This window comes from Agarivorans sp. OAG1 (genome assembly GCF_037076485.1).
Lineage (GTDB): Bacteria > Pseudomonadota > Gammaproteobacteria > Enterobacterales > Celerinatantimonadaceae > Agarivorans > Agarivorans albus.
The window spans coordinates 90,172-320,857 of record NZ_AP028990.1 but is presented as its reverse complement, the minus strand read 5'-3'; the positions used below and the strand labels follow the sequence as shown (position 1 = coordinate 320,857).

Genomic DNA, 230,686 nt, shown 5'->3' with positions numbered 1-230,686 from the left:
ATGCTATGCAGCAAGCTTTTGCACCTGTTTTAGCGTCTATGAGCACGGTGGGTTTAGTCACACTCCCCGGCATGATGACCGGTCAAATACTCGCAGGCAGTGACCCAATGGTAGCGGTGAAGTATCAACTGGTTATTCTAATTGCTATTTTTGTCATGTTAAGTGTCTCAATTTCGACCACGCTTAGTATTAGCATTCGAGTCGCCATTAGCCCAACAGGGCTGGTTAAAATCCGTAAAGTTTAGTTCTTAAAACTGCTTATCACGGTCTACTCAAACGGACTAAAAAACAAAAATACTTGTTCAGTTTTCGGTTGTTGAGTATTTCTACTCAATGTACCTTTTAGCTTTAGACTCTGAGACAACAGCTATGATATTCAACGACTTACACCATCAACAATCACCACTATTACTCTGCAATGTTTGGGATGTTGCCAGTGCGAATATAGCCAAAAAAATTGGTTTTACCGCAATAGGAACATCAAGCGCGGCAATTGCTGCTGCCCGAGGTTTAGATGATGGCGAACAGCTTTCGTTTAACGATCTAGTCCAGGTTGTTGCGCAAATAAAGCAACACTGCAGCTTGCCCTTAAGTGTCGATATAGAAGCGGGTTACAGCCAAAATCCTCAAACTATTGTCAACAACATACTGTCGCTCAATAAACTCGGTGTAGTTGGAATAAACATTGAAGACAGCGTGGTAAAACAGCAGCGAGAATTGCTGCCTGCGAAAGACTTTGCCGCCACTCTGTCTTATATAAAAAACCAGCTCATGCAGAGAGATATAGAAATTTTCATCAATGCCAGAAGTGATGTTTTCCTTGTTGGCTGCAAAGATGCCGTAAGTCTAGCCAAGCAACGTATGCAACTTTACATCGACGCCGGCGCGGATGGGATCTTTTTACCCGGTATAGAGCAGCTGGAGCATATTGAAGAACTAAGTAAGCACTGCAGCGTGCCGCTAAATGTAATGTGCATGCCGCATTTAGCTAACTTTACTCAACTGCAGGCTGCAGGGGTTAAACGCATCAGTATGGGTAACTTTGTATTTAACAACATGCAGCAACATCTAGAAAGTCAGCTGGCCAGCATTAAGCAAAGCCAATCTTTTGCAACGCTGTTTTAAGGCTTGGAATTAACAGCTCCAGCAACTGCCGGAGCTTTTAGGCCTTCTATTTAGCCAAACGTTTTGCGGTTTCGGCAACCCCAGCACCTAAGGCTTTAACGCGCTGCTCCATATCTGCATCCGCCAATTGCCCTTCACTATTAAATGCCTGATAAGAAGAACCAACAGCCACTTGGTTTGGGCTAACCATTACCCCTAAGTTGAACAAAATATCACGGGTATGTGCCAAGCCACGGATACCCCCTAAACCGCCAGGAGAAGTCGCCATGATACCGGCCACTTTACCTTGGAAGGCCGAGCCAATATCAGCATCCTTAGAAGGGCGAGATAACCAATCTAGAGCATTTTTTAATACGCCTGAAATAGAGCCATTGTACTCAGGGCTGGCGATCAACATGCCATCGGCCTGCGCAAAAAGGTGTTTTAAATCGTTAACAGAAGCAGGCGTACCCTCGGCCTCTAAATCTTCTGAGTAAAGTGGTATGGCAAAATCAGCTAAGTCTACATAGCGAACTTCAGCGCCAGCTTCCTCGGCACCTTTGGCCGCAATTTTTACCAAGTTTTTATTGAACGATTGAGCGCGTAAGCTGCCTGCAATAGCAATTAATTTAGTCATGTTGTGCTCCTAGGCCTAGCCTGAAAATGGTATTTGTTTTCGATTTGAGAGCATTCTTACACAAGCAAATTTGAAGAAAAACAACACCTGTGCAACACTTCTGTGCATGAATGCACATAAGAATGATTGGAACGACATCCATATAGCTTATAAGGTTGCAACCTTAGGCACGCTTACCGCAGCCGCAGAAGCACTGGATGTACACCACAGTACGGTATTACGGCGAATAAATGCCTTGGAAGAGCGCCTAGGCACCCGCTTGTTTCATCGCCATGCACGCGGCTACCAAGTCACCGAAGCAGGTTTGTTACTTACCCAAACCGCCGAAAGCACCCAAAACGACTTTAACCGTTTATTGGGCAAACTGGCCGGCACCGACAATCAGCTTTCCGGAACCTTGGTATTAACCACAGTGAACAATATGGCCGAGCTGCTGTTACCAATGCTGGCCGAGTTCCAAGCGCTTTACCCCAATATCAAATTGGAATATGCCGCCGACAGTAGAATTTTGAAACTAGAACACGGCGAAGCTCACGTAAGCATTCGCCCTGGTAAAAAACCTAAAGATCTAGACTACGTGGTGCAGCACTTAGCCGATAGCCCAGTCACTCTCTATGGCTCAAGTGCTTATCTTAAAAAATACGGAAAGATTAAAAGCTTAAATGAGGTGGCAGGGCATAAGTTTATTTCAACCATTGAGCCCTACTCGCAAATTAGCTTTATTAATTGGATGAATAGCGAGTTAGATCCGCAACAAATTGCTTTGCGGGTAAACGACTTTAATGCCTTTATTCCGGCCATAAAAGCTGGGTTTGGCGCAGCACCACTCAATTGTGAAACCGCCAAGGCCTACCCAGACCTGCTGCCGCTAATGGCGCCACCAGAACATTGGGCCATTCCACAATGGCTTACCACCCATGTAGATATGCACCGCACCAGTAAAGTTCAGGCCTTCACGCAGTTTTTGAAGCAACGCTTTAATGCGCTAGCCAACTAATTGAAGTGCTTAGTCTGCTGCAGGTAAATAACGGTAATGGCCGGTTATTTGGTAACTAAATAGCATGTCGTTTAGTTGTGGCCCTAAGCCAATGTTATGAACAATTTTGGGAACGCCAGCTGCAGTGTATTGGTCACTCACAATACCGATATGGGGCAGATTACCGGGGAGCATCCAAGTCACAATATCACCCGGCAAATAGCTGCTAGCGCTATCACTTACAGCTAACGATTCACCGTGGCGGGTAAAAAACACCTGTAGATTAGGCACTCTGCGATGGTCAATATTGCGGTCGGTTCGGCTTAATCCCCAGATACGTTTAGACGGATACTGCGAAAAATGCTGCTTCATGTCTTCATGTACTTGAACCTGTAGATCAATGCCAAGTGCACGGTAGGAACGAATAAGCACATCGGTGCACACCCCAAAGTGTTCGGGCACATCACCATTAGGATAATCCAACGCAAAGTAGGCACCATTGTAAATCACCGTGTGCTCTGTTCGCGCCAAGGCAGCATCAACCAACTGTTGTGATAAAGTGCTGCCAAGCACCGGTAATGAAACCACGCCTACTAGCAACAACACCAACCTAAACATAATACTCCCTATCGATGACTTACCATTCACTCACTCAACGCTATCTTACTTATTTTCAGCATCATTACTAACAATTGAGTCAATGTAGAGACGCCATTCACCCTTATTTAGCGATGCGAGCTTATAGTGCATAGCTAGATCCAGCTCACTAATTAGGCAAAATTCTCTAATACTATGGAGGTAGCTCTAAACCTCAATTGATGTAGATCATTTTTTGTAGGCTATTCGCTGGTTATGTTGAAAGTGTAACAACAATAAATAGAGGTAATAAAAATGGAATTAATACAAGATCCGCGTTGTTATACCGACGTATGTATAGACGGCCAATGGTACCACTACGACCATTGCGGCACTTCTGCTTATATGCTTAAAGGTGGAGCGTCTTCGGGCATAGAATTGCAAAGCATTCCCACCACCGAAAACGAATTAATCGAATTACTGTCTAGATAAGAGCTGGTAACTTGCGCCTGTTCGAGTTGAACGGGTGGCTAGTTTTGCCAAAGCATGCGCCACACATTGATTGGCTAAATAGCTAAGTGCAAGGCCTCCATTTCTGCTTGTGCCTTTCCCCTACACCAAAGACTAGCAAAGAAAAACGGCTACCCGAAGATAGCCGTTGTTGCTGCAGTATCGGCTGCAGTGTTTACCAGATTTATCCCTTCACTGGCAAGCCATCACCACGTGCGGCCAAACGAGGCTGAACGAATACTGCAGTGGTCATAGCAGGCACTTCAAAAGTGCCATCAGCAAACTCAGCGTCTTTAACCACTAAGTCTGTTGAACGTTGCTGTACGGGGTGCAACTCAAAACCCTGCGCATTGTTAATGCTAATTTGCTGGGTTTCAGCTGTTGCGTTCACCATCACCACAATCGCATCATAGTTACTGTCTAAGTCAGCGCCTGAATGAATACCATTGTCGATTGATTGCACAATCACACCCGGTATTTGGTCTACCCCAGTATTGTGGAAGTCGATACGCGCCATAATGTCTTGCTTAGCATTCATGCGGAATAGCGTTGAGCTGGTGCGCATTTCCATCAAATCGAAGAAGCGTAGTTTGGCATCTTCAATATGTTGCGGCTCGGCTTGAGTTTCAGGGTTAGCAATGATTTTCTTAATCACATCATAGTTTGCACCATCGATGTGTTTCATCGGCAAGCCCTTGTTCCAGTTGTTATCTTGGGCGGTGAAATCAACACGGTTGTACCAATCACCCGAGTCGTAGCTATCACGCTCCATTGACTTAGAACGCAGCAACTCTGAGCCCATGTGGATAAACGGTATACCTTGACCTGTCATCACCGTAGATAAAGCAACGGTTTGCATACGTGCACGTTGCTCTGGCGTTAACTCTTCGGCCAATTTGTACTGATTAATGTCCCACAGAGTTTGGTTATCGTGCTTAGATACGTAAGAAATATTCTCTTGGGCACTTTCGGTGTAGCCCGCTGGTTGCTCATCACCACCATAAAGCAATTCACTGCCCTTGATGCGATCGCCATTACGGTCAACAAATTGGAAATCGGCCAAGTTACCCGCCATGCCTACACGGATAAGGTCGGCGTTGTACATCCAAGTTTCGTTGTAAGTGCTGTCAGGCGTATCGGCATTGAGTTCATTGGCTAAAACCGCATTGGCAAAACCTTGCTGCTTACGTAGCTGCTCACCATCATCAAATGGACTACCACCACGAATACCATCACGTAAACGGTCAGAGAAAGTACCTATTCCAGTGCCCGCCATGTTTAGCTGGTTTGCTTGAACAAAACGAGCGTCATCTTGCACTTCACCAAAGGTCCAGCCTTCGCCGTAAAAGTAGTTATCTGGCGATACTTTTTGCACTTCTTCTAGCGCTTCGATCATTAAGTCTTTTGGTTGGTGACCCATTAAGTCAAAACGGAAACCATCAATTTGGTAATCACGCGCCCACACAATTAACGAGTCAACCATCAGTTTACCCATCATTTTGTGTTCGGTAGCGGTGTTGTCACAGCAGGTCGAGTTTTCCACTACACCGGTATCAATAGTTAAGCGTTGGTAGTACCCCGGTACAATTTTATCCAATACCGACTTATCGTTGCTAGGGCCAGAACCATGGGTATGGTTATACACCACATCCATAATCACTCGCATATCTTGCTGATGTAAATGCTTCACCATTTGGCGGAATTCTAGAATACGCTGTTTGCCATGTGCATCAGTAGCATAGCTGCCTTCTGGCACATTAAAGTGGAACGGGTCGTAACCCCAGTTAAAGCTATCGTACTGGCGTAAATCGTTCACTAAAGCCTGCACTTTTTCAGTGGCCGGATTTTCATCAACATAGGCTTGCAGCACATCTTCAATCACTGCTGACTTATCGGTACCGTCTTCACACACACCTGCATTGGCATTTAGCTCACATAGCTCACCAATGGTGCCATCAATGTCTACACGATTTACTTCATCAACCGTAGCAATATCAAACACTGGTAATAGATGCACATTGTTTAAGCCGCGATCGCGCAATTGCATTAAGTGCTTGTAACTGGCGCGCTCTTCATCGGTAAAGGCTAAGTACTTACCGGTATATTCTGGGTTACCATCTTCATCGGCAAAACTAAAATCTCGTACCTGTGTTTCGTACAATACGTAATCGGTAGGAGAGTCAATGGTTGGCGGAACAATGCTGTCCCAACCATTTGGGAACAATTCACTGTCATTTTGTAAATCGACAACCTGCGAATGGGTGCTATTAGCCGATAAACTTAGCGAGTAAGGGTCGGTCACCATTAGCGTTTCAATACGCTGGCTATTTGGGTGGTATACCTCCACTTGGTAACGGTAAAAAACATCCACCATATTAGGCATCGCTTCGCTAGACCAAATACCCGTTGCAGGATCAAACTCCATAGCCACAAAGCCTTGATCGGCGTGTGCGCTTAAGTCTTCATCGTACAAGGCCAGATTTACATCTTTAGCCGTTGGCGCCCAAAGACGGAAAGTTGTTAAGCCGTCTTGAATCACCGCACCCAGCGGCTCATCTTTAGCATTTTCCCAATACAGGTCATCTAGCGCCCCAGGAATTTGCAGCAAGGTAGCGGCAACCACCTCTTCATCTTGATTATACGCCGCTGCCACTAGCTGACCTTTTATCACCTCGGCAGCTTGTTCTGCATTTAATTCGTAAGCTTGTAAATGCGCCAAATGAGGGAATTGAGCTTTCACATCTGCTGGCATCTCGGTAATGTTTAATTCTAGGGCTTCGCCACCCTCTATTGTTTTATCTTCAACATTTACCGAAATGCCGGCATTAGCAGAATGGTACAGTTTAAACTGACTACCATTTGCATCCCATAGAATGAGGTTATCACGCACCCAGTGTGCACTTGCGCCAACAATGCCAACTGGAGGTTGGTTTACCTCGGTGTAATCGGTATCTACATACACGTTGTCATCGCCCGCCTTTATCAAGCCATGTTTGTAGTCAGTGTAGTAGAAGCGCAGGTCACCAGTTTGGCCACCCTGCTCTAAATTACGCGGGATCATATTGATACACTCACCGGCATGATAAGCGTCAATCACCCAGTAAGCGCCGTAAGTCTCGTTAATGCCGGTGTATGCCATGCCAGCATCCCAACCACCTGTAGCGTCACCGTCACTGCCATCGCCCCAACCATTACAACTGGCATCGTTCCAGCCGTGAATAGTCCAACCTTGGTAGTATTCTTCTAAAGACTGATTGCTTGCTTTAGCATTGTCTAAACGGTAATAAACGGCAATTTGACCGTCTTTTAGGTCTACAAGACCGTTTTGATCACCATTGTCATTGTTACTGCTGCTATTACAGGCAGCCAACGAAACCGCCGCCAACACTGGCAAAGTTAACTTTGCAACTTTGGATAATTCCATTCCGAGATAACCTCATTAGTTTTATTTTTATAGTGTTTAATGCTTTGAAACTTTCATTTTTCAGCCTATACACCTAAATAAACCAAAACTGTGAGATATGCCTAGCTCAGGTTTAAGCGCTCAAATATCAACCAAGCAGTTTCTAATTTGCCAGCCTTTGTCACTATATTATTCTAAAAAATAAAAATAACTTAGATAATAAAACCATAAACAATTGCAATTTCAGACCTTTAAGGATTTTGAGAGGTAGTTTGCAAGCACTGGCTTAAAAAAGAAAAGCACCAACAAACAGAATTAATGCTTACAAAAGGGGCTAACCGCTCATTGAGCAAGTGCTAACAGAAACAGCACTAAACTAGGGTCTGTTGATCTTTGGTGTTGAAATTTTGTTCGAGATAAGCGGGCTTTAATCGCGGCGAGCACTTAGAAGCCTAGTGGGCTAAGTAAAAAGTGCTTAACAAAGAGTAAAGTTCGCTTATCCGAACCCTTCGGGCAGCATTTCTTAGCCATTTATTTAGCGTTAGCGAGTGATTATTAAGCCCACTTAACTGCACACTCGCTGCCTTGCCTAAATGGCTAACAAATTGCTGCAAAAACCATCAGCAAAGATCAACAGACCCTAGGCATAGTTACGCCCCAAAAACCATCAGATACGCGCCATAGTAGTGCGTTTAATTGCAGCCTTTTTTGAAACAAATTTCTCCAGCCCTACTCGCAGCAATTTTATGTGCAAACGGTACATTTCGTGCAGAACAAAAATCACCCATTTGCACAACAAAACTCAAGCCAAAAGAACAGCATATTTGGCACATCTTTTGGAACGCTTAACACGATGGAATAACTAGCGTGACCACCAATATAGCGATTGTTGTCACCAATAGATGGAGTTAACACAATGAGCCAAACTAACGATTTTCCACTCTCGGCGGTTCCACAAGACGCCCGTAAAGGTTTTTGGTCTACCGCTTTTGTACTTTTAGGGTTTACTTTCTTCACTTCCACCATGTGGGCAGGTGGCACACTCGGTACCTCATTTAGTTTCACCGAGCTGCTGTGGATCATACTAATAGGTAATTTGCTATTAGGTAGCTATGCCGCAGGGCTAGCTTATGTGGCGTATAAAACCGGCTTAAACTCGGTGTTGCTAGGGCGATACTGTTTTGGAGAGCATGGTAGCAAGCTATCTGACATTATCTTAGGTTTTACCCAAATAGGCTGGTACGCCTGGGGTACCGCCACCATAGCGATTATTTTGCTTAAGCTGCTCAACTTACCCGAAAGCTACGCAACACCTTTAATGGTACTGTTTGGTTTTGGCTTTTGTATTACCGCATTTATTGGCTATAAAGCCTTAGAAATTCTTTCCAAAATATCTGTCCCCGCCATGTTGGCATTTATCGGCCTGTCGATTTACCAAGGCAGTATTGATATTGGCGGCTTCTCCCAACTTAGCAGCATTGTGCCAAGCGATACCATGGCATTCTCTGCGGCAATTACTTTAGTATTTGGTACCTTTGTGAGCGGCGGAACCCAAGCAACCAATTGGAGTCGTTTTGCTAAGTCTGGCCGCATAGCGGTTATCACTACTTTGTTAGCTTTCTTTATTGGCAATGGTTTAATGGTATTTGTCGGCGCATTCGGCGCGATGGTTTACCAGCAAGCCGACATCGTAGACGTACTAGTAAGCCAAGGCTTTATTCTGGTTGCTATTCTGATGTTATTTGCCAACATCTGGACAACCCAAGACAACACTATTTATAACTTTGCCGCCGCCGGCTGTAACTTGATGAGAACCGACAAACGCCGCTTAATTACTCTAGTAGGTGCGGCCATCGGCACCCTGCTAGCAGTATTTGGGATGTATAACCTGCTTATCCCATTTTTAATCCTTTTGGGCACTTTTATTCCACCTATTGGCGCCATCATCATGGCTGATTTTTGGTTCAAACATCGTGGAAACCCACCAGCATTAGAGCAAATTAAGCTGCCTAGTTTCGATAAATGTGGTTTAGCTGCGTACGCGGTTGGTTCGGCTGCAGCCTACTATTCCCCTTGGATAGCGCCGTTAGTTGGGATTGTTGTGTCGGCCAGTTTCTATGGTGTATTGCTGCACATTAGCTCGGCTCAGCCCTTAGCCAAACAAACGGCCAGTTAAGGAGGTAGTGCTTGGCTATTCGCGCTAAAGATATTCCCCTAATCCCCGGTTTAGAGAGCATTAACTTGCTTACCGGGGAAGCTTCTCAACAAGCTATTCGCTGGCCATACTTAGCCGAGAACAAAGAGCTAGCACCTTGGTTAACCGGTGGTGAACTCGTCTTTGTTACCGGCATAAATTTGCAACGAAGTGAACAAGAGTATTATCAACTTATAGATGAAGCTTTAGAAAAGTCGGCGGCAGGCATGGTTATTCTGACCCACTCGGAATTTATCGACACCATTCCCGAGAGCGTGATTAGCTACGCCAACCAACATCAATTTGCAGTACTTGAACAACCTTACAGCTTGCCAATGGTTAAAGTTACCGAGCTAATTTGTAAGGCCTTAATTCAAGACAACCTATCTAGCCACTCGCTACAGCATTTTATTAGCCATGTGATTAATAGCCCCAACCAACTGTCGATGCTGTCTCGACACCGCGCCAAAGAATTAGGCTTAAACTTTGGTGCAGCCATTAGTATTGCCCAGCTACAACCACAAGTTAGCGATGCAAGTGACTTAAATGTTTGGGTATTTCAACTTCGCCAGTGGCTAAATCGCATGCGAAGCCCCTACCCGCTAATTGAAGATCATCACGGCTGGTATTTATTGTTGCCCATTCAAGCCCAAGACTCTTTAGAGCAACAGCGTAGCCTTTGGCAGCAACTTAATCAGTATTTAATGCAACAAAAGCTTAAATACAATTTGGGTGTGAGTGTTAGCCCACAAGGGTTAAACCAGTTGGCCAATGCCGCTTTGCAGGCTAGACAAGCTGCAGAGTTTAGCCAATTACAAAGCCATCATTCCGCCGTTGTGCACTACTTAGATTTAGGGGTGAGCCGAGTATTTGCCGCTATTGAGGATCCACAAATTTTACTGAACTTTTGCTGCGACAAACTCGGGCCCTTATTCCATTGCCAAGAACCTAGCTTAATCACCCTTAAGCATACGCTGCGCTGCTACTTTGACAATTTAGCCAGCCTAAGACAAACCGCCAAAGAGCTAAATATTCACCGAAATACGCTCAGCAACCGTCTCGCCAAGGTACAAACACTCACTGGCTGTGACCTAGAACAAGCGCAGCAACGTCTAGAATTACAAAATGCCCTGCTGATGGAACCCATAACAATCCAACGGCAACAACATTCTGTTCAAGGATTATCATGAAAATTATTAACGCACGTTTAAGAGGGCAAACAGAGCTGTTTAGTCTATCTGTTGCCCAAGGGCTCATTACTCACATCACTCCGCAAACCGCGGCTTTATCAGCTAACTTGCCAGAATATGAAGAAGCGATAGATGCCGCCGGTAATTTATTGTCTGCTCCTTTTGTTGAGCCGCATATTCACTTAGACGCAGTGCTCACTGCCGGGCAGCCCTCTTGGAACATGAGCGGAACCTTGTTTGAGGGGATTGAGCGCTGGAGCGAACGTAAACCGCTGCTCACCCCCGAAGACATTGAACAACGCGTGTTAAAAACCGTGCAACTGTTGGTTGAAAATGGAGTGCAGTACATTCGCACCCATGTGGATGTGACCGATCCACAACTTACCGCGCTTAAAACCATTGCCAAGCTCAAATCTAAGCTGTCTTCAGCAATTAATTTACAAATTGTTGCTTTTCCCCAAGAAGGGATCTGGTCTTTTCCCAATGGCAAAACCTTAATGGAGCAAGCCATTGAAGAGGGAGCAGATGTAATAGGCGGAATACCCCATTTTGAATTTACCCGCGAATATGGGGTAGAGTCGATGCGCTGGGTGGTGGAGCTCGCCAAACAACATGATCTATTGGTAGATGTGCACTGCGATGAAATTGACGACGAAGCATCGCGCTTTTTGGAGGTATTAGCCACCGCAGCCTTAGAGCTTGATATGGGTGAGCGCGTTACCGCCAGCCACACTACCGCGATGCATTCTTACAACAACGCCTATTGTTCTAAATTATTTAGGCTGCTTAAAAAGTCTAAAATAAACTTTGTTTCTTGTCCTACCGAGAGCATTCACTTGCAGGGCCGCTTTGATACCTACCCTAAACGACGCGGCGTAACTCGAGTGAAAGAGTTATGTGAAGCCGGCATGAATGTCTGCTTTGCCCAAGATTCTATTCAAGACCCTTGGTATACCTTAGGCAACGGTAAACTGCTAAGAGTATTAGACGCTGGCTTACACATCTGTCACATGATGGGCTATAAAGAGCTATCTAAAGCCTTAGATCTTATTACCGACAATGGCGCTAAAACCTTACAAGTAGAAGCTGAATACGGTATTGAGGTAGGCAAACCTGCAAACTTTATTTTGCTAGAAGGAGAAGACGATTTATCGGTGATTCAACGCCAAGGCGAAGTACTGTTATCGGTACGAAATGGCGAAATACTGATTCAGCGTCAACCAGCTAAGCTAATTAAACATTGTTCATTTTAGGCTGAGTAAACAACAAGTAATCGGCTATAAGGCGCTTTAACAGCGTATAAAAAACGGACCTAACAGGTCCGTTTTTTAATAGCGATACCTAAGACCTTAGTTAGCGGTAAAGTTAAACTTCTGTCCGCCAATACTGGCTTCATACATTAAACCACCTTTAGCTAAGGTGAATACTGCATAACCACTTACATAATGCGCTTTAGATTGGGTTTCACCCGCGGCTGCTCCAGTACCAGAAGTACCTGCTTGAGCAGAAGCACCAACGGTTAAAGCCACTGCGCTCGCTTGAGCACCAAACTCGAAGCTGCCGCTAGTAAACTCGTCGTAAGCGCGTTTATCTTGAAGGAAAATGATTTGGCTAAACGCTTGCCCACCGAGCTGGAAACCAAGTGTAACTTGACCCATATTCACGCTGCCTGTAGATGCTCCGCCTCGGTAAACTTTACCTTCGCCGTAAGCGCCACCAATACCAATGCCACCCTTACCAATGGTAGGAAACACCGCATAGCCATAAGCATTGTTAAAAAATGGGGTAGTTCGATCAGATTTTTTGAACTGCTGAATCGTAGCTTGATAATCGTCTGCGACGGCTTGAAAGCTTAATACAAGCACACCAACGCACAGTGCCAACCATTTCTTCATAAATAAACATCCCTAGATTTGGAGTATGGTGCAAGCAGCATACACGATGTATGTGAAAATCGGTACGCTGCCTACAAAAACTTCAATATATAAGAAAGTTTATGCCGTGGGTTGATACAGGCGATAACAGGTTTGATATTGATAACGTTCGCCAGGCTTTAACCAACAGCTTTGGTGTGGCCAATCTGGGCGGTTGGGAGAATCTGGCAAGAATTGGGTTTCTAAAGCAACGCCACTATGAGCTTGATACACTTCGCCATTGTGCCCCGGATTACCAGTTAAGAAGTTACCAGTATAAAGCTGGATCGCAGGTTTATTGGTATACACTTCCATTGCTAACGACGAGTCATCGGCAATAATACGGGCTACTGGCTTGCCTTCACTCACTACCTGCTCCTGCAGCAAGTAACTATGGTCGTATCCGCCCACTAGCTGCTGATCGGGATCTTTCTTAAGATCTTTAGCAATCAGCTTAGCTTGCCTAAAATCAAAGCCAGTTCCTTCTACAGGTTTTAAGCCATCAACCGGAATACCATCTGCTGCTACCGGTAAGTAATGATCTGCTGCAATGTATAAGTGGTGCTGTAATACCGTTGAGCTAGCGGCATTCAAATTAAAATAACTATGGTCGGTGAGGTTTACCGGACAGGCTTTATCTACAGTAGCTGAGTAATCCAGTACTAACTGATTATCTTCATCTAAGGTGTATTCAAGCTGTGCTTGCATATTACCAGGAAAACCACACTCTCCATCGGCTGAGCTAATAGTAAAACGAACTTTGTTGTCTGCCAGCTGCTCACCTTGCCAATCGCGGTGGCTAAAATCATTGGCGCCATGTAATTGATGCTCATCTTGATTGGCACTTAAGGCATAAACTTGCCCTTGGTACTCAAAGCGCGCTTGCTTGATGCGGTTAGCATAGCGCCCCACTGTAGCGCCTAAGTAAGCGTCTTGTTTTAGGTAATCCTCAAAGCTGTCACAACCCAGAACCACTTCACGTAACTCACCGCTACTAAGTTTTATTTTTAAACTAGCTAGGGTGGCTCCCCATGCTAATACGGTGGCCTCACTCCCCTTAGCATTTCTAAGGGTAAACGTTTGCACTTTTTTATCTTGCTGTGCGAAAGGCATGAAAAACTCCTAAAACTAATTCAATACAATGAGAGTAACAAAAAGGTGGAAAACCTCTGCAACCCGCTAAATAAGGCGATACTAGCCTAGCTTAACGGAAGATTTTTGATGCAGTCCACAGTTCAACATAAGACGCAAAAAACGTAATAGCCTTAACAACAAAAAAGTGAACCTCGTCACCTTTCATACTAGGCGAAATGACAATGTTTTCACAACCAATATTGCTGTTTGAATTAACTAAACAGCTAAATACATGCGCTTACCGCAAGTTTTTAACTAGGTTGGGTAGTACCCAAAGTTTATCTTCATCAATCGGCGTCTTGGGATGTAAAGACGGGTTGCGTAGTTTAAACACCAAGCGATTTTCCATTAAATCTGCCAATTTATGGTAATTAAACTTTCTAAATAGTGCGTCGAAACTGCCATCATCAATGGCCAGCCTTAAGCCTTGCTCTAAACGCTCTGCTAAGGCGGTGTTTTCTGGGTTTACGAAGTAATAAATGGGTGCGGGATAACTGAGTAATATTCTTGGCTCTGCAACAAAACCTTCCCGTTGATGCTGTTTTAATTCAGCGCCTATTTCACTAATACCTCGAGGGAAATAATCAAAACGACCGCGCTCCAACATGCCAAACAAACCTTCATAGGTTTTGCCCTCAATTACTGGCAAACGATTGTATTCTAGTATCTCGATATCAGGCCAGCCCATGCCTTGCCCTGCGCGCATCTGGCCCAACTCACTAAGCTGTTGAATGTCTTTAAATCGACGAAGGTCTTCTCGGCGGATCATCAATACCCGCTGGCCTAATAAGCCCTTTAATAAAGGAATGCGTACAGCCAGCAGTTTCGACTCACGCTCAAGGCTGGTCATTGTCCAAACAATATCGATACAACGCTTGCGCTGAACTTGCTGTAGGGCTCGGTCTTGCATCATCCGAACAGCGCAAGTTTGAGTGGTATAAGAACCGTGGCTCGCTTCTGTTTTGCTTAAGGCTAACTCTAACAACTCAATAAAGTATTGATGCCGCTGATCTTTGTCGCTTTCTGGCTGAACGTGCCTCACCACCAGGTTTGCCGCATTGGCCCCAGTAACGAGGGTAAAAATCACTAACAGCATTAAACAGCGACGCAGCATTGGCATTATTCACAATTAACTTATCAAGTTAATTGTATGTAATGGATTTACTTAATAACAAATGGCTAGATCAATAAAACATCAAAGCATGTAAAACTTCCAACATCCAGCTGATGCTCAGCGCGATTGAACAATAAACGGGATAACAAGAGGGCTAGTTAAACTTAAGCCAAAGCGGGCTTTGTTCGCTAGGGGTGCTAGCGTGTAAATAGGGGTTATTTAATTTAATCACCGTGCGAGATCTCAGCTCGTTAACGAGATTGTCGTATTGATAGCGAGAAAACAGTGCATCAAAGCTACCATCGCTAAAGGCGATCCATAAACCTTGTTCGATACGCGCTGCTAACTCGCGGTTTTGCTTGCTTACAAAATAGTAGATAGGTGCACGATAACTAATTACTAAGTGCGGCTCAGCCACAAAGTTTTCACTTTTATGTTGCTCTAATTCATCAAAGATTTCGTTAATTCCACGTGGGAAATAATCAAAGCGCTGACGTTGTAACATGCCAAACAAACCTTCGTAATTCATGCCTTCAATTACGCCAATATTGTTAGCACGCAGTATTTTGTTGTCTGGCCAGCCGCTGCCTTGACCAGCACTAAAAGCTTGTAAGTCTTGAAGAGATTCCACCTTGGCAAAACGACCAATATCTTGTTGGCGAATCATCAATAAGCGCTGTCCAAGCAGCCCTTTTAACAGTGGGATCCGTATGGGCAATAAGGCCTCTTCTCGCTCTGCGGTGCTCATTGTCCACACCACATCAATACCGTCGTTATTTTGCAGCTGCAGCAAGGAGCGATTTTGGCTCATTTTGGCTTTATTGCTCTCAAGACGAAAAGGCCCAAGCTCCTGCTCAGTTTTAGACAAGACCAAGTCGAGTAAATCGATAAAGTAGCGATTTCGTAAATCTTTTTCGCCTTGCGGCGCAATATGGCGTACCAGCTGAGGGCTTAACTCAGCGGCAATAGATATCGAACAGAGCGATAGACTGGTAAACACAACGAGAAATAGATGTTTCATTGTTGCTCAAGTTGTACTCATTTACTGCTTAGTGTACAAAATATCAGCAAGTGACAATAGCCTTTCTGTCAATTATTGCCTAAGTACTCAACAATTAATTAGTCAAAACTCTCTCTACTTGCCAGTGAAGCTGGCGATGTATCATAAGACTATCGCTAACGTTTATACTTGGCTTAGCTTCAACAACAAGGATTGGCTTTGCGGCATTCATTATTCAACAACAGCGTAATCATTTTAAGCATATTTTTACTCACTGCTTGCTCTACTGGGGACCATGGGTCCTATGCTGAGCGCAGCTTCTATCAAGGGGATGCTAGTAGCTTAAAATATATTGGCCCCGCAAGTGGCGAACACTGCCAAACTTATGCTTTATATCTATTTCCATTAAAGCAAAGCCCATCAACTGCGCTCGCTTTAAAGCAAGCAAAGCAATCTCAAGACTCCACCCTAATGCTAAGCGATCTTAGTATTGGTGATGTTACCAAATGGGGATTTGGCTACGCTAAACGCTGTATATTGGTCACTGCAGATGCCTACGGAAAGTAACGTTTTCTATAGTTAGGTGATGATGAACTAAAGCCAAAAGGCAAACTCCTACCTTCTTGGTTAATACCGACCTGCAGAAAGCAAAAAGCCTGCTCGATGAGCAGGCTTTTTAGAAGGTGGTCGGTGATGAGAGATTCGAACTCCCGACCCTCTGGTCCCAAACCAGATGCGCTACCAAGCTGCGCTAATCACCGATTTTCTTGATATTTCAGAAGACTAAACCCTCTGGTCCCACTCTTTATGAGCTTCGCGATGATGCGCTACCAAGCTGCGCTAATCACCGATTTTCTTGATACTTCAGAGAACTAAACCCTCTGCTCCCGCTCTTTATGAGCTTCGCGACGATGCGCTACCAAGCAGCGTTTATCGTCTTAGTTATTTTAGAGCAAGCTCTTAGCAATAACCAAACTATTGCGATAACAACGAAACTCGTTGCATCTAAATAATGGGGTGAGTAATGGGATTTGAACCCACGACAACCGGAATCACAATCCGGGGCTCTACCAACTGAGCTATACCCACCACTGAGTATTTCGAGCGTTTCCGAAGCAATGGCGCACCCGACAGGAGTCGAACCTGTGACCTTCGCCTCCGGAGGGCGACGCTCTATCCAGCTGAGCTACGGGTGCTCAATGCTGGCGGAGGCGTATATTAGGGTTTTCGCTCCGCCCTGTAAAGACATTTTATAAAAAAACTGGTAATTGCTGGCTTTTCCAACAAGCCTAGAAAAAGCCCTTAATTTCAAGGCTACTTAAGCAACAAATCGCTGCTTAAATAGCCAATAAAACAACACTACACTGCGCTAAAGCCTGCGTAAGCAATGCCACTTAAATGCGCCATTTCTCGATGCCAAGTTGCCAAATCGTCTTTAGTGAATTGATTAAGATGATGATGTCCACATGCTCGTGCCATAACCTGCATTAGCGCTACCGATGCGTTAAAGAAATTAGCCAGTTGCTGAGCCGATTTGTCCACATTTAAACGCTGGCGCAAGTCAGCATTTTGCGTAGCAATCCCAGCTGGGCAATTATTGGTATTACAGATCCGCGCTGCCACACAACCTATGGCTTGCATGGCGCTATTAGATACCGCTACACCATCGGCGCCTAAAGCCATGGCTTTGACAAAATCCATCGGTAAGCGCAAGCCGCCGGTAATAATCAAACTCACCCTGCCACTGGCGCCTTGTTGATCTAGATAGCGTCGCGCTCTGGCTAAGGCCGGAATGGTAGGCACACTAATATGGTCCCTAAATATTTCTGGTGCCGCACCGGTACCGCCGCCACGCCCATCTAAAATGATGTAGTCAGCGCTGCTATCTAAAGCAAATTGAATATCTCGCTCGATATGGTTGGCACTTAACTTAAAACCAATGGGAATGCCGCCGCTTATTTCACGCACCCGATCGGCAAAGTGTTTAAAGTCTTTGCTACTGTGTAAATCAGCAAAGGTAGGCGGGGAGATTGCAGGTTGTCCTTCAGCTATGCCGCGAACCAGAGAAATTTTGCCATGGTTTTTATTGCCTGGTAAATGCCCTCCGGTACCGGTTTTTGCACCTTGCCCTCCTTTAAAGTGAAAAGCTTGAACTTGAGTAAGCAGTGATTCTTGATAACCAAATTTGGCGCTGGCTAACTCATAAAAGTAACGGGAGTTTTGCTGCTGCTCTTCAGCCAACATGCCGCCTTCACCAGAACAAATCCCTGTTCCGGCCAGCTCGGCGCCTTTAGCCAGCGCGGTTTTAGCTTCTTCCGATAAGGCACCAAAACTCATATCAGAGACAAACAGAGGAATCTTTAGCTGCAGTGGCTGTTTCGCCTCTGGGCCGATAATCAGCTCTGTGGCCACTGGCTGATCTTCCATCAAAGGCTTTTTGGCCATTTGTGCCACCATCACTTGGATGTCGTCCCAATGTGGCAGAAGATGCCTAGGTACCCCCATCGAGGTCATTGCTCCATGGTGGCCCAGTTTTGATAAACCTTCACGCGCCAATTGATGAATAAAGGCAACGGTGGGCTCTTCAGTTGTAGGCGTGGCCTGCGGTGCAGCGCTGTTAGTTTGAGGCTGTGGGGCTTCTTGGCCTATTTGTTCGGCACTAAACTGCTTATGGCTGCCATCACAAAATGGGCTATTCGCCGTGGCTTTACACGCGCACAAATAAGCATCACCAGTTTCTTCTGCGGTAAAAGTCTTGGGGCTAAGGCCGGTACCTGCATGGCTACCATCACAAAAGGGTTGGGATTTAGAACGACCACAGCTGCAAAAGTAGTATTGGTCTCCCTTAGTTAAACTCACCTTCTTGGGTTTGTTATCGGCAATAATCGGCTTAATCATACCCTCTCCTTGCGCAAAAATGGCGGGGCATACTCGCCCTGCATTTACTTAGCTTAGACGCTTTCTATCCAAAGAGGAGCAACAAAACCTGAGTAACAAAGGATGCCAAAGGCTATTAAAAACAAACCTTAGATTAGCGCTGTAAGGCGTCTTCTGCGCTAAATGTTTTTTTGAAACTAAAGGCCTGAGCAGTCTCTCCGTGCTGCCTTAATAATTCTAAACGCTCAAGTGCCTCAGCGGTGCTGGGAACATGACCATCTTCCACCCACCACAATACGTAAGTTGCCAACGGCGATTTATCAAACCACTCTGCCCGGCGTTTCATAATGTCGATATGATGGGTTTTAAACATAAAGTGCTGCAGACTAGCTAAGGACTCCCATACCGATAAATTGACAATCATCCTTGGGGTATCACAAGCTTGCACATCGGTAGCGTTGCCGGTGTCATCTTTAAGCCGCCAAATAAAGCCCTCGCTCGCATCAGCAATGGCATTAATGGGATCTAAATTATCGACAAAATCTTTGAGCAGGGGTGAATCTAAATCATCTTTGGCGGTGGCTATATTTAACTGCGCTAGTTGCATGTTTTCTCCTTAGTTTGCTCATTGAGTGTTAGGCGCATTGGCACATCGATAATGCCCTTGGTATCGCGCTGTTCTTGCTCAGCAACAAAGCCCCAAGCCTGATACATCGCTTTAGCAGATAACGACGCATTAACCGTAAATTCGCCCTTATTGCCGTTTGCTATACATAGGGCTTTAGCATGTTTCCAAAGGCGACTTGCCAAGCCTTTTCCTTGAGCAAGCTCGGCAACAAAAAGGTGATAAAGGTGACTGTTATCCCGAGTGGCCACCACGCCTAATAACTCCACCTTACCTGCCTGTTTTTGCTCGGCGAGGTGATAACAAAAACCCTCGCGGATATAAGAGCGAATAGCCCTTTCGCTCATCGCTCTCAGCAAGCGCTTTGCTCCTTGTTCGGTAAAATCCTCCACCAAGTAACGACGAGACAAATCACAAAGTAGTTGGCTAATGGCCGCAGCGTCCTCCACTTTGGCAGCTCGGATGGTTACATATGAATCCACTTATTTTCCTCGTAAAAACCAAAGCTTGAACTAGGGTCTGTTGATCTTTGGTGTTGAAATTTTGTTCGAGATAAGCGGGCTTTAATCGCGGCGAGCACTTAGAAGCCTAGTGAGCTAAGCAAGAAGTGCTTAACAAAGAGTAAAGTTCGCTTATCCGAACCCTTCGGGCAGCATTTGCACAAACAATAAGCATAGCCCTTATTTGTTAGCTTTCCCTCTTGTCAGCTCCATTAAAGTGAATATGATGGGGCTGCAATTCGGTGCTCGCTGAGTACTTTCTATTCCTTAACCTTGGCCAATCATGCTTAGTAAAAACATTACCTTACAATTTTGGCGTTATTCCATTCCTTCGGTCGTAGCAATGATTGTGAGTGGCATTTATCTGATTGTTGATGGCATGTTCATTGGCCAAGTGCTCGGTGCAGAAGGGTTAGCAGCCATTAACCTAGCTTGGCCGATTATATTTTTAGTCACCGGTTTAGGTTTAATGGTTGGAGTAGGTGGCGGTGCGTTAATCTCTATTGCTACCGGTGAGGGTAAAACCAGCAAGGCACAGAGCTTGTTAAGCCACGCCTTCTTGCTCATGTTGATAATGGCGGTGCTGTTTAGTGCCATTTTGGCCTTATTAGGCGCCAAACCCATTACCTTGCAAGGGGCCAGCGGCAATATTCAACATATGGCCGAGAGCTACCTAGGCATTTTAGGGAACGGCGCGCTGGTTGTATTGTTTAGCTGCGCCCTGCCCATATTGATTAGAAACGACAACTCTCCCAACTTTGCCACCCTATTGATGATAGTGGGCGCATTGGCCAACATCGGCCTCGATTATTTATTTATTGTAAAGTGGGATTGGCAGCTAGCGGGTGCGGCTTACGCCACCTTAGGCGCACAAGCCTTGGTAATGTTCTTGGCCATTGCATACTTTTTCTCTCGCTACAGCAGCTTGAGTTTTCAAGTAAGCGGTTTTAGCTTAAAGCCAAAGTACCTCGCCAATATAAGCAATTTAGGTTTAAGCAGCTTTTTTACTACGGTATACACCGCCTTTATTACCTTGGTGCACAATTACTTATTTTTACGTTATGGCAGTGTGACCGATACCGGCGCCTATGCCATTGTGTTGTACTTAAGCGTTATTTATTACTTTATTGCCGAAGGGTTTGCGAACGGCATGCAGCCTCTCATCTCCTTTAACTTTGGCGCTAAACGCTACGACAATGTACTCAAAGTGATGGCGCTAGGCTTTAGCATTATCCTAGGCAGCGGTGTAGCGGCGGTGTTTTTGATGAACCTATTTAGCGAACTTAGCGTGTCGATATTTAACAACGATGACCCCGCACTATTAGACGCCACCGTAAGCGGTATTCGCTTACACCTGTGGGCCATGCCATTAGATGGCTTAATTTTTACCGGCGCGGTGGTGTTTCAGTCGATAAACCGCGCTAATCGCGCTAGCTTTATTTCGGTCGGCAATATGGCTATTCAACTGCCGTTTATGTTGCTATTGCCCGCTGCCTATGGCGTGGTGGGGATCTGGCTGGTTATGCCGCTATCTACGGTAATACTTAGCGCAGTAGTAGCGTGGTGGCTGGTAAGCTTGGTAAAACAACTTAAAGCAGAGTTCACGCCACCAGCAGCGTAACTTTACTAACAAAAACGCCGAGCATTAGTTCGGCGTTTTTCTTGAATATGCAGTGTTTAAGGTAAAGCCTTGCCACGCGATGTGACATACAACTGATACCATTGCTCGCGACTAAGCTGCAGTTTAGTGGCATCACCACAGGCGCGAATGCGGTCTGGGTTTACACTACCAATCACTGGTTGAATTCCGGCAGGATGGCGCATTAGCCACGCTAGTACAACGGCCTCTGGCGAACTTGAGTTTTGATCGGCGTATTGGCGAACAAGCTGCGCGGTATCACGCTGAGCTTGGCTGGCATTTGATAAATCGGCACCGCTAAACAAGCCGCGGGATAAACTTCCCCAAGCCTGAATTTGCACCTTATTCATAGCGCAATACTCAAGGGTACCAGGCGCAAAACTGTGGCCTTTTACCTGTTCGTCGTTTACTGCAATATTGTGGTCAAGCCAGTCTAGTTTCGACAAACTCATCTCTAACTGATTAGCCACTAGCGGAAAACTCAGCAGCGATTGCAAATGCGCAATTTGTGCTCCACTCATGTTAGATACACCAAAGTGCTGCACTTTACCGCTATCTTTAAGCTCGCTAAGCACCGCGGCCACTTCGTCCATTTCGGCCAAAGGATCTGGGCGGTGCAGCATCATCACATCAATGGTTTCACTTTGTAGGCGGCGCAGCGAATCTTCAACACTTTGACGAATGTAATCTGCCGACCAATCATAACGACCACACCACTGCTCATCACCAAAGCGAATTGCCGCTTTGGTTTGCAGAATAATTTGCTCACGCAGCTCTGGGCGCTGTGCCAATACTTGACCAAATACTTGTTCAGCCTTACCCATGGTATAGATGTCGGCGTGGTCAAAATAGTTAATGCCTATTTCTAAGGCCGCATCAATAGCGGTATGCGCTTGGTTTAAATGATCTTGCGTTACTGGTGAGTTATCCCAGTTTCCGCCTAAGCCCATGCAGCCATATACAAGGCGACTTGCCTTAGGAAAAACCTGATTAATCGGTGATGCAGCCATTACGTGCTTACCTTTATGATTACGAATATTAGGCAAGTATAACGATAAATCAGCGGGCGCTAATAGGTTTATAGGCAGAAAATACGAACTATAGTACGAGAAACAAGGATTGAACGGCTGGCGCTTGGCCAGCCGATAGTACTAAAGCAAATCTCGAATTCGGTAATAGGTCATGGCAAGCACTAAGGCAGGAGTACGTAATAAGCGCCCACCGGGAAAAGGCATGTGTGGAATTTTATCGAATATGTCAAAGCGCTCGGAGGTGGCCATAATCGATTCCGCCATTAGCTTGCCCGCCAAACCCGTGGCTGCAATGCCATGGCCCGAGAAGCCTTGAGCAAAATACACATTTGGTGCTATTCGGCCAAAGTGCGGCGCACGGTTAATAGTGATGCCTACATTACCACCCCAAGCAAACTCTACCGGTTCATCGCTTAATTGCGGGAATACCCAATCCATTCGTTGTTTCATGGTTTGCGCTAAATTACGTGGTTCAATTCCCGAATAACTTACTCGGCCACCAAACAACATGCGGTGATCGCCAGAGCAGCGGTAATAATCCAGTACAAAGTTGATGTCGCATACCGCCATGTTGTTGGCAATCAGTTCGCGTGCACGCTCTTCACCTAAGGGTTTCGTGGCACAAATATAAGTACCTACCGGCATTACTTTGCTCTCTAACTTACTGTTTAACCCTTCCATATAGGCATTACAGGCCAACACCACGTGTTGGCAACTAACACTAGCCTGCGCGGTATGAAGTTTAACCTTGGCGCCGTGTTCAATTTTGATGACCTTGCTGTCTTCATAAATGCTAGCGCCAGCTTGTTCGGCAGCCTTTACCAAGCCTAAGGTGTAATTAAGCGGATGTAAGTGACCGCTATTTGAATCAAACATCCCACCTAAATAACGTGGGCTTTTTAACTGGCTTTCGAGCTTATCTTGCGACCAGTATTCTAAATGCTCATAGCCGTAATCTTCACTGAGTTGTTGCTGCCATTCTTTTAACTCGCGAACATGGCGATCTTTAATCGCAACGTGAATTTGGCCATCTTGCCAATCACAATCGATTTGGTGTTTGCGAATGTTGTCTTTAGTAACCGCTAGCGATTCAACCGAGAGATCCCAGAGTTTTTTGGCATCATCTTTACCCACTAATTTTTCTAGGGTGGACTGCTCACTGGCCCAGCCAAAAATCGCTTGCCCGCCACTTCGTCCCGAGGCTCCCCAGCCCACGCGACTACCTTCCAGCAAAATAACCTTATAACCTTGGCTGGCTAACTCTAGTGCAGTGCTAGCGCCGGTTATACCCGCCCCTACTACACATACATCAGCTTGATGCTCGCCTTGCAGTTGCGGATAGTCCAACTGCAGGTTGGCACTTGCTGCATAATATGAATTTGCATGTTGCGCTTTCATTTTCTCACCTTAAACATAAAAACAAATCTGCTGTTCGCACTACACCATTTGCTGATACCACTGCTGCTCTAAAGGTGTCACTTGCGCCTCAAAGCGCTGCCACTCATTAAGTTTGTTGGCATGGTATACATGGCTAAAATCTGCACCTAGTAGCGACCACAAGGTGGAGTGCTCAAATTCGGCTAAGGCCTGTTGCCAAGAGCTCGGCAAAGCAGGGGCTGGTACTTTACTGGCATCGCCACTCACTGCTTTAGGGCAATCAAGCTGTTGTTCTATGCCATGGGTAATTCCAGCCAACAAGGCCGACATAACAATATAAGGGTTACAATCGGCACCTGCTACGCGGTGCTCGATGCGGGTATTTTCCGTGCTGCCAGAAGGTATACGCAAGGCAACGGTGCGGTTGTCCCAGCCCCAATCGGCTTGCAATGGCACAAACATATCGGGTTGGAATCGGCGATAAGAGTTGGCATTAGGCGCTAACAAAGCAATGGCCTGGGGCATGGTGTCTAAGAGCCCGGCCAAGGCAAATTCCAGTAAGCTTTGTTCAGTGGAAAAGCGGTTGTGGCCCTGCTTGTCTAACATACTAATGTGCACGTGGCAGCCATTGCCAGAATGCTCGGCATAAGGTTTGGCCATAAAAGTGGCTAAATAGCCATGTTGTTTGGCTACTGCTTTAATTGCGCGTTTCAAGAGAATGGCTTGGTCGCAAGCTAGCAGCGGGTCGTGCTGATGCTGCAATGTCACTTCAAACTGTCCGGGAGCATATTCTGCAATAACGTTATCACTGGGAATATTTTGGGTATGGCAGTAATCCTGAATATCACGAATAAATTCATCAAATTCATCGAGCTCATCTAAGGAATAAACTTGGGTTTGCTGCATACGTTGCTGCGATTTTGGCAGCAACGGCGCTTGTGGTTGGCGGTTTTCACTACGTGCATCAAGTAAGTAAAACTCCCACTCAATGGCCACACAGGGAAATAAATTTTGCTGATGCAATCCTTGCAATACTTTACTAAGTAATTGTCGTGGGTCTGCAAAAAATGGCGAACCATCAACTTCATGCATGGTTAATAAAGCTTGCGCGGCGTTTTTTTTCCAAGGAATCATCGACAAACTATGTGGTAACAAGTGACAAATACGGTCGCCATCGCCTTGTTCAAAGCCCAGTCCGGTTTGCTCTACGGTGTCACCGCAAATATCTAGCGCAAATACCGAAGCCGGTAAACACATCCCCTCTTGGGCAATTTTGGCTAAGGACGCCGCTTCTATGCGTTTACCGCGGATCACACCATTCATGTCAGATAGCATTAAATCTATGCTCTCTAACTGTGGATGAGCCGCCAAAAAATCCTCTACTTGTTGAAGCATACTGATTGGCTGAATCTGTGGCTGGTGTTTCAACATAATTAACAGTCCCTTGGTAAAAGCGTCCCTTAAACCCTATAAATTTACAACACAGTGTTAAGTATAATGCAAATTAAATTGCACAATAAGCTAAAAAAGGGGCTATATTTAGTTTTTATTTAACACTCTGTTGACTTTGGCGAAAAATCATGACAATTCTAATTAATACGGGGCAAAAATTAAGCTAAACAAGAAAATGCCCCTATTTACTTAACAGATTTATGACAGGTGATTATGGATAACGTCAGGAAGTGGTTTGAGGAAAATCGTATAACCGAAGTTGAGTGCCTCATCCCCGATATAACCGGTAATGCTCGCGGCAAAATCATTCCCGCCAGCAAGTATCTAAAAGAAGGCGGTATGCGCCTGCCTGAATCAATTTTCTACCAAACAGTCACTGGCGATTGGCCCGACGATGATGACTTATTCGATTGGACCGAAAAAGACATGAACCTAGAGCCCGATACCGACAGCCTGCGTTTTGTTCCTTGGGCCAAAGAGCCTACCGCTCAGCTTATTCACGATTGTTACGACAGCCAAGGCGAGCTGATTGGCATGGCGCCACGCTCAGTCCTAAAAAAAGTACTCGCGCTCTACGAAAAAGAAGGTTGGAAGCCAATTGTGGCGCCAGAACTAGAGTTTTTCTTAGTGAAGAAAAACCTCGACTGGGATTACCCACTAGAGCCACCCATTGGACGTAATGGTCGACCAGAAACAGCACGTCAGTCTTTTAGCATTGATGCGGTAAATGAGTTTGACCCGCTGTTTGAAGACATGTACGACTACTGCGAAGCGCAGAACCTAGACGTAGATACCTTGGTCCATGAATCTGGTGCAGCGCAAATGGAAATTAACTTTGATCACGGCGAGCCGACGTTAGCCTGTGACCAAGTATTCCTTTTCAAACGGACCATGCGCGAAGCAGCCTTACAGCATGATACCTATGCCACGTTCATGGCTAAGCCAATGGAAGATGAGCCCGGCAGCGCGATGCATATTCACCAAAGCTTAGAAGACCATAATGGCAACAATTTGTTTGCTAATGAAGATGGCAGCAACAGCCAAATGTTTTTAAGTTTTATCGCCGGTTTACAGCAATTTACTCCCGCTAGCATTGCCTTTTACGCCCCTAACGTGAACAGCTATCGACGCTTAATGTTTGGCGACTCGGCGCCAATTAATTTGCAGTGGGGCATCGACAACCGCACCGTGGGTTTACGCGTACCGCTATCAGATAAGCAAAATCGCCGCGTAGAAAACCGCTTTGCCGGCGCCGACGCCAACCCTTATCTAGCCATGGCACTTACCTTAGCCTGCGGTTACATCGGCATGAAAAAACAGCTAACACCTTCTGCAGAGGAAAAAGGTGATGTAAGCGAAGACCGTTACACCCTGCCCGGCACTTTAGAAGAAGCATTAGTTAAGTTAGAGCAATGCGACGAACTCAAAGAAATCCTTGGTGAGCGCTTTGTGAATTGTTACGTGGCAGTAAAACGTAAGGAATACCAAACCTACTTCAAGGTCATTAGTTCTTGGGAACGTGAGTTTTTGTTACTCAACGTATAAACCCAGAGTTAACTTAGCCACAAGGAGGCGAAATGAGCACAGCAACATTGACGATACAACAACAAGACAGCGCCCACTGTTTGCACCCTTTCACTAACTTTAAAGAGTTAAATGCCAAGGGAGCTCGAGTGATAGAACGAGGCGAAGGTGTGTTTGTATTCGACAGTGAGGGCAATAAGTTGCTCGATGCCATGGCTGGCCTGTGGTGTGTAAATCTAGGCTATGGTCGCCAAGAACTAGTTGATGCTGCAGCCAAACAAATGCAGCAACTGCCTTACTACAACCTGTTTTTTCAAACGACTCACAGCCCGGCAGTTGAGTTATCTACTTTGCTAGCCGAACTAACACCAGAGGGCTTAAACCATGCTTTTTTTACCGGCTCGGGTTCAGAGTGCAATGACACCGTAGTACGCATGGTACGCCACTATTGGGCCAGCAAAGGCCAGCCCAATAAGTTAGAAATAATTAGTCGCAACAACGCCTATCACGGCAGCACCATGGCGGGAGCAAGCCTTGGTGGCATGGGCTTTATGCACGCCCAAGGTGGCTTGCCATTGCCTAATATTAGCCACATCGATCAACCTTATTGGTTTGAAGAAGGCCAAGGCCAAGATCCACAACAGTTTGGTTTAGAGCGTGCCCAACAATTAGAGCAAAAAATTCTAGAGCTAGGCGAAGATAAAGTAGCAGCATTTATCGCCGAGCCTATTCAAGGTGCCGGTGGCGTAATTATTCCACCCGACTCTTATTGGCCTGAGATTCAACGCATTTGCGACAAATACGATATTTTGTTGATAGTAGACGAAGTGATCTGTGGATTTGGCCGCACCGGTGAATGGTTCGCCTGCCAAACCTACAACATTAAGCCAGATTTACTGTGTTTAGCGAAAGGCATTACCTCTGGCTATTTACCAATGGGCGCAGTGATGGTGTCTGACAAAGTAGCTCAAGGCCTAACCGAGGCCGATACCGAATTTGCTCATGGCTTTACCTATTCCGGCCACCCGGCAGCTTGCGCGGTAGCCATTGAAAACATTCGCATCATGCAACAAGAGAACATTATTAGCCATGTACGTGATGACATCGCCCCTTATCTAGCCCAACGCTGGCAAGAGCTGGCTAATCATCCTTTGGTAGGCGAGGCTCGCAGTAAAGGCATGGTGGCTGCCATAGAGCTGGTTGCCGATAAAAACACCCTACAACGCTTTAGCAAAGAGCAAGGCGCTGGCGGTGTGTGTCGCGATATATGCATAAACAATGGGCTTATCATGCGCGCTTGCGGCGATACCATGATTATTTCACCTCCATTGGTTATTACAAAACAACAAGTCGATCAGTTAATTACACTGGCAAAACAAAGTTTGGATGACACTCTGCAGGCATTGAGTTAATCCGCGAAGCAGTACGAGCAATCACCACAAGGATTTGGAGAACAACATGAAAAACGCTAGCTTTACCCTAACCCTAGCCTCCCTGTTAACTGCCAGCGCATTTACCCTGCAGGCAGCCGAAGAAAAAGTACTTAATGTGTACAACTGGTCTGACTATATCGCCGAAGACACCATCGCTCAGTTTGAAGCCGAAACCGGCATTAAAGTGGTTTACGATGTATTCGATTCAAACGAAGTACTTGAAGCCAAGATTCTTTCTGGCTCAACCGGTTTTGACATTGTGGTGCCAACTTCAGACTTTTTAGCCCGCCAAGTTCAGGCTGGTGCGTTTATCAAATTAGATAAAACAAAGTTGAGTAACTACGCCAACTTAGATGATAAAATCATGTCAATGCTTGATGAAACTGCAGATCCGGATAATCAATATGCAGTGCCTTACCTTTGGGGGACCACAGGTTTAGGTTACAACGTAGACAAAGTTAAAGAAGTATTAGGTGACGACGCCCCAGTAGATAGTTGGGATCTGGTATTTAAGCCAGAAAACATGGAAAAACTGCAAAGCTGTGGAGTAGCATTTTTAAATGCTCCTACCGAGTTATTTGCAGCAGCGCTGCATTACGTAGGTAAAGATCCAAACAGTGTTGATCCGAACGACTACAAAGACACTGGCGAGGCTTACAAACTGCTCAAATCAGTGCGCCCTTATGTGACTTATTTTCACTCTTCGCAATACATTAACGACTTAGCGAACGGTGACATTTGTGTGGCTATTGGTTGGTCTGGTGATGTACTGCAAGCCTCAGATCGCGCTGCCGAAGCCGATAACGGAGTAGTGGTTGAGTATGTTATCCCGCAAGAAGGGGCGTTAGCCTGGTTTGACCTAATGGCCATTCCAGCAGATGCACCACATAAAGATAATGCACACAAATTCATTAACTTCTTGCTACAGCCTAAAGTGATTTCGGAGATCTCTAACTACGTATGGTATGCCAACCCAACGCCTGCCTCTAAAGAGTTTATTGATCCAGAAATTATTGAACATCCGGGTATCTATCCAAGTGACGAAACCTTGGCTAAATTATATGGAGCCAAGGTAATGCCAGCAAAAGCGTCTCGAACTCTGACACGCTCTTGGACTAAGTTTCTTCAAAACTAAGTAATCACTTGCCACCCTTGGGTGGCAAGTGCGTTTTTGATTCTTTATGGAGGATCCGCAATGGCTGCGGTGTCACACATTTCAAAGCTTCCAGTTGATGGCGAGAAAGCCCCGGAACCTTTGTTACACATTGAAAATTTAAGTAAAGACTACGACGGCGCAATAGCCGTAGACAACGTAAGCCTAACCATAAACAAGGGCGAAATATTTGCCTTATTAGGTGCATCGGGTTGTGGTAAATCCACTTTACTAAGGTTGTTAGCTGGCTTCGAAAAGCCCAGTGCTGGCAAAATTATCCTCGATGGCCAAGAGCTGATTGGTGTACCTCCACATCAGCGCCCAGTGAATATGATGTTTCAATCCTATGCGCTATTTCCCCACATGACCGTGGAACAAAATATCGCCTTTGGCCTAAAACAAGACAAGCTGCCCAAAGATGAAATTGGCGCAACCGTTGCTAAAATGCTCGAGCTAGTGCGCATGAAAGACTACGCTCGCCGCAAACCGCATCAATTATCGGGTGGACAACGCCAACGCGTGGCACTGGCACGTAGCCTAGCTAAACGTCCAAAACTATTATTGTTAGACGAACCGATGGGTGCACTAGATAAAAACCTGCGTGGTCAGATGCAGCTTGAAGTAGTGGATATTCTAGAAAAGGTTGGCGTTACCTGTGTAATGGTAACCCACGACCAAGAAGAAGCCATGACCATGGCAAGCCGCATTGCCATTATGAATCGCGGCCAGTTTATTCAAGTGGGCGAACCAGAAGAAATTTACGAATATCCTAACTCGCGTTTTAGTGCCGAGTTTATTGGCTCTGTAAACGTATTTGAAGGGGTGTTGCGTGACAATGACAACGACAGCGCAACTATCGACAGCCCAGAGCTTGGTTATCCGATTAGCTTAAATCACGGCGTATCATCGGCTCCTGGCGTTCCGTTCATGGTGGCTGTTCGCCCCGAAAAAATGAGTATTTTCAAAACCCTTAAGGGGCGCAATAACAATGTATGTCAAGGCAAGGTGGAAGACATCGCCTATCTTGGCGATCAATCTATTTACTATGTGCGTTTAGCCAGTGGTAAACGGGTCACCGCCGCTATGCCTAATAGCAGCCGCCACCGCAACAATATGCCAACCTGGGAAGACCAAGTGTATTTGTGCTGGCAAGCCGACAGCTGCGTGGTACTCAAAATATGACCATGCTTAGCAACAAACTTAAACAAAGGCTTAATCGCTGGGTGCCAAGTGGGCGCTGCGCCATTATGGCGGTGCCTTACTTTTGGCTATTTTTGTTCTTTTTAATGCCATTCTTTATTGTCTTTAAAATCAGTTTTGCCGAGGCCATGATTGCCATTCCTCCCTATAGTGAGTTAATCACTATGGTGGATGAGCAAGTGCAAATACTGCTCAATTTAGGCAACTATGGCTACTTAATCGAAGACGATCTCTACATTAGCTCCTACTTGCAGTCGGTACGCATTGCTTCGATTTCCACCTTTTTGTGTTTTGTAATCGGCTTTCCAATGGCCTGGGCCATCGTGCATTCGAGCCCTGCTAACAGAAATATTTTGCTGATGCTGATCATTCTACCCTCGTGGACCAGCTTTCTAATTCGGGTTTATGCCTGGATAGGCATTCTTAAAAACAACGGTTTCTTAAACAATATCTTGCTTTACGTAGGTGTTATCGACGAACCACTGCAAATACTGCACACCGACACAGCGGTTTATATTGGCATTGTGTATACCTATTTGCCGTTTATGATCTTGCCCTTATACACCGCACTTATGCGGGTTGATTACTCGTTAATAGAAGCGGCACGTGATTTAGGAGCCTCGACCCTAACGGTATTATTCAAAGTGCTACTGCCACTAACCAAAGCCGGCATTATCGCAGGCTCAATGTTGGTATTTATTCCCGCAGTAGGTGAGTTTGTTATCCCTGAGTTACTAGGTGGACCCGACTCAATTCTTATTGGTAAGGTGCTGTGGCAAGAGTTCTTTAATAACCGTGACTGGCCTGTTGCATCAGCCGTAGCCTCGGTGATGTTATTGCTATTAATGGTGCCAATTATGTTCTTTTATCGTTATCAAAAACGTGAATTGGAGGCCAGCTAATGGACGCGATCCCGGTTTACAAAACTAAGTGGAAGTGGCTGATACTCAGCCTTGGCTTGGCCTTTTTATACCTGCCAATCTTAAGCCTTATCGCATACTCGTTTAACGCTAACCGCTTAGTTACAGTGTGGAGTGGCTTTTCTACCAAGTGGTATGGGGCGCTGTTTAACGACTCACTACTGATGAATGGTATTAGCTTAAGCTTACTCATTGGCTTTTTATCTGCCTCTGCAGCTGTAGTATTAGGTACCCTTGCTGCCTTTGTGATGACCCGCTATAGCAAATTTAGAGGCGAAACCAGCTTTGCCTTTATGATTACTGCCCCACTGGTGATGCCAGAAGTGATCACCGGCTTAAGCCTGTTATTGCTGTTTATTTCTTTAGGCCAAGTATTTGATCTATTTAGCCAACGCGGGATGCTAACTATTTGGATTGCCCACGTCACCTTCTGTACAGCCTATGTATCGGTGGTGGTGAGTTCGCGCTTGCGCGAGCTAGATAAAAGCATCGAAGAAGCCGCCATGGATTTGGGGGCGACACCTTTTAAAGTGTTTTTTGTTATCACCCTGCCGACAATTCTTCCTGCCTTAGTGGCCGGCTGGTTATTGGCCTTCACTTTATCCTTAGACGACTTGGTTATTGCCAGCTTTGTATCCGGCCCAAGTGCCACAACCTTGCCGATGGTGGTGTTTTCTAGCGTAAGGTTAGGGGTAAGTCCCAAAATTAATGCCCTAGCTACCCTGATTATTGGTGTAGTATCTGTCGCTACTTTTATTGCTTGGTGGCTAATGGCCAAAGCAGAAAAACGCCGCTTGCTAGAATTAAAGATTAGCAATGCTAAATAGGCGTTGAATTTTGAGGAATAAAACTTAATGGATGTTGGAAAACGCCTTAAAAGTATTCGCCTAATGCGCGGCATTTCGCAACGCGAACTGGCCAAGTTAAGCGGGGTCACTAACAGCATGATCTCGCAAATTGAGCAAAACCAAGTTAACCCTTCGGTAGGCTCTTTAAAAAAAATACTTGATGCCATTCCTATTTCAATGGGCGAGTTTTTCACCCTTGAAATGGAAAGTGACGACAAGATTTTCTATAGCGCCGAAGAACTTACCGACCTAGGTGACGGCAAGGTCAAAATGTTATTGGTTGGTAGTAAACACAATGGCCGACAACTGGCGATTTTGCGCGAGATTTACCCGCCAGGCGCCGATACTGGCACCGAGTTTATTCAACACGAAGGTGAAGAAGGTGGCATTGTAATCCGCGGAGAAATAGAAATTACCGTAGGCAGCAAATCTAAAGTGCTAAAAGCTGGTGATTCTTACTACTTTGAAACCCGTAAGCCACATCGCTTTCGCAATAAAAGTAAGGAAGAGTGTGAGCTCATCAGCGCCGCGACGCCACCTACTTTCTAAGCTCTGTTGAGACTACAAATACTGATAAAAAAGCCGCTTTAGCGGCTTTTTTTTATTCTTTGAGGCTTTACTAATGCGCCACAGTGGGCTCGCCTACCGATGGTATTTTGCGTTTGCCTTTGGCAATTATCGAAAAGACCACTGGCACAAAGAAGAATGACAGCATAGTGGTAAGCACCGTACCACCAGCAATGGCCACCGCAAAAGGCGGCCAAAAACCGCCCCCTTCTAAAATTAGCGGTAAGAAGCCACCCACCGTGGTGATGGTGGTAGAAGTAATATGCCGAGTACAACTAAGCACCCCAAAACATATCGATTCATGATCGCCTGCGCAGGCTTTAGCATCGGATTTAAGCTCGGCGACAATCACAATAGCCGCGTTAATCGCTAAGCCCACCAAACCTAATAGCCCAATAATAACGGTAAAACCGAAGGGGTAATTAAATATAAATACGCTTAATAAACCCAAACCTGCCGCTTGAATCGCAGTAATCATAATCAAGAAGCTTAAACGGAAGGAGTTAAACGACAGCACCACTACAGTAATCAGTAGCACCGCGATAATGCCGACACTGGCCAATAAATTGCCCACCGCCTCATTACGCTCAGCGCCTTCACCACCAAACTCCAAGCTATACCCAGCGGGAAGTGGAATTTCGGCTTGCTCTAAACGCTCTCGAAATACTTCCAAAACCTGTTCTGGCAGAATATCGGTTTGCAAATAGCCTTCTACGGTATTTACTCGTTTACCGTTACGACGCGGTATTTCGCCGCGGCTGGGGCGAATATCTAGTTCAGCGATAGACGCTAACGGTATATTCCCGGCTATTTGGCTGGTAAGGGTAAGATCACCTAAGTTCTCAACGTGTTTACGTTGCTCATCGGCCAAACGAATCCGCACCGGCAAAGACTCACTCGCCTCGAGCACGCTACCGTTAATACGGCCTTGCAGGTTTGCCTGTAACTGGCCGGCAATATCAGTTAATACAATGCCGCTTAAGCGAGATGCTTCTTCATTAACCTTTAACCACACCTTGGGCGTGCCCGCCAACAAAGTAGCGCGCGTATGAGTAACGTGTGGGATCTCGGAAAGAATGCGCCGGTATTGATCACCCAGTTCTTTAAGTTTATCTAGGTTTGGCCCGTAAACCCGCAGTTCGATAGGCGCGTTAAATGGCGGACCCTGCTCTAATTTCCTGACTAAAATTTGCGCTTCGGGATAGAGCAAATCAAACTCGACTTGTAACTTAGGAATAAGATCGTTAGCAGCCCTAAAGTCGTCAGTCTTAATCATTGCTTGCGCGTAGTTTTTGGCCCCCTGTTGGCGCAGCATCAAGTTGTAGTAAAACGAGGGGGCATTATTGCCTACAAACCAACTCACCGAGCTGATGCCCTCTTTGGCATATAAATGCTCGGTTAACTTTTCGGTTAAACGTTCGGTGGCGTAGATACTCGATTGTGGCGCCATGTACACTTCAATTTGGAACATGTCACGATCAGAGGGCGGAAAGAATTGCTCGGTTAAACTGCCAGCGCTGTAGAAACCCAAAATTGGCAGGCTAGATACCACAATAATTGCTAGTTTAGGGTAGCGTAGACTAGTACGTAAACAGGCTTTAAAGGCTCCACTGAGCCAAGTAACTTGCACGCCTTTTTCGTACCAATGATCGGCAGTTTGCTGTGAAGGCAAAAAGTGGCCAGAGAAAATCGCTACCAAGGTGTGCGAAATAAAGTAAGAACCAATCAGCGAGAAAATCACGCTAAGTGCAATACCTCCAACAAACTCACCCGCAGGCCCTGGCATTAATACAATCGGTAAGAAAGCAAGAATGGTTGTTAATGTAGAGCCCAGCAATGGCAGCCATAAATGAGCTAAAGACTCTTTTACAGCCTGTAAACCGCTCTTGCCCTGCTGGCGCTTCTGGGCAATGGTGTCGGCCATTACAATGGCGTTGTCCACCATAATACCCAAGGCCACCACCAAGCCAGTTACCGACATTTGATGGATGGGCAAGCCATAAAACTTCATACAGGCTAAGGTGAACATTACCGTCAAGGGCAGTGACAAACCAACAATCAGCGCCGAGCGCCAACCTAAGGTAAGCAGCAATACCACCACAATAATGGCAAAACCAATAAGCACGTTAACCACCAACTCTCCTAAGCGTTTGGCGGTGTAACCATCTTGCTCAAAGATGATGTCGGCACTGACATTACTAGGCAAAATAGTGCGGTAGTCATCCAGTGCTTGGTTCACTCGGGCACTCCACAAATCAACCCGATATTCAGAGAGCATTCTTATGCCCACTACCACCGCATAATCGCGCTCAACCACAGCAATTTGCTCGGGTGGAGATTTAAGCTGGCGAGTTACCTTGGCCAAATCTCCTAAGCGGAATACATAACCATTTTCGGCGCTGCTTACTGGGATATTCTTAATCCGCTCTAGCGAGTTAAGTTCACCCTCCAGCTCTAGTTGCATTCGTGTATTGTCGTTAGTCAGTTCGCCCGCCGATACCTTAGCGTCCGCTCCGGCGATAATTTGCGACACTTGGTCAGTGGTTAGCTGCATGGCGCCCGCTTGGTAGGGTTCAATTTCTACCAGTATTTCTTCTTCACCCTGCCCTTGTAAGTCAACAAAGTCGGTTCCTGCCACATTGCGCAAACGGTTTTGTAGCTCTTTAGCATAACGGCCAAGAATGGCTAAATCGGTATCTCCGGGGCCTGTCCAACGCAGTGCAACCAAGGTGGTAAACGCATAACCTCGGTCATCATCGACTACCGGCTCAGAACTCCCTAAGGGCAACAAGGGGGGGAGTTCTCCCACCAAATCACGCACCCTTGCCCATACGGGAACAACATCGATAACTTCATCTTTTAATTCAACTTGCAGCACCGAAAAGCCAGGACGAGAAGAGGATTGAACCCGTTTAATTTCTGGCAATTTGCGAATTTTGTTTTCGATTAATTCGGTCACCAAGGCTTCAACCCGTTCTGCAGACGCACCGGGATATTGAGTCACAATACTGGCAAAACGGCTGGTAATTTTAGGGTCTTCACTGCGCGGCAAGGTGCTAACGGCCCCCATGCCAGCCACCAAAATAAGCGCTATAAGTAAGGAAATTAAACGCCCATTATTGTATATAGCCGCAATCATTGGCTTAACGCCTTGCTTGGGTTAACGGTTTGCCCGGGCACGTAGCGGTGCATTCCTGTAGCAACGATGGCTTCGCCAGCCTGCAGCGCGCCTCTCACAAAAGCCTGCTCTTCGGTGGCATATCGCACACTTACATCACGGCGCTCTAACTTAAAGCTGCCGTCACTTTGCGCCACAATGGCATATACATTCCACAAGCCTCGCACACCATCGGTAATCGCGCTCACTGGCACCCAATAACCAGGCTCTTTAACGGTTTCCACTACATTTAGATAGGCCAATTGCCCACTCACCAAACTATCGTTATCAGGTAAAGCAAACCGCAGCTGTACGGTGCGAGTAACCGGGTCAACCTGCCCCCCCGCAGCCACTAAATCTACCGAATAATGACGCTTAGCCACTGTCACCGATTTAGGAGTGACCATATCAACCTGCTCGAGCAAGCGCACCGGCACACCTACTTTTACCTCGTTAGCGCCTTGTTGTAATACCGTGAGCACTGGCTGAGAAGCACCAACCACCGCACCTTCCGACACCGTTCGTTTATCGATAATGCCGTTATAGGGAGCCAGTAATGTGGATTTTTCAATGCGGGTGCGATTAGCTTTAATTGAGGCGTCGATACGTGCTTTATTGGCTTTTAAGGATTTTTGCTGTGCAACCAACTCATCGACACTTTGCGCTGATGCATAACCGTCGCTCTTAAGGGACTTAACCCGTTTTAAGTTAGCTTGAACTAGAGCAGCATCGGCTGCTAATTGTTGTAGTTGCGCTTGTAAGTCTATGTATTCAATTTCTAGCAGCTCGGTGTCTAGCTGCATCAACACATCGCCTTGTATAACACGTTCGCCTTCATCTACGAATATTTTGGATATTTTACCTGCTAGTTCAAAGCCAATGTCTGCACGTTGTTTAGCTATAACTTGCCCAACAAACTGCCGTTCAACCGCATAATCCTCACTTAATACCGGCACAAAAGCTTTTACTTGTTGCACATTTACCGCAGTGTCGGCAAACAGTTCATCATCTGCGGCAACAGCATGCTGACTCAATGCATTCACTGCCATCCCCCCCAAAGCAAGGGGTATGAGTAAAAAGGTGAATGAAAATAATGGCCTAGGCATATAAACGTCCGTGTAACTAAAAGTAGTGAGAGCTTCATTCAGTGTAGGAAGAGTGCTCTTTAGTGTCTAGTGTTTGCTTGCTCAATTAGCCCGCTATTTTCTACTAATAAGCTAGCTATGTCATTTTATACAAAACACTTGTAGTAATTAGAGAAGCAATTCACAATGAATTGTTAACTATTTTATAGCAAGGAATAAATAATGAGCACGCTTGCCGATCATCCTGATTACTCGCTGTACTCCAACGCAAATACCTTTTTACGACAGCGCTTAGATCATCGTCCCGAGCAAAGTGATGCCGACGTAGTAATCACCGGTCTGCCTTTTGACTTAGCCACAACCGGGCGATCCGGTGCACGATTGGGTCCTGACGCCATTCGCCGCGCCTCAGTCAACCTAACTTGGGAAGAAAAGCGCTGGCCTTGGGATTTTAGATTGCTTGATCGAGTGAGTTTGGTTGATGCCGGTGACTTAGTCTTTGATTGTGGTGAGCAAGCACAGTTTGTTGAAAGACTTGAAGCCTACGCCAAGCAGCTGCTGCAAGCAGGCAAAACCATGCTGAGCTTTGGTGGCGATCACTTTGTTACGCTGCCACTATTGCGCGCTCACGCACACCATCATGGAAAGTTAGCCTTAGTGCATTTTGATGCCCACACCGATACCTACAGCGAAGGTAGCCGCTACGACCACGGCACCATGTTTTACCATGCGCCCAAAGAGGGCTTAATCGACGCAGCGCACTCAGTACAGGTAGGTATTCGCACCGAGTATGAGCGAGTTGGCCACCCATTCACTGTCATCGATGCTGACCAAGCTAATAACTTAAGCATTGAGCAAGTGGTAGAAAGCATACGTAAGCAAGTGGCGGATTTGCCTGTTTATCTTAGCTTCGACATCGATTGTTTAGATCCTGCCTACGCGCCAGGCACCGGCACACCAGTTGCTGGTGGCTTAAGCAGCAATCGAATTCTGCAAATCTTGCGTGGCTTAAAGGGTTTAAACCTTGTCGGCATGGACGTAGTAGAAGTAGCGCCCGCCTATGATAATAGCGAAGTGACCGCATTGGCCGCAGCGACCATTGCAGTAGAATTATTACACCTATGGGCTGATAAAAACCGCCCATAACTATCTCTCTGGCCAATACAGCTATACTTGTAGTGACAAGCTAAGATAACTGGCAACATTTTATTGCCAGTGACATCTTGGCTTAGCCACCTCATTAGGATGTACAGGAGGATGCTATGAGTGATTGTTGTTTATTGCCCAAGGGCACCGATCTGATTAGAGCGGTTAAGTATATCGGCGAGCACCATTGTCATGATGCTCGCTCCTTAAACGATGTAGCGTTTCGTTTTGACTTGAACCCACTCGATCAACAGTTCATTTTAGAACACTTTATCGAGCAGCCCGACCCCATTAACGCTAAGTCAAATCAATCCAAGTAGACTTAAGCTCGGTGTATTTTTCTAGCGCATGCAAGGATTTGTCGCGCCCATTGCCCGACTGCTTAAAACCACCAAAGGGCATTGTCATATCACCGCCATCCCAATTGTTCACAAATACCGTACCCGCGCGCAGGGCACGTGAAGTGCGCACCGCAGTATTAATGTCACTGGTCCACACTCCGGCGGCTAAGCCATATTCGGTGTCGTTGGCTAAGGCAATGCCCTGCTCAAGCTCGTCAAACACTTGAATTACTAACACTGGACCAAAGATTTCTTGTTTAACAATATCCAGCTTGGCATCTACATCATCAAAAATAGTGGGTTTAAGGAAGTAGCCACCACTTTCCGGTAGAGCTTGCTCACCACCACATAACAGCTTGGCACTCTGTGCTTTTGCTTGCTCTATAAATGCCAGTACTCGCTGCATCTGTAGTTCGTCAACCATTGCCCCCATGCTGGTATTTGGATCCAATGGGTTGCCCGGTTGCCAGTTATCAACAAGAGCTAGCATTTTATCTACTAAGACTTTATGCACGCTACGATGCACGATAAGCCGAGACCCAGCAGTACACACTTCACCTTGATTATAAAAAATCGCAGCAACCGCAGTGGCAGCGGCTTTATCTAAATCGGCCACATCAGCACACACCAGATTCGGGCTCTTACCGCCACACTCCATAAAGGCACGCTTTAAGTTCGATTGCCCAGAGAACTCCACCAATTTTTTACCCACAGCAGTAGAGCCAGTAAAGGTAATACAATCTACATCCATGTGCAGCGCCAACGCTTGCCCAGCGGTGTGTCCATAACCCGGCAATACATTAAACACCCCGTCGGGAATGCCCGCCTGTTTCGCCAGTTGCGCCAAATACAGTGCACTTAAGGGAGATTTCTCCGAAGGTTTTAAAATAACCGAATTACCGGTGGCCAAGGCAGGTCCAATTTTCCACGAGGCCATTACTAAGGGGAAATTCCACGGCACAATGGCAGCCACTACACCCAGCGCCTCTCGCGTGACTAAAGCAAGAGCATCAGTGGTAACAGGTGCCACTTCATCATAAACCTTATCTATCGCTTCACCATTCCAAGCAATACAGCGTGCGGCGGCAGGCGCATCGTAGGACAGAGCGTCACCAATAGGTTTACCCATGTCTAGGCTTTCTAACAAAGCGAGTTGTGTTTGATGCTGCTCAATGAGTTGAGCAAAGGTTTGTAGCTTTTGCTTTCGCTCGGCCGGCGGAAGGTTTGACCACACTCCACTTTGATAGGCTGTTCGTGCTGCGCTAACCGCCAATTCAACATCGGCAGCATCACACTCAGCTACCTCGGCTAGCACTTGTCCAGTCGCGGGGTTAATGCTGCTAAAGGTTTTTCCTGATTGCGCATCCACAAACGCTCCGTTAATAAATGCCTTAGTGGGGAATTCCAATTCCCGCGCTTGTTGTTGCCAATAAGCTAGATCCTGCTGCGCCATGTTCCCTCCGGATGAATCCATCAACTGTTACCCAATAATGAACAAAACTACACAAATATTAAATTTTATTCCATACTTGATACAGTTTATTTAACAGCTTATGGTCAATATATAGCTATTCTTTAGGTTTTTACTATGCAAATTGCGATTCTAAATTGTGACCGAGTTGATAAGCAACTTGCTGAAATTCATGGTGAATATCCCGACATGTTCATCAAGCACCTGAGCGAGCAAGATTCACAACTACAGTTTGAAGTGTTCAATGTACTTAACAGTGAGCTGCCTAAACTCAATCAATTTGATGGTTTTTTAATTACCGGCAGCCGACATAATGCCTACGATCAGCAGCCATGGATTTTACAATTGGTGGCTTGGGTACAGCAGTGTGAACAATTGCAGCGCCCCTTGGCAGGAATTTGTTTTGGTCATCAGATCATTGCTCGCGCACTAGAGGGCAAGGTTGAAAAATCAAGTGCAGGTTGGGGTTTAGGCGTGGCTAAAAACACTCTTATTCAAGCGCCCACTTGGGCAGAGCCGACGGAGCAAGATAGCTTATCCATCTTGGTGAGCCACCAAGACCAAGTAACTGCTCTTCCAGCGCAAGCCCAGTTGCTAGCCAGCAGTGACTTTTGTCCTTACTTTATGTTCCAAATAGGCCAACATACCTTTGCTATTCAAGGACATCCCGAGTTTCCGCTTGCCTACGCAGAAGCCCTTATTGATAAACGGCAAATGATCTTATCGCCTACTCAATTCGTTTTAGCTAAGACAAGTTTGGTACGTCCACTGGATGCAAAACTGGTCTTCTCTTGGATTTTGCAGCTTTACCGCCTGGGTCAAGCTAAACACCAGGTTTAGCCAAAGCAACTGTAAATAAAGGTAAAAGCTTTACTAGAAGACTCGACAATGCAATCCAAGAAACGTTAAATAACACTAATAGTAAGGATTGAATCATAGGACATGGAATGCACGTGGCTAGTTGGGCTTGGATAACTCTACTTGTTGTAAGTTTAAGCGCTTGCAGTATGAACGATACGCCTGCTCACGAACCGCATACTGTGGCCACAACCACCAGCTGGACCAGCGAATATCAGCAAGGTCAATTCAATCAACAGCGATTTGAGCAAGCCTTACCGAGCGCCCTCCAAACCTTGATCACTGAAGCGCTAAGCAATAATCCCGCGTTACAACAACAAGGCTTCGCCCTTGACCAACAGCTTTACCAAGTAAAAATCCAAGATTCACAAAGCTGGCCAAATGTTGAAGCCTTTTTAACCGGCCAACGCAGTGGCAGCGATAGTAGCACCGCCACTCAACTGCGCGCAGGCCTAGATATTAGCTGGGAAATTGATTGGCTAGGAAAACTTGATGCCTTGCAACAAGCCGCAGTGTTAGATGCCAAAGTAAGCTTTGAACAATGGCAACAAGCGCAAATTCGCCTAGCCGCAAACACTGCGCAACAATGGTATAACGTGATTGAGGCCCAGCAGCAGCAACAGCTCATTGAAGAACGTTATAACAACCTCAAAGCCAACCTGCAAATTATTGAAGAAAGCTATCAAAGTGGTTTAAACAGTGCCTTAGATGTTTACCTAGCGCGTGCTGACTTAAGTGCTTCTCAAGCCCAGCTAAACTCTCGAAACAATCAACTCACTCAAGCACAGCGCGAGCTAGAGCTACTGCTTGGTCGCTACCCCGGCGGTGACATTAAAGTAGCTGGGCAACTTAACGTACCATTAGATGCTATACCAGCAGGCTTGCCCTCAGAGTTATTAGTTCGACGCCACGACATTAAGGCAGCTCAATATCGGCTAGCCGCAGCCGACTTACGGGTGTATGCAGCTTATCGTGACCGCTTCCCTAGCCTTACCCTTACCGCCAGTGGCGGCGCGCAAAGCAGCCAACTCAACCAATTACTTAATGGTGAATCATTGGTGTGGTCTTTGTTTGCCGGAGTCACCGCGCCAATTTTTGATGCCGCTCGTCGCGAGAATCAGCAACTTCAACAGTACGCGGTTGCTCAAGGTTTAAACTCGGCATATTTAGAGCAAGTATTGGCAAGTTTTGGCGAAGTGGAAGAAAGCCTCACCCTCGAGCCTAGCCTGTACCAAAACGCTCAGCTACTCGCCACCGCAGCGGAAGACTCAAAACAAGCTGAGTCCTTAGCCTTTGAAAATTACTTAGCCGGCTTAAATGAATACGTCACGGTATTGGAGTCGCAGCGCCGCGCCTTTGATGCCCAAAGCAGCGCCATTACCGCGCTTAACTTGCAGCTACAAAATCGTATCGAGCTTTACCTCGCCCTAGGTGGGCATCTCGAACAAGCACAAACCACTCGCGAGACCTTTGCCTCCGAGCCATTATTTTAACTGGAGTGATGCCAATTATGGCCAAACTGATACGACTTAGCCTGCCTCTGTTGGTGATTATTATTGGCCTACTTATTAGCCAATACATCAAGGCAAACAAACCACAGGCTCAACGTAAACCGCAAGCAGAACTCGCTAAACTCGCAGTGGAAGTGAGTCCGCTCAGTTTGCAGAGTTATCAGGCCAGTGTTAGCTCCTTTGGAACCATTCGCCCACATACCGAAAGCAACCTAGTCGCCCAAGTAGCTGGCAGTATTACCTATGTGTCGGATAATTTTCGCGAGGGCGCTTTTTTTGAAAAAGGCGAAGTGCTACTTAAAATTGATGCCAGAGATTACCAAAATGCCATCACTATCGCCGAAGCAGAGTTACAAACTACCCAACTGCAATTAGCCGAAGAACAAGCCAAAGTAGAACAAGCCCTGCGTGACTGGAAACGCTTAGGCAAAGGCAAACCGGCCAACGACTTAGTCTTACGCAAACCTCAGTTGGCCGCTCAAGAAGCCGCGATGGCCTCGGCCAAAGCCAAGTTAACTCGCGCTAAATTGGATTTAGAACGCACCGTGATCCGCGCTAGTTACGCCGGAAGAATTTTGGAAAAAAATGTCGAGCTGGGTGAATACGTTAGCAGCGGGAAAAACCTCGCTAGCAGCTACGCTGTCGATTATTTGGAAGTGCGTTTACCCTTAAGTTTGAATGAGCAAAGCGTATTAAATATTCCTGAAAACTATCGTCGCAGTCAAAGCCCAACCAGCAAACCTCTAGTAGATTTAAGCACTAACTTTGGCGCTAAAGAATACCATTGGCAAGCTAAGGTAGAACGCAGTGAAGCAGCCCTAGATAGCGCCAGCAGACAACTGTTTGTGGTGGCAAAAATTGATGACCCTTACGGCCCCGCCAACGAAAACAAACCGGCGCTTAAAATTGGCCAGTTTGTCAGCGCGAAAATTCAAGGAAAAACCTTGGAGCAAGTATTTATTATCCCTCGCAGCGCTCTCTATTCGGGGCAACAAGTGATTGTATTGGAAGATGGATTACTACAAAGAAAATCAGTCAACATTCTGTGGCAAGATCAGCAAAGTTATATTGTGAACGGCGGCATTGAAGCCGGCCAAATGTTAGTAACTACGCCCCTTGGCAGGGTAATTAGTGGTACCCCCGCTAAGCCCATAGGAGCTTAAACCATGCAGCAAATTACCCAATTAATCCCCTTAGGGAGAGAACTATTATGCATGGCTTAATTGCTTGGTTCACTCGCAATCATGTTGCCGCTAACTTGCTAATGGTGCTAATCGTCGGCTTAGGTTTATATTCGGCCAAATTTCGATTGCCGCTAGAAGTTTTCCCTGAGTTTGAATTAGATATGGTGAATGTGAGCATCGCTTTGCCGGGCTCCAGCCCAGAAGAAAGTGAAGAAAGCCTAGCAATTCGCATAGAAGAAGCGATCAGCGATATTGAAGGTATCGACCAAATATCTTCAGTCTCGCAAGAAGGGGCTGCTCGAGTGAGCGCCGAAATTAACTCTCGCTACGATACTCGCGACGTAATGAGCGATATTAAATCACGTATCGATGCGATTAATACCTTCCCTAGCGATGCAGAGCGCCCAGTAGTAAGCCTTACCCAGCGTAAGCGAGAAACCATTACCGTTGCCGTCTCCGGCGACTTAGCTCATAGCGAATTGCGCTTAGTAGCGGAATCGATTCGTGATGAACTATTGCAGCTACCCGAGCTCACTCAGGTCGAGTTAGATTCGGTAGCCCCTTACGAAATCTCTATCGAAGTCTCCGAGCAAAAGCTACGCGAATATGGCCTTGAGCTAAGTAAAGTTGCTCAAACCATTAGCCAAGCTTCGCTAGATTTATCCGCAGGTTCGGTGAAAACTCAGGGCGGTGAGATATTACTGCGCACCAAAGGCCAAGCTTATGTAGGTGATGAGTTTGCCAATCTACTAATTATTAGTCGCGCCGACGGCACCCGCATTCGCTTATCAGACATTGCTACGGTGGTCGATGGCTTTGAAGAAACTCCCATCGAGAACCGCTTCAATAACCAACCAGCAGTAATGATTGAGGTGTATCGAGTTGGCGATCAAAGTGCCATTGCCATCTCCGATGCGGTGAAACAATACATCAGCGATAAGCAGTCTTATTTGCCACAAGGCATCTCACTCAACTATTGGCGAGACAGTGCCAAAATCGTAAAAGCTCGTTTAAACACCTTAAAAAACAGTGCCATTCAAGGCTGTTTATTGGTGGCCTTGTTACTGGCAATCTTCCTGCGGCCTGCGATTGCAGTTTGGGTATGTATAGGTATTCCCATTAGCTTTATGGGAGGCTTGCTGCTGATGCCAACCATGGATGTCACCATCAATATTATCTCGCTGTTTGCCTTTATCATGGTGCTGGGGATCTTAGTAGATGATGCCATTGTCACCGGTGAGAATATATATACTCATCTAAAAGCAGGTGAGGAGCCCTTGCATGCCGCAATTAAAGGCACGCAAGAAGTGGCTGTACCGGTTACTTTTGGCGTACTCACCACCATTGCTGCTTTTATGCCATTAATGATGATTGAAGGCGTTCGCGGTAAAATATTTGCGCAAATTCCACTGATTGTTATTCCGGTACTGCTGTTTTCTTTGGTGGAATCAAAGTTGATTTTGCCCGCCCACTTAAAACACATTAAACCGGCAAGTAACAATCCGGGGCGTTTTAGCTATTGGCAAAACCGCTTTGCCAATGGCTTTGAAGCGGCTATTTTAAAGTTTTATAAGCCGCTGCTAAAAGCTGCTCTATCTCGGCGGCTACTAAGTGCGGCCATCGCCATTAGTATCTTTGTGGTGGTGTTGTCTTTGGCCACAGCCGGCTGGGTACGTTTTATTTTCTTCCCTAGAGTGCCCAGTGAAACCGCCCGTGCCACCTTAGTAATGCCGGCGGGCACCGCATTTAATACCACCGACGATTACATTAATCGCATGCTCGGTGCCGCCCTAGAATTACAAGAAAAATACCGTGATCAAGAAACCGGCGATAGCGTTATTTTGAATATTTTGGCCACCAGCGGTTCTAGCGGTGGCTCGGGTAGTGGTCAAAGTAATAAAGGCCGAGTGGTATTTGAAATAGAGCCGCCCGAGTCACGCACTAACCCAATTAGCAGTGGCGATTTAGTCAGAGAATGGCGACAACTCATCGGTAGCCTGCCTGGCGCAGAAAGCCTAACCTTTAGGGCAGAAATAGGCCGCGGTGGCTCGCCCTTAGATGTGCAATTCAGCAGTAACGATTTTGCGGCGATGGCCCAGGTTGCCAACCTTACCAAGCAAAAACTACAAGAATACCCAGCGGTATTTGATGTTGAAGACAGCCTGGCCGACGGCAAGCTAGAGCTACAACTAAACATTAAACCTCAAGCACAAGCACTAGGTTTGAGCTTAAATGATTTAGCCCAGCAGGTAAGAAGTGCATTTTTTGGTTATCAAGTGCAGCGCATTCAGCGCGGCCGTGAAGATGTAAAAGTATACGTTCGCTATCCCGCCAGCGAGCGTCGCTCTCAGTACAACCTCAATAACATGCTTATTCGCACCCCCGACGGGGCCGAGCTACCGTTTAGTGAAGTGGCCAGCGTGACCCCTTCTCAAAGCCCAGCCACCATTACTCGCATAGACCGCTTACGCACCCAAAATATTCGGGCTGACGTGAACAAAGAGCAAGCCAATATTGAGGTGATTAAAACAGAACTGCAGCAGTGGCTCAGCCAAACCTTGGTGGCCTACCCACAGGTAAATGCTAGCCTAGAAGGCGAAGCCAAAGAACAACGAGAATCCTTTAGCAGTTTAGGCTTTGGCTTGTTGTTTGTGCTGTTTGTTATCTACGGCTTGTTGGCGATTCCATTTGGCTCCTACTGGCAACCCCTAGTAGTTATGTCGATCATCCCCTATGGCGCAGTGGGTGCAGTATTAGGTCACATGATTATGGGCATGCCATTAACCATTATGAGCATGATGGGCATGCTGGCGCTGACGGGTGTGGTGGTAAACGACAGCCTAGTATTGGTGGACTACATTAATCGCCAACGTAAAAAAGGGGTGGACTTAATGAGCGCGGTAGCCAACGCCGGTGTGGCCCGTTTTAGAGCAGTAATACTCACCTCGCTCACCACTTTTGCAGGTTTAATGCCGCTGATTTTCGAGAAAAGTACCCAAGCACAATTTTTGATCCCCATGGCGGTATCATTAGGCTTTGGCATTATCTTCGCCACCATGATCACGTTGTTGATTGTGCCAGTTAATTACCTGTTGTTAGAAGACGCCCAACGAGCACTGAAACAAGCCAAGCAGTGGTGGCTACGAGGGTTTGAATCTCCCAGCAATTAAACCAAATGCCTAACTCAAACAAGCCACTCAAACAAAAAAGGGATTAGCTTAGCTAATCCCTTTTTAGTCTAAACAGACTTATGTTTAAGCTACGCTGGTCGCAACCATTTGCTCGCCTTGCTCTACTGCGTCGGCAATAAATTCGGTCACCTTCTGTTTATCAACCCCCACCACTTCGCACAAAGGAGCAGGTAAGTTGTTGGCCACCGTTTCACTACTTAAACCGGCATTAAGCGCATGGTGAGCAAAAATGGCCAAGCGGATTAGTACAGCTGGCTTAGACACTTCTTCAAAATCCATTGGATTAAGCTGCTGCTCAATGGCATCGGTGATTACCGGAGAAAAGTTCCAACGGCGCGCTAGCTCTCCACCAATTTGCGCATAATCTAAACCTAGGGTTTGGCGTTGTGCCGACACCCGCGTTTCCCCGGTTTCTAAGCTCAATTCAATTAAGCCCGCTTCTTCGGGTGTTGCACTGGCTATTAGTAATTCACCAAAGTTGTGTAACATGCCGCAGGTAAACGCCATTTCCGGTTCAATGTCGGTGCTTTTTGCTAAAGCTTGCGCTAACAACGCCACATACATGGCTTGGCTCCAGAACTGCTGTTGGTCGAAGTTTTTGCTTGGCATCATGCCATTTAAACCCGCAGCAACCACCAATGAACGAACCCGCTTTAGACCTAAACGAATAGCCGCAGCTTCAATAGAGTCTATTTGTTTAATGCCGCGAAACGCCGCCGAGTTGGCCATTTTAAGTACGTTGGCACCCAAAGATTGATCAGTAGCGAGCTTTTTACCCAACTGATGTAAATCGACATTCTCATCGTTAATGCTGGTCAGCAATTCCTGCATAATTTGCGGCATCACTGGCAGTTTTTTTACCTGCTGGAAAAAGGCTTCCAGTTCCATGGATTACTCCCTAAAAAAATAATGTGAAGCACTGCATGCTTTCACTTACCAATTGGTCAAAAATTGAGCGCCATTTCACATTGGTGTAACAAGCTGACTTGTTTATCACCAAATTGACCCACACTGAATCTTATATGCAGAATAGTTTGACCTTATAGGCGCGGAAAATACAGTGACGATCGCACAAAATGGCAGGAAAACTTGGCCGAGCTGTAAACCTATTACTCAAGGTTTGTCAGAACAGGTACTAAAAGAATTAATTTTAGGAAACAAAACCTTAGATTACGGTTCGTGGTTACATTGCTTAGGTGCAGAACGCTTGGTTGACGAGCAAGAATACCCCAGTGCCAGCCAAGCGCATATTGTCAGTGACGCCTTAGCGTAAAAACTGCTCCGGTACTTCGCCTAACAACACCATCTCACGCACTTCGTTTAACATCACTTGAAACCAAGTAAATTGATGTTGATGTTCTTCAGCGCTAAAACCGATTGTTCCCGCCATAAAGTTTCGAGTGAAACCATACAAATACAAACAAACACTGGTTAGGGCTTCATCATCCCACTTTGAGCCGTTTTCAATAAACGAGCGTTTACTGTGGAGTATCACAATCTCGCGGTGCCAATACTCTAAGGCTTTAAAATCTTGATCGTGAGTGAACAGTTCATGAAAACTCACCAACATAACATCGGTTTCTGGTAGCTGATTAATCAGAAACTGGGTGCTGTCTTTGTACTCTACGATGTTACCAACAACTTGTTGAAAGTTGTGCTCTGCAACAACCAGCTGGACCTTTTCAAACCAACGCTTAGCGAGGGCAAAAAAGATCGCATCTTTGTTCTTAAAGAAACGGTATAAAGAAGCAATGTCGATCTCGGCATATTGAGCAATAAGGTTGGTATTTACCGACGCCATACCTTGCTCTTTGATAAGAGACAAGGTGCTATCTAGGATGTGCTCCACTAGTCGCCTGGTTCGCTCTTGGCTTGGCTGCTTACGCATCGCCAGATGCTCAGGTACGACATAGTTTTCCATATTCACCCTCTCATTGATAAAAACATCATCTAAATTCCATCAGCTAATCCAGATTAAATGAAGCTTAGCTGAGATAATACAGCAGCTTATACTCCACATAGCTTAACTAAACAACTCTTGCATAAGATAACTGTGTATAAGTTTTGTCATGAAGAAAAACATATTGCTCGACAATGCTAAGGAATATGCAACAATACACAAATATCTGACTCATTAGTCAGATCTAGTAGCTAGTTATTCACGGAGAAGAATTTGGACCGCTCGGCCGAAGATTTAGTCAACTGGTTTCGTCAGTCGGCGCCTTATATTAATGCCCACCGAGGCAAAACCTTTGTTGTAATGCTTAGTGGCGAAGCCAGCAGCAGTGGCAATTTTAGCAACATCATTCAAGATATCGCGCTACTTAAAACCCTTGGGGTGAAAATAGTATTGGTATGCGGCGCTCGACCACAAATCGATGGTCTGATTGCAGCACATCAGCATAGTTGTTTGTTTGCCGGTGAACAACGCATCACCGACGAGCGTAGCCTAAACATCATTAAGCAAGCCGTTGGCCAAATCCAAATGGATATTGAAGCCCAGCTATCTATGGGTTTGGTGAATTCACCTTTGCATCAAGCCCACATTAATGTGGTGCGTGGCAACTTTGTGGTAGCCCAGCCCATTGGCGTAGAAGATGGCATCGACTTTTTGCACACCGGTAAGGTGCGACGCATTAACCATCAAAGTATTAAGCGCCAATTAGATCATGGCGAAATAGTCATGGTGTCGCCTTTGGGTGTTTCTGTAACTGGCGAACTGTTTAATATCTGTTCAGAAGACATTACCACCGAAATCGCAGTTTCTTTAAAAGCGGACAAAGTGATTTATTTCTGTCCCGAGCAAGGCATTCATAACGACAAAGGCCAGCTAGTGAGTGAGCTATTGCCAGACACCGCTAATCAGCTGATGCGCTCTGAGCCCTTTCTGCGAGAAACCGACAAAGACACGCTTCGCTACTTACGCGCGGCTATCCAATGTAGTGATAGAGGCATTGATCGTTGCCACTTAGTGAGCTATCAGCAAGATGGCGCGCTACTGCAAGAGCTCTATACCCGCGATGGCAGTGGAACCCAGCTAGTTCAATACAGTTACGAACGAGTGCGTGAAGCAAGGCTTGATGACATTAATGGCATTATCGAATTAATAAGACCACTAGAAGAAGAAGGCATACTAGTGCGTCGCTCACGCGAATTGCTGGAGATGGAAATTGAACGATTTACCATTGTAGAGCGCGACGGCATGATCATTGGCTGTGCTGCACTTTATGCCTTCGAACAAGAAAACATTGGCGAACTGGCCTGCTTAGTTAGCCACCCGCAATATCGTCAAGCCAGCCGTGGCGACCGCTTATTGCAAGCAATTGTAAAACGCGCTCGACAACAAGGCTTAAGCAAGTTGTTTGTGCTAACCACTAAAAGCATTCATTGGTTTAGAGAGCGCGGCTTTGCACCTGCCGATTTTGAAGATCTTCCTACCGAAAAGCAGGCTATCTACAACCTGCAACGACGCTCTAAGATCTTAATGATGGATATCACTCACTAAGCCTTATTGCTGAGTAGCCAAATACAAAAAACCAGCTCTAGATAGAGCTGGTAAAAAGACAAACATACACAAGATAATAAGGAAACACGCTAAGTAGGCGCTTAGCGTGTTGACTACATTTCCTTAAAAGTCGTAGCGTGCTGCGAAGTGGAATTCGTTTTCAGCGTCGTCGATGTTGTTGATTTGGTAAGCAGCTACAATGCGTAATTGCTTAGTCAGGTCGTAACGACCTTCGATAGTGTAGTAATCAACAGCGTCGTATTTAGCTTGGCCTTCGTTTTCAACTTCAGCTTTGTTCCACATTGCTTGCGCGCGGAAAGCTTTAGTGAACTTGTAACCAGCAACTAACTCGTAACCTGTGTGCTCGTTCTTAGCGTCAGAACCGTGCAATTTAAAGGCTTTGTTATTTTCGCCCATTGAGTAGTTAAGTGCAGCGTAAACACCGTTAGCGTCGTAGTTAACACCAACTAGAGCCATTGTGCTGTCTTTAGCATCGCCATTGTTAGCAATGTTGTAACCTGCACCTAGGCCTAAACCAAAGTCGAAGCCGTAAGCTACAGCGATACCGTAAGCAGAGTTGTCTTGGCTAGCACCAGTAGTCTCGTCTTTTTGGTTATCGTTAAACTTGTAAGAAGCGTGGATGTCGAAGTTGTTGAACTCGCCAGCGTACTTAAGAACGCTGTCTGAACGGCCAATACCTTCTTCACGGCTAGAGCTGATACCAATCGCAGAGTTACCGTAAGGGTTAACGTAGCTTGAATCAGTCCAATCGGCTACTAGCTCTAAAGCACCGTAGTTACGACCGAAAGTTACTTCACCAAAGTCGCCACCGAAGCCAGCGTAAGCTAAACGTGCTTTAGTAGCTGAAGTGTTGTCACCTTCGCCGTTGTTTTCCATTTGTAGCTCGTAGCGACCAAGAGCGTAGCTTGATTCACCAAACTGAGATTTAACTTTAGCGCCAAAACGAACATATTGGTCAGCACCAAAGTTGTCAGATTTACCAGCATCGTCACCAGCAGTGTAACCAGCGTATACACGGCCATATAGATCAACAGCGTGTTTTTCATCTTCGTAAACTTTAGCAGCGTTAGCTGAACCAGAAGCAGCGGCAACCGCCAGAGCGATAATAGTAAGCTTTTTCATTTTAATCCCTAAAAAAGTGTGAAGTACATCAAGTAAAAGTTGAACAAATCTTAGGGTTGAAAAATGACAGCTAGGTGACTGAAGTATTAAAGATTAATGACAGCGGAACTTTATTGAATAGTTTGTAAGAGTTTATTTTTTAAGCAGTTTATTTAGTAAGTGCTGATATTTTTCAGCACTTACCAGAAGATTATGTCGTTGGCGGGTGAGCTTAAAATCGGTAGTTCAGCCCCAAATTTAAGCCTAATTGGGACCAATAACTGCCCACAAAAGTAACTTGGCAACCAGGGCCACACTCTATCCTGGTACCTTCGTTTACAAAGGTGCCATATAGACGGCCTTCTAGTTTTAAATCGAGGTTTTCAGTGAGGTGATAAAAGTAACCGCCACCTAAGCTAATAGAAAAGCGTTGGGTATCACTACCTGGGCTGGCAGCAAAATGGGTAACACCAGCGCCACCGCTGGCAAAGGTTTCAAAGTTTTCATATTGCCATCGGCGAGATGCGGTTAAATGAGCATATACTACGTCTACATCGGTAGTGGCCGAATCGTCCATCTCGGTGTTTTGCCAAGACACCAACGCTCCCACGTAGTTTTCGTAAGTCTCACGTTTGCGGTTTTCGCCACGACTAGTAGCAAAATCAAAGGCGGCCATATAAGAAGGAGCCGAACGAACCGAATAGGTCTGTTCAGTGTCCAAGTCGGTCATTTCGCCGCCAAAGGTATAGCCAGCACCAATGCTTACATCCGCGAGTGCGGGCAGCGAAACACAGCACGCCAATAATAATCCTATTTTTCTTAGCATCGGTCACCTCCTGTTAGACACATCAACAGTGTCTAACATTCAGTAACTTAAGCCAAGTTTAAATCGCTTTAAATTGATTAGTTATCACATCGTAATGGTAACCAATGGTTTCTAACCGGCGCGCTAAGGAGCGCTCTTCAAAACCAAAGGTTAAGGCTAGGTCTTCTAGGCTATTACACTCTAAGCGCAGTTTCTCATTCACAATACCTAATAAGATGTTGGCTTCGAGGTTCAACATATAGCTCGCATCCATAATCAACTCCTCATCTATTGGCTACATCGAGTTAATTTGAGCTTAGTTAAACAATCCTCACTTTTGTAGCTAAGCGCTAGCAACAATGCTGTATTTTTTTGTTTACTTAAATAGTGGGCAACAAAAAGCCCGGCGAGTGCCGGGCTTTAATGGGGTAATCTTGTATTAGATATCAAACTGTTCACGCATTAATGCTTCATACTCGGTACATCCGCCAACGTGTTTCTCGTCAACAAAAATCTGCGGTACAGTTTCAACCGGCTTACCTACAGTTTTTTCAAGATCGGCTTTTGAGATGCCTTCAGCATGAATATCAACATAACGATAGTTATAGTCTTCGTGTGCTTCGCTTAATTGCTCGGCGATCTGCTTGGCGCGAACACAATAAGGGCAACCAGGACGACCAAAAATTACTGCAAACATCTTAAACTCCAAAACCAATGTGAATTAGCCCTACTATAGCGGCTAGCTACTAAATAAAAAAATCGAATATTTCACTGTTAGCGATAGGTGCTAGCTATCAAATCTTATAGACCTCGTCTGTTAGCGTTATCTTTCATCGCTCAACGTTCTTCAATTAAGCCTAACAAACCTTGTTTAAGCAAACTGCTAAAGTCGTTACGCATTGCTTGATCAACCATCGGTTCTACACAATTAATCGTAAGGCTTAATGCGCCAGCGACACTTTGCGCGCCAAGCCAAAATATGGCCCCTACCAAATGCTGAGCGGCAGTAAAATAGTATTGCTGGGGAACTAAACCAGAATCTTCCAAAGAGTCAAACACCGGCTCTAAAGGCCCAAGATTAGATAGGTGTAAACAATTGAATCTGCCTGCTACTTGCTGCATTTCATCATCGGCACGGCGTGGTGCCTGCGCCTCCCACCAATTGTCGTTACACGACACCAAGTGCAGACCAGAGTCGACTATCTCTTTATAGGCCTGTTTAATTTTCTGAGCGCGTTGCCAAAAGCCTTGCGATGAATCGCTAGCCACTTCAAACGAGAACATAGAAACATAACAAGCTAGTTCTTGCTGATTTACCGGTGGTTCAACTATTGGTCGAACATTGGCATTACCGCCAGCACTTACTTTACTCACTGGTGAGCGAGCAATCTTTGCGGCTACTTCAATCGCTGCGCAATAAAGAGTAATAGTTAGGCTCACTTGATGTTTACGGCTTATCGCTAATAAACGCTGAGATTGTTGCTGGCTAAAATTCAACAGCTCCAGTTTATTCTGTTGGTTTTGCCTTAAACCAGCTTGGTTTAGCCATACTCCTGCTTGAGCCGGACTAATAGGAGTGGCAAAAGGGTTATCGTCAGGCGAGTACTCATCCATGGCCAAGGCTTGGTGAACGCCAGCGCGAATACTTAAGCGCTGAATATCTGGCACTTTTTGTTGAGCCACTTGCTGGTGCCGCTCTAACCACTCAGCTAACAAAGAAGCCGCCGACAAGCCATCACAAATACTGTGATGCATGCTAATCACCAGAGCCGATTGCTGCTGACCTAACAAAACCGATACCCGCCAAAGCGGGCCGCCAACGTTAAGCGGGGTATTAGTTTGTTGCTGCATGGTGTCACGCAGTGCTTGGGAAAATGGCAGCTTGCTTTCATCAATTTCTGCCACTTCAAGTTCTGGCTGGCTAGAACACTCTTGCCACTGCCATTGCTGCGCCACTTGTTTTAAACACAGTGACAAAAACGGGTGGCGAAGTTGCAATAACTGATGGATTCGCGGAATAAAGTGAGCGTTTATCTTACCTGTCACTGTCACCGCATTCACCACCAACATGGCACCCGTGCTGGTCAATTCGGCAAACAAAGACTCGGTTTTTCCCAATTGGCGAATCGTCATCATAACCCCCTAAAGCAAGTAAACTGCAGATAACTCAATAAGCAGTAATCATTGCATAGTTGGCGCTTTCACTTTCACTATCTGGATCACCATGTTGAGTATTAAGGCTAAAGCCATCACGCTAAATATGATCGCCATCGCACTTGGGCTCGGCATAAAGGCGGTGGTTAAGCCACCAACGGCTAAGGCGGTAAGGGTCATCTGCGTTGTGCCACTTAGGGCAGACACCGTGCCAGCTTGCCCCGAAAAGTGGCCAAACAAACCAGATTGAGAAATAGGATAAATAGCCCCTACGCTAATGCTGATCAAACTCATCGCTACAATCACCCAAATTAACGTGCTTGAATGAGTGAGCAATATAAACGCTGCGATAAAAGGCAGCAGCGAGGCTAACAGCAAAATGTGTTGCTCTGGCCAGCGACCGTTAAAGCGGCGAGTAAAAGCGCTGCCCAAAGCCAAACCTGCAGCCGGGATTATCATAACTAAACCAAAATCATCAGCCGACAAACCAAAGCCATGCTGCAATACAAAAGGCGCGCTACTAATCATGTACATCAAGCCAATGCTGGCAATCCAAGCAAAGCTAGAGTAATGAATAAAGTGGCGATCGAAGGCCAAGCTTAAATAGTCGTTTGCCACACGGTTCAAGTTTAGCGGCGGGCCAACTTCTGTTTGGGTTTCTGGCAATAGCTTGGCAGCAATAATCAGTAAACTCGCGCCAGCAATACCTATGATCACAAATAGATAGTGCCAGCCCCAGTAAGCCGTCACTATGCCACCAATAACCGGACCTAAAACGGGAATAACCGACGCAGCCATACCCAACCAAGCAAAACCATGTTTTAACTCTTTACCGCGATAACTGTCACTAATTAAGCAGCGGGCCAGTATTTGGTTACTGCCTGCGCCTAAACCTTGAATTAATACGCCGGCTAATAACAAATCAAGATGATTAAAACCCAAAAACGTGAGTAGGTTACCCAGCAGGAAAACTGCCTGCCCCATCCAAAATACCCGTCGCCTGCCATAACTATCGGCTAGCGGTCCATAAAATAATTGGGATATGCCCAAGCCCAAAATAAACACCACAATAAGGCGCTGCACTAAGTGCTCTTCTACCGCAAAATGCGTGGCCATTTCTGGTAAGGCAGGCGCCAGCAACCCATTGGTTAATTGGGAACAAGCAATAAAGGCAATAGAAAAAAACAGCGGGACTCGCGAATAGCTCACTAATAAACTCCAATACATCAGCGTTCTTCATTGTAAAACAAAGCCAAAAGCGGATAATCATTCATCAAAGACATGATTTATTTCCCAGCAGGAAACAATTAATCAAAAGAGGCCGAATATGGATTGGTTGAACGCGGTGCAAACTTACGTAGCAGTGGTAGAAAGCAGCAGCTTTGTGCAAGCTGCGCAGCAACTTAACATTACTACCTCAGCCTGTAGCAAACGCATCTCTTGGTTAGAGTCTCAATTGCATTGCCAATTGTTATTACGTACGACTCGCAGGGTGCGCACCACAGAGCAAGGCCAGCAGTTTTATTTGCAAAGTTGCGATTGGTTAAGCCAGTTCAATAATATGCGCCAACAACTTGGCCCCTCTAGTCTTGGCTTAACTGGCAGCCTCACGATTGGCGCTCCTGCGGTGTCCGGCAGTTTATTTGTGACGCCCTTAATTGCTTCTTTTTTGCCAAAGCATCCGCACCTTAATATTGAGTTATTGGAAGTAGAGCCAGGGGAAATTCCAGATTTATCACTCGACATTGTAGTAACGCGCCAGCTAGACAATTTTGATAGCACTAGCTATCGCATGCTGCATCTATTTAATTACGCGGTAAAGTGTTTTGCCAGCCCCACATTTTTAGCCGGCTGCGGCCCGATACAAAGTGCAAAGCAACTGCAAGCTCTGCCGCTATTGTTGGTGCAAGGACAAATCAAAGCAGGTGGTGTAAAACTAAATGAAGGCACTGTGCTTAACCAAGCTTGTCGCTTTGTTACTCACGACCCTATGGCAGCCATTCAAGCAGCTGTTCACCATATGGGCGTAGTATTAGTATCAGAAGATCTGGTACAACAACATCTATTAGACGGGAAGTTAGTTGAAGTGCTACCCGGCTTATTGTCTGAGCAACGCAGCGTATGCGCCTATTATCCAGCTCAGCGTTTCGAAAACCCCAATATAAGCGCCTTTTTACAGCACTTACGTGAACAAAGCCAAGCCGCCAGCAATAACCATCAATAACTGGCAGCTTGTGTTACTTAGCCAAGGCGGTACTCCGCTTAACCAATTTCTATTTGCTGCTTTTCACTCACCTTAGCAACAGCTTTGGGCGCTTTAAGCATTAACAGGCCGTTGACTAATTCAGCACTAATATCCTCAGCTTGAATGGCTTTACCAACATTAATGTTTCTGCGGAAAAAACCACTACGGCGTTCTTTACGCAGTACACTGTCACCCTGCTGTTGATGTTGCTGCTCAATTTTGGCTTGAATGCTCAACACACCATCGTGTAGCTGCACATCAATATCTTCCTTAGCCACACCAGGCAACTCGGCAACAAATAAGTAGCTATCTTCTTTGTCAATGATATCGACACGCGGTTGGAAAAAACCATCATCACGCATGGTAAATTGTGGGCTAAAAAGCTGCTCCCACAAATGGTCTTCTCCAAACCAATGATCTCTAGGTAACATGTTCATAATAAGCTCCTTAGTTAGAACCAACACTAAACAACAGCTTACTCAATTTAATTTTAGTAGAGACAAACTGGCCTAACAGGAAGTTGAGGCCAAAATAACCAGCGAGTTTGACCTAAAGCAAACTCATCGATAACTATTATTTTGAGGCTAAGAAAAGGTACAAATTATGCGGTAGCTGACGGGCATAAAAAAACCGCTAGCCAAAGCTAGCGGTTTAGGATGTAACAAGCGTTAGTTCGAGTCACGAGTTAAAAAGGCAACTACGGGGTAGTTTACTCGGCCGCTTCAACATCTGATTCGCATTCTTTTGCTTCAATATCTTCACTGATTGGAAGGCGCACAAAAAAACCTTTACCAGTTGCAAAACAACGCATCGTTTGTTGTTGGTCTTGTTCCATTTAGATAAATCTCCTAAGTTGTTGCAAGGGTGAAAAAGTTAAATGTTATGTTTAATTTCTCGTTATATTTTGCTTATTGCCACTTGCGTAAGTAAGGCTAGCTAGTGAATAAAAATTGCACAAGAAATAATCAGTAAAAATTCCATTTAGCCAAACATTTCTTGATCTAGCTCAGTCTTGCGGGAGGTAATCTATAGGCTTTTGCTAGAAATGTGAAGTACTAATTTACCACTTTGGGGATGCAAGCCAAATCCACAAAAAATAATATCCATAAAAAACAACAACTTAAAAATAAGGCAAAATATAAGAAAATATTACTTATAGCTTTTTGGCATGTAGAAAATGTGTTTTATATCTGTTTGGCTATATTCGGGTTAAGCCGAGAAAATAACAATAGATGAATCAGTTACTTACACCGAGCTATCATTCAAATAAAGCCTAGTGAATAATTATTCAAAATAATAACTAATGACATAAAAGACAGTTGCAAAACTAGAGCGCAGGCCGCTCACAGGCTAGGCTTAGCGCTTTTTGATTTTTACGAAATCGAAGAAAAGCCATAATGCAATAATGGTTGCCGACACCACCACGCCATATTCTAGATAAAGGTGGATATAACCGAGAAAAAAGCTTACTGCGGGTAAAACTAATACAAGCATTAAGGCCAACAACAAATAGCCCAAGATAGTCTCCTCTTTTTTATTAGATTATATCCTGAGAAATTCCCGCCAAGCTACTGCAAAATAGGTAATTTAGAGCGATTTCACTGAGATGTTAACTAGGGCAAGAAATAGCAAAATAAAAACGTAATTCGGTAATGCAAAAACCTTTACCGAATAAAGTAGATAAGCATACTAGATAATTTTTTGGCGCTGATGGTAGCCACTGCGAAAGTAGCGCTATTACACGGCAAATGGTGGAACAAACCAGAATATCAATCACCAAATATACAAGAGCTTATTGGCATCCTCTGCTCAGCGCAGGGTTATTCAAAGTAAGATTTAAGTTGCAGCTGTACGTGGCCATCTTTCCATACTGTGGTGTCGATTTGCGTTTTGCAAATTGCACACAGCGTTTTGTTCGACAAGGTTAAGTGCCCCGACAAACGGTTACCTTTAGCACGAAACAACAAATTATTCTGCGCTTGCCAGCGCACTCCACCACGCCAATTAGCACGCCATTGCGGCACTTGCTGGTAACGTAAAAACTCAGATTGCTCAGTAATATTAGTAGGAAGCTGATTACTGCTAGCGCTGCCAGCACTAAAATTCTGTTCTTGTAACCAGTTAATATCATTGAATAAATCACTAGCAGCTTGAGGTTGTTCGAGCTCGTTCTCAACACTAAAGTCGAGCGCCAGTTTAGGCTTTGCCTGAACCATGTTTGCCCACACCAATACTGCAATCATTAACGATAATGCAATACCCATAACAACCTCCAACGCACCGTTAGTTTAGTTAACTACTTCCTCTTATGGTTTGGTTTACATCTCGCACCTTGCCAAGCTTGGTAAGGTGCTTTTATTAAAGAGTAGTAGACGCAATGGGTTCTTGCTATTTCCATGCCACTACTAAGCTTTTACACAGGTGCGCGTTACATTCTGCTAACTTTATTCAACCTAGGCATAACCTATCACACCGATAAACTTTACAAATTGGTTTGACCAATGGAAATAAGCGATACTTTTGTGCGAAGTTACTTGACTGTTAGGCCGTAGTTTTCTTTCATACACACCAAATGCGAAAAATTAGCTAACATGCAGTAGCTAACAAACATTTAATATGCAGCGACGTGTTGCCAACACAGCAACTCAACATAACAACCATTAGCAGGAACACACTATGCAAATCGGAATACCTAAGGAGATCTTCGACCAGGAGAGCCGGGTAGCCGCCACCCCAAAAACCGTAGAGCAGTTGCTTAAACTAGGCTTCTCTGTGGCAGTGGAAAGCGGTGCAGGAACAGCAGCCAGCTTTAATGATGATGCTTATAGCGAAGCAGGCGCAGAAATTGTAAGCAAAGAGCAAGCATTTCAAGCTGACCTCATCTTTAAGGTTAACGCTCCACTAGACGGAAGCGACAACACCACCGACGAACTTTCTCTTATAAAGGAAGGCGCAACGGTAGCCAGTTTTGCATGGCCTGCACAAAATCCAGAATTGCTTGAAAAATTTAAAGCAGCCAAGGTTAACTTATTAGCCATGGACATGGTGCCACGGATTTCTCGTGCTCAATCATTGGATGCACGTAGCTCGCTAGCCAACGTAGACGGTTACCGCGCAGTGGTAGAAGCAGCTAACCACTTCGGCCGCTTCTTTACCGGTCAAATTACAGCTGCGGGTAAAGTACCACCCGCTAAAGTATTAGTAATTGGTGCAGGTGTCGCCGGTTTGGCTGCCATTGGTACCGCTGGTAGCTTGGGCGCTATTGTGCGCGCCTTTGATACTCGCCCAGAAGTAAAAGAGCAAATTAACTCTATGGGCGCCGAGTTCCTAGAGCTTGATTACGAAGAAGAAGATACTGGCAGCGGTGACGGCTACGCAAAAGAAATGAGCGCAGCCTTTATTGAAGCCGAAATGGCCTTGTTTCGCGAACAAGCCAAAGATGTAGACATCATTATTACCACCGCATTAATTCCAGGCCGCCCAGCACCTAAGCTGATTTTGGCCGACATGGTTGAATTAATGAAGCCAGGTAGCGTAATTGTTGATTTAGCAGCAGCCACTGGCGGTAACTGTGAGTTAACCGAGCCTGGCGAAATTGCCGTTAAGCACGATGTAACCATTGTCGGCTTAACCGATATTTCTCGCCGTTTACCTGCTCAAGCTAGCCAACTTTACGGCACCAACTTAGTAAACCTACTTAAGTTACTTAGCCCAGAGAAAAATGGCGAAATCAACATCGACTTCGAAGACGAAGTTTTACGTGGCGTAGCCTCGGTTAAAGATGGCGAAATCACTTTCCCACCGCCAGCAATTCAAGTAAGTGCTCAGCCTCAAGCCGAAGCACCTGCTGCAGAGCCGGCGCCAGTGGAAGAAGAAAAACCAAGCAAGCCTTGGCTAAAACCAGTGCTAGCAGCAGCCGGCGCAGCCGCTTTTGCTTGGGTAGCCGACGCAGCACCAGCAGACTTTGTACAGCACTTCACTGTGTTCTTGCTGGCTTGTGTAGTGGGTTACTACGTAGTTTGGAACGTAACACATGCCTTGCACACTCCATTAATGAGTGTAACCAACGCCATTAGCGGCATTATTATTGTGGGCGCCTTAGTGCAGATGAAAGCCGACACCTCCTGGGTAGTACTACTGCTCTCGGGGATCGCCGTGCTTATCGCCACCATTAATATTGCCGGTGGTTTTACTGTGACTCAGCGGATGCTGAAAATGTTCCGTAAAGACGACTAAGGAGAAATAGTCACATGTCTCAAGGTATAGTTTCTGCAGCGTATTTAATCGCTGCCCTATTGTTTATCTTCAGCCTAGCCGGCCTAAGTAAACAAGAAACCGCTCAGCGCGGTAACATCTTTGGCATCATCGGTATGGTTATCGCCGTACTGGCCACATTAGCTAGCACCCAAGTAACCGGTGGTAGCTGGATTATTACCCTAGCCATGGGTATTGGTGCCGCTATTGGTATCCGTTTAGCACTTAAAGTTGAAATGACCGAAATGCCAGAGCTGGTTGCTATTTTGCACAGTTTTGTAGGTATGGCTGCAGTATTGGTTGGTTTCTCAAGTGCTATCGACCACGGCTCGTTAATTGATTCAGTTACTGGCTTAATTGACCCAGTAGCAAAATCTATTCACGACGTAGAAGTATTCCTCGGTATCTTTATTGGTGCAGTAACCTTCACCGGTTCGGTAGTCGCCTTTGGTAAACTTCGCGGCCTTATTAGCAGTGCCCCTAAAGCCCTACCAGGCGCTCACTGGTTAAACTTAGGCATGATTGTAGTATCAATCTACCTAGGCAGTGTATTCATGGACAGCGGCTCTATGTGGCCACTGGTTATCATGACCTTTATCGCCTTTGTATTTGGTTACAACCTAGTATCTGCAATCGGCGGCGCCGATATGCCAGTAGTTGTATCTATGCTTAACTCATACTCAGGTTGGGCAGCAGCAGCGGCAGGTTTCATGCTAGGCAACGACTTGCTAATTGTAACCGGTGCACTAGTAGGTAGCTCGGGTGCGATTCTGTCTTACATCATGTGTAAAGCAATGAACCGCTCGTTCATCAGCGTAATTTTAGGTGGTTTTGGTAGCGAAGGTGGCACGGTAGCTACCGACGTAGACCAAGGTGAACACACCGAAGTACAGGCTGAAGAAGTCGCCGAGATGCTAAAAGATGCAAACGAAGTAATTATCGCACCTGGTTACGGCATGGCAGTTGCGCAAGCCCAGTACCCAGTAGCCGAAATTACCAAAAAGCTGCGTGATAAAGGCGTGAACGTACGCTTTGCTATTCACCCAGTAGCTGGTCGTTTGCCTGGTCACATGAACGTATTGTTAGCCGAAGCCAAAGTACCTTACGACATCGTAATGGAAATGGACGAAATTAACGAAGACTTCGCCTCTACCGACGTAGTATTAGTAATTGGTGCCAACGACACGGTTAACCCTGCAGCCAAAGAGCCTGGCAGCCCAATTGCTGGTATGCCAGTGCTTGAAGTATGGGATGCGAAGAAGGTAGTAGTATTTAAACGTTCAATGGCGACTGGTTATGCTGGTGTTCAAAACCCATTGTTCTTTAAAGAGAATACAGACATGTTGTTTGGTGATGCTAAAGAAACGGTTCAGAAGATCCTTTCTCATATCTAAGCAAGTAATGTGTTGAAGAAAAAAGCCGCTCCTAGAGCGGCTTTTGTTTTAATATGGGAAGTTGAATTAGTGACTAAAATTGTCAGCTACAATAAATCATTTCTGATCTTTAGGGAGCTTCATGGTTATATTCGATAGCACTACAACATCTTGATGCATTTTCTGAAGCCTTTGTATAATTAGCGCGTAAATTTTCACTTTTACAGACGGGTCCGAGCATTCTCCTGTAGATTGAAATGTTGTCAGTGTCTGCTCAACTATCATTTCAACTGATCCTTTAAGAACTTTAGATTTCTCATGGTATACATTCGAGCCTTCATCCCCAATTATGTATGTTAAACGATTGACGGAATTAAGGCTGTCAAACAGCGGGTGCTCAAGGTTCAGGCACGCTCGGTCTATTGACTCAATAAACATCTGATTAATAACAATATCATCTATAAGGTTGTCGTATTGAGAAACTATAGTTGCTGGAATTTCTTTAGCATACCTAGCCTCATGAAGTTTCCATTGAGTTAGCTCCTTTTTCCAGCTAACTATAACTTCACGCTTATCAATCAAAGTAGAAAGCATTACAGTATTGTCGGTAGTAGATTCTACTGTAGGAGTAGTAACTGATTTCCCAAGAAAGTAGATTGCTGCATCACCACTAAACTGCTCACACATATCCAAATAATAGCTTCTTCTCGAAGCCGAACTTTCCGATTCTTTCACTATATAAGGCCACAAATAGCTAGATAGCTCTACCAGATTGTTATCTCCCTCATAGGCGGCTAGTTTATCTTGCAGATTTTTAGTTGCAGACAGAAAACGCGCATTTGAAGAATGAAACTGCTTTGAGTTGACATGAAGGCTATCGTATAAAAGGCTGCATTCTGCAATCTTAGAATCACTGTCATTGATAGCGCGAACTAATGTATCGTGCATTGCTAACACTAAGGTATCTGGTGATTTCACTTCCTCATTTGAAGTACAACTAGTAAGAAAAAAAACAACCAGATTTAAAATCGTTAATCTAAACACGGACTTCATATTTATCCTAAAAAAACTCGGGTATTGTTTGTGTTGTCTACCTGAAAAAGAATCTTAAACACAATCCTTTGTTCGGTAGTACAATTCTCGAACATTCATTACTAAAAATAAATTTATCAAAAATTTAAGTTCTAGTGCTAGCTTTACTTGCGGATTTCGCCCTGACGGCGACTTCCTTTTTCTTTGAACAGCCAAAGAAAAACTAAGGAAAAAGAAAGGCTGCCCCAGCATCATCTTCTTCCTGCGTTGCTCACTCACTGCGGCGCCAAAACAACTCGCTACGCTCAAACAGGTTTTGCCTATACCCGCAGCTCGCTTGCGCTACTCGGCGATAATGAGGGGGGATGAAGATCAAGAGCGAACACGCCTAGTTCATTTTCACACCTAAAGCTAAGAGCTACGCTGTCTTGCTCTTTGCTCTTTGCTCTTTGCTCTTTGCTCTTTGCTCTTTAGGGCCATCATCTCCGCTGAGTAGCGCAGAAGACAAACGATTAAGCCAAGGCTTGTTCGAGCAAAGCGAGTTGCCGTTGGCGCGTTTGGATTCGAGCAACGCAAGGTTAAGGAGATGCAGGGTGGCCTTTCTTTTGTACCCTTTTCTTTGGCCAAGCAAAGAAAAGGGTATCGCCGGCAAGGCGAAACCTAAATCAACAACCTACCTAACAAGCAAAAGTGATACACAATATCTTCAGCGTTTGAACCCATCAAATATGCTAAGGAACGCAATGAAGTAGACGATTAGACGCTGGGTTCGCAACACAAATAACAAATACAAAAAAACCGCTAATTAGCGGCTTCTTCTCAAACTAACATCCCATTACCACATCAAATCATCTGGGATCTGATAATCAGCATACGGGTCATCTTCATCAATCACATCTTGGCTTGGGTCGTTAATTAGCACAACTACGCTTTCATCACGCTGGGCAATCTTTTCCGCCACAATCGTAGGGACAACTTCATAAGCTTCGCCCAGAGTAACAATGGCTAAGCGGCCGTTACTAAGCTGTTTGCGCAGTTCTTCGGTAACATAAATCTTTTTGATTAGGCCTTCATGGGTGAAGTTGTAAGCTTCTTCGCCACGCTTTCTGTCTAACATGTTCATCTCAATCAATTGCTTGATTTGAGCAGCAACGGCTTTTTTGGCTTTCTCAGCGTTTTGTTGCTGAGCTAATTCGGCGTCACGTTGTTGTTGGTCAAGCTTGGCTTGCTCGGCAGCTGCTTTTACTTCCTTGGCCAAGGTGCGTGATTTTTTATTGGTTTTGCCTACTTTTTTAGCTTTTTTCTTGTCAACTAAACCAGCTTTAAGCATCTGCTCTTGCAGCGATAACTTGGCCATAGCAAATCTATACCTTTGAATTCGATGGGTGGATTTATAATGCAGCACTACGGCCACTAAAGGCCTAGATAATACGTGAAGCGGCTACAAATTTGAACCTATAGCGAACAAGTTAACCTGGCCTACTCGGCTTGTGGCGCTAGGGTTAACGACAAGGGTTGATCTTGCGGATAGCCCGACAAATCAATCTCGCTGCCATTAAGTTTTAAGCTAAAACCCTCGATTTGAGAAAAGTACAAGGATGCGGGATGCATTACCTGCCAAGTGCGCAGATCACCCATACCTAACCAGCCATCAAATACCACTTTATCGCGGCCATCAATAAGCAGTAATTCGGCTCGGTCGTCGGCTTCAATTTCTAGCTCTATAACTTGCTCTGGCTTTAAGGCTTCTGGTTGCCACAAATCACTAGGAGCAACCCAGTAGTAGGTTCTTGCACCTTGCCAACGGTGGGGTAACTGAGCGGGCGGACGAATTGGGTAAATAGGTCGAATTGGGCGTTCAATAGGATGGCTAGGGATTGGGCGCTCTATAGGTTGCTCAGGTTTGTGTAGCTGCGCTGGGCGAGCGGCCTGTTCCGCCATACAGGCTTCTATAACGCCAATGGCTAACAGTAAAGCCAAACCTATATTACAAAGAAACCTTAGCATTTCTCGCCCCAACCACAGTTAAACCCTTGATTAGTAATAATAGCCGAAAAATTCATATATACTCTTGGTACATGATCATATTTACAGTGGTTTAAGTGGAATTAAGCAGCCTGCCCATCACCGCACTTAAAGGAGTGGGTGACAAACTTGCCGAAAAACTCCTACGCCTACATATTCGAAATGTTGGCGACTTGCTGCTGCACCTCCCCCTGCGATATGAAGACCGCACTCGGGTATGGCCAATTAACGATTTACTGCACGGCGCGCATGTTTCGGTGCAGGGCGAAATAACCAAGGTAGAAACCATTCACGCCCGTCGTCGCATGCTAACGTGTCGCATCAGCGATGGCAGCGGCAGCATTACCCTGCGCTTTTTCAACTTTAATAACGGCCAAAAGGCTGCCATGCAACAGGGTAAGTGGATGCGTTGCTTTGGCGAAGCTAAGCGCGGTAAACATGGTTGGGAAATGACCCACCCGGAATACAGCATTGTTGCCGATCCTAGTGCACCCTTAATGGATGAAAAGTTAACCCCGGTTTATCCCACTACCGAGGGTTTAAAGCAGCTCAATTTGCGTAAACTCAGTGAGCAAGCTTTTAAGTTACTAGAGCAATATCCCTTGGTAGATTGGCTACCACCTGCATTACGCCCCCATGGTTTAGATCTTAACCAAGCCTTAATGCAGCTGCATCGCCCCGATCCAGATACCGAGCTCAGCCTGTTAGAAGAAGGCCGACACCCTGCCCAGCAACGTTTGGTATTAGAAGAATTAGCCGCCCACCAGCTCAGCATGTTAAAGCTACGCCAAGAGCAACAGCGCCAAGCAGCCATTGCTTTACCGCTAGCCAGTGACCTAGAACAGCAATTTTTAGCCCAGCTCCCCTTTAAACCAACCAATGCCCAACAACGGGTGGTGGCCGAAATTAAAAGCGATACCCAGCAGCCACATGCCATGATGCGTTTGGTGCAAGGTGATGTAGGCAGTGGCAAAACCTTAGTGGCAGCCATGGCGGCTTTGCAGGCCTTAGCTAATGGTTATCAAGTGGCACTGATGGCTCCCACCGAAATATTAGCCGAGCAGCATGCGCTTAACTTTGCTAAATGGTTCGAGCCCTTGGGCATTAAAGTTGATTGGCTTGCTGGCAAACAAAAAGGCAAAGCTCGCAATGAAGCTATGGAGCGCATAGCCAGCGGCGAAGCGCAAATGGTAGTGGGTACTCATGCCATTTTCCAAGAGCAAGTGCAATTTGCCAAACTTGCCTTAGTGATTATCGACGAGCAGCACCGCTTTGGGGTGCACCAACGTATGGCCTTGCGGGAGAAAGGCGCCGCTGTAGATGGCAGCAACACTTTACCCCATCAGTTAATTATGACGGCTACCCCTATCCCTCGCACCTTGGCGATGACGGCCTATGCCGATTTGGAGCTGTCTATTATAGATGAGCTGCCGCCCGGGCGAACCCCAATTAAAACCGTGGCCCTGCCCGATACCCGCCGTGAGCAAGTGATCGAACGGGTGTATCAGGCTTGCCATAACGACGGGCGCCAAGCTTATTGGGTTTGCACCTTAATTGAAGAATCAGAAGTCCTGCAGTGCCAAGCAGCCGAAGACACCGCCGATACATTACAAAAACAATTACCCGATTTACGCATCGGCTTAGTGCATGGCCGCATGAAACCACAAGAAAAGCAGTGGGTAATGGAGCAGTTCAAAAACCATCAGCTTGATTTACTGGTGGCTACCACCGTAATCGAGGTGGGTGTAGATGTACCTAACTCCAGTTTAATGATTATAGAAAACCCCGAACGTTTAGGTTTAGCTCAGCTCCACCAGCTACGTGGCAGGGTCGGTCGTGGCCAAGTGGAAAGCCACTGCGTATTGATGTACCACAGCCCCTTATCTAAAACCGCCAGTTCACGTTTAAGTGTATTACGCGACAGCACCGACGGTTTTGTAATTGCCCAACGCGATATGGAAATTAGAGGCCCCGGCGAACTACTTGGCACCAAGCAAACCGGTTTAGCCGAATTTAAAATTGCCGACTTAGTACGAGACCAAGCAATATTAGGTGAAGCGCAGCGCCTGGCTAAACAACTTCTTCAGCAAACACCGGTTGCTATTGAACCTTTAATTGACCGTTGGTTAGCCGGCCGCGAACAATTCGCTCAAGCTTAGCAGCACGAGAAACTCTGTTAGTTGATACTGAAGATCTCATCACGGCATTTTTCCACCAAAATCTCCTGCAACCATAGGTACAAAGGGTTTTGTCGATTGCGATAGTGGAACACATAGCCGGTATCATACTTCAGTGCCAAACCTTTAAACTCTTCACTTAACTGCAATTGCCTAATGCCGGGAATATCTTCTGGCGGGTAATAGGTCACGCTGGGGTAAACTAAATCACTCACCCGCAATACATCCATAATCGATCCCGGCAGTTCAGAACGAAAACCAATAGTCACTTCTACGCCATGAGCTGCCAAAAACTTTTCTGCTTCGGTGCGAGCCGCGCTCCAACCCGGAACATGAATGAGCGCAGTAGCGTAGCTTTCAAAATCTTGCGGGGTGACAATGTCGTCACCAATTGGATGAGCATCACGCGCATAAACATAAATAGGCTGGCGCCATAAGCGTCGTTGCACTAGCTCTTTCGAGCCTTCTACCGGCAATAAACATAAGCCAAAATCAATTTGCCCGCGCTGAATCAGCTCGCAAGTATCGGCTCCCCAAGTAGCCACTTGCAGGCGTAGATCCGGCGCATGCTGCTGCAATGCCACAAACAAACGCTTAGCGACCGACGCTAATAACATTGGGTGCATAGCAACTTTTAGTACGCCTTCTAACTTAGCTGGGTCAAAGTCATTATGGTGGTCAACAACGTTGGCAAGCTCGGCTAAAATGCTTGGCAAGCTAAGCGATAACTGTTCGGCTTTTGGGGTGGCAATAAGGCCATGTTGAGCACGTACAAAAAGCTCATCAGCAAAATGCTCGCGCAGTTTTTGCAAGCTGCGGCTAATCGCTGGCTGACTAACATTCATACGTTCGGCGGTACGGCGCGTATTAAGCTCTTGCGCCAACACCACAAACACTTTTAGTAAATTTAAATCTAGCGTCTCAAAGGAACTATTGGTCACCTACTTCCTCCAGCATTATTCTCCAGTAAGCCCCTTAAACATTAGCAATGAATCGCGCTAAGCTCATCATTTTTCGAAGAAGCTAGGCATTTACTGAGAATCAACACATAAACTGTGGTGGCAGGCACAAAAAAGCCGCTACTGCTTAGCGGCTTTTTCGAATAAAAGCGGTAAAACTGGTTAGTCATCTAGGTCTTTGTCGTACCAACCTCGGCTGCAATCAACCGCACGTTTCCAACCTTTGTATAACCGTTCTCGTTTCGCCTCATCACCATCAGGAGAGAAGCAACGATCTGGGGTATTGCTCTCGGCCAAGCTTTCTACGCTATCCCAGTAACCCACCGCCAAGCCAGCTAAGTAAGCAGCGCCTAAGGCGGTAGACTCGATCAGCGAAGGGCGTACCACTTCGGTACCCAGCGCATCGGCTTGAAACTGTAATAAGAAATCATTGGCTACTGCGCCGCCGTCTACTCGTAATTGTTTTAGCGAAATCCCAGCATCGGCTTGCATGGCTTCTAATAAGTCTCGGCTTTGATAAGCAATCGATTCAAGTGCAGCCCGAATAATGTGGTTACGGTTAGCGCCTCGGGTTAACCCTACAATGGTACCGCGTGCGTAAGGGTCCCAGTAAGGTGCACCTAAACCCACAAAAGCAGGTACTAAATATACCCCGTTGGTATCGTCTACCTTAGAGGCAAAATACTGGGTATCGGAGGCATCGCGAATCAATCCCATCTCGTCGCGCAACCATTGAATGGTAGCACCGCCCATAAATACACTACCTTCTAGGGCGTAATTAACCTTGCCATCTAAAGAAAAAGCGATAGTGGTGAGCAAACCATGGGTTGATTTAACCGGTACTTCGCCAGTATTCATCAATAAAAAGCAGCCAGTGCCGTAGGTGTTTTTTGCCATGCCTTTGCGATAACACTGCTGACCAAATAGCGCCGCTTGTTGGTCGCCAGCAATACCCGCGATAGGAATACGTGTTCCACCTTTACCGCCAATGTTGGTTTGGCCATAGATTTCCGAACAGGCTTTCACTTCTGGCAGCATTTGTTTAGGCACACCCAGCATATCTAACAATTTATCATCCCATTGCAAGGTATGTATGTTAAACATCATGGTGCGAGAGGCATTGGTATAGTCGGTAACATGCACTCGCCCGTTAGTTAGCTTCCAAACTAACCAGCTATCAACCGTGCCAAACAGCAAGTCACCCGCTTCGGCTTTTTCGCGAGCACCTTCTACATTATCTAAAATCCACTTTAGCTTTGAGCCAGAAAAGTAGGCATCTAAGATTAGCCCTGTAGTATCTTGAATATACTCTTCCCAGCCTTGCTCTTTTAGCTCTTCACATAATTTGGTGGTGCGGCGACATTGCCAGACAATGGCATTATAAATAGGTTGGCCGGTGTTTTTGTCCCAAACAATGGTAGTTTCTCGCTGGTTGGTAATGCCAATCGCAGCAATTTGATCACTACGGATACCGGTTTTTGCCAAAACCTCGGTTAAAGATGCACTTTGGCTAGCCCATATCTCCATGGGATTATGCTCTACCCAACCTGATTTTGGGAAAAACTGGCTAAATTCGCGTTGTACGCTGCCAACAATTTCAGAGTCTTGGTTAAAAATAATCGCTCTTGAGCTTGTTGTGCCCTGATCAAGGGCAACTATATATCGTGCGGTGTCCATTGATATTACGGTTCCAGATTAGCATTTATGTCTATTATGCTCGAAAACGAACATTTTAGAACATTTTTTTAACCAAAGCGTGACAAAACTTTAATTTCATTTCAGCAATTTCTCTAGAAAGCTGCGATGCACTTTGCGGTATCGCTTTGTTAACCGTGACAAAAACTGCATTTTAAGTAGACTTATGACTGCGCTATAAAATGTATACCAATAAGAGAAACCCAGTTGTGAAGCAGACTCAACGCCATCAACAAATCTTGCAGGTGATAAAAACCCAAGGCTTTGTGGCTACCGAAGAATTAGTAGAATCACTTAATGTAAGCCCGCAAACCATTCGCCGCGACCTTAATGTATTGGCCGAACAGAAGCTGATTCACCGCCACCATGGTGGTGCTTCGTTACTATCAAGTAGCGTAGTGAACGACTCTTATTCCAGTCGAAAGATCAAACAACATCTTGAAAAAGAAAGCATTGCTCAGAAAATTGCCGAGCAAATTCCTAATGGCGCATCGCTGTTTTTAGATATTGGTACCACCGCTGAAACGATTGCAAGAGCCTTATTGGAACACCGCGATTTACGCATTATCACCAACAATATTCATGTTGCATCACTACTAATGGTTAAAGACGACTTTAATGTGATTATGGCCGGCGGCGCGTTGCGTAATAAAGATGGCGGCATAGTGGGTGAAGCCACCATCGACTTCATAAAACAATTTCGCCTAGATTATGGGGTAGTAACGGTTAGCGGCATTGATTTAGATGGTTCGCTACTAGACTTTGACTACCATGAAGTAAGAGTGACTCAGGCCATTATTGCCAGTTCTCGCAACGTTATTCTTGCCGCAGACCACAGTAAGTTTGGCCGTAATGCGATGATTAACATTGGCAATATTGCGCAGATTGACCATTTGTACACCGACCGGCCAGTGCCACAAGACATCAGCGAAATCCTTAAACAACAAGATGTACAGTTAACACTTTGCCCTACTCAGTTAAGCAGTTAAGCGTTTGCGCAGCAGTTCACCAAGAAAACCTTTATAGCTGGTAGCCTGTTCAGGACATAGTTGCTGCAACTGTTGTAGTTCTGCTTGGCTGATCTTGCCGCCCTCGCCATGAGCCAATAAGTAATTATCAACTTGTAGCTGGCTAAACCTTTCAATTGAGCTTCGATATTGACGAGGACTGCTGATCGGAAAGGGACAAATCAGCTTTCCTTTAACCCGCAATATACAGTCGGCCACATACAAGGTTTTAGTCTCTGGGTGATAGAGCGATAAGTCACGGTCGGTATGGCCCGGAGTAAATAACACTTGCCAATCTTCAAAGCCTGGTAGGGTTTGGCCGTCTTTTAGTCGATGAGTAAATTTGAGTGTTGGCGAATACCATAAGTTAGCTTTAGCGCGCTGATGACGCCTAGCCACATAATGAGCCAAGGCTAAATCCATTAAATGATTACACCTTCCAGCAATACCTTGATACCACTCGCCTGGATGCTCTGCACCTGCAATAGAAAGCTGGTAGCGACGCTGCAGGTAACTAGCCCCGCCGGCATGATCTGGATGCATATGGGTTACCATCACCAACTCTAGTTGGCTAAGTGGTCGTGCTAACTGTTCACAGATAAAACGCTTAAGCATTGCAACATCAGCGCGGCAACAGCCATCCAGCAAGAGTAATTTGTTCGGATACTCAATCAAAAAAATATTCTGAATATAGCCTTCCAGCTGATGGATCTTCATAGCTTACCGCAAACAATTGTTAACAAGATGTAACAGTTTAGAGCAAATACTCCATGCAGACAAATCTAGCCAGCAAGCTAAAAAGCGCGTTTTGCACATTTTTTTTACATCGGTAATTGTTTTTTGATCACAAAATGCTCTATTATGCTCGATAACGAAACAAAACGAACTTTAGTGAAAGGATCGCTCAACATGGCACAAACAAATGACCCGCATAACTTCGACCTAATCGTCATTGGTGGTGGTATAAACGGCGTGGGCATAGCGGCAGATGCCGCTGGCCGAGGGCAACGCGTTGCTTTGTTTGAGCAAAACGACTTAGCCAGCGCAACCTCTTCTGCTAGCTCGAAGCTGATCCATGGTGGCCTGCGTTATTTAGAGCATTATGAGTTTCGTTTAGTAAGCGAAGCCCTAAAAGAGCGTGAAGTATTGCTAAATATGGCTCCTCATCTCGTTGAGCCGATGCGTTTTCGTTTGCCACATCGCCCCCACCTACGCCCTTGGATATTGATACGCATGGGGCTCTTTCTCTACGACAACCTAGCTAAACGCGGCACACTTCCCGGTTGTAAGGGCCTAAGCTTCGCTCAAAGTGATGTACTAAAAAGTGATATTACCAAAGGCTTTGAATACTCTGATTGTTGGGTGGACGATGCTCGACTAGTGATTAGTAATGCCTTGCTAGCAGCTAAACACGGTGCGTTTATTGCGCCACGCCAACAAGTAGTAGCAGCCAAACGTGAAGCCAAACATTGGTTGATAGATGTAAAAGACATGCAAACGGGTGTGCAACAACAGTATCGCTGCAACACTTTAGTTAACGCCGCTGGTCCATGGGTTCAGCAGTTCATTGAAGAGAACATGCAACAAACACCACCACGCACCATTCGCCTAGTAAAAGGCAGCCATATCGTGGTGCCAAAAATTCACAACGAACCGCAATCCTACATCTTACAAAACACTGATAAACGCATTGTGTTTGTTATCCCTTATCAGCAGCAATACTCGTTAATTGGCACTACCGATGTGGAATATCAAGACAACCCTTCAGAGGTGGCGATCTCCGACAAAGAAGTCAGTTACTTGTGCGATGTAGTAAACCAGCACTTTACTAAGCAAATAGCACCAAGTGATGTGATCCATACTTTTTCTGGAGTACGACCACTTTGCCAAGATGAGTCGAACGATCCTTCGGCAGTTACTCGTGACTACACCTTAGAATTAAGTGATGAAGCAGAAGGGGCTCCGCTGTTATCGGTATTTGGCGGCAAGTTAACCACTTACCGAAAACTGGCCGAAGCGGCCTTAGAAATGTTGGCTCCCCGCATTAACGATCTAGGTCCAGCGTGGACTAAAGCCTCTTTCTTACCAGGCGGCGCCATTGGCGGAGATATTCACTCTTATATTAAGCGGCAACAAGCCAACAGCGATTTACCCACAGGGCTAGTAGCCCGCTGGTGCATGCACTACGGTAGCCAAGCCGAACAATTAATACACAATGCTAAGCAGCAGGGCTTAGGTGAGCTATTTGGCGGAAACTTGTATCAATTAGAAGTCGACTACCTGTGTGAGCAAGAATGGGCCTACCGAAAAGAGGACATTTTGTGGCGCAGAACCAAACAAGGTTTAGCATTTACCGAAGAACAACAGCAGCGTTTACAAGACTATTTGAATAACAAGCATCTTCAGCAGGAATCTTTAGAAAACACCGCTCAAGCCAGCTAGCTGGCCTTAACCATACCAAGCCTGATTGTTACGCTCTCAGGCTTGGTTGTCCAAACAAAAGCGCTTAACTTACACTTTTTAGCACTTCATCAATATTGCACTGGTTATTCTGATAAACCGTTTCGGCTAAAGCTAGCGCTTCTTGTTTGCCACTTTCCTGCTCAACGGCATGTAAACCCATAGATGCCTCACCCAATCCGTAACCTAATACCGTTAGAAATGCTGATGACTCCCGACTAATTTGCTCATCTGGCATGTGCGCAACAATTTGCGCTAAGGCTTGTCGTTCATCTTTATCATGAATATAAGCATGCGCCGCCAAACAGCGCGCACTGCTATTGGCCATATCAACCGCCAGTTGCTTTTGCTCATTGCTTAATTGCCCAGCCGAAGCCGGTAAGGCCAGTACCAAGCTAGCGCTTGCAGCAGTCGCCAATGTTAGAATCTTATTCATCACTAATACCCTATACGTTTATGAATTAAGCAGCGGAATCAAATTCAACTGCGTAAGGCTAAAGGCCTTAATGCGGGCATTGTTGCACAACAGCGAGTATTGATTAGCTAGCGAAAATGGTTTGCATCGTTGCATAAATTGGAACAAGTAGACTAATTCAAGAAAGCACTTACAAAAAACACCGATATTTACCTAATCAACACACAAGACCGACGTTTGAGCCTTTCAATAAACCCGCAGCACGGTTAGACTTCATCCACTTTGGTATAGATATGCTGACCGAGAGTCATGGAACAAACATTTTTACCCCTAAGTCGCCCAGCGATTGAACAACAAGAAATCGACGCAGTGGTTGAGGTACTCAAATCCGGTTGGATTACTACCGGCCCCAAAAACGCTGAGTTAGAAAACGCCATAAAAAGCTATACCGGTGCCGAACACGCCGTAGCGCTAAGTAGCGCCACCGCTGGTTTGCACCTCACTCTAGTGGCTTTAGGCATTGGCCCTGGCGACGAAGTGATTACCCCTTCAATGACTTGGGTTTCAACGGTTAACCTCATCACTTTAATGGGTGCTAAGCCGGTATTTGTTGATGTTGATGCAGATACATTAATGACCACGGCAGAGCGCATTGAAGCGCAAATCACCAATAAAACCAAACTGATCATTCCGGTTCACTATGCCGGCGCCCCACTCGATTTAGATGCCATTTACGCCCTTGCGGAACAATACAATATTCCCGTGGTCGAAGATGCTGCACATGCTATTGGCTGCGAATATAAAGGTCGACCCATTGGCCAAACCGGTCACTGTATTTTCTCCTTACACGCAATAAAAAATGTAACCACAGCAGAGGGCGGCATTTTTACCACTAATGACGCCGAATTAGCTGAGCGGATTCGTCGCCTTAAGTTTCATGGCTTAGGCGTAGATGCCTTTGATAGAGAAACTCAGGGGCGAGCGCCACAAGCTGAAGTGATAGAGCCAGGCTACAAATACAACATGCCAGACATTTGTGCCGTATTAGGTTTAGGTCAAATGCAGCGCTTAGCCAGCATTACTGCTCAGCGCCAAGCCTTAGTTGCTCATTATCGTAAACTATTGGCTGAGGTTGAGGGGATTAGCCCCATGAGCGTGCCATCTTATGTGCATACTCACTGTTGGCACTTAATGATAGTGAGAGTAGAGCCGAGTATTTGTGGCTTTGACCGCGACCAGCTCATTAGCATGTTAAAACAGCAGGGCATTGGCGCTGGCATTCATTTTAAAGCCTGCCATAGTCAAAAGTATTATAGAGAGAATTATCAAACTCGGTTTGGTGAGATTAACCCAGATTTAAGTAATACCGAATTTAACAGCCAACGCATTTGTTCGCTGCCATTGTTTCCAGGCATGCAACTAAGTGATGTTGAACGTGTTGTTTCCGCAATCAAACAAAATATTGGACCTTCTCATGAGGCATAAGCAAGACATCAATTTTGTATCCATTGTGATACCGGTTTACAACGAAGCCGATAGCTTACAAGAGCTAATCACACGCACTTGTGCAGCTGCTGACACCATGGGTAAAGACTATGAGTTGCTGCTGGTTGACGATGGCAGTAAAGATAACAGCGCAGATCAAATTGAAGCAGCTGCTGCCCAAGAAGGCAGCCATGTTGTAGGCATTATTCTTAACCGCAATTACGGCCAACATAACGCAATTATGGCGGGCTTTGAACATGTACGCGGCGACTTGATTGTGACCCTCGATGCCGACTTACAAAACCCACCAGAAGAGATCCCTAATTTGGTGGCGAAAGCCGAAGAAGGTTACGACTCGGTTGGTACGGTGCGCAAAAATCGCCAAGACAGTCGCTTACGCCGTTACCCTTCAATGCTGATCAACAAGATTGTAAAACGCTCAACGGGCGTAGAGATGAATGACTACGGCTGTATGTTACGCGCTTATCGTCGCCACGTAGTGGACGCAATGCTGCAGTGCCATGAGCGCAGTACTTTTATTCCTATTTTGGCTAATGGCTTTGCTCGCCACACCGTTGAAATAGATGTGGAACATAGCGAGCGCCAACAAGGCGAATCAAAATACAACATCATGGGTTTAATTAACCTAATGTTTGATTTGCTGACCAGCATGACTACTGCCCCATTAAGAATGCTTAGCATCATGGGGGGCGCAATTGCCGCACTAGGTGGCCTATTCGGTTTAGTGTTACTTTTCATGCGCCTAATCTATGGCGCGGAATGGGGTGTTGACGGGGTATTCCCGCTATTTGCTCTATTGTTTATCTTTATTGGTGCTCAATTTGTTGGCCTAGGTTTATTAGGCGAATATATCGGCCGTATATACTCCGACGTAAGGGCAAGGCCACGCTACTACGTACAAGATGTGCTGGTTGGCGAAGCAACCAAACAGGCCCGTGACAACGACGTTAACGCTGATAACAACGATAACTAATTTACCTATTACAGTTAAGGAATAAGCCATGAAAGCAGTGGTGTTTGCCTATCACAACATTGGTTGTGCTGGTATTAAAAGTCTTCTCGATGCAGGTGTAGAAATCGCCGCAGTGTTTACCCATTTAGACGATGGCAACGAAAATGTCTTTTTTGAATCTGTAGCCAAGCTAGCGGCACGTAACGGTATTCCAGTATTTGCACCGGAAGACGTAAATCATCCATTGTGGATAGAAAAAATTAAGGCGATGCAGCCTGAAGTATTCTTCTCCTTTTACTACCGCTCAATGATCAGCCAAGCAGTACTAGATTTAGCGCCAAAAGGCGGCTTTAACCTACATGGTTCACTATTACCACGCTACCGTGGTCGCGCACCGGTAAATTGGGCGCTGTTAAACGGCGAAACGGAAACTGGCGTAACCTTACATGCCATGACCAGCAAGGCCGACGCAGGTGACATTGTTGCTCAAGAAAAGCTTAGCATTAATGCTGACGACACTGCAGCCACCTTGCATAGCCGCTTAACCGAGCTAAGCAGCCAGCTATTGGCAACTACCCTACCTCAATTAATCGCTGGTACGCACAGCTTAAGTGCACAAGATGAAAGCCAAGCCACGGTATTTGGTCGCCGCACTCCTGCAGACGGTGAAATAAAATGGGCCGACAATGCGCAAACTATTTTCAACTTATGTCGCGCAGTAACCGAACCCTTCCCTGGTGCCTTTACCTTTTTAGGTGAGCGCAAGGTGATTTTTTGGAGCACCAGTGCCAGCGAACAAGAATTTGATGCAACGCCAGGTACTATTGTTGCCACCGCGCCGTTAACCATTGCTTGTACTCAAGGATCTCTAATTGTAAATGCAGGCCAAACTGAAAACGGTTTGTACTTAAATGGCGAACAACTAGCAGCTGAAATGCACTTAGTTGCCGGCATGCGCTTTGGTCCACAAGCCAGCGCTGTTATTGCTGCAAAACGCCGCCAAAAAGTGCTTATTTTGGGTGCTAACGGCTTTATTGGTAACCACTTAACCAAGCGTTTACTAGACGACGGTAAATACGAAATTTACGCCATGGACATGAGTGCCAACCAAATTGAACAGCACTTAAGCCACCCAGATTTCCACTTTGTAGAAGGTGATATCACCATTCATAACGAATGGATCGAATACCACATTAAGAAGTGTGACATTGTATTGCCACTGGTAGCGATTGCGACTCCGATTGAATATACCCGTAATCCGTTACGTGTATTTGAATTAGATTTTGAAGAGAACTTAAAAATTGTTCGTGAGTGTGTAAAGTACAACAAGCGCATCATCTTCCCGTCTACGTCTGAAGTATACGGCATGTGTACCGATGATGAGTTTAATGAAGACACTTCACCGCTAATTACTGGTCCAATTAACCGCCAGCGCTGGATTTACTCGACCTCTAAACAGTTATTAGACCGAGTTATTTGGGCTTACGGCAAGAAAGACGGCCTTAAGTTTACCTTGTTCCGTCCATTTAACTGGATGGGCCCACGCTTAGACAGCTTGAACTCAGCACGAGTTGGCTCTAGTCGCGCGATTACTCAGCTAATTTTGAACCTAGTTGAAGGGACCCCCATCAAGTTGATTGATGGCGGCGAGCAAAAACGTTGTTTCACTGATATTTCTGAGGCCATTGAAGCCTTGTTCCGGATTATTGAGAACAAAGACGGCTTATGTGATGGACAGATCATCAACATTGGTTCGCCAGACAACGAAGCCAGTATCAAGCAAATGGCTGAAACCCTGGTTGAGAAGTTTGATGCTCACCCATTACGTGAAAAATTCCCACCGTTTGCCGGCTACCATTTGGTAGAGAGCAAAACCTTCTACGGTGATGGCTACCAAGACGTGCAGCATCGTCGTCCAAGCATTCGCAACGCCAAGCGTTTACTTGATTGGGAACCAAGCATTATGATGGAAGACACCATCGAGGAAACCCTCGACTTCTTCTTAAAAACAGCTGTTGATGAGTAATAATGAGTTCGAAAGACACCATTAAAGTTGGCCTTCGTATAGATGTTGATACTTTTCGTGGCACGCGCGTAGGCGTGCCCAAGTTATTACACATCTTTCAACGCTACAATATTAAGTCGTCGTTCTTCTTCACCGTTGGACCCGACAACATGGGGCGCCATATTTGGCGCCTTTTGCGTCCTGCTTTCTTGAAGAAAATGCTCCGTTCAAAAGCGGCCAGCTTATACGGTTGGGATATTATCTTTCGAGGCACCTTTTGGCCTGGCCCCGTGATCGGTAAAAAGCTTGCTTCGGTGATTAAAGATACCGACCAAGCAGGCCATGAAATTGGCTTGCACGCTTGGGATCACCATAAGTGGCAGATGAAAACCGACAGCATGTCGCAAGCCGAACTCGGTAACGAAATCCGTAAGGGTTACCAGCTGCTGGAAGAAATCACCGGAAAAGACGTGCAATGCAGCGCAGTAGCCGGTTGGCGCTGTACCGAAACCACCCTAGATGAAAAAGAAGCCTTTCCATTTCGCTACAACAGCGATTGCCGAGGTGAATCTATTTTTGTTCCCAAACCAGGAATGGCACCACAAATTCCGGTTACCTTGCCAACCTATGATGAATTAATTGGCCAAGACGGCGTAGACGAGAGCAACTACAACCAAGCCATTCTTGAGCGAATTAAAGCCGATGCCTTAAATGTTTACACCATTCACGCTGAGGTTGAAGGCATTGTTTGCGCAGAGATGTTTGAGCAGCTGATTATTAGCGCTAAACAGCAAGGCATTGAGTTTGTACCGCTGTGTGAGTTGTTAGATCAAGATTATGTCACTTGGCCACAAGACAGCATATTAAATATAGAAATGGATGGGCGCGAAGGCTGGTTAAGTCATCAAGCCTCGGTTGTTCGCCCTCATACCAGTTAAACCAGGAAGTACCATGCGCCACTTACGAATTAACCTAGCTACTTGGGTGCCGATATTCTTTATCATTTTGTACCTATTACCCTTGGGTCTGCGTGATCTATGGTCTCCCGATGAACTGCGTTACGCTGAAATCTCTCGCGAAATGGTAAGTAGTGGCGACTGGGTAGTTCCTCGTTTTAACGACTTGCGCTACTTCGAAAAGCCAGTAATGGGTTACTGGATGAACGCTGTTTCGCAACTTGTTTTTGGCGAAACTAATTTTGCGGTGCGTGCTGCTTCAGCCTTTAGCGCTTTAGGGGCGGCTTTTTGCATATTTTTGCTGCTCGCGCGCTTTGCCTCTCGCCCAGTGGCTTGGTTAAGCTCCGGCATTTATTTGAGCATGTTTATGGTGTCTGGCGTGGGCACCTACAGCGTATTGGACAGCATGCTTAACCTTTGGCTAACCGCCAGCTTTACCGCCTTTTACTTTGCCATTCGCAGCGAAGAACTGCGGCAACGAGCCAAATATTATGGTTTGGCAGGTTTTTATTGTGGCTGTGCGGTACTAACCAAAGGCTTTTTGGCACTAGCTTTACCTGTGTTAGTGGTTGTTCCCTACATGTTTTGGGATAAGCAGTTTAAAACCATTTTGAAATGGGGTTGGTGGGTAATGCTGCTGGCCGTTTTAGTTTGCTTGCCATGGGGCTTAGCCATTCATGCAGCAGAGCCAGACTACTGGCACTACTTCTTTTGGATTGAGCATATTCAGCGCTTTGCGGCAGATAACGCCCAGCACTCGGCGCCTGTTTGGTACTACCTGCCATTTTTAGCGGCTGGCGTTTTACCGTGGTTATTTTGGTCGCCCAGTGCAATTGGTCATTTAAAAGGCCAAATGCACTCGCCATTGTTACGCTACGCCTTATTGTGGGCGATATTGCCGCTGCTATTTTTCTCCATGGCTAAGGGCAAACTCGCTACCTATATTTTGCCAATAATGGCACCGCTGGCGATCTTGTTTGCCTTTGGTATTCAACAGGCTTTTGCCAAATCTTGTAAAGGTTTAACCTGGGGAAGCTGGTTAAATGCCATTTTATTTGCACTACTTGCGGTTACCACCTTGGTACTGCATTACACAGGTAAACTGCCATTAGACGCCGAAGAAGCTTACCGCCCCTGGTTGCTATTTAGTATCTTTGCCTTTTGGTCGGCCATGGCCTTTTTGGCTATTAAAGCCACCAGCTTAAACGGTAAAATCGCCAGCTACATGCTAATGCCTTTGGGCTTATTCATGCTAGCTTGGGCAACCTTCCCAAATGTAAGTATCTACTCAAAAATGCCGGCAAAGTTTATGCAGCAAATCTCGCATTTAGTAGAACCCAATACGGTGTTAGTAGCCGATTACCCCGATACTATGTCGGCGTTTAACTGGTACTTTAAGCGTGAAGACGTGTACCTAGTCGGTCAAAAAGGCGAAGTGCGTTATGGCTTAGAATACCCAGATGCCCAACATCGCTTTATCGAAACTAAGCACTTAGCTGAATTTATTGAGCAGCAACGCCGGCATGCGCCAGTAATGGTTTATTATCGCGATAAGCCGGATATGGATGGCACCTTACCTGAGACCACCGAGCGTATCGACAAAGGCCGCTATACCATCCTTTATTATCAAGCAGCAGCTGATTAAATTATGCTTAATATAATGCTGATTGTGGCGTCTATTGGCTGTAGCTCGTTAAGTCAGTATTGGCAGAAACGTGCGGCATTGCTGTTTGCCGCTCAACCAAATTTAAGCACGCTCGAGAAACTACTGTCTAAACCTTTATTATTAGGCATTATTTTCTTGGGCTTGGGCGCTATTTTTTGGCTAGGAGTATTAAGCCAGTGGGACGTATCGGTTGCTTACCCGCTGTTAAGCAGCAATTTTGTCATCATGTTGCTTATCTCCAAGTTTGCATTTAATGAAACGGTTACTCCGCGTCAGTGGTTTGGCGTGGGGCTGATTGTATTAGGTGTTGCCTTTCTTGGTGGAGTGGAACAGTTTTTATGAAAAACCATCCGCAAAGTGTGGTGCTAGCCTTACTAAGTGTCGCCTTTATTTCGCTGGCTCAGTTAGCCATGAAATGGGGCATGACCCAATTAAGCCTGCAATTTACAAGCTTGCAGGAGCTTTGGAATGCAGCGCAATATAGTGCTTTAATCACAAATTATTTACCTTACTACATTAGCGTAGTAGCTGGCTTAAGCTTTTATGCCTTATCAATGCTGTGCTGGGTAATGGCATTAAAACACCTGCCTCTTTCACTTGCTTACCCCATGCTTAGCTTAAGCTATGTTATCGTGTATGTAGCAGCCATTAGTTTACCTTGGATAGGCGAAGCATTTAGCTGGCCAAAGGCTCTAGGCATAGTGCTGATACTAGCAGGAATCTATCTGGTATTTCCGAGCAAAAAGGCCAAGCAAAGTTAAGCACTGTGTTTGTTGCGCCTTTATGTAAAAGGGGTGAAGCCTGTGCTGTTAAATATGTGAATACTCAAGTATTGTTGGATAGATACGATAAGTTATTAATAAGTCGCATGGAGTTTGCGCCAATATGAAACGCTTTTTCGACCTGCTTGCCATTGTTTTTTTACTGTTGCTGGCAACTTCGGTCTTTTTCTTATTCTCTTTCCATCCCGATCGCTATAAAAGCGATTTTTTGCATTGGTTCAATCAGCAAAGCGACTGGCAACTTAACTACAACAATACACAATGGTCACTCAACAAGCCTCTCAGCATAGAGGTATTTGACTTAGAGCTCGCCAAATCTGGCCAAGCAGCCATGCTCACAAAACAAGCTAAGTTAAACTTTGCCTTGATGCCTCTGCTGCAGGGTAAAATTCAGATAGATAGCCTGCTACTAGAACAACCACAACTAGCGCTTACTCAACAACTGTTTAGCCAAACAGCAGACAGCAGCGAGCCCACCGAAGCCAACATCATCAGCTGGTTAAACGCAGTTCAAATCAATCAGCTATTGCTCAAAGACGGCGACTTACTATGGCAGGATCAGCAACAGTCTTACCGACTAGAACGCTTTGAATTAGCTATAGAAGACTGGCAGATTGATCTTAACGAACCCGCACCAAGCCATTGGCAGTTCACCTTACATAGTTCAGCTCAGCGACTTACAACCCCATGGCAAGACATCATGTTGCCACAGCTAAGCCTTGCCTACGGCCAGCAGCAGTTAGTGATAGAGCACATCGGTGCCGATCTATTGCAAGGGTCGGTTTATGCCTCTGCCGAGCTGAGCAATAAGCAACTAACCATACGTGAGCTCGCTTTAAATAACTTTAGACTAGAGCACTTTGCTCCAGAACCTAGTGCTCAAGAAAATCAAGCTGCAGCCCCATCAGCCAGTGAGCAAGATTGGTTAAATAACTTGCCTGAGCTTGCTTGGTTAAGCAGTATTCAAATTGACAATTTATTGCTAAACCAACTTAGCTTAGCCACTCAGTTACAAGGCCACAATGTGGTACTGAACAAACTAACGGCTGAACTAGAAAACATAGCCAGCCCTTGGCCTTACCAAGCCAACAAACTGCGCGGCGAATATGCTTTTATTGCCGATGAGTTAGGTATTGACCACATTCAATTCAGCGATCTTACCGCTAGCGGACAAATAAGCGATGGCCTATTTGCCGTAGATGCCTTACGTAGCCAGCTATTTAAAGGGCAGCTAGGTTTGTCATTAAGTTATCAATGGCAACAGCAAGCGCTGATTCTCCATCAATTGCTGCTAAGCAATAATGAAATTCCGATCCAACCCAATTGGTTACCTGTAAGTGACAGCGCCACAACAAACAACCAAAAGAAAAACTTAGAGAAAAGCGCTACTAAAGCCACGGCACCATTGCAGCAGCTAAACATTGAACAACTTGAGCTACAGCAAGTGAAGCTACTGTCTTACGCTGATCAACTGCCCTTTTCGGCTACCGGTTTAAATGTTGAACTGCGTCAACTGCAAGTCATTCAAGATGGTCAGTGGCAAAGCATTGACCAACTTTGGCAGCCACAAAGCCAAGTGTTTATTGAAGCTCCAGAGCTGGCTTATCGCGGCATGCTGCTCAGCCATGTCAGCTTCGACTTGGGAGCAGACCAAGAGATTGGCTATTTTAACTTGTATGGTGAGCTACCCTTGGGCCAATTTGAGTTGCAGGGACAAGCCTTGTTAGATCAGGAGCACAAACCTTGGCAAGCTGAAATCTCAGGCCTATTGCTTGATATTAGCCCGCTCGCGCGCTTAGCCAATAATCGCCAGTTTAGCCTAGTGGGAGACTTAGAGCTTGCGGGAAAGTTAAGGGGTAAGCTCAATGACTTTGGCTCAAGTATTGATGGCTCGATTGATTTTCACAGTCAGTTAATTCAACTGCCTGGAGCCGATTTAGAAGTGACCCTCGACCAAATTATTGAAAGCCCGCGGCAGTATTATGAAAAACCCAATCCTTTTATAGCCAGTGGCTGGCCGGTGTTTTGGCAAGATCCGCAAAGCTTACCTAAAGGCATTACCCAATTTACTAACCTGGCGCTACGCGCAGAATTAGAACAAGGCAAACTAAAATTGGCTCCTCAAGAATTATCCGGACTACGTTATGGACTCACCCTAGCGGGTGAAATTGACCTAGCGAAGCAACGCTACAATCAACTAAAGCTTGTGGTAGCCGACCAACCTTGCTGGCGTTTGGTTCATACGGTACATGGAGCATGGAGCAAGCCCCAAGTAAGTTTTGATCACTACCTTTCGCCACGCCGCTTCTCAGTTGATCAGCAAGACTTTACCCGAGCTCCCAGCATACCGCAGTGCCGTTACCCGTTAACAGAAGAAAGCTTACAGTAACAACGATTCACTCGCTTAACGTTGCCAAAGCTAGTGACATTGCATGTTCGATAAAGCAGTCGCGCAGCGGATTTTGACTGCTATCTTTGCGCCAAACAAAGTTAAAGCTTCTGCGCATATCTAGATCTGGTGTATTTAGAGCAATCAACTCACCCGCTTTTATCGCCTGCTCCACACTACGTAAAGGTAAGCAACTTAGGTAAGCACCGTCGGCGACTAAGGCCACTAAACTGGGCACATGGCTATACTCTCGCCATACTTTGAGCTTGGTGATTTTGCCATGAATGGCGCCGTTAAATATGTCTCTGGTTCCAGAGCCTGTCTCACGCAGTACCCAACGCGCTCGGCTTAGCCGAGATAGATTTACTTGCTCTAACTCAGCTAATGGATGCTGCTTACCCGCCACCACGACCAGCTGGTCTTCACACCATACTTGTTGGGTAATCCGGCTATCTGAACAATGTCCTTCAATAATGCCAAGTTGCAAACGGTAGTCGAGTAAGCCTGCTATCACTGCTTCGGTATTGCTGATTTGAGGGCTAATCGCTAAGTCGGGATAACTCTTATCTAAACCGGCGATGATTTGTGCTAAGAAGTACTCAGCAATGGTTTGGCTAGCGCCAACACTGAGTTCGCCACTGATCACTTGCTGGCCGGCAAAGCCCTGCATAATGTGCTGACTTTCCATCAACACACGCTTGGCTCGCGGGCGTAACCAATGCCCCCAGTGATTGAGGCGAAGACGCTTACCTTGACGCTCGAATAGCTTTTGGCCTAAGCCTGTCTCTAGCTGATTTAAGGCCATGCTGGCAGCAGATTGGGTCATTGCCAGTTGCTGAGCAGCAACACTTACACTGTGGGTTTCGGCTATAGATACAAACACCGATAACTGCTTAAGGCTAAAGCGATAAAGATGTTGCATATAAGTTTTCCTGATTCTGTGCGCCAAGTATATTCACATACTAAATATACTTGGATTTACACACAAGAACAGCAGGAGGGTGTATCTAAACGCTTAGCTATCGAGTTCAGCCTGGAGCTTGGGTAGGATGACGTAGAAACCTTTGAATTCAGCTGCCACTTCTTTGTTATGGCACACCTGAACAGTCACGGTCATTTTGCATTTTTTGCCTTCAATGAGCGGCAGTAAACTGCCTTTCATTTGGCTCTTCTTCACCTTGGCTAATGCATCTTGGTCAATCGCTTTGCGATGTTTAATCTCCCCTTTAGCCAATACGATGTCACCTGCAAATCCATGCTCTTCTAACATCAACCAAATCATTCCCCAACCCGACAATACAGCCTGGCTGTATATACTGCCAGCAAACATGGTGGAATGCGGGTTGCCGTTTCCGGCAATAGGTAATTTAGTGGTCAACTCGTTACCTGTGTATTGATGTAAACGCACACCCATTTTTTCGCTTAGAGGAATTTGTTGGTTAAACATCTGTTGTAGCTGAGTACATAGCTTGGGTTGCCTTACAAAGCGGTGCTCTGGCGACAACTCTTTAACCATTTGCTGTACTTTAATTTTCACTTTATCGAAGGTAGGATTGCCGGCAGGTTCAAAACCGCAGCTGGTAAAAAAGGCTTGGGCATCTCCCCGCGCGTTTACCACAATACGCTCTACACCTTCATCGTGAGCGGCTTCTTCTAAGGCCATCATCAATAAAGTGCCTAAACCTAGTTTTCGCTGCTCAGGACACACCGCTACATGGCGAATCAGAGCCTCTTTATTATCACTTAAAAACAAACGCCCAACTGCTAAAGGTTCACCTTGACGGTCACGAATCATGCGGTGAATACTGTGGTCATCATAGGCGTCTCGTTCACTGCCTAATGGCAGCTGCAAAGGCTTGTTCAATACTTCCCAGCGAAATCGATAATACTTATCCATTTCACCCGATGCATCCGGACAAATTACCTTAAACATGGCGGTTCCCTTCTTGCTTTGCTAGCAGACCTGCTGAAGCTCTCCAGTGTCTTACTATGACACTTGTCATTAACAATAATTCCACTCAGCATAGCCTTCATTTATTTTGTAGCTGCTTTGCCAACTTTACATATTGCACTTAATTGCAACAATAAACCAACACTTAACATGGTAGTTAGCATGTCCATCACACTGTGGTAGTTCAAAAACCACATCAACCATAAATAAACAAGGTAAGCCAACCAAGAAATTAAGCGTTGTTTTGGCAAAACCCAATGAATAGCCAGCTGTAGACTAAAAGCAACAGCGGTATGAGTGCTGTAATCTAAGGCTAAACGCGGCCACCATTGCCAGTAGTTATCAGCAAACATCAACGAATAGCTAATCAAAATACTCAGCAATAAAAAACCACTAATTTGCTTAAGCTGCTGCCGAGAGTCACTGCCATCAAAAAGTCGCCATCCCAGCCAAAGCAGCACAACCACTTGCAAGGGCGTGTATAGATCAGCCAATAAGGCTAAAAGTTGGTTTAACAAAAAATACTCCAAGTGCTTCAAGCAAGCCGACAAGCTTATACCAATCACACTAAGTACGGGATCAGAAATATAGCAGGAAAAATATTCGAGAATAAGGCAGAATTTTTCGATAAGTAGTTATTCTACAATCAAAAATTCTAACGCAGTTATCGAGTATTTTAACCAGATAGAATGAACCGTTACTTAGTACGATTGGTATTACTATTGCTTAGCATTTACATATAGAATGCTTATTCGATAACACGATATTAAAGTAGGTTGCTGCTCAATGTTCAAAAAAAGCGTAGTTTTCTTAACCGTGCTAATGGTTAGTGCTGTTGGAGGTCAATTCTTTAGCCAATACCAATATCAGCGTCAAGTAGAGCAGCTAACCACCAAGCTCAATCAGCAACACGCTTGGTCTTACCAACAAAGCCTGATAAGTAAAGACTGGTTCACTCGCCAAGAGCAATGGCAAATTGAGGGTAACTTTGCAGATCTTGGCTTAGAACCACAAGCTTTCACCATCATGCTGCAACATAAAATCAGCTTTTGGCCCTTATGGCTTAGTGGCGAATGGCAAGTGGATGAGCAACAAGGCGACTACCAACAATGGCTGCAGAACAATCAATTAAGCAGTATTCCCCATCTTGGTCAGTGGCAGGCCAACTTACTTACCCAAAATCTAAAGCAATCGCTAAGTATCGATAGCTTCGAGCACAACTATTCGCAGGTAGACTTAAACTTTCATCCCTTGCTGATTACGTCAAATAGCGACCTAGATTTTGCTAAAGGCACTGCCAGCCTAAACTGGCAAGGTATGGAACTAGACGATAGTTCACAAAATGGCGACCATATTCATCTACAGCAAGTGAGCGCTAGTGAGCAGTTTAGCCAACGCCAAGGTTGGACACTTGTAGAAAGCGCCAACTGGTCAATTGAGCAACTCACCCTACAGCTAGAGCAAGGCAACACCTTGTTAGATTTGCAAAACTTAGTAGTGAGTAACCAGTTTAGCGAACAGCAACAACGTGCATTTATGAGTGTAGATAGCTCTTTGGAACAATTTGATTTTAAAGAAGCGCAACAAAGATTTACCTTGAATGAGCTTGTTTTAACTTCCAAGATCGGCGGCGTTCCAATGCAAAGCTTGATTGCTCTTGCGGGGATTAATCAACAGCAGCGTTCAGAGCAAGACTTAGATGCCTTAGTGCAAGAACTTATTTCAGAAGGTATAGAGTGGCAGCTTGAACAATTAGCATTAAAGATTAATTCTAATTTTCAAGATCTTGCCATGGTTGGAGATATAAAAGTCTCGGGCAACGCAAAACTTCTGCCCTTTGAGCTAAATGCCGTAAACAGTCCACTGCAGCTGCTCCGCTATTTAGATCTAAATGTAGAACTAGATGCCAATGACAGCTTGTTTAACTACAGCCCCTTATCGGCTTACATTATGGCGCTGCGCAACGCAGGTTACTTGGTTCATCAAGATGGTCGCGACCAAAGCAAGCTCATATTTAATGACAGCGAATTTACAATGAATAGCCTACCGGTGAACTAATACGGACTTAACCAAGCAAACACAGCCAGCCTATTGTTTTTTTTACACCTAGCCCTGAACTCTTAGCAAAAAAAACGGCGCACTAGGCGCCGTATAAACAGGGATTAGAAAAAAACACACTTGTGTACTGCACTACTGTTGCTGCTGTTTCTTCAACTGCTCCATAAAATGGGATTGCGCTTTTGAAGATCCGGCACGCTCTGCCTCCTCAACTAGGTTTAAGGCCCTAGAGAGGTCATTCTTTTCTACCGCTTTGCTAATCTGCTCAAGATAGAAGTTCTCAGTATCGCTGAGCATCTCTTCTTTAGTTTGGCTAGCCACTACTGCTGTAGTTGCTGTTGCTGCCGCGGCAGTGCTCGCTGACTCAGCTTTTACTGGTGCTGGCTCAACGGGCGTAACATTCTGTTGGCTTGTGCTTGCTGGTGTAGTAACAAAAGACGAACTAAACAACACGTCTGCAAAGCGAATATCTAAGTTACCAATGGGCGAATGCTTAGAGTAATATTTAAAGGTAGCTGGTAATCCCCCGCCGGTTTTTTCTTCATAAACAGTTTTAGGGTCAATCAATTCGGTTCTTCCAGCAAAGTCAGTTGCCTTGCTATAAACCAGCAAGTAACGAGCACGCTTAGCTTGCTCTGGCAACAATTCCTGTTTCATGCTGAGGAAGCCTTCCGCATTTAAGGTACTGTCTTCAACTCGAAGCACTTCTTTTAGTCTTTCATCATAGAAAATAACAGTAGGTACAAATACCGTTCTGCCAACAATGCTATCTAAGTAAAAGGTAAACTGGGTGATGTTTTCAGGAATTAACAATGCTGCGGTGTAAGAGTTTCCTTCAGGAAAACGCACTACCGGTGATTTTTCAGTAACATCAATCCGATTTGTTCTATCTAAGGCTAATAACTGGTATTGCAGTTGCGAAGGAAGTAATGGTGAAACATTATTTGACTGCAGATTGGCAGCAATTTTTGCTTCATCTACATATTGGGTGTTCCAAGTGCGAAACGGGTCAGTGACTTCAAAAGGCTTCTCATCACTAGAGCTTGAACAGCCGCTAGCTAATATACAGCCCACAATTACCGTTAATACTTTTTTCAAATTTCCACCTCTTAATTGTGGGCGCTAAACGCTTAGCGCCCACTCCTTGGTTGAGTACCTAATAAACTGTACTCAGCTTAGCTGGGTTTACCACCAAGCTTCAACCATGGCACCAATTTTTGTTAAGTCGTACTTATCGGCACCATCTGTTTTAATCTCACCCGTTACCGCGTAGAAGCGAACTACAGGACGAGACCACATGAAGTGACCCACTTGGAAGTTTTGAGACAAAGTAACTTTCCATGCATCACTACCTTTGCCGTCTTGCTCAGTAGCTTGGAAACCAGCTTCTACAGCAGTGGCCATGAACTCATTCCAGTGGTGTTGTGGACGAACCGCAACGCTGTACTCATTGTTTTCTTTAAAGTTACAGGCTTGACGGCCATCTTCACACTCAATGCGTAACCAGTTGGCGTTGTATTCCATAGCAGTCATTTCGCCGAAGTTAACTGCGCCATCTAAAAATACACCGTAGCTGTCTGCGTTAACATCACGAACATTCGACCAGTTGTGACCCGCTGAATTAGAGATGGTTAAAGCGGCAGCATCCGTCTCGTAACGACCGGCTAGTTGGAACCAACCATTGCTTAAACCTTGACGGTATGAAGCAAAGAATTGGTGGGCAGAATCATTATCGAAACCGTCTTTTTGCGCACCGGTAGCAAAGGCATAGTTATAGCGGAACTTCAATGCACCTTGCTCGCTTACCTTGATGTCGTGCCAATTAAGCATTAATTGGTTCACTTGACCATCGGCAGTATCAGGGGCGCCAGCACCAGAGCCCGCTTGAGTCCAACCTAAATCTAGTTGACCTAAACCTACATTCAGATTATCAACACCAGCACCCGAACCATCGGCACTCATCATGAAGTAATCACTTAAACCGCCTTGCTCACGACCATAGAAGCGTTTACCCGCCCATACGTAAGCATCTGGTTGAGAAGCAAAGATACCTTTACCGCCACCGTAGAACTGAGCTAGACCAATGGTATCGCCCCAAGTTGGCGAGTAACCAGGAGTGTTTAACATTACATTCATGTCAAACTGAGCGTCGCCATTCTCAAAACCTTGAGTAAGCATGAACTCCATCCAGTTACCTTCGTTACCTAGACGGCCAACACCATTAATTACACCGTAATCACCTTTGATAATTCTGATTTCATCGTCAGAAGTTTCTTGAGCATAACGGCCGTAACCAGAGAAATTAGGGGTACCAGCGAATGAGCTAAGTGAGGTTGCCGCGGACGCGACTGCAATTGCAATTGTAAGCGCTTTCATTTTCATTTTGTTCAACTCCGTGTGAATCTTGAAATTTTATTGGAAGCTTTTTTTATATATGGCCAACTAGCCATGGTTTAGCAGTATAGAGCTCAAAATAAGATAAATAAGTGACCTCCATCACTAATGAAAACGCTTGCAAATAGCGGCGATCACAAAATATACAAATTTCATACATTCTGTTTCATGAAATATTCTAGAAATCCACATCATTCCAAGAAAGCACTTACACACATAAGGCATTGAATTAAAAACAAAAAATACCCACAAACCAAAGGAATGAAACAGCCATGAAACAAATGATGTTTTTTCACATCAAGAAGTTCATTACAAAAATCGAACTATGTGAGGCATATCAAACAATTTTTCCCAAGTAAACATTTGCACATTTTTGAACGCTACCATTAGCGTTAACAAGCGATGTTAACTAGGCATTTCAAGGCTCTCAGTTATTTTCATTTGACCTTTTACTCTAAAAATTAAACAAGAAAGAGTGAAACAAATGTTAGCGCGCACCTCTATTCGCTAAGAGTTCAAACCTCATGGCAGCAGATTTCCCCCTCCTTCAATTAAGAAGAAACTCAACTAATGTTTTTTTGGATGAGCTATAGCCATGCCAAGCTAAGAAACTTGTCACGCATGCACTTGTATTAAAAGAAATAGCGAGCAAAGGCCGCACTACATATAGCTTACAGCCAGTTAGCAAGTGGGAAGAAACAACACTATCTAACGAAAAATGACAGCTTCTTTCATGGCTTTCCTATTACGAAATCTTTTATTGAAGCGGATCACTTTTTCGAATTGAGGCGCTAAACAAGCAAAGCTCAACTGTTAACATGCCATGTGAAAGCGCTTACACATCAAGGTATTTAGAGAGGTTGAACCAATGTTGCATCGTTATACCGCACAATCCAGTTATCACGGCCAAGTAAACGACTTGATGAGCCCAGGATTAGCGGATGAGTTTATTCAACCTTGGTACGTACCACTAAGTACGACTCCAGCTGATACAGGGATTGCTTTAGGCGGCATTGGCAGTGCTTATACCTTTACGCCTGCAGGCACAACGCCGCTATTACATATGTTGCCCGGCCTGCATTTAAGTGACCAACAGCGTGACAGCCTGCGTTTAGAAGACTTCTATTTAAGCCAAACTCCGGCCGACCAGCAACAGCTGGTAATTGTTAATCTCAGTGATTTTCAGCAAAAGCAAAAGTTCTTTGCCCTAAGCAAGGCTGAACAAGCACCGCTATTTACGCCTGACATGAATGTTGAGCAACAACTTGCAACGCTTCAGCTTCTGCTTAGTGAACCAGAGTTCTATCAGTGGAATGCTGCAAACTTAGAGCGATGGAATGTAGAACTATCCAGCAAGACTCAACAACTGATTGCAGCCGCTAAGCAAACCACCCAGCTGAATATAAGTTGGCTATTAGACTTTTACGATGGTGCCTTAGGTCTGCAGCAACAATCACAGCAGGCCTTAATTGGCAATTGGGAGTCAGATCAATACAACGGTGTAGCGGCTTGGCCTTGTGAACAAATAGACTACAGCGCACTGTATCCGGTGGCTAAACAACAGTTTAGCGGCCAACAAGCGATTCAAGTGAGCAAGTATCACTACAGCCCGGTTATTCCTAACCATGAAGATTGGGCAGCTTTACCGATAAGTTATACTCGAGTGGTATTACACAATAGCAGCGGCCAGCGACAAAGCTTTAGCCTAGTGAGATGCCTAGAGAACCTCTCTGGTTTTCAGGCAATTAAACAGCGCCCCGGGGTTCAAGATGCAGCATGTAGTTTGGTAAGAGCAGCCAATGCTCAGCAAGCCCATGCCACCAACTGGCAAACAGAAGGCAAGCATCACTACGCCATAGAAATGAGCGGTAAAGCTAGCCCTGGCGTGGATTTTGATGGCCAAAGCTGTATCTCGGTATCAGCGCCAACGCAGTGTTGCGTGAGTGCAAAACCTTATTTTTATAGCGACACCAGTGCCCAACAGATCGCCGGTGCCCTCGCCAGTGGCCGCTTTGCACAGGCGGTTGACCGTGGCATTTATAGCGGGCGCGAACTAAGCTCAAGCGCCTTATGTGTTAGCGGTGAACTAGCCCCAGGCGAAAGTGTTGAGATTTTATTCTCACTGGTTCTCGACTTCCCGCATATTCAATTACCCGGCTTAAGCAGCCAGAAAAAATACCGCCAGTTCTACCCTGAGTCGCAAGGCCGCGCCTTAGCCATTTGTAAGCGCGCCATTGAAATAGAACCGCAAGTGCAAGCAGCCCTAACGACGGTTAATCAACAATTAATGCCCGATGCATGCTTGGATACGCTGCCCATGTCCACCAGCGGCAAGGCCGAAACCCGCACGCTAGCGCTAAACACCTTGTCATTTTTGGCGGAAGCTACAGTATGGGATGAACAAGATCGATTCTTAGTACGAGAGTGTGCCGACTATCCATTTTTCAATTCCTTAGATGTTTACTTTTACGGTTCATTCTCGCTGTTACAGTGCTTCCCACGCTTAGATGGGGCAGTAATGCGCCACTTCTCACAGGCAGTATTGGCGGAAAACAACATTGTTCGTCGCCACCACGAATATGTAGGCCTGCCGCATGCGGACCTACCCAACAGCAAAACCGAAGGTCCTCGGGCAGTGCGCGGCGCGGTGATTCATGATCTCGGCAGCCCCTTTGATGCTAAACCCGATGCCTATGATTGGCACAACGTTAAAGAGTGGAAAGATTTAGCCCCCAAATACATTTTAATGCTGTTGCGTCATTATCGCTTTCACGGCGATAAGGCTTTGCTGCAAGATTGCTGGGAAGCTTGCCAAGCAGCAATGCATTACCTACAAGCAATGGTTGAGCCTGGGCAGTGTTTCCCATTAACCCGTGGCACCGACGACACCTTTGATAACCTGTCTTCACACGGTATTTCGGTATATTGCGGTTCTTTGTGGATAGCCAGCTTAGAAGCTTATGCCTGCATTGCAGAACTGCTAAACAAAGCCAGTATTCCACAGGAATACCGCTACCTTGCCAGCCGCGCTCGTAAGCAATTTCAAGCCAGTTTATGGGATGAAAAAGCCGGCTACTTCCACTTTTATGTTACGCCTTTACAAATTGGTGACGTAACAGAAAAACGGCGCGAGCACTTGATCACCAGCTTACTCAACAGCCCATTTTCTCAGCAGTTAAAGCTAAAGCAAGACAGTTGCTCTGTGGAACTGGTGGAAGCGCTTAACCGCTGGTTATCTACTCCTGAACTGTTAGAACTTGGTGAGCTTACAACAAGCGTTGAGCGCTTGTGGGCTAAGCACCATAGCAGCCAAACTTGGCCTATTGACGCCGAAAATCCAAAATTATGCCGCCAACTCCGTAAATTAGCGCTAGTTGCCTTGGGCGATTTTTGGCAACCGTCATGGTTAGATAAGCTAAACCTAGACAGTGATGACAGCTTTGCCGATCAGTTATTGGCCGATAGCTACTGCCGGATGTTGCAATTACCAGCAGTCTCTAGCGAGCAGCAACAACGCCGCGCCCTAGAGTACGTATACAAACACAACTACCAAATAAACAGTGCGCGAGTAGGAGCAGCCAATCTAGTTAGCCGCTACGGCGAGACTAAAGAGTGGGATAATTTTCAAGCTCACGATGTGTGGATTGGGGTGCAATACTCTTTGGTAAACGCCATGGCCGCCTTGGGCATGCAACAGCAAGCGGCGGATTTACTCAGCGCCTGCTACCGAAACTTGTACCTAGATGCTCGCGTTCCTTTTGCAGCACCAGAGGGCTTTAACGCCAGTTGCCGCTTTGAGGCCACGCAGTTTGCCCAGCTAGATAAGCCGGCAGCAGTCGAGCTTAGCAAAGCGCTTATCGAACTAGGTTTACTTTATGCCGATGGCCGAATCGCGGCTGATATCCCACGCCAGCTCAGCGAATTTAAGCTGCGCAGTGCCGCTGTGTGTCAACAATTTCAGTTAGACAGCCAAACGCTGTTTTACGCCCTTCACCATACCGGATTGAAGTACACCGCTGGTCGTTACTTCCGCCCTGGAATGATCTTTTCACTGCCTTTGGTTAGCTCAACAACCAAATCTGAACAGCATTCAGCTTAATAATTTGAGGTAAATATGAACAAGCAATACGGTTACTTCGATGACCAAAACAAAGAATACGTTCTAACTACGCCAAAAACGCCGATAAAATGGGCGAACTACGTAGGAACTCTAGACTTTGGTGGCTTAATTGATACCACTGGTGGCACCGTAGTATGTAAGCAAGATCCGGCATTAAACCGTATCACTAAGTATATTGCTCAGCTGCCTCAGTCTGAGTTCAAAGGTTCAACCATTTACATACGCCGTAAAACTGAGCAGGGCTATCAGCTGTTTTCTCCGTTTTATACGCCTTGTTTAGAAGCCTTAGATAAGTTTGAGTGTCGCGTAGGTTTGTCTTACACCCGCTGGGTTGTGGAAGCACAAGGCCTACAAATTGACGTAAAAATCTTTGTACCACAAGGCTCTAGCACCTTATTACAAGACATTAAGGTGACTAACATTAGCCAGCAAATGCAAGCAGTAGATGTAGCGCCGGTGTATGAATTCACCCACTTCGATGCGTTAAAGCAGCTGGTGAACGCCGACTGGGTTCCACAAACCATGACCCTAAAGGCTCACGCTGAAGATAGCGGCCATGTAGTGTTAGAGCAATACGCTTACATGAAACGCGATAGCGCAGTTAACTACCTAAGCTGTAACCGCCCTGTTGATTCATGGGAAGGTGATCGCCGAGCATTTTTAGGCGATAACGAATTTGGTTCTTGGTCTAAGCCTTTGTCGTTACAAGAAGAAAGCTTAAGTAACTCTGAATGCGACCGCGGCGATAACGTGGGTGCATTGTTGGTTAAACTAGGCGAACTGGCACCAGGACAAACAGAGCGAGTAATCACTCAACTTGGCCAAGTACCTAGCTTGCAAGAAGCTGAGGCAGACATTGCTTTATACCGCAATGAACAAGCCGTTGACCAAGCCTTTGCCGAGCTTAGCGGTTTCTGGGAAAACTATCTTGATGTAATGCAAGTAGACACCCCAGACGACGCCATGAACTCTATGCTAAATGTGCACAATCCGCGTCAATGTCATACCACCAAAAACTGGTCACGCTACTTGTCGCTTTACCAGCTAGGTTATGGCGCTCGAGGTATTGGTTTCCGTGACTCCTCGCAAGATTTAATTGGGGTAATGGCGCATATGCCGCAAGAGGCACGCGAATTTGCCGAGCGCTTACTTTCGGTACAGCTAGAAAATGGTTCAGCCATGCACCAGTACTTCCCACTCACTATGGAAGCCAATGAAGGTGACTCACGTGAAGAGCCTGATTGCCCGGATTACTATGGTGATGACCACTTATGGATAGTGCTTACCGTTGCACAATACTTAAAAGAAACTGGCGACTTAGAGTTCTTAAACAAACCCATTACTTACTACAGCAAAACCCTAGAGCTGGCCGACCGCAGCCAAGGTAGTGTTTACGAGCACCTACTAAAATCCATTGATTTTACTTGGAACAACATTGGTGAGCATGGCCTACCGCTATTGGGCTTTGCCGATTGGAACGATACGGTTAACTTACCGAGTGGCGCAGAATCTTTATTTGTTGCCAACCTATTTGGTAAAGCCTTAAAAGAGTTAATCGACATTGCGTCAGCCATTGATGATAAAGCTAATTTAGAGCTGCTTAACGGCTACTACCAAGAAATGAAACAACGGGTGAACCAACATGCTTGGGATGGTGAGTGGTGGGTACGCTACTTTACCAACGAAGGCGAGCCTATCGGTTCTCATAAAAACCAGCATGGTAGCTTGTATACCAACGGACAGTCTTGGCCGGTTATTTCAGGTTTTGCCGAAGGCGACCGGATGCTGGCAGGCCTAGATGCTGTAAACCACAAACTAAATACCAAGTACGGCATTATGTTATCGGGCCCTGGCTACAACGGCTTTGATCCTCAGCTTGGTGGCGTAAGTACTTACCCACCGGGAGCAAAAGAAAATGGCGGCATTTTCCTGCACTCTAACCCTTGGGTAATGATGGCTGAAACCATTGCTGGCAACGGAGACCGAGCCTTTGAGTACTACAACCAAATTAACCCGGCTTTCCATAACGACAACTTGGATGTGTTCCAATCAGAACCTTACTGTTACCCACAAAACATATTAGGTGCAGAGCACAAACAATTTGGTATGGGGCGCAATGCTTGGTTATCTGGCACCTCAGCTTGGACTTATGTGGCGGGTACCCAATACATACTAGGTATTAAACCTACTCTAGTGGGTCTAGAAGTTGACCCATGTATTCCTAAAGCTTGGCCAAGCTTTAGCGTGAAACGTCGCTACCGTGGCGCCCAGTACAATATCACTGTGAGTAACCCTCAAAGTGTTAGCTCAGGCGTAGCAAGCATTAAAGTTAACGGTGAAGCAATTAGCGGTAAGGTGCTTCCGGTATTTAACGATGGTGAACATCAAGTAGAAGTCGTGCTAGGCTAAGCCACGCAACAAACACAAAAAAGCCAGCGTAATGCTGGCTTTTTTATTTTGTGTCATAGCTTAGGGAATATTAAGGCTGAGCTAAAGACTCTTGAGTTTCACCATCAAACAAGTGTACGAAGGTGGCATCTAAAAAGATGTCTAATGCACTGGGTAATTTAGTGTGCTCAGCCGGCGCTTCAATAATAATGTTCTGTCCACCAAGTTCGGCTTTTACATGCATAGTTGCGCCTAATAGCTCACTATCTGTGAAAGTCGCTTTGGCAGCAATCACATGGCTAGGCTCTAGCTGCTTTTCATGCAAATGAATATCGTTAGGACGAATGCCCAAGGTTAGCTCTTGGCCTTCTTGCAACTTCCCAACAAACTTCTCAGGAGCTTTAATCTCTTGGCCTGCTAACTCCAGTAGCCACTCACCCTTCACCTGCTTGGCCTTAGCTGGGATCATGTTCATTGACGGAGAACCGATAAAGCCGGCAACAAACTGGTTTTTAGGTTGGGTAAATACTTCGTACGGCGTGCCGATTTGAGCGGTAACCCCTTTGTTCATTATCACAATGCGGTCGGCAAGAGTCATTGCCTCGACCTGGTCGTGAGTCACGTATAAGGTGGTTACGCCCAATTTGTTGTGCATATCTTTGATTTCTGCACGCATTTTGCCACGCAGTTTAGCATCTAGGTTAGACAGCGGTTCATCAAACAAGAATAGCTTAGGTGTACGCACCATAGCACGCCCCATAGCAACTCGCTGGCGTTGACCACCCGACAACTGCTTAGGTTTGCGATTAAGGTAATCAGTTAGCTGCAGCATATCAGCGGCCCACTCTACCGACTTCTTAATCTCTTCTTTTTTAACTCCTTGAACCTTAAGTGCAAATGCAATGTTTTCATACACTGTCATATGCGGGTAAAGCGCGTAGCTTTGAAACACCATCGCTAAATCACGGTCTTTCGGGTCAACATCATTCAGGCACTTATCACCCATTTTGATTTGACCCGAAGTGATGGTTTCTAAGCCGGCCACCATCCTCAAGATGGTTGACTTACCACAACCCGACGCACCGAGTAATACAACAAATTCACCATCACTCATCTCTATGTCGAAACCTTTTACGATTTCGACCTTACCGTAGCTCTTACGAAGATCTTTAAATGACAGTGACGCCATAATTATGCTCCTGCGCGTTGTTTTAGAAACTGCTGAAAGTAAGTAGCACTTTGTTTAGGTATCCGTTGCTGGGTATCGTAATCAACATATACGATGCCAAAACGCTTTTCGTAACCAAAGGCCCACTCGAAGTTGTCCATTAAGCTCCAAGCAAAATAACCTTTTAATTCAACCCCTTGCTCAATGGCATCGGCAACCGCATTCAAGTGCGATTGGTAATAATCACAGCGCTGCTGATCAATCACCTTGCCATCTTCTAGAGTATCTGCCCCTGCCATACCATTTTCAGTAATAAAAATTGGCGGGAGCTCATAGCGCTCATTTAGCTTGGTGAGTAAGCCAGTTAAGGCTTGCGGACAAACTTCCCACCCCATGTCGGTGCGCTCAACGCCCTCTAGGGTCACCTGTTTAGGACCATTATCGGTGGCTTTAATCACATGGCGGGTGTAATAGTTGATGCCCAAGTAATCGATGGGCTGCTTTATTAGCTCTAAATCACCCGGCAGAATGGTTGGCCACCAAAGCGGCTGCTGCTGGCGAATAGCCTCAGGATATTGTCCCTCGATGATTGGCTGCAAAAACCAATGAATACCTTGCTGTTCATCAAAGTCGGCTGCCAGTACATCTGCAGCATTATTCGGATCTGCTGGATAAGCCGGGGTGAAGTTAAGCACGATGCCATGTTCGGCGCTTGGGGCATTTTCACGCATCTTAGGCAGGGCTAAGCCATGGGCTAAAAGGATATGGTGAGCAGCCTGAAAGCCAAACTTATCTTCAGTTAAACCTGGGGCATGTTGACCATAACGATAGCCTAAAAAGGCACTACATAAGGGCTCATTAAAGGTGGCATAGCTATAAACATCATCACCAAGCGCTTTGGTCACAATGTCGGAAAATTCGGCGAACTTATACGCAGTTTCACGACTTAACCAGCCACCTCTGTCTTCGAGGTATTGCGGTAGGTCCCAGTGATATAGGGTCACAAACGGCTTAATACCTAGCTGTTTAAGTTTAGCAATTAGCTGTTGGTAAAATGCGATACCTTTGTCATTAACTTGACCTTCTACCGGCATAATTCGTGGCCAAGCAATTGATAAGCGATAGGCATCAACACCTAGCTCTGCAATCATCTCGAGATCTTCTTCCCAGCGGTGGTAGTGGTCACAAGCAATGGTGCCATCATCACCGTTGGCTACTTTTCCTGGGGTGGCGCAAAAGCGATCCCAAATGGATTCGCAGCGCTCATCTTCTTGGTTAGCACCTTCAATTTGGAAGGCAGCTGTCGCTACACCAAAAATAAAGTCAGAACGGCGAAACGGGGACGACTTTGGAAAATCAAAAGACATACAACAACCTCAAACTGCGCCCAATGGGTCGCATGTTACACATTTTATGGGATTTAAAAGACGACCAGTTTTCACTGGAGATCGATGTTAGCTATAAATTTGAAGAAACCTATAGCTAACACCAAGCAAGGAGTCGTTTAATGCTGGGGGGGAATAATCACATTCAAACTCCTTACATATAGATAAGCTTGTTAACTAACTGGTGGGGCAGTAGATTCACGCACAATAAGCGAGGGCTCTAATTGCACACCGTTTACTAAATTTTTGTCGGCCAAATTTTGCAACACCATATTGGCGGCAATGGTGCCCATTTCCTCAATCGGGAAACGAATGGTGGTGAGCTTAGGGCGCAAATAACGTGAATAGAACATGTCATCGTAGCCTACCACCGAGATACGCTCAGCCGGTGATTCGTTATCTCGCGACAAAATGTCATAAACACTAATAGCGATGTTATCGTTACCACACACCACTCCAGTAAAATCGATGCCACGTTGAAATAACTTAGCCGCCGCTTTAGTACCACCATCTTCTTGATACAAACCTTCAACAATAAGTTGCGGATCGTATTCTATGCCCGCTTCACTCAGCGCATTTCGATAACCTTGCAGACGCTCTCGAGCATCAAAGTGCACCAATGGGCCAGTGATCGAAGCAATCCGAGTATGGCCTAAATCAATTAAATGCTTGGTGGCCAAATATCCACCTAACTCATTGTTCAAATAAATACAGCGATGCGCTAACTCAGGCACATAGCGGTTTAATACAAATACATTTGGGTTGCGGGTACACAGCTCAATCAATTCGTCATCACTCATGGCTTGAACAACCAGCAATATGGCGTCAACACGGCGCGAATTAAGAAAACGAATAGCTTCACGCTCTTGCTCGATATTATCGTGCCCACTAGTGGCAATAAGGTGCTGACCTTCTTTGCGTAATACCGATTCAATACTGTGCATCATGGGACCGAAAAATGGGCCCGATAAAGTACCTACTACAATCCCAACGCTGTAAGAGCGGTTGGTAGCCAGAGCCTGTGCAAAAGAGTTAGGTTGGTAACCCAATTTGTCCATGGCGGCCATAACTCGCTCACGATTAACATCGGAAACTTTGTTATTGCCGTTCATTACTCTGGATACGGTTGCTTGTGAAACACCCGCTAGATCAGAGACTTCCTTGATTGTTGCCATTATTACTATAGCCTCTCTGTATTTGTAAGCGCTCTCACACAAAACCTTTCTGGGCACAGTCAGATTTTAAGTTTACTCGTGAAAGCGCTTTCTCTTAATATGACCGATTAAAGTCATTTGTGTCAATTGCCTTTCTAGGCAGCAAATCTGATATGTGAGCCGCCGCAAAGTTTCGATTTTATTGATGAAAATTAAACCTGCAGCCAAAAAGTCATAGGCCCGTCATTGACCAAAGATACCTGCATATCGGCAGCAAATTCACCTGTTTCAGTAGGCATTCCGCGGTCACGACAAGCGCTAACAAAGTATTCATAAAGGTGATTGGCCTGCTCTGGGCTAGCGCCTTTAGAGAAGCCTGGGCGTAAACCTTTGTCGGTATCTGCCACCAAGGTGAACTGGGATACCACTAATAGGCTGCCACCCGCTTGCTGCACGTTAAGATTGGTTTTGCCTTGTTGGTCAGCAAAAATACGGTATTTAATTACTTTTTCACAAAGCTTGGTGGCCTTTGCTTGGTCATCACCTTGCTCAACACCCAACAACACTAATAAGCCAGGTCCTATTTCACCAATAGTTTGATCAGCCACACGCACGCTGGCTTGTGTCACTCGTTGAATTAACGCAATCATTCAGACTCCTCAATGATACTACTGCTATCTTGTACTTGTTGGCCCTCGGTAAATTCGCCTAAAGCGGCGGTAATTTCGGCGCCAATTAACACCACTATCCAACTCACATATACCCACACAAATAAAATGGGTATAGTAGCGAGAGCACCATAAATAACTTGGTAGGAAGGGAATGAGGCAACATAAAAAGCAAAACCTCGTTTACCCAGTTCAAACAACAAGGCTGCCACCACAGCGCCACTTAAACCATGAACAAAACGGATCGACTTATTTGGCACCAGCAAATACAGCAAACAAAATGCCCCTACAGAAAATAACAAGGGCACCGTGCGAAGCATTTTATTCCATATGCCTAACAATGTTTCATCGGCAAACAATTGCATGGAGAAGATGTAAGAACTTAGCGCCAAGCTGCCGCCCATTAACAAGGGGCCTAAAGTTAGAATCATCCAATACATAGGAAAAGCGCTGCGCCAACGGCGTTTTTCCTCAACCCGCCAAATCATATTCAGGCTCTTATCAATCGCCGAAATGAGCATTAAGGCCACTACGGCTAAAGCTGCGATACCTACTGCTGTCATTTTTGAGGCGTTTTCAACAAAGCCGCGCAAGCTCTGCTTCACCACTTCACCAGAGGCCGGTACAAAGTTACTAAACACAAAATCTTCGATTAAGGTTTGAAAGCCGGAAAATACCGGGAAGGCACTAATAATTGAAAACGTTACTGCTACTAAAGGCACTAAAGACAGCAAGGTAACATAAGCTAATGAGCCGGCGATCATGGTCAGTTTTTCTTGTTTAATCCGCTCAAACAAGAAAAGCGCAAACGCTTTGCTTTGCTGGAAAAGCGCTTGCCAATTAGGCGTGTTTTTCTGCCCGCTCATGATTCATTTCACTCCTTTGCATTATCTCGCTAAAGGATGAACTAGTTAATGACGCAACTCAAGTTTAACAAGGGCTTAAGCCACAAACTTGGCTAAAAAAAGCTGAACAAAAGCTGATGTTTTTTTGAACTGAATCACATTAAGTGCTAGACTCCCGCCCCATTTCCTTTCGTTCTTTATTGGATCCTAAGAACATGTTTGAATTTCCTAAATTTCGGGGAGCAACAGTCAAAAATGACTTACTCTCCGGTTTAACGGTTGCACTAGCTCTAGTTCCTGAAGCAGTTGCCTTTGCCTTTGTTGCCGGCGTAGAACCTTTAGTAGGTTTATATGCAGCATTTATGGTGGGGTTAATTACCGCTGTAATTGGTGGCCGTCCAGGTATGATCTCCGGTGCAACCGGCGCGCTAGCAGTAGTAATGGTGGCCTTGGTGGCAGATCACGGTGTGGAGTATTTATTTGCCACCGTGGTGCTGATGGGTATTTTGCAGGTCTTAGCTGGGGTCTTCCATTTGGGTAAGTTTATCCGCATGGTGCCACACCCGGTAATGCTAGGCTTTGTAAACGGCTTGGCTATTGTAATTTTCTTGGCTCAACTCGGTCAGTTTAAAGTGCCCAATGCCTTTGGCGAACTAGAATGGATGCAAGGCAGCCAGCTTTGGATCATGCTAGGTTTAGTGGCTATCACCATGGCAGTTATTCACTTTTTGCCAAAACTTACCAGCGCAATCCCTGCTTCATTGGTGGCGATTGTAGGTGTAACAGTAGCGGTGCAGGTATTAAACTTAGATACCCGCACAGTGGTAGATTTTGTGCGCGGTATGACCGGTGACGCTAACGCAACTATTGCTGGCGGTTTACCAAGCTTCTCTATCCCAAGTGTGCCATTCAACTTAGAAACACTGAAAATCATCTTCCCTTATGCCATCGTACTGGCGGCTATTGGTTTAATTGAATCACTACTAACTTTAACCGTAGTTGATGAAATGACCGGTACCCGTGGACACGGTAACAAAGAGTGTATTGGCCAAGGTGTGGCTAACGTAACCACTGGCTTCTTTGGCGGTATGGGTGGTTGTGCAATGATTGGCCAGAGCATGATTAACATTCGCTCTGGTGGTCGCGGCCGCTTATCGGGCATCACTGCAGCACTAGCACTACTGGGTTTCATTCTATTTGGTTCTTCACTGATTGAGATGATTCCTCTTGCCGCTTTGGTCGGTGTTATGTTTATGGTTGTGTTAGGCACCTTTGAATGGGCCAGCCTGCGTATGATTAACAAAGTACCTAAAGCTGACTTCTTTGTGATTGTGCTGGTATCTGTAGTCACCGTATTCACCGACTTAGCGGTAGCGGTGGTAATTGGTGTAATCGTGTCTGCGTTAGTATTTGCATGGAACCACGCTAAGCACATTTATGTAACGACCACTAGCGTAGATGACGACCATAAAGTTTATGAGTTGGATGGCCCCTTGTTTTTTGGCTCAACGGCTAACTTCTTAGAGCTGTTCAACCCAGCTAACGATCCTAAAGATGTAGTGATTGATTTTGCCAAGTCGCGAGTAAGTGATCACTCAGCGATTGAAGCCATCGATACCTTGGCAGAGCGCTACGAAAAAGCCGGTAAAACTCTTCATCTTAAGCACCTAAGCCCAGAGTGTCGTAAACTGCTGACTAAGGCGGGAAGCGCGGTGGAAGTTAACTTAATAGAAGATCCAAGCTATAAAGTTGCCACCGACACCCTCGACAACTAAGCGCTATAATTGATTAAACTAAAGCCGCTACTCGTTTGAGTTAGCGGCTTTTTTGTGCCCTTCATGCTAAGTTATCAATAGGTTTTTTATCTAAAGGCCAAGCGGTGACGAATACCTACTTATCCGACTTAGGGTTGCTCATTTATGCCTTGCTGATTGTCGCGGTGGCGCTGCAAGTAATGCTAAAGCGCCGGCCTGTGGGAGTTACTTTAACTTGGCTACTGCTAATATTTGCGCTGCCGCTAGTAGGTATTATCTGTTATCAACTGTTTGGCGAGCGTTACCTAGGGCGGCTGCGAGCCAAACGTGCTCGCTTAATGGAAACTAAGTACAAACAAAGCGTGCACCTGTTTAATCGCTCCCCCCACGTAGTAAAACAATCCTGCTCCGATGTAGCGGAGCCGCTAAATCAACTTACTCGTCGGCTACTTGGTTTGCCAATTCTAGGGGGGAATCAACTCACTAACTTCGAAAACTCTCTGGAAACGTTAACCCAGCTCACTAAAGACATACAGCAAGCGAAATCAAGCATCTACATGGAGTTTTACATTGTGCAGCAAGGTGGATTGCTTGACCCTTTACTTAAGGCTCTAGCCGAAGCAGCTCAACGAAAGGTGAGTGTTTACTTACTGGTAGATTCGGTTGGTTCGAGTGAATTTCTTAAGTCTAGCGCTTCATCTCAGTTATTGGATGCCGGCGTAAATGTAGTAGAAGCACTGCATGCCAACCCAGTACGCATGTTGTTACAACGTATCGACTTACGCCTACACCGAAAAATTGCAGCGATAGACCAACAAATTGCTTATACCGGTTCAATGAACTTAGTCGACCCACGCTTTTTTAACCAACAGCGCGGTGTCGGGCAGTGGATAGATCTCATGCTAAGAGTAGAAGGCCCTGCAGCTTTGAACCTACAAGCGGTAGTTGCCTACGACATAGAAATGGAAACCGGCGAAGCGCTTATCGAACAGCTCGATTTACTTTCTACTACGGCTTCGGTAGGCCACCAACGCATGCAAATAATGCCGTCAGGGCCGGGTATTTTTGGCGACCACATTATTCAGCTACTACTTACTTCGCTATACCTCGCTAAAAAACAAATAGTGCTCACCAGCCCTTACTTTGTGCCTGACGAAAATTTACAAATGGCGCTGGTTACCGCGGCTAGCAGGGGCGTTGAAGTTAACCTGATCCTACCCGCTAGGAACGATTCATTTTTGGTCCGCTACGCAAGCCACTCTTTCTACCAGCAGCTACTAAATGCTGGGGTAAACATCTACAAATTTAACGGTGGCTTGTTGCACACTAAAAGCCTATTAATAGACCAACAAGTTGCCCTAGTGGGAACGGTAAACTTAGACATGCGAAGCTTGTGGCTAAACTTTGAGGTGACTTCGATTATCGATGACAAATCCTATGCTGAAGATCTAGATCGCATCATGCAGCATTACCTTCAACAAAGTACACGTATTAATACACTCGCTTGGCGAAAACGGCCAATTTACCGTCGGCTATTAGAGAATATCATCCATATATTCAGCCCATTGCTATAGAAGTCGACAATCAAAAGTTCCAACCAGGCCAACTCGTAAGCACATAAATATGCACCACCATTCGTTTCCGACCCAACTATTCCAAACCCTCTCGAATAGCTAAAAGTGTTTCACAGTTCCCAGCAAGGCTAATGGCACTACAATATGCCAATAAAATGAATAAGGCTTTCATAACAGCAAATATGCGCTAGGACACAGTTATAGACAATAACTACCCATAAAAAGTGACTAAATTCATAAAAGCCACTCTAATTGATAAAAATATAACTATGGTGAATAACTAGCCTTGCTAGATATTTAAGGGACTAATTAGGTTTACTTGTGAGTTATCAACAACCCAGTGCAATTGCTCCTAGAAAATTGCAATTATCAGCATCGTCAGTAAAGCAACTAGCTATACAGCATCAAGCAGACGAACTCGCGCAACGTTACCAACGTTACTTTCAAGCCAGTATTGCGAGCAATGAGGAAGAGGTAACCAAAATCTATCAATTACGGCATCGCGTTTACTGCGAAGAGTTTCAGTTTGAGCCAAGCAATCACCAGCAAATTGAGCGCGATGTTTACGATAGTTATTCCCACTACTGCCGAGTTCAGCACCTTAACTCCGGCTTAGATGCTGGATGCCTAAGAATGGTTAGCCCCAGCAAGCAGCAAAGCATACCTTTGCTAGACACCGGCCAATCAGTGATTAGTCATCAAGAGCTACATCCCGATAACTTTGCTAAAGAGAGCATTTGTGAAGTGTCGCGGGTGGCCCTAGACACCCAGTTTCGTCGCCGCAAAATCGATCTCAAAAATGGCGCTGCGCCAGCTGGAGCGGGTTTAAGCGCATTTAGCCAAAAAGAACTGCGAACCTTTCCTTATATCACTATGAGCTTGTATTTAGCGGCATCAATTGTTGCCGAGCAGTGCGGAATAAAACATGCGTACGTAATGGTTGAGCCCAAACTTGCTCGAAGCCTTTCTATATTCGGCATTAAAATGACCAGAATTGGGCCAAATATCGATTATCACGGCATCCGCGCAGCTTACCATATTACGGTCGAACGCTTCCAAGAGCACTTACCGCTGTTATATCAACCTTTGTTTGAACTAATAAAACAAACGGTCAGCCCCAGCTCTGCACTATTAGCGAGCACTAATCAGTTAGATGCTGTGGGCCAGAATAGATAGTTACTTCAGGTATAAACATGCAATAAAAAAGGCAGCCTAGGCTGCCTTTATAAATCTCAGTTCACCTTAAGCTTTAGGCGGGCGAGATGCACGTTTACGCTCATTCTCAGTTAAGTGACGTTTACGAATACGGATGTTCTCTGGCGTTACTTCTACCAACTCATCGTCATCAATAAACTCAAGCGCTTGCTCAAGGGTCATTACGATTGGCGGCGTAAGTACTTGCGCTTCATCGGTACCAGATGCACGAACGTTCGTTAGCTGCTTACCTTTCAAACAGTTTACTGTTAAGTCGTTGTCACGAGCGTGAATACCAACAACCTGGCCTTCATATACTTCATCAGCATGCTGAGTAAACAAACGGCCACGCTCTTGAAGGTTAAACAAGGCGTACGTTAAGGCTTTACCGGTTGCATTAGAAATAAGCACACCGTTTTGACGCTGACCAATTACTCCACCTTTGTGTGGACCGTAATGATCGAACGTATGGTAAAGCAGACCAGAACCTGAGGTTAAGGTCATAAACTCGGTTTGGAAACCAATCAAACCACGTGATGGGATCATAAAGTCCATACGAATACGGCCTTTGCCATCAGGCGCCATGTCAGTTAGCTCGCCTTTACGCAAACCAAGTTGCTCCATAATGCTACCTTGATGCTCTTCTTCAACATCAATAGTCACGACTTCATATGGTTCTTCTAACTGGCCATCTACAGTGCGTAGAATTACTTCTGGGCGAGATACCGCTAGCTCGAAGCCTTCGCGACGCATGTTTTCAATCAAAATACCTAGGTGTAGCTCACCACGACCAGAAACACGGAACTTATCTGGATCATCAGTCTCTTCAACACGTAGTGCAACGTTATGAACCAACTCTTGTTGTAAACGCTCAAGAATGTTTCGAGAGGTAACGTACTTACCTTCTTTACCAGCAAACGGAGAAGTGTTTACTTGGAAAGTCATGGTTACGGTAGGTTCATCTACTGACAAGGCAGGCAATGCTTCTACATTGGTTTGATCACAAATGGTGTCAGAGATTTTTAACTCGCCTAAACCAGTAATAGCGATAATGTCACCGGCGTTAGCTTCGGTTACTTCATGGCGATCTAGGCCTAAGTAACCTAATACTTGACCCACTTTTCCGTTACGGGTTTTACCATCGGCACCCACAACAGTGATTTGTTGGTTTGGTTTAACACTGCCGCGTGATACACGTCCAACACCAATAACACCAACATAAGAGTTGTAATCAAGCTGAGAGATTTGCATTTGCAAACCTTCGCCTTCTTTAGCTTCAGGTGGAGCAACGTTATCAACGATAGCTTGGAACAAAGGCTCCATGTTATCAGTTTCTACGCCTTCTTCTGAGCTAGCCCAACCGTTCAACGCAGATGCGTAAACCACTTGGAAATCTAACTGGTCATCGGTAGCACCTAAGTTATCGAACAAATCAAATACTTGGTCCATTACCCAATCAGGACGAGCACCTGGCTTATCGATTTTGTTGATTACCAGAATAGGTTTCAAACCTTGAGCGAATGCTTTCTGAGTAACAAAACGGGTTTGCGGCATTGGGCCTTCTTGGGCATCTACCAACAACAATACAGAGTCAACCATAGATAAAACACGTTCTACCTCACCACCGAAGTCGGCGTGTCCAGGGGTATCTACGATGTTGATGTGGTAATCGTTCCACTCAATCGCCGTGTTTTTTGCCAAAATGGTAATACCACGTTCTTTTTCAAGATCGTTTGAGTCCATTACCCGCTCTTCAGCATCACCACGCGTTTGTAGGGTTCCAGATTGCTGCAGTAATTTGTCTACCAGGGTAGTTTTCCCGTGGTCTACGTGAGCAATAATGGCGATGTTTCTTAACTTATCTAGCACGGCTTTCAGCCCTTTTTATTGTGAGGTAAAAGTAAAAAGTGCGCCATTGTACATATAAACGGCAAATTCTCATAGTTTTAAGTTGATCACGGTTTTTCCGCTACCCAATTAGGGTATGATAGCTAAGGCCAAAAACTCACTGCACCAAAATGGACAAGAATAGCACCAACAAAGTGCAAAGCTCTGCACTAAATTGATGCCTAATCAATTTTTAGCCATTAAAATCAGCACCTTATGTGTTGGCATAGTTTTAGCTTGATGCAACACAACCACGATTATTCGTATAAATAACTATTAAATCGATTGAACCATCAATTTTGATGACACTGGAGGTTAAAAACATGTCTGCAGAAGTTTTAGCTTTGCTTAAAGAGCAAGAAGTTAAATTTGTTGACCTACGCTTTACTGATACTAAAGGTAAAGAGCAACACGTATCTATTCCATCTCACCAAGTTGACGAAGATTTCTTCTCAGACGGTAAAATGTTTGATGGCTCTTCAATCTCAGGTTGGAAAGGCATTAACGAATCAGACATGGTATTGATGCCTGATCCAGCTACTGCTGTATTAGACCCATTCACAGAAGAAGTTACACTAAACATCCGTTGTGACATTCTAGAGCCTTCTACAATGCAAGGTTACGACCGTGACCCACGTTCTGTAGCTAAGCGTGCTGAAGAGTACATGCGTTCTACTGGAATTGCTGACGCAGCATACTTTGGTCCAGAGCCAGAGTTCTTCTTGTTTGACGATGTTAAATACAAAACTGACATGTCAGGTTCTATGTACAAAATTGATGCTGATGAAGCATCTTGGAACTCAGACAAGCACTTCGAAGACGGCAACACTGGTCACCGTCCTGGCGTTAAAGGCGGTTACTTCCCAGTAGCTCCAGTTGATTCTTCACAAGACCTTCGCTCAGCAATGTGTCTAGTTCTTGAAGAAATGGGTCAAACTGTTGAAGCTCACCACCACGAAGTAGCTACAGCTGGTCAGAACGAAATCGCAACTAAATTCAACTCTATCGTTGAAAAAGCCGATGAAACTCAGGTTCTTAAGTATGTTGTTCATAACGTAGCTCACGCTTACGGTAAAACAGCAACCTTTATGCCTAAGCCAGTTGTTGGTGATAACGGTAGCGGTATGCACGTTCACCAATCAATTTGGAAAGACGGCGAAAACTTATTTGCTGGCGACCTATACGGCGGCCTATCTGAAACTGCATTGTTCTACATTGGCGGTATCATCAAGCACGCTAAAGCTATTAATGCTTTTGCTAACGCTTCAACTAACTCTTACAAGCGTTTGGTACCAGGCTTCGAAGCACCAGTTATGCTAGCTTACTCAGCGCGTAACCGTTCAGCGTCTATTCGTATCCCAGTAGTACCATCGCCTAAAGCGCGTCGTATTGAAGTACGTTTTGCGGATCCAACAGCCAACCCATACTTAGCATTCTCTGCAATGTTGATGGCTGGCCTTGACGGAATCAAAAACAAAATCCACCCTGGCGACGCTATGGACAAGGATCTATACGACCTACCTGCAGAAGAAGCGGCTGAAATTCCACAAGTGGCAACTTCACTTGAAAATGCACTAGCGAACCTAGATGCTGACCGTGAATTCTTAACTGCTGGCGGCGTATTCAGCAACGATTACATCGATTCTTACATCGCATTGAAATCTGCTGACGTTGAGCGCATCAACATGACAACTCACCCACTTGAGTTCGAATTGTACTACAGCGTATAAACAAAACGTTACACGGCTTAAAAAACCCGCTTTAAAGCGGGTTTTTTTATTGCTTTTCAATACGTTTTTGCCCACCTTTAGCAAGTTGAATGGAGGAATTATCAATGAGCAAATGGTTTGCTATAGCTTTATTAATCAGTGGCACAGTCTTTGGTACCCAAGCTGCTGACAAAATTTACCAATGGGTTGATCAGGATGGTGTAACGCATTTCTCAGACCGCCCTCAGGTTGGCGCCACCGAACTCAAGGTTGATGTCGCTCCTCCGGCTACTGACGGCCCCATTGTGACACCGCGTACCCCACTGAAAAAGAAACAAAAGCCTATTCAGTATCAAGTTAACATCACTAGCCCGAGCCATGAGCAAACCATTCGAGATAACGAAGGCAAGATCTCAATCAGTGCTAGCTCTACCCCGCTTCCCTTAAACAGCATGGGCTACAAATTGGTGCTTGATGGCGTACCACAGGGACAAATCACTAAAATGGGTAGCTTCCAGCTCACCAACATTGATCGCGGCGCCCATACAATTCAGGTGCAGCTAGTTGATGATTCAGGCAAGGAAATTGCATCGTCTAAGCCCATAACCGTATTCTTGCACCGCGCTAACGCATTTGGCGCTGGAGCGGCCGCAGCAGGGGGAGGCTAATTAGTCACTCTCTGCTTTTTGAGGTTAAACTCAGTGCAGGAGCACCAAAATGGTGCGCATCATTCAGGAGAGAGTAGTGTTAGATATTTCTGGGCTCGAGCGCTTAGTATTGGAAAATCAAGTAACTGCCATAGTGCTGCTTGATGCAGAGCTAAAGATTCAATACGTTAATGCTTCAGCCGAACAACTACTCGGTCAAAGTGCTAAGCGGCTTATTGATGAGCCGCTGGCCACCCAAGTGAAACATAGCTCACTGGACCTTAGTAAACTAGGCGCTGTGTGTAGCTCTGGGCAAAGTTTTACCGATAATGAAGTAACCTTGGTTTTCGATAGTCATCATGCGTTGGTTGAGCTTTCTGCTACCCGAATAAACAACCAACACCAAAATTTACTCATGCTGGAAATGCGCGCCATCGGCCAGCAAAAGAAGATCTCTCAAGAACTTTATCAACACGCCCAGCAACAAGCAGCTAAAGAACTGGTTCGCGGCTTAGCTCATGAAATTAAAAACCCGCTTGGTGGTTTGCGTGGCGCAGCGCAGTTGCTAGAAAAAGAGTTAGTTAACCCAGAACTAAAAGAATTCACCGGCATTATTATTGAGCAAGCTGACCGCTTAAGAAAGCTAGTTGATCGTTTGCTTGGCCCTCAGCGTCCAGGCTTACATGAACTGCACAATGTGCATTCAGTACTCGAAAAAGTACGCCAGCTGGTTAAGCTTGATCTACCAGAAGGCATTAGCGTTGAGCGCGACTACGACCCTAGCATTCCAGATTTTGAGATGGACCATGAGCAGTTGCTACAGGCTTTCCTCAATATTGTTCAAAATGCCGTTCAGGCCTTGGGTGAAAAAGGCGGGAGTATCAACATTATTACCCGTACAGCTCATCAAGCAACAATTGCCGGCCAACGCTTTAAATTGGCTGCAGAAATCAGAATTATCGACAATGGACCAGGCATTCCAACCGAACTGCTCGACACCCTATTCTATCCAATGGTAACTGGGCGAGAAGGTGGTACCGGTTTAGGATTGTCTATTGCACAAAATTTAATTAATCAGCATAAAGGGAAGATTGAATGTGCCAGTTGGCCAGGTCATACCGAATTTACCATTCATCTTCCTCTCAGACGTTAAGGAAGTACTAACATGGCAGCAACAATATGGGTCGTTGATGACGACAGCTCCATTCGGTGGGTGTTAGAAAAAGCGTTAAAGACTGCGGGTTACGACTGCTTGAGTTTCGCCGACGGTGAAATGATGCTTCAGCAGTTAGATTATGAACAGCCCGACGTAGTGATCTCAGACATTCGCATGCCTGGCATGGACGGTTTGAGCTTATTGGAAAAGATCCAAAGCCACTTCCCTGAGATGCCGGTTATTATTATGACCGCCCACTCAGACCTAGATAGTGCAGTAAACGCTTACCAGCGCGGCGCTTTTGAATACTTACCTAAGCCCTTCGATATCGATGAAGCGGTGGCTCTAACCGAGCGTGCAGTAACAGTTTCTCGTGAGCAAAAAGGCAATAAAGCGAATAACAAACCTAGCTCGCCAGCGCCAGAAATCATCGGCGAAGCGCCTGCAATGCAAGAAGTCTTTCGTGCCATAGGACGTTTATCTCGGTCGAGTATTTCGGTGCTGATTAACGGACAATCTGGTACCGGTAAAGAGTTGGTAGCCCACGCGTTACATAAACATAGCCCTCGCGCCAGCGGCAGTTTTATTGCGTTAAACATGGCGGCCATTCCAAAAGATCTTATTGAATCAGAGCTATTTGGTCACGAGAAAGGCGCGTTTACTGGCGCCAACAACATCCGCCATGGCCGTTTTGAGCAAGCCAATGGTGGCACCTTGTTTTTGGATGAAATTGGCGATATGCCGCTGGATATTCAAACCCGCTTGTTACGTGTTCTGGCCGATGGGCAGTTTTACCGAGTGGGCGGCCATTCACCAGTGCAAGTTGATGTGCGAATCATCGCAGCTACCCACCAAAATCTTGAGAAAAAAGTGGCCGAAGGCGACTTCCGTGAAGACTTATTCCACCGCTTAAACGTAATTCGTATTCACTTGCCATCGTTATGTGAGCGCCGTGAAGACATTCCGGCTTTAGCTAAGCACTTCTTAGAAATAGCCGCAAAAGAATTAAATGTAGAAAGCAAATTACTGCACAAAGATACTCAACGCTTTATGATGCAGTTAGCGTGGCCAGGTAACGTTAGGCAACTAGAAAACGTTTGTCGTTGGTTAACGGTAATGGCCAGTGGCCAAGAGGTGCTGCCAGCAGACCTGCCGCCAGAATTAAGCCAACCGGTAGTGGCAGAAACAGGTGAAACAGCCGATGCTAATTGGCGTTCGCTGTTAAAAAGCTGGGTTTCTCAACAGTTAGTCTCCGGCCAAATAGATATTCTTGGTGAAGCAATGCCTGACTTTGAGCGAATCATGCTAACTACCGCCTTAGAGCATACTCACGGTCACAAACAAGAAGCAGCTAGGCTTCTGGGTTGGGGGCGCAATACTCTCACCCGCAAACTTAAAGAGCTAGACGTAGAAGCCTAGAGCGCGACGAGCAGCAAAAAGGAGAACAATGAGTTCTCCTTTTTTGTATGAACGCTTACAACTACCGATGTTGCTATATCTCCACCAAAGGCGCGCTTTTATAGCTGCAGGATTTTTGCGGACAGACTTCTCGCTTACCAGCTGCGGTTTTCTTTAAGACCAATAGCTTCCAACCACAATCCGGGCAAGGCTTGGCGATAGGCTGGTCATTCACCGCGTAAGAACATTTAGGGTAAGCGTTGCAGGCATAAAACGTTTTACCATAGCGCGATTGTCTCGCGGCTAGCTTCCCTTTATTACATGATGGGCAGTTTATTTCAGGCGTGCTTTGTGCCTGCGGTTGAGCCGATTCAATATGCTGACAGCTAGGAAAAGTGCTACATCCAATGAACATGCCGTAACGCCCTTGGCGCAGCATTAACTCCTCACCGCATTCTGGACATTCAGTCCCAGGCAGTACTTTATCCAAAGAATGATCTTGCTGGTGCAAAGCTCGGCTATAGTCGCAGCTCGGATACTGGCTGCAGCCTAAAAAGGGACCTGATTTACTATTTCGATGCTGCAGTTCACCACCGCACTTGGGACAAACATCATATTCTTTTTCTAAGGCGTGTTCGTGGGCAGAAAATAACTTTGGATCTATCTTTGACATGCTGACACCTCGTTAAACTTTGCTAAGCATAACAAAATGGCGCGAATAGGCTATTGATTCGACGCAAGCACAGCCTTTATCGAAGCAATAATTGGTGCACAGCCCTAATTGCAGCGCACCTTTTATCGTTGAGTCAGTGTTTAATGCAGCGGACCATCACCCAAATCGAATAATAACTCTTCCATTTGCTGATAAGCCGACTCACTGCCTGGAACATTAAATAGCACCATTAAAATGACCCATTTTAAATCTTCCAGTTCTAACTCTGGTCCATCAAGTTCCATTACGCGGTCAATTACCATTTCGCGAGTTTCCGCGTTAAGTACCTTCATCTGCTCTAAGAACAGTAAAAAGCCTCGGCACGGTACGTCCAACTTGGCAATTTCCGGTGCGGTATACACCCGTAATGAGGGAATCTCAGAAGGATTTAAATAAGGCTGTTTGTCGCTATCTTGCAAAGCTGCAAGCTGCTCCAACCAATCTAGTGCCTTATAGATTTCTTCTTTATGAAACCCTGCGCGACTGAGCTCTTCTGTAAGCTCATCGTGATCCATCAACAGCTCTACATCACTATGAATGTAGGTTTCGAACAGATACATGAGGATATCAAACATAGTTAGTTCCTCCTCAGCTTGACGTAACCACCTGGCACAACGGCCACAACACCCAATATCTCTAACTCAGTTAACTGAGCCAGTACAGCATCAACAGGTTGTTGAGTGCTTAAGACTAAATCATCAATTGTTGTAGTCTCATAAGCTACGTTATCCAACAATTGCCGATAAGGCAAATCTTGTTCCTGCATATTTTGCTCCACCGCATACAACGGCAAAGCTGTTTGCCCAGAAAAAACACCCAACTCTTCTATTATATCGACTGGACAAGTCACCAATTTAGCTCCTTGTTGAATCAAATGATGACAACCCGCATGTAAGGGATCATCAATAGAACCCGGCATGGCAAATACATCGCGGCCTTGTTCAGCGGCGTAATTCGCAGTAAGTAAGGAGCCACTGGGTAACCCCGCTTGCACCACTAAGGTTGCCAAGCTTAAGCCACTAATAATGCGATTACGCCGTGGAAAATGATTGGCTTTGGCGGCTGTACCGGGCCAAAACTCACTCACTATTGCGCCCTGCTCGCTAATTTGATGCGCTAGCGCCTGATGACGCTTTGGATATACCCTATCTAAACCCGTTGCCACAACGGCAATAGTGGCATCAGGTTTTGCTAACAGCGCCCCTTTGTGAGCGGCAGCATCAATCCCTAGAGCCATGCCACTGGTAATGGTGATTCCTTGCTCTGCAAGTTGCTGAGCAAAACGCTTGGCATGATTTAAACCCGAAACACTAGCATGACGACTACCAACTATTGCTAGCTGAGGTTTATCTAACAATGCGGGATTACCACGTACAAATAGCAACAGAGGCGGACGTTGGATATTGCGTAAGCATTCGGGGTAGCGCGGGTCAAAACACCCCAATAAATGGCAATCCTCTTGTTCAAGCCAGGTTAGTGCTTGTTCAATGCGCGCCTGTTTGGGTTGCAGTAGTGCAGAAATTTGCGGAGGGCTAAATTGCCAAGCAGCCAATTGGCTAGCATCAGCAGCAAATAACTGCTCGACACTGCATTGGCTTAAAGCAGCTTGCAAACGTGCCGTCGAGAAACGGGGCACGCCTGCAAGTTTAAGATATTGAACTACCGATAAATTCGGTAGCAACTATAGGTTCTCCACCAAATAGTGTGGGCGAAGAATGACCTTGCTATCGGTAATAATCGCGTAGCTCAATTTTTCATAGCTCTTAAATACCATCAGCTCACCCACTTTCTCGTTAGGCAGCGATACGCGCTCGTCATCACTATTAAAGGCACGGTCGAAGTGATTAGCGGTTTCTTCGTAAGACTTGCGTCTTACTTTATCAATCATCACTTTACCCGGCTGCGCCACGGCAAACATATCACCTGGGGCCACGTTATCGCGAGTACCTTTGTTTATCACCACTACATCGTAACGGCTCATTACTGAGGTATCAGTTGCAGCAGAAAGAATGTAGCCACTGCTTTCCAACTGTTTGTTATTTGGAATGAAATAAGCAGGCAAACGATCTTGGTCTGGTAGCTCCAGCATAATATCGCCTTGGCGAATTTCTTTTAATACCTGCGTTACCTTAAACTGGGTGATGTTGTCTTCATGCTGACGCTCAGACACTCCAACACCAATAAAGTTAAGCACCTGACCTAGCTCTTCTTTAGTTTCCGGATCATAATATTTGTCCGCAACGCGATATATTCCGTAGTATTGGCCTGGCTTAGTTTCGCCACGAGCATACATTGCACGGCCAATGGCAATACGCGACTGCGCATCATTGTCACCAAGCACGTAAGGTGCGCCTTTCAGCATATCTTCATCGGCAATGTGGTCATGTGATAAAAATGCGCTAATTGAGGCCAGTGGCACCGTAGGAATAGGGCTAGCCTTTTCTTCAATGCGTGTCTTAGGCGTAACTTTTACAATACGCTTACGTACTAAACGAGGCTCACCGTCTTCATAAACTAACGATAAGCGATCACCTGGATAAATCAGGTGCGGATTCTCAACTTGTGGGTTGTATTGCCACAAGCGCGGCCAAAGCCACGGAGAATGTAAATACAAGGCAGAGATATCCCATAAGGTATCGCCTTTTTTCACAACATAGACTTCGGGAAAATCCTCCTTTAGTTTCAGTGTGTCAGCAATAGCACCTCCCACTAAAAACAACAAAGAGGCCCAAAGCCAAACTAATTTTTTCCCTTTCATAGTGTCTCCCAGCGACATCCCTATATCCAAAGCTGTTTTTTAGTCACATAAATGACTAGAATTACCGACAATCTACCAAAACCTGATTGAAGACAGAAGTTATGGCTGTACTTGAAGTATTGCGTTTTCCTGATGAACGCCTGCGTACTATAGCGCAACCCGTTAATAATATTGACGATAAAGTTAAAACTATAATCGAAAACATGTTTGAAACCATGTATCAAGAGGAAGGAGTTGGCCTAGCTGCGACACAGGTCAACATTCACCAACAAATTGTAGTGATTGACGTATCAGATACGCGAGATCAACGACTTGCGTTAATTAATCCTGAAATCATCGAAACTGATGGCGAAGCATTAAATGAAGAAGGTTGTTTATCGGTTCCTGAATATCGTGCCCAAGTGCCAAGAGCAGAAAAAATCAAAGTGAAATCTTTGGATGCCGACGGTAACGAGCAAATATTTGAGGCTGAAGGCCTACTGGCTATTTGTGTGCAACACGAACTAGACCACTTAAAAGGTAAATTGTTTATCGATTACTTGTCGCCTCTTAAGCGCCAACGAGTAAAAACCAAACTCGAAAAACTTGCTCGTCGCAAGTAAGCAACCACAAAGGTACAACACAGCATGACGCCATTGCGGATCATCTTTGCCGGCACGCCGGATTTTGCGGCGCGCCACCTAAGCGCATTAATTGCCAGTGACCACCAAGTCGTTGCCGCCTATACCCAGCCAGATCGCCCGGCGGGTCGCGGTAAAAAGCTGCAAGCTAGCCCGGTAAAGCAGCTAGCGCTTGAGCACGGCATTGCAGTTTACCAACCGGAAAACTTTAAGAGCGAAGAAGCACAACAGCAGTTAGCTGCGTTAAACGCCGATTTAATGATAGTAGTGGCTTACGGTTTGCTACTGCCTCAAGTTGTTTTAGATACACCGCGTTTAGGGTGTATTAATGTGCATGGTTCTTTATTACCCCGCTGGCGCGGAGCGGCACCGATTCAGCGCTCAATTTGGGCTGGCGATAGCCACTCGGGCGTGACCATCATGCAAATGGACATTGGTTTAGATACCGGTGACATGCTGTTATTAGATGAAGTTGAAATCGCCAAAGATGAAACCAGTGCATCACTGTATGACAAACTGGCCGAAGTAGGCCCGCATTCACTGGTTAAAGCTGTTGAAGGTTTGGCAAACGGAGAGTTGAGCGCTACACCGCAAGACGATAGCCAAGCAAATTACGCTAAAAAGCTTAGCAAAGCTGAAGCCTGTATTGATTGGCAACAAGATGCCAAGTTTATCGAACGCTGCATTCGCGCCTTTAATCCTTGGCCAATGAGCTACTTCACCCTAGCAGATAAAAACATTAAGGTATGGCAAGCCAGCGTACAGCAGCACTCTGGCCAACAGGCTCCAGGCACTATCATTGCGGCAGATAAACACGGCATTGTAGTGACCACCGGCAAAGATGCTTTGCGCCTTGAGATAATTCAAATCCCAGGCAAAAAAGCCTTAGCCGCCGCAGACGTACTAAATGCTCGAAAAGAGTGGTTTGAACTTGGTGCTAAGCTGGAGAGTGCTAATGGCTGAACAGCCAAAAAATAAGCAAGTAAATGCCCGCGCAGCCGCGGCCAACATTTTGTATCAAGTGGTAGACCAAGGCCAGTCACTAAGCCAAATGCTGCCACGCGTATTGCCTCAAGTAGTGGCGCGCGATCACGCCTTAGTAAAAGAGCTATGTTTTGGTGTGTTGCGTTGGCTACCGCGTTTTGAAGCGGTTTTGCAACAGCTAATGGATAAACCCCTAAAAGGCAAAATCCGTAATGGTCACTTTTTGCTAATGGTTGGCTTGTACCAGCTGTTCTATATGCGAGTGCCCGCTCATGCTGCGGTGTCGGAGACGGTATCCGCCACCAGTCAGTTAAAACTGCATAGCCTAAAAAAACTGGTTAATGGTGTATTACGCAATGCCGAGCGCCAACGCGAGCAATTAGAGCCCCAGCTAACTGCCAACGACAGCTTGCAATATTGCCACCCTAGCTGGATAAGCAAACGCTTAAAAGCAGCTTATCCAGAACAATGGGCGCAAATACTCGAAGCTAATAACCAACATGCTCCAATGTGGATAAGGGTAAACGCTCTACAAGGTGAACGCGATGCTTACCAAACAGAGCTTGCGGATTTAGAGATCGCCAGCCAAAGTTCCCCGCTGGCGCAGCAAGCCTTATGTTTAGACAAAGCACAACCCGTGCATAAACTACCTCGTTTCGCCGAAGGTGCATCTTCGGTGCAAGATGGCGCCGCGCAAATGGCAGCCAGCTTATTGGATGCGCAGCCAGGTGAGCGTGTATTAGATGCCTGTGCTGCACCAGGCGGAAAAACCTGTCACATTCTAGAACTACAACCAGCATTAGCTGAGCTGGTTGCGGTAGATACCGAACAAGCACGCTTAAACCGTGTTACAGAGAACCTCGAGCGAATAGGTTTAAAAGCTACTTTGCATTGTAATGACGCCAGCAAACCAGAACGTTGGAACGATCAGCCTTTCGACCGGATTTTGTTAGACGCCCCCTGCTCGGCCACAGGCGTTATTCGCCGCCACCCCGACATCAAATGGTTGCGCCGTGATAGCGATATTGCAGAGTTAGTGAAGCTACAAAAAGAAATCTTAGAGGCGCTTTGGCAGCAGCTAAAACCCGGTGGAGTTATGCTTTACGCGACCTGTTCGGTGTTGCCCGACGAAAACAGCCAGCAAATTGCGGCATTTTTGCAACAAACCGCGGATGCTGAACTGGTGCCAATTAACCAAGATGAAACAGCAACTCAACCTGGTTGGCAACTTTTACCCGGCAACAATAACATGGATGGTTTTTATTATGCTCGACTACGGAAAACCTTGCCCTAGGGGCTGTTTATCCTTCGAGCTGATTTTTGCAGCCATTTGTGGCTTATTTATACAAGGCAGAAGATTTAATGTGTAGCGAGCCTACATGAGAAGCTGATAACGCAGTAGAAATAAGCCACAAACGCTGCCCGAAGGGTTCGCCTAAAATCGTTTTATACTTTGTTAAGGCGTATTTACCTAGAATGCTAGGCTACACGCGCCTTGCCGCGCCTAAAACGATTTTATCGCGAACAAAATTTAACCGCGAAAGATAAACAGCCCCTAGGCTTGCCTTTCGCGCCATCAAGAGTAACACTAAAAAATAGCAATAAACGCTTAAGGTATTGTTAGCAAATGAAAATCATTATTCTTGGAGCGGGCCAAGTAGGTGGCACGTTAGCGGAAAACCTCGTGGGTGAGAAATCAGATATCACCCTGGTAGATACTAACCAAGACCGCTTACGAGAGCTGCAAGATAAGTTTGATTTACAGGTTGTATTTGGTCATGCCGCCCACCCCAGCGTATTACGTGAGGCGGGTGCGCACGATGCCGACATGTTGGTCGCGGTAACGAACAGCGATGAGACCAATATGGCGGCTTGCCAGATTGCTTACACACTGTTTAATACGCCAAATAAAGTGGCGCGAATTCGCTCTGAAGAGTTGCTTGCCGAGAAAGAAGCACTGTTTTGTAATGAGGCGGTTCCGCTCGACCACTTGATAGCGCCCGAACAACTGGTTACCGACTACATCAGCCGTTTAATTGACTACCCTGGCGCATTGCAGGTGATGCAATTTGCCCGAGGTCGAGTAGGTCTGGTAGCGATTAAAGCCTACTATGGCGGTCCTTTGGTAGGTAATGCCTTATCGGTATTACGTGACCACATGCCTGATATTGAAACCCGAGTTGCAGCAATTTTCCGCCAAGGCCGCGCAATTCGCCCACAAGGCACCACTGTGATTGAAGCAGATGATGAGGTGTTTTTTGTAGCAGCCAGCGATCATATTCGCAAAGTAATGGCCGAACTGCAGAAACTTGAGAAACCTTATCGGCGCCTAATGATTGTTGGCGGCGGTAACATTGGCGCTGCGCTAGCTAAGCGCTTAGAAAGCCAATACAGCGTTAAACTTATCGAACGCAACCAACGCCGCGCCGAGCAACTGGCAGAAATGCTAAACAATACCATCGTATTTTGTGGTGATGCCTCTGACCAAGAGTTGCTCAGCGAAGAGAACATCGAACAAGTTGATGTATTTATCGCGGTAACTAACGATGATGAAGCTAACATCATGTCGGCCATGTTAGCCAAACGCATGGGCGCTAAAAAAGTGATGGTGCTAATTCAACGTGGCGCTTACGTAGAGTTAGTACAAGGCGGCACTATCGATATTGCCATCTCACCGCAGCAAGCGACTATCTCAGCCCTGCTTACTCATGTTCGACGTGCCGATATCGTAAATGTTTACTCACTGCGCCGCGGTGCAGCCGAAGCCATTGAAGCCATCGCGCATGGCGATAGTAATACATCAAAAGTGGTGGGGCGAAGCGTTGGTGAGTTAAAGCTTCCTCCCGGTACAACCATTGGTGCAGTCGTGCGCGGTAACGAAGTGATCATTGCCCACGACGATACGGTGATTGAGCAAGATGACCACGTAGTGATGTTCTTAGTGGATAAGAAATTTATCCCTGAAGTTGAGCGTTTATTCCAGCCTAGTCCGTTCTTCCTGTAGGTTTTTTCACATGATGATTGCCCCCGATCTCAGGCCCATCATGTTTGTGACGGGTTTGGTATTGTCCAAACTCAGCCTATTAATGCTAGCGCCCTTAGCATTAGGAATGGCTTACGACGAACCGGATTACGTCGAGTTTTTCTATACCATTGTTATCACTCAGTCTGTGGCTTTTGCCCTCATTCGTTGGGGTAAACGGCCCAACTTTAAACTCTCGGTGCGAGGCATGTTTTTGCTTACCACCACAGTTTGGTTAATCGCCTGCTTATTTGGTGCACTACCTCTTTATCGAATAGACCACATTAGCTTTACCGATGCTTTTTTCGAAACCATGTCTGGGCTAACCACCACTGGTTCTACAGTACTGGCGGGTTTGGATGAGATGCCTAAAAGCGCGTTGTTGTGGCGCTCTATGCTGCAATGGCTCGGTGGAATAGGCTTTATTGTTTTAAGTGTAGCGATATTGCCATTTTTGAATGTTGGCGGAATGCGTTTATTCCAAACCGAATCATCTGATTGGTCTGATAAAAACACCCCAAAAACCAAAAATGTCGCCAGCAACATGCTCAAAGTGTATTTGTTGCTATCCATTCTTTGCGCCGGTGCTTATCACTTAACTGGCATGGACTGGTTTGAAGCGATTAATCATTCAATGACCACCATTTCAACTGGCGGTTACTCCACCTCCGATGAATCAATGGCGCATTTTAGCAATGCCAGCCACTGGGTAGGCAGCGTATTTATGTTACTCGGCGGCCTGCCCTTCTTGCTCTTGGTACAATCGATTCGCCATAAAGATCCTCGCTACATCTGGAAAGACGCTCAAGTTAGGGGATTTGTGAGCTTAATTTTGGTGGTGGGTGGCATGATGAGTATTTGGCTATGGATGCACGGTACCTTTTCACTATTGGATGCGCTGCGCATCAGCATCTTTAATATCATTTCAATTGTTACCACCACCGGTTACGGACTCACCGACTTTAGCCATTGGGGTAACTTCACCACCGTGTTATTTATCTTTTTAATGCTGGTTGGTGCCTGTTCAGGCTCTACGTCTGGGGGAATAAAAATATTTCGTTTTCAACTGGCTAGCGGATTGTTTTCACGCCAGTTAAAACAGCTAGTTCACCCAAATGGCATTTATCCACACCGCTACAACGGTCGTTTAGTCAGCGAGCAACACATCCGCTCCTTGGTGGCTTTTATTTTTGCTTTTTTCTTTACTCTCATCTTGTTAGCCAGCGGTTTAGCCTTACTGGGTTTAGACCCAATAACCGCATTGTCAGGCGCAATGACCGCATTAGCTAACGTTGGCCCAGGTTTTGGTAGAGTAATTGGCCCCGACCATAACTTCCACTTACTGCCAGACTCAGCCAAGTGGCTGCTGTCTTTAGGAATGTTATTAGGGCGATTAGAAGTACTAACAGTGCTGGTATTGTTTCTGCCAGCCTATTGGCGTTACCGTTAATTTTGGCGGCGATTTCGCGCCAAATAGGGGTTTAACCACCACCATAAGCCAAGGTAAACCAAGTACAAACCTACAATTATGGTTTTATGTTGGTTGGTGCCTGTATCCACAATCTCAAAATCAACGTTCATAATGTGGCAATACAGCCAAGCAATCACAATCGAACTGTAGATAATCGAGAAGCGCCACAAAGTAAGTAACAATGAACGCAAAGCACCAAGTAGCATAAGCAATACCTAAGCAAATAAGCCCAACGGAGAGCGACTAAAAGCCACAACGAGTATTTGGGCAAACACAGCAATAGCGGCTAAACCGGCCAATATTCTCACTAGCTGATTTGGCGCGCGCTTAAGAGCAAACATCCCCAACACAATATACACCACCAAAAGCACCACTTTAGCGGTCAGCCAATCTTGCGCGATGGGGTATTGCTGCAGCATCACGCAAAGCAAAATAGCCGCAACCAGCAAGCCAGTATCAATAATATGCGGTAGTACTTTTAACCAAGTACGCTTGAGTAATGACGAACCAAATAAGGCAAGAATCCAGCGAAAAATAAAGCCTAATATGCTTAGCATTGCCAAGGTCATATGTAGGTGTTTTACCATTGGATAGTATTCGAGCATTGCTTGTCCTTTCTGTATTCGCAAATTTTAGTCCGACCAGTGTATTAACTTGCATTTAATACCACAAACCTTTTTCTTAAGTAACAAACTCACAACATCTGCTAGGTAGCTGATTAACAAAAGAATAACTGGACAATAGTCACACCATGGCAGCAATACTGCTGTTTTATTCATCAATTCATCGCTAATAACGTGATCTAGCTCTCTTGGGGGATCTGCTAAACTGTGGGAGAGTGTCGCCACTATCTTATCTTTTTATTAACAAATGCCGGAGCTGGCCATGTCAGAAGCACCCAATATGCTACCTGCCATCGACATATTAATGTGTCATACAGGAGCCTCGTTTTTAGATGCATGCCAAGAATTAGGCGTAGACCCTAACGAAATGGCAGAATTTGGTTCCGCAGACCCAATAGACTCACAAGAAAATTAAATAAAAGGCAGCGTTAGCTGCCTTTTTCATTTATATCCCCGCCTAAAAACTCAGCAATAACTAAATAAAATTTTACTTAAAAAGCTTTTACAACATAGCCTTAGCTTAATTTGCAAATAAGTGTAAATAGCTCACTTCTTCACTAGCTTTGCTTTCGTTTTTACGGGTACAATCGTTCAGATTTATGCCTATTTGTAGGTATTTTTAACCAATACTTCGCTTTAAAAATGGATTAAACGGGTATCTCATGTCACAGCTGTATCGAGTGAATTTCATCTGTAACGGCAAAACCTACGAGCTGTATGCTAAACACGTAAATCAAGCCAGTTTATTTGGCTTTATTGAAGTGGGTGATTTTGTATTTGATGCCCGCGCGCAGTTGGTCGTTGACCCCAGCGAAGAAAAGTTAAAGACAGAGTTCTCTGGAGTAAATCGCACCATGGTACCGATGCATAACATCTTACGAATTGATGAAGTGGACAAACTAGGTAATTCTAAAATCCATGAAGCCAGTAACATAACGCCCTTTCCTTCTGCCATTTACACGCCTAAACCATGAACCAACAGAGCCCTATAGATTGGTTTAAACTAAAAGCACAGTTTGGCAACGAACAGTTGCTTAAAGTGTGGTTGACAGATGTTGTTAATGGCAGCGAACAAGAAGCTCAACAGATTAGACAAGCCATTGAAGAGGGCAAAGTAAATAGCGGCTTATTACAACAGCTTCAAGGCATAGCCGCTTTGGTTTGTAGCCCGGCGCTTAGCTCTTGGGTTAAGCTGTTGAAACAGAGTGAACAGCCCCAAGCAGATCTTGAAAAATGCTTAACTTGCTACCTTGAGGTAGTAACTGAAATCACTCACTACCTCAAGCAACATTAAACTACGCTGTAAATGTCGTAGTTAAGGTTTTTTCACCCAATCGCCCGAGGGAGATTGAATATAAGCGCCACTATCACTGCGCTCAATCGCTTTTTTGCCCGCCAGCGCAGCCACTTGTTGCTCAGTTAAACCGTTCTCTTTAGCAATTTGCTTGTATTTGGCTAAACGCTTTTGGTTAATACCATCCACTAAGGCTTTTACTTCAGCATTGTGGCTAACAATGCCTAACAAACCATTGGTTTGCTCACCCACCCAACCATTATTCTTTGCTTCACCTAAATCCAAGGCCGCCACAGAAAAGCTAAGGCTTAACAGTAAGGCTAGTATCCAGCTATTCCTTTTCATCATGCTCTCCTAAAACAGTCCGCTTTCATCACTAAATAAATCATCAAGTTGCTTATCAACGCGCACTCTAATTTCATGATCAATTTTTACATTTAGATTAACCGTAATCGGCTTATCTACCGCTACCTCTACCTTAGGTGTACAGGCCGCTAGGCCTAACACTAAAACTAGGGGGAAGAAGAAGTATCGTCTATCCATTGCTGCAGTTGTCCTGACAGTTGTTCGCCAATACGCAAACTACGTAGTAGCTGATAAATGTTTTCTTGGTGACGATAGTTCAATGTCACCAACCGTGGGCTAACCTGCTGATTGCGCCCAATAAGTTTTACCTGCATGTCGAGTTGCCCATCTTCGGCAAAATCGACTTCAGCTGCAAGTGTTTCATAATCAAAGTCTTCTAATAAGCTTAACGCAAAATCGAGCGACGGGTGTTGTGCTTTAATCGCCACCAGCGATTGGTGAGTAAGCGCAATATGCCCTCTTGGCTCTTCAACAGCCAGCCTCCCCGCTGCAATTGCGATGCCTTGCTCAGCAAAATGTACTGGTAGATTGCCCGACACCGATCCTTGCATGGTTAAGCCTAGTTCGGGATAAAGCTTCACTAACTCAGCGAGTTGCACCTTTTCAAGCTCAAGATTGGCGACATTAGGTAATGCTAGCGCTAGCTGAGCTACCCTCGCTTCGCCGCCCAACACCTTAAAGCCAATATTTCGCATCATTACGCTCTGCCACTGCGCCAATGGAGCAAATTCTGTTTGCTGCCAATTAAGGGCTAACTGCGATAAAGGTATGCCGATATCCCATTGCGCTAAGGTGAATACTCCAGAATGCTGCCAGCCCAACTGAGGCTGAAATTTGAATTCGCTAGTTAACTCTCCACCATCAAAGCGGAGCTCTCCCCATAGGGCATTAATATTCTGAGCCTTAAGCTCCCCATTAAGCTGCTCATTCTTCCAAGTAAACTGCAGCTCAGCTGCTGCTGACAATAGATTGGCCGGTTTAGGTAAAGTGTAAAAATGCTGCTGAAGCGCAATTAAGTCTTCACCGTTTAAGCGGCCGGTAATCGCCAACTCAGGCTGCAGTTGCCAACGTCCTTCCCCTATAAGCTGCCACTCTGCAACGTTCAGATGCCATTTATGCTGTTCAAACTGCCAAGCGGCTGCCGGTAGTGCTATTTCATCAATGCTAAAACCTGAGTGGGAAGCGGCTAACTGCCAGTTTTCCCAACCAGACAACTGCGCATCTAGTGTAGCTGCTAAGCTTGGCAGTTTTAGATTGGCCTTAACCAGTAGGTCATCCGAGAAATTTGCCGCAATAGAGAATTGCTGTTTGGCCAAGCGCTCATCGGCTAACCAAGCTTGCTCGAAGTGCTGAGCTAACGTTTTGAGTAGAAGCGGCGCTAACTGCCCGCTTAGCTGAAAAGTCTGCGCTTGTGCTGCAATGCTTAGCTCAATTTGGCTGCCTTGTGTTTCGCTTAAGCTCAACTGCCACTGCTGATCTTGCTGGCTTAGCTTTAGCTTTCCTTCAACAAGAATTTGCTTACTGTGCTTTACAGTTAGAAGCTCAACTTCGATGCGGCTGCCATTAAACGCCACAGGAATGTTGAGAAACTGGGTAAATAGTTGTTCAACCGGTGCTTGCCATTGGGCAGGCTCAAAGGTGGCGCTTCCCTGCTTGCCTGAGCTAAGCAAACAACTCACATCCAGCTCTAGATGCTCAACCCTTAATAACAGGGGAAAGCTGCTTACCTTAAGCCCTTCAATGTTTAGCTGCGGGCAGGCTCCCCACGCGCCTTTACCTAATGCGGCTTCCATTTTAGGGCTTGCGTAACAGGCAGCAGTAAACAACACGCTAAGCAGCAAGCTTAGTTGTAAAAATGTAGAGAAGCCCAAGAATAGGGGCTTGTGGTAACAACCACCCAAGCTAGATTCCTTTATTGCTTTATCTCTAGCAGGAATACTAAGCGCTTTTGAGCGGAATAACGAGAAAACAAACAACACAATAAGCATTTGGGCTTGACGAATTGGGACTATCCGACAAAAACTTAGTAAAACCAGCAGCTAAGGCTGCAAAACAGAAAACAACTATGGTTATACCAATCACACTAAGTAAGTGATCAGCAATAAGGCAGGAAAAATACTCGAGAGCAAGGCAGGATTTTTCGATAAGTAGTTATTCTACAATCAAAAATTCTAACGTTGTTATCGAGCTTTTTAAGCAGGTGGGATGAACAGTTACTTAGTACGATTGGTATTACACAGCAAAGCAGGAGGAAGCGCTAATGCCTTGGTGGTGGTTTTTAGTGATGCTCATCATCGTGGGCATGGTGGTATATCAATTATGGCGTAATGTTCAGCAGCGTCGCTGGGACTCAGCCCAACCGCTACACAGCCTTTGGGTAACAGTATCAAAACGCGATGAAATCCCCATTACTCGTCCCGGTAAAGAAAATGAAGATAGGCATAAGCGTTATCGCTATTTTGTGGAATTTACCCCAGTGGAAGGCGGTGAGTCGCGCCGTTTTCAAATAAAACGTAAGCAGTTTCAAGATCTTACTCAAGACTTAACCGGTGAGCTCACCATTCAAGGAAGCCGACTAGTGAGTTTTGAAGCTGGCGAACCGCCCGCGAATAGCAGCGAAGGGCAATAGCGCAACCAGTAAGCCAGCGGCGATTAGTAATGCCCCTAAAGCATGATAAGCCGCTAGTTGCTCACCCAAAAAAGTCACGCTCAGCACGGCGCCAAATAAGGGCATTAAGTGAATGTATTGGCCAGCGATATTGGCTCCCACGCTTTTAACGCCATAATTCCAAGCCAAATAAGCCAGCAGAGAAGGAAAAACCGCTACATAAGCCAATGCTGCAATAGCATCATTAGTTACCTCAAACGCGGCTTCAGGTATATTTAGCCAATAAAATGGACTCAGCACTAAGGACCCAACAACCAGCGTGCAACCTAGAAAAGCTGCTCCACCTAGCTCGGCAGGTTTATAGCGTAAGCCAATGGAATAAAGCGCCCAAACTAAAGAGGATAAAACAATCCAACCATCGCCTTGGTTGATGCTAAAAGTCGCCAACTGCTGCCACTGCCCTTTCACCAACAAAGCCAACACACCAACAAAAGACAATACAATGCCCACCATTTGCCGCAGAGTTATGCTTTGTTTTAGCCACACCCAACTCACTAGCAAAATAAATATCGGAATCATCGAGTTAATAATCAGTGCGTTGGTGGCAGTGGTATTTTGTAAACCGATATAAACACAGGAGTTAAACCCCGCCACACCCAAGCATGCCAAAATCGAAATACGTAGCCAATTTTGGCTAATCACTTCTCGCTGACGCCACATACTGCGATAAAGCAAGGGCATGGCAATCAGCATGGCTAAAGTCCAGCGCCAATAAGACAAAGACATCGCTGGCACTTGTTCTGAAATATAACGCCCAGTAACAAAATTTCCGGCCCAGAATAGTGGCGGCAGAACCAGCAAGCCATAAGCCAGTAGCTTTCCTTTCATAAAACCTTCCCTCTCTACTCTAGACGTCAGCGACTTAGGGCTGTTAGGGTATAGCATCAGGCTGGGATTTGCAGTACTATCCGCCATCGCGCGGTAGCGCTTTCTAAAACATTACTATTTCATGGATAACGATCAATGAGTCTAATAGAGGCGATTAATGCAGGACTGCATGTGACAGCAATTATTTTGCTGGCAGGTGCGCTGTACTCTGAAGCCTTTTTGTTCCGCCGCGGAATGACCCAAGATGATGTAAAAAAGTTGCTGTTGGCCGATGCCACCCATGCTTTTTCCACGGTATTGATTTTTATCACCGGCGCTTTACGGCTGTTTTTGTTTCACAGCACTAGCCATACTTACCTCGACAACCCATTCTTCGCTTTAAAAATGCTACTGTTTTTTGTTGTGGTGCTGTTGTCTCTTTATCCTTCAGCCACCTTTTATCGATGGCGCAAAGCCTTAAAACAAGGCAAACCCTCGATGATTAGCTATCGCCAACACTCCTCGGTAATTTGGTTAATTCGCCTTGAGCTAGGTGTGCTGTTATTAATCCCAATGCTAGTTACGCTAGCACGTGCCGGTTTTGGCAGCTAAGAGCCACCTTTAGTTACCTTGCGAGAACACCGCTGCCCTGCTTAAGCTAGCTTGTATTTGAACCAATTGGCCACCACCAAAACACCACTAATGAGCAACAGCCCCTAGATATTTCTGTTCTTATTCATACGCTTGTTGTATAGATAAATGCTGATATTTAGCCAGCAGGGGTTAGCACTATGAGTACATCCAATTATCAACTCAGCCAAGAGCATGAGCTGGCCACGGTGTACCCAGAAAAAATTCAACCTTACTGGGCTAAACATACCAGCGAAGCCAGTTTTGTTGGCGCGCAAGGCTTAAGCATAAAGTATCTAAAACTAGCGGCCGCCGAACCTAACAACAAGGTAATTGTGGTTTCACCAGGGCGAACCGAAGCCTATTTAAAATACGATGAACTCGCTTACGATCTCGCCCAACAAGGCTACGACGTATTTATCATCGACCACCGCGGCCAAGGCTTATCTGACCGTGAAAGCGCCCGCTGGCAACCCGGTGATGTAGCTAGTTTTCAATACTACGTTGATGATTTAGCCACGCTTATTGAACAGCAAGATTTGCTAGCTAATTACCAACAGCGGTTTATATTGGCGCACTCGATGGGCGGCGCTATCGCCGCTCATTACTTACAACAATTTCCCAATACCTTTACTGCCGCCGCTCTATCTGCACCAATGTTTGGTATTAATCTAGGCATGCTACCTAAGCCAATTGCCACCAGCTTAGCAGCGATTATGAGTAAACTTGAACGGCAATTTAAGCGCGGCCCCTACTATGCGGTTGGCCAATCAGATTACAAACACTGCAGCTTTAACAATAACCACTTAACTCACAGTGAACAGCGCTTTAAGCAGATGCAAGCCGTGTACTTGGCCCATCCCAAAATTCAGCTAGGCGGACCAACCAATCGCTGGTTAGATCAAAGCTTTACCGCTATGCAACAAATCATCGATCGCGCCAACACGATCAGCGTTCCACTACTATTATTACAAGCAGAACAAGATGAAATTGTAACCGCTGCGGGCCAGCGCGCTTTTTTTCAAGCACTAGGGCCTTCAAGCGCGGCATCATCACAATTCAAGATTATTGCTGGCGCAAAACACGAAATACTGTTCGAAAGCGACTCGATGCGAAACCCTGCTTTAAGCAGTATTCTCAACTTCTTCGAACAGCACGCTAATTAAGGGCTACGTCGCTTTTGCGGGCTAGCTAAGGAGCATCATTATGTATCAGCTTATAGCCACCGATCTCGATGGGACATTGCTCAACGGCGAGCATCAAATCTCAGAATACACGCTGCAAACCATTACCCGTTTGTACCAGCAAAACGTTAAGTTTTTAATTGCCACTGGCCGCCATTACATAGATGTGCGCCCCATTGCCGATCAATTCGATTTTCCCATGTATTTAATCACTTCTAACGGTGCCAGAGTGCACAACAAGCAAGGTGAAGTGCTATTTAGGGCCGACTTAAACTCACAAGAAATCGACCGCATTTTGGATATCTCCTCTCACTACACACTACATCGAAATATTTACCATGAAGATAACTGGTACGTTGAACAAGAAAACGAATATGTCCGCTCGTTTAATCAACACTCTGGCTTTGATTATCAGTTAACCGACTTCTCCACCTTAGAGCACCAACATATATGCAAATTGTTTTTTGTGGCCGAACACGAGATATTGCTCAAGCTAGAAAAAGACTTCATCGAAGCCTTTGGCGATAGCCTAAATATCACCTTTTCACTACCTGATTGCTTAGAAGTAATGGCGCAAAAAGCCAATAAAGGCGAGGCGCTAAAAGCGGTACTGGCACAGAAATCGATAGCGCCAGAGCACTGTATTGCCTTTGGTGACGGCCTTAATGATAAAGAAATGCTTAGTCTAGTAGGAAAAGGTGTGATCATGGCCAACGCGCATGACCGTTTGAAGTTGACTTTACCTCATTTAGAACAAACACTTAGCAACAAAGAAAATGGAGTTGCTGAATATTTAATCGGCACTTTTAAGTTGTAGTTGTCATCTTAAGGAAAGGTAATGAGGCTTGTTAAAACACTTAGCTTAGCAATTTTTAGTTGTATCACATTGTTAGGGTGCTCCCAAACGCCTCCGCCGGAACCGCCAAAAAAAGTAGAGCCCGTTAAGGTACCAGTAAAACTTAACCCGCTTACTCCGCTAAAAGGGAGCCTCACCCTTAGCGCACCAGGCGCTATCTTCACTCCTTGTCAGGGAGATAAACAATACTGGGTTGAGCTGTCTTCGACAGATAAACAAGTACTTAGCCGTTTTGCAAACAACGCAAGCATCTACGTAGAGCTGATGGGCCGTTTTGCCAACGTAGGCAAGCAAGCGCCTCAAGCCGATTACTTGGCCAAGATCACCCCAGATGAATGGCAATACTTGGCTTCTGAAGGCCCAGGCTGCAAGCTTGATATTGCCGAGCTTAGTGCATGGGGCAATGAGCCAGGTTGGCGAATAGATATTGAAGACAACAAGTTGTTACTCAGCACACTGTCGGGCGCAGCAAATAAAACCATTACTCGCAGTGGCATTGATAAGGGCCTGCACTATTGGCAAGCCGGCAGCGAACTCTACCTCAGCGTTTCTAAACAACAGTGTTTAGATACCATGGCGGACAGTGTTTATTCCTATAGCGCCGAGTTAACTTATAAAGGCAAAATCTACCAAGGTTGTGCACGACGCCCATTCCAACAGAATGTGGAACTACTTGCTGGCTACTACAAAGTTAAACTTCCCACAGCGTCTGGCTCTGGCCGCGTAGTGGATTTAAGCCTAAACGCCGACTTTAGTGCCGAACTACAAAACACCTACCTTGAAGAAGAAAAAACCTTTAGCGAGAAAGGCTACTGGTACCCGCTTAATGAATCCAGCTTGGCCTTAACCTTAAGCCAAAGTAACCACCAGCAAGTGAAGAGCGACATGATATTTGACTGGGACGGGCGACTACTGCGTTTACGTAACCCAGAATCACAACAGCAAGGCAGTGCTGGGCTAAACATGATGAAAATGGATGGCCCCGCAGTAGCTTTAGGCACCAGCAAAAAAGTCTACCACCAACGTACCTTTGAACCTGCCACCTTAATGGCCAGCAGCGACTACGACCCTGAAGTTGAAGCAGCCTTAAAACAATACTTTAAGTTGCACCGCACCGAACTAAACGGCACCAAATACCAATGGTGGAAGTTTGATCTAAATGGCGATGGCAAAGACGAAATCATTACTTATGTAGACTGGTGTGGCAGCGGCGGATGTAGCTTATTGGTATTTGAAGCCAAAGATAACAATCACCGTTTCTTAAGCAAAACCACACTGGTGCACAGCCCCTTCTTTTTGGCTACGTCTAGCAATGCTCGCTGGCAAGACTTGCTACTAGAAGTATCTGGCGGCGGAGCCACTCCAGGCCTGCGTTTACTGCGCTTCGACGGCCTAAGTTACCCACTTAACCCAAGCATACAACCAGAAGCACCACAGCCAGCGCCAGTAAGCGGGATTACCTTCCATGCAGAAGCCTTTAACAAAGGGGCTGGACGAGCGTTAAACTAAGCTCACATCATTTGCTAGCTCAATACCTAGGCTAGCGGTACAATGCCCCTGATTTTTCAGGGGCATGTTATGACACAGCAATTCGACGTTATCATTATTGGCGCAGGCGCCGCAGGCTTGATGTGTGCGGCTACCGCCGGCTATCGCGGGCGCTCGGTTTTGGTGATTGATAACGCCAAAAAAGCAGGTCGAAAAATCCTTATTAGTGGCGGCGGTCGTTGTAACTTTACTAATCAGAGTGTTAGCCCAGACAACTTCTTATGTGGTAACCCACACTTTGTTAAATCCGCTCTTGCACGCTACCCCTCAAGCAATTTTATAGAGTTAGTCGAGCGCCACGGCATCGAATACCACGAACGTGATCATGGCCAATTGTTCTGTAACGACAGTGCTAAAGATATCGTAGACATGCTGCTCACCGAATGCGATTGGGCGGGCGTTACCATTAGCCTACGTAGCGAAATCAAGTACGTAAAACAGCTCGATGAACAACAGTTTGAAGTGCACGCTGGCGGTCAATGCTACCAAGCCAGCTCCTTGGTAATCGCCACCGGCGGGCTATCTATGCCTAAACTGGGTGCCACTCCATTTGGCTACAAATTGGCAGAACAGTTTGGCCTTAAGGTACTACCCACTAGAGCCGGTTTAGTGCCATTTACTTGGCATAGCGATCAAAAAGAGCACTTTGAAGCCCTCTCGGGCATCGCGGTGCCAAGCTGCATTACTGCCGCTAACGGCAAACAATTTAGCGAAGCGCTATTATTTACCCACCGCGGCTTATCAGGCCCCGCTATATTGCAAATATCTAACTACTGGCAACCCGGTGAAGCGGTAAGCATCAACCTATTACCCAAGCAAGATGCCGCCTCCTTGATCGAACAGGTATTATCGCAACATCCCAAACAAAGCCTAAAAAACACCTTAAGCCAATGGCTGCCCAAACGCCTTGTAGAAGCCTTATTTGAAGAAAACACGCTAGCCAAAGCACTTAATCAGCTAGGCCATGGCGAACGCGACAGTATTGCAGCCAAGTTAAACAATTGGCAAATCACCATGAATGGCACCGAGGGCTACCGCACCGCCGAAGTGACCCTAGGCGGCGTAGACACCAACGAACTCAGCTCCAAAACCATGCAGGCCAACAGTGTAAAAGGCCTCTACTTTATTGGCGAAGTAATGGACGTAACCGGTTGGCTGGGGGGCTTTAATTTTCAATGGGCATGGGCCAGTGGCGTAGCCTGCGGCCTAGATTGTTAATTAATTTTAGGAATGGCCTAAACATGGACAAAGAAAACTACCTAGCATTTTGTAAAGCAGAGCTACGCAGCGTGTTTTTTGAGTACCAAGGCGGGTAAAGCAGACAACAAACTCAAGTACCGAGAAAGCAAACGCCATCATAGGATCAGAACACCAAGCTGTATTTGGAGAAAGCGTTAGCGAAGGGCTCAAGCGTAAAACCCAGCTCAAGCAACTAAGAGAAAGCGACCCCGATGCCTACTTTAATATTCCAACAGTAGAGCGCCTTTAAACGCTGTTTAGCTTAAAGCTAAAGCCTAATTGTAGTTTTTGCATATTGACTGGAAATCAAATTAGAGCAACCACTACTTTTTGCTCTAGGGCAATTGTTATTTCATACGATTACAACAACCACTATAGGCGTTCTCACCCATGGCAAACGTAACATCATACTCATAAGCAAAATCAGACATATCATCTGAACATTGTTCTGTTTTACTTAGTGAAATTGTAATTTTGCCTTCTTTAGAATCAGCACCCTGTATAATCCAGCGATTAGTGTGATTGTTCGAAGCTAGCTTTTCCTTTAGTTCAAACATGGTGATATTGTCATCAATGTCACTATATTTAATCACTCCACCTTCTACATCTAAACCCCAAAAAGGTTCAGTACCTAAGCATTGCAATTGGGTCGCACTCGACGATGCGACTCCCATGAAGCCTAGGACCACGAGCCCTAGACAAGTGCTTAGAACGGATACGACTTTTCTCATACTATAAATCTTAAATTAGTTGACCAAGCAAACGCCATCATAGAATCAGAACACCAAGCTGTATTTGGCGAAAGCATAGGTGAAAGGCTCAAGCGCAAAAACCAACTCAAGCAACTAAGAGAAAGCGATCCCGATGCCTACTTTAATATTCCAACAGTAGAGCGCCTTTAGTCGCTTTCAGCTTGCTGCAAAGACCTAGTTATAATTTTTTGCATATTGATACAGCTGAGTAATTCTCGCTTTAACTAGCTCAGCTTTATAAGCGTTTCTAGAAAGATTATAAGAACTACCAAAATTGACTCTATTCCAATTTTCGTTGATAAATTGCAGCTCTGAGTCTCTAAATGCAATCCACTTACGTTGGGAAGCTTTTAATGACTTAAATTCTTCCTCATTAAGCGCGGTCTTCAGAAGTGTATAAGCCTTATTAAGTTCCTTATCGAGAAAAGCGTGGTAATCTGCATATTCTGAAATAAAGTCTACATTTTTGCTGTCACTATTCGACAATGCCACTTCATATTTTCCGGAAGTTATCTCAAACTCACCTAAGTAATTAGGGGCATCAGGGTTATCAATAGAAAAGGCGCTCCCTGAGAATAAAACTAAACAGACAGAGATAACTTTTATCCAGTTACGTTTTTTCATGCTACCAACCTTTATAAATATTGTTACTAAATATGTTCCACTCAGCATTTCTGCGGTTTGTTAGCCCCTTGTTAACTTTTCCCTGAGATTTATTCCACGCTTTCCACGCGCTTTCCAAATTTATGTAAGAAGTTGTTGCTTTGGGATCATTAACCAGCTTAACAACACTAGACTTTTTAAAGCCGTTAGTTCCGATATTGAATGCAAGAATGACTAAGGCATCAAACTGCCATTGTGTAATGGAAACTTTGATACAAGCTTTTACACTATCCACAAAGGGCTTGAGATCGGCTTTAAACAAAATATCTGCTTCCGCTTTTGTCGTTCCATTCTGATACTTTGGCCATTCAGCAAGACTAATCAAGTGCCCATATCCAATAGTTGCACCCTCAACCCAAGCTGATATATCTAGCCCGTTCTGATCATCATATGGTTTTAATCTGAGCTGTTCTATCCCTTGAAGTAGTGTCACTCCTTTAGCGCTAAGCTGCTGGGTAGACTTGGTAAATGAGGTTGCTGTTAGTTTTTCATTAATCTTTCGGTGACTGCCGCCATTGGCATCAATTCTTCCATCGGGGCGCACCATGCCCACGACTTTCTTTTGAAAGGCCTTAATTGCAGCAACGGTTTTAGAATTTTCTGGTTTCGACCCTAACTTGCCGTCTTCCACTAACTTCTTAGTTGGTGGAATGAGCCCTATCAGCTTGTTTAGTGCAGCTTGCACTGCTTTTATGTCATTAGGTTTATTAACCCCACCCAAGCCTACAGATTGGGTGATTTGTAACTTAGCCATTGTGATTCCTTGTACAAAGCTATATTTATAAATTTTTATGATGACCTTTTGCTAACTACAATGCTAACGCTACCAGTGCGCAAAGAAGAGCTTAAAATGACTTTGCCCCATTTATTTTTTAAGACTCAAAAAAATGAACAAACCCTTATTAAATAACTTTTTCAATTTCTATGTTCAGCATATCTTCAAAAGAAGAAAAAGAATCAACTCGGTCTATACCAATTCGATCTCTAAACTGAAATTTATCAGAACTACTTTCGTAAACTAGAATCCCTGAGCTATCCTCACCGACAATTATCACATCTAATTCATCACTTCTTAAAGATTCTCGAAAAACTTCATTCATCTCAACTATATCTAGAGATGAGCCATTTAAGTCTGTTTCAGAATTTTTGGTACCATAAATAATAAGTCCGTTAAATTCTAAGCCGTTTACCAATTTCAAAAAACTTAAGAATTCTTTTGGTAACTCTATAGAAAATAAACTTCTAACTGTTCCTACCAACTCAATGACTTCGATATCGGTAGCAGGTGGCTCCAACACCTCCCCCCATTCCGAAGCTATGCTTCTAATTTTTTCTAATAACTGTTGCATATCAATAAATCCAACTATTTTACGTTCATCGGGTAAAGAAAACCGGGGGGAATCGGAAACTCAACTATTGCTGTACTACCATATGGAATATCGCTCGTTAAATCCTTCTGAGCATTAGTTATAGTATAGTGCTCAGAGTTATTTCTAATTAATACTAGATTTGAGAAGTCATTATCTCCACCGTCGTCAATAGGTATCTTATGGTGTACGTTGTACCCCTTTGGAACGCCTCCTTGTGCAACTTTTGCAATTTGAGCATCGCTTAAGCCTGCTGCTTTCATAAGGTTAACTTTCTCAGCATCATTGCCTATCGACTTTAAGAAGTTCTTTCTAACAGAAGAGTCAAATTTTTTCCTCAACTCAGCCAATGATTCTCTACTTCGACGGGTATAGTGGATTTTTCGAACTTCAATATTTTTCAAGACAACTGACTTACCTTTATACTTTCCAGTAAATTCTGAACTAATATTCCGATTTACCCTCGAAGGACCAGGTGCAGTTTTAACTAGTGACTTAGGGTTTAAAACCATCCCAACGGCAGCGGTACTGGCACCAAGCCCTTCCCAATCACCCTGCTCCCAATTCACAGACACAGTATCAGCAAACTGTTCTATTCCATCAATGCCTGTATTAACACGATGTATTGTTCTATCCACTGCACCGGTTGTAAAACCAAATGGGCGGGTCACATAATCAATAGGATAATATGCTGTATCAACAATGGTATAAGCGGCATCATAAGCCACCTCAACAGGGTTCGCGACTATTGCCTCTATTGCGGCTTGAGTGCTCTCTCCCCAAAACTTTGTGATACCACCAATGAAATAGGCTGCATTCATTAATGGGTTACCATCTTCTTTACATAACCCTAAGGGGTCTACCCAGTTAGTTGGACTTGGGGTGTATTGATAAAGGTTTAAGCCACCGAGTAATTCAATTGGGTCTTGTTGTATGTACCTGCCCTGATGCGGGCAGTAGTAGCGGTGAAAGTTATAGTGCAGGCCGCTCTCTTCATCGAAGTATTGACCTTGAAAGCGCAGCGGGTTGTCTATTTGCTTAACGCTTAGTTGTTCTATCGAACCATAGGCTTGGTAATGGGCTTGCCATACTATATTGCCTTGCTCGTCGCTTAAGCGAACAGGCGTACCAATATGGTCGAGGTGGTAATGATAAACCTGACCCTGTTTAATCATTACTAAAGGGCGGTGGCTATCGGGCTCGTAGACATACCAGGTAAATTGGCCTTGGCTATGTTCACCAATTAGTTGATTACCTTCCCATAGGTAATCGGTTTGCCCTTGGGCGGTAATTTTGCAGCTGCGACGGCCTAGGGCATCGTAGTGATAAACGGTGTTGTCGCGGCCTTGGCTAAGCCTAACTAATTGGTTTAAGCCGTTAAATACGCGTTGCTGACGCACCTTACTTTGGCTGGCGAGTACTTGGTTACCGTAGCGATCATAACGGTAGCTACACTGCTCATCACCCAGCAGTTTGTCACCCAACATGTCGGCTTGTTTGGGGTTGGCAAAACTATCCAGCTCAAATTGCTGGTTATTAGCATTGTGACTAGTAGCCTTGGTGAGTTGGCTAAGCGCATCATAACTGTAGTTATTGTCGCCCAGCTCGCTGTCACTCACGCCTAAAAGTTGATCGCCCGCATCAAAACGGTAATGACGCTCAATAATGCTTGGCGCTTGTTCAGGTTGTTCTAACTGCCATTGCTGGCTTAACAAGCGGCCTTGTGCATCATAGTGATGATGCAATTGGTGGCGCTTGCTTAGCTCGCGGCTTACTTCTTCACCAACAGCGTTAAAGCTGCGACTTATCACAGGCTGCTGGTTAAACCATATCGCAGATAAACGCCCTTGTTCATCGTAGCGATAAGTTAAGGCATTGCCGTCGGGAAGTTGAGTATGGCTGCGCAATCCTTGTGAGTTCAATTGATAAATAGATTGCCAATTGTCTTGCCAGTTTTCTTGCAACTGGCCATTAGCGAAGTAGCTAAAACGTAGTTTGCGCGCAGCATTGTTGGCTTGGCTCAACTTACCTTGTAAGTCATAGGTAAAATCGTTAATCAGGGTAATGCCATTAGCGGTGCTGCGCTGCTCGGTTACCTGACCTAGAGAATTGCGTTTTAGCTGAATCAGCCGCTCACTATTTTCTGCAACTTGAGTAAGCTGACCCGCTAGGTTGTATTGGTAATGCTGCTCGCGGCCATCAAAACCAATGGTTTTGCTAACACGTTCGCAACTGTCGTATTCCAGTTGATAAACCTGCTCGTCGCTGCGTGAAATGGCGGTAAGATTACGTTCTTTATCGTAACAAAAAGCCAACCATGAACCGTCGGGGTTAATCTGTTTAGCTGGCTGCGACAAGCCTTGATATTCGTAGCTTGTACTACGCCCTAGCGAGTCGGTCACTTTAGTCACTCGCCCTGCTTCATCATAGCGATAGGCCCTACGCTGACATTGCTCTGGCGAATCCTGATGATAAGACAAGACCTCAATAATGTTGCCACGTTCATCGCGTTTGTATTGGCCAACCCAGCCTTTTCCATCTACTTCACCATTGCACTCACCAATAGCGTTATAGCTATAGCGAATTAACGCTTCACCTACTTGTTTGGCGCTCAACAAGCCTTGCTCATTCCACCAAAATTGTTGATTAGGCTGGTTACTGGCAATTTTACTCACCAAACGGCTTTGCGCATCGTAGCGGTATTCGGTCACCACACCTTGTACATCGGTTTCTGTGGTTAACAAACCAAGGCTGTTGTACTCACGCTTAAGCGATGAGCCGTCGGCATAGTCAACCTGTGTAACAAAACCCAAGCGATTATAGCTATAACGAGTAAGATTTTGATTTGGCGCTAGCTCAGCGTCTAACTGGCCCTGCGCATTGTAATGGTAACGAGTAGTCGCGCCATTTGGGTCTGTTTCACTAATTTTGCGCTGTAGTTCATCGTATTCAAATAACCAACAAGCGCCGTCGGGCGAAACTTTTTTAAGGATTTGACCTTGTGCGTTATGCCAGTAAGTCCAACAGTTTCCGTAACTATCAAAGCTGCGGCTAAGGCCTTGCTCTAGCTCATACTCAAATCGATAGTGATAATGCTCGTTATCGCCCCATTGCTCTATACAACGCGCATTTTGCTCACAGCCATCCCAAGAAAAGTAGTGAGAAAACCCCGAAGCGCGGGTTCGTTGAATCAATAAACCTTGCTGATAACGATACTGTTCTTGCTGACCCAAACGGTTGGCCGCAGTGCTTAAATGCCCCTGTTCATCATAGGTATAACTTGCATAGCTTTGCGCTGTTTCGGCTTTAGAGCTGAGTAATTCAACCAGCCGACCTTCTAGGTCATAGCGTAGGAACAGTTGTTGGCTATGGTTGATTTCAACATGGGTTAAGCGAGGAGCAACAGAATAACTAAGTCGATAATGCGTATCGACACCATCACTGATTTTGGTAAGCAGCCACTGTTCTTGCTGCTTAGAAAACTGCAAAGTTTTGCCATTGGCACTGCTAATAACAATGTTTTCAAGCTGATGTTGCAACACCATGCCCGACTTAACCTGGCTACTTTTAGCGCCGACGACCACATAAGGAAAATGCTGCTGATGCCCTAGTGCATCGGTAAACAACCAACCCGCTTGCTCACCCTGTAACTGTTCCAAACTGTAATGAAAATTACTTCGCCAGCCTAAACCTAAACCCACATCTTGATGCGAAAGACTTGAGCGATAAGTGCGCTGCCAAACTAATTCACGATGACCTTGCAAGCACACATCGTCTAATTGCAGCACTTCTTCACCGCTGCTCATTACAATGGGATCACCGCAAGTTTGAGTATCGGGATGGTCAACAGCTTGAGTGACGTCATCACTGCTATTTTGGTTTTTACCTTGCTGTTGGGTCTTCGAGCGCCCTCCTGGAGCTTTGGGTTCATTTGGGACGGATGAACTCCAAGAGGGCCTCGAAGCTGGAGAATGTTGAGGAATAGCTTTTTCAGCTTGGCGCTGAAACCACACCTCACCATTCGTTAACGCGGTAATTAATTTCTGATGCGGATCGCCAGCCGGCGTAGTAGTGACCAAACGGTATAAACGGCGTAAACCTTTGCCATTGCTATCAGCAGCACCTGCAAAGTTAGCTAAAAATGCCGCTGCTTTTTCGGCATCACTAAAGGCAGGCTTGTTGCCCACATTACGTTTGCCAGTAAAAAAGTCATAAGCAAAGCCGTCAATTCCAGTGACTACTTCTTTTTGGGTTCCATCCATACTGCTGTTTTACACCACTAGGCGACCCACGCGAGCATCATTGCACTGCGGTAGGTCTGATCAGAAATATCCAATTGAAAACTCAAACCAGCATGTTTTTGCTGCTGATAGTGAGTAAATAAATGACACAAATTAAACAAGCCAGTACAGGCCGCTAAGTCCCCGACTCTGGCATCAGCAAATATCACTTGGCTGCGCGAACCAACGCTACTCTCAAAACATTGAAAAGCCGCTAACCAGCCATCCATTAACTCACTGCTTAAGGCACTTGGCATATAGCATTGAGTTAGCTCTTGTCCGCACTGGCCACGATAACGTTGGATTAACGCCGCCACTGTTGCAGCTATGCTTTTATCTGAGGTTTGCACCTCATAGCTGGCCCAAGGCACAGCAAAACCACGCTTAGCTGGCTGTAACCGAGCAGCGATGAAACACTCACTAGCAATGCTAGCGGTTTGCTCAAGAGCTTGCGTTGCAGCTAAACGCTCATCTTGATGATAAGCCAGCACTTGAATTGAGCCCGCCAACTGCTGATTAAATAACTTAAGCGCTTGGCGCAGCGCTAATTGCATGGCGCAGCGACCATAGGGAAACAAATACACTTTTTTGCTTTGCGCTAACTGAGGCACCAATGCCAAGGTATCTTGATAAACTTGGCTTTTTGCTTGTTCTAAAGGCGCTTCTGGCAGCAATACAAACACCGCATCAGCATCGACTTTTAGCTTGGCTAGTTTGGCTCGATCTGCTTCATTAAAGCTGTAGTGACGCAGGGCCTGCTCGCCCTTAATGCTTACGGTTGCAGCAATCTCATCATCGCTTAAACCAAAAATAGCGTTTGAATCGCTGTATTCACCAAGCTGCAGAGCCTCAATATCTAGCTGCAAGTTCATGCCTAGCCTATTAACACCGTAGGGTTACCTACTACAATTTTGCCGCCATGGGCGGTTGAATCGCCTAATCGCGCTACTGCTTTACCACCAACCGTAACCGAAGAGGAACCCGACTTAATCGTATCTGGCGGTCCAATGCACACCAACTTATCGCCCACGCAAGCAACCGGCATTCCGCCAGCAGTTACCGTACCGTTACCGCCAACCACCGGGCCACCAACATGAGGTACTTTGTTTTGCACTTTAGGACATACATGAAATGACCCAAGCATTGCTACTGGCTTACCCATTATGTCCCTTAGTTCAGTGAAATAGCTGGCGCTTTAAGCGCGATAGAGGTGCCGTTAATCGATACCGAGGTACCTTTGATATCAATATTGCCGCCACTTGAAAGGGTGATAGAAGCGCCGCCCGCTTTAATGGTGATTTTGCTGCCAGCCACTAAATCGATATTTTTGCCTACATCTATTACTAGGTTCTTACCTACTTTCTCAGACTGGTTTTCGGCAACGTCAATGCTGAGATCTTTACCAATTTTTTCAGTTTGGTTTTGTTTAATTTCGGTTTGCAGATCTTTCTCTGCCTGCATGTAAAGCAGCTCTTTACCGGCATCGTCATCAAAACGAATTTCGTTAAAGTTACTCTCGCCACCGCCTTTGGTTGAGCGAGTCTTTATTCCAGACTGCGATTTTTTACTCGGTAAGCCATAAGGCGGCATTTGGTCGCCGTTGTATAGTGCACCTGTAATCACCGGTTGGTCAGGGTCACCTTCTAAAAAGCTAACCAGTACTTCCTGGCCCACCCTTGGCAAGAAGAATGCGCCGTAACGGCTGCCTGCCCAGTTTTGCGAAACCCGAATCCAACACGAGCTGTTGCTGTCACTTTTGCCTTCGCGATCCCAGTGGAACAGCACCTTAATACGGCCATATTTATCTACATGGATCTCTTCACCCGGATCACCCGTCACCAAGGCTGTTTGGGCGCCATGAATCACCGGCCGAGCCGTGGTTTGGGATGGTCTGAACAATACGTCAGCCGGGATGCAAGAGAACTGATTGTGTAGCACTTGGCCGCTGTTTTTAGCTGCGCCAGTTTGGCTGGTAATGGCAACACTTAAACTAAGTTGAGTAATTAAGTAGCTTTTCCCTACCTGAGCGGGATCTTCATGTGATTTAAAACCAAAGTACTGACCAGCGCTAAAAGTAGCGCAAGTACTGCCACCTCGGCACACTAAGGCATCTCGCTGCATTGCTTCTAAAGCTACGTTGGCAGCATTTTGCAAAGCAGGGTTAAATTCGGAACCGGCATAATACTCAAACACTTCGCCATTTTGCTGTTGTTTGGTTAACGCCGTATTTTGCTGTTCACCCTTTGGTTTTGCGCTTGGTTTTATAAAGTCGTAACCGCCTTTACTGGCAATTCCCGGAGTGATGTTTAGGTTACCACTCCAAGAGAACACGTGAGACTCTGATAATGAGCCGGTGGTAAAGGCTACTTTACTTTCTTCTGCTTCGCGGTAGGCACTCAAAGCATCAGCCAATACAACACTGTGCTTGGCCTTGCTGTGTTCAATAATGTAAAAGATGCCTGCTTCTTCAAGCAAACGATGCACAAAGGCAAAATCACTTTCGTTATATTGAACTTTGTAACCCAAAGTTGGGTAACTGCCCTTAAGTTCACTTTTTACTTGCACGCCGTGTTCAGCAAAAATCTTTTTTACGATTTCGTCAGCGGTTAAGCTTTGAAAAATTCGGCAATTACTACGCTGCTTAAGAAAGTGTAAATTCGACACGATCTGTAGTTGGTAATCTTGGTATTTTTCGCCTTCTGCTTCACTAGGAACACGACTACCTAGAGAAGTAATACTGGCAACAACGCCATTAAAAAAACGGGTAACACTGGCTTTACCTTTTAGATAATCTAAATTAATGGTAACCGGTTTTCCAATAACGTCGGACTCAGATATTATCTGTCCATTTGTATAACAAGAAACATTAATAGAGAAAGGTGAAGATATACCTTCCTGAATATCAAACTGAGTAAGATGTAATACATCCTTACCCAATGGCGTTTCTATTTGAATGATATTCTTACTTTGACTTGCCTTTTCCATATGCTTCATGTTCACGCTAGTTAAAAAAATAAGCGGGATAGATTAACTACCCCGCAGAAAGCCAATTACATTTGTTGGCCTTTAACACCGCTGTAACCGTAAACAAGCGGAGCTTGAACATTGTTTTGGTCATCGGTAGGTGTAACAGTCATCATCATTTCTGTGTAAGAAATAGTGATGTTTTCAACTGGGCGGTCATCTTGAATTGATACTGAGTAGCTAGAAATCATTGCATCAGTCAGTTCAATTTTCATGATTTCTTCGATTTTCTCACCTTGCTTAGTAATGTGGAAAACCGCTGGCTTACCCTTACCAATAGTGGCTTCTTTGAAAAGATCTGGAGAAGCTTTATCTTGCATTTTAGTGATGTTGATATCACATAAACGCGTTGCACTCGCTTCACGATCTTGAGCAGTACCAGTGTGAGAAGAGATTTCACGTGCTACTGACCAATCTACAGACAAAAGAGTAATTAAGTCTTTGTACTGTTCAGCTGTCGCTTCACCCTTGATATCGCCGTACTTCAAATAAGTATTCGCTTGCATGCTAATTTCCTTTAGCTAATTAAGTAAAAATAACCCTAATGGGTATGTTTTAATGCAGCGTTTTAACACGCGCAATTTTATTAGTCGAAACCGTAAAACAATTTAATAAATGTCAAAAACATCAAAAACTGAATAACAATCACAACCCAATTAAGTGGTACATTATAAATATTTTGATCAATAGTGAAAACACTAATTACAACATTTCGACACAATAAGTATCTTCAACTAAATCTACGCTAATTTTCTCTATATTAAGGCGTTGAGATATGGCTTCTAATACCTTATTAGAGATCACAGGCAACAATTCATTTTGAATATTATTTTGAATTGCCCTTGCGCCAACATCAGCATTTTGAGACTGGCTGTTTAGGTGTTCGATGACCGCTTCAGAAAAACTTAATTCTGCTTGGTAATTTCGAGCAAATCGCTGCTCAACTCTACCTAGCTGTAAACGCACAATTTGATTTAGCGTGTCGCGGTTAAGTGGCACAAATGGGATGAGATTTAGGCGACCAATAAAGGCCGGCTTAAATACCGCGAGCAAATCATCACTTAGAGCGTGTTTTAGCCCTTCAATATCAGGAGCTGTTTCTTCATCTTCAAATAAACCAGTGGTGGTTTCGGTACCCACGTTAGAAGTCATGATGATGATGGTATTTTTAAAGTCGATGTCTCGACCTTCGCCATCTTTGATGGTGCCTTTATCGAACACTTGGTAAAAAATATCTTGCACGCCCGGATGGGCTTTTTCCATTTCGTCTAGTAGTACTACGCTGTATGGCTTACGGCGCACGGCTTCAGTTAGAACACCGCCTTCACCATAACCTACATAGCCAGGAGGTGAACCCACCAACAGAGAAACTTTATGTTCCTCTTTAAACTCCGACATATTGATAACCGTTAAGTTATCTTCGCTGCCGTATACTTGCTCGGCTAGGGTTAACGCTGTTTCTGTTTTACCAGTACCACTTGGCCCGGTTAGCAAAAACACACCGTTTGGCTTGCGCTCATCACTTAGCTGAGCACGCGCTGTTTGCACCACTTTACTAATGAGTTCTAGTGCGTGGTCTTGACCAACAATTCGCTCGCCCATTTTTTGTGGCAAACTTAAGATGGTTTCCACTTCGTCTGATTGCATGCGGCCCAGTGGTATACCAGTCCAATCGGCAATAACTTCAGCGACTAGTACTTCGTCTACTTCTAAAAACACCATTGGTTGGGCAACTTCTGCCAAGCTCGCTTTAATTTCTACCAGCTGCTCGCGGGCATTTTCTTCGGTTTCTTCCTCAGTATTGAGAATACTATCGGCATGTTGCTTAGCTTGAAGCACCATACCTTGCTCGTCTCGCCAAGTAGCTTCTGCTTGCTCAAAGGAACTTTGAGTATCTGCTAATTCTGCATTGAGCTGCTGCAACAATTCTTGGTGTTCAGAACCCGTTAACTGCTCGCGTTCTAGTTGCTCGATTTGCGCAACCAACTGTTGTTGTTTACGTTGTAAACGCTCTACTTGGCTAGGGGTAGCAGCTTGGCTCATCGCCACGCGGGCACAGGCGGTATCAAGCAAAGCTACGGCTTTGTCGGGTAACTGGCGAGCATTAATGTAGCGGTTAGATAAACGCACTGCGGCTTGCAATGCTTGGTCGCTAATTGATACGCGATGGTGCTTTTCCATCACAGGTAGTAAGCCGCGTAACATCACAATGGCTTTTTCTTCGCTTGGCTCTTCTACTTTAACCACTTGGAAACGACGCGTTAACGCTGCATCTTTCTCAAAGTATTTTTTGTATTCGGCCCAAGTAGTCGCCGCAATAGTGCGCAGTTCACCGCGCGCCAGCGCGGGCTTAAGCAGGTTGGCGGCATCATTTTGGCCAGCTTGGCCGCCGCTACCAATTAAGGTATGCGCTTCGTCGATAAACACGATAATAGGTGTAGCTGAGCTCTTCACTTCACTGATTACCGACTTAAGACGATTTTCGAACTCACCTTTCATGCCCGCACCAGCTTGTAGCAAGGCTAAATCTAAAACATGAATCTTTACGTTTTGCAGTGATTCTGGCACATCGTTATCAGCAATACGCTGCGCTAAACCCTCTACTACTGCCGTTTTACCTACACCGGCTTCGCCAGTAAGTATCGGATTGTTTTGGCGGCGACGGGTTAAAATGTCGATCATCTGGCGAATTTCTTCGTCGCGACCAAGTATTGGGTCAAGCTTGCCAGAGCGTGCCTGCTCGGTAAGGTCGATAGTAAACTGATCTAAACTTGGTGTTTTGCCCGAGCCTTTAACTTGGCTTGCTGTTGCAGCTTCGGCATTTTGATTAAGCGTCGGCCATACATGCGCCAGCTGAGCCGGGTCGATGTTTTCTAACTGCTTCAAGAAATGCATGGTGCTAAAGCTAAGGGTATCGTCGTTTAACAAGGCATGAATAATGTGGATAGGCGCGATATTATCTGCGTTGTATTCAATGGTGGCGGCCATCCACGCGGCGCTCAATAAGCTGACAATTTGCGGCGATAAACCAGGAGTTTGCTGATTACCGGTTTTAGCTCTCTCTAGATTGCGATTTAGATCGGCAGTTAATGCATCAATATCTACCGCAAAATGCTCGGCCACCAGCATAAGGTCTTCGGTTTGGCCTTCGCACATCGCTAATAACCAATGCTGGATCTCTACACTAAAATGACTGCGGCTATTAGACAGCGCAGCGGCCGCTTCTAGGCTCTGCTTGGCTGTGGGCGATAGCTTCTCAACCATTGATTTTAAAGTCATTGTCGACATCTGTATTTCCTATAATCCTTTAAACAAAATCTACTACGCGATGGGGATTTTGGTTTGTTCGTCCATTCGCTTACTGTTAATGGTTAGCGCGCTACCTTGGCCTAAGCCCAAACCGGTTTTACCTAAACGCGAACTAGGCATATCTCGATAACGGGCCATTAGGCTCCAACGAGGACGCACGTGCGCGGGCAAGTATTCGGCGACGGTTTCTTGTAATAATGAAAGTGTTTTACTGCCCGGCAAAAGTTGCTGAGCCCCTTGTGCATTGGCTGCATGAATTTCAATTTCTAATGCAGAACCTACATCCCAGACCTTGCTGCCAATGGTGGCACTGCGTCCTAGTTGCGCATGTTGTCCTTCTGGATTAACCCGGCTCGCTAAGCTGGTTTGCTCTTCATCACTTAGCGATAGCCATTGTCCTAAATGCTCATTAATCACAACCTTGCAGCCTGAAATAAGCTCTACAATTTGCTTTAAACCTTGCGCACTACGAATAGACTGAGCAAACAAACCACCTAGGTATTGTTGGGTATGATTTGAAGTACCAGATAAAGAGTGCAAGGCACTAGAAATAGGGTCTTTCTTGTTGGTTTGCTGCTGACGCTGATACTGCAGTGGGAACTGATATTTCTCCCAAGCGCGGTGATATAAAGAGATCAGGCGATGATGGAAAATATCCAGAAAGTCTCGCATCGATTCGTCTTTCTGCTTGCAACGATCCATTACCCATTCACTGTAGTGACGGGGCATCACACCACTTGGACCAGTTAAACCAAAGAAGTTAACAAACACCGAATAAGGCTGATTTTCAGAAACAGGCGCTTCTACCCGCTCCAAAGCTTTGCCCGGAAAACCCAAGTTTTGCGGCACTTTAAAACGTAAGGCCTCATTCTTGGGTAAAGTATCAGAACCCACACCGTTGTGCTGTGCACCTCGGCCAGCTTGAATAGCAACCACGCTGTGGTGGAAGTCTTGCTCGCTGCCACTGTTTAAGGTGTCAAACAGCTTCATATCAGCTCCTTGTCACCAGCCATCGCCGGCCAACGGTGTAATACATTGCTGGCACCCAAGTGTTTAATCGATAAACGGGTGAAGCTGTTTATGGTGGTGTACTGAGCGAAAAAGTGCGCCAATACGTTGCCAAAGAAGAACAAGTTAATACCGGAGAGTTCTTGATTAACAAACTCCAAAATAATGTCTGAACCGTGGCAAAATCCCACTCGGCCATTTTGCACAACCCGAGCTGTCGCCCGCTCGATGTTTACCTTAGCGATAGCTTCAATCAATACTTTGGTTTGTGGTGATTGCTTAAAATCGTAAAGCTGTAATAGCTCTTGCAGTAACTTAACCGCATTAGGCTGGGCAAAGTGATTAAGGGTTAGATGACTAGCCAACTGCCAACGGGAAGCATCAAACATAGCGGGGCGAATAGGCTCGCTAAAGGGCAATAAGCAACGGACATTCTTAAGCGAATCGGCACGGCTCGGCACCACTATCGATGGCTGTCCACCACCAAAAGGCAAGCGCGCTGGCAAATTTCGGTTACTGCATAATGCTTTAGCTGATACCAACCATTGTTCATGTTGCTCGATATCTAAGGCTTTAGCGTCACCATCAACCACTGCTAAGTAGCTTTCAACACCGGGTTCGTCGTGTCCACCAGCCCATTTATTTAATTCACGGCGTAGCGTCCAGAACAAATTCCCCGCTTGAGGGTAATGCGGTAACTGGCTACCGTAAAACGGCGTTACATCAACACTGTTGTCGTGTTGATCGAAGGCTTCTACTTCGGTTACTCGCACTACTTCGGAGATATCTGCATCTCGATAACGAGGCACTAAGCGGTGTTCGAAACGAGCGGGGTCTAAACGTAAAGGCTCCAGCTCATCTTCAAATAGGTTTATCACTGGCACACAACCCAGCAAAATATTATCGGCGGTAAGTTGCTTCGCCAGTATGTCTGAATCGCTATCAAGATAAATGTATAAATCCACCTCATGCTGGTCACCAAACCAACTAGGATCTAAATCTTGTAGCTCAAAAAACATGAACTTTTCAGGGCAAAGAAAGTGCTCAACCAGCAAGCGATAGCCATTAAAAGTTCGCTGATCATAAGGCACCACTCTTTCATCATCAGCAAAACCCACCGCACTAATATGACGGGCCTGCAAGTAGTGATTAGCTTGTAAACTGCCCGGAGAGGCAAACGCCAATCCCACACTAGATTGGAAAATAAGTTGATAAAGCTTGTAGCTAAGCTGCGGTTGTCCGTGAATGTAGAAACGCATTTTTTGCACGCCCACATCACTAAAGGCCACATCATCAAATTCACAGCTTAAACGCAGTTTTATTACCGCTGCAGCATTCTTTTGAAAGTTAGGGCGTGGCGCTTTAAACGGCGCACCTTCAAAGCTCGCTTGAGTAACTTCTACTGGCCACATTTCGGTATCGTAGCAAGTATTAAAACGACAACTTTTGTAACCCGGCACTTGAGTTTCTAACTCGGTGCCTTTGGGGATCATCAAGCTATAGTCAGTAACATTTTGCGTGCTCATTTTGATTACCGACATCGACGGAATTGGCGCGTGGTAATCGGGATATAATTGCCCTAACAGAGCTTCGGTTAGCTCTGGAAAACTGTCATCAAGCTTTTGTCTTACCTGTGCCGTAAGTAACGACACTCCTTCGAGTAATCGAGAAACATGTGGGTCTTCCACACTTTCTTCGCTCATGCGCAAACGGCCAGCCACCTTGGGATAGCGCTCGGCAAACTCAGCCCCCATGTGGCGTAAGTAAGCTAGTTCGCGGTTGTAGTACTTTAACAGCTCGTCACTCATGCTCTACTCAACTATTTTTATGCCAAGGCATACCGGTTCAACTTCAGAGTCAAAGGTCATTTCCTCTGGCTCAGGATCGGCATGACAAAGAGCATGAATACGCAAGCGCAATACCCGATCAAGCGGTTGCTCTTCACTTACGGTTGTCACCGATAAATCAATAAAACGAGGTTCAAATTTGCGAATGGTTTGCTCAACAATTTGACACAACATCTCGCGGCCATCTTGGCTGCTCAGAGGCATAGATGAGAAGTCTGGCAAACCATAACTAAATAGTGATTTGTCCAACTCGCTGTACCATTCAGGCCAGGTATGCCAATGCAACTTGGCGTTAAGCAAAGCCTCTAGATCGCGGCGAATACTGCGCCGATAAGCTTGTCGCCCGTAGCTTGAATAGATATCACTGCTTGCAGCATTCTCATCCAAGTTATTACTTAACCTGTCGAGTAGTGAAAGCTGCAAAGCGGGTTGAACAGTGCTCATTACTCAGCAGCCTCGGTGGCTGTTTCTACAGAGAACGACTCCAACTGAGAAACAGCTAATGCGTCATCATTTACTAACCACATTTTTTGCCCTCGACCTTGGTAAAACTCAGAGCCTAAAATGGCTTGCCAATCGGTTTCTCTACCTAGCTTTTCTGCATCGCTTTGGCTGTTTACATAGGTCATTGGTAAGAACACTTCGCCGGAAGGGCCATCTTTAATGTCTAACTCGGCGCGGCGCCAAATGTGCTCAAACAAGGTGGTTTCGGGCAGTAGCTTTAACCAAGTGATGTCAGAGAACGGCACAAAGTAATACAAACCATTAGAGCCAAATACTTCTAGGTAACCCGCTAAGCTGTCATCTAAATCACGCAGCTCGTTACAGTTTTTACCGTTAATCTCTACTTCAGCTGATTGGCGTAAGCTTTCTAGTTGCTGAGCAGCTTGTTCAAACTCGCTTTTGTTATCACTTAACTGTGCCAAGCGCACTTCCACCAAAGGCGCTAAAGTTTGCGACGCGCCCGTCACCAAACTTGCGGTATCGCCACCAGCAGCAAAATCTACCCGCGATTGCGCGGCATGCACTAGTTGGCGCATGTTTAAGGCACCTGGAACACACTGCGGATGCTGCTTAACCAACAAGTCCAACTGCTGATCAGCACGCTCTAGCTGGCCATCAATACATAACAATTCAATAAAACTGCTGCGTGTATCTAAGTCCTTAGGCATCACTTTTAGGTGAGCAATGGTTTGCGCGATTGCTTCACTTAATTGTCCTTGTTGAATCAACTGCTTTATTTGTTGTTGCATCTGTTTATCCTGCTTGGTTATAGCTTGGAGATAACTCAGTTATCAGGCGAATACTGGAGATCATTTGGTCGAGCTGAAAGTGCGGACGCAAATGGATAATGGAGTAATAATGGCCGGGCTTACCGGCTTGTTCTTTAACTTGAATCTTGGCTTCGTTTAGCGGGTAACGCGCTCGAATTTCGTCGGAGGCTTCATCAGAGGCGGTGGTGTACGCATGCAACCAACTTTGCAGGTCACGCTCAATCAAGTTAGCGTTATCAAATGAACCGACTCGATCTCGCCCCATCACTTTTAAGTAGTGAGCAAAGCGAGAAACACACAATACGTATTGCAACATCGACGATAAGCGCGCATTTACCGCTACCGATAAACTGTCGTAGTTTTTCGGTAAGTTGACGGAGGCATTGCTATACAAAACTAAGTGCTCTGTATGCGGAACTGTAGACACCGGAATAAATCCGCTGTCAGACAATTGCTTCTCTAAACGGTCGCCAACTTGCAAATTCACCGAGGGCTTAGCCGAGCGCATATGGCGCGAAAACTTAAAGCGAGAACTGGGTAAATCGAATACCAAACCGTGCTTGTATTGGCCTGGCTGCAAGCCACGAATTTGGCTAAACCAGCCAGATTCTTTAAAAGCGCGCAGAGCCACGGCTGCGACACCATATGCGGCGTTACCCCATAGGTAGTCACCTTCGGCATCATTAACTTGCTCAACAAACATAAAGCCTTCTTGGCGACGGCCATCTTGCTGATAGGGCTCACGCATTAAAATATTGGGCGCGGTAATACCTAAAAAGCGGGAGTCTTCTTGGCTACGCAGCTTGCGCCAATTGATGTATTCAGCTTGCGAAAACTGTGCACTAATATCTCGAACTGATGCCAGCTCACTGAAGAAATCGACACCAAACATTGATGGCGCAGCGCCAGTAACAAAAGGCGCAAACGCGGCGGCTGCTGCATGGCTAATTGCCCGCAGCGCATCAATGTCGTTAGTAGGCATGCCACGTTTGGCTTTGTGCGAGATTTGGTAGTCACCCACAATCATGCCAAAGGGTTCACCGCCCGGCATGTTGAACTCATTGGTATAAATAAGCTTGAACAGTTCACTCTGATCAAACTCGATGGCACGAGATACATCGCGGCAAAGCTCGCGCCAGTTAAGGCTAATTAACTTAACCTTGGCAACCAGGCTGTGGTCTTGAGTACCTGAATGCTCTGTAAGGTATTTCACCCCGCGCCAACTGGCTTCTAAGTCCTGAAACCGTTGATGGTGAATAATCGCGTTCACTTGGTCATTTAAACGCTCATCAATGTCGCGAATGGCACGCAGCAAAATCGGCCTTAAGGTTTCCGCCGTCCAGGCCGAGTCATACTGTTGATTGTCTCGTTCTAACCAAATTCGCAGTGCTAAATAGGCATCTTCTGCCGCTAAAAACTTATCCACCACTTGGCTCTGGGCACACCAATCCACATCAACATGTTGAGTATCTAACTCAACTTGATGCAGGCTTTGGCTATCCACAAAACTCAGTGGTGGTAAAGTTTGGCTCATGGTCATAGTAATAAGGCGGGCCTTGCGGCCCGCAATCTAGTTATCCGCCGATTTCAGGGATTTTTGCGACTAAGCGCAGTGAAGTAGTCAGTTCTTCCATTTGCAACCAAGGACGTAACCACGCAACTGCGTTGTACGAACCAGGCGCGCCCGGAATCTCTTTTACTTGAACTTTGGCGTCAGCCAATGGGTATTTAGCTCGGATTTCTTGACCGCCGCCCTCAGAAGCATTCACGTAATTAAGAATCCAGCGGTTAAGCCAGTTTTCAACGTCTTCGGCTTCCATAAAGCTACCAATTTTGTCGCGCGCCATTACTTTTAGGTAATGGGCAAAACGAGAGGTGGCCATCATGTAAGGTAGGCGAGATGAGATAGCCGCATTTGCTGTTGCGTCTGGGTTATCGTATTTCTTCGGTTTTTGACAAGTCTGCGAACCAAAGAACACCGCGTAATCAGTATTTTTGTAGTGACAAAGCGGTAAGAAACCTAACTTGCTAAGCTCTGCTTCGCGACGGTCGGTAATACCAATTTCGGTAGGACACTTAAGATCTGGGTCACCGTCGTCAGATACAAATAGGTGAGAAGGTAAGTTTTCAACCTTACCGCCACCCTCTGCACCACGAATAGCCGTACAGAAACCATATTTAGCGAAGGCTTCAGTCATACGTACACCCAGTACGTAAGAAGCATTCATCCAACAGTACTCGTCGTGCTCGGTGGTTTGTGCCATACCGGTTTGCTGATCAACTTCGAATTCTTCGTAGTTGAACTCTTCAATGGGTGTAGTTGCTTCACCGTAAGGTAAACGCGCTAATACACGAGGCATCGCTAAGGTTACAAAGCGTGAATCATCGCTTTCGCGGAATGAACGCCATTTAGTGTATTCAAGAGACTCAAATACTTTTTCTAAATCACGAGGCTTGCTAAGTTCTGTCCAGTTATCAAAACCAAACAAGGCTGGCGAAGAAGCTGATAAGAACGGCGCAAAACCAGCGGCAGCAACGTTCGACATTAAGCTTAACGACTCAATATCTTCTGGGTGATTGGTAAATTCGTAATCGCCCACCAAGGCACCATAAGGTTCGCCGCCTGGCGTGCCAAATTCAGATTCGTACACTTTCTTGAAGATCTGACTTTGGTCAAACTCAACCGCTTTACTTAAATCTTTGTGCAGCTCTTTTTTGCTCATGCTAAGCACACGGATCTTAAGTGTTTGGCTGGTTTCAGAGTTCATCACCAAGTAGTTAAGACCACGCCAAGAGCCTTCTAGCTTTTGAAAGCTTTCGTGGTGCATCACTTCAGCAAGCTGCTTAGAAATTAGCTCATCAATACCGGCAATGGCTTCTCTAAAAGTTACAGTTAAGTTTTTGTTCCAACTCACTGTTCCCTTTAACGCTTCATCAGTAAGCGTACGTAATAATTCTTCTGAACGAGAACTATCTGTTTGCTTAGTGGCACCAATCGCTTGTTCTAAAATTGAACCTTGTGCTTCTTCAACACTTGGATCTAGAGTAGTTTGGCTTTCTACGCTCATTCTGACCCCTCCGCACTAGGCTCTTTTTCAAGCTCACCTTTTAGCTTCTGCAGAGAATCAGTATTGTTAAGCACTTCTTCTAAGATGTTTTCCAGATCTTCTGAGCGGTCAACCTTAGTCATTAAGTCACGCAGTTTATTACGGGTGTCCATTAACTTACGTAATGGCTCAACTTGGTTAACTACCGCAGCCGGATCAAAATCTTTCATTGAGCTGAACTCAAGCGCTACTGACATTTGTGAATCGTCATCAGCCAGCTTGTTATCAACTTTAAATTCCAGTTTAGGATTCATACGCTTAAGTACGTCATCGAAGTTATCACGGTCAATTTGGATAAAACGACGGTCTTTTAGTGGCTTTAAGGCTGCGGTGTTGTCGCCCGCAAAATCGCCCATTACGCCCACTACAAAAGGTAGTTCCTTTTTAACTGCAGCCCCTTCAGTTTCTACATCATAAGTGATGTGAACTCGTGGCTTGCGTACCCGAGACAACTTGCCGTGGATACTGTCCATATCAATCTCCTTGTTCTTGATTAACACGCAGAGCGCTAAGCACCACGTTAGTCCTGTGATTCCGATGAAATACCAGTCAATCGGAAATAACCGGTCCGAGCATCGTTGTCAGAAATCAGTTCTTGCAATAGATCTGGCAAGCTCATTCCACTCCAACGAACCACTTGTTCAATGGCATAAGCCATTGGCGAGTGAGGCTCGGTTTGCTTAAAGAACTCAGCAATTTTGCCGAGTTGTTGGATCGCGTCTGCGCGATTTCTTAGTTGATTACTGGGTCCTTCTGGCACTGCCTCACCGGACTGTTCATCAGATTCTGTTAGTGTTTCTTCAGTTACCGTTTCAAGCTCAACCGCGCTAAGTTTGTCGGCAGCCAAGTAACGCACTGCCTCCATGCAATCGGTTAAACGCTTAACTATGTGCGAACTAGGTTGTGGCTCACCCACCGCTTCATCCATTGCTGCAGATAACTGCAAATAGGCTTGAGAAGCCGCTTCAATGTCTTGCAGTAATTCTGTGAAAAACGCGGTACTGGTGGCTTTTACTGTAAGGGTGATGTCTTCAAGCTTTACTGCGCCAGAAGCATGGCGCTGGTTGCGCTTAGTTTCTTCTAAACGCTCAACTTCACTGGCTTGCTCAAACTCCCACAGCGAATACGGCTGCTCTTCGATAAGGTCAGTGAGTGGCACGCAGGCAATTGGCATCAACAGGGTGCCTTCGCCGTCGTAGCCGTTTAGACCAACTAAAGGAGCAACACGTGTCACTAAGCCATCTTCGTCTGGGCTTGGATATAAATGTTCCCAATGGTTTTCAATTAAGGTGCGCGCAATATCAAAGCCTTGGCGTAAGCCTTTAAAGCCTTTGCGGCGAACTAAACCTTCGATTAACCAAGCCGCTAACTCTAAGTCTTTACAGCTTTCAACCAGTACTTCAGGTACTTGATTGATAATCGGGTCCCACTCATTAGCAAAGCTAAGTAAGGGTTCGTTATCCACCAAAGCATTACGTTCCGCGGCGCGAGCCGTATTACGCACATCTTTGAGGGTAAAATACGTAGATAATGGCGATGCGTCTAAACGCGGGTCTTCGCCGGTTGGTAAGTCTTCTGACACAGGCTGTGCAAGTTTTTCAAAATCAATATCAGACAATTCTTGAAACATTCGCTTAGCCTCTCACCGAATTACGACGATTAAAAAACACCGGCACGGTGTCATCACAATGCTCTTCTTCGCTATCAGCATCGCTTTGGCTCACCTTAACCAGTACACAGCTCACGTTATCGCTAGCGCCTTTTACCAGTGCTGAATGCATTAAAGCCAAGCCAATATCAGAGACGCTATTTGCTTGCATGCACATGGCTAAATCGGTGTCGTTAAGCTCTTTAGTTAAACCGTCTGAGCACAGTAAAAACTGGTCGCCAGGCAATAGCTGACCAGAATTTTGGTCAACGGTGAGTTCATCACTTACGCCAATGGCGCGAGTAATAACATTTGAAAGAGGATGATCTTCCGCTTCAGACTCAGGGATTAAACCCTGCTCCACCATGTCCATTACTTGGCTATGATCGCGGGTTTTACGCTGTAAATGATTTTGGCGCATCAAGTAGATACGGCTATCACCCACCCACAAGCAATGATAAAAACCATCGCGCACATGCAGTAAAACAGCGGTACTGCCAGCGGTTTTTCCATCGAGGTGTTGCTGAGAAAAATTGATGATTTGCTGGTTAGCTTGCAACAAGGCCTTGCGTAAACAATCGATGCTTAAGCTGGCTGCTGGGGTTTGCTCAACACACTGCTTCACACTATCAATCACCATTTGGCTAGCAACATCACCCGCTGCATGTCCACCCATGCCGTCGGCGACTACCCATACGCCTTCTTCACGTAAATCAAGCACTGCATCTTCGTTGTAAGGGCGAACCTTGCCAGGATGGGTTTGCGCAAAACTAACAAAAAATCCATCCATCAGAGTTGGACTAGCTACCATCCCCATTGCTCCCATTGACCATCTAACATGGCTGAAAATTGGCTCACTAATGGCAAACTTTCGCTCACCAAACTGCACTCAGGAACTAGCTCAGAGCCATTAGTCCACCAGATGCAGTAACGATCTAAACGCTTACGTAATTGCTGATGCAGTAAATGTTCAGCGCTAATCGCCTGCTCACTTTGCAACACTAATTGCTCGCTCTGCTTAGCATGGTTAAGCAATGGGTTAGCGGCTTTGATGCCATCTAACCAATCCAGTTCTGCCACGCTTTCTGCCCAGCGAACCACGTCGGTATCATCATCCAGCAGCTTTAATACTTTTTCTTCGCTTAGCTCGCTCCACTCACGTTGCTGCCATACATCAACCGGTACTTGGTTAATCGGTTTGGCCATAGTGAAATAAAAGTGTCGGCCTACTTGGTCAACACTCGGCATTAAGGTGCCCGCAATAGCAGACTCACCACATACCCCAGCGGAGAGAGCAAAGTGCCAAATAGGACTGGTTAGGTAACAATCTAACCAACGCTCGCCTTGCTGCTCACGGCTTACCGCAATAACGGCCTGCAACCATTCACTCCAGCTGGCAACAAAATCACTCGGTAAATGACTTTGAATAAAGTCACCACGTGCTGGCACTTTGCCAAAGTAACCAAAGCCGTTTACAGCGTTACTGGACATGAGAACCTCGCTAAGTCTTTAGACCAGAATGGGTGCATAGCGGTTGTTGGAATCAACTCCAACTGCACTTTGTTCCCCTTAAACTCAATATCCAATACGTTATCTTTACGTGAGTCAGGGCGCTGCTTAGCTAAACCATCAAGCATGCGGAACAAGCCCCAATGCCCTGGGTAAGTCTCTGAAATAGAGTGACCTGATTTAGGCGGCACAAAGGCTAAACGGGTGCTGCGGCTAGAGTCGGTTGGCCAAATAAAGTGAGAGGTACGCTGCGGACCATGGCGATACACCAATTCTTGTTCGCCCAACTCAACCCGGAAGTTATTAATGTGGCCATCTAAGTAAAGCGGCTTAAGGCCAAACTCCACCCGTGGCGTTTGCGAGCCAGGCTCAAAAAATACGTCGCGAATACGGCGAGCTTGTTGGAACACTTTTAGTGAGCCTGGGTCGATGCCTACCGAACGCTCTAACTTCCAGTTACGTTTGCTGGTATCAACGGAAGACTTCAAGTAACGCTCAAAGAAGGTATCCATTGTGCCGCCATAACCAAAGAAGCGACCAAAGTCTTTTAGGCGAACTTCATCAGCCGCTTTGCTATCAAAGGGATACTTTCCACGAATCGCGGCGCGGTATTCTTTGTAAACACTGTCTTTCCAAATCGCATTAACATGTACCTGAGCACCACGTTTAGCCAACGAAGAGGTTTGGCTAGACAGCTCGCCTAGCATGGTTGAAAACGGCGCCGGTAAATCTTTGCGAGAGCGACGTAACGCACTAGTAACCGCAGCTTGGCTGTTGTCATCCATCAAACTGGTGTAAGCCCGTTTGTTGTTTGACTCAGACAATACTTCTAGATAATCACGCAGTTGCAATAAAGAGACATGCATGCCTTCTAGATCGGCTTCGCTAATGTTCAAGAAGTCTTCAAATTCTGCTTCTACTTCAGCGCCGGGCAAGGCCAATTTTGCCTTGGACATATCGTTTGGTAAGAAGCGGTTAATCCGTGCTTTTTGATTCTTCAAAGCAACATCAGCAACATTGCCAGCCACTTCACCGGCCATTTTAGTGTTGTCACTCATTGCCACTTCGGTAAGACGTAACTCTTTCTGCACAGCCAGAATAAAGCTTTGCAGAGGTCGCTCAGAGCCAGTTAAGTTCTTAGCTAGCACTGCGCCATCTTTAGCTGAAGCGTAAGGGCGAAGTTGCACGTCGGCCAGCAATTGCTCCCACTCAAAAACGTAATCTCGGAAGTAACGCTCACTCACCGCTTTAACCACTTCATCACGGGTTGCTTCATCTATCGATAAGCTGTCGCCATATACCCAGCTGTCTTCCATCAAGCGTTTTACAATGCGGTTATTTTCAATGCGGAACAAACCGTGGAAGCCGCTGTAGGTATAAAGGCCAGGAATGCCTTCATGTAACGGCTCACCGCTATTGCGGATGAATACTTGGCGGCCTTGGCGACCAAACACATCACTCAATCTAAAGTCGGCTACGTGGCTAGACAAAAACTCTATACGTAAACGTTGATAGGCACGTTCGGCCAAAGGCATACGGGTTAACACGCTACGCGCCTGAGCAATCGCGTTGTCATTAACCGGGACAAGGTTAATTCCTTCAGCAAACAGGTTTCGAGTATGGGCCATTAAGTCTTGGCGAAGGCCTTGGTTAATTTCACCCGGTAAACGGCGCTCGTAAAAAATCTCAAACCAGCTATATATTTGTTCAATTTCACGGTGCTCGGCATCGTAAATCATCAAATAGGTTTTAAGCGTTTCGTAGAGGTACTCGAGGTATTCTTCGTTCTCTGCCAGCTCGTGAGTAAGCGACTCAGTTAAGTAGGTCGCAAAGAAACCTTGTAATGCTCGCTGATAGGCCATTTGTGCCGGTTGGCCAATTTTTTCACCCTGATAAAGCCCCATGCGATGAACATCTTCATTCACCAATTGCTGGCTAAAGCCAGCCGGTAAATCGCGTAAAGCGTTCAGGGCCTGAACCAAGGTAATTACGTCGGTATCGGTAGACAAACCAGGTTTAACAATGGCCTTATACTGATCCACAGCTGCTTCGCTGGTATCAACCAATTGTTTGTTCCAACTGTAACTGTTGTACCAAAGCAAACTACAGGTAAGTAAGCTAACCACACAGCCGCCAGCAACAATGCGTCGTGTCCACATTGAATGTTTTTGGTGGTGACGATTCACCGAACCAACAAACTTTTCTGGGAAAATTACGTCTTCAAGCAAACGCTTAATGAAGTAACCCTTAGTTTCTCCACCTTGCTGTTTTAGGGGAACTTGCCCTAAACCTAAACCGTTTGAGGTTTCGGCCATAACCCGATCAATCGGTTTACCCTCTTGGGTAGCACTCGCAATATACAAACCGCGCAACATTGGCGCTTCTTCAAAGGCATTTGGCGAGAATATTTCTTTTAAGAAATCATCAATGCTCGATTGCAATAGATGCATTTGCTTAGGGAATTCGTACATTAATGTACGCTTATCAATATCGCGTTCTTGCTGTAAACGAACGTTTAAGCGAGTTTGAATGCGTTTCAAAAGACCGTGGAACTCACGATTAAATAAACCCACTACGCCAGTGTCAGCATTCTCAGCAGTAAGCGGGAAAGTAATTCCCCAAATTTGCTCACGTTCGTTAGCGTTTAAGTCGGCGAAAAATTCACTAAAGCCGGCAATCAAGTCAGCTTTAGTAAGCACCACATAAACCGGGAACTGCATACCTAATTGGTTCTTAAGCTCCTGAATACGTTGCTTAATCGCACGCGCATGTAAGTTGCGCTCGGTACGAGTTTGTTGAATTAGGCTAGCCAAGCTAACGGTAACAATTGCGCCGTTAATCGGACGTTTAGTACGGTATTTTTTAAGTAGACCTAAAAAACCTAACCAAGCTCGAGAGTCTTTAGCGCTGTTGCTGTCTTGGGTGGTATAACGGCCAGCAGTATCAATAAGTACCGCTTTGTTAGTAAACCACCAATCACAATGGCGGGTACCACCAACACCAGCTAATGGGTCATCACCTAGCTTGTCTTTTAGTGGAAACTCTAAACCTGAGTTTTGCAGCGCGGTAGTTTTGCCAGTGCCAGGAGGGCCGATCATAATGTACCAAGGAAGCTGATATACCCCTTGGCCCTTAGCCAAACTTGAATTTTTAAGTACGTCTAAAGCGGTAACCACGCGCTCGCGTAAGGTTTCTACCTCACGACGGCTTTCTTCGTCATCGCCATGCTCATCTTGACCATCTAGTAACGATTGTACCGCTTCTTGATTTTGCTTAGTGCTACGAACGTGCTGCCAAAACTGATAGATAATGCAGATTAATGCCAGCGTAATGATGGTGAACCATCGAGCACTGGCGCTACCTAAAGGCTCGGCACCTGCAATCGCAATCAATGGTCCGCCAAACCAGATCAAAAAGGCCAGCGCCAAAAAACCCAGCAAGGTGATTGCCCATTTAGATTTAAGCATTTGTACTAAGCGTTGAAAAAACAAACTGTTAAACATTTCTCAATCCTTTAAGTTTGCTTAATAAAGCAAATCAATCTCTACTCGACGGTTCAACGCACGCTCAGATTCGGTGTTGTTACTCGCTCGAGGATCTGAATCACCTCGCCCTTCTGGCCATAAGCGCCCTTGTAGCAAGGTGCCTATCGACATACTGTTGGCTACGGCAGTGGCGCGAGCCAAAGATAAGTGCCAATTTGAAGGGTAGCGACTAGTGAAAATAGGTTGGTTATCGGTGTGGCCGGTAATCAGCACTCGGCCAGTGGTTGACTCAAGCGCCCGCGACAATTTTTGCAGAACAGGAACTACCGAAGACTTCACTTCGGCGCTGCCAGGGCTAAATAGCTCACTTGAGTTGATGGTGATTCGAATCCGGTCACTCAGCGGTACAATTTCAAGCAACTGGCGGTCTACTTCAGTTTGCAAGCGCTGTTGCAACATCAATACCTGTTGTTCATCAACTTCAGCAGTATTGGTGGTGGTGCTTTCCCAGCGGGCTAAGGTATTAATTTGATTAAACACTTGGTCAGAGTAGCTGTTAATGAAATAGCTACAGGCCATATAGATAGACAACAGCAATACACCAAATATTGCGGCAATCACCCAGATAGGTAATCCGCCATTAGCTTCACTGCCGATGCTGACACTGGCTTGGCTTTTGGGAGAAAGTTCAATATCGGCTTCGCCATGAATAGCTTGTAAACGCTCAAAAGCCTGCTGGCGATATTCTTCAAGCTTGTCTTGGCCGCGTTCTTCTACGCGCATTTTGCCAACAAAACCGAGTGACAAGCACAAGTATTGCAGCTCAAGCAACTGAGGTTTAGCGTGTGGTGCAGCGAGGTTTTCATCTAACAAGGTAAAGAAGTGTTCACCGCCCCACGTTTGCGAATGAAACGTAGACAACAGGCTATCGCTGGCCCATACCGACTGGCCGCCCCAGTTGGTGTTTAATACTGTTTCATCAATAAAACAACATACGCAGTAACGAGAAGCTTCGATAATTTCGGCACTCACCTGCTGGTGACGTAAGTTGGCTTCGTAGTCACGAATTTTATCGATACAAACCTGACGCAATGAAGCGATGTCACCGTGTTTTACGGTGCAACGAATCTGTCCCACCATCGACAAAAGTGCACTAGCTTCATCAATCAGCGGGTTATCGCCAAACTTTGGCAATTGCACACCACGCTCTTTGTTTTTAGAAGGCGTAATCACTACGGTGCATTCAGCCTCTGCTGCTGAAGCTGCAATTTTGCCCAAGTCGCTTACTGGCTTATTGCCACCGCGACTCCCAGGTCGAGGCTTCATTACTGTCGCTTCTGACATCTTATTTCATCCTTGGAACATTAATTACTGGCTAATTGCCCAAATTTGCATTTCAAGCTCGGGATAGTTACCCGACAGATGGATGGCTACGCCACCACTGGCACTAAGCCGTGACCAGTAATCGTTGCTTTTATCCAATTTGAAATAGTGAAAGCCGGCGTGATATGGAATTTGTCGCGGCGCTACCGGTAAGCCAATGGCAGAAATACCTGGCAATTGGTTATTCACCAAATCTCGAATGTGTTCAACCGGTCCGATTTTCACTTGAGCAGGGAAGCGCTTGCGCAATTCATCCGGGCTGATGTTGGCGTTTACCGCTAACACGAATTCGGCGCGTTCTAATAAACCTTTATCTTGAACTTGGGCGATTCGGATACCGTAGTTGGTTTCGTCCAGTGCAATTTGTACTGCCGTTTGCTCTAGTACCATGCTCATGAACTGGTTAAGCACCACCATCACATCGCCAAATACTCGGGTGAGTTCATCGTGTTGATAACCTGGAAGTTGTGGAGCGCGTTTATCTTTGCTAGAAAAAGTGGCTAGCTCGCCGGCCAAACCTGCTAACTCCTGGAACAACCGTTCTGGGTGTAAGCCGTTAGTTGCCAAGATATGAGCAATCAATGCGTCATATCGGTTTAATAACTGCAACATTAAAAAATCTGCAATTGAGCTGGCACTGCCCTGGCCTGCGCCAATACGTGCAGCTAAGGCTTCAGCACGTTGGCGTAACATGCCATGCACTTCGGCCAATTGTTGCTTAAGCACCGAGTTAGCTTGTGCATTTAAACTTGCGGGAATAAATTTCTCGTCGAGGCTAACTTGCCCCTCTTCCGAAACTTCAATGATCTTAGCGATAGCTAAGGTGTCGTAGCCCGATAAGTTGTCACTTTCTAACTTAAGCTCAAAGCCAGCCTGGGCTAGTTGCAACACTTCCACCGCATCATTACCAATGTTGGTGTCTACCACTTCATGATCAACAAAACGGTAGCGAGTCACACTACGACCTTGTGCCGATACATTCAGTCCATTGGACTTTTCGGTAGGCAAAGCCAAATACACCAACTGATCTCGAATACTGCTGTCCAGCGACAACGCTTCAGGCAAAGGATCACGAGTGGGGCTAACCATTGCCGCACCATCTTGCAAACACGCGCTAATACTACTTAAGCCGAATTTACCGTTACTTAGTAGGGAGCGGTCTACACTTAGCTCTGTTACTCCCCAGTAGTAGCTGGATTGCTGCAACAAATTCTGCTGCAACTGAAAATTCAAACTGCGTTCTTGCTGCTGAAAGTGTTGAGGACGCAAAAACATCCCCTCGCTCCACGCGACACGACAAAAGTCACTCATGTTTAATCCCGAAATACTGCTTATGGATTGCCAACAAATACAGCGAGCTCACCTACGTGAACATCAAAGGTTTTGTAATTAGTAGGGTCGACAGTGACCACTTCACGCCAGCTGGCGGTGTCAATGTCTCGATAGGCGACAAGCACGCCGGCATAACGAACACCAGGCGATAAAGAAAGCTTGTATTCAAATTGGCTACCGGGTTCAAACTCAAACTCGGTGCGATTGATTAGATCAGGGCCAAGCACTTGGGAAGCGTCATCGTACAAGGCGAAGAAATCTTGGCTATCAAACAAGGTGCGTGAAGACAGCTCAAATACTTTAACCACTACTGGCGAAGCTCGGCCGGTGATATCGGGGTTAACATTGTTGGCTACATGAAACTGTAGCTTTGAATATGGTTCGACTACGTAGTTGGCTACAGTACAGCCCAACATTGACATACTCAGTAGCACACTAAGTACTAATTTCCCTACTTTGCTCATCGTTGTCCCTTTTGCTCTATGCTTTTTAAGGTTGATTCATAAGCCTTGGCAAAATCTTCCATGTAGAAGGCATTGCTGTTTTGGCTAAACTCATTTTCCAAATCACTGTAGATCGAACAGTAACGGTTCCAGCTTTTATGCTTTTCAATTGCCGAATACATCTTGGCAATCCCTTTGGCGTTCTGATCTTTGGATTCTATCGATTTAGGGTCGAGCAGCTGCATAACACCTGCTACTGCACCTTCAACCCCAGATAACAGCGCATATTCATGGCGCTCTAAATCGATAAACGCTTCTTTAACGGCTCGTTCTGGCGGTAAAAATCCAGCCGTTTTGCGTTGTAATAAGTTATGAATGGCATCTTCGGCATTAGTAGAAAACTTAAGCGGGTTGTTTTCATTCCTTCTGAAAGTCGTTTGATTGATGCGACTGTTCTCTTTAAAGGCTGCGCGATTGTGTAAGGTATTCATGATGCCATCAAGGGAGTCGCGAGTTATCACGCCCAACTGATGCCACCAACGTACAGGGTTATCCTGAGAAACTAGCTCGGGAGATATTCCCATTCCTTCCAAAAATGCGGCCAGATGAGCTTGCTCATCTGCGCTAGAATACTGTGGTTTAACGGCAGCTGCAGGCGCTGCCGGAGTAGCTTGCTTTGTAGTAGCAGCGGCAAAAGCGAGTGGATCATTGGCCATTGTATTTGCTACTGCAGCAACTGGCTCTGCTACCGCAGGCTGCTTAACTTCAGGAACAGCAGCACTTGGCACGGCAGCGGGTTGCGGCGGAGCGCTAACGGCAACGGGTTCTTGTGGAGCGGGACTGGCAAACAAAGCATTCCAATCTTCCGGAATGCTGGACTGCTCATCATTCATCGATTGCGGCAATGCAAAAGCGTCATCAAGATTGGCATTAAGCTTAGCGTCTAAACTACTGCTGCTGTTTGCAATAGGCTCTGGTTCAGCCAATACACCAAAATCTTCTTCAAGATTAGTTGCTGGCATTGCAGCGGGAGCTTGAACAGTAGGAGCAGCTGTGGCTACCTGAACAGAGCTTGGCGCTTGCTGAGCAATAGCTTGAGCGGATATCGCTACTTCTATTTCGTAGTCGCCAATTGCTAAGGTATCACCGTCGTTAAGCTGATAAGGCTGGTCTTTTGCTAAGGCCTCTACCGAGCGGTTAACAAACACGCCATTGGTAGACGTATCGTATAGCCAAAACTGCCCATTGTTTGACTCAATACGCGCGTGACGACTAGAGATAACTCTTTCTGGATCGAGCAAACACCAAGAGCATTGGCTTGCCCTACCAATGGTAATAACTGACTCCCCTGACGTAGTAGAGAGCGTCTTCTTCTCTTCCACACCAGAGGTAAATCTGTGATAACTAATCACAGATAAACTCAAATTCATAATCTTCCGTCCCTTAGAAGTCTTTTTATTTTGAGAAGAACCCATTCCCTCAAAAATACTAGTGATTTAGATATCACTAGAAAAAGAGCCGCTATTATTACACTTAATAAATAATCCAATCAATAGAGATTATAATAATTTTAACAATAAAATTTTTCTGGCTTTCTTTGTGTTTTGATATTTTTATTGTTAGCATCCAAGCCTTTGTTTTAGCTGTATTGAGTGTCGGATTTCTTTACAGTGAACAAAAAACAAACAAACGCAATGGTCATTTTAAATAACATGAATATTGTTCTTGTATGGCTACAAGTAATTTAAAAGTAATATAAATAACAAGATCTAAAGAATTCTAAATAAACGGTAAAATTTAATTAATATATTTGTCATGCATTATTAAAGTAATGTATATGGCTAGCGAATTAGGGTAGTACTCATGGATGATGCAAACAAAGATCAAGCTGCTTCGCCAAACACCAAGGCTGAAAATAAAACTGCAAGCTCAACGGCATCAGATAAAACCGTTGTAAACAACACCGAAACAGCAACAAGCAAAAAAACCAATGCACGCTCCAACAAAGAGCAAGTGATAAATCGGGTGATTAAAAAGCGCTACCAAATCGAAGACCTAGTGGGTCATGGTGGTATGTGCGATGTTTACCGAGCAAAAGACTTGTTGCTAGAAGCAGCTGGTGACAGCCAACCTTATGTAGCCATCAAATTGCTGCAGAAAGAATTTCATGACCAACCAGATGCTGCTCGAATTCTTATCCGAGAAGCACGCAAGACTCAGCGCTTAAGCCACCCAAATATCATCCGAGTACATGACTTCGGGGTAGATCAAGAAGATTACTACCTAGTTATGGAATGGTTAGATGGGCAAACACTTGATGAAGTCATTAAAAGTCATCGCCCCAATGGCCTTACCTTTAAAAGCAGCTTGGCGCTACTCACTCAGTTAACCTCGGCGCTTCGTTATGCCCACCAAAATGGTGTAGTACACGCCGATTTAAAACCGGGTAACATCATGTTATCTCGAGATGGCACCATTAAGATTTTTGACTTTGGTGTATCTCGCGCACTCAACCTAAATGCCGATCAATACGCTGCCGACAAACCTGAAGAAACTTCACCAGTTAGCGGATTTACACCAACTTATGCCTCGCCAGAGTTGTTAGATGGCGCCGCACCAAGCATTGCAGATGACGTATTTGCGTTTAGCTGTATTGCCTACGAGTTATTGTCGAGTAAACACCCCTTCAATCGTAAAACAGCTAACCAAGCGGCTAAAGAAAACATTACTCCTAGTAAGCCAAAGCATGCGCCTTTGTTACGTTGGGGTAAGTTGAAGCGCGGTCTCAACTTCAATCTAAAACAACGAGTAACCGATTTAGACCAAATCGAAAAAAGCCTTACCCAAAGCTTTTTAAAGCCCAGCTTAAGTGTGATTGCCATTGTTGGTGTTGCCGGTGCGCTCAGTTATGGTTTCCAGCAAATGGATGGTCAGCTAAAGCATAGCCAACAAGAATTAAGCCGACTACAGCGGGAGAACTCAGCCAATCAAGACTTAGTGAGCTTAAGTCCGCAGCAGTTTTTGCCTATGCTAAATACCATTCCGGCAAAACAACATGTACCCAAACAAGCCTTGCTAAGAGACAAGCAACGTTTGGTGATCGATTTTTACGAGAAACAAATCGACGACTTACTTAATAATCGCCAAAACGCTTACCCAGATTATTACGCTATCCAATCTTTGCTGCAGGAAGTAAACCGCATTTACCCAGATTCATACAGCTTGGCCTTAATTGCCGAAGACGTGAACCAAGGGTGGATGGGCACGGTTGAAGCATTGGTTCAGCGACTCGACTTACATTTAGAGCAAGGTCGTTATCAACATAGTGAAGATGGCGATGACGTTTACACGATTTACCAAGATTTGCTGCAAGTGAGAACTGACTACCAGTTTGCACCTAACGAAAAATCTGAACAGGTATTTACTCAGTTATTTGATAAAGCGGCCGACCAGCTTGATGTGGTTGCGTTAGCGCAAATGATTGAAACAGGTGAAACCTTCTTCGCCAACAGCGAACAACAGCAAGAGCGTATTGCTCGAGCACTTGAGCTAAAAACTGCCATTGCTGCTATGGCTAGTTACAAACAAGCTATCGCCGATGAGCAAGAAGCAGAGTTTCCCTATCAAGCCGCTGAAGTGTTTTACCAAAACCACTTTAGTCAATTACAAGAGCGTATCAATGGCCTTACTCGGGTGAAAACCCTAGATAAAATGGCCAAAGAAGTAGACAGCATGGCAAAAGACTTGCCCGACGATTTTTCTCACTTAGTTGAAACTCGTCAAACAATGGCCAACAAATACCTTCGCTTCTCTGATTACTTGCTGAAAAAACGCCGCACCAAAGAAGCTGGCGCAGTAATGAAGAAAGCCCAAGACTTGATGACGAAGGTGCAAGATGCACGAGTGGCAGATAATGCCTAACCACGCTGTTGCCTGTTAGTTCAAAACAACGAGGCCGAGCAATCGGCCTTTTTTCATTCAGCTGCGCCCGTATCTTATCTCTTTTCAGCCAAAGGTTGAGCCCCTAGCTTCGTTGGCTATCTGCAGATAAAAGCCATTACCTTTTAATAGTTTACGAAAAAACTACCCACTAAAGCCTCTTTCAGAATGTAGCCATACTCAGGTCTTTTAACATGTCTAAAAGGTGTTCAAAAACGCGAGAATGCTCACAGCACACTACAGTTAAATTATATAATAATACAATTAATCTGGAGAGACGTTATTAGTAACTAAAGGGACTACCTATGCGCATACAAAAAAAATTAGCTTTAAGTGCCACCATGTTTACTGCTTGTTTAGCATTTTCGGCTCAGGCCTATGTTCAAGATCCGCAGCTTACCGAATACCGTGCAGATAAAGGTAAAAGCTCGGTTTGGTTGTCTCATGAAGACTCAAGTGGCGGCTTAGGTGATGTTGGTAGCTCTAAAGATAGTGCCTTTGGTGACGAGGGTTCTTCTCGTTTTCGCTTTAAGCGCGACGTATCAAACCATGACTTCAACTCTAAACCGGGCTTAAGCCAAATTGTTAGTGGTTTACCTGCCAATACCGATATGAGCTTCTCACTGTATTACTGCGACAAAAAAGGCGCTAACTCTCCTACTCAATTACACTTTGGTGTTCGCGAAGTGATCCCCAATGCACCACTGGCAGGCACCGTGTTAGCAGATGCTAAAGCGCACGTAAAAGACCTAGCACTTGCGCCTCAAGGTGATAATAAAAAGTGTTTCAGACAGGTCGCGGTAGATTTCAATACTGGTAACAATACCCAAGTGGAGATATTTAGCTTATTAGAAGTCGACACTAGCCAAGAACTTAGCTTAGACAAAGAACTTGAAGTTCGAGTCGATGGGTTCGCAATAGAGAAAAAGTAAGCTCGATATTCTAAGCATAGTGACGGCTTTCCTCGTTTAAGCCATCACTATGCTTATGCCAGATCTGCTCCTCAAAATCCCCCATACATTTTATAGATTCAACCGATCCATGAAACCGGTTACAAATGTTTTATCACATCAGGTAATGTTTATTCATTTAGAAAAGCGCCATTTGTAAGATCCTGCTCACAAGCCATTAACAATTACACCGATCAAGCTCACAGACACTTAACCTTAGGTGGTGATTTTGTAGCCGCCGCTGGAAAATTAAAGTGAGAGAAACATTCAGGCTTTAGATTTAAACAACTGAAATAAAACAAAAAATCAGATTTAGAACCCTTTTTTAGCGGCTAACTACGAGTTAGCACAGCTAATCAAACTAAATGCGAGAGATATATGGACATACAAAAACCGCAACTCAGCCTGCTACGCTGCGCACTCATTGCTGGAGCAAGTTTAATAGTCAGCAATGCTTACGCTGCAGGAAAGCCAAGCATACCTGTTGATGGTAAACGCTTATTTATTTTAGGTCAGGACCAAGTCTCTATCGAGCAATACATGGCCGACCCTTCATTACCTCGTCCACATGGTTTTACCATGTACACCACCCTCACCCGCGGGGCGACCGAAGACGTCACCAACTACTGTTTTAAAGGTTTAGATGGCTTAAAAAACCTCGACAACTACAACTCCAATCAAGCCCAAGGCTGTGCCGATAATGAGCGCCGAAACCAATGGGGATCAGGAGTACAAAACGCGCAATGGGTGATTGAAAACTATCAACCTGAAGTAGTAGCACTTGGCATGTTTTGTCCTGGAAACGCGCAAGCTCCCAGCTTATATAACGACGGCGCTTATGACGACCTGTTAATTGAGTTAGCTGATTTTTTCAAACTTCACAATGAAACCGGTTTCTTTCTGCGAACCTGTTACGAATTTAATGGCGATGCCCATGGTTTAAGCTTCGAACATTTCCGCGGCATTTTTAAACACGTACGCAGCTTTTTAGACGCGCAGGGAGTAACTAACGTTGCTCATGTTTGGCAATCAGACGCCTACCACGGAACTGGACGTCCGAGTAATCAGGCTCTGGCCAATACCGAACAGGGGTATTGGCCCGGTAAACAATATGTAGATTGGGTGGGGGTATCGCAATTTAACAGTGATATTAACGAAGAAGCCGAGATTGCCGAAATTGAAGGCTTACCGCTGTTTATTGCCGAAGTTACTCCACATGGCGATCTAGGTGTGCAGTACGACTACAAACTTCCCTTCAATTCGAGTCAGCAAGTTGCTCAAGGCAGTGCTAACCCGGTAACTATCGTTAATAACCTCGATTGGTTTACTGAAAAAAATGCCGAAATCATGCGTACAGTCAATAAAGCATGGCATTACATCAACGCAGACTGGACCGCTCAACCGCAATGGGAAAGCGCTGCCGACCAAGCGGGCGCTAACTTCTTTAAATACACTGACTCTCGTGTGCAACAAAATCCTGAAATTAAGCAGCACTTTATTGATTTAGTCAGTTCAGAAAATGGTTTTATCTTGGCAGGGGAGCAAAACAATGGCCCGGTGTTCTCAAATTGTTCTGCACAGCCAAGCAGCCCAATTAACCAAGGACAAGATCTCAACTACAGTTGCACCATTGTTGATAGCCCAGAGGGAGTAAGCCTAGTTGACCTAAACATTAACGGTATTGCCTACCCAAGCCAAAATCTTGGCAATTCAGTTTACAACTGGACTATCGCCGCTAGCGACTTACAAGCCGGCAGCAATAATCTAACGATTACAGCCGTAGACGCAGCAGGCTCTAGCAGTAACCACAGTGTTAATCTTGAAGTGATTAGTGCCAATACCCAAGTGGCAATTCAAGCCAGCGGCAATATCGAAATTGTGCGTGGCCAATCGACAGAAGTAACTGTGAGCGCTAGCGACAGTGATGGCATAGCCTCAGTTAGCTTGCTGGTAAATGGTCAAAGCCAAGCAAACTTGGTAGCAACTACCGCCCCCTATGTTTTTACTCTTGCCAGCCAAGTTGATGGTAACGATGTAAGCAGCATTCAAGCACTAGCCACAGATACCACTGGCGAAACCACTTTAAGTGAAGTGGTTAACGTAGTAATTAAAGATGCACCTGTAGTAGGGCCAAAACCAGCCTTTGGCATTAGCTATGTAAACGACACCACCATACGTGTTTACCACCTTGATGAAGGCTGGACTGCGGCTTGGAACTACTTATGTATTAACGGTGACTGTCGCCCAGCTACACTAGAAAATGGCGAATACTACCGCGAGGTAAGTGCTACTTTAGGCCAAAGCTACGACATCGAATTTAAAGTACAAGATGCTGTACTGAGTCAGTACATCGTGAGCGATACAGCAGTATTTGAACAAGGCACAAGTGGTGGCGAAACCCCGCCTAGCAATCAGCCACCTACTGTGTCTGTATCCGCTCCTAACGGTTCGCTAAACGAAGGTGATGATACCACTATCACCGCAACAGCTAACGACAGTGATGGTTCGATAAATTCGGTCAGCTTTTTCCTAACGGCTCCTGGTGAAAATGAACAGTTGCTGGCCAGTCATAACGCTGCACCTTACCAAACAAACATTACCAATCTTAGTGCTGGCACTTATCAATTGCGTGTTGTTGCCAGCGATAACCAAGCGGCCACAGCAAGCGATAGTACAAGCTTTACAGTGAGCGCTAGCGAGCAGCCAGAAGAACCTACAGAAGAATTTGGCATTAGCTATATCAATGACAATACCATGCGGGTTTACCATGTTGATCAGGGCTGGACGGCTGACTGGAACTACCTATGTATTAATGGCGATTGCCGCTCAGCAAACTTAGACAACGGCATCTACTATCGCGATGTCTCTGGTGCACTCGGCCAAAGCTACGATCTAGAATTCAAAGTTCAAGACAATAGCCTAAGCCAATTTATTGTTGAGCGAAAAGGCGCAGTGTTTCTAGCTGGCAATACCCCACCAAGCAACCAAGCGCCAAGCGTCAGTTTAAGCACTAGCCCAAGTACCGTACTTGCTGGTGAAACACTTGCTTTAAACGCGACAGCAGAAGACAGCGACGGCAGCATAACAAGCCTAAGGTTTTACGCTACAGCACCCAACGCAACAGAAAGCTTAATTGCAGAAATCAATAGCAGCCCATATACAACAACTATTAGCAAAGTGATTGCTGGCAACTATCTAATTCGTGTAGAAGCTAGCGACAATGATGGTGCCACTGCAGAAGATTCTGCAACAATAGAAGTACAAGCAGGTAGCCAGCCAAGCATTAATTTAACTGGCCCAGCAACGATTAAGCAAGGCGAAGACTGGATTATTACGCCAAGCCTTGCCAACTGGCCAATTGCCGAAGGCGAGCAGCACTTCCACTTAGTTATTGATGGCGAAGACTTAGGGCCTCAGTATTCAAGTGCAGCCATTACCATTAGTGACCTCGCAGTAGGCACTCATACTGCAGTAGCAAAATTAGCCAACGCTGACCACAGCTTTACTGGAGTAGAAGCAAGTTTGAGTGTAAACGTTGAAGCCTTTATCAACGACACGGTAACTCTAGTTAATGACCCGGTACTAGGTAATTACCTAAGTGCAGGAAGCGATGCCAGCCAGCCAGGGCTAACGCTTTACACCTTTGATGTTGATAATACAGGTGCCAGCCAATGTAACGGTAACTGCGCCACCACCTGGCCTCCATTTATCGTGAACTCAGCCAGCGAGATTAAAGCCCCAAGTGGCGTAAGCGGATTAGGTGTTAGTGCCCGTCAAGATGGCAGTTTACAACTCACCTTAAACAATGAACCGCTTTACTACTTCTCTGGAGACAACAATCCAGGCGATACCTCCGGCCACGGCATTAATAGCGTATGGTGGGTGGCAGATTTGCCTAGCGCAAGTTTCGCCGACAATACTTGGCAGAAATCGGTAGTGCCAGCCTGCGCAGATATGTACAGCGGAGGCTCTATCCCTATCTATGGTTACCATATCTATACCCAGAATAACCAAGTTATCTTCCAAGCAGGCTCTGAACTCGCCAGCAAAGTATGGGGAAACAATGCCCGTACGGTATTCTTCCGCAACAATAGCGAAGGCCGATTAAAACTGCTTGGCAGTGTTGAAGCTACGCGTAACGGTGACAGCGCAGCCATGACCGTACCTAGTGATTGGCTCACTGGCAACAGCGTTTACTACGTGTCTTTTGAGCGCCTAGTCACACCACTAGAAAATGAGTTAGGTGATGCGCTTGCTTACCACGACAGTGCCTTATATGGCTTAAACAAAGGCTGCGTGAATGGTGCTTACACCGGTGAATCAGAAGATTTTGCCGGCTGGTTACGCTTCCAACACCCACAGGGATTTTTTAACGACCATAACGTATTCAACGAGCGTATCGATCCCGTCAACCAAAGCGCTGGCCATTTTAAAAATGTTCCACGTTTCACTATTAGTTTGTTACAAGACGAACCCGGTAAAGACTTGTTGTTCCAAGTGGATTTAACTTACGAGTCTTACTCAACCCTCGACTCAACCATTGATATTACCTGGTCGGGCATTGAAGGTAGCGAAGAACGTGCCGGCGGCGGTAGCCCTCGCCATTCTCTAAGCAATCAATGTGTACCAAGCGATGCCAGTGGCAACATCGCCATCTGTAACCTTGGTCAAGGCCTGTCTTATGGGCAAAACATTGACTGGGAACTACGCGTTATTCCAAAAGATAGCGCTGATTTTAACCTTTACACGCAAATGCTTTACTACGTGAAAGGCCATGGTTGGGCAAAAGAATCGAGCGATCCACGCGCCTTACTCGGTGGCGAGGCCAGTATCGATGCCTTTGGTGCCAACGAGTTTGAACGCGCAGCCGCATTTATGCAGCACGAGCACACTTCATCGTTAAAAGTCGTTCGAGACTTTGTTGAACAACACGAAGACTTACGCGTAAACATTGGCGACGATGTTAATCCAGGCTTTAACACCTGTGAAAGCTGCCATATTAACGATGGCCGTAGCCAGGTGATCTTTGATGTGCCCAATGTTGGGCCACGTATTGCGCCGCCACTCATTGGTTTGGGCTTGTTAGAGCAAGTTAACTTTGCCGGTAAAGCAGGTTTTGGCTGGGAAGGTAATCGCGCCACGATTGAAGACTCTGTGCGTTTTGCCCTAGCAACCGACTTTGGCGTGAGTAATCCAGACGCCATCATGGTGGAGCGCTTAACCAACTACAGCCGATTTGTTGGGGTGCCACAGCGGGACAAGAGCTTGTTGTTTGATGCCGATGTATTGGCCGGTGAAGAGTTGTTCAACAACGCTATGCAATGTAGCAGCTGTCATACCGAAACACAGATAACAGCGAAAGGTGATGTGATTCGTCCATATTCAGACTTACTCACACACGACCTTGGTGATGGCTTGTTTAGAACCGCGCCACTGTGGGGTTTAGGCCGCACCGCTGATGTTGCCGCATTTAGCATGGATATGATCGTAAATGGCCAGAAAAATGCTGCACATGCGGTCGCTCAGCGTGAATCTCGCCCAGCCGACGAGAGCACGGTGCTATTTATGCACGATGGTCGCGCCAAAGGATTAGACGCAGCAGTGCGCGCGCACAATGGTGAAGCCAGCGCAGCACGAGAAGCTTTTGAAACGGCCACACCAGCAGAGCAAGGGCAATTGCTGAAGTTTTTGCGCTCGCTGTAGTGAGCATAATTTAAGCTAGCCCCCGTTTTTGCTTATTCACATCAGCAAGAGCGGGGCTTTTTAATAGGAGCATGTAATAATGCTTACAACATCAAATAGCCGCCAGCCATTTCATAGCCAACCGCTAAGAGAGCGCCTAGTGAAAAAAATTGCCGTATTCGCCGATGTACAAAACATCTACTACACCTGCCGAGAGGCCTACGCTAAACAATTTAACTACCGTAGGTTATGGCAACAATTGCAAGAGCAGGGCAGCATTGTAGCAGCCTACGCTTACGCCATTGATCGCGGCGACAATCAACAACTTAAGTTTCAAGATGCGTTAAAACACATTGGTTTTGATGTAAAACTAAAACCCTTTATCCAGCGCAGTGATGGCTCAGCTAAAGGTGATTGGGATGTAGGCATTACTATTGACGTGCTAGAGGCTGCACGCGAGGTAGACATGGTTGTATTGCTATCTGGCGATGGCGATTTTGCCATTCTGTTGGACAAAATAAACCAAGACTATGATGTAGAAACACTGGTGTATGGTGTGCCTAGCCTTACCGCTCATGCCTTGATCAACTCCGCCAGTTTATACCAAGCCATCGAACAACCGCTGCTCCAATAGCAGCTCAATCCACTCGGTTTTTAGCAGTTTTCGCCGCTTACTCTTCCTGAGCGTCACCAACACTTCTGACAAAAAGTCCCCTTAGCGTGAAAAACTTGCTATTTTTTACCCAATTGTTCGCGTTTTCGGCTATTATCGCGCCCCCAATGCTAAAGCAGCAGCGGTAACACTTTTATTTTTCCCTCGAAGAGGACGCCATTGTGAGCCAAACAGATTTTTCCACTCTTGCCCTACACCCCGATCTACTTAAAAACTTAGAGACTCTGGGTTATAGCTCAATGACGCCGATTCAAGCGCAAAGCCTACCGCTGATTTTGGACGGTAAAGATGTGATTGCCCAAGGTAAAACCGGCTCGGGCAAAACCGCTGCCTTTGGCCTAGGCCTGCTAAATGCCTTAGAGGTAAAACGCTTTCGCATTCAAACCCTAGTATTGTGCCCAACTCGCGAACTGGCTGACCAAGTGGCCAAAGAAATTCGCAAACTGGCGCGCAGCATTCACAACATTAAAGTGCTTACCTTATGTGGCGGCATGCCTTTTGGCCCGCAAATCGGTTCTTTAGAGCACGGCGCGCACATTGTAGTGGGCACGCCAGGGCGCATTGAAGAGCATTTACGCAAAGGCACATTACGTTTAGATAACGTGAAAAATTTAATCTTAGATGAAGCCGATAGAATGCTGGAAATGGGCTTTCAATCGGCCATTGATGCGATTATTGAGCTGGCTCCCAAACAGCGCCAAACCTTGTTATTTAGTGCCACCTTCCCCGAGCAAATCGAAAGTATCGCCAACAATATTATGCACCAGCCAGTGCGAGTAGAAGTGGCCAGCACCCACGACAATAGCTCTATTAGCCAACACTTTTTTAAAGTAGATGATAATGAACAGCGCATGCTAGCTTTGCGTTTATTGCTATTACAACATCGCCCTAAATCCAGCGTTGTGTTTTGCAATACCAAGCGCGAAGCTCAAGAAGTGGCCGATGAACTTAGCTTACTCGGTTTTAGCGCTTTAGCCCTGCATGGCGATTTAGAGCAGCGCGAACGAGACCAAACCTTAGTGCAATTTGCCAATAACAGTGCGGCAATTTTAGTGGCTACCGACGTAGCAGCTCGTGGCTTAGATATTGACTCTTTAGATGCAGTATTCAACTACCACTTAGCGCGCGATACCGAAGTGCATGTGCACCGCATTGGCCGAACCGGACGTGCCGGCAGCAAAGGTATTGCCTGTTCTTTCTTTAGCGATAAAGAGCACTATAAAGTGGCCTTACTAGAAGACTACCTTGGCCGCAGCATTAACGATGAAGAGCTTCCATCAATGGCTTTGCTTAACAAAAAGCCAGCCGCTCCGCTTATGGCTACCTTGCAAATTGATGGCGGTAAAAAGCAAAAAGTACGCGCCGGAGATATTCTTGGCGCACTCACCGGTGAAAATGGCATTGCAGGCGCACAAGTAGGCAAAATTAACTTGTTTGATAACCGCGCCTATGTGGCTGTAGAGCGAGAGGCACTGAAACGTGCACGCAAAAAACTGGAAGACGGTAAAATGAAAGGACGCTCTTTTAGAGTTCGTCACCTGCCTTGCTAATAGTTGCCAACAACTCGCCAGTTTTTCCTGGCGAGTTGTTTGGGGTCTGTTGATCTTTGCTGATGGTTTTTGCAGCAATTTATTAGCCATTTATGCAAGGCAGTGAGTGTGCAGTTAAGTGGACTTAATAATCACTCGCTAACGCTGAATAAATGGCAAATAAATGCTGCCCGAAGGGTTCGGATAAGCGAACTTTACTCTTTGTTAAGCACTTCTTGCTTAGCCCACTAGGCTTCTAAGTGCTCGCCGCGATTAAAGCCCGCTTATCTCGAACAAAATTTCAACACCAAAGATCAACAGCCCCTAATAAGTATTGTAATTAAATACTAGGCTGCCGCCTTTCAGCACACTGCCATAATTAAACAGCAAACCTATACTCACATTATCTAACCAACCTTCGCCGTAAGCGCCTGTTCCCATTAGCAAATCAAAGCCAAACTCGTAATAATGCGGTGTTTGAAAGGCCTCGTTAGTATTCCCCCCTAGATCTACACGCGAAGCAGAAAGCTGCCCGGCAAAAGAAATATCCAACATTCGCCCAATAGGATGAGAGTAATACAGCGTATTTCGCCAAGAACTGGCCGCAATGTCTACTTGGTGCGAGGGCACATCAGCGCCAAAGCTTTCACCGTACATATAAGCAAAGCGCGAACGGTACTTAAGTTTGTGTTTGGTCCAACGCTTTTGATACTGCAGGGCTAGACTGGGCTGTAACATCCAAGCGTTCAGCGAAAAGTTAGTTAACACCCCATCGAATAACGGCTGAAAAATCTGACTAATCGAATTGTTGTAAATGTACTCTTGCTCTAAGCGTCGAATACTGCCTCCTAACTCGGCAGTAAATCGCCAATTCTCAAGGCCATCCCAATGCGCCCCGCCAGCTAAGAAGCCAGAGTAAACTTTTAGTTTTTCATGGTCACGAGTGGGGTCTAACTCTTCGTACAAGGTAATGTCGTGAAAACGTTGGGTATAACCCAAACGCCCGGTTGCGTAACTTTCCCATGCTCTTCCATGCCAAGGTAAAGCCAGCGTTAAGGGTAAAGTGATGGTTTTCAGCTCATTTTTCAGCCGGTTAGCGTCATCACCACCCAAGTTGTCATCATCAATGGGAATAAAGCCAGAAGGGTCAAAGTTAACAAAACCAATGGTTACCGTTTCACGGTCGTGAATCACCGCATCGGCGGCAAAGGTGCCTGCCAAGTTACGCTGCAATACCGGCAATATCTCATCTTCTAAGTGTCCTTCTACCAATGCGGCTTGGCTATAGCTTGCGGACAACAACAAGCTACCAGCAAGCCAATAGTGGCTAGCTTTCCGAATATTCATCCATGAATAAAACTGCAACGACGTCTCCTGTTTAACGGTGAGTAATTAGCGTTTTCGTTTATCTAAATGATAGCGCAGAGCCATAGCAATACAGATCCGCAACTCTGCCAAAGGCCATTCGGAGTCTAAAGGGAGCAGCAAAGCGCGCTGCTTTTGATAAACAAACAATCCCGGAAACAAGGTTTGGTAGCTGTTCACCAAGCTAGTTTTACAGTTTACATATAAACCCAAATACTCGGCCTGCTTGGCGTTCCATGCAACCCGTAAAGTACTGCCCGATTTACTTTGTTCGGTCACAAAGGACAGTTCTCCCCACTTTAAGGTTTCTAGCAGCTCCCCCACCCCTTCAGAACCTGCAGCAACTTCCAGTATCTCGGCCCTTAGCCTTAATACTTGTTGCTGCACCGCTGCAGGATAGCTTGCAATGGCGGCCTGTAATTCTGGCTTTAAGGGCTTATCCATTACCACTGCTTCGCTGTGTTTATCGCTCGCTGAAATAGCGGCCAAGAAATAAGGTGCTGCTGGTAACGCCCCGCGGCCCCTTCTAACTCGATGCCATAGTTGGCTAGGCGTAAAGCCATTACCGCATAAAAAGCATCTATAGCGCCGGCTTTATTAAAGGCAAAGCAGCCATCGAACTGCTGCCAAATCTCGCTCAAACGTGCTATTTCAGTATTAATCTCAGCAGATAAGCTGACTGGCCGGGCTTGTTTTTCAAACTGAAAAGGTAAGCCTTGGCGAATTGCCGTAAAGCCGGCATGTAGCTCCGCCAAATAGCTACGAGCTTGAGCACGCAAATCGGCTTGAACAGGGTAAAGCTCGCCTAAGGCTTGTTCATTTAGGTACTCACTAATGGCCAAAGAGTCATGAATGACCAAATCATCGACATGCAATACCGGTACGAGTTTACTGGGTGACAACTTAGCAAGTTGCTGCTGATAACCCGCTTCACCAAGTGCGATGGCATTGCAGCTAAACTCAAGCTCTGCCAACTGCATACAAAGGTAAGCCCGCAATGACCAAGTAGAGTCTCGCCCGACAATGAGTTGATAATGTTGCGCCATATTAGCCTCCTTGCACAGCGGCTTTTAGTCCACGTTGGCGACTGTAGATTGTGAGTAAAATACCCCCTAATACTAAACCTGCCGAGAGCATAAAGCTAAATCCAAGCGGCTCACTGGCAAAAGCCCAGCCGCCCAAAGCGGCAATAAGTGGCACCAATAACTGCAACACAGCAGCTTGGCTCGCCGACAATCCACCCAAAGCAATGTACCAAATCCAATAACCGAGTCCCGATGCTAGCGCACCAGAGCTAAGTGCCAGTAGCAAGCCATAAGTACTTAAGGCTGATTGGGTCACCAACCAAGGCAGCAATACCACTAAAAAAGGTAAACTACGCCAAAAATTAAAACAGGTATCTCTACTAGGGCTTAACGAACCGCGACCATTCAAGGTATAGATACCCCAGGCGCAGCCTGCCACCACCATGAGTATAAAACCTAGCACCGATACCGACGCTTGCTCACTGGGTGCTAACAAAATAATCAAACCACTAAACGCCAAAGCAATGCCAGCCAGCTCACCCAAACGTAAGCGTGCACCTTTAACTATCGATATGCCCACCATGCTTAGCTGCACCGCAGCAAACAATATTAATGCACCGATACCGGTGTCTAAGTAAAGGTAAGCAAAGGAGAAGCAAGCCGCATAGCTAAACAACATTAAACCAGACCACCAACTGCCTTTACTTTGAACCTTGCCAGAAGATGGCTTAAGGCTAAGCAATATTGCTAGGGTAACGGCGCCCGCTAATAAACGCACTGCGGTAAAACTAGCAGCATCAATTTGCGGCTCGCCTAGTGCTAAGCGACATAGCACCGAGTTGCCTGCAAATGCAATTAAGGCCACTACGGTAGCCAACCAAGTTGTTACAGGGGATGCTTTATTCACTGTCTGACCATACCGCAAACTCATTACCACTAGGCTCGCAAAAATGAAAACGTCGACCACCTGGGAAACCAAAAATGTCTTTTACTATTCTCCCTCCTGCCGCTTCCACTTTAGCCAAGGTTTGCTCAAGCTGTTCACTATAAAAAACCAGTAAAGCAGCACCATTTTCAGTACTAGAAGCTAAAGGAGCGTGAAAAAAACCGCCATCTAAACCTTGACCAGAAAAGGCCGTATATTGCTCGCCAAAGTCTTCAAATTGCCACGCAAAGGCTTGGCTAAAAAACTGTTTGGTCGCTGCTAAATCACTGCTGGGAAACTCAACATAGTTTAATTTTTCGTGCTGATTCATTACGCTTTCCTTGGCTATTTATTTGAATAAATTATAAAAACACAGTGCCTTCAAAATAGGTTTTGGCATGACCCGCAATAGTGACTCGATCGCCAAACTGCTGACAGTGTAATACCCCACCACGCTTAGAAGCTTGGTAGGCCAGTAGCTCATCTTTACCCAAGCGCTTTGTCCAAAACGGTGTTAAACCCGCATGAATTGAACCAGTGACCGGATCTTCAGCACCGCCATTGGCGGGCCAAAAATAACGTGAAACAAAATCATGTTCTTCACCGGGGGCTGTCACTACAACATCATAAGGCGCTAAGGTTTTGAGTAGCTCTAAGTCAACCTCAAGGGCCTCTACTTGGGCCTGCTGTAGGTAGACCAGGAAATAGGCTTGCTGATTTCGCCATACTTCACTGGGTTTAACAGATACACCATCAAGCAGAGCCGATGGCGTTTCAAATTCCATGTGTGGTGGGCAACTCGGGAAGTCCATTGCAATTAAATCATTATCACCACGGCGCGCTTTTAGTTCACCCACTTGCAAGGTAGTAAAGTGGAGTTCTTGCAACGTGGGTTGTTGATTAAACAAAACATGGGCTGCTGCCAAAGTAGCGTGGCCACAGAAGTCAATTTCGCAAATTGGTGAAAACCAACGAATAAGGTAGGAGCCAGGTTCGTCGGCTACTAAGAAGGCTGTTTCAGAAAGGTTATTCTCAATAGCAATTGCCTGCATTACGCTATCTTCTAACCAAGCTTCTAAGACAATAACCGCAGCAGGATTGCCGCCAAAAAGATCACGGGTAAAGCTATCTACCTGATGCATTTTTAAGTTCATAACAGTCCTTGTTGATTAAACTAAAGTCTAATAGTTAGCAAGCCCGCGGGTATGCTTGGCTCAAGAGAAGTCACCCAACTGATCTGAACAGTTGACGAAAGATCACGAATACACCTTTACATTACCCCAATATACGTTACACTTCGCTCGCTGGTAAAGGTTACAGCGGATATTTATGCCCCATACAAATACGTTGATTTTTCGCAATTTCACCCTGTTTGTTCGTAAGTAATTTCTGCATCTTTCGGCACCCTAGATTTATCTATTTTTGGATAAATTTTATTTATTATTTTTGGAGATTACTCATGGCTACAGGTCGCGTAAAATGGTTCGACGAGCAAAAAGGTTTTGGTTTCATCGAGCGTCCAGACGGTAAAGATGTATTCGTACACTTCCGTGCTATTCAAAGCGAAGGTTACAAAACTTTAGCTGAAGGCCAAGAAGTTACTTTTGAAGTAGAAGAAGGTCCAAAAGGTCCTCAAGCTGCTAACGTAAAAGTTGCTTAATCTGGCTTTTAAGGCATAAGTCTCCAATTAGTCTTCAGATTAATTAGACACTAGCTTTAAGCTTAAAAAACGGTCCCTACGGACCGTTTTTTGTTTTTCAGCCTCTAGCTTAATTAACTAAAGACTCTGCCGCAGCGGCTGCAACATGAATGGCCGTGGTATCGTATAAAGGCAAGTCACAATGGCTTTGTTGTACTAATAAGCCAATCTCTGTACACCCCAAGATCACCGCCTCGGCACCTCGCGCTGCTAGCTCAGCAATTTCTGCCAAATACCGTTCTCGAGAGTCAGCACTGATTTTACCTAAGCACAGCTCTTGATAAATAATCTGATGAACTGTCTCAATTCCCTTTTCTTGTGGAACCAAGGCTTCTAAGCCGCGCTGCTCTAGTCGCCCTTTATAAAAATCTTGCTCCATAGTGAAGCGGGTACCTAATAACCCCACTTTCTTAACACCATCCTCTAGCAATTTATTAGCAGTGGCATCGGCGATATGTAATAAGGGGATCTGCAGCGCTTGCTCCACTTCTGCCGCAACTTTATGCATGGTATTAGTGGCAATTAATAGAAAGTCAGCACCCGAAGCTTGCACCGATAACCCGGCGTCCACCATTTTATTGGCTAAGGTAGCCCAGTCACCTTGATGCTGTAGAGCCTCTATTTCAGCAAAATCTACGCTCACTAAGTTAATCTTCGCCGAATGCAATCCACCCTTTGCCTGCTTAATGGCTAAATTTAACTGCTGGTAATAGCTAAGGCTTGATTCCCAACTCATTCCACCAACAATGCCAATAGTTTTCATCGCTAACAGTTACTCCTGTTACCACTTAGTGGGTTTCTCTATTTCATAGAGCTCGTCGGCAATACTATCGATACGATTTTGTACTACTGCTTGAGCATCTTGTAGGCCCTGATTGTAGTAAAAGGCCCCTATTTCTTCAGAGAAAAAATCCAACAAAAACTCTGCATCAAATTGGCCTATCTCAACGTCCAATTGCTGCTCGCAATAGCCTTGAATTTTGTTTACCAACGCCGTTTTCTGTTCACTAGAAAACTCTATTTTCGACATAACTAGTCCTTATTCAAGCACTGATTAATCTGCTCTTCAGTTTTTATCTGTTGCTGCCAATAGCCCACATCTATCCAGTTGCCAAACTTAAAACCTACTCGTTCAAACTCTGCCACTTTATGAAAGCCCAAATACTCATGCAGTTTAATGCTCGCTGGATTTGGTAACGCTATACCTGCAATTACCGTGCTTATAGGATAGTCGGATAATCGCTCTAACAAGGCTTGATACAATCTCTTACCAATGCCTTTGCCTGCTGCACTATTGGCAGTGTAGATTGAACTTTCTACTGAGAAACGATAAGCACTCCTCGGCTTCCAAGGGCTCACATAGGCGTACCCGAGAATTTCACCAGCTTCTTCAAATACCAACCAAGGCAGTTGTTTCTGAATACTGGCGATACGCTCCGCCATAACTCCTTGACTCACTAGCTGCTCTTCAAACGTAGCACCACTAGTCTCAACGTAATAATTATAGATTTGGCAAATCTGCTGACTGTCACCCTCTCGAGCATCCCTAATACATTCTGTCATAAGCTAAATATCCTTACTTCTGCTCAACAATTGCTCAACGCCAGTCAAACTTACAGCCTAAATAAGCAACGGTTTTTCAACACAATTACCTTTTTACATATTGGATTGACCTAATTATCTTAACTGTCACAATTCTTGGCTTTAATATTATGAAACCCCATTTAAGCAAACGCTTTAACGGAAGTTAATCAATAAGTTGGAGAATTACTCCAGAATTTCAGGGACTAGACATGCGACTCACACTAATGCTTATACTTATAATAAGCTCAAACCCCAGCCTAGCGTTCAATAGTTACAAACTTCACCCTTTGCCTAATGAGCGAATCAACGAGAACGCCCAAGTTAACTATTTATATCAAAACACCAGCAAAGGGCCATTTAGGGTACGTATTGAAGGCTTAGTTGGACATGTTGAGAACTACGCAATCTTAAAGATCAACTGTGCGGCAGATGGCAGCGTTCAAGTACACCATAACCTAGTTAGCAATAACAACGCTCGACTAAACAACCAACAAGCTTTTCCACCTTTTAATCAGGTATTTAGCCCTAAACAAACTAATGCCTTAAACAATCAAAAGAGCTTTCAGCTTACTCACGCAAGTATTAACATCGGCAACCTTAGCATTCCAGCATCTACCATTTCACTTGCCGGTTTTTCAGAAACTTACCAACGAGTAGAAACACTCTGCTCAGAGCAAAAAATCGCCTCAAAACGTTAGCGCTAACACAGTTTAATTAAAAAGCTCACGAATTTGTCATACAAACTTGAATGCACTTTTTAGCTTCTGTATATTTCAATCAAAACGGAAAAACAGGCTAATAATTAAACGAATTATAAAGATATTTATCAAGGAACTTTCGTGAGAACATTAGCAACAATGATTGGATTGCTTAGCACGCTGTCTTTTCAATCATGGGCATTTAATAGCCATTTGGTAGAAACCACTCCTGCGGAGTTTATCAATGCCAATGCCCAAATAAACTATCAAAGCTATACCACTAGTAAAGGTAAGCGCCCAGCGGGAATCCGTGGGTTAGTTGGTATCGTCGATGGCTATGCAGTTTTAAAACTAAGCTGCGCCAATGATGGTAGCGTTTCGGTTAAACACAACCTACTAAATGGCCCAAGCCAACATGTATCTGTTGATAACCAAGCACTTAAAACTACTCTTAGCCAAGTTAACTATAGCTTGAGTTCGATGGAGCAAGTTGAACAACTAAAACAAGGCAGATACTTGTTATTTAGTGAGCAAGCTATTACCACTGGAAACTTAAAACTAGATAGAAAGGCAATATCGCTTAAAGGCTTTACCGCCACTTATGATCGCATGCAGCACTTATGTACTACTGGCCATTTTGATTTGGCTATGCGCTAGATAAAAAAGAGCAGCCAATGGCTGCTCTTTATATCGCTCTGACTACACTGATTCTTTCACTCAGCCTACCCTAATTGCTTAGTAAAATGATGGCTCTTAATATCAAAACCATTACGTAAGTAAAAGCGGTGCGCACCAAAGCGCTGCACACCAGAGCCTAAATGAAACTGCTCGCAACCCTGTTGTTTAGCGTAATTTTCCAACCACTGTAGCAACTGCAAACCAACTCCTTTAGAGCGTGCGTTTTCTATCGTGACTAGATCATCTAAATACAAATGCTTTCCCCAAGACAGCTTCCAGCCGATAACAAAACCAGCCACCGCAGCCACTTGCTCATCCATGGTTAAATAAGCCAATTGATAGCCCTGCTGCAGCTGTAAGCTGATTTGCTCAATCAACTGCTCCTTACTAAAGCTGGGGCGAAGCAACAACATTACGTCGGCAAGTTTGGCTAAATCATCTTGAGGCTCGAATAACTGAATACGCATTGCTTCTCTCGATAAAATATTTACAGTGTTTTCATCATCCACACATCACAACCGCTGTGAATGCTATTAACAAAAGGCTCTGACAAATGGTTAAAACCTAAAGACTGGTACAAGGCAATAGCCGACTCCATGGTGCTTAAAGTATCTAAGTAGCACTGCTGATAACCACGTTGTTTTGCTTCTTGTAAACAATGCTTGGCTAGGGCCTTACCAATACCTTGGCCTCGGCATTGTGGATTAACAAATAGCTTACGTAGCTCACAGGTTTTTGAAGCATCGTCTAATTCTGCAATACCTCCACAGCCTACAACTTGGTTTTGCTGCAATGCCACCCAATAACCCCGTTGAGGCTCACAGTAGTTCAGGCTCATTGCTTCTACTTCTGAATCAGAAGGTCCAAAGCCATCACCAATAGCGCCAAATTCACGGCCGCCACGCTGAATCAGCTGTTTAACTGCTTGGTTATGAGAGGCATCAATGGGATGAATCGTAAAACTCAAAACCATCTCCTAGTATTAAGCTTTATACTGTAGAAAAATCAAAGCCTTGTTAGAAGGACTCTAACAAGGCTGTTTGACAATATTATTTCGAGGCTGCGCTGGCAGTTTCTTCTTCAGTGTCAGGGTCTGCAAACACCTCGGCCACAGAGCTACGGGTTAACTCACCCTTAAGGTTGCCATCTTCATCTACCACCGGTAACGAGAACTCGGTTTCTAAGCTCTCGGTAAGTACACTTTCAATGATCGCATCAGGTGAAACCGTAGGCACATCTTGATACTCACAAGATTCAAACTGCTCATTATCTTTGTTGATTGAAGCTTCTTCTAAAGCATCTTGAGTAACAATGCCTTGATAACCTTCTTCGGTTACGTGGTAGGCATAATCCCCCTTGATTTTCTTCATCTGCTGTAAGGCTTCACTGATGGTATCGGCCGTAATCCGACGAGCAGGTGGCTGCATCACGGTTTCTACCGTTAAGGCGCGAGCTCTGTTCACGTCTTTAACAAAAGCTTCAACGTAATCTGTTGCTGGGTGCAGCAAAATGTCGTCTGGCGTGCCTTGCTGAACCACTTCACCGTCTTTAAGGATGGCAATTTTGTCGCCCAAACGTAGTGCTTCATCTAAATCATGAGTAATAAAGATAATGGTTTTGTGCAAGGTTTCTTGTAGCTCGATGAGCTGATCTTGCATTTCACTGCGGATCAGCGGATCAAGAGCTGAAAAGGCTTCGTCCATCAACAGTATCTCTGCATCGGTACACAAAGCGCGAGCTAAACCAACCCGCTGCTGTTGTCCGCCAGAAAGTTGCGCCGGATATTGCTGCTCGTAACCATTTAAACCTACAGTATCTAACCACTCTTGAGCTTTAGCTAAGCGTTGCTCTTTAGCTACACCTTGTACAGTTAAGCCATAGGCTACGTTTTCAATCACGGTGCGATGTGGCATTAAACCAAAGCGTTGAAATACCATCGACATTTTATGACGACGAAAATCTTGTAACTCTTTAGAGCTCAACTTCATCACGTCGGTGCCTTCAATGCTAATCACCCCTTCAGTAGGGTCGATTAAGCGATTGAAGTGACGAATAAGGGTAGATTTACCCGAACCCGATAAGCCCATAATGACGTAAATCTCACCCTGTTGAATCTCAAGGTTAATATCTTTTAGGCCTAGCGTGTGGCCGGTATCAGCTAAGATTTTGTCTTTGCTTTCTCCGGCTTTAACCCGCGGCATTACCTGTTTAGGATTCTCACCAAATAGCTTGTACAAGCCCTGAATTTTAACGAGCGGCTCAGTCATGCTTTAGTCCTTGAAGGTGAGCTTGGGTGCGCTTAGCGTAGGCTTGCGACACACGGTCAAAGATAATCGCTAAAGCAACAATGGCTAAACCGTTAAGTAAACCCAAGGTGAAATATTGGTTAGTAATAGATTTTAATACTGGCTGGCCTAAGCCTTTTACCCCAATCATTGAGGCAATAACTACCATTGATAAGGCCATCATAATAGTTTGGTTAATCCCGGCCATAATAGTTGGCATTGCGAGAGGCATTTGCACCCCAAATAAACGTTGCCAGGTGCTAGCGCCATAAGCAGTGGCGGCTTCTAGTACTTCTTTATCCACTAAACGAATACCCAGATTGGTTAAGCGAATAACTGGGGGAATGCCGTAAATAACCACCGCAATCACACCCGGTATTTTGCCAATACCTAACAGCATCACTACTGGAATTAAGTACACAAAGGCAGGCAGCGTCTGCATCACATCGAGCATAGGCGTGATAATGGCTTGGGCACGATTGGAGCGAGCCATAATAATACCGATGGGTATGCCCAAGGCGATTGCCAGCATGGTACAGACCGTAATAATGCTCATAGTTCGCATCATGTCTTCCCACATGCCAAAGTAGCCCACCAACAACAGCGATACCACTGAACCAATTACCAACTTCCAAGAGCGACTGGCTAAATACACTAATCCGGCACAAACAATAAGTACCAACCACCAAGGCGTGGTGATTAGCAATTTTTCAAACCAAACTAAAAACTGCAGCAGGGGATCAAAAAACGATTCGATGGCCTCGCCATACTCGCGGGAAAAATTACGATAAGCACCATCTAAAGACTTACGAATAACGGTGAGATCGGCTCGACTCATTTGTGGAAAACGTTCCAACCATGACGAATCCGCCATAACAAACTACCTCTATATAAAAACGCGAAAGGCCAACCTAAGGTTGGCCTTTTTGTACTTAAACTACATACTGGCTAGGGCTTTACTTACCTTAGCGGCAACATCTTCTGGCACCCAAGCCTTCCAACTTTCTGGATTCTCACTTAGGTAGTGATACATAGCGGCATCACCATCGGCTTGGTTATCTTCCATCCATGCCAATAACTCGTTCATTTGCGCATTAGTAAACGAACGCTTAGTGATGTATTCATAAGCAGCAGGTGCTTTGCTAGCAAAATCTTCAGTAGTAACCGAATGTACAGCTGAAGGTGGGTACATAGTTACTTTAGGGTTTTCACAGTCTTCTTGAGTAGTACAAGTCAAGAATTCTTGCTCGTCGATACCATTACCAGTATCCACTTTAACCATTTTGTATTTACCTAGCACTGCGGTAGGTGCCCAGTAGTAACCAAACCAACCTTGCTCACGAGCGTAGGCTTTTGCAATTGAGCCAGATAAGCCCGCGCCTGAGCCTGGATCAATCAATTCAAAACCTGATTTTTCAAGTTCTAAAGCGTTAAAGAGGTTGTTGGCAGAGATTTGGCAGTTCCAGCCAGCTGGACAGCCATAGAAGCCAGAAAGCTCTTTGCTTTCTGGGTGAACAAATAATTTAGCGTGTTTTTTAACACCTTCGATAGTGGCGATTTCTGGGTATTGGTCAACTAAGTATTGAGGAACCCAAAAGCCTTCTTCGCCGCCGTCAGATAATGATTTACCTGCAAAACGTAAGCGCTTTTCAGCAACACCACGTTCTAGCGTTTCTTTAGCAGAGTTAGTCCATAACTCGGGGGCAATGTCTGGTTCGCCTTTTTCCATCATAGAGACGGTAGTTGGCATGGTATCCCCTGGCACCAACTCAGCGTCACAGCCGTAGCCATGTTCTAAAATAAATTTATCTACATTGGCAATAACTGTTGCAGAACTCCAGTTCATGTCGGCAATGGTTACACTGCCACAGCTGTCTTCTGCTTGAGCAAAACCGCTCACCAAAAGCAGTGCTGCGTATCTTAGCTTCATATCCCTATCCTTCCCTTTGTGTGCTTTCTTAGCGCCTAGGATCATACACTTCAAATAATTAGAGTTCAAATTAACTGCTGTGTATACCCTGCGCCTTAAGTATGGGATATACTCCCGAAAAAACCAATTTGGCCCGCTACCACTTATGCAAAAACCTGCTTACTGGCAAGACGTTCTCATTTCTTTGCGAAAAATTATTCGCGCGACCGATCTACAATCTAAACGGATTGTGAAAGCCTGTGGATTAACCATTCCGCAAGTTATGGTTTTAAGAGCAATAGAAGATTTAGGAACCGTAACAGTGAAGCACCTCTCTGATGAGGTATCACTAAGCCAGGCTACGGTTACAACTATCTTGAATCGTTTAGAAGAGCGCCAATTAATTGAGCGAATTCGCAGCGCAAGCGATCGACGTATTGTTAACCCGCGGCTCACCGAGCAAGGTATAGGTATTCTCACAACAGTACCGCCACTGCTACATGAAGAATTTATTCAGCGCTTTGAAAGCTTGCAAGACTGGGAAAAAACGCAAATCTTGTCATCTTTGCAGCATATTGCATCAATGATGGACGCCCAATCCATCGACGCATCACCTTTATTAGATATTAATGCACCACATAAAGATCTAAACAAATAAACCTAAAATAGTTATAGCTCAAACTAATTTTCAGTATCAGCAGCAAAACCCGAAAGGCTCAAGATGTCGGTAGCAACACCATCTAAGCTATGTTGATTTTTCTTCGCCCAATACTGCTTAATGCCCTGCTCTCCTTGTTTGCTTGCCCAGTTGGCCAAATCGTCACGCTGTGCCACAAAGTCATAAAAGGGTACCGACATGCCACACGAGCTTTGCACCATATCAATGTCTAACAAGTAAAGCTGCCGTGCTCCTGCTTGCTCTGGAAACAACTCAATATATTGCTGCCACTCAGCATCACCACGGTGTAGCGCTTTAGCTTGACCATATAATCGTAGAATCACAGGCTTGCCTTCAAAGGCACAAAACATAATGGTCATACGCGAGTTTTGTTTTAAGTGAGCGGCTGTTTCGTTACCACTACCGGTTAAATTGAGCCAAACAATTTGCTGCTGGTTAAGCACCCGAAACGAGTCCATACCTTTGGGTGATAGGTTCACCTTACCTTCGGCCGCTGCCGTAGCCACAAAAAACATCTTTTGCTGTGCGATAAACTCAATATGCGGGGGAATCATCGCACTAAATTTCTTGCCCATTTTTACCTCAAAACAATAATCAAAACCTACGCTTACTTACTAAGGTAACAAGCAATGTTTAATTCTCACTACATTGCCCAGCAATTAATCATCAAGGAATTATAAATTTGATCTGAGTCACGCTTTGCAATCTTATCGTATACCTCAAATGCTGCCCTATCTAAGCTATACAAAAGCATGGAGGCTATATGCACAAGACTCTCTTTTTGATGATATTTTTATCATCAATATGTTCTGCTAAAACCTTAAACATTCCCGGCTCGCCAAACGGTAATACCTTGCCCTTTGTGCTGGCCAAAGAAATCGTTAAACGCAGCGATATTTATGACTCTGTAGGTTACCCCTATGGCGATGCTGGCGAAATTTCCTTTGCTAAAACCGTTGCCGATTTAAATGATGGAGTACTTGACCTTTTTTGGACAGCCACTTCGGCCGACCGCGAGCAACAACAAAGTGCGGTGTATTTTCCGCTATACCGCGGCACCTTAGGTATGCGCTTAGGTATTGTTGAACAAGAGAAAAGTGAAACCTTTAAACAAGTGACCAGCTTTGCGCAAATGCGCCAATATATTCCCTGCCAAGGTAAATTGTGGGCCGATACAGCCATTCTTGAAGCTAACGGTATTAAAGTGGCTAAGAGCTTGGGTTATGGCAACATTTTTGCCATGTTGGAAGCTGACCGTTGTGACTACTTCCCACGGGGTATTTTTGAACCTTGGAGCGAAGTTAAACGCGAAGCCAAATATAACCTAACAGTAGATAGCTATGTCATGTTGCGCTACAAAATGCCGTTTTTCTTTTTTGTGAAAAAAGACAATCAAAGCTTAGCCAAACACCTCAACGATATTCTTTATCAGATGTTTGAAGATGGCAGTTATCAAAAAATGTTTCTTAATGATCCAGATGTAAAGAATGCCTTAGAGCTAGGCAAACTAGAAAAACGTACCATTTTTGATTTAGAAAACCCCTACCTTACTGACAAAGTAAATGCCATTCCGCAGAAGATTTGGTTTGACCCACTGGCTGGACAATAATTTATGAAAACGATTACCGCAAAACTCGCCTCGCTACTCGTTGTTGTTATTCTCGTGTCTGGGGTCATTGTAATCAGCGCATTATATTGGCTTAGCAGCGCATCGTTAAACCAGCAATACCAAAACGACAAGTTAGCCCTCACTAAACAGATGAGCATTATTCTTAAAGAACCGGTGTTTGTGTATGACTTCGATGTCATTAAAGCCACCATTGATGCCTTTATCGATGAGCCGATGATTGCAGGCATCAAGGTAAGTGATCAGCGTGGCAAGCTAATGGCCGAAAATCACGACTCTGGCTTTAGCCCAGATGAAACCATTAGCATTGATTTAGATTGGGATGGTAAGCCGCTTGGCACCATCGAAATTGGCGTCACCAAACAGGCCATTAACAGCGCCCTAAGCAATGAGTTAAGCGAAGACATCCTTACTATTATTTTCATGACGGCGCTAATTATTGTGTTGCTGATTCTAGCGCTTCGTAAAGTGATTATTGCACCGCTAGCCAATGTGAATAAGGTACTGGCAGGCATTGCTCAAGGTGATGGCGATTTAACCGCGCGCATTCCCGTAACCAGCGAAGATGAAATTGGCCAACTTGGCCACAACTTCAATAGCTTTATCGAAACCGTACAAAGTATTGTTCAAGATATGGCAGAGGCTGCAACCCAACTAGAACTAGTATCTGAGAGCGTGCGGGTAATTAACGACAAAAACACCGCCAATACCTTTGAGCAAACAGAGCTAACATCTACCTCATTAACCAACTTGCAGCAACTAGGCATCGCCACCAAAGAAATTGCAGGCAATGCCGAAAACACCGCTTCTCGCACCCAGCAGGCTTACCAATTATCCATGGATGGCCATAAAGCCATTGATGACAACATTGCACAGGTAAGCGAGCTAGTGAAAAACCTTGATCGCACCGCCGATGAAGTCACCAGCCTCAAGCAAGTAAGTGACAACATTGGCAGCGTATTAGATGTGATTAAAGGCATTGCCGAGCAAACTAACTTACTGGCCTTAAATGCCGCCATTGAAGCGGCCCGTGCGGGTGAGTCTGGCAGAGGGTTTGCGGTAGTTGCCGACGAAGTACGTGCTCTCGCCAGTAAAACTCACGAATCGACCTCTGAGATTGAGTCGATTATTGGGGATTTACAAAGCCAGGCAGAAACCTCTTACCAAGCTACCCAAGCCGGTAAAGAAATGGTCAGTCAAACCATCTCATCTGCCGAAGGCACTGGCGAATCGTTAGTGCAAATTAACCAAGAAATGAACTCGGTAAATGACATGATCACCATGATAGCTAGCGCCAGTGAAGAGCAATCTAATGTTACCAGTGCGGTTACCGCTGATATGGAATCCTTGAGCCTTGGTGCGCAATCTCTTAGTGAAGACAGCAAACAATTACAACAAGCCACCGAAGATTTATTAGAAGTGGGCCATCAGATGGTGACTCAAGTAAACCGCTTTAAGTATTAAGTTATTAGGGCCTGTTGATCTTTGGTGTTGAAATTTTATTCAAGATAAGCGGGCTTTAATCGCGGCGAGCACTTTGAAACCTAGTGGGCTAAGTGAAAAGTGTTCAACGAAGAGTAAAGTTCGCTTATCCGAACCCTTCGGGGCAGCATTTCTTAGCCATTTATTCAGCGTTAGCGAGTGATTATTAAGCCCACTTAACTTCACACTCACTGCCTTGCCTAAATGGCTAAGAAATTGCTGTAAAAACCATCAGCAAAGATCAACAGGCCCTAGCTACACGACTCAAAAGCTTAAGCCTTTGCTTAAGCTTTTTATTTTCTCGATTAGCAGGCTTATTTAGCTGACTGGTGTTTGGCGAGAATAGAATCTAAATGGCTAGCAAAAGCTTTGCGATCGGCTTGGCTAAGTGCAGCAGGGCCACCGGTATGCACGCCGCTAGAGCGCATTGTGTCCATAAAGTCACGCATGTTTAGTCGCGACTTAATGTTACTTTTTGTATAGAGTTCACCTCGCGGACTTAAGGCTTGAGCCTGCTTGGTAATCACTTCATCGGCTAGAGGAATATCCGAGGTAATCACTAAGTCACCAGCAGCGACCCGCGCCACAATCTCATTATCGGCCACATCAAAACCCGCACTAACTTGCAGACTACTAATCACCTTAGAAGGTGGTGTTTTTATATATTGATTGGCCACTAACGTAAGCGGTATTTGGGTTCGTTCGGCGGCACGGAACAAAATCTCTTTAATCACCACTGGACAGGCGTCGGCATCAACCCAAATTTTCATGGCATTCTCTCTTAAAACAATAATGCCGCTACTATGCCCAAGTGGCTGCTAATTACAAGCTAAGGCGCATATCAATGTTATACACATCGGTTTGAAAACCGCCATATTCAACAAAGCCGCAACGTTGATAAAAATGTCGCGCGCGATGATTACTCTGCTGTGTTCCCCCCATCAATACTAAGCTACGAGCCCCTTGCCGCTTAAACTCAGCCATCAATGGTTGCATCGCCGCCATGGCAAGCCCAGCGTTTTGATAGTCATCGGCAATGCAGGGAGCAAGTATCACATCAAGTTCTGCTTGTAAGCTAACTCCCTGCACATAATAGCGCTGGTATTCCGGCTCTAAAATTTTCCGCTCAAAGATGAAATAACCGACAACTGCGGCACCATCGGCAATCACCCAACGCTGCGCGCTGTCATCGGCAAGCGCTTCACACAAATGCTGAGCATACTCACTGCTTAAAGGATGAGGCCCAAAGCGACTGCGAGTGGCTTCACTTAGAGCGACAAAAAACGCCCCTAATGCCGCTGCATCTTGCTGATTGAGCAGCCTGAGCAGAAAATCTTGACCATCTTTAGCTTTAATTGGAAATTGCTGCATATCATCTCTTGTAACTAAATTGCGTGGAATAAGATTACTTTGGCGGCAAGCTGTGCACAAAATTAAGGCAATATTGCAACCACTGCTCACGTTGCTTAGCCTCAAGCAAACCTTCTGGCGAAACGTAGATCATTCCTTTCATTGGTTTTCCTGTAAAGGTCATTTCCGAAGCAAATTCTAAGCGTAAGCAGTCTTGATATTGATTTGGTCCAACCCGCGCCATTAATTGCTTATCAACAATGCCACAACACATGTGGCCAGCCACCATAAAGCACAAGCCACCAAACATCTTACGCTCACTAAACTCAACTTGGCTGGCTAGCGCTTGGCGAATTTGCTCAGCCAATTCCAAATCGTAAGCCATTATTCACTCACCTCAAAAATAGAATCAATCACCAACGGCAAATTGGCGCGCAGCGACGTAGCACCAAATACTGAGCGAGCATGTAAACCCTTGTCACCAAATACTTCCACCATCAATTTAGAGCAGCCATCTAGCACAGCTGGGTGTTGCTCAAATTGCTCGGTGGCATTGATGAAACCCTGTAACTTCACTACTTGGCTTACTCTATCTAATGAACCTAGATGTTGCTGCACTACCGCTAAAATATCTAAGCCAGCCAAACGGGCAAACTGCGCCCCTTGCTGGTGAGTAAACTCTCTGCCAATTTTACCCTTTGGCGGCTCTTGTAAACCGGCAACCGGCCCCTTGCCCGAGACATAAAGTAAATTGCCTGTTTGTACACAATTACTATAACTGGCAGCTGGGCCTGTTGGTTTAGGTAAACTAATTCCTAGCTCTAACAAACGCTCGGCTATACTCATTAAGTGACTCCCTAACAAAATACCGTTAATACCCTTTATTGCCTTCAGACTAGCACGATTTCAGCAGCCCGCTTTTGCTAGCTCAATATTGGCGCTTAACCCTAACTTACTGTAAGCTGCACGCCCGCCACTTAGCGGCCATACTTACTATCACAAGAGACCAACTATGAGCTTTGACTCCCTGGGTTTATCTAAACCTTTATTAGACGCCGTAGCCGCACAAGGTTACGACACGCCCTCTCCCATTCAAGCCAAAGCCATTCCTGTGATTTTAGAAGGCAAAGACATCATGGCCGCCGCGCAAACAGGCACCGGTAAAACAGCAGGTTTTACCTTGCCATTGCTCGAGTTGTTAAGTAAAGGACCCAAAGTACGCGCCAATCAAGTTCGCGCCCTTGTGCTTACCCCAACACGTGAGCTAGCTGCGCAGGTTGGCGAAAGCGTGAGTACTTACGGCAAGAACATGGACCTAAGCTCTACGGTAGTATTTGGTGGAGTGAAGATTAATCCGCAAATGCAAAAGCTGCGTCGTGGCGCTGATGTGCTGGTAGCAACCCCTGGCCGTTTATTAGATCTTTACCAGCAAAACGCCTTTCGTTTTCAGCAGTTAGAAGTGATTATATTTGACGAAGCTGACCGCATGTTAGACATGGGCTTTATTCACGACATTAGAAAGATTTTGGCCTTGCTGCCAAAACAGCGCCAAACCTTAATGTTCTCGGCTACCTTCTCAGAAGAAATTAGAACACTGGCCAAAAGCTTGGTTAAAGACCCCATTGAAGTATCGGTAACACCACCAAACGCAACTGCCAAAACCGTAAAACAGTGGATTGTACCGGTAGATAAAAGTAAAAAGTCTGGCCTGCTTACTCAGCTGATTAAAGATAATGATTGGCAGCAAGTATTGGTATTTAGCCGTACTAAACATGGCGCTAACCGCCTAGCCAAACATTTAGAACAGCGCAAGATTTCAGCCGCTGCGATTCACGGCAATAAAAGCCAAGGCGCACGTACCCGGGCGCTGGCTGAATTTAAAAGTGGTGATGTACGAGTATTAGTTGCCACCGATATTGCAGCACGTGGCTTAGATATCGATCAATTGCCACAAGTGGTGAACTTTGATTTACCTAATGTGGCCGAAGATTACGTGCACCGCATTGGCCGTACTGGCCGAGCGGGTTCAACAGGTCAGGCAGTGTCTTTGGTATGTGCTGATGAAGTGGGAGATTTAATTGGCATTGAGCGACTCACTGGCCAGTTATTAGAACGTAAAGAAGTAGCCGGTTTTGAACCAAGCACCCAGTTACCAGTAACCCGCGATACTCGCCCCTTAAAAGCTAAAAAGCCGAAGAAGCCTAAAAGTCCACGTAGCGAACATAAAGATGGTCAGCGCTCTAGCGAAAATGCACGTGGTAACAAACCGGTCGGAAAAAATCGCCGCCACACCGGGGGTGGCACCAATAAGACCAGCCGCCGCTTTAGCAAACCCAAAGCTGCTAATTCGGGTAACAAATAACTAAAAAGCCGGTGTAATCACCGGCTTTTTTCTAGGCTAAAAACTCTCTTCTAGCCGATTTACTGGTTTTAAACTTGCCGCCGTAGGCCGAAGTTTGGGTGCTTGAGCTTGCGTCCATCACCCCGCGAGCTTTCACGCAGAAATGGGTTGCCTCGATGCTAATAGCTACGTCTTCGGTTCCCAATAAACTTTGTAAGGCCACCAGCACTTGCTGAGTTAAGCGCTCTTGTACCTGCGGACGCTGCGCAAAGAAGCGCACAATGCGGTTAATTTTTGACAAACCAATAATGTGGTCTTTAGGAATGTAAGCAACTTTCGCCAAGCCATCGATGGTAACAAAATGGTGCTCACAGGTGCTGGTAAAGGCGATATCTGACACCTTCACCATCTCTTCCACAGCCATTTTATTTTCAATGATGCTGATTTTCGGGAAGCGCGAATAATCTAAACCCGAGAACACCTCATCAACAAACATTTTTGCAATGCGGTGTGGGGTTTCAGCCAAGCTATCATCACTTAAATCTAAACCCAAGGTAGCCACTACATCAGTCAAAGAGGCTTTTATCTTATTGTACTTCTGCTCATTGCTTAATTGATTGTCCACTAAGGGAGTTTCTATCCCTTTCTCAATCAACGCTTGGCGTACTTGAATTGCCTCTGGTGACAAGCAAGCGTCTTTTCTAAATTGTTTTTCAGCTAACGCTACTTTCATAATCACTTCCTTTAGATAGTTTCTTGGTTCACCCGCTACGGTTTAGTTAACAACACTATTAACCCTAGACCAGATGGCGACCACCGTCTAAGCCGATGGTGCGACCGGTTATATATTTGCTAGCCAGCAAGTAGTTAACCGCTGCTACTGCTTCACTCGCGCCCGGCTCAAGTGCCATTAATGATTTTGCCAAGGCCTTGGTCCGATACTCCGGAGGATCATCTTGGTTAAACATTAACAACGAGGGCGCAATACTATTCACTTTTACCGCTGGTGCAAGCTTAGCGGCAAAAGAATGGGTTAAATTAGCCAAACCCGCTTTACTGGCCGCATAAGCAATATGCTTGCTGCTGCCTTTATCTGCGACATAATCCGTCATATGAATAATGTCGCTAACGTGTTGATCTTGATGATTTTTTAACAGCTCTTCAAAGGCGATATTGAGCTGATAAGGCGCACTAACATGCACACTCCACATGGCTTGCATTAATTGGTGCTGATTATCTAGCGCGGTATTGTTTAACCACTGCGAAGCATTATGGATAACAGCACGTAAGGCAGAGTAGTTCTCGAGTACATAGGCAATAAACTGGCTAATACCCTGCTCGTCGCTAAAATCGGCAATTATGCAGTCTGCACCTTTATCTCGTAAGGCTTGTACCGCAGGTTTGTCACTACGATAAGTCACAATCACCGAGTAACCTTGCTGCAGCAAATCTTCGGCAATGGCTAAGCCTAAACGCTGGGTGCCGCCAGTAATTAGCACTGGTGCACTGCTGTTAGCTAGCTTACTCGGCATCACGCGAGCCCGATAAAGTCACCGATACCGAATCTGCAAATCGTAAGGCATGCGGTTTATCTACGGTTATGCTGGCGTTAATCACCCGCGGTTCATCCATTGCTAGGGTAAGTAAGTCGGCACACAGTTTTTCCAACAGGCGAAAGTGGCCTTGCTCAACGTGGGCGATCATCGCTTTGGTAATTACTTTGTAATTGAGTGCTAAATCCTCGCTATCCGCTTCGCAGGCTTTGCTTGCTTGATAACGAATTTCGGCATTTATCACCACGTCTTGCTGCTTGCTAAGCTCTTCTTCGTTAAAACCAATATACGTTCGCAAGCGCAAATTGGTAATGGTAATCAAAGCCGGTTCGAGCCGGAAACTATTGGCCAGTGGCGCCAAATTAGAAACATTTGTTTTAGACACGTTGCTCATAGAGCTCTCTCTTAAAATTTAAATTGCTTACTACATACCTAGCCCAGTTTGCAGGGCTTTAACAGCTGAAACGTTTTTTTGCTGTCGTTTGTGTGAAGGCAAGCTAAGACTGTTTTTGAATCACCAAACTTACCGAGCCCACTTTAAATCCAAATTTTCGCATCACCGACTCATTCACAATGGTGGTTGAGTTAACCAAATACATTTTGTCTTCAACCACCACATCTAGCGGTTTGCCTTTATATTGCAAAGTGAGCACATAGTCCATAAACAAGGCATTGCCTGCCAGGTGCATATTTGCGGGTTGGCTAACATCGTTAGCACTGGCAAGGTAGCTACCATCGTCCTGCTTAACCAAAGTCCAAATGCGTTGCTGCTTTTCGCCATCGTCAAAAACAAAATGCTCATCAAGAGTGCCAACCCCTTGCTCGTCCCAGCTGGCGTCGATGGTTACGTTAAAATAACGAATCAATTCTCCCGAACGGTTTTTAACAATGCCATGCGCGCTAAGTTGGCCATCAAAAAAATCTTCCAAAACCAAAGTGGGTTGGTTGTCTGCATAACTGGAAACATCGGCACTAGAACAGCCCCACAAACCTGCCAGTAGGCTAAGTAACAGGAGGTATTTTCGATGTACGCTAGAGGCTAGTTGCATATCTATCTACGCCAGTTTTAACAATTACTCTTAAAACGGTTAGTGAGTGGGAATAGATCTACAGGCTTGAATTATTTATTAATTCCAATCGCGGGGGGCACTTTCTAGGCATTTAACACAGGAGAGCTCTTTGCCAAGCATGCTAAAACGCCCCTGGTAATTAAGCACCCACGGTCGGTTTTGCCATGGCGGCTGGTGACGAACATGTTGATAATGGCCACAAGCTAACCGAGCGATCCAATGGCGCTCTTCGTCTAACTGAAAGCCAATTATTATTTGTAGCATTGCCATCCTTAGCGACTAAACATTTCCCTTAACACCATGTGCGTACGCACCATCACCATTTTTTCCATTTGCTCTAGCTGCAAACGAATGTCTTCTAGGCGAGCCATTGAGGCCACTTCAACGTACAGCAACATATCTACATCACCTGAAATGGCCTGACAGCGTTTAATTTCCGGAATGCCGCGCATAATCTCGGCATAAGCTTCACAATTGTGCTCTTTGTAGCGCAGCTCTAAATGCGCAGCAATCGGCGCTTGCTCGCTATGGGTGCCCAAGCTAGCGTGATAGCCACTGATCTGCCCACTGCTCTCTAAATTGGCGATGCGCTCGGCGGTAGCCGAACGCGAAAGGTTTACCTGTCGAGCAATTTGACTCACCGGAGTACGCGCATTGGCCACTAACATAGCGACAATTTTTTGATCAAACTTATCCAAGCACTAACTTCCCTTTAATCACCCTATTTAACATGACCAAGCTTTTCACGGATTAAGCTAAACCGACTCTGGCGCGAACCACGCCAGCTCTTTGTGCAGCTCTGTAACGCTGCCTACAACAATTAAAGACGGGCTTTCGGCTTGCTGCGCCAACGTTGGTAATTCAGCTAAACTGCCGGTTAACACGCGTTGCTGCGGCGTGGCGCCACGCTCAATAATGGCACAAGGGGTGGTATCGGCTAAGCCATTTTTAATCAGATTTGCCTGAATGGTTGGACACTGCTTAAGGCCCATATAAAACACCAAGGTGTGATTAGAATGCGCTAAGGAAGGCCAATCAATATCTTCACCATGTTGTTTTAAATGGCCGGTAATAAATTGCACACTTTGCGCATGGTCGCGATGGGTAAGTGGAATACCCGCATAGGCAGTACAGCCCACCGCGGCAGTAATGCCAGGCACCACTTCAAAAGCTAAGTTTTCGGCTGCTAATGATTGCAACTCTTCACCGCCTCGGCCAAAAATAAACGGGTCACCGCCCTTTAACCTAACCACGTGTTTGCCTAACTTGGCTTGGTCTACCAAAATTTGGTTAATTTCATCTTGCGGTACAAAGTGATGATCAAGTTTTTTGCCAACGTACACCATCTCTGCGGTAGGCGAAGCTAAATCGAGGATCTCTTGCGACACCAAACGGTCAAATACAATCACATCGGCTGTGCGGATGCGCTTCACCGCCTTTACGGTAAGCAAGTCTGGATCACCAGGTCCTGCACCAACCAGCGAAACAAAACCCAGCTCGTTAATAGCGGTAGATGAAGAGTGGGGCATTGTCTGTTTCCTTATTACTTGGTAGAGCGAATATTATATTTAGTGTAGCGGGCCTTAGGGCCAAAACCGTAGAGTATCAGTTCATAAGCTTCAAATACAAAAAAACCCCTAGCAACAGCAAGGGGTTATCATTTTGAGGTAAAACTACTGTGTATTGTGCTTAAGCAGCGTTACGTTGTGGCAAGGTTTTACCGTGAGTAACGTAAAGGCTTAGGCCAGTTACCAATAAGCCACCAACCAAGTTACCAAGAGTAACTGGAATTTGGTTCCATACTAACCAATCGGTGATAGTAAATTCAGCACCTAACATCATGCCTAATGGGAATAGGTACATGTTTACTACGGCGTGTTCAAATACCAAACCAAAGAAGATGAAGATTGGGAACCACATCGCCAATACTTTACCGCCAACGGTTTTAGAGGTCATTGCGCCAACTACACCTAAACACACCATCCAGTTACACAAGATGCCTTTAACAAACACCGTAATCCAACCGTTTAAGCCATGCTCGGCAAAGCCTAAAGTACGGGCTGTTGAAGCTTTAACAAAGGCTTGGCCTACTGCGCCAGGCTCAACACTAAAGTTCATGGTAAAGGTTAAGGCAACCAAAAACGCTACCGATACCGCACCAATAAGGTTACCTAAACCCACTAATAGCCAGTTACGAAGCACCCCTTTAGCGGTGACACCTTTGCGTTTTTCAAACAGCGACAATGGCGCTAATGCAAATACACCAGTTAGTAAGTCAAAACCCATAAGGTTCAAAATACAAAAACCAACTGGGAATACTAAAGCACCCACAATAGGCATACCGGTTTGCACTGCTGCGGTAATAGCTACCGCTACTGCAATCGCTAAAATTGCACCAGCCATAATGCCGCGCACAATGGTATCGCGAGTAGACATAAATACTTTGCTTTCACCGGCATCGATCATGGTTTGAACGAATTCAGCGGGTTTTACGTAAGACATAATGCTTCCTTAATTTTCTAAAATAAAATCTGTTATGCACTCACCGCAACACTGTCGGCTTTAATCTGCACCTTATAGCTCGCTACCGAGACCGTTGGGTTCTCTAGGCAGATGCCGGTTTCAAGATTAAAACGTTGCTTTTTAAGTGGGCTTGCTACCCAAAGCTGACCTTGATGCTCACAAATCAATCCGCGCGACAATACGTTCGAATTAGCAAAAGGGTCCATGTTATTAATGGCAAATACTTGCTCATTGTTACGTGGGCGAAAAAGGGCTACTTGCTGGCCATTTACTAGCGCGCAAATACCGGTACCTGGGGTAATATCGTTTAACTTACAAACGGTTTCGAAACTCATGATTATGCCTCCAACTCAACGTGTAGAATGTCGCCTTTTGCCTGTGGGTGTTTCTCGGCAAAAGTAGCCGGGCGATGCTGTTCGCGCTCGCTAACAAACACTACGTTTTCATCACGTTGGTCGCTATTAATGAAATGAGCAAAACGTTTAAGTTGCGCTTCGTCGTTTAGAGTGTCGCTCCACTCACAGCTATAGCTCGCAACCAATTTAGCCACGTCGGCTTCTAGTTGTTGGTTAATGCCAAGCTTGTCGTTTACAACTACTTCACGCAGGTAATCAACACCGCCTTCTAGGTTCTCTAACCAAACCGAAGTACGTTGTAATTTGTCGGCGGTGCGAATGTAGAACATCATGAAACGATCTACGTATTTAATCAGGGTTTCTTGGTCTAAGTCTGCGGCCAGTAAATCGCCGTGGCGTGGTTTCATACCACCGTTACCGCCTACGTACATATTCCAGCCCGCATCGGTGGCGATAATGCCTAAATCTTTACCTTGGGCTTCGGCACATTCGCGGGTACAACCCGATACACCAAACTTCATTTTGTGAGGAGTACGAATGCCTTTGTAGCGGTTTTCTAGCATTACGCCCAAACCAACACTGTCTTGCACACCAAAACGACACCAAGTACTACCCACACAGGTTTTAGCCATGCGTAAGGCTTTACCGTAGGCTTGGCCGGTTTCATAACCAGCAGCAATTAACTTGCGCCAAATATTTGGAAGGTCATCTTTTTGCGCGCCAAACAAACCAATGCGCTGGGCACCAGTCACCTTGGTATAAAGGGCATATTCTTCAGCCACTTCAGCCAATACGCCAAGTGCTTTAGGAGTAACTTCGCCACCCGCCATGCGTGGAATCACCGAATAGGTGCCGTCTTTTTGCATGTTGCCAAGGAAGTTATCATTGGTATCTTGCAGGCTTACTAACTCTGGCGCCAATACGTGGTCGCCCCAGCAAGAAGCTAAAATAGAGCCAACGGCTGGTTTACATACTTCACAGCCGTAACCTTTACCGTGTTTGTTTAATACCTGTTCAAAGCTTTTATGGCCTTCAATTCGAACTAGGTGGAACAACTCTTGGCGTGAGTATTCAAAATGTTCACAAAGGTGGTTATTAACTTCTACGCCGGCTTTAGCCAACTCTGCATTTAGCACTTGGCCAATTAGCGGTAAACAACCACCACAGCCAGTGCCTGCATTAGTAGAGGCTTTAATTTCGGCCATCGTCGTTTGGCCATCGGCCACTGCTGCAGCTATCTTACCTTTGGTAACATCGAAGCATGAACAAATAACCGCTGAGTCAGGTAAAGAGTCTGCGCCCATTGCAGGTTTTTCTGAACCCGCATGAGCAGGCAAGATAAGCGTGTCTGGATGTTCAGGTAAATCAATGTCGTTAAGTTTAAGCTGGAGTAAGTTGCCGTAATCAGCGGTATCGCCCACTAACACAGCACCTAATAGTTTTTTGCCGTCTTCAGAAACGATCAGGCGCTTATACACACCCTCTTCATCGTTTTGGTAAACAAAACTCTTACAGTTTGGCGTGCGACCATTAGCATCACCAATGCTGCCTACCTTTACTCCCAGTAACTTAAGCTTGGCACTCATGTCTGCGCCTTCAAAAGCACCGTTGTTACCTAACAGGTGATCTACCGCTACCTGCGCCATTTTGTAACCAGGTGCCACTAAACCAAAGAAACTCTCGTTCCAAGAGGCACACTCACCAATGGCGTAGATGTTTTCGTCTGAAGTTAAACATTGATCGTTAATCGCAATACCGCCGCGAGGTGCAATGCTTAGCTCAGATTGACGTGCTAGCTTATCTTGCGGACGAATACCGGTAGAGAACACAATGAAATCAACTTCTAGCTTGGTTTCATCGGCAAATTGCATGGTATTACGAGCATGCTCACCTTGCGCTTGGATCTCTAAGGTGTTTTTGCTGGTGTGCACTTGCACACCCATGCGCTCAATTTTGTTGCGCAGTAATAAACCACCTTGCTGGTCGAGCTGCTCGGCCATTAATACTGGAGCAAACTCAATAACATGAGTTTCTACGCCTAGCGCTTTTAAAGCACCCGCCGCTTCTAGACCTAATAGACCGCCACCTACAACGGCACCGCTCTTACTCTTTTTAGCAGATGCTTCAATGGCTTTTAAATCTTCAATGGTACGGTAAACAAAGCAGTCTTTATTTTCGCTACCTTTAATCGGTGGAACCCATGGGTAAGAACCCGTAGCCATTACTAGTTTGTCGTAGGCAATCTCACGGCCAGTGCTTGAATACACCACTTTTTGCTCACGGTTGATATTGATAGCACGTTCGCCAAGCAATACCTCAATGCCGTGTTTTTCGTAGAAGCCATGTTTAACAAGAGACAGCTCTTCAGCGGTGTGATGAGAAAAATATGAAGACAAGTGAACACGATCGTAGGCAACTCGAGGCTCTTCACAGAAAACTGTTACGTCGAATTGGCTTAAATCAGCCTTCTCGACCAAATCTTCTAAATAACGGTGCCCCACCATACCGTTACCAACAACTACTAGCTTCAGCTTGCTCATAGATTTTCCAGCGACAAAATAAGATTAATGCGCGGATAATAAGATGTAACAAAAATAAAAGAATGATGTAGATCAATAACAACTTTAAACTACCCTAAAGAGGTATATTGAATATTTAACCATCAAAATCTGTAATATAATTACATTTGGGTAATAAAGTGACGCTAAAATTCACGTACTCCGGCAATCTTGATTTTGTGAAATCGCGGAAATAATTTTTACAAAGCTACTCAAAATAGGTAGTTGGTTTGAAAATTAAGCACCGTTATTTAGCCCTCGACTACACTTGAAAAAGACAAAAGTTAATAAACTAAAAAGATAATGATAAGAAAGTTAAGTAAATGTTATTTCGGTATATTTTGTTTACTGGTGAGTTTGCTAAGCGCATTTTCGCACCCAGCATTTGCTGTTAAAAACATCAATTTAACCAGTGGTGAATGGCCACCTTATCTGTCAATAGACTTGGCAAAAGGCGGCATAGCCGCACAAATTGTTAGCGAAGCTTTTGCCCAACAAGGTATCAAAACGTATTACGGTTACTACCCATGGAAACGCTCATATGAATATGCTCGACGCGGCTATGGCGCAGCAAGCTTTAAATGGCACGGCAGCTTAGCCTGGATTAAAACTGAGCAGCGCGAACGACATTTTTGGTTTAGCGACCCCATCGTAAGTGGAAATGAAGTTTTGTTTTCCTTGAAGTCGAAACCAGTGCATTGGCAAAAAATAGAAGACTTAGAAGGCATTACAATAGGCGGAACATTATTCGCCGCTTACCCCACCTTAGAAATAGCAGCGCGCAGCAAACTGATTACCTTAGATAAAGTGGGAGATTACCAAAGCCTATTTGAACGCTTGTTGTATCAACGAATCGATGCAATAGCGCTAACCAAGACCGTTGCCTTGCACTACATGACCAATCATTTGAGCGAAGCAGAGATCCAGCAAATTACCTATTCCGAAACTCTTGTAGAGCAACGCCACTTTCGGCTTATGCTCTCTAAAAAGCATTCGGAAAATCAGCACTATTTGCAGCAATTTAACCAAGGTTTACAAAAGCTCAAAACAAGCGGCCGCTACGCAGAGTTTTTAGAGCAGCTAGAGTCTAAGTTGGCCTCACCGTTAAATTAACGGCAAACACCGACTATTTAGCGTTAGTTTCCGCTATTTTTACAGCTTTCAAGTGAGTTGATTGGCGCTATGCTTTAGCTTTGTTATTCATCCAGTGAGCATTCATGAGCCGCTTAAATCAACAACTTGGCATCAGCCAAGGTATCGCATTACTTGCCACCTCTTTACTTGGCACTGGCATCTTTGTTGTTCCTGCTATTGCCGCCAGCATTGCCGGACACAGTTCTTTATTAGCCTGGCTATTACTCATTAGCTTGGTATTGCCAATTGCCTTTACCTTTGCGGCATTAGGCAAGCGTTATCCACACGCCGGCGGGGCCGCTCACTTTGTTGCCAAAGCCTTGGGGCCTCGAGCCGAAAAACTTACGGCCTTTTTATTCATTTCGGTGCTACCGGTTGGCTTGCCCGCTGCGCTAATGATGGCAACCGGATTTTGGCAGGCTATGTTTTCTATCACGCCAAATACCGCCTTAATCATTCAACTTGGTACGCTGCTAAGCATGTGGCTATTAGGCATGGGAGGCGCAAAACTCTCAGGCAATATTCAAGGTTTAATTGCGATTGCGATTGTATTACTTGTAGCGGCACTGTGGTGGCATGGCGATGTGCAAGCAGGCGATTATCAGCTTCCTGAACAGATCGATATTCCTAGCATTGCCCCTGCATTAGCTGTGATGTTTTGGTGTTTTGTAGGCATTGAAGCCTTTGCCCATATGGGCGAGGAGTTTCGTCGGCCAGAACGAGATTTCCCCATTGCCTTATTATTGGGTGTGTTTTTGGCAGGCGCCGTGTACTGGGCGGCGTCGGTAGTGGTGCTTAAATACGGCAGCTATGGAGACCAGCTTGCCAATACCCAATCACTGCCTCATTTAGTTGCCATTATCTTTGGTCAAAAAGCCAAGTGGCTAGCCGCCATTGTGGGCTATTTAGCTTGTTACGCTAGCATCAATATCTATATACAAGGCTTTTCGCGCTTGCTCTGGAGCATGGCCGATGAAGGTCAGCGGCTAAAACCGTTAGCCCGTTTATCCAAAAATAAAATTCCACAACATGCGCTTAGCACCATTGTTTTAGTTTGTGCGCTTAGCTGTGTTGCAGCCTGGCTATTTGAGTTACCACTGGACGAGTTAATCCGTTATGCCAATGGCAATTTCATCATGGTTTATCTGTTGAGTATGCTAGCTGGCGCCATTTTATTGCGTGGGTTTTTTAAGGTAATCGCCATAGTAGGCGTGCTGCTTTGTTGCTTGCTGTTAGTTGCCTTAGGTCAGCAGAGCATTTACGTATTGCTTCTGTGTGCGGCTTTCTTGCTGTTGCAAGTTGCTTTTAAACAGCTACAAACGCGAATCAAGGTGGGCACCAATAGCTGATGAACAACTACAGCCCTAGTAGCGCGTTTGCCTCTGGGCTAAACCAGCCACACAGATAGAATTTAACAGTCGTCTATTTTGCTTAATCGCTTGCGGCTTCAACTCAATTACCGTAGGCTAAAAATTCATCATCAAGGAAATGATATGACCGCATTTTTAACCACAAATCAGCTAAGTCGCTTACTCGCACCCAGTGCAAGTATTTGCTTGGTTAAACTGTGGCTGCTGCTTATTTCTAGCAGCGGTGAAATGTAGATATTTTTCACTGGCTGCGAAGTGCAGCCAGACCTTATTTGCCCTTCGTAGCCTTATCCAACTCCTAAAACAAGGCTCGCAAGGACATGACTATCAGTAAAACTAGCAACATCTTCGCTTCCATTCCGCGCTTTTCTCAAGCAGCTACAGGGCTCTGTTTGGCCTTGGTTGCCACCGCTTTGTTTTCTCTCAAGGGAATTTGGATCAAGCTGGCGTACCAATTTGGCATCGACCCTGCCAGCCTAATGACGCTGCGCATGGCCTTTAGTTTACCGATTTACCTATTGTTAGCATTGTATTGGTGGAGGTTAGGCCGCTTAGAACATCAAAAACTGAAAGGTAACATTCTGTCGGCTGCGCTGGTTGGCATAGCAGGGTATTACCTAGCTAGCTTTTTAGATTTAAGTGGCTTGCAATTCATCTCGGCTCCGCTTGAGCGCGTGGTATTGTATGCCTACCCTGGATTTACCATTTTACTCGCGTGGTTAGTTTACCGCCAAAAGCCGCAGTTAATTGTGGTGCTTGCCCTGCCCCTTAGCTGGTTAGGCGTGGGGTTAATGATGTGGAGTGAAACCGGCCAACAGCTTGATCCCCAACAACTTATCTGGGGAACCAGCTTGGTTATCGCTAGCGCCTTTAGTTTTGCTTTTTACTTGGTCTTTAGCAAAAACATTGTTGCCAAGATCGGCAGCCAAGCCTTTACTCTTATTGCAATGATTGCCGCCAGCATAGCTATTTTCATCCACTTTAGTTTGCACGGGGACTTTACTGCACTGCTCAACTATCCCGATCAGGTTTATTGGTATGCGGCTTATATGGCGCTGTTTTCTACGGTAATTCCCTCATTTTTATTTAGTGAGGCTATCCATCGTATCGGCGCACAACGCACCGCGATTAGTGGCAGCGCAGGCCCGGTTTTTACCTTAATAATGGCCGCTTGGATACTTGGCGACAGTATTGGTGTTCTGCAAATTGCTGGTATTGGCCTAGTTGTGGTGGCCGTGGCGCTATTAAACAAGAACTAAGCAAACAAGACATAGCCTAAGGCTATGTCTTGTTTTATTCTCAGCTTACATTGCTGCATCTGGCCATAACCTTAAATACAATGACAACGCTTAAATATTTAGCCGCTTACCCCGAGGCACTCACCAGCAAAATTGAAGATCTGCTTAAACAGCAGCGTTTAGCCGAGTTTCTATTAAATAAGTACCCTACAAGGCATGACATATATAATGATAAAGCCCTGCGCGACTATTGTTTGTTACTAAAAAACCAATATATGCGTAAATCGGCACCGCTGAGCAAGGTTGTTTTTGATAAGAAAATTCACGTGGTAAACCATGCTTTAGGTTTACATACTTATGTATCGAGAGTTCAGGGAAGTAAATTAAAGAGTAAAAATGAAATAAGAGTGAGCAGCTTGTTTCAAAACGTACCTGAGCCGTTTTTAAACATGATCGTTGTACACGAACTCGCTCATCTAAAAGAAAAACAACATAACAAAGCCTTTTACCAACTGTGCCAGCATATGCTGCCTAATTACCATCAGCTTGAGTTTGATACGCGGGTTTACCTCACCCAACTAGAAGAAGTTGGGCCAATTTACTAGCCCAACTGTTTGTTTTTAACCTAAGCTACTGCACCAGCGCCTTTAGGATTAGCGCCATAGTTGTTGTCTTCGTGGCTATCAGATGCCAAGAAAATCAACAGTATAATCGCACCGATCAGCGGAATAAGCGCAATAAGCTGCCACCAACCGCTGCGACCAGTATCATGTAAACGCCTAGCGGCGATACTAATACTTGGAATTAATAAACCTAGCGTTAGAACTAGCGAAAGCAACGGCAAGCCAATAATGGCATCGATAATGTTCGCTGCTATGCCAAAAATGAAGTAGAACAAGATGAACATCCAGTACTCTTTTCTACGAGCTCGTCCTGAAAAATCTGCGTATTTTTTTAACGCCCCAATAAAGTATTCCATTATGTTCCTTTTATATCTTTTACTAAACCAATCCAAAACTGGTGCTCGTAGCACCAGTTGAAAATAAAGTTAAGCCATTGTTATAAAAGAAACTATGATATAAGTCACTTGATCATCAATAAGCTATTTTAAGTACTGCTCAACTCAGCTATTTACCAACCTGCTACCACCTTTGGTGCGATAGCCTTTTAAGGTTGACGCTAACCCTGCAGATGCTTCACTCAATTGTTCAACCGCTGGCACTGACGAAGCATTGACTTGTTTAATTACCTCAGATTGCAAGCGCCGATTGCGAAATAACATTAAGGTCTTGGCCTATTCCACCCATTAAACGCTCACTAGTTTCGGCCTGTTACACTGTTTGTTCAGTTAAGTCCGTTAGCTGCTTAGTCCCCGGTTGTAGATCTTCAATCATGCTTTGAACTTCCACCGTGGCACCTTGGGTTCGCTGGGCTAAGCTAGGTACTTAATCGGCCACAACAGCAAAATCATCTAGCTTTTATATGCAACTTGCAAAGCACCGCACAATTGGCGAATAGCACCGTTGGGAAAATGGCGGGAACCAGCTTCAACAGCTTGTTTCGCCAAGTAATTACTACGAAATAAAACATCTTACAGTAATCTGTCCTAGGCTTAACAAATAGCAAAAATGCTCGCTGCAAAGCACTTGTATAATGCACCTAGCATGCTGTAGAGTATTTACTCTAATATCATAAGGACTGTGTTAAAGTGATAAGACACTTTTGGGGTTTAAACGTAGCTAGCCTTGGCTGCCTAGTTAGCCTATTGCTGCCAGTAAATGCTAATGCCATTAGCTTCGAGCAAGCATGGCAAGATGTGCTAGAGAAAAACCAAAGCCTCGCGGCCAACAAGGAAAACGTAGCCCGCAGCGAAGCGCTGCGCGACGCGGCGAAAGATCTCTACTTCCCCAAAGTAGATTTAACCGGTAATTACACCCGTTTAGAAAAACCCGTTTCACTTGATTTAAAAGACTTAGAGCCTTTGGCATCACTCGATTTAAGTGGTTTAGACCCCGCGCTAGGGCAAATTTTAGCGCCGCTTTTAAACTTACCAACGGTAACTAACTTCACTGAGCAAGACATTACCACCAGCTCCATTCGGGCAATTTGGCCGTTATATACTGGTGGCCGTCGCGGCGCCGCCATCGATATCGCGCGTGAGCAAAATATTGAGGCTGGAAAAGTTCTCGCCATGCAACAGCAAGCTAAATTTGAAGACCTCGCCAAAGTTTACTTTGGGGTGGTGCTGGCTGCACAAGTGGCAGAAACTTATAAAGAGGTGGAAGATGGGCTTAAGAAACATCAACGTAACGCGGTAAAGCTAGAGCAGCAAGGACAAATCGCTTTTGTGGAACGATTGCAAGCGGATGCCTCTTACGATAAGGCCAAAGTTGATACCAGAAAAGCCCTGCGAAATTATGAAATTGCCCAGTTAGCCTTAAAAGAATTGCTGCATGCCCAACAGGCTATTCAACCCACTACTAGCTTATTCACTCAAGCAGACATCCCTGAGCTAGAAAGCTATATGTCGCAAACCCTAAACAGTTATCCGGGTTTAGCGATATTGGACAGTAAATCAGAACAAGCTAAAAAGATGGTGACCATAGCCAAAGGCGGTTACATGCCAGAGGTATACATGTTTGGTAACTATGACATCTACAAAGGCGACAGCTTAGCCGCTAAATACGCGCCCGACTGGATGGTGGGGGTTGGTGTGTCGGTGCCAATTATTGATAACTCTGGTCGCTCCGGCAAAGTAAATGCCGCCAATAGCACCGTGCTGCAGATTTCTTATATTCGTACCCAAGCAGAGCGCGACCTGGGCTTGCTGGTAGAAAAAACCTATCGAGAAGCCGAGTTAGCATTAGAAGAATACCAAGGGCTAGAATCCACCTTGGCGCTAGCAAAAGAAAACTTACGTATTCGACTAAAAGCCTTTAGCCAAGGTTTAGCGACATCTCTCGACGTTGTGGATGCCGAGATGTACCAAGCAAGCGTGAAAACTCAGCGTCAATCGGCCGCTTATAGCCATGTAATTGCATTGGCTAAACTCACTGCCTTAAGTGGTGAAATGGCCAATTTTTCTCAATATTATCGATTTAACTAGGGTCTATTATGCGTAAATGTTCCGCGGTGTTACCCATTGTGCCCTTGCTGGCGATTATTGTTTGGGTTGCTTATTCATTTTTGCAGGCTTACCAGCCGCAGCCCTATACGCTGCAAGGCCAGATTGAAGCTCAGCAGTACAATATTTCATCCAAAGTAGCTGGGCGGATCGACCAAGTATTAGTGAGAAAAGGCGACCAAGTAGAGCCTGGGCAACTAATTTTTTCCATCACTAGTCCTGAATTAGATGCTAAATTAGAGCAAGCCAAAGCTGGCCAACAAGCAGCATCAGCCATGGCTGAGCAAGCTGAAAACGGCGCTAGAGCACAAGAAATAGCCGCGGCTAAAGACCAATGGCAAAAAGCCTTAGCAGCCGCTAACTTGGCAGAAAAAACCTACCAGCGGGTTGATAACCTGTACAAAGATGGCGTGGTTGCCGAGCAAAAACGCGACGAAGCTTACACCCAATGGCAAGCAGCGCGTTATACCGAAAATGCCGCCTCACAGATGTATCAATTAGCCAAAGAAGGTGCCCGTGACGAAACTAAGCGCGCAGCCTTAGAGCAAGCCCGCGCAGCAGCAGGTGTAGTAGCAGAGGTAGAAGCCTTCACCAGCGACACCTTAGTGACAAGCTGGCACTCTGGCGAGGTAAGCCAACTGCTGCTGCAAAGTGGCGAGTTAGCGCCTACTGGCTTCCCGGTGGTATCTATTATTGATATGCAAGATGCTTGGTTGGTATTGCACGTTCGTGAAGATCAACTTAGCCAATTTCAAAAAGGCCAACAGTTTAGCGCCATGCTACCGGCCCTGGATAATCAAAGTTATAAGTTTGAAGTAGCCCATGTGGCAGTAATGGGTGATTTTGCCACATGGCGCGCCACCGATAGCCGTACAGGCTTTGATTTACGTACCTTTGAAGTAGAAGCCCGACCCTTGCAGCAGATAGAGCAATTACGTGTAGGCATGAGCGCTATTGTTGAGCTAGAGCAACCTTAAGATGAATGCCACTAGCGAACCGCCGCTTAGCCTGAGACAACTGTATCAACAACAGTGGCTTTTACTGCGTGACAATCGCTGGCTAATGGCCATGCTCACCTGGCTGCCATTGTTCGCTTTTTTAGCCGTTTGGTGGGTATTTTCTTCAGGTTTAACCCGTGAGCTACCGATTGCCGTAGTTGACCACGATCATAGCCAGTTATCGCGTAGCCTAATTAATCACTATGATGCTAGCCCAACACTAAAAGTACACAGTGTTTACGGAGAACCACAAGCCCGTTCTATGTTACGCACCGGGGAAGTATCAGCTTTAGTAATAATTCCAGCCGATATGGAAAAGCATACCAAGCTGGCACAAACACCTAGCGTTGCGGCTTATTACAACAGCCAATTCATGGTAATTGGCAAACAAATTAACTCTGCTTTGCAACAAGCTCACGGTACTTTTAGCGCCAAAGTTGCTGTGGCAAAAGCGCTAAGCCACGGCAATACCCAAACTTTACAAGCATTGGGCAGTGCTGTGCCTATTCGCAATCAAATCAGCGCCTTATATAACGGTAATAGCAACTATGCCCAATTTATTGTATCGGCAGCATTACCTGCATTTTGGCAAATTTTGATTATGACGGTAATGATTTTGGCGTTGGGTTCGGAGCTAAAAAACAATAGTTTTAAAAGCTGGCTAGCCAAGCAAGCTTGGCAAAAGCTAACCATAAAACTTAGCTTTTTTGGCGCTTTGTTGTGGCTGCAAGGCATATTACTGTGCACCTTAATGTTCCACGGTTTTGACTGGCCAATGCGAGGCTCTTGGAGTGTATTACTACTGGCCTTACTGTTGTGTGTGGTTGCCTCTCAAGCCATCGCCTTAATTCTTATGCTGCTGTTTGAAGATGTCGCACGGGCGCTTAGTTTTGCAGGCGCTCTTACTGCTCCTAGCTTTGCTTTTATGGGGGTAACGTTTCCGGTCAGCGACATGCCTTGGTTCGCCCAATTTTGGCGACAACTTATTCCGATAACCCATTATATTGAAGTGCAAATAGCCCAAGCCAACTACGGCGCTAGCGCTTTACAATCATTACCTAACTTATCGGCTTTATTACTATTCGGCATCGCCTTTATCAGCGCTGCGTGGCTGGTAAAAATACGCTTTAGTAATCCACACAACGTGGAGCTAAACACATGAATACAGGCTTGCTATTGCGTATAGAGCTACGCAGAATTGTTAGTAATCGGGCACTTATACTCACGGTATTTGGCGGTTTACTGCTGTACGCTTTTTTGTATCCTCAGCCCTACTTAAACCAAACGCCATTACAACAACCGATTGCAGTAATTAATGCTGATGGCAGCCAACTAAGTCGCCAGTTAATTCGTATGGTAGACGCCAGCCCTTTGCTAAAAGTGACCAGCCAAGTTGCTAGCATTGAAGAAGCTCAGCAACAGTTGGTGGAGCGCGACGTAGGTGGATTATTGGTGATTCCCGAGCATTTCTATCGAGATGTATTAATGGGCCGCTCACCCACTTTATCCTATGCCGGGGATGCGTCTTACTTTTTGGTTTATGGAACCATAGTACAAGGCTTAGCCAGTACCTCTGGCACCTTAGCGGCACAAGTAAAAGTAGCCAAGATGGTAGCCGATGGCATCCCGCTAGCACTTGCCAGCACGTTACATTCACCCATTCAGCTAAATGCCAATGCAGCCTTTAATGCCCACCAAGGCTATCTGGATTATGTCATTCCTGCAGTGTTTATTGTAATTTTGCACCAAACGCTACTCATCGCAGTTGGGCTACATGCTGCGCCAGCCCCTACCTCACAATCAACATTATTAAGGCGAGCCAGCCCCTGGCAATTAGTGCTGGTTCGCAGCTTACTATTTAGCGTGATCTATAGTTTGATGAGCAGTTTTTATTTTGGTGTGGTATTAAATTTTTACGGAGTACATCACTGGGCGAACATTGCCCATATCTGCCAACTGCTATTGCCTTTTTTAATCGCTACAGCAGGCTTAGCCCAATGTATCGCGGCGATGCTACCTAAGCGAGACTACGCCACCATAGTTGGTTTAATGACCTCGCTACCAACAGTATTTGTATGTGGCTTTATCTGGCCGCTTAGCTCTATTCCACCTGCAATTAACATTATTGCCGATCTAGTACCTGCTAAACCAATGGTGTTAGCGATGTTAAAACTCAATCAAATGGGCGCCAGCTTTAGCGAGATTCAAGGCCACTTTGCTCATCTATGGATACTGGCGATTACCTTTAGTAGCTTAGCGCTAACCTTACTCCATATGCAAAAAGCGAAAGCGACTCCTTCTCTCAACAAGGTCGAAAAGCTACTTTGATAAACTGACATTTCTCCTAAAAACTAAACATTCTTTAAATCATTAGCTTAATTAGCAAAAGAAAAAGTAATTTTCATAAGCTCGAAGCGCTCACATCTTAAATACACAATTACAACAACTTATCAATATTTGTCACAGTTCTAGTTGCTTACTCTGTAAACAAATTTGTGCAGTGTTAAGTTTTAGATGTAGAGCAATTTGCTCGCACCTTGCAACCTTGGTTTAAGCCGGTTGTGCGTGTGATTAGGCCGTTTGCCTGACACATCAGTGATTAACATTGGATGGTGGGAATACTATGGAACAGTTTTATTTTACTTATTACGTAAACTACTTTGCTCGAAAAGCTAACAAGCTTAAAAAGGTAAAAGTACACTCATAAGTTGCTCTCGGTAACATAGGCCTTCTCTGCGGTATCTGGAAAGAATTGATAAGACCTAAAAGCCAGCTTTGCTTGCAAAGCTGGCTTTTTTTTATTTCTAGCGGCTTAAGTTAGCTTCACAACAACATGTAAGCCTGGCTGTTGGTTCTGCAGTTTAATTTCGCCCCCATGCAAACGAACAATCGCTCTCACTAGTGGCAAACCCAGACCGTAACCTGGGCTATTGCGGCTACTTTCTAAGCGATATAAACGCTGAAATACTTTGTCTAATTCAGCCTCTGGAATACCACGGCCATTGTCGCTCACGGCAAAGCCATTAGCCTTAACGCTTAATTGAATTTGCGCTTTCTCACCGGCATATTTGCTGGCGTTTTCGAGTAAGTTATAAACCGCTCGAAACAACAGAGTGGCATCGCCTTTTAAATAACACGCTTGCTCCACATATAACGAAACAGTTTGCTGGCGCTGGGCACATAAGGGATGAATCAGCTCCACGGCATCTTCAGCAATCTGCTCCAACTCTACTTCACTAAAGCTAGATTGTTGCTGGTGTTCTAAACGGGTAAGCTCCAGCATCGAGCTAAACGTCGCTAATATGCCATCCAGCTCCTGCAGCATACTCCCTAATTGTTCAGGACTTACTGCTTGCTGTTCGCTATCGAGTAACGCTTGCTCTAGCCGCAAACGCAAACGGCCCAAAGGGGTACGTAAATCATGCGCAATGGCATCGGTTACCCCGGCAATGGCATCAAATGAATGCTCGACCTGCGCCAACATTTTATTGATGTGTGTTGCCATGTGATCAAACTCATCGTTACGCGGACTCAACGCTACTCGAGCACTTAACTCACCCGCTTCCACTTGTTGAACAATACGATTAATACTGTTTACCCGTCGCAATACTTGCGCCGAGAAAAACCACCCCGTCACAATGCCTAGAACCAAGGCCAAACTTAGTGCAACAATGCTTGCTTGAATAAAGTGTTCACGTAAATCAAACAGCGCTTCGTCGTCGCTGGCCACCATCAGTCGACCACCTTCTAGAGTTTGCACGCAGCCAGAATAAAGACGAATTTTGTTGTAGTTGTAGACGGGGAAACGCTTTAATGCCGGGCACTGAGCCAAGCGTTTGGGAATAGCATCTAAGCGCCCATAGGTTGTTTGGCCATTATCAAAGGCCAATACAAATTGGCGAGATTGCTCAGCCTGCAATAAAAATTGGCTGATAAAGTCTTGCGAGTTTAACTCTTTAGCTAACAAGCTTTGTTGTTGAATCAACTGGCCAAGCTGCTGGTCTTGACTCCGACTTAGCTGGCCAATGCTTAGCTGATACAGTACCCACAACAAAATCCCCACTACTAACATCAGCAGTGCGGTATACATTCGAGTTAATCGCCAAATTGAGCTAGTGCGGGTTAACCGCCACATATAGCCAGCTTGACGTTTACTTTTCCACCATGCGGTAACCCACGCCACGTACGGTTTCAAGTAAGGGGCTATGGCCATCCAGCTCTACCTTTTTTCGTAAACGTGCCACATGCACATCAATAACATTGGTTTGTGGATCAAAATCGTAATTCCAAACCGCTTCAAACAACAAGGTGCGGGTAACTACCTGGCCAGCGTGCTCCATTAAATAGCGCAATAACTTAAACTCTTTTGGCTGCAGCTGGATTTCTTGCTGACCTCGCCATACCCGCCTTGCTAATAGATCCATGCTCAAGTCGGCTACTTGTAACTTGTTTAAACTTGGCTCTGTTTGACCACGTTGACGCTGCAGCAAAATCTCGATGCGCACCAATAACTCAGCTAAAGCAAAAGGCTTAACTAAGTAATCATCACCGCCCTCTCGCAAGCCTTTGACTCGTTCATCTACGCTGTCTAAGGCACTAAGTATTAGCACGGGTAAGTGCTTATTAGCATTACGCAAAGTAGACAACACCGTTAAACCATCAAGTTTAGGCAGCATGCGATCTAAAACAATTAGCTGATAGTCCTGCTCTAAGGCCAGAAATAAACCTTCTTGCCCATCACTGGCTGCATCTACTTGATAGCCCTGCTCACTAAGCGCACGCTGCAAAAACTGCTGAGTAGTGAGATCATCTTCTACGATTAGTATTCGCACATTGCTTACCTTAAAAATGCCAAGAGGCAACACATTGGCTGCCTCTACTTCTGCGCTTAATGTTTTAAAACCGGAATGGTTTCACCACTTGCCACATCAACAATCACTCGCTGCTTTCCTTGCTCACCCAGTAGTTTGAATTTGTAAAAGGTAATGCCTTTTTCATTCTCTAATTCAAACTCAATAACCTGCGCTTGGTATTTGCTGTTCAGCATGGCCACAGTTTGTTGCAAGGACAGCTCAGATTCTGCTAGCTGCTCAAGCGCGATACGCTCGTCTTCATCTAATTTGCTTACACCCAATATGCTTAGCTTGCTGCTTTCGTTTTTAAGCATTTCGCCATCGGCCAAGCTTAGCTTGAGTTTATGCTTTTGCTCTTGAGCAAGGTTTACTACATCTACCTCATAAACAGCTTGGCCGCGGTAATCATCTAACTCTAGCTCGGTAATTTGCCCTGGATAAGTGTTGTGCACTTTTTCGATTGCTTGCTCTAAGGTAAAACCCGCTTTTTTGATTGCTAAAGCTGAAAGCGCATCATCATCGGCCATCACCGTTGTAGACGTTAATGCAACCGCAGCAGCAACACAGATTTTTTTCGATAATTTAATTGGAAGTTTCATTTGGCTAATCCTCGTTGTGTAATCGACATGAGCAGATTACTAGAACCGCCCTTACCGCAAGGTGGCCACAACATTACATTTTGTTCATCTTAATAAAAACAGAGACTAGCTGCGCAATAAGTACCTAGCCATTGCCCAAATGATAGCGTTTATAAGAATAAAATAAACGATTAATCAAATAGTTCGGTGCTTGTTTTAGCGGTATTTTTAGTACTGCGCCAAAGGCTCGGTAGTAAATTTTCGCAAGACTTCGGCTAAATGTTCCGCTTTGTCTTGGTGTTTGTTGTGCAGGAAATGATAAAGCGGTACTTGGTCGAGCACAGGACTCACCACAGTGATTTGTTTATGCCAATACTTTTTAATAACGTATTCGCCAAGTGACAGAGGCAATACCACTACATCAACGCGCTCTCGGCCGAGCATAGTTAGCGCTTGATGAGCGGTATTAAAAAACTGAGTATTGTTGTGCTTACGCATCTTTTCTTCTAGAAACAAATGCCCCCGCACCCCTGCTACTCTATACTGCTGCAAGCTTTGCCAATCGGTCACTAGCGCTTTATCTTTTTTTACAAAGGCAGCAATGGTGATATGGCCTACTGGCACCGGGATTAAAATATGATTAGGTAAGTAACTGCTGGCATAGCGGGTTCTGGCCAATTCGGCATCAATGTCATGATTGTCTCTGGCGTGATGTAAGGAGCGTTTGGCTGGCATAGGCACGATGTCCACCTGATAGCCAAGTTCTGCATAGGCAGCGCTTACCGTATCGCGCACCTCTGGAAAAGCAGCGATAGTTTCAATCGTAGAGATACGTAAACTAGGCTCAGCACTCAAATAACCACAACAGAGTGTTAGCATGATCAAACAAACAGTTCGCATGCTATTTCCTTAATCTCAAAAGAAAGTAATAACTGACAATCTACTTTTTAGTGTAGTTGATTACTTCTCAAATCAAGTCACAACACCGACAAATCTGTTTATTTATTGACCTAGCTTAATTAAGGCTCATTCAACCGCTGCTTAAACAATTGAATTAACGGTTGATTGGCATTGCTCTCGGTTGGCAAGCTGCCATAGCCGTAATATAGAGCGAAGGCATCTTCATGGTAACTATGAAAATTAAAATGGGTTTGGTACTGATCAACAACGTCTAACACGTCACTCACCCATTGTAAGCCACCACGTTGCTGTTCAAAGCAACCGCGAATACAGCCAAACTCACCAAGATAAAGCGGTACTTGGTGCTGCTCTCCCCATCGCTCCATGGGCTCAATCATTTTCTCAATGAGTTGTTTGTCCCAAGCAACAATATCTTTAAGCCCATTTTGAAAATCTAAACGCAACTGCACACGGCTAGCAGCACCGGTTCCACGGGTTTTCACCCAACCTGAGATTTGATAGAAATGACCAACTTTAGGCACAACAAATTGTTGCGAGCTGCCATTATTGGCATCGCTAGTTGTCTCGCTAATCTGCAATATATCTTCACCTCCCTGGCGAAGGTGCTGCGAACGACCACGCTGATTAGCCGACCACAAGTACCAATCTGCGTGTTGGCTTAAATCAATTTTCACTTCACGCAGAAGCTGCTTACCATCTGGTGCATATTCATTAATCACCACCTGCTTGAACCAGCTATCACCAGCATTATTTGCCGATACGAGGGCTGGATAAATCAAATCAACTTTAGGGTCTTGGAGCTGTAGTTTTTTTCCTTCTACAAATTGCCAGTCGCTGTCGGCACTTATTGTTGGGTTATCAAACTGGGCGCCATACCAACTGGGTGAACCAATCACTTTCAGCCTATCGGGATCAGGGTAAGAGGCCGGAACTTGATATTGGCGTAACCATGAGGCTTGCTGGTGGCTAAATGCCATTGGTTCATAAAAGTGATATTGGTAGACAACGTTGGGGTCGGCTAACTTAAAGAAGTTTTGCTGCTCATCGATTTGCCATTGGTTTTTCACAGCCAACAAACGCTCTACAAAAATCATTTGTTGCTGGTTAACTTGTCGAATCGCCGTTACTAACTCGTTAGCGAGATCTTCCCACTGCTGTTTACTGCGAGTAGTGACCGGTTCGTTAAGTAAATCTAAGGCCGCTACATTGGGGTGGCCTTGGTAACGCTTGGCAATGGCTTGCCACAGACTAATTAGTCGCAGCTGATTTTCACGCTTATCCCACAAGGCATCGCCCGCACCATTAGATTGAAAACCGCCTTGAGGAACATGAATATTGAGCACAAGATAAATGCCATGCTTTTCTGCCCATTGCACATTTTTATCTAACCAATCCCAACCCGACTGGTGGTATTTATAGGGCGCGCTGTCACTTTCAAAGGTTTGATAATTTAAGTAGAAACGAATGCTATTAAAGCCCATTTCTTTAAGGCGAATATAGTCTTGCTCGTTGTGATGTTGGCTTGGAATACGAGTATTAGCCCATACCTCGTTGCCAAAGGCTACGCCTTTTAAACGTACTTTTTCACCTTTACCATTTACAATAAAACGGCCATCAACTCGGAGACGGTGCGCGTCATCATAATCAGCGGACTGACCAAACACTGTGACCAAATCTAAATTTGGCTTTGGTGTTTCTGCGACAGAACTACAAGCTTGCAGAGTCATTAATATCGTCGCAACAAACACTGAAAAAACAACCCTCATCACCTTATCCTTAATAAGCTATTTAGCTACTCACTCATTATAAATAGCCTCAAAATATAAACTTATGCCCAGTTCAACTAATTGAAATTGATGAAAAACCATTAGAGACAGCGATATTTCGCCACTCAATCAACAACACAAAACTGATAATCCATCACTCCACAACAAGAAAAGTACAAAGCGCTATTAATCAGTTAAAGATAAGCAAATAAAAACAAATAGTTAGAAGATAATGAAAGAAAAATCTCATAACAGCTTCACGCAAGAAACCATCAACCTTTAGTCAATGTTGCATCAAACTTTCATTTATATGAATAATAACTAAGACTTTGAAACACAAAACAAAAAGAGAAAATAAATGAAAGCTCTACTTTTAAAAGCCGTTTTACTCAGCGCTACAATTGTTCCTTTCGCTGAAGCATCTGAAGCAATTCAAGAAGGTGAAATTAGTAACATCCATTATCGAAATGAGTACCTGAACTTTAAAGTTCAGCACACCAATAGTAATGGCGAGATTGTTAACAGCTGTGAAATGTGTGGTCCAGATATTTCTGGGCACGCTAATGGCGGCTTTTGCTACATCGATAAAACTGACCAAAATCTTATAACTCTATTCCTAGCTTCTTACATGAATAACAAACAGGTATCTGCACGCGTGGAATCTTGGAGTAACTGTAAGGTGTATGACTTCCGCATCGACAAGTAACTACACCAGGTCACTATAAAAAAGCCGACAATTAAGTCGGCTTTTATCTATCTACAAGGAACTAGGCTTTATCAAGCGCTTGGCTAACGTCATTGATGATGTCGCCGATGTTTTCAATGCCTACTGAAATACGGATTAAATCGGCACTTACACCTGCTTTTGCTAACTCTTCATCATTTAACTGGCGGTGAGTGGTGGATGCTGGGTGACAAGCAAGCGATTTAGCGTCACCAATGTTCACCAAACGCAGAATCATTTGCAGGGCATCAATAAAGCGGCCACCAGCTTCTTTTCCACCTTTAATGCCAAAGCTCAAAATGCCAGAGGCTTTACCACCAACAATCTTTTCGCACAGCTCATTATATGGGCTGGTAGGCAGAGCAGCGTAGTTTACCCATTCAACCTTTGGATGTTGCTTAAGGTAAGCCGCTAAGTTTTCGGCATTTTCACAATGACGCTCCATTCGTAAACCTAGCGTTTCCAAACCTTGTAAAATTTGGAAGGCGTTCATCGGTGAAATAGCCGCGCCAGTGTTACGCAGTGGTACTACGCGACAGCGGCCAATGTAGGCCGCAGGGCCTAGCGCTTCGGTGTATACCACACCATGATAAGATGGATCTGGCTCGTTTAAGATTTTAAAGCGCTCTTTATTCGCCACCCAGTCAAACTTGCCAGAATCAACAATAATGCCGCCAATAGAGGTGCCATGTCCGCCAATGTATTTAGTTAATGAGTGAATAACGATGTCGGCACCCAGTTCAATCGGCCGACATAAAAACGGCGTAGCAACAGTATTGTCGACCATTAAAGGTAGACCGTGTTTGTGGGCAATTTCGGCTAACTTAACCAAGTCCACTACGTTGCCTGCTGGGTTACCAATAGACTCACAGAAAATTGCGCGAGTATTTTCATCAATAGCTGCTTCAAACCCAGCGTAATCGTCTGCCAATACCATGCGCACATCTATGCCTTGTTTAGGGAAACTATGCGCAAACAAATTATAGGTGCCGCCATACAGCTGGCTAGTGCTTACGATATTAGTGCCCACTTCACAGATACACTGAATCGCGTAGGTAATTGCTGCCATGCCAGAGGCCAAAGCAAGACCAGCAATGCCTCCTTCCATAGCTGCAACCCGCTGCTCTAGCACGTCAGTCGTTGGGTTCATAATACGGGTATAGATATTACCCGGAACCTTTAAATCAAACAGATCGGCACCATGCTGAGTATCATCAAAAGTGTAAGACGTAGTTTGATAGATAGGCACCGCGGCCGCTTTAGTGGTAGCTTCCGATTGATAACCATGATGAAGTGCTAAAGACTCTAATTTCATTACTGTTCTCGCTGCTAAAGGAATAAAACAACCCTGTCTGCCGCTGCAAATACTGCGGCAATTCCATTTATTACTGGCCACCAGCAATAAACCGAGGATCAACGTAAAGTGTTAGTTGTAGCCTAAACTACGCTCCAAAAGATAATAGAAGTATCGCGCTTTGTGATCCATCACTAGGGGCTGTTTATCTTTCGAGCTGATTTTAGTCAGCTGCTTAGGTTATGCCCATGTTGTGCCAACGGTAGGTTTTCCAGCGCCAGTGGTTAATCATGCCACGGATAACTTCATCTAAAGCAAAACAGGCCCAAGCGCCAATAATGCCAAGCTGCCAGGAGATAGAACAAAGGTAAATAATGGGCACCACGCCCCAAATAAAAGCAACCCCAACGGTGGCGGCAAACCTACCATCGCCCACCGCTTTTAAGCCCATTCCGGCTACAATATTAATCGCCCTAAACGGCTCCATCACGATACAAATAACCAGCAACCATTTGGCATAAAATGCAACTTGTGGGTCGTCACTAAACAAGCTAATTAAGGGCTGGTAACACCACGCAAACAAGCTCATATTGGCAAAAGCAAACAGCATGGCTAGCTTAATACAGCGATTGTATGTGGCGTCTACTTCATCTAGTTTTCGCGCTCCCATGTGGTGAGCCATGATGATTTGCCCAGCGGCCGCCAAAGACCAACTCACCGCCATAGAAATAAACAAAAAGCGCAGAACAAAAGTATAAGAAGATACGGCAAGCACACCTAAACTCGCCAATATTCCCGCCACTACTATTTGTTGCAAAGTGTAGTTAGCAGGCTCGGCTGCTGAGGGAATAGCAATTTTCATCAGTGGTCTTATCACCGCTCGCATGCGCGGCAATATTGCCCACGTAAACTCAAAGCTTACTTGCGCTTTTATGTGCACAATCAGCATCACAACCACACAAGCAAAGGCATAAGACAACACGGTACCCAAAGCGATACCTTTTAAGCCCATGGGCTCAAGCCCAAACCAACCAAAGAAGAACGTCGCATTTAGAAATATATTCATCACATTGGTGAGCAGCGAGGCCAACATGTTCCAGTTGGTCATTGCTTTAGCCGCCAGAATCGAGCCATAGGCACAACGCAGCCCAAAGAAACCAAAGGTGAAGGCCATAATGGCTAAGTACTCTTCTGCGTAAGTTTGCATCGGCACAGGGAAGTTAAGCCAAAGTGCGATATTGTCGAAATTAAGGTAGGTAAACAGACTAAATGCTAGGCCAGCCAAGCCCAGCAACACCACATTAGTCATAAACACCGGTACGACTTTATCAAGCTTATTCGCCCCGTAATACTGAGAGGCGGCAGCCGTGCCGCCAGTAGAGAGCATTGGCAGCACAAAAAAGCCAATCCATAGGTAAGGCATTAATAAACCCGCTGTCGCGGCGGCCTCTTCTCCCAACAGGCTAAGAAAGTAAATATCGGCCATTACAACAATGCCGCCGGTAAGCTGCTCAATTAAAATAGGCCACGCCAAACTAAACAATTTGAGTTTATTTACTGCGGCTTGCGGCATACTTCGGCTCCGGTGTTGGGCAACACTACATTGTAACCAGCTAAAGCACTTATAAGCTTACGATTTTCACTTTAATTGTTATTTTTCTTAAATTTGCAGCGAAGCCTCAATAAACCTTAAAAGCTGTGCATGCTATTTCATTAACTTCGCTAACAAGCGATCACAACCGGCTTTAAGTGCTTGTAACTCTTCTAGCGGTAAATCAGCTTGGCATAACATGGCTTGAGGGATTGCTTCGGCTGGCTCACGTAGTGCCACACCTTGAGGTGTAAGGCTTATAACTCTTACTCGCTCATCTTGCTCAGATCTGGCTCTAAGCACTAAACCTTTAGCCTCTAAGCGCTTTAATAGCGGGGTTAAGGTGCCTGAATCCAAGTGAACGCGTTCTCCTAAGCTCTTCACACTTACGCTATCGTGCTCCCACAACACCATCATTACAATGTACTGTAAATAAGTAAGATCCAGCTTATCCAACAGTGGACGATAAGCCCGTCCCATTGCGTTCGAAGCACTGTACAGGGAGAAGCACAATTGCTTATCTAAACTCAGGCTAGCTACATGGTTTTGCTGTTTACTCATCACTGCACTCTAATGTTTCACCAAAAATAAATTGTACACAATATACTTGCATTTCGTTTTCGCCTCAACTAAAGTTGCAAACAATTAAATTGTACACAACTTAAATTAAAAGGTAACGATTATGACAACGCTATACACAACTTCAGCAACTGCACTAGCCGGCCGCAATGGACAAGTGAGTACCGACGATAAAAAACTAGATTTAGCATTAAGCTATCCAAAAGAGATGGGCGGAAGCGGCGAAGCCACTAATCCGGAACAGCTTTTCGCCGCAGGTTATGCAGCGTGTTTTTCTAACGCTATTTTACATGTGGCTCGAGAAGGTAAAGTGGCCATTAAGTCTGCTCCTACAACCGCTACTGTAGGCATTGGCCCTAACGACAACGGTGGTTTTGCGCTAACCGTTTCGCTTGCGGTAGAGCTTGAATTAGAACAGGCTGCAGCTGAAGAGTTGGTAAAAGTGGCCCACCAAGTTTGCCCGTATTCAAACGCGACTCGCGGCAATATTGATGTAAAACTGTCAGTAAATGGCGCTGCCTTATAAGCCGCTGCTCAATAAAAAAACCAAGCTTAGGCTTGGTTTTTTTCACTATTTGTCTTTGTCTAACAAAGCCTGTCGCTGCCGCTGATATTCTTCATAACTCACGTCTGCTTCATCCATGCAGCTTAAATAATCTTGATGATTAGTTTGCTTGTCACACTGTCGTTGCTGGTTGCCCTGCATGGCATGGTAGGCCTGCTGCTGGCTGCAAGCACTGGTTATCAGTAAACTAAGAATGATTAGGGTACTTCGCATCGCTAAACTCTCCCTCACACTGCGCTTAAGCAAATATATTAGGCAACTTTCTCAACAAACTCCTTATGAGAATTGTCAGCAAGTCTATTCGTCAATGCTTAGCTGGTTGCTTAAGAATAGAACCCCTTGTACATACTAATATTTTGCAGACTTATCCCCAGCCGAAGCAGCTGATTATGCGACACAACAGCAAAGCCTTGTTTGACAAAAAAGTCTTTGGCCACCAATGAGGCATCTACCCGCAGCCCAGCAAGCTTTTGTTCTCGAGCAATGCTTTCAACATGTTGATAAAGCGCTTGGCCCACTGCTTTTCCTTGCTGCTCTGGCGCAACATAAAAGCAATCAATATAGTCTGCTGCTAATTCAATAAATCCTAGCAACTGCTTATCAGCCAAGGCTAAAAAGCAGTGTTTGGTTTTCAAGCGCTGTTGCCAGCGAGAGTAGTCTATATCTAGCGGCGCCCACGCAGCTTTTTGTTCCTTAGAGTAAAGCTCATCGTCAATGGCGTGCACAGCATGAGTAAACAAATCTGCCACTGCTTGACAGTATTCATCGGTGTAAGCCGTGATAGTGACCATCATGGCAATAAACTCGACAAAGTTTGATTAATATCTAGCAACATCGGCTCGCCATTGGGACTAAGCAAATAAGCTAAAGCCGCTATATTGAGTAGCACCGTACAATAATAACCCAAGCGAAAAGACTGCTTTTGAGTTTTGTGCCGTAACGTTTGTTGGGCGAGCATCGCACCTGGCCAGCCACCAATAAGCGCAAACACATGCAGCTTGATCTCTTGAACCCGCCAGCGACCGGCTTGCGCTGCCGATTTATCTAGGGCGTATAAAGCAAAAGTGACCACACTCATAACTACATAGAACACTAACAAAGCCAGTGGCAGTTTTTGCAATAACACCAAACTAAGCAATAAAACAAAAAAGGCCAAAGCAGCCATACCCGCTCGCTTGGCTAAGCCATTTGGCTTATTAGAAAATGCTGGTTTACTACCTATTAAACGCAGCTGCTTAGCGCAGGGGCGGCCTTGTTTATCCTTCGCTAAGGTGTAATTAAACCAATGGCCAACTAACTTTTCTGGGTCGAGTTTTTTATCGGTAAAGCTGCTTATGTGCACAAACAACTGCTTAGACTCGCCATTCAAGCTGAGAAAGCCAAAACCCTTAGCCCGGTTCCACGAGGCCAATTTTGCTTTAGTCATTTTCACCTCGACCTTTACTCGCCAAACCTTGGGCAAAGCATTCAATCTGTTTTGCCATTAGCGGATTGGTATTAGCGAGTCCTTTAGCAACGCCTAACTGATTTTCGACACTATGATTTTGGCTCTGTTTAAATTGCGCTTGCCAGCTATCAATACTTATTTCAAAACCAACAATGGCTTTATTTAGCTGTTCAATAAATTTATCGGGTGCATCGCTCACTTGCCAAGGCTGACTTTGTGCTCGCTCGTTTTGCTCAGTTAGCCTTTGCAACAAACTTAGCTTCCAAGCAAGATCATCTTGTTTAGTCATGGTCCCATTAACATGCACGGCTTGGTAATTCCAAGTAGGTACTACCTTTGGATTACTTAGTTTTGAAGGGTAATAATTGGGAGAAACATAAGCATCTTCCCCTTGAAACACCACCAAAGCAGCTAGAGGATTAAGTAAACGCTTTGCTAAAGGATTAATACGAGCAATATGCCCCTGCAAACACCAACTATCTTCAGCATTTTTAGCCAGTAGTAGAGGTACGTGATCGGCCACTAAACCCGCTTCACTAACGGTACTAATACAGGCTAAAGGATATTCGCTAATCAGCGTAGATACTTGATGCCAATCTTGTTGCTTAAAATGCGTTGGTATATGCACGTAGTGTTGCTCCCTATTGTTCTACTAAATACTCTCACGGAACGGGAGCGCTACACTAGCCTCAGTTGGGCAATTATGGTGTGTACATTTCGGGCGCTTTCGATAAGGTCATGGCATAACCTGCGCTAGCCAAGCCCTCAACATCGGTAGCTTTTACCTGCATTTCTCCGCTAATCCAAACCACTTCCCATGGTTCTATCATATCTATTCCCTTGGGATGACTAACGTGAATAATTTGATTAGGTGGTGGCGGTGGTAAATGCAAACACGCGCCAAAAAATGGCACTAAAAAGAATTCGGTGATTTTGTTGCCATCACTTTCTAATGGCACAATAAAACCGGGCATACGCATGTTTTGCCCATCGAGAGCATGAACTAAGCCACCAGTTTTAATTTGTGGGGCACGTTCATCTAACTGCACATCATGATTGATGGGTGCGGGCTTTTGACCACGCTCCAGCTCAGGAATGAGTGTTTGCCATGGGTTCGCCGCAGCTAACACACTCGGGCTAAACAAAACCAGTAAACTTAAATATATAATACGCAACATAAAAAGACCTTTAAGCCCGACTTGCGCCGGGCTTAGCATAGAGATTTAGTTAGCGTCTAAAGCGCCACGCATAACATTGTAAATAGCGGTATTGTCTACCGTACGACCCACAAAGGCGTGTGAATTTAGACCCCAAGATGCAATAGGCACATCTACGTTAGTGTGGCTTCCCCACTTCCAACTTACCTCTGGTACAACACCGATACCGTTGGTTTTCTCAAGTACCAAACCACCGGTTTCGTGGTCTGCAGTTACAATCACCATGCTGTCGCTGCGTAAATCAGACCAATTAACCACTTCTTCCACGGTCTTATCAAAAGCAATGGTTTCGTGAATTAAGCGCTCTTCATCGTTGAGGTGGCCAGCAAAGTCGATTTGTGAACCTTCTACCATCAATACAAAGCCATTTGGATTTTTCGATAAGATTTCAATCGCTACTTGAGTCATTTCATTCAACTGTGGAATGTCTTGCTCTTCATAACTTTTTTGATCTCCCAAAGGCAATATGTAAGGAATTTCATCTTCACCAAAAATACCGGCAAATAGAATTTCTGCATTTGGGTCGTTAGCAGGTAGAGCCGCTACTGCAGGAATCATATCGGTTTTATTTTTCACGATAGTGTAGCCACCTAAGTCAGCTTGCTGGCTAATCACATCTACCCCATCAACTTGCTTGCTACCACATAAGGCTACGTTAGGTTTTACATCACCAAACATGCTCTTTGAAAGCGTCACAAAATCATTTCGATTTGGACCATGTGAAACAAAGGCCGCTGGCGTTGCGTGAACACAGTGTGACGTTGCCACAATACCTACCGATTTACCCTGTTTTTGCGCATATTCCATGATAGTTTCTAAATCAGAGCCGTCGCCCGGACGAGCTTGTGCAATGGTGCCAGATATGGCTTTACGACCAGTTGAGATTGCCGTGGCTGCCGCCGCTGAATCGGTGTAATAGTTCATGCCTAGCTCTGCCAAGTTCTCGTAACCCAAGGTATCGGCACTGGCAGTTTTAATATCGCCGCGATGCTTACCAGATTCCAGGAATAAGGCTTCACCCATGTAGGCGCGAGTGATATCAATTTGCCCGTAACCCATCCCGTCACCAATCATCAACACAATATTGTTGGCTGATTCAAGATCAATCACATCAATCTCTTGGCTAGAACTGGTTTGAGTCGCTAAACCTTGATTGGTGGTTAAGTTTACTTGGTAACGGCCTGTCGCATCTGCACTGGCCAGTTTGCGAATGTCGCTAATGGTTTGGCTATCATCGTCAGTTAGGGTAACGCTCATGTCACCTTCTGTGTCCCAGTGGTAACTTTGCGCAAAGGTGCTGCCGTCTGCCGTTAAGCTGGTAGGCAAGTTAGCCACAGTTACGGTGTCGTGACCAACCACTGCACGTACTTTTGCCAAGGTAAGTGGCACAGCTTGCTGGCCATCACCCAAAGTAGACAGTGAAAATACGTAGCTGCCCGCTTCTACCTGTGCCGACATTTTGCCGCCTGGGTAAGTTGTCAGTGAAGACTCACCTTCGGTTAAGCTAATTGGCTGATTATCTAAAGAGCCATAAACCAATGGTGAATCGATGCCTTGGTGTAAGTTAAAGCTAATGGTACCGGCTTCTGCGAAGTTCATTTGTAGCTGATAGTTACCTGCACCAGCATAGCTGAATTGGCTGCTTTCGTCGGCGGTCCAATCGTTGAAGGTGCCAACTAGGTACATAGCTTGGCTTAAGTTATCAATATCACTGTCGGTGATGTTTTCAATCAACAATGTAGGGTTGTCAATGGTGGCCGAAGCATCAAGGGTAAAACGAAATACCTGATCTTCATCGTCGGCAACGGTGATATCCATG

209 protein-coding genes and 3 tRNA genes (2 of these 212 running past the window's edge) are annotated in these 230,686 nt (G+C 45.4%); 84 read left to right on the top strand and 128 right to left on the bottom strand.

Features of this window, described 5'->3' with window-relative positions:
* Positions 1-245, top strand: the 3' portion of a protein-coding gene (locus OAG1_RS01480; RefSeq protein WP_338623371.1) for an ABC transporter permease. It extends 535 nt beyond the left edge of the window; 245 of the gene's 780 nt are visible here — the last part of the coding sequence; its start codon lies beyond the left edge, outside the window; it ends in the stop codon at positions 243-245.
* A 124-nt stretch (positions 246-369) separates the two neighbouring features.
* Positions 370-1,125 carry an isocitrate lyase/phosphoenolpyruvate mutase family protein gene (locus OAG1_RS01475; RefSeq protein WP_338623368.1) on the top strand — a complete coding sequence of 252 codons (756 nt, stop codon included), beginning with the start codon at positions 370-372 and terminating at the stop codon, positions 1,123-1,125.
* Between the two features lie 46 nt (positions 1,126-1,171).
* Here OAG1_RS01475 and OAG1_RS01470 read toward each other — a convergent pair whose 3' ends face one another.
* Positions 1,172-1,741, bottom strand: coding sequence for an NAD(P)H-dependent oxidoreductase (locus tag OAG1_RS01470; RefSeq protein ID WP_338623366.1), 570 nt, complete (start codon positions 1,739-1,741; stop codon positions 1,172-1,174).
* A gap of 106 nt (positions 1,742-1,847) precedes the next feature.
* On the opposite strand from OAG1_RS01470, the gene OAG1_RS01465 reads away from it, so the two are divergent.
* Positions 1,848-2,738: a LysR family transcriptional regulator gene (locus OAG1_RS01465; RefSeq protein ID WP_016399802.1), complete on the top strand. Its 891-nt coding sequence runs from the start codon at positions 1,848-1,850 to the stop codon at positions 2,736-2,738.
* A 9-nt stretch (positions 2,739-2,747) separates the two neighbouring features.
* Here OAG1_RS01465 and OAG1_RS01460 read toward each other — a convergent pair whose 3' ends face one another.
* Positions 2,748-3,335, bottom strand: coding sequence for a DUF1287 domain-containing protein (locus OAG1_RS01460; RefSeq protein WP_338623363.1), 588 nt, complete (start codon positions 3,333-3,335; stop codon positions 2,748-2,750).
* Positions 3,336-3,608: 273 nt separating this feature from the next.
* Here OAG1_RS01460 and OAG1_RS01455 point away from each other — a divergent pair, with 273 nt between their 5' ends.
* The gene (locus tag OAG1_RS01455; protein ID WP_016399804.1) at positions 3,609-3,785 is read left to right on the top strand and encodes a hypothetical protein; all 177 of its coding nucleotides are present in this window, start codon (positions 3,609-3,611) and stop codon (positions 3,783-3,785) included.
* A 202-nt stretch (positions 3,786-3,987) separates the two neighbouring features.
* Here OAG1_RS01455 and pulA read toward each other — a convergent pair whose 3' ends face one another.
* The gene (gene pulA / locus OAG1_RS01450; protein ID WP_338623360.1) at positions 3,988-7,227 is read right to left on the bottom strand and encodes a pullulanase-type alpha-1,6-glucosidase; all 3,240 of its coding nucleotides are present in this window, start codon (positions 7,225-7,227) and stop codon (positions 3,988-3,990) included.
* An 895-nt stretch (positions 7,228-8,122) separates the two neighbouring features.
* Between pulA and codB the strand changes: the two genes are divergently transcribed.
* Genes codB through codA form a run of 3 tightly spaced genes read left to right on the top strand, consistent with a single transcriptional unit; the run spans position 8,123 to position 11,843 of the window.
* Entirely contained in the window at positions 8,123-9,382 is a 1,260-nt protein-coding gene (gene codB, locus OAG1_RS01445; RefSeq protein ID WP_338623358.1) for a cytosine permease, read from the top strand.
* A gap of 11 nt (positions 9,383-9,393) precedes the next feature.
* Complete coding sequence (locus OAG1_RS01440) at positions 9,394-10,590, top strand: PucR family transcriptional regulator ligand-binding domain-containing protein (protein WP_338623356.1); 1,197 nt, start codon at positions 9,394-9,396, stop codon at positions 10,588-10,590.
* The gene (gene codA, locus OAG1_RS01435) at positions 10,587-11,843 is read left to right on the top strand and encodes a cytosine deaminase (RefSeq protein ID WP_338623354.1); all 1,257 of its coding nucleotides are present in this window, start codon (positions 10,587-10,589) and stop codon (positions 11,841-11,843) included. The genes OAG1_RS01440 and codA overlap by 4 nt, the downstream gene beginning before the upstream one ends.
* 96 nt (positions 11,844-11,939) lie before the next feature.
* Here codA and OAG1_RS01430 read toward each other — a convergent pair whose 3' ends face one another.
* From OAG1_RS01430 to OAG1_RS01415, 4 genes are all read right to left on the bottom strand, one after another.
* A complete protein-coding gene (locus OAG1_RS01430; RefSeq protein WP_220719312.1) occupies positions 11,940-12,485 on the bottom strand; it encodes a lipid-binding SYLF domain-containing protein in 546 nt (181 codons plus the stop codon).
* Between the two features lie 99 nt (positions 12,486-12,584).
* Positions 12,585-13,616, bottom strand: a complete 1,032-nt coding sequence (galM, locus tag OAG1_RS01425) for a galactose-1-epimerase (RefSeq protein WP_338623350.1) — start codon at positions 13,614-13,616, stop codon at positions 12,585-12,587.
* A gap of 259 nt (positions 13,617-13,875) precedes the next feature.
* Entirely contained in the window at positions 13,876-14,757 is an 882-nt protein-coding gene (locus OAG1_RS01420) for a hypothetical protein (RefSeq protein ID WP_338623348.1), read from the bottom strand.
* Between the two features lie 148 nt (positions 14,758-14,905).
* Complete coding sequence (locus OAG1_RS01415) at positions 14,906-15,772, bottom strand: hypothetical protein (RefSeq protein WP_016399814.1); 867 nt, start codon at positions 15,770-15,772, stop codon at positions 14,906-14,908.
* Between the two features lie 198 nt (positions 15,773-15,970).
* Between OAG1_RS01415 and OAG1_RS01410 the strand changes: the two genes are divergently transcribed.
* Positions 15,971-16,318: a hypothetical protein gene (locus OAG1_RS01410; protein WP_338623345.1), complete on the top strand. Its 348-nt coding sequence runs from the start codon at positions 15,971-15,973 to the stop codon at positions 16,316-16,318.
* 117 nt (positions 16,319-16,435) lie between these two features.
* Here OAG1_RS01410 and OAG1_RS01405 read toward each other — a convergent pair.
* The 6 genes from OAG1_RS01405 to OAG1_RS01380 all read right to left on the bottom strand — a co-directional run bounded on the left by OAG1_RS01405 (position 16,436) and on the right by OAG1_RS01380 (position 19,735).
* Positions 16,436-16,512, bottom strand: a tRNA-Pro gene (locus tag OAG1_RS01405).
* Between the two features lie 252 nt (positions 16,513-16,764).
* Positions 16,765-16,840: transfer RNA gene (locus OAG1_RS01400), tRNA-His, on the bottom strand.
* 30 nt (positions 16,841-16,870) lie between these two features.
* Positions 16,871-16,947: transfer RNA gene (locus OAG1_RS01395), tRNA-Arg, on the bottom strand.
* Between the two features lie 163 nt (positions 16,948-17,110).
* Complete coding sequence (locus OAG1_RS01390) at positions 17,111-18,649, bottom strand: glutamate synthase-related protein (protein ID WP_338623343.1); 1,539 nt, start codon at positions 18,647-18,649, stop codon at positions 17,111-17,113.
* 133 nt (positions 18,650-18,782) lie between these two features.
* A complete protein-coding gene (locus OAG1_RS01385) occupies positions 18,783-19,235 on the bottom strand; it encodes a DUF3291 domain-containing protein (RefSeq protein WP_338623341.1) in 453 nt (150 codons plus the stop codon).
* The gene (locus OAG1_RS01380; RefSeq protein ID WP_338623339.1) at positions 19,226-19,735 is read right to left on the bottom strand and encodes a GNAT family N-acetyltransferase; all 510 of its coding nucleotides are present in this window, start codon (positions 19,733-19,735) and stop codon (positions 19,226-19,228) included. The genes OAG1_RS01385 and OAG1_RS01380 overlap by 10 nt, the downstream gene beginning before the upstream one ends.
* 301 nt (positions 19,736-20,036) lie before the next feature.
* On the opposite strand from OAG1_RS01380, the gene OAG1_RS01375 reads away from it, so the two are divergent.
* Positions 20,037-21,374 carry an MATE family efflux transporter gene (locus OAG1_RS01375; RefSeq protein WP_338623337.1) on the top strand — a complete coding sequence of 446 codons (1,338 nt, stop codon included), beginning with the start codon at positions 20,037-20,039 and terminating at the stop codon, positions 21,372-21,374.
* A 56-nt stretch (positions 21,375-21,430) separates the two neighbouring features.
* Here the strand turns inward: OAG1_RS01375 and OAG1_RS01370 are convergent, their stop codons facing one another.
* From OAG1_RS01370 to OAG1_RS01360, 3 genes are all read right to left on the bottom strand, one after another.
* Positions 21,431-22,402, bottom strand: a complete 972-nt coding sequence (locus OAG1_RS01370; RefSeq protein ID WP_338623335.1) for an aldo/keto reductase — start codon at positions 22,400-22,402, stop codon at positions 21,431-21,433.
* Positions 22,403-22,543: 141 nt separating this feature from the next.
* Positions 22,544-23,821, bottom strand: a complete 1,278-nt coding sequence (locus OAG1_RS01365) for an FAD-binding oxidoreductase (protein WP_338623333.1) — start codon at positions 23,819-23,821, stop codon at positions 22,544-22,546.
* 39 nt (positions 23,822-23,860) lie between these two features.
* Positions 23,861-25,231, bottom strand: coding sequence for a glutamine synthetase family protein (locus tag OAG1_RS01360; RefSeq protein ID WP_016399822.1), 1,371 nt, complete (start codon positions 25,229-25,231; stop codon positions 23,861-23,863).
* A gap of 234 nt (positions 25,232-25,465) precedes the next feature.
* On the opposite strand from OAG1_RS01360, the gene OAG1_RS01355 reads away from it, so the two are divergent.
* From OAG1_RS01355 to OAG1_RS01325, 7 genes are read left to right on the top strand one after another with little or no spacing between them, the layout of a single operon-like run.
* Complete coding sequence (locus OAG1_RS01355) at positions 25,466-26,797, top strand: glutamine synthetase family protein (RefSeq protein WP_016399823.1); 1,332 nt, start codon at positions 25,466-25,468, stop codon at positions 26,795-26,797.
* Positions 26,798-26,829: 32 nt separating this feature from the next.
* On the top strand, positions 26,830-28,188 hold the full coding sequence (locus OAG1_RS01350; protein ID WP_338623330.1) for an aspartate aminotransferase family protein: 1,359 nt from the start codon (positions 26,830-26,832) through the stop codon (positions 28,186-28,188).
* 46 nt (positions 28,189-28,234) lie between these two features.
* Positions 28,235-29,344 carry an extracellular solute-binding protein gene (locus OAG1_RS01345; protein ID WP_016399825.1) on the top strand — a complete coding sequence of 370 codons (1,110 nt, stop codon included), beginning with the start codon at positions 28,235-28,237 and terminating at the stop codon, positions 29,342-29,344.
* A gap of 60 nt (positions 29,345-29,404) precedes the next feature.
* Positions 29,405-30,544 (top strand): putrescine ABC transporter ATP-binding subunit PotG, encoded by a 1,140-nt coding sequence (gene potG, locus OAG1_RS01340; RefSeq protein ID WP_338623327.1) that lies wholly within the window; start codon positions 29,405-29,407, stop codon positions 30,542-30,544.
* Positions 30,541-31,464 (top strand): putrescine ABC transporter permease PotH, encoded by a 924-nt coding sequence (gene potH, locus OAG1_RS01335; RefSeq protein ID WP_016399827.1) that lies wholly within the window; start codon positions 30,541-30,543, stop codon positions 31,462-31,464. The genes potG and potH overlap by 4 nt, the downstream gene beginning before the upstream one ends.
* Positions 31,464-32,309 carry an ABC transporter permease subunit gene (locus tag OAG1_RS01330; RefSeq protein WP_016399828.1) on the top strand — a complete coding sequence of 282 codons (846 nt, stop codon included), beginning with the start codon at positions 31,464-31,466 and terminating at the stop codon, positions 32,307-32,309. Before potH ends, OAG1_RS01330 begins: the two co-directional genes overlap by 1 nt.
* A 27-nt stretch (positions 32,310-32,336) precedes the next feature.
* Positions 32,337-32,879: a cupin domain-containing protein gene (locus OAG1_RS01325; RefSeq protein ID WP_016399829.1), complete on the top strand. Its 543-nt coding sequence runs from the start codon at positions 32,337-32,339 to the stop codon at positions 32,877-32,879.
* Between the two features lie 70 nt (positions 32,880-32,949).
* On the opposite strand, the gene OAG1_RS01320 is transcribed toward OAG1_RS01325, so the two are convergent.
* Complete coding sequence (locus tag OAG1_RS01320) at positions 32,950-36,036, bottom strand: efflux RND transporter permease subunit (protein WP_338623322.1); 3,087 nt, start codon at positions 36,034-36,036, stop codon at positions 32,950-32,952.
* Entirely contained in the window at positions 36,033-37,103 is a 1,071-nt protein-coding gene (locus OAG1_RS01315) for an efflux RND transporter periplasmic adaptor subunit (RefSeq protein ID WP_338626407.1), read from the bottom strand. The genes OAG1_RS01320 and OAG1_RS01315 overlap by 4 nt, the downstream gene beginning before the upstream one ends.
* Before the next feature lie 258 nt (positions 37,104-37,361).
* On the opposite strand from OAG1_RS01315, the gene speB reads away from it, so the two are divergent.
* Both speB and OAG1_RS01305 read left to right on the top strand, forming a co-directional pair.
* Positions 37,362-38,285, top strand: coding sequence for an agmatinase (gene speB, locus OAG1_RS01310; RefSeq protein WP_338623320.1), 924 nt, complete (start codon positions 37,362-37,364; stop codon positions 38,283-38,285).
* Between the two features lie 116 nt (positions 38,286-38,401).
* On the top strand, positions 38,402-38,605 hold the full coding sequence (locus OAG1_RS01305; protein ID WP_016399833.1) for a hypothetical protein: 204 nt from the start codon (positions 38,402-38,404) through the stop codon (positions 38,603-38,605).
* Here the strand turns inward: OAG1_RS01305 and OAG1_RS01300 are convergent.
* Entirely contained in the window at positions 38,583-40,100 is a 1,518-nt protein-coding gene (locus OAG1_RS01300) for an aldehyde dehydrogenase (protein ID WP_338623317.1), read from the bottom strand. The two genes, OAG1_RS01305 and OAG1_RS01300, sit on opposite strands and share 23 nt — an antisense overlap.
* A gap of 114 nt (positions 40,101-40,214) precedes the next feature.
* On the opposite strand from OAG1_RS01300, the gene OAG1_RS01295 reads away from it, so the two are divergent.
* From OAG1_RS01295 to OAG1_RS01280, 4 genes are all read left to right on the top strand, one after another.
* Positions 40,215-40,937, top strand: a complete 723-nt coding sequence (locus OAG1_RS01295; RefSeq protein WP_338623315.1) for a glutamine amidotransferase — start codon at positions 40,215-40,217, stop codon at positions 40,935-40,937.
* A gap of 107 nt (positions 40,938-41,044) precedes the next feature.
* The gene (locus tag OAG1_RS01290) at positions 41,045-42,448 is read left to right on the top strand and encodes an efflux transporter outer membrane subunit (RefSeq protein WP_338623313.1); all 1,404 of its coding nucleotides are present in this window, start codon (positions 41,045-41,047) and stop codon (positions 42,446-42,448) included.
* 17 nt (positions 42,449-42,465) lie between these two features.
* A complete protein-coding gene (locus tag OAG1_RS01285; RefSeq protein ID WP_338623311.1) occupies positions 42,466-43,629 on the top strand; it encodes an efflux RND transporter periplasmic adaptor subunit in 1,164 nt (387 codons plus the stop codon).
* 47 nt (positions 43,630-43,676) lie between these two features.
* On the top strand, positions 43,677-46,820 hold the full coding sequence (locus OAG1_RS01280; RefSeq protein ID WP_338623308.1) for an efflux RND transporter permease subunit: 3,144 nt from the start codon (positions 43,677-43,679) through the stop codon (positions 46,818-46,820).
* Positions 46,821-46,904: 84 nt separating this feature from the next.
* Here OAG1_RS01280 and OAG1_RS01275 read toward each other — a convergent pair whose 3' ends face one another.
* On the bottom strand, positions 46,905-47,729 hold the full coding sequence (locus tag OAG1_RS01275) for an HDOD domain-containing protein (protein ID WP_016399839.1): 825 nt from the start codon (positions 47,727-47,729) through the stop codon (positions 46,905-46,907).
* Positions 47,730-47,901: 172 nt separating this feature from the next.
* On the opposite strand from OAG1_RS01275, the gene OAG1_RS01270 reads away from it, so the two are divergent.
* On the top strand, positions 47,902-48,114 hold the full coding sequence (locus tag OAG1_RS01270) for a hypothetical protein (protein ID WP_016399840.1): 213 nt from the start codon (positions 47,902-47,904) through the stop codon (positions 48,112-48,114).
* Here the strand turns inward: OAG1_RS01270 and OAG1_RS01265 are convergent.
* A complete protein-coding gene (locus tag OAG1_RS01265; protein ID WP_016399841.1) occupies positions 48,106-48,762 on the bottom strand; it encodes a TetR/AcrR family transcriptional regulator in 657 nt (218 codons plus the stop codon). The genes OAG1_RS01270 and OAG1_RS01265 overlap by 9 nt on opposite strands.
* A gap of 252 nt (positions 48,763-49,014) precedes the next feature.
* Between OAG1_RS01265 and argA the strand changes: the two genes are divergently transcribed.
* A complete protein-coding gene (gene argA / locus OAG1_RS01260) occupies positions 49,015-50,346 on the top strand; it encodes an amino-acid N-acetyltransferase (protein WP_016399842.1) in 1,332 nt (443 codons plus the stop codon).
* Positions 50,347-50,469: 123 nt separating this feature from the next.
* On the opposite strand, the gene OAG1_RS01255 is transcribed toward argA, so the two are convergent.
* The 6 genes from OAG1_RS01255 to OAG1_RS01230 form a co-directional block, all read right to left on the bottom strand.
* Complete coding sequence (locus tag OAG1_RS01255; RefSeq protein ID WP_016399843.1) at positions 50,470-51,489, bottom strand: porin; 1,020 nt, start codon at positions 51,487-51,489, stop codon at positions 50,470-50,472.
* Between the two features lie 211 nt (positions 51,490-51,700).
* Positions 51,701-52,294 (bottom strand): hypothetical protein, encoded by a 594-nt coding sequence (locus OAG1_RS01250; RefSeq protein ID WP_152783705.1) that lies wholly within the window; start codon positions 52,292-52,294, stop codon positions 51,701-51,703.
* 58 nt (positions 52,295-52,352) lie between these two features.
* Complete coding sequence (locus OAG1_RS01245) at positions 52,353-52,547, bottom strand: DUF4250 domain-containing protein (protein ID WP_016399845.1); 195 nt, start codon at positions 52,545-52,547, stop codon at positions 52,353-52,355.
* A gap of 165 nt (positions 52,548-52,712) precedes the next feature.
* A complete protein-coding gene (locus OAG1_RS01240; RefSeq protein ID WP_016399846.1) occupies positions 52,713-52,970 on the bottom strand; it encodes a GrxA family glutaredoxin in 258 nt (85 codons plus the stop codon).
* 140 nt (positions 52,971-53,110) lie between these two features.
* Positions 53,111-54,409, bottom strand: coding sequence for a condensation domain-containing protein (locus OAG1_RS01235; protein ID WP_338623302.1), 1,299 nt, complete (start codon positions 54,407-54,409; stop codon positions 53,111-53,113).
* 45 nt (positions 54,410-54,454) lie between these two features.
* Positions 54,455-55,654 (bottom strand): multidrug effflux MFS transporter, encoded by a 1,200-nt coding sequence (locus OAG1_RS01230; protein WP_338623300.1) that lies wholly within the window; start codon positions 55,652-55,654, stop codon positions 54,455-54,457.
* Between the two features lie 100 nt (positions 55,655-55,754).
* Here OAG1_RS01230 and OAG1_RS01225 point away from each other — a divergent pair, with 100 nt between their 5' ends.
* The gene (locus OAG1_RS01225; RefSeq protein WP_152783711.1) at positions 55,755-56,651 is read left to right on the top strand and encodes a LysR family transcriptional regulator; all 897 of its coding nucleotides are present in this window, start codon (positions 55,755-55,757) and stop codon (positions 56,649-56,651) included.
* 38 nt (positions 56,652-56,689) lie between these two features.
* Here OAG1_RS01225 and OAG1_RS01220 read toward each other — a convergent pair whose 3' ends face one another.
* The 4 genes from OAG1_RS01220 to OAG1_RS01205 all read right to left on the bottom strand — a co-directional run bounded on the left by OAG1_RS01220 (position 56,690) and on the right by OAG1_RS01205 (position 58,936).
* On the bottom strand, positions 56,690-57,109 hold the full coding sequence (locus OAG1_RS01220; RefSeq protein ID WP_338623297.1) for an Hsp20/alpha crystallin family protein: 420 nt from the start codon (positions 57,107-57,109) through the stop codon (positions 56,690-56,692).
* Between the two features lie 272 nt (positions 57,110-57,381).
* A complete protein-coding gene (locus OAG1_RS01215) occupies positions 57,382-57,507 on the bottom strand; it encodes a hypothetical protein (protein ID WP_016399851.1) in 126 nt (41 codons plus the stop codon).
* Between the two features lie 521 nt (positions 57,508-58,028).
* Positions 58,029-58,190: a hypothetical protein gene (locus tag OAG1_RS01210; RefSeq protein WP_016399852.1), complete on the bottom strand. Its 162-nt coding sequence runs from the start codon at positions 58,188-58,190 to the stop codon at positions 58,029-58,031.
* A 302-nt stretch (positions 58,191-58,492) separates the two neighbouring features.
* Positions 58,493-58,936: a hypothetical protein gene (locus OAG1_RS01205; RefSeq protein ID WP_338623293.1), complete on the bottom strand. Its 444-nt coding sequence runs from the start codon at positions 58,934-58,936 to the stop codon at positions 58,493-58,495.
* A gap of 412 nt (positions 58,937-59,348) precedes the next feature.
* Between OAG1_RS01205 and OAG1_RS01200 the strand changes: the two genes are divergently transcribed.
* Positions 59,349-60,908, top strand: coding sequence for a Re/Si-specific NAD(P)(+) transhydrogenase subunit alpha (locus OAG1_RS01200; RefSeq protein WP_016399855.1), 1,560 nt, complete (start codon positions 59,349-59,351; stop codon positions 60,906-60,908).
* Positions 60,909-60,922: 14 nt separating this feature from the next.
* Positions 60,923-62,320 (top strand): Re/Si-specific NAD(P)(+) transhydrogenase subunit beta, encoded by a 1,398-nt coding sequence (pntB, locus tag OAG1_RS01195; RefSeq protein ID WP_338623290.1) that lies wholly within the window; start codon positions 60,923-60,925, stop codon positions 62,318-62,320.
* A gap of 96 nt (positions 62,321-62,416) precedes the next feature.
* Here pntB and OAG1_RS01190 read toward each other — a convergent pair whose 3' ends face one another.
* From OAG1_RS01190 to OAG1_RS01180, 3 genes are all read right to left on the bottom strand, one after another.
* A complete protein-coding gene (locus OAG1_RS01190) occupies positions 62,417-63,352 on the bottom strand; it encodes a hypothetical protein (protein ID WP_338623288.1) in 936 nt (311 codons plus the stop codon).
* Between the two features lie 814 nt (positions 63,353-64,166).
* Positions 64,167-64,688 (bottom strand): DUF2058 domain-containing protein, encoded by a 522-nt coding sequence (locus OAG1_RS01185; protein ID WP_221075631.1) that lies wholly within the window; start codon positions 64,686-64,688, stop codon positions 64,167-64,169.
* 122 nt (positions 64,689-64,810) lie between these two features.
* Positions 64,811-65,338 carry a RodZ domain-containing protein gene (locus tag OAG1_RS01180; RefSeq protein WP_016399861.1) on the bottom strand — a complete coding sequence of 176 codons (528 nt, stop codon included), beginning with the start codon at positions 65,336-65,338 and terminating at the stop codon, positions 64,811-64,813.
* 95 nt (positions 65,339-65,433) lie between these two features.
* Between OAG1_RS01180 and recG the strand changes: the two genes are divergently transcribed.
* Positions 65,434-67,515: an ATP-dependent DNA helicase RecG gene (recG, locus tag OAG1_RS01175; RefSeq protein ID WP_338623284.1), complete on the top strand. Its 2,082-nt coding sequence runs from the start codon at positions 65,434-65,436 to the stop codon at positions 67,513-67,515.
* A gap of 17 nt (positions 67,516-67,532) precedes the next feature.
* Here recG and OAG1_RS01170 read toward each other — a convergent pair whose 3' ends face one another.
* Positions 67,533-68,474 (bottom strand): LysR family transcriptional regulator, encoded by a 942-nt coding sequence (locus OAG1_RS01170; protein WP_016399863.1) that lies wholly within the window; start codon positions 68,472-68,474, stop codon positions 67,533-67,535.
* A 180-nt stretch (positions 68,475-68,654) separates the two neighbouring features.
* On the bottom strand, positions 68,655-70,169 hold the full coding sequence (gene glpK / locus OAG1_RS01165) for a glycerol kinase GlpK (RefSeq protein WP_016399864.1): 1,515 nt from the start codon (positions 70,167-70,169) through the stop codon (positions 68,655-68,657).
* Positions 70,170-70,396: 227 nt separating this feature from the next.
* Here glpK and OAG1_RS01160 point away from each other — a divergent pair, with 227 nt between their 5' ends.
* Positions 70,397-71,176 carry a DeoR/GlpR family transcriptional regulator gene (locus OAG1_RS01160; protein WP_016399865.1) on the top strand — a complete coding sequence of 260 codons (780 nt, stop codon included), beginning with the start codon at positions 70,397-70,399 and terminating at the stop codon, positions 71,174-71,176.
* On the opposite strand, the gene OAG1_RS01155 is transcribed toward OAG1_RS01160, so the two are convergent.
* A complete protein-coding gene (locus OAG1_RS01155; protein ID WP_338623279.1) occupies positions 71,165-71,911 on the bottom strand; it encodes an MBL fold metallo-hydrolase in 747 nt (248 codons plus the stop codon). The two genes, OAG1_RS01160 and OAG1_RS01155, sit on opposite strands and share 12 nt — an antisense overlap.
* A gap of 192 nt (positions 71,912-72,103) precedes the next feature.
* Between OAG1_RS01155 and glpD the strand changes: the two genes are divergently transcribed.
* The gene (gene glpD, locus OAG1_RS01150) at positions 72,104-73,636 is read left to right on the top strand and encodes a glycerol-3-phosphate dehydrogenase (protein ID WP_338623277.1); all 1,533 of its coding nucleotides are present in this window, start codon (positions 72,104-72,106) and stop codon (positions 73,634-73,636) included.
* Between the two features lie 64 nt (positions 73,637-73,700).
* Here the strand turns inward: glpD and OAG1_RS01145 are convergent, their stop codons facing one another.
* On the bottom strand, positions 73,701-74,090 hold the full coding sequence (locus OAG1_RS01145) for a hypothetical protein (protein WP_338623275.1): 390 nt from the start codon (positions 74,088-74,090) through the stop codon (positions 73,701-73,703).
* Between the two features lie 288 nt (positions 74,091-74,378).
* On the opposite strand from OAG1_RS01145, the gene arnB reads away from it, so the two are divergent.
* The 8 genes from arnB (at position 74,379) to OAG1_RS01105 (ending at position 84,325) form a co-directional block, all read left to right on the top strand.
* A complete protein-coding gene (gene arnB, locus OAG1_RS01140) occupies positions 74,379-75,554 on the top strand; it encodes a UDP-4-amino-4-deoxy-L-arabinose aminotransferase (protein ID WP_338623273.1) in 1,176 nt (391 codons plus the stop codon).
* The gene (gene arnC, locus OAG1_RS01135) at positions 75,544-76,548 is read left to right on the top strand and encodes an undecaprenyl-phosphate 4-deoxy-4-formamido-L-arabinose transferase (RefSeq protein WP_016399870.1); all 1,005 of its coding nucleotides are present in this window, start codon (positions 75,544-75,546) and stop codon (positions 76,546-76,548) included. The genes arnB and arnC overlap by 11 nt, the downstream gene beginning before the upstream one ends.
* 28 nt (positions 76,549-76,576) lie before the next feature.
* Entirely contained in the window at positions 76,577-78,553 is a 1,977-nt protein-coding gene (gene arnA / locus OAG1_RS01130) for a bifunctional UDP-4-amino-4-deoxy-L-arabinose formyltransferase/UDP-glucuronic acid oxidase ArnA (RefSeq protein ID WP_152783735.1), read from the top strand.
* A gap of 2 nt (positions 78,554-78,555) precedes the next feature.
* Positions 78,556-79,470 (top strand): 4-deoxy-4-formamido-L-arabinose-phosphoundecaprenol deformylase, encoded by a 915-nt coding sequence (gene arnD / locus OAG1_RS01125; RefSeq protein WP_338623269.1) that lies wholly within the window; start codon positions 78,556-78,558, stop codon positions 79,468-79,470.
* Positions 79,471-79,483: 13 nt separating this feature from the next.
* Positions 79,484-81,133 carry a lipid IV(A) 4-amino-4-deoxy-L-arabinosyltransferase gene (arnT, locus tag OAG1_RS01120; RefSeq protein WP_338623267.1) on the top strand — a complete coding sequence of 550 codons (1,650 nt, stop codon included), beginning with the start codon at positions 79,484-79,486 and terminating at the stop codon, positions 81,131-81,133.
* A gap of 3 nt (positions 81,134-81,136) precedes the next feature.
* Positions 81,137-81,496, top strand: coding sequence for an EamA family transporter (locus OAG1_RS01115; protein ID WP_338623265.1), 360 nt, complete (start codon positions 81,137-81,139; stop codon positions 81,494-81,496).
* Positions 81,493-81,915 carry a 4-amino-4-deoxy-L-arabinose-phosphoundecaprenol flippase subunit ArnF gene (gene arnF, locus OAG1_RS01110; RefSeq protein WP_338623263.1) on the top strand — a complete coding sequence of 141 codons (423 nt, stop codon included), beginning with the start codon at positions 81,493-81,495 and terminating at the stop codon, positions 81,913-81,915. The genes OAG1_RS01115 and arnF overlap by 4 nt, the downstream gene beginning before the upstream one ends.
* A 124-nt stretch (positions 81,916-82,039) precedes the next feature.
* Positions 82,040-84,325 (top strand): AsmA-like C-terminal region-containing protein, encoded by a 2,286-nt coding sequence (locus tag OAG1_RS01105; protein ID WP_338623261.1) that lies wholly within the window; start codon positions 82,040-82,042, stop codon positions 84,323-84,325.
* Between the two features lie 7 nt (positions 84,326-84,332).
* Here OAG1_RS01105 and OAG1_RS01100 read toward each other — a convergent pair whose 3' ends face one another.
* From OAG1_RS01100 to OAG1_RS01090, 3 genes are all read right to left on the bottom strand, one after another.
* Positions 84,333-85,247, bottom strand: a complete 915-nt coding sequence (locus OAG1_RS01100; protein ID WP_152783745.1) for a LysR substrate-binding domain-containing protein — start codon at positions 85,245-85,247, stop codon at positions 84,333-84,335.
* A 93-nt stretch (positions 85,248-85,340) separates the two neighbouring features.
* Positions 85,341-86,258 (bottom strand): bifunctional GNAT family N-acetyltransferase/hotdog fold thioesterase, encoded by a 918-nt coding sequence (locus OAG1_RS01095; protein WP_016399878.1) that lies wholly within the window; start codon positions 86,256-86,258, stop codon positions 85,341-85,343.
* 101 nt (positions 86,259-86,359) lie between these two features.
* Entirely contained in the window at positions 86,360-86,794 is a 435-nt protein-coding gene (locus tag OAG1_RS01090; RefSeq protein ID WP_338623256.1) for a hypothetical protein, read from the bottom strand.
* 268 nt (positions 86,795-87,062) lie between these two features.
* Between OAG1_RS01090 and OAG1_RS01085 the strand changes: the two genes are divergently transcribed.
* Positions 87,063-88,334 (top strand): hypothetical protein, encoded by a 1,272-nt coding sequence (locus tag OAG1_RS01085; RefSeq protein WP_338623254.1) that lies wholly within the window; start codon positions 87,063-87,065, stop codon positions 88,332-88,334.
* 132 nt (positions 88,335-88,466) lie between these two features.
* Here the strand turns inward: OAG1_RS01085 and OAG1_RS01080 are convergent, their stop codons facing one another.
* Both OAG1_RS01080 and OAG1_RS01075 read right to left on the bottom strand, forming a co-directional pair.
* A complete protein-coding gene (locus OAG1_RS01080; protein ID WP_338623252.1) occupies positions 88,467-89,432 on the bottom strand; it encodes a MalM family protein in 966 nt (321 codons plus the stop codon).
* A gap of 87 nt (positions 89,433-89,519) precedes the next feature.
* On the bottom strand, positions 89,520-90,716 hold the full coding sequence (locus OAG1_RS01075) for a carbohydrate porin (RefSeq protein ID WP_152783754.1): 1,197 nt from the start codon (positions 90,714-90,716) through the stop codon (positions 89,520-89,522).
* An 880-nt stretch (positions 90,717-91,596) separates the two neighbouring features.
* Between OAG1_RS01075 and OAG1_RS01070 the strand changes: the two genes are divergently transcribed.
* Positions 91,597-94,827 (top strand): GH116 family glycosyl hydrolase, encoded by a 3,231-nt coding sequence (locus tag OAG1_RS01070; protein ID WP_338623249.1) that lies wholly within the window; start codon positions 91,597-91,599, stop codon positions 94,825-94,827.
* Between the two features lie 15 nt (positions 94,828-94,842).
* Positions 94,843-97,257, top strand: a complete 2,415-nt coding sequence (locus tag OAG1_RS01065) for a glycosyl hydrolase family 65 protein (protein WP_338623247.1) — start codon at positions 94,843-94,845, stop codon at positions 97,255-97,257.
* Positions 97,258-97,327: 70 nt separating this feature from the next.
* On the opposite strand, the gene ugpC is transcribed toward OAG1_RS01065, so the two are convergent.
* The 5 genes from ugpC to OAG1_RS01040 all read right to left on the bottom strand — a co-directional run bounded on the left by ugpC (position 97,328) and on the right by OAG1_RS01040 (position 102,477).
* The gene (gene ugpC / locus OAG1_RS01060) at positions 97,328-98,425 is read right to left on the bottom strand and encodes a sn-glycerol-3-phosphate ABC transporter ATP-binding protein UgpC (RefSeq protein ID WP_338623245.1); all 1,098 of its coding nucleotides are present in this window, start codon (positions 98,423-98,425) and stop codon (positions 97,328-97,330) included.
* Between the two features lie 2 nt (positions 98,426-98,427).
* A complete protein-coding gene (locus OAG1_RS01055) occupies positions 98,428-99,771 on the bottom strand; it encodes a GH1 family beta-glucosidase (RefSeq protein ID WP_338623243.1) in 1,344 nt (447 codons plus the stop codon).
* A gap of 191 nt (positions 99,772-99,962) precedes the next feature.
* On the bottom strand, positions 99,963-100,964 hold the full coding sequence (locus OAG1_RS01050) for a LacI family DNA-binding transcriptional regulator (protein WP_016399887.1): 1,002 nt from the start codon (positions 100,962-100,964) through the stop codon (positions 99,963-99,965).
* A 191-nt stretch (positions 100,965-101,155) separates the two neighbouring features.
* Positions 101,156-101,593 (bottom strand): D-aminoacyl-tRNA deacylase, encoded by a 438-nt coding sequence (dtd, locus tag OAG1_RS01045; RefSeq protein WP_338623240.1) that lies wholly within the window; start codon positions 101,591-101,593, stop codon positions 101,156-101,158.
* On the bottom strand, positions 101,590-102,477 hold the full coding sequence (locus tag OAG1_RS01040; RefSeq protein WP_338623238.1) for a virulence factor BrkB family protein: 888 nt from the start codon (positions 102,475-102,477) through the stop codon (positions 101,590-101,592). The genes dtd and OAG1_RS01040 overlap by 4 nt, the downstream gene beginning before the upstream one ends.
* Positions 102,478-102,671: 194 nt before the next feature.
* Here OAG1_RS01040 and OAG1_RS01035 point away from each other — a divergent pair, with 194 nt between their 5' ends.
* From OAG1_RS01035 to OAG1_RS01025, 3 genes are all read left to right on the top strand, one after another.
* Positions 102,672-104,231 (top strand): SulP family inorganic anion transporter, encoded by a 1,560-nt coding sequence (locus tag OAG1_RS01035; RefSeq protein ID WP_016399890.1) that lies wholly within the window; start codon positions 102,672-102,674, stop codon positions 104,229-104,231.
* A gap of 104 nt (positions 104,232-104,335) precedes the next feature.
* Complete coding sequence (cls, locus tag OAG1_RS01030; protein ID WP_338623235.1) at positions 104,336-105,784, top strand: cardiolipin synthase; 1,449 nt, start codon at positions 104,336-104,338, stop codon at positions 105,782-105,784.
* A 321-nt stretch (positions 105,785-106,105) separates the two neighbouring features.
* On the top strand, positions 106,106-106,960 hold the full coding sequence (locus tag OAG1_RS01025; RefSeq protein WP_338623232.1) for a PEP-CTERM/exosortase system-associated acyltransferase: 855 nt from the start codon (positions 106,106-106,108) through the stop codon (positions 106,958-106,960).
* 66 nt (positions 106,961-107,026) lie between these two features.
* On the opposite strand, the gene typA is transcribed toward OAG1_RS01025, so the two are convergent.
* Positions 107,027-108,847, bottom strand: coding sequence for a translational GTPase TypA (gene typA / locus OAG1_RS01020; protein ID WP_016399893.1), 1,821 nt, complete (start codon positions 108,845-108,847; stop codon positions 107,027-107,029).
* A 341-nt stretch (positions 108,848-109,188) separates the two neighbouring features.
* Between typA and glnA the strand changes: the two genes are divergently transcribed.
* The 4 genes from glnA (at position 109,189) to glnG (ending at position 113,796) form a co-directional block, all read left to right on the top strand.
* Positions 109,189-110,595, top strand: a complete 1,407-nt coding sequence (gene glnA / locus OAG1_RS01015; protein ID WP_016399894.1) for a glutamate--ammonia ligase — start codon at positions 109,189-109,191, stop codon at positions 110,593-110,595.
* Positions 110,596-110,699: 104 nt separating this feature from the next.
* The gene (locus OAG1_RS01010; protein WP_338623228.1) at positions 110,700-111,242 is read left to right on the top strand and encodes a DUF4124 domain-containing protein; all 543 of its coding nucleotides are present in this window, start codon (positions 110,700-110,702) and stop codon (positions 111,240-111,242) included.
* A gap of 49 nt (positions 111,243-111,291) precedes the next feature.
* On the top strand, positions 111,292-112,374 hold the full coding sequence (gene glnL / locus OAG1_RS01005) for a nitrogen regulation protein NR(II) (RefSeq protein ID WP_338623226.1): 1,083 nt from the start codon (positions 111,292-111,294) through the stop codon (positions 112,372-112,374).
* A gap of 12 nt (positions 112,375-112,386) precedes the next feature.
* The gene (gene glnG / locus OAG1_RS01000) at positions 112,387-113,796 is read left to right on the top strand and encodes a nitrogen regulation protein NR(I) (RefSeq protein ID WP_016399897.1); all 1,410 of its coding nucleotides are present in this window, start codon (positions 112,387-112,389) and stop codon (positions 113,794-113,796) included.
* A gap of 73 nt (positions 113,797-113,869) precedes the next feature.
* Here glnG and OAG1_RS00995 read toward each other — a convergent pair whose 3' ends face one another.
* From OAG1_RS00995 to OAG1_RS00980, 4 genes are all read right to left on the bottom strand, one after another.
* Complete coding sequence (locus tag OAG1_RS00995) at positions 113,870-114,448, bottom strand: topoisomerase DNA-binding C4 zinc finger domain-containing protein (protein WP_338623222.1); 579 nt, start codon at positions 114,446-114,448, stop codon at positions 113,870-113,872.
* Positions 114,449-114,588: 140 nt separating this feature from the next.
* Positions 114,589-115,062 (bottom strand): DUF494 family protein, encoded by a 474-nt coding sequence (locus tag OAG1_RS00990; protein WP_016399899.1) that lies wholly within the window; start codon positions 115,060-115,062, stop codon positions 114,589-114,591.
* Positions 115,063-115,064: 2 nt separating this feature from the next.
* Complete coding sequence (gene dprA, locus OAG1_RS00985) at positions 115,065-116,168, bottom strand: DNA-processing protein DprA (RefSeq protein WP_338623219.1); 1,104 nt, start codon at positions 116,166-116,168, stop codon at positions 115,065-115,067.
* Positions 116,169-117,245, bottom strand: a complete 1,077-nt coding sequence (locus OAG1_RS00980; protein ID WP_338623217.1) for a LysM domain-containing protein — start codon at positions 117,243-117,245, stop codon at positions 116,169-116,171.
* A gap of 101 nt (positions 117,246-117,346) precedes the next feature.
* On the opposite strand from OAG1_RS00980, the gene def reads away from it, so the two are divergent.
* From def to OAG1_RS00955, 5 genes are all read left to right on the top strand, one after another.
* Positions 117,347-117,847, top strand: coding sequence for a peptide deformylase (gene def / locus OAG1_RS00975; RefSeq protein ID WP_220719421.1), 501 nt, complete (start codon positions 117,347-117,349; stop codon positions 117,845-117,847).
* Positions 117,848-117,871: 24 nt separating this feature from the next.
* On the top strand, positions 117,872-118,828 hold the full coding sequence (gene fmt, locus OAG1_RS00970) for a methionyl-tRNA formyltransferase (protein WP_338623213.1): 957 nt from the start codon (positions 117,872-117,874) through the stop codon (positions 118,826-118,828).
* Positions 118,821-120,143, top strand: a complete 1,323-nt coding sequence (gene rsmB, locus OAG1_RS00965; RefSeq protein WP_338623211.1) for a 16S rRNA (cytosine(967)-C(5))-methyltransferase RsmB — start codon at positions 118,821-118,823, stop codon at positions 120,141-120,143. The genes fmt and rsmB overlap by 8 nt, the downstream gene beginning before the upstream one ends.
* A gap of 333 nt (positions 120,144-120,476) precedes the next feature.
* The gene (trkA, locus tag OAG1_RS00960; protein WP_152783785.1) at positions 120,477-121,853 is read left to right on the top strand and encodes a Trk system potassium transporter TrkA; all 1,377 of its coding nucleotides are present in this window, start codon (positions 120,477-120,479) and stop codon (positions 121,851-121,853) included.
* 13 nt (positions 121,854-121,866) lie between these two features.
* Positions 121,867-123,321 (top strand): TrkH family potassium uptake protein, encoded by a 1,455-nt coding sequence (locus tag OAG1_RS00955; RefSeq protein ID WP_338626406.1) that lies wholly within the window; start codon positions 121,867-121,869, stop codon positions 123,319-123,321.
* Here OAG1_RS00955 and OAG1_RS00950 read toward each other — a convergent pair.
* Together OAG1_RS00950 and OAG1_RS00945 are read right to left on the bottom strand one after the other, a co-directional pair.
* Positions 123,318-123,548, bottom strand: coding sequence for a hypothetical protein (locus OAG1_RS00950; protein ID WP_016399907.1), 231 nt, complete (start codon positions 123,546-123,548; stop codon positions 123,318-123,320). The two genes, OAG1_RS00955 and OAG1_RS00950, sit on opposite strands and share 4 nt — an antisense overlap.
* Positions 123,549-123,557: 9 nt before the next feature.
* Entirely contained in the window at positions 123,558-123,947 is a 390-nt protein-coding gene (locus OAG1_RS00945; RefSeq protein ID WP_016399908.1) for a SirB2 family protein, read from the bottom strand.
* 280 nt (positions 123,948-124,227) lie between these two features.
* Here OAG1_RS00945 and OAG1_RS00940 point away from each other — a divergent pair, with 280 nt between their 5' ends.
* The 3 genes from OAG1_RS00940 (at position 124,228) to OAG1_RS00930 (ending at position 125,259) form a co-directional block, all read left to right on the top strand.
* Positions 124,228-124,380, top strand: coding sequence for a hypothetical protein (locus tag OAG1_RS00940; RefSeq protein WP_016399909.1), 153 nt, complete (start codon positions 124,228-124,230; stop codon positions 124,378-124,380).
* 247 nt (positions 124,381-124,627) lie between these two features.
* Entirely contained in the window at positions 124,628-124,939 is a 312-nt protein-coding gene (locus tag OAG1_RS00935; protein ID WP_338623207.1) for a DUF1820 family protein, read from the top strand.
* Positions 124,936-125,259 (top strand): hypothetical protein, encoded by a 324-nt coding sequence (locus OAG1_RS00930; RefSeq protein WP_338623205.1) that lies wholly within the window; start codon positions 124,936-124,938, stop codon positions 125,257-125,259. Before OAG1_RS00935 ends, OAG1_RS00930 begins: the two co-directional genes overlap by 4 nt.
* Before the next feature lie 21 nt (positions 125,260-125,280).
* Here the strand turns inward: OAG1_RS00930 and OAG1_RS00925 are convergent, their stop codons facing one another.
* From OAG1_RS00925 to OAG1_RS00915, 3 genes are read right to left on the bottom strand one after another with little or no spacing between them, the layout of a single operon-like run.
* Positions 125,281-125,604 carry a YdbL family protein gene (locus OAG1_RS00925; protein ID WP_152783789.1) on the bottom strand — a complete coding sequence of 108 codons (324 nt, stop codon included), beginning with the start codon at positions 125,602-125,604 and terminating at the stop codon, positions 125,281-125,283.
* Positions 125,605-125,613: 9 nt separating this feature from the next.
* Positions 125,614-125,802, bottom strand: coding sequence for a YnbE family lipoprotein (locus OAG1_RS00920; protein WP_016399913.1), 189 nt, complete (start codon positions 125,800-125,802; stop codon positions 125,614-125,616).
* Positions 125,772-127,526, bottom strand: a complete 1,755-nt coding sequence (locus tag OAG1_RS00915) for a YdbH domain-containing protein (protein ID WP_338623202.1) — start codon at positions 127,524-127,526, stop codon at positions 125,772-125,774. Before OAG1_RS00915 ends, OAG1_RS00920 begins: the two co-directional genes overlap by 31 nt.
* Before the next feature lie 359 nt (positions 127,527-127,885).
* On the opposite strand from OAG1_RS00915, the gene OAG1_RS00910 reads away from it, so the two are divergent.
* A complete protein-coding gene (locus tag OAG1_RS00910; RefSeq protein ID WP_338623200.1) occupies positions 127,886-128,254 on the top strand; it encodes a DUF2500 family protein in 369 nt (122 codons plus the stop codon).
* Here the strand turns inward: OAG1_RS00910 and OAG1_RS00905 are convergent.
* Positions 128,201-129,121, bottom strand: coding sequence for a DMT family transporter (locus OAG1_RS00905; protein ID WP_338623198.1), 921 nt, complete (start codon positions 129,119-129,121; stop codon positions 128,201-128,203). The genes OAG1_RS00910 and OAG1_RS00905 overlap by 54 nt on opposite strands.
* Before the next feature lie 135 nt (positions 129,122-129,256).
* Between OAG1_RS00905 and OAG1_RS00900 the strand changes: the two genes are divergently transcribed.
* The 5 genes from OAG1_RS00900 to OAG1_RS00880 all read left to right on the top strand — a co-directional run bounded on the left by OAG1_RS00900 (position 129,257) and on the right by OAG1_RS00880 (position 134,536).
* Positions 129,257-129,712, top strand: coding sequence for a DUF2214 family protein (locus OAG1_RS00900; RefSeq protein WP_016399917.1), 456 nt, complete (start codon positions 129,257-129,259; stop codon positions 129,710-129,712).
* Positions 129,713-129,891: 179 nt separating this feature from the next.
* On the top strand, positions 129,892-130,896 hold the full coding sequence (locus OAG1_RS00895; RefSeq protein WP_338623194.1) for an alpha/beta fold hydrolase: 1,005 nt from the start codon (positions 129,892-129,894) through the stop codon (positions 130,894-130,896).
* Between the two features lie 40 nt (positions 130,897-130,936).
* The gene (locus OAG1_RS00890; RefSeq protein WP_338623192.1) at positions 130,937-131,731 is read left to right on the top strand and encodes a Cof-type HAD-IIB family hydrolase; all 795 of its coding nucleotides are present in this window, start codon (positions 130,937-130,939) and stop codon (positions 131,729-131,731) included.
* Between the two features lie 21 nt (positions 131,732-131,752).
* Complete coding sequence (locus OAG1_RS00885) at positions 131,753-133,279, top strand: copper resistance protein NlpE N-terminal domain-containing protein (RefSeq protein ID WP_338623190.1); 1,527 nt, start codon at positions 131,753-131,755, stop codon at positions 133,277-133,279.
* A gap of 69 nt (positions 133,280-133,348) precedes the next feature.
* Positions 133,349-134,536: an NAD(P)/FAD-dependent oxidoreductase gene (locus OAG1_RS00880; protein ID WP_338623188.1), complete on the top strand. Its 1,188-nt coding sequence runs from the start codon at positions 133,349-133,351 to the stop codon at positions 134,534-134,536.
* A gap of 368 nt (positions 134,537-134,904) precedes the next feature.
* Here the strand turns inward: OAG1_RS00880 and OAG1_RS00875 are convergent, their stop codons facing one another.
* The 25 genes from OAG1_RS00875 to tagH all read right to left on the bottom strand — a co-directional run bounded on the left by OAG1_RS00875 (position 134,905) and on the right by tagH (position 166,418).
* Positions 134,905-135,231 carry a hypothetical protein gene (locus tag OAG1_RS00875; RefSeq protein WP_338623185.1) on the bottom strand — a complete coding sequence of 109 codons (327 nt, stop codon included), beginning with the start codon at positions 135,229-135,231 and terminating at the stop codon, positions 134,905-134,907.
* A gap of 252 nt (positions 135,232-135,483) precedes the next feature.
* A complete protein-coding gene (locus OAG1_RS00870; protein ID WP_338623183.1) occupies positions 135,484-135,933 on the bottom strand; it encodes a lysozyme inhibitor LprI family protein in 450 nt (149 codons plus the stop codon).
* A gap of 1 nt (position 135,934) precedes the next feature.
* Positions 135,935-136,726 carry a glycoside hydrolase family protein gene (locus tag OAG1_RS00865; RefSeq protein ID WP_338623179.1) on the bottom strand — a complete coding sequence of 264 codons (792 nt, stop codon included), beginning with the start codon at positions 136,724-136,726 and terminating at the stop codon, positions 135,935-135,937.
* A gap of 148 nt (positions 136,727-136,874) precedes the next feature.
* Positions 136,875-137,321, bottom strand: coding sequence for a YrhA family protein (locus OAG1_RS00860; protein ID WP_338623176.1), 447 nt, complete (start codon positions 137,319-137,321; stop codon positions 136,875-136,877).
* Positions 137,322-137,335: 14 nt separating this feature from the next.
* Complete coding sequence (locus OAG1_RS00855) at positions 137,336-141,601, bottom strand: RHS repeat-associated core domain-containing protein (protein WP_338623173.1); 4,266 nt, start codon at positions 141,599-141,601, stop codon at positions 137,336-137,338.
* A 17-nt stretch (positions 141,602-141,618) separates the two neighbouring features.
* Positions 141,619-142,491 carry a hypothetical protein gene (locus OAG1_RS00850; protein ID WP_338623171.1) on the bottom strand — a complete coding sequence of 291 codons (873 nt, stop codon included), beginning with the start codon at positions 142,489-142,491 and terminating at the stop codon, positions 141,619-141,621.
* Between the two features lie 2 nt (positions 142,492-142,493).
* A complete protein-coding gene (locus tag OAG1_RS00845; protein ID WP_016399932.1) occupies positions 142,494-142,781 on the bottom strand; it encodes a PAAR domain-containing protein in 288 nt (95 codons plus the stop codon).
* Positions 142,782-142,789: 8 nt separating this feature from the next.
* A complete protein-coding gene (gene tssI, locus OAG1_RS00840) occupies positions 142,790-144,604 on the bottom strand; it encodes a type VI secretion system tip protein TssI/VgrG (RefSeq protein ID WP_221075570.1) in 1,815 nt (604 codons plus the stop codon).
* A gap of 65 nt (positions 144,605-144,669) precedes the next feature.
* On the bottom strand, positions 144,670-145,149 hold the full coding sequence (locus OAG1_RS00835; protein WP_016399934.1) for a type VI secretion system tube protein Hcp: 480 nt from the start codon (positions 145,147-145,149) through the stop codon (positions 144,670-144,672).
* Between the two features lie 196 nt (positions 145,150-145,345).
* Entirely contained in the window at positions 145,346-147,931 is a 2,586-nt protein-coding gene (gene tssH, locus OAG1_RS00830; protein ID WP_338623163.1) for a type VI secretion system ATPase TssH, read from the bottom strand.
* A 33-nt stretch (positions 147,932-147,964) separates the two neighbouring features.
* On the bottom strand, positions 147,965-148,942 hold the full coding sequence (gene tssG / locus OAG1_RS00825; RefSeq protein ID WP_016399936.1) for a type VI secretion system baseplate subunit TssG: 978 nt from the start codon (positions 148,940-148,942) through the stop codon (positions 147,965-147,967).
* Positions 148,939-150,768: a type VI secretion system baseplate subunit TssF gene (gene tssF / locus OAG1_RS00820; RefSeq protein WP_338623159.1), complete on the bottom strand. Its 1,830-nt coding sequence runs from the start codon at positions 150,766-150,768 to the stop codon at positions 148,939-148,941. Before tssF ends, tssG begins: the two co-directional genes overlap by 4 nt.
* A 3-nt stretch (positions 150,769-150,771) precedes the next feature.
* Complete coding sequence (gene tssE / locus OAG1_RS00815; RefSeq protein WP_016399938.1) at positions 150,772-151,251, bottom strand: type VI secretion system baseplate subunit TssE; 480 nt, start codon at positions 151,249-151,251, stop codon at positions 150,772-150,774.
* Positions 151,251-152,060: a type VI secretion system accessory protein TagJ gene (locus OAG1_RS00810; RefSeq protein ID WP_338623155.1), complete on the bottom strand. Its 810-nt coding sequence runs from the start codon at positions 152,058-152,060 to the stop codon at positions 151,251-151,253. The genes tssE and OAG1_RS00810 overlap by 1 nt, the downstream gene beginning before the upstream one ends.
* 4 nt (positions 152,061-152,064) lie before the next feature.
* A complete protein-coding gene (tssC, locus tag OAG1_RS00805; RefSeq protein WP_152783829.1) occupies positions 152,065-153,621 on the bottom strand; it encodes a type VI secretion system contractile sheath large subunit in 1,557 nt (518 codons plus the stop codon).
* Positions 153,622-153,655: 34 nt separating this feature from the next.
* Positions 153,656-155,149 (bottom strand): type VI secretion system contractile sheath large subunit, encoded by a 1,494-nt coding sequence (gene tssC, locus OAG1_RS00800; RefSeq protein ID WP_016399941.1) that lies wholly within the window; start codon positions 155,147-155,149, stop codon positions 153,656-153,658.
* Positions 155,146-155,661, bottom strand: a complete 516-nt coding sequence (gene tssB, locus OAG1_RS00795) for a type VI secretion system contractile sheath small subunit (RefSeq protein WP_016399942.1) — start codon at positions 155,659-155,661, stop codon at positions 155,146-155,148. The genes tssC (OAG1_RS00800) and tssB overlap by 4 nt, the downstream gene beginning before the upstream one ends.
* A gap of 47 nt (positions 155,662-155,708) precedes the next feature.
* Positions 155,709-156,818, bottom strand: a complete 1,110-nt coding sequence (tssA, locus tag OAG1_RS00790) for a type VI secretion system protein TssA (RefSeq protein ID WP_016399943.1) — start codon at positions 156,816-156,818, stop codon at positions 155,709-155,711.
* A 4-nt stretch (positions 156,819-156,822) separates the two neighbouring features.
* Positions 156,823-157,647, bottom strand: a complete 825-nt coding sequence (locus OAG1_RS00785) for a protein phosphatase 2C domain-containing protein (protein ID WP_227981479.1) — start codon at positions 157,645-157,647, stop codon at positions 156,823-156,825.
* Positions 157,641-158,327 (bottom strand): type VI secretion system-associated protein TagF, encoded by a 687-nt coding sequence (gene tagF / locus OAG1_RS00780; RefSeq protein ID WP_016399945.1) that lies wholly within the window; start codon positions 158,325-158,327, stop codon positions 157,641-157,643. The genes OAG1_RS00785 and tagF overlap by 7 nt, the downstream gene beginning before the upstream one ends.
* Complete coding sequence (gene tssM / locus OAG1_RS00775; RefSeq protein WP_338623144.1) at positions 158,309-161,848, bottom strand: type VI secretion system membrane subunit TssM; 3,540 nt, start codon at positions 161,846-161,848, stop codon at positions 158,309-158,311. The genes tagF and tssM overlap by 19 nt, the downstream gene beginning before the upstream one ends.
* A 21-nt stretch (positions 161,849-161,869) precedes the next feature.
* Positions 161,870-163,174: a type VI secretion system protein TssL, long form gene (gene tssL / locus OAG1_RS00770; RefSeq protein ID WP_016399947.1), complete on the bottom strand. Its 1,305-nt coding sequence runs from the start codon at positions 163,172-163,174 to the stop codon at positions 161,870-161,872.
* A 24-nt stretch (positions 163,175-163,198) separates the two neighbouring features.
* Entirely contained in the window at positions 163,199-164,524 is a 1,326-nt protein-coding gene (tssK, locus tag OAG1_RS00765) for a type VI secretion system baseplate subunit TssK (RefSeq protein WP_152783839.1), read from the bottom strand.
* A 20-nt stretch (positions 164,525-164,544) separates the two neighbouring features.
* Positions 164,545-165,009, bottom strand: a complete 465-nt coding sequence (gene tssJ, locus OAG1_RS00760; protein ID WP_016399949.1) for a type VI secretion system lipoprotein TssJ — start codon at positions 165,007-165,009, stop codon at positions 164,545-164,547.
* On the bottom strand, positions 165,006-166,418 hold the full coding sequence (tagH, locus tag OAG1_RS00755; RefSeq protein WP_338623136.1) for a type VI secretion system-associated FHA domain protein TagH: 1,413 nt from the start codon (positions 166,416-166,418) through the stop codon (positions 165,006-165,008). Before tagH ends, tssJ begins: the two co-directional genes overlap by 4 nt.
* Before the next feature lie 433 nt (positions 166,419-166,851).
* Between tagH and OAG1_RS00750 the strand changes: the two genes are divergently transcribed.
* From OAG1_RS00750 to dbpA, 5 genes are all read left to right on the top strand, one after another.
* The gene (locus tag OAG1_RS00750) at positions 166,852-168,909 is read left to right on the top strand and encodes a serine/threonine-protein kinase (RefSeq protein WP_338623134.1); all 2,058 of its coding nucleotides are present in this window, start codon (positions 166,852-166,854) and stop codon (positions 168,907-168,909) included.
* A gap of 323 nt (positions 168,910-169,232) precedes the next feature.
* Positions 169,233-169,859, top strand: a complete 627-nt coding sequence (locus OAG1_RS00745; protein ID WP_221077436.1) for a hypothetical protein — start codon at positions 169,233-169,235, stop codon at positions 169,857-169,859.
* Positions 169,860-170,255: 396 nt separating this feature from the next.
* Positions 170,256-175,580, top strand: a complete 5,325-nt coding sequence (locus tag OAG1_RS00740) for a family 31 carbohydrate-binding protein (RefSeq protein WP_338623131.1) — start codon at positions 170,256-170,258, stop codon at positions 175,578-175,580.
* A gap of 139 nt (positions 175,581-175,719) precedes the next feature.
* On the top strand, positions 175,720-176,193 hold the full coding sequence (locus OAG1_RS00735) for an NYN domain-containing protein (RefSeq protein WP_040306697.1): 474 nt from the start codon (positions 175,720-175,722) through the stop codon (positions 176,191-176,193).
* A 200-nt stretch (positions 176,194-176,393) separates the two neighbouring features.
* Entirely contained in the window at positions 176,394-177,782 is a 1,389-nt protein-coding gene (dbpA, locus tag OAG1_RS00730) for an ATP-dependent RNA helicase DbpA (RefSeq protein ID WP_016399956.1), read from the top strand.
* A 303-nt stretch (positions 177,783-178,085) separates the two neighbouring features.
* Here the strand turns inward: dbpA and OAG1_RS00725 are convergent, their stop codons facing one another.
* From OAG1_RS00725 to OAG1_RS00700, 6 genes are read right to left on the bottom strand one after another with little or no spacing between them, the layout of a single operon-like run.
* Positions 178,086-179,126: a Solitary outer membrane autotransporter beta-barrel domain gene (locus tag OAG1_RS00725; RefSeq protein ID WP_016399957.1), complete on the bottom strand. Its 1,041-nt coding sequence runs from the start codon at positions 179,124-179,126 to the stop codon at positions 178,086-178,088.
* 27 nt (positions 179,127-179,153) lie between these two features.
* Entirely contained in the window at positions 179,154-179,570 is a 417-nt protein-coding gene (locus OAG1_RS00720; protein WP_338623126.1) for a DUF1801 domain-containing protein, read from the bottom strand.
* Positions 179,570-180,172, bottom strand: a complete 603-nt coding sequence (locus OAG1_RS00715; protein WP_338623124.1) for a glutathione S-transferase N-terminal domain-containing protein — start codon at positions 180,170-180,172, stop codon at positions 179,570-179,572. The genes OAG1_RS00720 and OAG1_RS00715 overlap by 1 nt, the downstream gene beginning before the upstream one ends.
* Before the next feature lies 1 nt (position 180,173).
* On the bottom strand, positions 180,174-181,058 hold the full coding sequence (locus OAG1_RS00710) for a DMT family transporter (RefSeq protein WP_338623122.1): 885 nt from the start codon (positions 181,056-181,058) through the stop codon (positions 180,174-180,176).
* On the bottom strand, positions 181,051-181,407 hold the full coding sequence (locus OAG1_RS00705) for a VOC family protein (protein ID WP_338623120.1): 357 nt from the start codon (positions 181,405-181,407) through the stop codon (positions 181,051-181,053). The genes OAG1_RS00710 and OAG1_RS00705 overlap by 8 nt, the downstream gene beginning before the upstream one ends.
* Before the next feature lie 31 nt (positions 181,408-181,438).
* Positions 181,439-182,230, bottom strand: a complete 792-nt coding sequence (locus OAG1_RS00700) for a PhzF family phenazine biosynthesis protein (protein WP_338623118.1) — start codon at positions 182,228-182,230, stop codon at positions 181,439-181,441.
* A gap of 305 nt (positions 182,231-182,535) precedes the next feature.
* Between OAG1_RS00700 and OAG1_RS00695 the strand changes: the two genes are divergently transcribed.
* Positions 182,536-182,736 (top strand): cold-shock protein, encoded by a 201-nt coding sequence (locus OAG1_RS00695; RefSeq protein WP_016399963.1) that lies wholly within the window; start codon positions 182,536-182,538, stop codon positions 182,734-182,736.
* 109 nt (positions 182,737-182,845) lie between these two features.
* Here the strand turns inward: OAG1_RS00695 and OAG1_RS00690 are convergent, their stop codons facing one another.
* From OAG1_RS00690 to OAG1_RS00680, 3 genes are read right to left on the bottom strand one after another with little or no spacing between them, the layout of a single operon-like run.
* On the bottom strand, positions 182,846-183,538 hold the full coding sequence (locus OAG1_RS00690) for an aspartate/glutamate racemase family protein (RefSeq protein WP_338623115.1): 693 nt from the start codon (positions 183,536-183,538) through the stop codon (positions 182,846-182,848).
* 18 nt (positions 183,539-183,556) lie between these two features.
* A complete protein-coding gene (locus OAG1_RS00685) occupies positions 183,557-183,805 on the bottom strand; it encodes a DUF2164 domain-containing protein (RefSeq protein ID WP_152783860.1) in 249 nt (82 codons plus the stop codon).
* A gap of 2 nt (positions 183,806-183,807) precedes the next feature.
* Positions 183,808-184,338, bottom strand: a complete 531-nt coding sequence (locus tag OAG1_RS00680; protein ID WP_338623113.1) for an N-acetyltransferase family protein — start codon at positions 184,336-184,338, stop codon at positions 183,808-183,810.
* Positions 184,339-184,568: 230 nt separating this feature from the next.
* On the opposite strand from OAG1_RS00680, the gene OAG1_RS00675 reads away from it, so the two are divergent.
* Complete coding sequence (locus OAG1_RS00675; RefSeq protein ID WP_338623111.1) at positions 184,569-185,057, top strand: hypothetical protein; 489 nt, start codon at positions 184,569-184,571, stop codon at positions 185,055-185,057.
* A gap of 141 nt (positions 185,058-185,198) precedes the next feature.
* Entirely contained in the window at positions 185,199-185,714 is a 516-nt protein-coding gene (locus OAG1_RS00670; RefSeq protein ID WP_338623109.1) for a hypothetical protein, read from the top strand.
* Positions 185,715-185,779: 65 nt separating this feature from the next.
* Here the strand turns inward: OAG1_RS00670 and OAG1_RS00665 are convergent, their stop codons facing one another.
* The 5 genes from OAG1_RS00665 to OAG1_RS00645 form a co-directional block, all read right to left on the bottom strand.
* The gene (locus OAG1_RS00665) at positions 185,780-186,202 is read right to left on the bottom strand and encodes a GNAT family N-acetyltransferase (RefSeq protein ID WP_338623107.1); all 423 of its coding nucleotides are present in this window, start codon (positions 186,200-186,202) and stop codon (positions 185,780-185,782) included.
* A gap of 20 nt (positions 186,203-186,222) precedes the next feature.
* Positions 186,223-186,708 (bottom strand): GNAT family N-acetyltransferase, encoded by a 486-nt coding sequence (locus OAG1_RS00660; protein ID WP_338623105.1) that lies wholly within the window; start codon positions 186,706-186,708, stop codon positions 186,223-186,225.
* Positions 186,709-186,784: 76 nt separating this feature from the next.
* Positions 186,785-188,002: a glycine betaine/L-proline ABC transporter ATP-binding protein gene (locus OAG1_RS00655; RefSeq protein ID WP_152783867.1), complete on the bottom strand. Its 1,218-nt coding sequence runs from the start codon at positions 188,000-188,002 to the stop codon at positions 186,785-186,787.
* Positions 187,995-188,894, bottom strand: a complete 900-nt coding sequence (locus OAG1_RS00650; protein ID WP_016399972.1) for a proline/glycine betaine ABC transporter permease — start codon at positions 188,892-188,894, stop codon at positions 187,995-187,997. Before OAG1_RS00650 ends, OAG1_RS00655 begins: the two co-directional genes overlap by 8 nt.
* Positions 188,895-188,957: 63 nt before the next feature.
* Positions 188,958-189,950, bottom strand: a complete 993-nt coding sequence (locus tag OAG1_RS00645) for an ABC transporter substrate-binding protein (RefSeq protein ID WP_152783869.1) — start codon at positions 189,948-189,950, stop codon at positions 188,958-188,960.
* A gap of 145 nt (positions 189,951-190,095) precedes the next feature.
* Here OAG1_RS00645 and OAG1_RS00640 point away from each other — a divergent pair, with 145 nt between their 5' ends.
* On the top strand, positions 190,096-190,587 hold the full coding sequence (locus OAG1_RS00640) for a MarR family transcriptional regulator (RefSeq protein WP_016399974.1): 492 nt from the start codon (positions 190,096-190,098) through the stop codon (positions 190,585-190,587).
* Positions 190,588-190,610: 23 nt separating this feature from the next.
* Here the strand turns inward: OAG1_RS00640 and OAG1_RS00635 are convergent, their stop codons facing one another.
* Positions 190,611-191,183 carry a pyridoxamine 5'-phosphate oxidase family protein gene (locus OAG1_RS00635; RefSeq protein ID WP_338623099.1) on the bottom strand — a complete coding sequence of 191 codons (573 nt, stop codon included), beginning with the start codon at positions 191,181-191,183 and terminating at the stop codon, positions 190,611-190,613.
* Positions 191,184-191,371: 188 nt separating this feature from the next.
* On the opposite strand from OAG1_RS00635, the gene OAG1_RS00630 reads away from it, so the two are divergent.
* Positions 191,372-192,217 (top strand): hypothetical protein, encoded by an 846-nt coding sequence (locus OAG1_RS00630; protein ID WP_338623097.1) that lies wholly within the window; start codon positions 191,372-191,374, stop codon positions 192,215-192,217.
* Between the two features lie 3 nt (positions 192,218-192,220).
* A complete protein-coding gene (locus OAG1_RS00625; protein WP_051147543.1) occupies positions 192,221-193,699 on the top strand; it encodes a methyl-accepting chemotaxis protein in 1,479 nt (492 codons plus the stop codon).
* A gap of 332 nt (positions 193,700-194,031) precedes the next feature.
* Here OAG1_RS00625 and OAG1_RS00620 read toward each other — a convergent pair whose 3' ends face one another.
* Genes OAG1_RS00620 through OAG1_RS00605 form a run of 4 tightly spaced genes read right to left on the bottom strand, consistent with a single transcriptional unit; the run spans position 194,032 to position 195,913 of the window.
* Positions 194,032-194,487 carry a YaiI/YqxD family protein gene (locus tag OAG1_RS00620; protein WP_016399978.1) on the bottom strand — a complete coding sequence of 152 codons (456 nt, stop codon included), beginning with the start codon at positions 194,485-194,487 and terminating at the stop codon, positions 194,032-194,034.
* A 52-nt stretch (positions 194,488-194,539) separates the two neighbouring features.
* Positions 194,540-195,088: a GNAT family N-acetyltransferase gene (locus OAG1_RS00615; protein WP_338623094.1), complete on the bottom strand. Its 549-nt coding sequence runs from the start codon at positions 195,086-195,088 to the stop codon at positions 194,540-194,542.
* A 34-nt stretch (positions 195,089-195,122) separates the two neighbouring features.
* A complete protein-coding gene (locus tag OAG1_RS00610) occupies positions 195,123-195,452 on the bottom strand; it encodes a TfoX/Sxy family protein (protein WP_338623093.1) in 330 nt (109 codons plus the stop codon).
* The gene (locus tag OAG1_RS00605; protein WP_338623092.1) at positions 195,452-195,913 is read right to left on the bottom strand and encodes a RidA family protein; all 462 of its coding nucleotides are present in this window, start codon (positions 195,911-195,913) and stop codon (positions 195,452-195,454) included. The genes OAG1_RS00610 and OAG1_RS00605 overlap by 1 nt, the downstream gene beginning before the upstream one ends.
* A gap of 166 nt (positions 195,914-196,079) precedes the next feature.
* Between OAG1_RS00605 and OAG1_RS00600 the strand changes: the two genes are divergently transcribed.
* Positions 196,080-197,429: a DEAD/DEAH box helicase gene (locus OAG1_RS00600; protein WP_338623091.1), complete on the top strand. Its 1,350-nt coding sequence runs from the start codon at positions 196,080-196,082 to the stop codon at positions 197,427-197,429.
* Between the two features lie 31 nt (positions 197,430-197,460).
* Here the strand turns inward: OAG1_RS00600 and folE are convergent, their stop codons facing one another.
* The 10 genes from folE to nirB form a co-directional block, all read right to left on the bottom strand.
* Positions 197,461-198,141 carry a GTP cyclohydrolase I FolE gene (gene folE, locus OAG1_RS00595; protein ID WP_016399983.1) on the bottom strand — a complete coding sequence of 227 codons (681 nt, stop codon included), beginning with the start codon at positions 198,139-198,141 and terminating at the stop codon, positions 197,461-197,463.
* A gap of 64 nt (positions 198,142-198,205) precedes the next feature.
* Positions 198,206-198,940, bottom strand: a complete 735-nt coding sequence (gene folM, locus OAG1_RS00590; protein WP_338623090.1) for a dihydromonapterin reductase — start codon at positions 198,938-198,940, stop codon at positions 198,206-198,208.
* On the bottom strand, positions 198,930-199,355 hold the full coding sequence (gene folX, locus OAG1_RS00585) for a dihydroneopterin triphosphate 2'-epimerase (RefSeq protein WP_227981481.1): 426 nt from the start codon (positions 199,353-199,355) through the stop codon (positions 198,930-198,932). Before folX ends, folM begins: the two co-directional genes overlap by 11 nt.
* Positions 199,356-199,458: 103 nt before the next feature.
* A complete protein-coding gene (locus tag OAG1_RS00580; RefSeq protein ID WP_338623089.1) occupies positions 199,459-200,010 on the bottom strand; it encodes a DUF3833 domain-containing protein in 552 nt (183 codons plus the stop codon).
* Positions 200,011-200,088: 78 nt separating this feature from the next.
* Positions 200,089-200,295, bottom strand: a complete 207-nt coding sequence (locus tag OAG1_RS00575; RefSeq protein WP_338623088.1) for a DUF3565 domain-containing protein — start codon at positions 200,293-200,295, stop codon at positions 200,089-200,091.
* Between the two features lie 8 nt (positions 200,296-200,303).
* Entirely contained in the window at positions 200,304-200,729 is a 426-nt protein-coding gene (locus OAG1_RS00570) for an Lrp/AsnC family transcriptional regulator (RefSeq protein WP_016399988.1), read from the bottom strand.
* 57 nt (positions 200,730-200,786) lie between these two features.
* Positions 200,787-201,560: a uroporphyrinogen-III C-methyltransferase gene (cobA, locus tag OAG1_RS00565; protein WP_338623086.1), complete on the bottom strand. Its 774-nt coding sequence runs from the start codon at positions 201,558-201,560 to the stop codon at positions 200,787-200,789.
* A gap of 160 nt (positions 201,561-201,720) precedes the next feature.
* Entirely contained in the window at positions 201,721-202,533 is an 813-nt protein-coding gene (locus OAG1_RS00560; RefSeq protein ID WP_338623084.1) for a formate/nitrite transporter family protein, read from the bottom strand.
* 32 nt (positions 202,534-202,565) lie between these two features.
* Positions 202,566-202,892 carry a nitrite reductase small subunit NirD gene (nirD, locus tag OAG1_RS00555; RefSeq protein WP_246611979.1) on the bottom strand — a complete coding sequence of 109 codons (327 nt, stop codon included), beginning with the start codon at positions 202,890-202,892 and terminating at the stop codon, positions 202,566-202,568.
* The gene (gene nirB / locus OAG1_RS00550) at positions 202,892-205,450 is read right to left on the bottom strand and encodes a nitrite reductase large subunit NirB (RefSeq protein WP_338623082.1); all 2,559 of its coding nucleotides are present in this window, start codon (positions 205,448-205,450) and stop codon (positions 202,892-202,894) included. Before nirB ends, nirD begins: the two co-directional genes overlap by 1 nt.
* Positions 205,451-205,771: 321 nt before the next feature.
* Between nirB and OAG1_RS00545 the strand changes: the two genes are divergently transcribed.
* From OAG1_RS00545 to OAG1_RS00530, 4 genes are all read left to right on the top strand, one after another.
* Positions 205,772-206,581 carry a transporter substrate-binding domain-containing protein gene (locus OAG1_RS00545; RefSeq protein ID WP_338623080.1) on the top strand — a complete coding sequence of 270 codons (810 nt, stop codon included), beginning with the start codon at positions 205,772-205,774 and terminating at the stop codon, positions 206,579-206,581.
* A gap of 104 nt (positions 206,582-206,685) precedes the next feature.
* Positions 206,686-207,951 carry an L-methionine/branched-chain amino acid transporter gene (yjeH, locus tag OAG1_RS00540; RefSeq protein WP_338623078.1) on the top strand — a complete coding sequence of 422 codons (1,266 nt, stop codon included), beginning with the start codon at positions 206,686-206,688 and terminating at the stop codon, positions 207,949-207,951.
* A 341-nt stretch (positions 207,952-208,292) separates the two neighbouring features.
* Positions 208,293-209,231, top strand: a complete 939-nt coding sequence (locus tag OAG1_RS00535) for a DMT family transporter (protein WP_338623076.1) — start codon at positions 208,293-208,295, stop codon at positions 209,229-209,231.
* An 80-nt stretch (positions 209,232-209,311) separates the two neighbouring features.
* Positions 209,312-209,815 (top strand): M48 family metallopeptidase, encoded by a 504-nt coding sequence (locus OAG1_RS00530; protein WP_338623074.1) that lies wholly within the window; start codon positions 209,312-209,314, stop codon positions 209,813-209,815.
* Positions 209,816-209,835: 20 nt separating this feature from the next.
* On the opposite strand, the gene OAG1_RS00525 is transcribed toward OAG1_RS00530, so the two are convergent.
* Positions 209,836-210,189: a DUF805 domain-containing protein gene (locus OAG1_RS00525; RefSeq protein ID WP_338623072.1), complete on the bottom strand. Its 354-nt coding sequence runs from the start codon at positions 210,187-210,189 to the stop codon at positions 209,836-209,838.
* Between the two features lie 729 nt (positions 210,190-210,918).
* Between OAG1_RS00525 and OAG1_RS00520 the strand changes: the two genes are divergently transcribed.
* Genes OAG1_RS00520 through OAG1_RS00505 form a run of 4 tightly spaced genes read left to right on the top strand, consistent with a single transcriptional unit; the run spans position 210,919 to position 215,660 of the window.
* On the top strand, positions 210,919-212,316 hold the full coding sequence (locus tag OAG1_RS00520) for a TolC family protein (RefSeq protein ID WP_338623070.1): 1,398 nt from the start codon (positions 210,919-210,921) through the stop codon (positions 212,314-212,316).
* Positions 212,317-212,324: 8 nt separating this feature from the next.
* On the top strand, positions 212,325-213,311 hold the full coding sequence (locus tag OAG1_RS00515) for an efflux RND transporter periplasmic adaptor subunit (protein WP_338623068.1): 987 nt from the start codon (positions 212,325-212,327) through the stop codon (positions 213,309-213,311).
* 1 nt (position 213,312) lies between these two features.
* Entirely contained in the window at positions 213,313-214,494 is a 1,182-nt protein-coding gene (locus OAG1_RS00510; protein ID WP_338623066.1) for an ABC transporter permease, read from the top strand.
* A complete protein-coding gene (locus tag OAG1_RS00505; RefSeq protein ID WP_338623064.1) occupies positions 214,491-215,660 on the top strand; it encodes an ABC transporter permease in 1,170 nt (389 codons plus the stop codon). The genes OAG1_RS00510 and OAG1_RS00505 overlap by 4 nt, the downstream gene beginning before the upstream one ends.
* A 484-nt stretch (positions 215,661-216,144) precedes the next feature.
* Here OAG1_RS00505 and OAG1_RS00500 read toward each other — a convergent pair whose 3' ends face one another.
* From OAG1_RS00500 to OAG1_RS00480, 5 genes are all read right to left on the bottom strand, one after another.
* Entirely contained in the window at positions 216,145-217,545 is a 1,401-nt protein-coding gene (locus OAG1_RS00500; RefSeq protein WP_338623062.1) for a HAMP domain-containing sensor histidine kinase, read from the bottom strand.
* On the bottom strand, positions 217,484-218,164 hold the full coding sequence (locus OAG1_RS00495) for a response regulator transcription factor (protein ID WP_016400004.1): 681 nt from the start codon (positions 218,162-218,164) through the stop codon (positions 217,484-217,486). Before OAG1_RS00495 ends, OAG1_RS00500 begins: the two co-directional genes overlap by 62 nt.
* A gap of 56 nt (positions 218,165-218,220) precedes the next feature.
* Positions 218,221-218,784: a PepSY domain-containing protein gene (locus OAG1_RS00490; RefSeq protein ID WP_338623060.1), complete on the bottom strand. Its 564-nt coding sequence runs from the start codon at positions 218,782-218,784 to the stop codon at positions 218,221-218,223.
* A 207-nt stretch (positions 218,785-218,991) separates the two neighbouring features.
* Positions 218,992-219,663: a transporter substrate-binding domain-containing protein gene (locus tag OAG1_RS00485; protein WP_338623058.1), complete on the bottom strand. Its 672-nt coding sequence runs from the start codon at positions 219,661-219,663 to the stop codon at positions 218,992-218,994.
* Positions 219,664-219,782: 119 nt separating this feature from the next.
* Positions 219,783-221,450: a cellulase family glycosylhydrolase gene (locus OAG1_RS00480; RefSeq protein WP_338623056.1), complete on the bottom strand. Its 1,668-nt coding sequence runs from the start codon at positions 221,448-221,450 to the stop codon at positions 219,783-219,785.
* A gap of 358 nt (positions 221,451-221,808) precedes the next feature.
* On the opposite strand from OAG1_RS00480, the gene OAG1_RS00475 reads away from it, so the two are divergent.
* The gene (locus OAG1_RS00475) at positions 221,809-222,156 is read left to right on the top strand and encodes a hypothetical protein (RefSeq protein ID WP_338623054.1); all 348 of its coding nucleotides are present in this window, start codon (positions 221,809-221,811) and stop codon (positions 222,154-222,156) included.
* A gap of 61 nt (positions 222,157-222,217) precedes the next feature.
* Here OAG1_RS00475 and OAG1_RS00470 read toward each other — a convergent pair whose 3' ends face one another.
* The 3 genes from OAG1_RS00470 to OAG1_RS00460 form a co-directional block, all read right to left on the bottom strand.
* A complete protein-coding gene (locus OAG1_RS00470) occupies positions 222,218-223,489 on the bottom strand; it encodes an aminotransferase class I/II-fold pyridoxal phosphate-dependent enzyme (RefSeq protein ID WP_338623052.1) in 1,272 nt (423 codons plus the stop codon).
* A gap of 214 nt (positions 223,490-223,703) precedes the next feature.
* The gene (locus tag OAG1_RS00465; RefSeq protein WP_338623050.1) at positions 223,704-225,041 is read right to left on the bottom strand and encodes an MATE family efflux transporter; all 1,338 of its coding nucleotides are present in this window, start codon (positions 225,039-225,041) and stop codon (positions 223,704-223,706) included.
* A 132-nt stretch (positions 225,042-225,173) separates the two neighbouring features.
* Positions 225,174-225,620 (bottom strand): MarR family transcriptional regulator, encoded by a 447-nt coding sequence (locus OAG1_RS00460; RefSeq protein ID WP_016400011.1) that lies wholly within the window; start codon positions 225,618-225,620, stop codon positions 225,174-225,176.
* A gap of 121 nt (positions 225,621-225,741) precedes the next feature.
* Between OAG1_RS00460 and OAG1_RS00455 the strand changes: the two genes are divergently transcribed.
* Positions 225,742-226,164: an organic hydroperoxide resistance protein gene (locus OAG1_RS00455; RefSeq protein WP_152783924.1), complete on the top strand. Its 423-nt coding sequence runs from the start codon at positions 225,742-225,744 to the stop codon at positions 226,162-226,164.
* Positions 226,165-226,209: 45 nt separating this feature from the next.
* Here OAG1_RS00455 and OAG1_RS00450 read toward each other — a convergent pair whose 3' ends face one another.
* The 6 genes from OAG1_RS00450 to OAG1_RS00425 all read right to left on the bottom strand — a co-directional run.
* Positions 226,210-226,416, bottom strand: coding sequence for a hypothetical protein (locus tag OAG1_RS00450; protein WP_338623046.1), 207 nt, complete (start codon positions 226,414-226,416; stop codon positions 226,210-226,212).
* Between the two features lie 110 nt (positions 226,417-226,526).
* The gene (locus OAG1_RS00445) at positions 226,527-226,997 is read right to left on the bottom strand and encodes a GNAT family N-acetyltransferase (protein ID WP_338623044.1); all 471 of its coding nucleotides are present in this window, start codon (positions 226,995-226,997) and stop codon (positions 226,527-226,529) included.
* Positions 226,994-227,629 (bottom strand): cold shock and DUF1294 domain-containing protein, encoded by a 636-nt coding sequence (locus OAG1_RS00440; protein WP_338623041.1) that lies wholly within the window; start codon positions 227,627-227,629, stop codon positions 226,994-226,996. The genes OAG1_RS00445 and OAG1_RS00440 overlap by 4 nt, the downstream gene beginning before the upstream one ends.
* Positions 227,622-228,278 carry an FMN-binding negative transcriptional regulator gene (locus tag OAG1_RS00435; RefSeq protein WP_338623039.1) on the bottom strand — a complete coding sequence of 219 codons (657 nt, stop codon included), beginning with the start codon at positions 228,276-228,278 and terminating at the stop codon, positions 227,622-227,624. Before OAG1_RS00435 ends, OAG1_RS00440 begins: the two co-directional genes overlap by 8 nt.
* Positions 228,279-228,351: 73 nt before the next feature.
* The gene (locus OAG1_RS00430) at positions 228,352-228,828 is read right to left on the bottom strand and encodes a DUF3299 domain-containing protein (protein ID WP_338623037.1); all 477 of its coding nucleotides are present in this window, start codon (positions 228,826-228,828) and stop codon (positions 228,352-228,354) included.
* 45 nt (positions 228,829-228,873) lie between these two features.
* Positions 228,874-230,686: the 3' portion of an alkaline phosphatase gene (locus OAG1_RS00425; protein WP_338623035.1), read on the bottom strand. The gene runs 422 nt beyond the window's last position; 1,813 of the gene's 2,235 nt are visible here — the last part of the coding sequence; its start codon lies beyond the right edge, outside the window — the gene reads right to left on this strand; it ends in the stop codon at positions 228,874-228,876.

Excerpts from the sequence above, each read along its gene's own strand:
- OAG1_RS01105 (WP_338623261.1), top strand. The coding sequence starts at position 82,040 with ATGAAACGCTTTTTCGACCTGCTTGCCATTGTTTTTTTACTGTTGCTG.
- OAG1_RS00470 (WP_338623052.1), bottom strand. The coding sequence starts at position 223,489 with ATGAAATTAGAGTCTTTAGCACTTCATCATGGTTATCAATCGGAAGCT.
- OAG1_RS00530 (WP_338623074.1), top strand. The coding sequence starts at position 209,312 with ATGACAACGCTTAAATATTTAGCCGCTTACCCCGAGGCACTCACCAGC.
- OAG1_RS01285 (WP_338623311.1), top strand. The coding sequence starts at position 42,466 with ATGGCCAAACTGATACGACTTAGCCTGCCTCTGTTGGTGATTATTATT.
- tssF (WP_338623159.1), bottom strand. The coding sequence starts at position 150,768 with ATGAGTGACGAGCTGTTAAAGTACTACAACCGCGAACTAGCTTACTTA.
- OAG1_RS00750 (WP_338623134.1), top strand. The coding sequence starts at position 166,852 with ATGGATGATGCAAACAAAGATCAAGCTGCTTCGCCAAACACCAAGGCT.
- OAG1_RS01455 (WP_016399804.1), top strand. The coding sequence starts at position 3,609 with ATGGAATTAATACAAGATCCGCGTTGTTATACCGACGTATGTATAGAC.
- OAG1_RS00715 (WP_338623124.1), bottom strand. The coding sequence starts at position 180,172 with ATGGCGCAACATTATCAACTCATTGTCGGGCGAGACTCTACTTGGTCA.
- pntB (WP_338623290.1), top strand. The coding sequence starts at position 60,923 with ATGTCTCAAGGTATAGTTTCTGCAGCGTATTTAATCGCTGCCCTATTG.
- OAG1_RS00950 (WP_016399907.1), bottom strand. The coding sequence starts at position 123,548 with ATGCTACTTGGTGCTTTGCGTTCATTGTTACTTACTTTGTGGCGCTTC.
- potH (WP_016399827.1), top strand. The coding sequence starts at position 30,541 with ATGACCATGCTTAGCAACAAACTTAAACAAAGGCTTAATCGCTGGGTG.
- tssM (WP_338623144.1), bottom strand. The coding sequence starts at position 161,848 with ATGTTTAACAGTTTGTTTTTTCAACGCTTAGTACAAATGCTTAAATCT.
- OAG1_RS00855 (WP_338623173.1), bottom strand. The coding sequence starts at position 141,601 with ATGGATGGAACCCAAAAAGAAGTAGTCACTGGAATTGACGGCTTTGCT.
- OAG1_RS00700 (WP_338623118.1), bottom strand. The coding sequence starts at position 182,230 with ATGAACTTAAAAATGCATCAGGTAGATAGCTTTACCCGTGATCTTTTT.
- OAG1_RS01180 (WP_016399861.1), bottom strand. The coding sequence starts at position 65,338 with ATGCTAAGGTTTCTTTGTAATATAGGTTTGGCTTTACTGTTAGCCATT.
- tssA (WP_016399943.1), bottom strand. The coding sequence starts at position 156,818 with ATGTTTCAAGAATTGTCTGATATTGATTTTGAAAAACTTGCACAGCCT.
- OAG1_RS00890 (WP_338623192.1), top strand. The coding sequence starts at position 130,937 with ATGTATCAGCTTATAGCCACCGATCTCGATGGGACATTGCTCAACGGC.
- OAG1_RS01325 (WP_016399829.1), top strand. The coding sequence starts at position 32,337 with ATGGATGTTGGAAAACGCCTTAAAAGTATTCGCCTAATGCGCGGCATT.
- OAG1_RS00685 (WP_152783860.1), bottom strand. The coding sequence starts at position 183,805 with ATGTCGAAAATAGAGTTTTCTAGTGAACAGAAAACGGCGTTGGTAAAC.
- OAG1_RS01345 (WP_016399825.1), top strand. The coding sequence starts at position 28,235 with ATGAAAAACGCTAGCTTTACCCTAACCCTAGCCTCCCTGTTAACTGCC.
- OAG1_RS00690 (WP_338623115.1), bottom strand. The coding sequence starts at position 183,538 with ATGAAAACTATTGGCATTGTTGGTGGAATGAGTTGGGAATCAAGCCTT.
- OAG1_RS00905 (WP_338623198.1), bottom strand. The coding sequence starts at position 129,121 with ATGAAAGGAAAGCTACTGGCTTATGGCTTGCTGGTTCTGCCGCCACTA.
- OAG1_RS01280 (WP_338623308.1), top strand. The coding sequence starts at position 43,677 with ATGCATGGCTTAATTGCTTGGTTCACTCGCAATCATGTTGCCGCTAAC.
- OAG1_RS00745 (WP_221077436.1), top strand. The coding sequence starts at position 169,233 with ATGCGCATACAAAAAAAATTAGCTTTAAGTGCCACCATGTTTACTGCT.
- OAG1_RS01390 (WP_338623343.1), bottom strand. The coding sequence starts at position 18,649 with ATGATTAAGCCGATTATTGCCGATAACAAACCCAAGAAGGTGAGTTTA.
- OAG1_RS01370 (WP_338623335.1), bottom strand. The coding sequence starts at position 22,402 with ATGGCTGCATCACCGATTAATCAGGTTTTTCCTAAGGCAAGTCGCCTT.
- OAG1_RS00475 (WP_338623054.1), top strand. The coding sequence starts at position 221,809 with ATGAAAGCTCTACTTTTAAAAGCCGTTTTACTCAGCGCTACAATTGTT.
- def (WP_220719421.1), top strand. The coding sequence starts at position 117,347 with ATGGCTGTACTTGAAGTATTGCGTTTTCCTGATGAACGCCTGCGTACT.
- OAG1_RS01065 (WP_338623247.1), top strand. The coding sequence starts at position 94,843 with ATGAACAAGCAATACGGTTACTTCGATGACCAAAACAAAGAATACGTT.
- OAG1_RS00885 (WP_338623190.1), top strand. The coding sequence starts at position 131,753 with ATGAGGCTTGTTAAAACACTTAGCTTAGCAATTTTTAGTTGTATCACA.
- OAG1_RS00900 (WP_016399917.1), top strand. The coding sequence starts at position 129,257 with ATGAGTCTAATAGAGGCGATTAATGCAGGACTGCATGTGACAGCAATT.
- tssC (WP_016399941.1), bottom strand. The coding sequence starts at position 155,149 with ATGAGCGTAGAAAGCCAAACTACTCTAGATCCAAGTGTTGAAGAAGCA.
- OAG1_RS00500 (WP_338623062.1), bottom strand. The coding sequence starts at position 217,545 with ATGGCCATAGCCCCTTACTTGAAACCGTACGTGGCGTGGGTTACCGCA.
- OAG1_RS00680 (WP_338623113.1), bottom strand. The coding sequence starts at position 184,338 with ATGACAGAATGTATTAGGGATGCTCGAGAGGGTGACAGTCAGCAGATT.
- OAG1_RS01415 (WP_016399814.1), bottom strand. The coding sequence starts at position 15,772 with ATGAAACATCTATTTCTCGTTGTGTTTACCAGTCTATCGCTCTGTTCG.
- tssI (WP_221075570.1), bottom strand. The coding sequence starts at position 144,604 with ATGGAAAAGGCAAGTCAAAGTAAGAATATCATTCAAATAGAAACGCCA.
- OAG1_RS00450 (WP_338623046.1), bottom strand. The coding sequence starts at position 226,416 with ATGCGAAGTACCCTAATCATTCTTAGTTTACTGATAACCAGTGCTTGC.
- OAG1_RS01145 (WP_338623275.1), bottom strand. The coding sequence starts at position 74,090 with ATGAATAAGATTCTAACATTGGCGACTGCTGCAAGCGCTAGCTTGGTA.
- OAG1_RS01230 (WP_338623300.1), bottom strand. The coding sequence starts at position 55,654 with ATGTATTGGAGTTTATTAGTGAGCTATTCGCGAGTCCCGCTGTTTTTT.
- tssC (WP_152783829.1), bottom strand. The coding sequence starts at position 153,621 with ATGACCATGAGCCAAACTTTACCACCACTGAGTTTTGTGGATAGCCAA.
- OAG1_RS01255 (WP_016399843.1), bottom strand. The coding sequence starts at position 51,489 with ATGAAAAAGCTTACTATTATCGCTCTGGCGGTTGCCGCTGCTTCTGGT.
- OAG1_RS00990 (WP_016399899.1), bottom strand. The coding sequence starts at position 115,062 with ATGTTTGATATCCTCATGTATCTGTTCGAAACCTACATTCATAGTGAT.
- OAG1_RS00875 (WP_338623185.1), bottom strand. The coding sequence starts at position 135,231 with ATGGGAGTCGCATCGTCGAGTGCGACCCAATTGCAATGCTTAGGTACT.
- OAG1_RS00485 (WP_338623058.1), bottom strand. The coding sequence starts at position 219,663 with ATGCGAACTGTTTGTTTGATCATGCTAACACTCTGTTGTGGTTATTTG.
- OAG1_RS00455 (WP_152783924.1), top strand. The coding sequence starts at position 225,742 with ATGACAACGCTATACACAACTTCAGCAACTGCACTAGCCGGCCGCAAT.
- potG (WP_338623327.1), top strand. The coding sequence starts at position 29,405 with ATGGCTGCGGTGTCACACATTTCAAAGCTTCCAGTTGATGGCGAGAAA.
- OAG1_RS00935 (WP_338623207.1), top strand. The coding sequence starts at position 124,628 with ATGTCACAGCTGTATCGAGTGAATTTCATCTGTAACGGCAAAACCTAC.
- OAG1_RS01115 (WP_338623265.1), top strand. The coding sequence starts at position 81,137 with ATGCTTAATATAATGCTGATTGTGGCGTCTATTGGCTGTAGCTCGTTA.
- dtd (WP_338623240.1), bottom strand. The coding sequence starts at position 101,593 with ATGATTGCGTTAATTCAACGAGTGACACAAGCCAGCGTGCGTGTGGCT.
- glpK (WP_016399864.1), bottom strand. The coding sequence starts at position 70,169 with ATGGACACCGCACGATATATAGTTGCCCTTGATCAGGGCACAACAAGC.
- OAG1_RS01465 (WP_016399802.1), top strand. The coding sequence starts at position 1,848 with ATGAATGCACATAAGAATGATTGGAACGACATCCATATAGCTTATAAG.
- tssG (WP_016399936.1), bottom strand. The coding sequence starts at position 148,942 with ATGAAGCTGTTTGACACCTTAAACAGTGGCAGCGAGCAAGACTTCCAC.
- tssE (WP_016399938.1), bottom strand. The coding sequence starts at position 151,251 with ATGAGCACTGTTCAACCCGCTTTGCAGCTTTCACTACTCGACAGGTTA.
- OAG1_RS00465 (WP_338623050.1), bottom strand. The coding sequence starts at position 225,041 with ATGCCGCAAGCCGCAGTAAATAAACTCAAATTGTTTAGTTTGGCGTGG.
- OAG1_RS00580 (WP_338623089.1), bottom strand. The coding sequence starts at position 200,010 with ATGCAACTAGCCTCTAGCGTACATCGAAAATACCTCCTGTTACTTAGC.
- fmt (WP_338623213.1), top strand. The coding sequence starts at position 117,872 with ATGACGCCATTGCGGATCATCTTTGCCGGCACGCCGGATTTTGCGGCG.
- tssJ (WP_016399949.1), bottom strand. The coding sequence starts at position 165,009 with ATGAGCAAAGTAGGGAAATTAGTACTTAGTGTGCTACTGAGTATGTCA.
- OAG1_RS01315 (WP_338626407.1), bottom strand. The coding sequence starts at position 37,103 with ATGGCAGTGAATGCATTGAGTCAGCATGCTGTTGCCGCAGATGATGAA.
- OAG1_RS00675 (WP_338623111.1), top strand. The coding sequence starts at position 184,569 with ATGCGACTCACACTAATGCTTATACTTATAATAAGCTCAAACCCCAGC.
- OAG1_RS00620 (WP_016399978.1), bottom strand. The coding sequence starts at position 194,487 with ATGAAAATTTGGGTTGATGCCGACGCCTGTCCAGTGGTGATTAAAGAG.
- arnT (WP_338623267.1), top strand. The coding sequence starts at position 79,484 with ATGCGCCACTTACGAATTAACCTAGCTACTTGGGTGCCGATATTCTTT.
- cobA (WP_338623086.1), bottom strand. The coding sequence starts at position 201,560 with ATGCCCCACTCTTCATCTACCGCTATTAACGAGCTGGGTTTTGTTTCG.
- glnL (WP_338623226.1), top strand. The coding sequence starts at position 111,292 with ATGGTGCGCATCATTCAGGAGAGAGTAGTGTTAGATATTTCTGGGCTC.
- tssH (WP_338623163.1), bottom strand. The coding sequence starts at position 147,931 with ATGTCGACAATGACTTTAAAATCAATGGTTGAGAAGCTATCGCCCACA.
- arnD (WP_338623269.1), top strand. The coding sequence starts at position 78,556 with ATGAGTTCGAAAGACACCATTAAAGTTGGCCTTCGTATAGATGTTGAT.
- OAG1_RS00625 (WP_051147543.1), top strand. The coding sequence starts at position 192,221 with ATGAAAACGATTACCGCAAAACTCGCCTCGCTACTCGTTGTTGTTATT.
- OAG1_RS00835 (WP_016399934.1), bottom strand. The coding sequence starts at position 145,149 with ATGCAAGCGAATACTTATTTGAAGTACGGCGATATCAAGGGTGAAGCG.
- OAG1_RS00460 (WP_016400011.1), bottom strand. The coding sequence starts at position 225,620 with ATGAGTAAACAGCAAAACCATGTAGCTAGCCTGAGTTTAGATAAGCAA.
- OAG1_RS01100 (WP_152783745.1), bottom strand. The coding sequence starts at position 85,247 with ATGCAACATCTTTATCGCTTTAGCCTTAAGCAGTTATCGGTGTTTGTA.
- OAG1_RS00870 (WP_338623183.1), bottom strand. The coding sequence starts at position 135,933 with ATGAAAAAACGTAACTGGATAAAAGTTATCTCTGTCTGTTTAGTTTTA.
- OAG1_RS01085 (WP_338623254.1), top strand. The coding sequence starts at position 87,063 with ATGTTCAAAAAAAGCGTAGTTTTCTTAACCGTGCTAATGGTTAGTGCT.
- OAG1_RS01430 (WP_220719312.1), bottom strand. The coding sequence starts at position 12,485 with ATGAAGAAATGGTTGGCACTGTGCGTTGGTGTGCTTGTATTAAGCTTT.
- OAG1_RS00930 (WP_338623205.1), top strand. The coding sequence starts at position 124,936 with ATGAACCAACAGAGCCCTATAGATTGGTTTAAACTAAAAGCACAGTTT.
- OAG1_RS00525 (WP_338623072.1), bottom strand. The coding sequence starts at position 210,189 with ATGGAATACTTTATTGGGGCGTTAAAAAAATACGCAGATTTTTCAGGA.
- OAG1_RS01040 (WP_338623238.1), bottom strand. The coding sequence starts at position 102,477 with ATGAGCGGGCAGAAAAACACGCCTAATTGGCAAGCGCTTTTCCAGCAA.
- OAG1_RS00645 (WP_152783869.1), bottom strand. The coding sequence starts at position 189,950 with ATGAAGCTAAGATACGCAGCACTGCTTTTGGTGAGCGGTTTTGCTCAA.
- arnC (WP_016399870.1), top strand. The coding sequence starts at position 75,544 with ATGAGGCATAAGCAAGACATCAATTTTGTATCCATTGTGATACCGGTT.
- OAG1_RS01420 (WP_338623348.1), bottom strand. The coding sequence starts at position 14,757 with ATGCCAATGCTGCGTCGCTGTTTAATGCTGTTAGTGATTTTTACCCTC.
- tssK (WP_152783839.1), bottom strand. The coding sequence starts at position 164,524 with ATGAGTGACTTTTGTCGTGTCGCGTGGAGCGAGGGGATGTTTTTGCGT.
- galM (WP_338623350.1), bottom strand. The coding sequence starts at position 13,616 with ATGCCTTTCGCACAGCAAGATAAAAAAGTGCAAACGTTTACCCTTAGA.
- OAG1_RS01075 (WP_152783754.1), bottom strand. The coding sequence starts at position 90,716 with ATGAAAATGAAAGCGCTTACAATTGCAATTGCAGTCGCGTCCGCGGCA.
- OAG1_RS00660 (WP_338623105.1), bottom strand. The coding sequence starts at position 186,708 with ATGGTTTTGAGTTTTACGATTCATCCCATTGATGCCTCTCATAACCAA.
- OAG1_RS00895 (WP_338623194.1), top strand. The coding sequence starts at position 129,892 with ATGAGTACATCCAATTATCAACTCAGCCAAGAGCATGAGCTGGCCACG.
- OAG1_RS01240 (WP_016399846.1), bottom strand. The coding sequence starts at position 52,970 with ATGTTTGCAGTAATTTTTGGTCGTCCTGGTTGCCCTTATTGTGTTCGC.
- OAG1_RS00945 (WP_016399908.1), bottom strand. The coding sequence starts at position 123,947 with ATGCTCGAATACTATCCAATGGTAAAACACCTACATATGACCTTGGCA.
- OAG1_RS01330 (WP_016399828.1), top strand. The coding sequence starts at position 31,464 with ATGGACGCGATCCCGGTTTACAAAACTAAGTGGAAGTGGCTGATACTC.
- folM (WP_338623090.1), bottom strand. The coding sequence starts at position 198,940 with ATGCCGAGTAAGCTAGCTAACAGCAGTGCACCAGTGCTAATTACTGGC.
- OAG1_RS01320 (WP_338623322.1), bottom strand. The coding sequence starts at position 36,036 with ATGATTGCGGCTATATACAATAATGGGCGTTTAATTTCCTTACTTATA.
- folX (WP_227981481.1), bottom strand. The coding sequence starts at position 199,355 with ATGAGCAACGTGTCTAAAACAAATGTTTCTAATTTGGCGCCACTGGCC.
- OAG1_RS01220 (WP_338623297.1), bottom strand. The coding sequence starts at position 57,109 with ATGAACATGTTACCTAGAGATCATTGGTTTGGAGAAGACCATTTGTGG.
- OAG1_RS01355 (WP_016399823.1), top strand. The coding sequence starts at position 25,466 with ATGGATAACGTCAGGAAGTGGTTTGAGGAAAATCGTATAACCGAAGTT.
- OAG1_RS01215 (WP_016399851.1), bottom strand. The coding sequence starts at position 57,507 with ATGGAACAAGACCAACAACAAACGATGCGTTGTTTTGCAACTGGTAAA.
- OAG1_RS01300 (WP_338623317.1), bottom strand. The coding sequence starts at position 40,100 with ATGGATTCATCCGGAGGGAACATGGCGCAGCAGGATCTAGCTTATTGG.
- OAG1_RS00860 (WP_338623176.1), bottom strand. The coding sequence starts at position 137,321 with ATGCAACAGTTATTAGAAAAAATTAGAAGCATAGCTTCGGAATGGGGG.
- OAG1_RS00510 (WP_338623066.1), top strand. The coding sequence starts at position 213,313 with ATGAATGCCACTAGCGAACCGCCGCTTAGCCTGAGACAACTGTATCAA.
- OAG1_RS00440 (WP_338623041.1), bottom strand. The coding sequence starts at position 227,629 with ATGACTAAAGCAAAATTGGCCTCGTGGAACCGGGCTAAGGGTTTTGGC.
- OAG1_RS01055 (WP_338623243.1), bottom strand. The coding sequence starts at position 99,771 with ATGTCTTTTGATTTTCCAAAGTCGTCCCCGTTTCGCCGTTCTGACTTT.
- OAG1_RS00845 (WP_016399932.1), bottom strand. The coding sequence starts at position 142,781 with ATGGGTAAGCCAGTAGCAATGCTTGGGTCATTTCATGTATGTCCTAAA.
- speB (WP_338623320.1), top strand. The coding sequence starts at position 37,362 with ATGAGCACGCTTGCCGATCATCCTGATTACTCGCTGTACTCCAACGCA.
- OAG1_RS01290 (WP_338623313.1), top strand. The coding sequence starts at position 41,045 with ATGCACGTGGCTAGTTGGGCTTGGATAACTCTACTTGTTGTAAGTTTA.
- OAG1_RS01190 (WP_338623288.1), bottom strand. The coding sequence starts at position 63,352 with ATGAAGTCCGTGTTTAGATTAACGATTTTAAATCTGGTTGTTTTTTTT.
- OAG1_RS00650 (WP_016399972.1), bottom strand. The coding sequence starts at position 188,894 with ATGGCGGATTCGTCATGGTTGGAACGTTTTCCACAAATGAGTCGAGCC.
- ugpC (WP_338623245.1), bottom strand. The coding sequence starts at position 98,425 with ATGGCGTCACTGTCATTTAAAGATCTTCGTAAGAGCTACGGTAAGGTC.
- trkA (WP_152783785.1), top strand. The coding sequence starts at position 120,477 with ATGAAAATCATTATTCTTGGAGCGGGCCAAGTAGGTGGCACGTTAGCG.
- tssL (WP_016399947.1), bottom strand. The coding sequence starts at position 163,174 with ATGTCAGAAGCGACAGTAATGAAGCCTCGACCTGGGAGTCGCGGTGGC.
- OAG1_RS01200 (WP_016399855.1), top strand. The coding sequence starts at position 59,349 with ATGCAAATCGGAATACCTAAGGAGATCTTCGACCAGGAGAGCCGGGTA.
- OAG1_RS00695 (WP_016399963.1), top strand. The coding sequence starts at position 182,536 with ATGGCTACAGGTCGCGTAAAATGGTTCGACGAGCAAAAAGGTTTTGGT.
- OAG1_RS01295 (WP_338623315.1), top strand. The coding sequence starts at position 40,215 with ATGCAAATTGCGATTCTAAATTGTGACCGAGTTGATAAGCAACTTGCT.
- OAG1_RS01250 (WP_152783705.1), bottom strand. The coding sequence starts at position 52,294 with ATGCTAAGAAAAATAGGATTATTATTGGCGTGCTGTGTTTCGCTGCCC.
- OAG1_RS00615 (WP_338623094.1), bottom strand. The coding sequence starts at position 195,088 with ATGCAGCAATTTCCAATTAAAGCTAAAGATGGTCAAGATTTTCTGCTC.
- OAG1_RS01155 (WP_338623279.1), bottom strand. The coding sequence starts at position 71,911 with ATGAAGATCCATCAGCTGGAAGGCTATATTCAGAATATTTTTTTGATT.
- tagH (WP_338623136.1), bottom strand. The coding sequence starts at position 166,418 with ATGAATTTGAGTTTATCTGTGATTAGTTATCACAGATTTACCTCTGGT.
- OAG1_RS00605 (WP_338623092.1), bottom strand. The coding sequence starts at position 195,913 with ATGAGTATAGCCGAGCGTTTGTTAGAGCTAGGAATTAGTTTACCTAAA.
- OAG1_RS01365 (WP_338623333.1), bottom strand. The coding sequence starts at position 23,821 with ATGAAAGCGCAACATGCAAATTCATATTATGCAGCAAGTGCCAACCTG.
- OAG1_RS00610 (WP_338623093.1), bottom strand. The coding sequence starts at position 195,452 with ATGGCTTACGATTTGGAATTGGCTGAGCAAATTCGCCAAGCGCTAGCC.
- rsmB (WP_338623211.1), top strand. The coding sequence starts at position 118,821 with ATGGCTGAACAGCCAAAAAATAAGCAAGTAAATGCCCGCGCAGCCGCG.
- OAG1_RS01305 (WP_016399833.1), top strand. The coding sequence starts at position 38,402 with ATGAGTGATTGTTGTTTATTGCCCAAGGGCACCGATCTGATTAGAGCG.
- OAG1_RS00955 (WP_338626406.1), top strand. The coding sequence starts at position 121,867 with ATGATTGCCCCCGATCTCAGGCCCATCATGTTTGTGACGGGTTTGGTA.
- OAG1_RS01350 (WP_338623330.1), top strand. The coding sequence starts at position 26,830 with ATGAGCACAGCAACATTGACGATACAACAACAAGACAGCGCCCACTGT.
- nirB (WP_338623082.1), bottom strand. The coding sequence starts at position 205,450 with ATGAGCAAGCTGAAGCTAGTAGTTGTTGGTAACGGTATGGTGGGGCAC.
- arnF (WP_338623263.1), top strand. The coding sequence starts at position 81,493 with ATGAAAAACCATCCGCAAAGTGTGGTGCTAGCCTTACTAAGTGTCGCC.
- OAG1_RS01235 (WP_338623302.1), bottom strand. The coding sequence starts at position 54,409 with ATGATGACGATTCGCCAATTGGGAAAAACCGAGTCTTTGTTTGCCGAA.
- OAG1_RS01070 (WP_338623249.1), top strand. The coding sequence starts at position 91,597 with ATGTTGCATCGTTATACCGCACAATCCAGTTATCACGGCCAAGTAAAC.
- OAG1_RS00630 (WP_338623097.1), top strand. The coding sequence starts at position 191,372 with ATGCACAAGACTCTCTTTTTGATGATATTTTTATCATCAATATGTTCT.
- OAG1_RS01375 (WP_338623337.1), top strand. The coding sequence starts at position 20,037 with ATGCTTAGTAAAAACATTACCTTACAATTTTGGCGTTATTCCATTCCT.
- OAG1_RS00995 (WP_338623222.1), bottom strand. The coding sequence starts at position 114,448 with ATGTCAAAGATAGATCCAAAGTTATTTTCTGCCCACGAACACGCCTTA.
- OAG1_RS01470 (WP_338623366.1), bottom strand. The coding sequence starts at position 1,741 with ATGACTAAATTAATTGCTATTGCAGGCAGCTTACGCGCTCAATCGTTC.
- OAG1_RS01035 (WP_016399890.1), top strand. The coding sequence starts at position 102,672 with ATGTTTGAATTTCCTAAATTTCGGGGAGCAACAGTCAAAAATGACTTA.
- OAG1_RS01010 (WP_338623228.1), top strand. The coding sequence starts at position 110,700 with ATGAGCAAATGGTTTGCTATAGCTTTATTAATCAGTGGCACAGTCTTT.
- OAG1_RS00490 (WP_338623060.1), bottom strand. The coding sequence starts at position 218,784 with ATGAAACTTCCAATTAAATTATCGAAAAAAATCTGTGTTGCTGCTGCG.
- OAG1_RS00560 (WP_338623084.1), bottom strand. The coding sequence starts at position 202,533 with ATGTCTTACGTAAAACCCGCTGAATTCGTTCAAACCATGATCGATGCC.
- OAG1_RS01205 (WP_338623293.1), bottom strand. The coding sequence starts at position 58,936 with ATGGGTATTGCATTATCGTTAATGATTGCAGTATTGGTGTGGGCAAAC.
- pulA (WP_338623360.1), bottom strand. The coding sequence starts at position 7,227 with ATGGAATTATCCAAAGTTGCAAAGTTAACTTTGCCAGTGTTGGCGGCG.
- OAG1_RS00980 (WP_338623217.1), bottom strand. The coding sequence starts at position 117,245 with ATGAAAGGGAAAAAATTAGTTTGGCTTTGGGCCTCTTTGTTGTTTTTA.
- OAG1_RS00940 (WP_016399909.1), top strand. The coding sequence starts at position 124,228 with ATGTCAGAAGCACCCAATATGCTACCTGCCATCGACATATTAATGTGT.
- glnA (WP_016399894.1), top strand. The coding sequence starts at position 109,189 with ATGTCTGCAGAAGTTTTAGCTTTGCTTAAAGAGCAAGAAGTTAAATTT.
- OAG1_RS00655 (WP_152783867.1), bottom strand. The coding sequence starts at position 188,002 with ATGACTGAGCCGCTCGTTAAAATTCAGGGCTTGTACAAGCTATTTGGT.
- OAG1_RS01475 (WP_338623368.1), top strand. The coding sequence starts at position 370 with ATGATATTCAACGACTTACACCATCAACAATCACCACTATTACTCTGC.
- yjeH (WP_338623078.1), top strand. The coding sequence starts at position 206,686 with ATGAGCCGCTTAAATCAACAACTTGGCATCAGCCAAGGTATCGCATTA.
- glnG (WP_016399897.1), top strand. The coding sequence starts at position 112,387 with ATGGCAGCAACAATATGGGTCGTTGATGACGACAGCTCCATTCGGTGG.
- OAG1_RS00635 (WP_338623099.1), bottom strand. The coding sequence starts at position 191,183 with ATGGGCAAGAAATTTAGTGCGATGATTCCCCCGCATATTGAGTTTATC.
- OAG1_RS01185 (WP_221075631.1), bottom strand. The coding sequence starts at position 64,688 with ATGGCCAAGTTATCGCTGCAAGAGCAGATGCTTAAAGCTGGTTTAGTT.
- OAG1_RS01275 (WP_016399839.1), bottom strand. The coding sequence starts at position 47,729 with ATGGAACTGGAAGCCTTTTTCCAGCAGGTAAAAAAACTGCCAGTGATG.
- folE (WP_016399983.1), bottom strand. The coding sequence starts at position 198,141 with ATGAAAGTAGCGTTAGCTGAAAAACAATTTAGAAAAGACGCTTGCTTG.
- OAG1_RS01245 (WP_016399845.1), bottom strand. The coding sequence starts at position 52,547 with ATGGATGCGAGCTATATGTTGAACCTCGAAGCCAACATCTTATTAGGT.
- OAG1_RS00575 (WP_338623088.1), bottom strand. The coding sequence starts at position 200,295 with ATGCTACAAATAATAATTGGCTTTCAGTTAGACGAAGAGCGCCATTGG.
- OAG1_RS01095 (WP_016399878.1), bottom strand. The coding sequence starts at position 86,258 with ATGTTTAAGGTAATTTGTCCGGATGCATCGGGTGAAATGGATAAGTAT.
- OAG1_RS00480 (WP_338623056.1), bottom strand. The coding sequence starts at position 221,450 with ATGAGGGTTGTTTTTTCAGTGTTTGTTGCGACGATATTAATGACTCTG.
- OAG1_RS00865 (WP_338623179.1), bottom strand. The coding sequence starts at position 136,726 with ATGGCTAAGTTACAAATCACCCAATCTGTAGGCTTGGGTGGGGTTAAT.
- OAG1_RS00850 (WP_338623171.1), bottom strand. The coding sequence starts at position 142,491 with ATGAACTTGCAGCTAGATATTGAGGCTCTGCAGCTTGGTGAATACAGC.
- OAG1_RS01460 (WP_338623363.1), bottom strand. The coding sequence starts at position 3,335 with ATGTTTAGGTTGGTGTTGTTGCTAGTAGGCGTGGTTTCATTACCGGTG.
- tssB (WP_016399942.1), bottom strand. The coding sequence starts at position 155,661 with ATGGACAGTATCCACGGCAAGTTGTCTCGGGTACGCAAGCCACGAGTT.
- OAG1_RS00705 (WP_338623120.1), bottom strand. The coding sequence starts at position 181,407 with ATGAATCAGCACGAAAAATTAAACTATGTTGAGTTTCCCAGCAGTGAT.
- OAG1_RS00600 (WP_338623091.1), top strand. The coding sequence starts at position 196,080 with ATGAGCTTTGACTCCCTGGGTTTATCTAAACCTTTATTAGACGCCGTA.
- OAG1_RS01265 (WP_016399841.1), bottom strand. The coding sequence starts at position 48,762 with ATGGAAAACTATGTCGTACCTGAGCATCTGGCGATGCGTAAGCAGCCA.
- OAG1_RS00740 (WP_338623131.1), top strand. The coding sequence starts at position 170,256 with ATGGACATACAAAAACCGCAACTCAGCCTGCTACGCTGCGCACTCATT.
- OAG1_RS00545 (WP_338623080.1), top strand. The coding sequence starts at position 205,772 with ATGATAAGAAAGTTAAGTAAATGTTATTTCGGTATATTTTGTTTACTG.
- OAG1_RS00515 (WP_338623068.1), top strand. The coding sequence starts at position 212,325 with ATGCGTAAATGTTCCGCGGTGTTACCCATTGTGCCCTTGCTGGCGATT.
- OAG1_RS00880 (WP_338623188.1), top strand. The coding sequence starts at position 133,349 with ATGACACAGCAATTCGACGTTATCATTATTGGCGCAGGCGCCGCAGGC.
- arnB (WP_338623273.1), top strand. The coding sequence starts at position 74,379 with ATGGAACAAACATTTTTACCCCTAAGTCGCCCAGCGATTGAACAACAA.
- OAG1_RS00920 (WP_016399913.1), bottom strand. The coding sequence starts at position 125,802 with ATGGATAGACGATACTTCTTCTTCCCCCTAGTTTTAGTGTTAGGCCTA.
- OAG1_RS00720 (WP_338623126.1), bottom strand. The coding sequence starts at position 179,570 with ATGGATAAGCCCTTAAAGCCAGAATTACAGGCCGCCATTGCAAGCTAT.
- glpD (WP_338623277.1), top strand. The coding sequence starts at position 72,104 with ATGGCACAAACAAATGACCCGCATAACTTCGACCTAATCGTCATTGGT.
- arnA (WP_152783735.1), top strand. The coding sequence starts at position 76,577 with ATGAAAGCAGTGGTGTTTGCCTATCACAACATTGGTTGTGCTGGTATT.
- OAG1_RS00535 (WP_338623076.1), top strand. The coding sequence starts at position 208,293 with ATGACTATCAGTAAAACTAGCAACATCTTCGCTTCCATTCCGCGCTTT.
- OAG1_RS00445 (WP_338623044.1), bottom strand. The coding sequence starts at position 226,997 with ATGATGGTCACTATCACGGCTTACACCGATGAATACTGTCAAGCAGTG.
- OAG1_RS00505 (WP_338623064.1), top strand. The coding sequence starts at position 214,491 with ATGAATACAGGCTTGCTATTGCGTATAGAGCTACGCAGAATTGTTAGT.
- OAG1_RS01225 (WP_152783711.1), top strand. The coding sequence starts at position 55,755 with ATGGATTGGTTGAACGCGGTGCAAACTTACGTAGCAGTGGTAGAAAGC.
- OAG1_RS00910 (WP_338623200.1), top strand. The coding sequence starts at position 127,886 with ATGCCTTGGTGGTGGTTTTTAGTGATGCTCATCATCGTGGGCATGGTG.
- OAG1_RS01385 (WP_338623341.1), bottom strand. The coding sequence starts at position 19,235 with ATGCAACTAGCGCAGTTAAATATAGCCACCGCCAAAGATGATTTAGAT.
- OAG1_RS00925 (WP_152783789.1), bottom strand. The coding sequence starts at position 125,604 with ATGAAAAGGAATAGCTGGATACTAGCCTTACTGTTAAGCCTTAGCTTT.
- OAG1_RS00665 (WP_338623107.1), bottom strand. The coding sequence starts at position 186,202 with ATGCGTATTCAGTTATTCGAGCCTCAAGATGATTTAGCCAAACTTGCC.
- OAG1_RS00810 (WP_338623155.1), bottom strand. The coding sequence starts at position 152,060 with ATGCAACAACAAATAAAGCAGTTGATTCAACAAGGACAATTAAGTGAA.
- codB (WP_338623358.1), top strand. The coding sequence starts at position 8,123 with ATGAGCCAAACTAACGATTTTCCACTCTCGGCGGTTCCACAAGACGCC.
- OAG1_RS00430 (WP_338623037.1), bottom strand. The coding sequence starts at position 228,828 with ATGTTGCGTATTATATATTTAAGTTTACTGGTTTTGTTTAGCCCGAGT.
- OAG1_RS01360 (WP_016399822.1), bottom strand. The coding sequence starts at position 25,231 with ATGTTGAAACACCAGCCACAGATTCAGCCAATCAGTATGCTTCAACAA.
- OAG1_RS00640 (WP_016399974.1), top strand. The coding sequence starts at position 190,096 with ATGCAAAAACCTGCTTACTGGCAAGACGTTCTCATTTCTTTGCGAAAA.
- OAG1_RS01050 (WP_016399887.1), bottom strand. The coding sequence starts at position 100,964 with ATGGCAACAATCAAGGAAGTCTCTGATCTAGCGGGTGTTTCACAAGCA.
- codA (WP_338623354.1), top strand. The coding sequence starts at position 10,587 with ATGAAAATTATTAACGCACGTTTAAGAGGGCAAACAGAGCTGTTTAGT.
- OAG1_RS00785 (WP_227981479.1), bottom strand. The coding sequence starts at position 157,647 with ATGGTAGCTAGTCCAACTCTGATGGATGGATTTTTTGTTAGTTTTGCG.
- tagF (WP_016399945.1), bottom strand. The coding sequence starts at position 158,327 with ATGTCCAGTAACGCTGTAAACGGCTTTGGTTACTTTGGCAAAGTGCCA.